The sequence below is a fragment of the Burkholderia sp. PAMC 26561 genome (assembly GCF_001557535.2).
GTDB lineage: Bacteria > Pseudomonadota > Gammaproteobacteria > Burkholderiales > Burkholderiaceae > Caballeronia.
Map to the genome: position 1 here is coordinate 1,140,795 of NZ_CP014306.1, position 230,686 is coordinate 1,371,480.

General features: G+C 60.2%; 193 protein-coding genes, 3 tRNA genes, 4 pseudogenes, 2 CRISPR repeat arrays and 2 riboswitches (2 of these 204 only partly in view). Of the genes and pseudogenes, 89 read left to right on the forward strand and 111 right to left on the reverse strand.

The window, feature by feature from the left end; all coding sequences use genetic code 11:
* On the reverse strand, window positions 1-129 hold the start of the coding sequence (locus AXG89_RS05455) for a cysteine hydrolase family protein (RefSeq protein WP_062168385.1). The gene continues 540 nt to the left of window position 1, outside the view; only the first 129 of its 669 coding nucleotides appear in the window; its start codon is at window positions 127-129; its stop codon lies off the left edge, out of view.
* 534 nt (window positions 130-663) lie between these two features.
* Here AXG89_RS05455 and flhF point away from each other — a divergent pair.
* From flhF to AXG89_RS05470, 3 genes are read left to right on the forward strand one after another with little or no spacing between them, the layout of a single operon-like run.
* Window positions 664-2,406, forward strand: coding sequence for a flagellar biosynthesis protein FlhF (gene flhF, locus AXG89_RS05460; RefSeq protein ID WP_062168386.1), 1,743 nt, complete (start codon window positions 664-666; stop codon window positions 2,404-2,406).
* Entirely contained in the window at window positions 2,399-3,334 is a 936-nt protein-coding gene (locus tag AXG89_RS05465; protein ID WP_082771339.1) for a MinD/ParA family ATP-binding protein, read from the forward strand. Before flhF ends, AXG89_RS05465 begins: the two co-directional genes overlap by 8 nt.
* Window positions 3,335-3,364: 30 nt before the next feature.
* Window positions 3,365-4,096: an RNA polymerase sigma factor FliA gene (locus tag AXG89_RS05470; RefSeq protein WP_062168388.1), complete on the forward strand. Its 732-nt coding sequence runs from the start codon at window positions 3,365-3,367 to the stop codon at window positions 4,094-4,096.
* Between the two features lie 30 nt (window positions 4,097-4,126).
* Here AXG89_RS05470 and AXG89_RS05475 read toward each other — a convergent pair whose 3' ends face one another.
* Together AXG89_RS05475 and AXG89_RS05480 are read right to left on the reverse strand one after the other, a co-directional pair.
* Window positions 4,127-5,221, reverse strand: coding sequence for a GGDEF domain-containing protein (locus AXG89_RS05475; RefSeq protein WP_062168390.1), 1,095 nt, complete (start codon window positions 5,219-5,221; stop codon window positions 4,127-4,129).
* Between the two features lie 615 nt (window positions 5,222-5,836).
* Window positions 5,837-5,912 (reverse strand) — tRNA-Arg (locus AXG89_RS05480).
* A 324-nt stretch (window positions 5,913-6,236) separates the two neighbouring features.
* On the opposite strand from AXG89_RS05480, the gene AXG89_RS05485 reads away from it, so the two are divergent.
* Entirely contained in the window at window positions 6,237-7,139 is a 903-nt protein-coding gene (locus tag AXG89_RS05485; RefSeq protein WP_062168392.1) for a c-type cytochrome, read from the forward strand.
* A 211-nt stretch (window positions 7,140-7,350) separates the two neighbouring features.
* On the opposite strand, the gene AXG89_RS05490 is transcribed toward AXG89_RS05485, so the two are convergent.
* The gene (locus tag AXG89_RS05490; RefSeq protein WP_062168394.1) at window positions 7,351-7,593 is read right to left on the reverse strand and encodes a hypothetical protein; all 243 of its coding nucleotides are present in this window, start codon (window positions 7,591-7,593) and stop codon (window positions 7,351-7,353) included.
* A gap of 92 nt (window positions 7,594-7,685) precedes the next feature.
* On the opposite strand from AXG89_RS05490, the gene AXG89_RS05495 reads away from it, so the two are divergent.
* Together AXG89_RS05495 and AXG89_RS05500 are read left to right on the forward strand one after the other, a co-directional pair.
* Window positions 7,686-8,135 (forward strand): mobile mystery protein A, encoded by a 450-nt coding sequence (locus AXG89_RS05495; protein WP_236873408.1) that lies wholly within the window; start codon window positions 7,686-7,688, stop codon window positions 8,133-8,135.
* On the forward strand, window positions 8,126-8,722 hold the full coding sequence (locus AXG89_RS05500) for a mobile mystery protein B (RefSeq protein WP_082771340.1): 597 nt from the start codon (window positions 8,126-8,128) through the stop codon (window positions 8,720-8,722). The genes AXG89_RS05495 and AXG89_RS05500 overlap by 10 nt, the downstream gene beginning before the upstream one ends.
* A 72-nt stretch (window positions 8,723-8,794) precedes the next feature.
* Here the strand turns inward: AXG89_RS05500 and AXG89_RS05505 are convergent, their stop codons facing one another.
* Entirely contained in the window at window positions 8,795-10,891 is a 2,097-nt protein-coding gene (locus AXG89_RS05505; protein WP_062168399.1) for a UvrD-helicase domain-containing protein, read from the reverse strand.
* A gap of 265 nt (window positions 10,892-11,156) precedes the next feature.
* On the opposite strand from AXG89_RS05505, the gene AXG89_RS05515 reads away from it, so the two are divergent.
* The 9 genes from AXG89_RS05515 to AXG89_RS05555 all read left to right on the forward strand — a co-directional run bounded on the left by AXG89_RS05515 (window position 11,157) and on the right by AXG89_RS05555 (window position 24,935).
* The gene (locus tag AXG89_RS05515; RefSeq protein WP_062168403.1) at window positions 11,157-12,203 is read left to right on the forward strand and encodes an oxidoreductase; all 1,047 of its coding nucleotides are present in this window, start codon (window positions 11,157-11,159) and stop codon (window positions 12,201-12,203) included.
* A 138-nt stretch (window positions 12,204-12,341) separates the two neighbouring features.
* Window positions 12,342-12,719, forward strand: coding sequence for a hypothetical protein (locus tag AXG89_RS05520; protein WP_062168404.1), 378 nt, complete (start codon window positions 12,342-12,344; stop codon window positions 12,717-12,719).
* Window positions 12,720-12,825: 106 nt separating this feature from the next.
* Window positions 12,826-12,940: riboswitch (glycine riboswitch) on the forward strand.
* A 43-nt stretch (window positions 12,941-12,983) separates the two neighbouring features.
* Window positions 12,984-13,116: riboswitch (glycine riboswitch) on the forward strand.
* 107 nt (window positions 13,117-13,223) lie between these two features.
* On the forward strand, window positions 13,224-14,348 hold the full coding sequence (gene gcvT, locus AXG89_RS05525) for a glycine cleavage system aminomethyltransferase GcvT (RefSeq protein ID WP_062168406.1): 1,125 nt from the start codon (window positions 13,224-13,226) through the stop codon (window positions 14,346-14,348).
* Window positions 14,349-14,414: 66 nt separating this feature from the next.
* Window positions 14,415-14,795 carry a glycine cleavage system protein GcvH gene (gene gcvH, locus AXG89_RS05530; protein WP_062168408.1) on the forward strand — a complete coding sequence of 127 codons (381 nt, stop codon included), beginning with the start codon at window positions 14,415-14,417 and terminating at the stop codon, window positions 14,793-14,795.
* 63 nt (window positions 14,796-14,858) lie between these two features.
* Entirely contained in the window at window positions 14,859-17,786 is a 2,928-nt protein-coding gene (gene gcvP, locus AXG89_RS05535) for an aminomethyl-transferring glycine dehydrogenase (RefSeq protein WP_062168410.1), read from the forward strand.
* Window positions 17,787-17,903: 117 nt separating this feature from the next.
* Entirely contained in the window at window positions 17,904-19,007 is a 1,104-nt protein-coding gene (locus AXG89_RS05540; protein WP_062168413.1) for an alginate lyase family protein, read from the forward strand.
* A 29-nt stretch (window positions 19,008-19,036) separates the two neighbouring features.
* A complete protein-coding gene (locus AXG89_RS05545) occupies window positions 19,037-20,425 on the forward strand; it encodes an L-serine ammonia-lyase (protein ID WP_062168415.1) in 1,389 nt (462 codons plus the stop codon).
* A gap of 1,078 nt (window positions 20,426-21,503) precedes the next feature.
* Window positions 21,504-23,210: a thiamine pyrophosphate-binding protein gene (locus tag AXG89_RS05550; RefSeq protein ID WP_062168417.1), complete on the forward strand. Its 1,707-nt coding sequence runs from the start codon at window positions 21,504-21,506 to the stop codon at window positions 23,208-23,210.
* A 33-nt stretch (window positions 23,211-23,243) separates the two neighbouring features.
* Complete coding sequence (locus AXG89_RS05555) at window positions 23,244-24,935, forward strand: AMP-binding protein (protein WP_062168419.1); 1,692 nt, start codon at window positions 23,244-23,246, stop codon at window positions 24,933-24,935.
* 65 nt (window positions 24,936-25,000) lie between these two features.
* Here AXG89_RS05555 and AXG89_RS05560 read toward each other — a convergent pair whose 3' ends face one another.
* Both AXG89_RS05560 and putA read right to left on the reverse strand, forming a co-directional pair.
* Window positions 25,001-26,149 carry a branched-chain amino acid ABC transporter substrate-binding protein gene (locus AXG89_RS05560; protein WP_062168421.1) on the reverse strand — a complete coding sequence of 383 codons (1,149 nt, stop codon included), beginning with the start codon at window positions 26,147-26,149 and terminating at the stop codon, window positions 25,001-25,003.
* Window positions 26,150-26,243: 94 nt separating this feature from the next.
* Window positions 26,244-30,176, reverse strand: a complete 3,933-nt coding sequence (gene putA, locus AXG89_RS05565; RefSeq protein ID WP_062168423.1) for a trifunctional transcriptional regulator/proline dehydrogenase/L-glutamate gamma-semialdehyde dehydrogenase — start codon at window positions 30,174-30,176, stop codon at window positions 26,244-26,246.
* Window positions 30,177-30,488: 312 nt separating this feature from the next.
* Between putA and AXG89_RS42005 the strand changes: the two genes are divergently transcribed.
* Window positions 30,489-30,659: a hypothetical protein gene (locus tag AXG89_RS42005; protein ID WP_162915983.1), complete on the forward strand. Its 171-nt coding sequence runs from the start codon at window positions 30,489-30,491 to the stop codon at window positions 30,657-30,659.
* 18 nt (window positions 30,660-30,677) lie between these two features.
* Here the strand turns inward: AXG89_RS42005 and AXG89_RS05570 are convergent, their stop codons facing one another.
* From AXG89_RS05570 to hemE, 3 genes and pseudogenes are all read right to left on the reverse strand, one after another.
* Window positions 30,678-32,432, reverse strand: coding sequence for a primosomal protein N' (locus AXG89_RS05570; RefSeq protein ID WP_442861744.1), 1,755 nt, complete (start codon window positions 32,430-32,432; stop codon window positions 30,678-30,680).
* A pseudogene (locus tag AXG89_RS44600) lies at window positions 32,402-32,956 on the reverse strand (primosomal protein N'); the annotation flags it as partial. The gene AXG89_RS05570 and the pseudogene AXG89_RS44600, both read right to left, overlap by 31 nt.
* A 451-nt stretch (window positions 32,957-33,407) precedes the next feature.
* The gene (hemE, locus tag AXG89_RS05575) at window positions 33,408-34,496 is read right to left on the reverse strand and encodes a uroporphyrinogen decarboxylase (protein ID WP_062168425.1); all 1,089 of its coding nucleotides are present in this window, start codon (window positions 34,494-34,496) and stop codon (window positions 33,408-33,410) included.
* Window positions 34,497-34,656: 160 nt separating this feature from the next.
* On the opposite strand from hemE, the gene AXG89_RS05580 reads away from it, so the two are divergent.
* Entirely contained in the window at window positions 34,657-35,502 is an 846-nt protein-coding gene (locus AXG89_RS05580; RefSeq protein WP_062168426.1) for a transporter substrate-binding domain-containing protein, read from the forward strand.
* 68 nt (window positions 35,503-35,570) lie between these two features.
* Here the strand turns inward: AXG89_RS05580 and AXG89_RS05585 are convergent, their stop codons facing one another.
* The 27 genes and pseudogenes from AXG89_RS05585 to AXG89_RS05715 form a co-directional block, all read right to left on the reverse strand.
* Entirely contained in the window at window positions 35,571-36,518 is a 948-nt protein-coding gene (locus tag AXG89_RS05585) for an alpha/beta hydrolase (RefSeq protein ID WP_062168428.1), read from the reverse strand.
* 521 nt (window positions 36,519-37,039) lie between these two features.
* Window positions 37,040-38,769 (reverse strand): annotated as a pseudogene (locus AXG89_RS05590) (AMP-binding protein).
* A gap of 241 nt (window positions 38,770-39,010) precedes the next feature.
* A complete protein-coding gene (locus tag AXG89_RS05595; protein WP_062168430.1) occupies window positions 39,011-39,436 on the reverse strand; it encodes a F0F1 ATP synthase subunit epsilon in 426 nt (141 codons plus the stop codon).
* A 49-nt stretch (window positions 39,437-39,485) separates the two neighbouring features.
* Window positions 39,486-40,880, reverse strand: a complete 1,395-nt coding sequence (atpD, locus tag AXG89_RS05600) for a F0F1 ATP synthase subunit beta (RefSeq protein WP_056356281.1) — start codon at window positions 40,878-40,880, stop codon at window positions 39,486-39,488.
* A gap of 66 nt (window positions 40,881-40,946) precedes the next feature.
* Window positions 40,947-41,849 carry a F0F1 ATP synthase subunit gamma gene (gene atpG / locus AXG89_RS05605; protein ID WP_062168432.1) on the reverse strand — a complete coding sequence of 301 codons (903 nt, stop codon included), beginning with the start codon at window positions 41,847-41,849 and terminating at the stop codon, window positions 40,947-40,949.
* A 100-nt stretch (window positions 41,850-41,949) separates the two neighbouring features.
* Complete coding sequence (gene atpA / locus AXG89_RS05610) at window positions 41,950-43,491, reverse strand: F0F1 ATP synthase subunit alpha (RefSeq protein ID WP_062168434.1); 1,542 nt, start codon at window positions 43,489-43,491, stop codon at window positions 41,950-41,952.
* 47 nt (window positions 43,492-43,538) lie between these two features.
* The gene (locus AXG89_RS05615) at window positions 43,539-44,078 is read right to left on the reverse strand and encodes a F0F1 ATP synthase subunit delta (RefSeq protein WP_062168436.1); all 540 of its coding nucleotides are present in this window, start codon (window positions 44,076-44,078) and stop codon (window positions 43,539-43,541) included.
* Between the two features lie 2 nt (window positions 44,079-44,080).
* Window positions 44,081-44,551, reverse strand: coding sequence for a F0F1 ATP synthase subunit B (locus tag AXG89_RS05620; RefSeq protein WP_056356289.1), 471 nt, complete (start codon window positions 44,549-44,551; stop codon window positions 44,081-44,083).
* A 135-nt stretch (window positions 44,552-44,686) separates the two neighbouring features.
* On the reverse strand, window positions 44,687-44,959 hold the full coding sequence (atpE, locus tag AXG89_RS05625; RefSeq protein WP_047895197.1) for a F0F1 ATP synthase subunit C: 273 nt from the start codon (window positions 44,957-44,959) through the stop codon (window positions 44,687-44,689).
* Between the two features lie 133 nt (window positions 44,960-45,092).
* Window positions 45,093-45,944 (reverse strand): F0F1 ATP synthase subunit A, encoded by an 852-nt coding sequence (gene atpB / locus AXG89_RS05630; RefSeq protein ID WP_062168438.1) that lies wholly within the window; start codon window positions 45,942-45,944, stop codon window positions 45,093-45,095.
* Window positions 45,945-46,127: 183 nt separating this feature from the next.
* Entirely contained in the window at window positions 46,128-46,739 is a 612-nt protein-coding gene (locus AXG89_RS05635) for an ATP synthase subunit I (RefSeq protein ID WP_062168439.1), read from the reverse strand.
* A 271-nt stretch (window positions 46,740-47,010) separates the two neighbouring features.
* The gene (locus AXG89_RS05640) at window positions 47,011-48,150 is read right to left on the reverse strand and encodes an SLC13 family permease (RefSeq protein ID WP_062168441.1); all 1,140 of its coding nucleotides are present in this window, start codon (window positions 48,148-48,150) and stop codon (window positions 47,011-47,013) included.
* Between the two features lie 4 nt (window positions 48,151-48,154).
* Window positions 48,155-49,084, reverse strand: a complete 930-nt coding sequence (locus AXG89_RS05645) for a ParB/RepB/Spo0J family partition protein (protein ID WP_062168443.1) — start codon at window positions 49,082-49,084, stop codon at window positions 48,155-48,157.
* A 37-nt stretch (window positions 49,085-49,121) separates the two neighbouring features.
* A complete protein-coding gene (locus AXG89_RS05650) occupies window positions 49,122-49,892 on the reverse strand; it encodes a ParA family protein (protein ID WP_062170303.1) in 771 nt (256 codons plus the stop codon).
* A 62-nt stretch (window positions 49,893-49,954) separates the two neighbouring features.
* A complete protein-coding gene (gene rsmG, locus AXG89_RS05655; protein WP_062168445.1) occupies window positions 49,955-50,635 on the reverse strand; it encodes a 16S rRNA (guanine(527)-N(7))-methyltransferase RsmG in 681 nt (226 codons plus the stop codon).
* Entirely contained in the window at window positions 50,635-52,599 is a 1,965-nt protein-coding gene (gene mnmG, locus AXG89_RS05660; protein WP_062168447.1) for a tRNA uridine-5-carboxymethylaminomethyl(34) synthesis enzyme MnmG, read from the reverse strand. The genes rsmG and mnmG overlap by 1 nt, the downstream gene beginning before the upstream one ends.
* 151 nt (window positions 52,600-52,750) lie before the next feature.
* On the reverse strand, window positions 52,751-53,497 hold the full coding sequence (locus AXG89_RS05665) for an ABC transporter ATP-binding protein (RefSeq protein WP_062168449.1): 747 nt from the start codon (window positions 53,495-53,497) through the stop codon (window positions 52,751-52,753).
* On the reverse strand, window positions 53,497-55,281 hold the full coding sequence (locus AXG89_RS05670; RefSeq protein WP_062168451.1) for a branched-chain amino acid ABC transporter ATP-binding protein/permease: 1,785 nt from the start codon (window positions 55,279-55,281) through the stop codon (window positions 53,497-53,499). The genes AXG89_RS05665 and AXG89_RS05670 overlap by 1 nt, the downstream gene beginning before the upstream one ends.
* A gap of 4 nt (window positions 55,282-55,285) precedes the next feature.
* The gene (locus tag AXG89_RS05675; RefSeq protein ID WP_062168453.1) at window positions 55,286-56,341 is read right to left on the reverse strand and encodes a branched-chain amino acid ABC transporter permease; all 1,056 of its coding nucleotides are present in this window, start codon (window positions 56,339-56,341) and stop codon (window positions 55,286-55,288) included.
* 110 nt (window positions 56,342-56,451) lie between these two features.
* Window positions 56,452-57,615, reverse strand: a complete 1,164-nt coding sequence (locus tag AXG89_RS05680) for an ABC transporter substrate-binding protein (RefSeq protein WP_062168455.1) — start codon at window positions 57,613-57,615, stop codon at window positions 56,452-56,454.
* Between the two features lie 166 nt (window positions 57,616-57,781).
* Window positions 57,782-58,948, reverse strand: coding sequence for an ABC transporter substrate-binding protein (locus AXG89_RS05685; RefSeq protein ID WP_062168457.1), 1,167 nt, complete (start codon window positions 58,946-58,948; stop codon window positions 57,782-57,784).
* A 524-nt stretch (window positions 58,949-59,472) separates the two neighbouring features.
* A complete protein-coding gene (locus AXG89_RS05690) occupies window positions 59,473-60,444 on the reverse strand; it encodes a branched-chain amino acid ABC transporter permease (protein WP_062168458.1) in 972 nt (323 codons plus the stop codon).
* Window positions 60,444-61,328, reverse strand: coding sequence for a branched-chain amino acid ABC transporter permease (locus AXG89_RS05695; protein WP_062170305.1), 885 nt, complete (start codon window positions 61,326-61,328; stop codon window positions 60,444-60,446). Before AXG89_RS05695 ends, AXG89_RS05690 begins: the two co-directional genes overlap by 1 nt.
* Window positions 61,329-61,442: 114 nt before the next feature.
* Entirely contained in the window at window positions 61,443-62,666 is a 1,224-nt protein-coding gene (locus tag AXG89_RS05700; protein ID WP_062168460.1) for an ABC transporter substrate-binding protein, read from the reverse strand.
* A gap of 52 nt (window positions 62,667-62,718) precedes the next feature.
* On the reverse strand, window positions 62,719-63,480 hold the full coding sequence (locus AXG89_RS05705) for an ABC transporter ATP-binding protein (RefSeq protein ID WP_062168462.1): 762 nt from the start codon (window positions 63,478-63,480) through the stop codon (window positions 62,719-62,721).
* The gene (locus AXG89_RS05710; RefSeq protein ID WP_056356314.1) at window positions 63,477-64,256 is read right to left on the reverse strand and encodes an ABC transporter ATP-binding protein; all 780 of its coding nucleotides are present in this window, start codon (window positions 64,254-64,256) and stop codon (window positions 63,477-63,479) included. Before AXG89_RS05710 ends, AXG89_RS05705 begins: the two co-directional genes overlap by 4 nt.
* Window positions 64,257-64,601: 345 nt before the next feature.
* On the reverse strand, window positions 64,602-66,278 hold the full coding sequence (locus AXG89_RS05715) for a GMC family oxidoreductase (protein ID WP_062168465.1): 1,677 nt from the start codon (window positions 66,276-66,278) through the stop codon (window positions 64,602-64,604).
* A gap of 147 nt (window positions 66,279-66,425) precedes the next feature.
* Between AXG89_RS05715 and AXG89_RS05720 the strand changes: the two genes are divergently transcribed.
* Window positions 66,426-67,346, forward strand: coding sequence for a LysR family transcriptional regulator (locus AXG89_RS05720; RefSeq protein WP_062168467.1), 921 nt, complete (start codon window positions 66,426-66,428; stop codon window positions 67,344-67,346).
* A gap of 85 nt (window positions 67,347-67,431) precedes the next feature.
* Window positions 67,432-67,950 carry a class IV adenylate cyclase gene (locus AXG89_RS05725; RefSeq protein WP_062168469.1) on the forward strand — a complete coding sequence of 173 codons (519 nt, stop codon included), beginning with the start codon at window positions 67,432-67,434 and terminating at the stop codon, window positions 67,948-67,950.
* 6 nt (window positions 67,951-67,956) lie between these two features.
* Here AXG89_RS05725 and AXG89_RS05730 read toward each other — a convergent pair whose 3' ends face one another.
* Complete coding sequence (locus tag AXG89_RS05730; RefSeq protein WP_062168471.1) at window positions 67,957-68,445, reverse strand: Lrp/AsnC family transcriptional regulator; 489 nt, start codon at window positions 68,443-68,445, stop codon at window positions 67,957-67,959.
* Between the two features lie 90 nt (window positions 68,446-68,535).
* On the opposite strand from AXG89_RS05730, the gene AXG89_RS05735 reads away from it, so the two are divergent.
* The 3 genes from AXG89_RS05735 (at window position 68,536) to AXG89_RS05745 (ending at window position 71,638) form a co-directional block, all read left to right on the forward strand.
* The gene (locus AXG89_RS05735) at window positions 68,536-68,841 is read left to right on the forward strand and encodes a 4a-hydroxytetrahydrobiopterin dehydratase (protein ID WP_062168474.1); all 306 of its coding nucleotides are present in this window, start codon (window positions 68,536-68,538) and stop codon (window positions 68,839-68,841) included.
* A 557-nt stretch (window positions 68,842-69,398) separates the two neighbouring features.
* Window positions 69,399-70,085 (forward strand): response regulator transcription factor, encoded by a 687-nt coding sequence (locus AXG89_RS05740; protein ID WP_056356328.1) that lies wholly within the window; start codon window positions 69,399-69,401, stop codon window positions 70,083-70,085.
* Window positions 70,086-70,192: 107 nt separating this feature from the next.
* Window positions 70,193-71,638: a sensor histidine kinase gene (locus AXG89_RS05745; protein WP_062170307.1), complete on the forward strand. Its 1,446-nt coding sequence runs from the start codon at window positions 70,193-70,195 to the stop codon at window positions 71,636-71,638.
* A 55-nt stretch (window positions 71,639-71,693) separates the two neighbouring features.
* Here the strand turns inward: AXG89_RS05745 and AXG89_RS05750 are convergent, their stop codons facing one another.
* The 8 genes from AXG89_RS05750 to mnmC form a co-directional block, all read right to left on the reverse strand.
* A complete protein-coding gene (locus AXG89_RS05750; RefSeq protein ID WP_062168475.1) occupies window positions 71,694-72,143 on the reverse strand; it encodes an SET domain-containing protein in 450 nt (149 codons plus the stop codon).
* A 221-nt stretch (window positions 72,144-72,364) separates the two neighbouring features.
* Window positions 72,365-73,477 carry an NADH:flavin oxidoreductase/NADH oxidase gene (locus tag AXG89_RS05755; protein WP_062168476.1) on the reverse strand — a complete coding sequence of 371 codons (1,113 nt, stop codon included), beginning with the start codon at window positions 73,475-73,477 and terminating at the stop codon, window positions 72,365-72,367.
* A 412-nt stretch (window positions 73,478-73,889) separates the two neighbouring features.
* Window positions 73,890-74,597 (reverse strand): MOSC domain-containing protein, encoded by a 708-nt coding sequence (locus AXG89_RS05760; protein WP_062168477.1) that lies wholly within the window; start codon window positions 74,595-74,597, stop codon window positions 73,890-73,892.
* A 16-nt stretch (window positions 74,598-74,613) separates the two neighbouring features.
* Window positions 74,614-75,333 (reverse strand): glutamine amidotransferase, encoded by a 720-nt coding sequence (locus AXG89_RS05765; RefSeq protein WP_062168478.1) that lies wholly within the window; start codon window positions 75,331-75,333, stop codon window positions 74,614-74,616.
* Window positions 75,334-75,596: 263 nt separating this feature from the next.
* Entirely contained in the window at window positions 75,597-76,241 is a 645-nt protein-coding gene (locus AXG89_RS05770) for a MarR family winged helix-turn-helix transcriptional regulator (RefSeq protein ID WP_062168479.1), read from the reverse strand.
* Between the two features lie 719 nt (window positions 76,242-76,960).
* On the reverse strand, window positions 76,961-78,076 hold the full coding sequence (locus AXG89_RS05775; RefSeq protein WP_062168480.1) for a YbdK family carboxylate-amine ligase: 1,116 nt from the start codon (window positions 78,074-78,076) through the stop codon (window positions 76,961-76,963).
* Window positions 78,077-78,163: 87 nt separating this feature from the next.
* A complete protein-coding gene (locus AXG89_RS05780; protein WP_062168481.1) occupies window positions 78,164-79,366 on the reverse strand; it encodes a cation:proton antiporter in 1,203 nt (400 codons plus the stop codon).
* 698 nt (window positions 79,367-80,064) lie between these two features.
* Window positions 80,065-81,879 (reverse strand): bifunctional tRNA (5-methylaminomethyl-2-thiouridine)(34)-methyltransferase MnmD/FAD-dependent 5-carboxymethylaminomethyl-2-thiouridine(34) oxidoreductase MnmC, encoded by a 1,815-nt coding sequence (gene mnmC / locus AXG89_RS05790; RefSeq protein ID WP_062168483.1) that lies wholly within the window; start codon window positions 81,877-81,879, stop codon window positions 80,065-80,067.
* 459 nt (window positions 81,880-82,338) lie between these two features.
* On the opposite strand from mnmC, the gene AXG89_RS05795 reads away from it, so the two are divergent.
* On the forward strand, window positions 82,339-82,617 hold the full coding sequence (locus AXG89_RS05795; protein WP_031364544.1) for an HU family DNA-binding protein: 279 nt from the start codon (window positions 82,339-82,341) through the stop codon (window positions 82,615-82,617).
* 100 nt (window positions 82,618-82,717) lie between these two features.
* Here AXG89_RS05795 and AXG89_RS05800 read toward each other — a convergent pair whose 3' ends face one another.
* Together AXG89_RS05800 and AXG89_RS05805 are read right to left on the reverse strand one after the other, a co-directional pair.
* A complete protein-coding gene (locus AXG89_RS05800; protein WP_062168484.1) occupies window positions 82,718-83,881 on the reverse strand; it encodes a GTP-binding protein in 1,164 nt (387 codons plus the stop codon).
* A gap of 181 nt (window positions 83,882-84,062) precedes the next feature.
* Complete coding sequence (locus AXG89_RS05805; protein WP_062170309.1) at window positions 84,063-84,509, reverse strand: lytic transglycosylase domain-containing protein; 447 nt, start codon at window positions 84,507-84,509, stop codon at window positions 84,063-84,065.
* Window positions 84,510-85,193: 684 nt separating this feature from the next.
* On the opposite strand from AXG89_RS05805, the gene gspD reads away from it, so the two are divergent.
* The 12 genes from gspD to gspN all read left to right on the forward strand — a co-directional run bounded on the left by gspD (window position 85,194) and on the right by gspN (window position 96,825).
* The gene (gspD, locus tag AXG89_RS05810; protein WP_119024624.1) at window positions 85,194-87,638 is read left to right on the forward strand and encodes a type II secretion system secretin GspD; all 2,445 of its coding nucleotides are present in this window, start codon (window positions 85,194-85,196) and stop codon (window positions 87,636-87,638) included.
* Window positions 87,635-89,122: a type II secretion system ATPase GspE gene (gene gspE / locus AXG89_RS05815; RefSeq protein WP_062168485.1), complete on the forward strand. Its 1,488-nt coding sequence runs from the start codon at window positions 87,635-87,637 to the stop codon at window positions 89,120-89,122. The genes gspD and gspE overlap by 4 nt, the downstream gene beginning before the upstream one ends.
* Before the next feature lie 6 nt (window positions 89,123-89,128).
* Window positions 89,129-90,346 (forward strand): type II secretion system inner membrane protein GspF, encoded by a 1,218-nt coding sequence (gspF, locus tag AXG89_RS05820; RefSeq protein WP_062168486.1) that lies wholly within the window; start codon window positions 89,129-89,131, stop codon window positions 90,344-90,346.
* Between the two features lie 13 nt (window positions 90,347-90,359).
* Window positions 90,360-90,773 carry a type II secretion system protein N gene (locus tag AXG89_RS05825; RefSeq protein ID WP_056358771.1) on the forward strand — a complete coding sequence of 138 codons (414 nt, stop codon included), beginning with the start codon at window positions 90,360-90,362 and terminating at the stop codon, window positions 90,771-90,773.
* Window positions 90,774-90,963: 190 nt separating this feature from the next.
* On the forward strand, window positions 90,964-91,437 hold the full coding sequence (gspG, locus tag AXG89_RS05830) for a type II secretion system major pseudopilin GspG (RefSeq protein ID WP_056358946.1): 474 nt from the start codon (window positions 90,964-90,966) through the stop codon (window positions 91,435-91,437).
* 68 nt (window positions 91,438-91,505) lie between these two features.
* Entirely contained in the window at window positions 91,506-91,988 is a 483-nt protein-coding gene (locus AXG89_RS05835) for a GspH/FimT family pseudopilin (RefSeq protein ID WP_062170311.1), read from the forward strand.
* Window positions 91,988-92,383 carry a type II secretion system minor pseudopilin GspI gene (gspI, locus tag AXG89_RS05840; protein WP_062168487.1) on the forward strand — a complete coding sequence of 132 codons (396 nt, stop codon included), beginning with the start codon at window positions 91,988-91,990 and terminating at the stop codon, window positions 92,381-92,383. The genes AXG89_RS05835 and gspI overlap by 1 nt, the downstream gene beginning before the upstream one ends.
* Complete coding sequence (locus tag AXG89_RS05845; RefSeq protein WP_082771342.1) at window positions 92,361-93,056, forward strand: PulJ/GspJ family protein; 696 nt, start codon at window positions 92,361-92,363, stop codon at window positions 93,054-93,056. The genes gspI and AXG89_RS05845 overlap by 23 nt, the downstream gene beginning before the upstream one ends.
* Before the next feature lie 2 nt (window positions 93,057-93,058).
* Window positions 93,059-94,165, forward strand: a complete 1,107-nt coding sequence (gene gspK / locus AXG89_RS05850) for a type II secretion system minor pseudopilin GspK (protein WP_236873378.1) — start codon at window positions 93,059-93,061, stop codon at window positions 94,163-94,165.
* A 64-nt stretch (window positions 94,166-94,229) separates the two neighbouring features.
* Window positions 94,230-95,537, forward strand: coding sequence for a type II secretion system protein GspL (gspL, locus tag AXG89_RS05855; RefSeq protein WP_062168491.1), 1,308 nt, complete (start codon window positions 94,230-94,232; stop codon window positions 95,535-95,537).
* Window positions 95,534-96,037, forward strand: a complete 504-nt coding sequence (gene gspM, locus AXG89_RS05860; RefSeq protein ID WP_062168492.1) for a type II secretion system protein GspM — start codon at window positions 95,534-95,536, stop codon at window positions 96,035-96,037. Before gspL ends, gspM begins: the two co-directional genes overlap by 4 nt.
* The gene (gene gspN / locus AXG89_RS05865) at window positions 96,034-96,825 is read left to right on the forward strand and encodes a type II secretion system protein N (RefSeq protein ID WP_062168493.1); all 792 of its coding nucleotides are present in this window, start codon (window positions 96,034-96,036) and stop codon (window positions 96,823-96,825) included. Before gspM ends, gspN begins: the two co-directional genes overlap by 4 nt.
* Here the strand turns inward: gspN and AXG89_RS05870 are convergent, their stop codons facing one another.
* From AXG89_RS05870 to ada, 6 genes are all read right to left on the reverse strand, one after another.
* Window positions 96,826-98,358, reverse strand: a complete 1,533-nt coding sequence (locus tag AXG89_RS05870; RefSeq protein ID WP_062168494.1) for an efflux transporter outer membrane subunit — start codon at window positions 98,356-98,358, stop codon at window positions 96,826-96,828.
* Window positions 98,359-98,557: 199 nt separating this feature from the next.
* Complete coding sequence (locus AXG89_RS05875; protein WP_062170313.1) at window positions 98,558-98,818, reverse strand: hypothetical protein; 261 nt, start codon at window positions 98,816-98,818, stop codon at window positions 98,558-98,560.
* Window positions 98,819-99,267: 449 nt separating this feature from the next.
* A complete protein-coding gene (locus tag AXG89_RS05880; protein ID WP_236873379.1) occupies window positions 99,268-99,843 on the reverse strand; it encodes a hypothetical protein in 576 nt (191 codons plus the stop codon).
* Window positions 99,844-100,046: 203 nt separating this feature from the next.
* Window positions 100,047-101,666, reverse strand: a complete 1,620-nt coding sequence (gshA, locus tag AXG89_RS05885) for a glutamate--cysteine ligase (protein ID WP_062168496.1) — start codon at window positions 101,664-101,666, stop codon at window positions 100,047-100,049.
* Between the two features lie 256 nt (window positions 101,667-101,922).
* Window positions 101,923-102,855: a DNA-3-methyladenine glycosylase family protein gene (locus AXG89_RS05890; RefSeq protein WP_119024625.1), complete on the reverse strand. Its 933-nt coding sequence runs from the start codon at window positions 102,853-102,855 to the stop codon at window positions 101,923-101,925.
* Window positions 102,856-103,956, reverse strand: a complete 1,101-nt coding sequence (ada, locus tag AXG89_RS05895; protein ID WP_062168498.1) for a bifunctional DNA-binding transcriptional regulator/O6-methylguanine-DNA methyltransferase Ada — start codon at window positions 103,954-103,956, stop codon at window positions 102,856-102,858.
* Window positions 103,957-104,281: 325 nt separating this feature from the next.
* On the opposite strand from ada, the gene AXG89_RS05900 reads away from it, so the two are divergent.
* Complete coding sequence (locus tag AXG89_RS05900; RefSeq protein WP_062168500.1) at window positions 104,282-104,695, forward strand: VOC family protein; 414 nt, start codon at window positions 104,282-104,284, stop codon at window positions 104,693-104,695.
* Window positions 104,696-104,708: 13 nt separating this feature from the next.
* Here the strand turns inward: AXG89_RS05900 and AXG89_RS05905 are convergent, their stop codons facing one another.
* Together AXG89_RS05905 and sap1 are read right to left on the reverse strand one after the other, a co-directional pair.
* Window positions 104,709-105,260: a YaeQ family protein gene (locus tag AXG89_RS05905; RefSeq protein ID WP_062170320.1), complete on the reverse strand. Its 552-nt coding sequence runs from the start codon at window positions 105,258-105,260 to the stop codon at window positions 104,709-104,711.
* A 225-nt stretch (window positions 105,261-105,485) separates the two neighbouring features.
* Window positions 105,486-105,830 carry a surface attachment protein Sap1 gene (gene sap1, locus AXG89_RS05910; RefSeq protein WP_062168502.1) on the reverse strand — a complete coding sequence of 115 codons (345 nt, stop codon included), beginning with the start codon at window positions 105,828-105,830 and terminating at the stop codon, window positions 105,486-105,488.
* Window positions 105,831-106,347: 517 nt separating this feature from the next.
* Between sap1 and AXG89_RS05915 the strand changes: the two genes are divergently transcribed.
* Window positions 106,348-106,974 carry a LysE family translocator gene (locus AXG89_RS05915; RefSeq protein WP_062168504.1) on the forward strand — a complete coding sequence of 209 codons (627 nt, stop codon included), beginning with the start codon at window positions 106,348-106,350 and terminating at the stop codon, window positions 106,972-106,974.
* A 54-nt stretch (window positions 106,975-107,028) separates the two neighbouring features.
* Here the strand turns inward: AXG89_RS05915 and AXG89_RS05920 are convergent, their stop codons facing one another.
* The 3 genes from AXG89_RS05920 to mnmE form a co-directional block, all read right to left on the reverse strand.
* Window positions 107,029-107,433: a hypothetical protein gene (locus AXG89_RS05920; RefSeq protein ID WP_062168505.1), complete on the reverse strand. Its 405-nt coding sequence runs from the start codon at window positions 107,431-107,433 to the stop codon at window positions 107,029-107,031.
* Window positions 107,430-108,116: a hypothetical protein gene (locus tag AXG89_RS05925; RefSeq protein WP_062170322.1), complete on the reverse strand. Its 687-nt coding sequence runs from the start codon at window positions 108,114-108,116 to the stop codon at window positions 107,430-107,432. Before AXG89_RS05925 ends, AXG89_RS05920 begins: the two co-directional genes overlap by 4 nt.
* A 143-nt stretch (window positions 108,117-108,259) precedes the next feature.
* Window positions 108,260-109,648, reverse strand: a complete 1,389-nt coding sequence (mnmE, locus tag AXG89_RS05930) for a tRNA uridine-5-carboxymethylaminomethyl(34) synthesis GTPase MnmE (protein WP_062168506.1) — start codon at window positions 109,646-109,648, stop codon at window positions 108,260-108,262.
* 327 nt (window positions 109,649-109,975) lie between these two features.
* Between mnmE and AXG89_RS05935 the strand changes: the two genes are divergently transcribed.
* Complete coding sequence (locus AXG89_RS05935) at window positions 109,976-110,395, forward strand: hypothetical protein (RefSeq protein ID WP_062168507.1); 420 nt, start codon at window positions 109,976-109,978, stop codon at window positions 110,393-110,395.
* Between the two features lie 74 nt (window positions 110,396-110,469).
* On the opposite strand, the gene yidC is transcribed toward AXG89_RS05935, so the two are convergent.
* From yidC to rpmH, 4 genes and pseudogenes are all read right to left on the reverse strand, one after another.
* Complete coding sequence (yidC, locus tag AXG89_RS05940; protein ID WP_062168509.1) at window positions 110,470-112,161, reverse strand: membrane protein insertase YidC; 1,692 nt, start codon at window positions 112,159-112,161, stop codon at window positions 110,470-110,472.
* A 173-nt stretch (window positions 112,162-112,334) separates the two neighbouring features.
* Window positions 112,335-112,580: pseudogene (yidD, locus tag AXG89_RS44605) on the reverse strand (membrane protein insertion efficiency factor YidD); the annotation flags it as partial.
* A gap of 52 nt (window positions 112,581-112,632) precedes the next feature.
* A complete protein-coding gene (gene rnpA, locus AXG89_RS05950) occupies window positions 112,633-113,106 on the reverse strand; it encodes a ribonuclease P protein component (protein WP_062168511.1) in 474 nt (157 codons plus the stop codon).
* Between the two features lie 100 nt (window positions 113,107-113,206).
* A complete protein-coding gene (gene rpmH, locus AXG89_RS05955) occupies window positions 113,207-113,341 on the reverse strand; it encodes a 50S ribosomal protein L34 (RefSeq protein ID WP_006998755.1) in 135 nt (44 codons plus the stop codon).
* 418 nt (window positions 113,342-113,759) lie between these two features.
* Here rpmH and dnaA point away from each other — a divergent pair, with 418 nt between their 5' ends.
* From dnaA to gyrB, 3 genes are all read left to right on the forward strand, one after another.
* Entirely contained in the window at window positions 113,760-115,346 is a 1,587-nt protein-coding gene (gene dnaA / locus AXG89_RS05960; RefSeq protein WP_062168515.1) for a chromosomal replication initiator protein DnaA, read from the forward strand.
* Window positions 115,347-115,617: 271 nt separating this feature from the next.
* Complete coding sequence (gene dnaN / locus AXG89_RS05965) at window positions 115,618-116,724, forward strand: DNA polymerase III subunit beta (RefSeq protein ID WP_062168517.1); 1,107 nt, start codon at window positions 115,618-115,620, stop codon at window positions 116,722-116,724.
* 170 nt (window positions 116,725-116,894) lie between these two features.
* Window positions 116,895-119,366, forward strand: coding sequence for a DNA topoisomerase (ATP-hydrolyzing) subunit B (gene gyrB / locus AXG89_RS05970; protein ID WP_062168519.1), 2,472 nt, complete (start codon window positions 116,895-116,897; stop codon window positions 119,364-119,366).
* A gap of 66 nt (window positions 119,367-119,432) precedes the next feature.
* On the opposite strand, the gene AXG89_RS05975 is transcribed toward gyrB, so the two are convergent.
* Complete coding sequence (locus AXG89_RS05975) at window positions 119,433-120,962, reverse strand: cryptochrome/photolyase family protein (protein WP_062168521.1); 1,530 nt, start codon at window positions 120,960-120,962, stop codon at window positions 119,433-119,435.
* Between the two features lie 214 nt (window positions 120,963-121,176).
* Between AXG89_RS05975 and AXG89_RS05980 the strand changes: the two genes are divergently transcribed.
* Entirely contained in the window at window positions 121,177-122,427 is a 1,251-nt protein-coding gene (locus tag AXG89_RS05980) for a hypothetical protein (RefSeq protein WP_082771344.1), read from the forward strand.
* Here AXG89_RS05980 and AXG89_RS05985 read toward each other — a convergent pair.
* Both AXG89_RS05985 and sbcD read right to left on the reverse strand, forming a co-directional pair.
* Complete coding sequence (locus AXG89_RS05985) at window positions 122,424-125,861, reverse strand: AAA family ATPase (RefSeq protein WP_062168525.1); 3,438 nt, start codon at window positions 125,859-125,861, stop codon at window positions 122,424-122,426. The two genes, AXG89_RS05980 and AXG89_RS05985, sit on opposite strands and share 4 nt — an antisense overlap.
* Entirely contained in the window at window positions 125,858-127,078 is a 1,221-nt protein-coding gene (sbcD, locus tag AXG89_RS05990) for an exonuclease subunit SbcD (protein ID WP_062168527.1), read from the reverse strand. The genes AXG89_RS05985 and sbcD overlap by 4 nt, the downstream gene beginning before the upstream one ends.
* A gap of 212 nt (window positions 127,079-127,290) precedes the next feature.
* Here sbcD and AXG89_RS05995 point away from each other — a divergent pair, with 212 nt between their 5' ends.
* The 5 genes from AXG89_RS05995 to AXG89_RS06015 all read left to right on the forward strand — a co-directional run bounded on the left by AXG89_RS05995 (window position 127,291) and on the right by AXG89_RS06015 (window position 131,471).
* Window positions 127,291-127,488: a hypothetical protein gene (locus AXG89_RS05995; protein ID WP_047895277.1), complete on the forward strand. Its 198-nt coding sequence runs from the start codon at window positions 127,291-127,293 to the stop codon at window positions 127,486-127,488.
* Window positions 127,489-127,500: 12 nt separating this feature from the next.
* The gene (gene dbpA, locus AXG89_RS06000) at window positions 127,501-128,883 is read left to right on the forward strand and encodes an ATP-dependent RNA helicase DbpA (protein WP_062168529.1); all 1,383 of its coding nucleotides are present in this window, start codon (window positions 127,501-127,503) and stop codon (window positions 128,881-128,883) included.
* Between the two features lie 110 nt (window positions 128,884-128,993).
* Window positions 128,994-129,596 (forward strand): lipocalin family protein, encoded by a 603-nt coding sequence (locus AXG89_RS06005; RefSeq protein ID WP_062168531.1) that lies wholly within the window; start codon window positions 128,994-128,996, stop codon window positions 129,594-129,596.
* 124 nt (window positions 129,597-129,720) lie between these two features.
* A complete protein-coding gene (locus AXG89_RS06010) occupies window positions 129,721-130,737 on the forward strand; it encodes a tetratricopeptide repeat protein (RefSeq protein ID WP_062168533.1) in 1,017 nt (338 codons plus the stop codon).
* Window positions 130,686-131,471 carry a glycosyltransferase family 9 protein gene (locus AXG89_RS06015; protein ID WP_162916009.1) on the forward strand — a complete coding sequence of 262 codons (786 nt, stop codon included), beginning with the start codon at window positions 130,686-130,688 and terminating at the stop codon, window positions 131,469-131,471. Before AXG89_RS06010 ends, AXG89_RS06015 begins: the two co-directional genes overlap by 52 nt.
* Before the next feature lie 3 nt (window positions 131,472-131,474).
* On the opposite strand, the gene AXG89_RS06020 is transcribed toward AXG89_RS06015, so the two are convergent.
* Window positions 131,475-132,839 carry an MFS transporter gene (locus AXG89_RS06020; RefSeq protein WP_062168537.1) on the reverse strand — a complete coding sequence of 455 codons (1,365 nt, stop codon included), beginning with the start codon at window positions 132,837-132,839 and terminating at the stop codon, window positions 131,475-131,477.
* A 120-nt stretch (window positions 132,840-132,959) separates the two neighbouring features.
* Entirely contained in the window at window positions 132,960-133,892 is a 933-nt protein-coding gene (locus tag AXG89_RS06025; protein WP_062168539.1) for a 2-hydroxyacid dehydrogenase, read from the reverse strand.
* 285 nt (window positions 133,893-134,177) lie between these two features.
* On the opposite strand from AXG89_RS06025, the gene AXG89_RS06030 reads away from it, so the two are divergent.
* Together AXG89_RS06030 and AXG89_RS42010 are read left to right on the forward strand one after the other, a co-directional pair.
* Window positions 134,178-134,495 (forward strand): DUF4148 domain-containing protein, encoded by a 318-nt coding sequence (locus AXG89_RS06030; protein ID WP_062170323.1) that lies wholly within the window; start codon window positions 134,178-134,180, stop codon window positions 134,493-134,495.
* Between the two features lie 205 nt (window positions 134,496-134,700).
* Window positions 134,701-134,871 carry a hypothetical protein gene (locus AXG89_RS42010; protein ID WP_162916010.1) on the forward strand — a complete coding sequence of 57 codons (171 nt, stop codon included), beginning with the start codon at window positions 134,701-134,703 and terminating at the stop codon, window positions 134,869-134,871.
* A 61-nt stretch (window positions 134,872-134,932) separates the two neighbouring features.
* On the opposite strand, the gene AXG89_RS06035 is transcribed toward AXG89_RS42010, so the two are convergent.
* On the reverse strand, window positions 134,933-135,172 hold the full coding sequence (locus tag AXG89_RS06035) for a hypothetical protein (protein WP_062168541.1): 240 nt from the start codon (window positions 135,170-135,172) through the stop codon (window positions 134,933-134,935).
* A gap of 181 nt (window positions 135,173-135,353) precedes the next feature.
* Window positions 135,354-135,429, reverse strand: a tRNA-Lys gene (locus tag AXG89_RS06040).
* A 205-nt stretch (window positions 135,430-135,634) separates the two neighbouring features.
* On the opposite strand from AXG89_RS06040, the gene AXG89_RS06045 reads away from it, so the two are divergent.
* The 3 genes from AXG89_RS06045 to AXG89_RS06055 are packed head-to-tail and all read left to right on the forward strand — an operon-like array spanning window position 135,635 to window position 137,415.
* Window positions 135,635-136,039: a PaaI family thioesterase gene (locus AXG89_RS06045; protein WP_062168543.1), complete on the forward strand. Its 405-nt coding sequence runs from the start codon at window positions 135,635-135,637 to the stop codon at window positions 136,037-136,039.
* Between the two features lie 7 nt (window positions 136,040-136,046).
* On the forward strand, window positions 136,047-136,922 hold the full coding sequence (locus AXG89_RS06050; RefSeq protein WP_062168545.1) for a patatin-like phospholipase family protein: 876 nt from the start codon (window positions 136,047-136,049) through the stop codon (window positions 136,920-136,922).
* Between the two features lie 16 nt (window positions 136,923-136,938).
* On the forward strand, window positions 136,939-137,415 hold the full coding sequence (locus AXG89_RS06055) for an OsmC family protein (RefSeq protein ID WP_062168546.1): 477 nt from the start codon (window positions 136,939-136,941) through the stop codon (window positions 137,413-137,415).
* A gap of 1 nt (window position 137,416) precedes the next feature.
* Here the strand turns inward: AXG89_RS06055 and AXG89_RS06060 are convergent, their stop codons facing one another.
* Complete coding sequence (locus AXG89_RS06060; protein WP_062170325.1) at window positions 137,417-138,430, reverse strand: D-2-hydroxyacid dehydrogenase family protein; 1,014 nt, start codon at window positions 138,428-138,430, stop codon at window positions 137,417-137,419.
* Between the two features lie 503 nt (window positions 138,431-138,933).
* On the opposite strand from AXG89_RS06060, the gene AXG89_RS06065 reads away from it, so the two are divergent.
* Both AXG89_RS06065 and AXG89_RS06070 read left to right on the forward strand, forming a co-directional pair.
* On the forward strand, window positions 138,934-140,784 hold the full coding sequence (locus AXG89_RS06065) for a phosphoenolpyruvate carboxykinase (GTP) (RefSeq protein ID WP_062168548.1): 1,851 nt from the start codon (window positions 138,934-138,936) through the stop codon (window positions 140,782-140,784).
* Between the two features lie 325 nt (window positions 140,785-141,109).
* Complete coding sequence (locus AXG89_RS06070) at window positions 141,110-142,231, forward strand: LysR family transcriptional regulator (RefSeq protein WP_062168550.1); 1,122 nt, start codon at window positions 141,110-141,112, stop codon at window positions 142,229-142,231.
* Between the two features lie 92 nt (window positions 142,232-142,323).
* Here the strand turns inward: AXG89_RS06070 and AXG89_RS06075 are convergent, their stop codons facing one another.
* From AXG89_RS06075 to dprA, 3 genes are all read right to left on the reverse strand, one after another.
* On the reverse strand, window positions 142,324-144,966 hold the full coding sequence (locus AXG89_RS06075; RefSeq protein ID WP_062168552.1) for a DNA topoisomerase III: 2,643 nt from the start codon (window positions 144,964-144,966) through the stop codon (window positions 142,324-142,326).
* A gap of 214 nt (window positions 144,967-145,180) precedes the next feature.
* Window positions 145,181-145,558 carry a thioredoxin family protein gene (locus tag AXG89_RS06080; protein WP_062168554.1) on the reverse strand — a complete coding sequence of 126 codons (378 nt, stop codon included), beginning with the start codon at window positions 145,556-145,558 and terminating at the stop codon, window positions 145,181-145,183.
* A 93-nt stretch (window positions 145,559-145,651) separates the two neighbouring features.
* A complete protein-coding gene (gene dprA / locus AXG89_RS06085) occupies window positions 145,652-146,938 on the reverse strand; it encodes a DNA-processing protein DprA (RefSeq protein WP_062168556.1) in 1,287 nt (428 codons plus the stop codon).
* A 212-nt stretch (window positions 146,939-147,150) separates the two neighbouring features.
* On the opposite strand from dprA, the gene def reads away from it, so the two are divergent.
* The 13 genes from def (at window position 147,151) to AXG89_RS06150 (ending at window position 159,040) form a co-directional block, all read left to right on the forward strand.
* Window positions 147,151-147,654 (forward strand): peptide deformylase, encoded by a 504-nt coding sequence (gene def / locus AXG89_RS06090; protein WP_062168559.1) that lies wholly within the window; start codon window positions 147,151-147,153, stop codon window positions 147,652-147,654.
* A gap of 49 nt (window positions 147,655-147,703) precedes the next feature.
* On the forward strand, window positions 147,704-148,696 hold the full coding sequence (gene fmt, locus AXG89_RS06095) for a methionyl-tRNA formyltransferase (RefSeq protein WP_062168561.1): 993 nt from the start codon (window positions 147,704-147,706) through the stop codon (window positions 148,694-148,696).
* A 209-nt stretch (window positions 148,697-148,905) separates the two neighbouring features.
* Window positions 148,906-149,763, forward strand: coding sequence for a zinc metalloprotease HtpX (gene htpX, locus AXG89_RS06100; protein ID WP_062168562.1), 858 nt, complete (start codon window positions 148,906-148,908; stop codon window positions 149,761-149,763).
* Window positions 149,764-149,966: 203 nt separating this feature from the next.
* The gene (gene rsmB, locus AXG89_RS06105) at window positions 149,967-151,451 is read left to right on the forward strand and encodes a 16S rRNA (cytosine(967)-C(5))-methyltransferase RsmB (RefSeq protein ID WP_062170327.1); all 1,485 of its coding nucleotides are present in this window, start codon (window positions 149,967-149,969) and stop codon (window positions 151,449-151,451) included.
* Window positions 151,448-152,080, forward strand: a complete 633-nt coding sequence (locus AXG89_RS06110; protein ID WP_062168565.1) for a DUF4390 domain-containing protein — start codon at window positions 151,448-151,450, stop codon at window positions 152,078-152,080. Before rsmB ends, AXG89_RS06110 begins: the two co-directional genes overlap by 4 nt.
* Complete coding sequence (locus tag AXG89_RS06115; protein WP_178391888.1) at window positions 152,070-154,499, forward strand: sensor histidine kinase; 2,430 nt, start codon at window positions 152,070-152,072, stop codon at window positions 154,497-154,499. The genes AXG89_RS06110 and AXG89_RS06115 overlap by 11 nt, the downstream gene beginning before the upstream one ends.
* Window positions 154,500-155,225 (forward strand): response regulator transcription factor EsaR, encoded by a 726-nt coding sequence (gene esaR / locus AXG89_RS06120; protein ID WP_062168568.1) that lies wholly within the window; start codon window positions 154,500-154,502, stop codon window positions 155,223-155,225.
* A 98-nt stretch (window positions 155,226-155,323) separates the two neighbouring features.
* Window positions 155,324-155,399, forward strand: a tRNA-Phe gene (locus tag AXG89_RS06125).
* A 175-nt stretch (window positions 155,400-155,574) separates the two neighbouring features.
* The gene (gene queC / locus AXG89_RS06130) at window positions 155,575-156,309 is read left to right on the forward strand and encodes a 7-cyano-7-deazaguanine synthase QueC (protein ID WP_062170329.1); all 735 of its coding nucleotides are present in this window, start codon (window positions 155,575-155,577) and stop codon (window positions 156,307-156,309) included.
* Window positions 156,310-156,311: 2 nt separating this feature from the next.
* A complete protein-coding gene (queE, locus tag AXG89_RS06135; protein WP_062168570.1) occupies window positions 156,312-156,944 on the forward strand; it encodes a 7-carboxy-7-deazaguanine synthase in 633 nt (210 codons plus the stop codon).
* 25 nt (window positions 156,945-156,969) lie between these two features.
* Complete coding sequence (gene queD, locus AXG89_RS06140; protein WP_060817535.1) at window positions 156,970-157,416, forward strand: 6-carboxytetrahydropterin synthase QueD; 447 nt, start codon at window positions 156,970-156,972, stop codon at window positions 157,414-157,416.
* Window positions 157,417-157,586: 170 nt separating this feature from the next.
* Window positions 157,587-158,369, forward strand: coding sequence for an HpcH/HpaI aldolase family protein (locus tag AXG89_RS06145; protein WP_062168572.1), 783 nt, complete (start codon window positions 157,587-157,589; stop codon window positions 158,367-158,369).
* The gene (locus AXG89_RS06150; protein ID WP_062168574.1) at window positions 158,366-159,040 is read left to right on the forward strand and encodes a tetratricopeptide repeat protein; all 675 of its coding nucleotides are present in this window, start codon (window positions 158,366-158,368) and stop codon (window positions 159,038-159,040) included. Before AXG89_RS06145 ends, AXG89_RS06150 begins: the two co-directional genes overlap by 4 nt.
* 57 nt (window positions 159,041-159,097) lie before the next feature.
* Here AXG89_RS06150 and rodA read toward each other — a convergent pair whose 3' ends face one another.
* The 5 genes from rodA to AXG89_RS06175 all read right to left on the reverse strand — a co-directional run bounded on the left by rodA (window position 159,098) and on the right by AXG89_RS06175 (window position 165,677).
* Complete coding sequence (rodA, locus tag AXG89_RS06155; protein WP_062170331.1) at window positions 159,098-160,246, reverse strand: rod shape-determining protein RodA; 1,149 nt, start codon at window positions 160,244-160,246, stop codon at window positions 159,098-159,100.
* Window positions 160,247-160,270: 24 nt separating this feature from the next.
* Entirely contained in the window at window positions 160,271-162,721 is a 2,451-nt protein-coding gene (gene mrdA / locus AXG89_RS06160) for a penicillin-binding protein 2 (protein WP_062168576.1), read from the reverse strand.
* An 85-nt stretch (window positions 162,722-162,806) separates the two neighbouring features.
* Complete coding sequence (gene mreD, locus AXG89_RS06165) at window positions 162,807-163,319, reverse strand: rod shape-determining protein MreD (RefSeq protein ID WP_062168578.1); 513 nt, start codon at window positions 163,317-163,319, stop codon at window positions 162,807-162,809.
* Window positions 163,316-164,428 carry a rod shape-determining protein MreC gene (gene mreC, locus AXG89_RS06170; RefSeq protein ID WP_062168580.1) on the reverse strand — a complete coding sequence of 371 codons (1,113 nt, stop codon included), beginning with the start codon at window positions 164,426-164,428 and terminating at the stop codon, window positions 163,316-163,318. The genes mreD and mreC overlap by 4 nt, the downstream gene beginning before the upstream one ends.
* A 205-nt stretch (window positions 164,429-164,633) precedes the next feature.
* Window positions 164,634-165,677: a rod shape-determining protein gene (locus tag AXG89_RS06175; protein ID WP_017772379.1), complete on the reverse strand. Its 1,044-nt coding sequence runs from the start codon at window positions 165,675-165,677 to the stop codon at window positions 164,634-164,636.
* A 369-nt stretch (window positions 165,678-166,046) separates the two neighbouring features.
* Between AXG89_RS06175 and gatC the strand changes: the two genes are divergently transcribed.
* From gatC to AXG89_RS06200, 5 genes are all read left to right on the forward strand, one after another.
* A complete protein-coding gene (gene gatC / locus AXG89_RS06180) occupies window positions 166,047-166,346 on the forward strand; it encodes an Asp-tRNA(Asn)/Glu-tRNA(Gln) amidotransferase subunit GatC (RefSeq protein WP_062168581.1) in 300 nt (99 codons plus the stop codon).
* A 106-nt stretch (window positions 166,347-166,452) separates the two neighbouring features.
* On the forward strand, window positions 166,453-167,946 hold the full coding sequence (gatA, locus tag AXG89_RS06185; RefSeq protein WP_062168583.1) for an Asp-tRNA(Asn)/Glu-tRNA(Gln) amidotransferase subunit GatA: 1,494 nt from the start codon (window positions 166,453-166,455) through the stop codon (window positions 167,944-167,946).
* 3 nt (window positions 167,947-167,949) lie between these two features.
* Window positions 167,950-169,422 (forward strand): Asp-tRNA(Asn)/Glu-tRNA(Gln) amidotransferase subunit GatB, encoded by a 1,473-nt coding sequence (gene gatB, locus AXG89_RS06190; protein ID WP_062168585.1) that lies wholly within the window; start codon window positions 167,950-167,952, stop codon window positions 169,420-169,422.
* A gap of 103 nt (window positions 169,423-169,525) precedes the next feature.
* Window positions 169,526-170,362: a polyphosphate kinase 2 family protein gene (locus tag AXG89_RS06195; protein ID WP_062170333.1), complete on the forward strand. Its 837-nt coding sequence runs from the start codon at window positions 169,526-169,528 to the stop codon at window positions 170,360-170,362.
* A 23-nt stretch (window positions 170,363-170,385) separates the two neighbouring features.
* Complete coding sequence (locus AXG89_RS06200; protein ID WP_062168587.1) at window positions 170,386-171,159, forward strand: exodeoxyribonuclease III; 774 nt, start codon at window positions 170,386-170,388, stop codon at window positions 171,157-171,159.
* Window positions 171,160-171,172: 13 nt separating this feature from the next.
* On the opposite strand, the gene AXG89_RS06205 is transcribed toward AXG89_RS06200, so the two are convergent.
* Genes AXG89_RS06205 through metX form a run of 4 tightly spaced genes read right to left on the reverse strand, consistent with a single transcriptional unit; the run spans window position 171,173 to window position 175,167 of the window.
* Window positions 171,173-172,078, reverse strand: a complete 906-nt coding sequence (locus AXG89_RS06205) for a M48 family metallopeptidase (protein WP_062168589.1) — start codon at window positions 172,076-172,078, stop codon at window positions 171,173-171,175.
* Window positions 172,075-173,361: an AmpG family muropeptide MFS transporter gene (locus tag AXG89_RS06210; RefSeq protein ID WP_062168591.1), complete on the reverse strand. Its 1,287-nt coding sequence runs from the start codon at window positions 173,359-173,361 to the stop codon at window positions 172,075-172,077. Before AXG89_RS06210 ends, AXG89_RS06205 begins: the two co-directional genes overlap by 4 nt.
* Window positions 173,362-173,416: 55 nt before the next feature.
* A complete protein-coding gene (metW, locus tag AXG89_RS06215) occupies window positions 173,417-174,025 on the reverse strand; it encodes a methionine biosynthesis protein MetW (RefSeq protein ID WP_062168593.1) in 609 nt (202 codons plus the stop codon).
* Complete coding sequence (metX, locus tag AXG89_RS06220) at window positions 174,022-175,167, reverse strand: homoserine O-succinyltransferase MetX (protein WP_062168594.1); 1,146 nt, start codon at window positions 175,165-175,167, stop codon at window positions 174,022-174,024. Before metX ends, metW begins: the two co-directional genes overlap by 4 nt.
* A 393-nt stretch (window positions 175,168-175,560) precedes the next feature.
* Between metX and AXG89_RS06225 the strand changes: the two genes are divergently transcribed.
* Window positions 175,561-176,568, forward strand: a complete 1,008-nt coding sequence (locus AXG89_RS06225; protein WP_162916011.1) for a hypothetical protein — start codon at window positions 175,561-175,563, stop codon at window positions 176,566-176,568.
* Between the two features lie 96 nt (window positions 176,569-176,664).
* Window positions 176,665-177,687, forward strand: coding sequence for a hypothetical protein (locus tag AXG89_RS06230; protein ID WP_062168598.1), 1,023 nt, complete (start codon window positions 176,665-176,667; stop codon window positions 177,685-177,687).
* 33 nt (window positions 177,688-177,720) lie between these two features.
* On the opposite strand, the gene AXG89_RS06235 is transcribed toward AXG89_RS06230, so the two are convergent.
* Window positions 177,721-178,485 carry a pyrimidine 5'-nucleotidase gene (locus tag AXG89_RS06235; protein WP_062168600.1) on the reverse strand — a complete coding sequence of 255 codons (765 nt, stop codon included), beginning with the start codon at window positions 178,483-178,485 and terminating at the stop codon, window positions 177,721-177,723.
* A complete protein-coding gene (gene argB / locus AXG89_RS06240) occupies window positions 178,482-179,381 on the reverse strand; it encodes an acetylglutamate kinase (protein WP_060817518.1) in 900 nt (299 codons plus the stop codon). The genes AXG89_RS06235 and argB overlap by 4 nt, the downstream gene beginning before the upstream one ends.
* A 205-nt stretch (window positions 179,382-179,586) precedes the next feature.
* Here argB and AXG89_RS06245 point away from each other — a divergent pair, with 205 nt between their 5' ends.
* Window positions 179,587-179,790 carry a cysteine-rich CWC family protein gene (locus AXG89_RS06245; RefSeq protein WP_082771453.1) on the forward strand — a complete coding sequence of 68 codons (204 nt, stop codon included), beginning with the start codon at window positions 179,587-179,589 and terminating at the stop codon, window positions 179,788-179,790.
* A gap of 58 nt (window positions 179,791-179,848) precedes the next feature.
* Here AXG89_RS06245 and AXG89_RS06250 read toward each other — a convergent pair whose 3' ends face one another.
* Entirely contained in the window at window positions 179,849-181,561 is a 1,713-nt protein-coding gene (locus AXG89_RS06250; RefSeq protein ID WP_082771345.1) for a tetratricopeptide repeat protein, read from the reverse strand.
* A gap of 109 nt (window positions 181,562-181,670) precedes the next feature.
* Here AXG89_RS06250 and AXG89_RS06255 point away from each other — a divergent pair, with 109 nt between their 5' ends.
* Both AXG89_RS06255 and AXG89_RS06260 read left to right on the forward strand, forming a co-directional pair.
* Complete coding sequence (locus tag AXG89_RS06255) at window positions 181,671-183,005, forward strand: ATP-binding protein (RefSeq protein WP_062168602.1); 1,335 nt, start codon at window positions 181,671-181,673, stop codon at window positions 183,003-183,005.
* Window positions 183,002-183,544 (forward strand): response regulator transcription factor, encoded by a 543-nt coding sequence (locus AXG89_RS06260; RefSeq protein WP_062168604.1) that lies wholly within the window; start codon window positions 183,002-183,004, stop codon window positions 183,542-183,544. The genes AXG89_RS06255 and AXG89_RS06260 overlap by 4 nt, the downstream gene beginning before the upstream one ends.
* 59 nt (window positions 183,545-183,603) lie before the next feature.
* Here AXG89_RS06260 and hslU read toward each other — a convergent pair whose 3' ends face one another.
* The 9 genes from hslU to AXG89_RS06305 all read right to left on the reverse strand — a co-directional run bounded on the left by hslU (window position 183,604) and on the right by AXG89_RS06305 (window position 193,130).
* The gene (gene hslU / locus AXG89_RS06265) at window positions 183,604-184,941 is read right to left on the reverse strand and encodes an ATP-dependent protease ATPase subunit HslU (RefSeq protein WP_062168606.1); all 1,338 of its coding nucleotides are present in this window, start codon (window positions 184,939-184,941) and stop codon (window positions 183,604-183,606) included.
* Between the two features lie 17 nt (window positions 184,942-184,958).
* Window positions 184,959-185,495 carry an ATP-dependent protease subunit HslV gene (gene hslV, locus AXG89_RS06270; RefSeq protein ID WP_062168607.1) on the reverse strand — a complete coding sequence of 179 codons (537 nt, stop codon included), beginning with the start codon at window positions 185,493-185,495 and terminating at the stop codon, window positions 184,959-184,961.
* A 373-nt stretch (window positions 185,496-185,868) separates the two neighbouring features.
* Window positions 185,869-186,288 carry an RNA polymerase-binding protein DksA gene (gene dksA / locus AXG89_RS06275; RefSeq protein ID WP_062168608.1) on the reverse strand — a complete coding sequence of 140 codons (420 nt, stop codon included), beginning with the start codon at window positions 186,286-186,288 and terminating at the stop codon, window positions 185,869-185,871.
* Window positions 186,289-187,014: 726 nt separating this feature from the next.
* A complete protein-coding gene (locus AXG89_RS06280) occupies window positions 187,015-188,106 on the reverse strand; it encodes a CobW family GTP-binding protein (RefSeq protein ID WP_062168609.1) in 1,092 nt (363 codons plus the stop codon).
* Between the two features lie 184 nt (window positions 188,107-188,290).
* On the reverse strand, window positions 188,291-189,496 hold the full coding sequence (locus AXG89_RS06285; RefSeq protein WP_062170337.1) for a class I SAM-dependent rRNA methyltransferase: 1,206 nt from the start codon (window positions 189,494-189,496) through the stop codon (window positions 188,291-188,293).
* Window positions 189,497-189,585: 89 nt separating this feature from the next.
* Window positions 189,586-190,506, reverse strand: coding sequence for a tyrosine recombinase XerC (xerC, locus tag AXG89_RS06290; RefSeq protein ID WP_062168610.1), 921 nt, complete (start codon window positions 190,504-190,506; stop codon window positions 189,586-189,588).
* 1 nt (window position 190,507) lies between these two features.
* Window positions 190,508-191,227 (reverse strand): DUF484 family protein, encoded by a 720-nt coding sequence (locus AXG89_RS06295; protein ID WP_062170339.1) that lies wholly within the window; start codon window positions 191,225-191,227, stop codon window positions 190,508-190,510.
* 29 nt (window positions 191,228-191,256) lie between these two features.
* A complete protein-coding gene (dapF, locus tag AXG89_RS06300; RefSeq protein WP_062170341.1) occupies window positions 191,257-192,141 on the reverse strand; it encodes a diaminopimelate epimerase in 885 nt (294 codons plus the stop codon).
* Between the two features lie 104 nt (window positions 192,142-192,245).
* Complete coding sequence (locus AXG89_RS06305) at window positions 192,246-193,130, reverse strand: lipid A biosynthesis lauroyl acyltransferase (RefSeq protein ID WP_062168611.1); 885 nt, start codon at window positions 193,128-193,130, stop codon at window positions 192,246-192,248.
* Window positions 193,131-193,424: 294 nt separating this feature from the next.
* On the opposite strand from AXG89_RS06305, the gene metK reads away from it, so the two are divergent.
* Both metK and AXG89_RS06320 read left to right on the forward strand, forming a co-directional pair.
* On the forward strand, window positions 193,425-194,612 hold the full coding sequence (gene metK / locus AXG89_RS06310) for a methionine adenosyltransferase (RefSeq protein ID WP_062168612.1): 1,188 nt from the start codon (window positions 193,425-193,427) through the stop codon (window positions 194,610-194,612).
* Between the two features lie 827 nt (window positions 194,613-195,439).
* The gene (locus AXG89_RS06320; protein ID WP_062168619.1) at window positions 195,440-196,204 is read left to right on the forward strand and encodes a phytanoyl-CoA dioxygenase family protein; all 765 of its coding nucleotides are present in this window, start codon (window positions 195,440-195,442) and stop codon (window positions 196,202-196,204) included.
* A gap of 9 nt (window positions 196,205-196,213) precedes the next feature.
* On the opposite strand, the gene AXG89_RS06325 is transcribed toward AXG89_RS06320, so the two are convergent.
* Window positions 196,214-196,420: a DUF3185 family protein gene (locus AXG89_RS06325; RefSeq protein ID WP_062168621.1), complete on the reverse strand. Its 207-nt coding sequence runs from the start codon at window positions 196,418-196,420 to the stop codon at window positions 196,214-196,216.
* Between the two features lie 73 nt (window positions 196,421-196,493).
* Window positions 196,494-197,315: a mechanosensitive ion channel family protein gene (locus AXG89_RS06330; RefSeq protein WP_062168622.1), complete on the reverse strand. Its 822-nt coding sequence runs from the start codon at window positions 197,313-197,315 to the stop codon at window positions 196,494-196,496.
* Between the two features lie 258 nt (window positions 197,316-197,573).
* Here AXG89_RS06330 and mgrA point away from each other — a divergent pair, with 258 nt between their 5' ends.
* The 4 genes from mgrA (at window position 197,574) to AXG89_RS06350 (ending at window position 202,902) form a co-directional block, all read left to right on the forward strand.
* Entirely contained in the window at window positions 197,574-198,617 is a 1,044-nt protein-coding gene (mgrA, locus tag AXG89_RS06335; protein ID WP_062168624.1) for an L-glyceraldehyde 3-phosphate reductase, read from the forward strand.
* A 437-nt stretch (window positions 198,618-199,054) separates the two neighbouring features.
* Window positions 199,055-199,825, forward strand: a complete 771-nt coding sequence (locus tag AXG89_RS06340; RefSeq protein WP_062168626.1) for a ferredoxin--NADP reductase — start codon at window positions 199,055-199,057, stop codon at window positions 199,823-199,825.
* Between the two features lie 353 nt (window positions 199,826-200,178).
* Complete coding sequence (locus tag AXG89_RS06345) at window positions 200,179-201,576, forward strand: amino acid permease (RefSeq protein ID WP_062168628.1); 1,398 nt, start codon at window positions 200,179-200,181, stop codon at window positions 201,574-201,576.
* A gap of 279 nt (window positions 201,577-201,855) precedes the next feature.
* Window positions 201,856-202,902, forward strand: a complete 1,047-nt coding sequence (locus AXG89_RS06350; protein ID WP_062168630.1) for an XdhC family protein — start codon at window positions 201,856-201,858, stop codon at window positions 202,900-202,902.
* A 32-nt stretch (window positions 202,903-202,934) separates the two neighbouring features.
* On the opposite strand, the gene AXG89_RS06355 is transcribed toward AXG89_RS06350, so the two are convergent.
* The 8 genes from AXG89_RS06355 to AXG89_RS06390 all read right to left on the reverse strand — a co-directional run bounded on the left by AXG89_RS06355 (window position 202,935) and on the right by AXG89_RS06390 (window position 214,521).
* Window positions 202,935-203,687: a glycosyltransferase family 2 protein gene (locus AXG89_RS06355; protein ID WP_062168632.1), complete on the reverse strand. Its 753-nt coding sequence runs from the start codon at window positions 203,685-203,687 to the stop codon at window positions 202,935-202,937.
* A gap of 370 nt (window positions 203,688-204,057) precedes the next feature.
* Window positions 204,058-206,631: a CRISPR direct-repeat array (repeat unit 32 nt; unit sequence GTTTCAACCCACGCGCCCGTGAAGAGCGCGAC).
* A 222-nt stretch (window positions 206,632-206,853) separates the two neighbouring features.
* Complete coding sequence (gene cas2, locus AXG89_RS06360; RefSeq protein WP_439823439.1) at window positions 206,854-207,141, reverse strand: CRISPR-associated endonuclease Cas2; 288 nt, start codon at window positions 207,139-207,141, stop codon at window positions 206,854-206,856.
* A 13-nt stretch (window positions 207,142-207,154) separates the two neighbouring features.
* A complete protein-coding gene (gene cas1c, locus AXG89_RS06365; RefSeq protein ID WP_062168636.1) occupies window positions 207,155-208,195 on the reverse strand; it encodes a type I-C CRISPR-associated endonuclease Cas1c in 1,041 nt (346 codons plus the stop codon).
* 2 nt (window positions 208,196-208,197) lie between these two features.
* Window positions 208,198-208,842 (reverse strand): CRISPR-associated protein Cas4, encoded by a 645-nt coding sequence (gene cas4 / locus AXG89_RS06370; protein ID WP_062168638.1) that lies wholly within the window; start codon window positions 208,840-208,842, stop codon window positions 208,198-208,200.
* A gap of 4 nt (window positions 208,843-208,846) precedes the next feature.
* On the reverse strand, window positions 208,847-209,719 hold the full coding sequence (gene cas7c / locus AXG89_RS06375) for a type I-C CRISPR-associated protein Cas7/Csd2 (protein WP_062168640.1): 873 nt from the start codon (window positions 209,717-209,719) through the stop codon (window positions 208,847-208,849).
* Window positions 209,719-211,530 (reverse strand): type I-C CRISPR-associated protein Cas8c/Csd1, encoded by a 1,812-nt coding sequence (gene cas8c / locus AXG89_RS06380; RefSeq protein WP_062168642.1) that lies wholly within the window; start codon window positions 211,528-211,530, stop codon window positions 209,719-209,721. Before cas8c ends, cas7c begins: the two co-directional genes overlap by 1 nt.
* Window positions 211,527-212,201, reverse strand: a complete 675-nt coding sequence (gene cas5c / locus AXG89_RS06385) for a type I-C CRISPR-associated protein Cas5c (RefSeq protein WP_062168645.1) — start codon at window positions 212,199-212,201, stop codon at window positions 211,527-211,529. Before cas5c ends, cas8c begins: the two co-directional genes overlap by 4 nt.
* 85 nt (window positions 212,202-212,286) lie before the next feature.
* A complete protein-coding gene (locus AXG89_RS06390) occupies window positions 212,287-214,521 on the reverse strand; it encodes a CRISPR-associated helicase/endonuclease Cas3 (RefSeq protein WP_062168647.1) in 2,235 nt (744 codons plus the stop codon).
* A 310-nt stretch (window positions 214,522-214,831) separates the two neighbouring features.
* A CRISPR array of direct repeats spans window positions 214,832-217,842; the repeat unit is 31 nt; unit sequence GTTTCAACCCACGCGCCCGTGAGGACGCGAC.
* A 505-nt stretch (window positions 217,843-218,347) separates the two neighbouring features.
* On the opposite strand from AXG89_RS06390, the pseudogene AXG89_RS06395 reads away from it, so the two are divergent.
* A pseudogene (locus tag AXG89_RS06395) lies at window positions 218,348-219,396 on the forward strand (PepSY-associated TM helix domain-containing protein).
* Between the two features lie 52 nt (window positions 219,397-219,448).
* Here AXG89_RS06395 and AXG89_RS06400 read toward each other — a convergent pair.
* From AXG89_RS06400 to AXG89_RS06410, 3 genes are all read right to left on the reverse strand, one after another.
* Window positions 219,449-220,174 (reverse strand): PepSY-associated TM helix domain-containing protein, encoded by a 726-nt coding sequence (locus AXG89_RS06400; RefSeq protein WP_062168648.1) that lies wholly within the window; start codon window positions 220,172-220,174, stop codon window positions 219,449-219,451.
* 173 nt (window positions 220,175-220,347) lie between these two features.
* Window positions 220,348-221,412, reverse strand: coding sequence for a serine/threonine protein kinase (locus AXG89_RS06405; RefSeq protein ID WP_062168650.1), 1,065 nt, complete (start codon window positions 221,410-221,412; stop codon window positions 220,348-220,350).
* 76 nt (window positions 221,413-221,488) lie between these two features.
* The gene (locus AXG89_RS06410; protein ID WP_047895387.1) at window positions 221,489-221,701 is read right to left on the reverse strand and encodes a hypothetical protein; all 213 of its coding nucleotides are present in this window, start codon (window positions 221,699-221,701) and stop codon (window positions 221,489-221,491) included.
* 341 nt (window positions 221,702-222,042) lie between these two features.
* Between AXG89_RS06410 and AXG89_RS06415 the strand changes: the two genes are divergently transcribed.
* From AXG89_RS06415 to AXG89_RS06430, 4 genes are all read left to right on the forward strand, one after another.
* Window positions 222,043-223,287, forward strand: coding sequence for an MFS transporter (locus AXG89_RS06415; protein ID WP_062170343.1), 1,245 nt, complete (start codon window positions 222,043-222,045; stop codon window positions 223,285-223,287).
* Between the two features lie 236 nt (window positions 223,288-223,523).
* Window positions 223,524-223,709 carry a hypothetical protein gene (locus AXG89_RS06420; protein ID WP_047895389.1) on the forward strand — a complete coding sequence of 62 codons (186 nt, stop codon included), beginning with the start codon at window positions 223,524-223,526 and terminating at the stop codon, window positions 223,707-223,709.
* A 284-nt stretch (window positions 223,710-223,993) separates the two neighbouring features.
* Window positions 223,994-224,776 carry a DUF1295 domain-containing protein gene (locus AXG89_RS06425; protein ID WP_062168652.1) on the forward strand — a complete coding sequence of 261 codons (783 nt, stop codon included), beginning with the start codon at window positions 223,994-223,996 and terminating at the stop codon, window positions 224,774-224,776.
* Between the two features lie 24 nt (window positions 224,777-224,800).
* The gene (locus AXG89_RS06430) at window positions 224,801-225,913 is read left to right on the forward strand and encodes an SAM-dependent methyltransferase (RefSeq protein ID WP_062168654.1); all 1,113 of its coding nucleotides are present in this window, start codon (window positions 224,801-224,803) and stop codon (window positions 225,911-225,913) included.
* On the opposite strand, the gene AXG89_RS06435 is transcribed toward AXG89_RS06430, so the two are convergent.
* Together AXG89_RS06435 and AXG89_RS06440 are read right to left on the reverse strand one after the other, a co-directional pair.
* Window positions 225,914-227,371, reverse strand: coding sequence for an amidase (locus AXG89_RS06435; protein ID WP_062168656.1), 1,458 nt, complete (start codon window positions 227,369-227,371; stop codon window positions 225,914-225,916).
* 62 nt (window positions 227,372-227,433) lie between these two features.
* On the reverse strand, window positions 227,434-228,129 hold the full coding sequence (locus tag AXG89_RS06440; protein WP_062168658.1) for a dienelactone hydrolase family protein: 696 nt from the start codon (window positions 228,127-228,129) through the stop codon (window positions 227,434-227,436).
* Between the two features lie 597 nt (window positions 228,130-228,726).
* On the opposite strand from AXG89_RS06440, the gene AXG89_RS06445 reads away from it, so the two are divergent.
* Window positions 228,727-229,872 carry a branched-chain amino acid ABC transporter substrate-binding protein gene (locus AXG89_RS06445; protein ID WP_062168660.1) on the forward strand — a complete coding sequence of 382 codons (1,146 nt, stop codon included), beginning with the start codon at window positions 228,727-228,729 and terminating at the stop codon, window positions 229,870-229,872.
* A gap of 95 nt (window positions 229,873-229,967) precedes the next feature.
* Here the strand turns inward: AXG89_RS06445 and AXG89_RS06450 are convergent, their stop codons facing one another.
* A protein-coding gene (locus tag AXG89_RS06450; RefSeq protein ID WP_075359056.1) for an MFS transporter crosses the window boundary here: on the reverse strand, window positions 229,968-230,686 show its 3' portion. It continues 505 nt past the right edge of the window; the window shows 719 of its 1,224 coding nt (coding positions 506-1,224); its start codon lies off the right edge, out of view — the gene reads right to left on this strand; its stop codon occupies window positions 229,968-229,970.

Sequence of the window (230,686 nt, forward strand, 5' to 3'; positions counted from 1 at the left end):
ATTGCCCAGCGCTTCGCCGAATCCGCCCGGCTCAACAAAATCACGTTGCATGTCGATGATGACCAACGCCGTCGTTGCCGGATTGAATGGCAATGCGAATGGCTCTGCCTGAAACGATTTTTGTGGCATTTCAATCTTCCTTGATTAATGTCAGGACGCGAAATATTCAGTTGGTTCTTGCCGGCATCGTGAATAACCTGTCGATTTATTATATGGAGGTTCTTTCCATCGCACGAAAGAAATTTCGATGCATTTATAGATTATTCATTATCCAAGAAGGTTAACTCATACGTTTCTGATTTTTAATAAAACCATTATCACGAATGGACTCCGTGCCTATTGCGTTCGGATAAATCGGTGAGCGACATAATGGCGCGGCGCGTGAATCAGAACACACCATCGCACGCCGAAATTTTCCTGGCAGCCCGGCAAGACACGTTCATTCCTCTGATGTTTGAGCTTTGCATCCCGCACATCGCCGGGGTCCCCGCCGAACCCTCGAATTACCCCGCTTTCCCGGCTCTTATCAGCCGATGGCATTGCGGCGACCCACGCAATAATTCACTCACTGGATAACGGCACGTCGCCTGGGCGCAAGACTCAAGCAACCTAGACCGTTCAACCGCAATAAAACAGCGTGGGCGCAAGCTCAACGGGGGTCAAATGAACATCCGCAAATTCATCGGTGCTACGAGTCGCGACGCGTTTCGTCTCGTGCGCGAGGCACTGGGTCCGGATGCGGTGGTCCTGTCGAACCGGGTGACGGAAGATGGCAGCGTCGAAATCGTGGCCGTGGCCGACGGCGATCTCGCGAAGATTTCCCCGAAAGCGGCTGCGCAGCAACGTGAACTGAAGCTGAGAGAAGCGCCGGTGAGCACGAGCGCTCCCACAGCGCATCACGCTTCTAACCCCTACGCCAGCGGCGATGTCTTCTCGTCCGTGTTCGGTGCAAATCCGGAACCGCTCGACGCACTCGACGATAACGAACCCGCGCCCGAAGCCGAGCCGTTGCCGCGCCGCATGCGCGCAGCGCAAGAAGATTCATCGCGCACCATGGCCGAATCAAACCCTTGGCTGATCGAACATGCGCGACGTGTTGCGCAGACAGTTACCGAAGGCCTGCCGCAGCGTTCGATGAGTGCATCGGCGGCGATTGCCAAGGGACTCGGAAGTCCCGTTACCGTCGTGCCGCAGGAAGCGCATCAACCCGCCGACGCGCCCGAATGGACGCGCGAAGCCGCCCAGCTCGCAGCCCGCCGCGCCGAAAACAAGCTCGCGCAGCGCCAAGCCGCTGCAATGCCGATGCCAATGCCGGCGCAAACCCCGGAGCCCGCCGTCAGCACGATTCAGGAAGGTGCGTTTGCGGGATTGCCGGCGTCGGCGGCCGCGGCCGTGACCGAAGCCATCCGCGCCCGCATGGAACAGGTCGTCAACGACACCGTCATGCACGAACTCTCGTCCATGCGCGGCATGATGGAAGAGCATTTCGCCGGCTTGCTGTGGGGCGACCGCCAGCGCCGCAGCCCGAACCACGCCGCGCTCACCAAGCGCCTGTTCGCCGCCGGTTTCTCGGCGCAGCTCGTGCGCATGCTGATCGACAACATGCCGGAGATCGAACACGCGGAAGCGTCGATGCAATGGGTCCAGCAAGTCCTGGAAAACAACCTGCCCGTGATGGACAGCGAAGAATCGATGATGAACCGCGGCGGCGTTTTTGCGCTGATGGGCCCGACGGGCGTCGGCAAGACGACCACCACCGCCAAGCTCGCCGCGCGCTGCGTGATGCGCTTCGGCGCAAGCAAGGTCGCGCTGCTGACCACCGACAGCTACCGGATCGGCGCGCATGAACAACTGCGTATCTTCGGCAAGATTCTGGGGGTATCGGTGCATGCGGTGAAGGACGCGGCCGACCTGCAACTCGCACTGTCCGAACTGCGCAACAAGCACATCGTCCTGATCGATACGATCGGCATGAGCCAGCGCGACCGCACGGTGTCCGATCACATTGCAATGCTGTGCGGCGCCGGCCTCCCGGTGCAACGTCTGCTGTTGCTCAACGCAACCAGCCACGGCGACACGCTGAACGAAGTCGTGCAGGCCTACCAGAGCACGCCCGATCAACCGCCGCTCGCGGGCTGCATTTTGACCAAGCTCGATGAAGCCACGAACCTGGGCGGCGTGATCGATACCGTGATCCGCTACAAGCTGCCGGTGCATTACGTATCGACCGGACAGAAGGTCCCGGAGAACCTGTATGTCGCGACCAAGCGCTTCCTGATCAAAAGCGCGTTCTGCATTCCGCGCGACGGCTCGCCATTCGTGCCGCAAGACGACGACGTGCCGCCGCTCCTCTCCGCGCTCTCCGCGCGCGCTTCCACCGAACTGCATGAGGTTCACTTTGGATAAGTTCGTGTCCGATCAGGCTGAAGGCTTGCGCCGTCTGCTGACGCGCAACAGCTCGCGAGTGGTGGCCGTGTGTGGCGCGCCGGCGGGCGGAATAGGCGGTACGGGAAATACATCGACGGTCGTCAACCTCGCTGCCGCGCTTGCTGCGCAAGGCAAGGACGTGCTGGTGATCGATGAACGGCAGAACGCTTTGTCGGCGAGCCGGTTGGCCAACGTACCGTCCACGGGCGCACTTGGCGCCGTGCTGGGCGGCAAGCGCTTCTTGCAGGACGCGGTCACGCGCACCCCGTTCGGCTTTTCGATGATCGCCGCGCCCCGCGACGAACGCATCAGCCACGACGCCGCGCATTACCGGGTTTTGCTGGATGGACCCGCTGATATCGTTCTCATCGACACACAACCGGATCGTAGCGGCGCGTTGTCCACGCTCGCCGCGCAAGCGCACGACTTCGTGATCGTCACACGCGTGGCTCCCGCCGCGATCACCGAGGCGTATGCATGCATCAAGCGCCTGCATTACGCGCACGCCATCTCGCGCTTCCGGATCGTGGTCAACCACGTGAAGAACGCCGCCGATGCGCAAATCGCCTTCGATAACCTCGCCGGTGTCGCCAGCCGCTACCTTGCCGTGCAGCTCATGCCGGCCGGTTGCGTGGCGGAAGATCCGCGCGTGGCGAGGGCGCATGAACTGTCGCGCTGCGCAGTCGAAGCATTTCCGACGACCGCCGCCGCCCGCGATTACCGCCACATCGCGGCCGACCTGCAGTATTGGCCGATGCCAGAAAGTTCGCACTTCGAATGGCCGGCGCAAGCCGTCCATAGGGAAACGCCACGCAATATCGAGCGTTCGATCAACCCGGGAGCGACCTCGCGCCGCACCGAAACAACGTCGCCGGAGTTCGCAATGCGCAGCCCGGCGTCGGTGTGACGAAGCAAAGAAGGAACAAAGGTGAATGCGATGTATAACGCCCAGGGAAAACTGTCACAAGCCGAGGTCCTGACCCGCTACGCGCCGCTCGTGCGCCGGCTGGGTCTGCAACTGGTCGCGAAAATGCCGGCCAGTGTGGATCTCGACGATCTGATCCAGGCAGGCATGATCGGTCTGCTCGACGCCGCCAGCCGCTACAAGGAAGACCAGGGCGCGCAGTTCGAGACATACGCGAGCCAGCGGATTCGTGGCGCAATGCTCGACGAACTGCGCGCCAACGACTGGCTGCCGCGCAGCATGCGCAAGACGTCGCGCGAGGTCGAATCGGCGGTACACAAGGTCGAGCAGCACCTTGGCCGGTCGGCGAGCGAACAGGAAGTCGCCGAGCACCTCAACATGCCGCTCGACGAATACCAGACCATGCTGCAGGATCTGCACGGCAGCCAGTTGATCTATTACGAAGACTTCGACCGGTCATCGGATGACGAACCATTCCTCGATCGTTATTGCGTCGATAAAGCCGATCCGTTGTCCGCATTGCTCGACGGCAGTTTGCGTTCCGCGCTGGTCGAAGCCATCGACAAACTGCCCGAGCGCGAAAAGCTGCTGATGAGCCTCTATTACGAGAAGGGCTTGAATCTGCGTGAAATCGGCGCAGTGATGGAAGTCAGCGAATCGCGCGTGTGCCAGTTGCATAGCCAGGCGGTTGCGCGGTTGCGCGCGAAGTTGCGCGAACAGGCCTGGTCGGGCGTGGAGGCTTGACGGTTCGGGAGCGGCTTTTTCTGAGCCGCTTCAAGAAGGTTCGAAGTCCGCGCCTTCGGCAAACACCGTTCGGCCTTTACCAAGCGCTTTCGCCCGGTACATTGCACGATCCGCCGCGCGCATCAGCACGGCGATATCGGTGTAGATGGGTTTCAGGTCTGGCGAGATCAGGCATGCGCCAATACTCGCCGATACATTCACCACCCGGTCCTGCACCGACGTCATTTCCGCCAGCACCGCGTGAATTCCGTTCGCGACCGTATGCACCGCGTGGCTGCCCGTCACGTGACGCGCGAGGACCACGAATTCGTCGCCGCCGAGACGCGCGACCGTATCGGTGGTCCGCACACGGCGTAACAGCGAATCAGCAAAGGTTCGCAGCACGACGTCGCCGACTTCGTGGCCGTAGGTATCGTTGACTTCCTTGAAGCCATCGAGATCGATCAGCAACAACGCCGTCGCGCCTTCCTGTCCCGTCGATATCGCCGTCACCGCCCGTCCGATGGTTTGTTCCAGTGCGTACCGGTTGCTCAATCCGGTGAGCGGATCGGTGCCTGCCCGGAGCGCGAGATCGCGGTTCGCGCTGCCGAGCCGGCCGATCAGAACACTCAGATACACCGATGCCGCCAGCACACTCAAGCCAATGCCAAGCGCCGCCGGCCGGTTGAGACGCCACCATGGCTGAAGCATGGATAGCGCGACGATTCCGGCCAGTGCCGTAACGCACGACAACGCCAGCGTCCGCTTCCCATAACGCCCTCCTGCGCCGATCAGGAACAGGAAAATGGCCCAGAGCATAGGCAGCGCGAGCGGGCCGCCGGCGGCAAGAATCAGGGCGAGGAGCGCCTGATCCGCGATCGTGGTGATGGCAAGACGCACGTCCGAATGACGCGGCATCCCGCCGATGATCACCCGGCTGGCCACGCCATAAACCAGATACAGCGCCAGCACGCGAAAGCATGCGGTCGCCGCAGGAGAAGGATCGAACCACGCGAACGCGCCATATGCCACGGCCGCGAGTCCGCCGAGTGCGACTCGGAGCGTTGCCTGCTCCCTTTCCGGATCGCGATGCGGAGACCAGACATAGCCGCGCGGCCGCTGCACGGGGTCATGCAAATGCCCCATCCTGTGTCCCTTTTTTTATGGTTTAGTGGTTTAAACCGACGTTTTCTACAGTGGCTGCGTAGTGCGCAACCGCAATCCTACTGCGTTGATGCGCGCTATATGCAAAGGGAAATTGGGGTGCGGATGGAGGGTGGATGGGATTTTGGGCGGGAGTATATGGGTCAATGGCGGGGGGCTCTGGTTTCGGCCTGGTTGGATGGTCGAGGGTTGTTAAACGGGTCGCGTTTCTGCGAAGCGTGGAGGCGAGTTTTGCCTTGCCCGGCGGACGCGCCTACTTAACTACGCACGTTTTCCTCAATCCGATGCAGGAAATGGTTTATTCCTCTGGCACCTTCAACTGCCGATGCGATATCGGACGTCGATTCACTGACGGAATCTATGGTCCGCTCTCCCGTGTCCTTACGACCAATTGGATTTTGATCAGAAAGCGTGGGCGACAGGAAAGCCAATCCAGCAGAGCGAAATCAAGGGAGGCCCATCTAAGCGAAGCGCGGCATTTGCGAATGACCCGCGACGACAGTCGACACCAACGCTTCTGCGCTGGCGGCACTAAAAATGCGTTTGGAGCTGAATGTGATCCTGGAATGACCAGGAAACTCGATTTGCGCTAAATCTTGGTGCGCCCGGCTGGGATCGAACCAGCAACCCCTGCCTTCGGAGGGCAGTACTCTATCCATTGAGCTACGGGCGCATATGAGCAAGGGGCACCGCGTTCCATATACAAAATCATGGAGGCAGGACCGCTGCGAGTCCGAAACAATACCTGTTTTCGTCCGATTCGTCCATCGTAAGGGTTCGAAGGCTCAACGCCCGTCCATCGCAACACCCATGCAAAAACCCCGAAAATCCGGGTTAACACGCGCTGCGACAAGCCTTTGCGGGTACGCCGCCACGTAAACGTTCCGTCTATAATCGACCGTGCTGGCGAAAACGTTTAAAAGTATTCGAGAGATCTACCCCTGCTGTCACGCTGTCGCTGGACCGACTCACAAATAAAAAGGGAGACGAGACGAGCATGAGTGAAGCACCCCACGGAGTCCCGATCAAAACGCCAGGCCAACTCATCGCGGCAATCGTCGCCGGGTTCGCCATTCCGATCGTCGTGATCGTCCTGCTGGCCGTCTACGTCAACAACACGACCCGTACCGGCGCGGGCACCGATTCCCTGTCGGACGCCGCTGTCGCCGAGCGTATCGCCCCGGTCGCGCAAGTCGATATCCGCGACGCCAACGCCCCGCGCGTCTACAAATCCGGCGAGCAGGTATTCAAGGCGGTCTGCACGACCTGTCACACGGCCGGTGTTGCCGGCGCGCCGAAGTTCGGCAACGCGGGCGACTGGGCGCCGCGCATTGCGGAAGGCTACGACACGTTGCTTCACAACGCGCTCAACGGCAAGGGCGGCATGCCCGCTCGCGGTGGCACGAGTCCCGACGACTATAGCGACTTCGAAATCGCCCGCGCAGTCGTCTACATGGCCAACGATGGCGGCGCAAAATTCGCCGAACCCGCGCAACCTGCGCCTGGCGCGGCGGCGGGGGCATCGGCGGCGGCAGCTCCGGCGAGCGGTGCGGCGGCTGGCGCAACCGATAACGCTCAAGCCGCGGCAGCAGTCGCCGCCCTGGCAAACGTCCCGCAAGCGAGCTCGGCCCCGGCTGCAGGTTCGCAAAGCGCGGATGCATCGCAGGCCGGGAAGGCGCTGTACACGCAAGTCTGCCAGGCGTGTCACGCGGCGGGCGTGCTTGGCGCACCGAAATTCGGCGATAAAGACGCCTGGGCCGCGCGCCTGAAAGAGCCGATGGACACCGTCTACGGCTATGCGCTGCACGGCAAGGGTGCAATGCCGGCCAAAGGTGGATCGAATGCGCCCGATGCCGACGTTAAGGCCGCCGTCGATTACATGGTGGCGGCGTCGAAGTAGTCGTTTCAGCTTCTGCCAATAAAAGCCGTGCGCAAACACTGCTCCGTACTACAAAGGTTTTGATTTGAGCTAGTTACCGCTGAGACCCGCATCCCGATGGACTGTGGGCCTTTTTCTTGCCGTAAATAAGTGCGGGAAATGCGGGCGCTATTTCTCGACGTTGCGCTCGACATAGCGGGTAGAAGCTCGAAACAAAGCTTCTAAACTAACTTCAGACACCTACGTCCCATACATAAGGCCAACCGGGCAACAGGCGTTCAAAACAAAACTGCGTGGCTTCTGCTGCCTTCCAATGCAGCAAATCAAAGATATCTGCTGCTATATATTGAAGCAATAAGGCGTTCTTGATACGGCATAGCGAGATAGCTGCTCTTACCACCTGATTCATTATAACGAAGCAGTCGGCTAAATCATGCTTCACTAGAATGACGCCTAACACATGTATTTGCTTCATTTCAGGGAACCATAAAGTTGATGATCACGTCACTATAGGCTATCATTTTCCTAATTTTTGATAGCCTATAGGCCAGCAAGATGGATCCTAAAATGAGACAGCTTCGGCTTGAGCAAGTCCAAGCCTCGGCCGCAACGTACTCGGGCTTGACCAACCGTCGCCCCCCGCCGCGTGGATGGTTAAAGGCTATCCGAGAGTCGTTAGGGCTCACCGAGCGACAGCAAGCCGGCAGGTTAGGCATTACCGGTTCGAGCCTGCACAAATCGGAGTCGGCGGAAGCCGAAGAGCGAATCACGCTTGGACAACTGCGCAAGTTGGCTGAGGGACTGGACTGCGAGCTTGTTTATGCCCTGGTGCCCCGAAAGCCACTGACTCAAGTGGTCGAAGACCGGGCGCGCTCAATCGCCCTCCAGGAAGTGAGCGGAGTTGCGCACACCATGAGTCTGGAAGACCAGCGTCCGGCAACCGACCGACTTCGCAAACAGGTTGAGCAGAGAACGGCGGAACTGCTTAGGGGCCGCTGGTCCGACCTATGGCGATAGATTTAGACGAACAGGACGGCCAGACACCGCTCGACCCCGAAGAGCTTGCAGGACTGATACCGACGCACCTGACTACCAAGGGCGACCTGAATGACTGGGAGCAGGAGAACATCATGCAGGCCGTGCAATGGGCTCGCCGTCAACGCAAGGTCGATGTCCTCAGTGAAGAGTTCTGTCGCAACGTTCACAAGAAAATGTTTGACCAGACCTGGTCGTGGGCAGGCACGTTCCGCAAATCCGACAAAAACATCGGATGTGACTGGACGCAGGTCAGCGTCAAACTCAGAAACCTTTTCGATAACACGCAGTGGTGGGTCGATAACGGCACATTCTTGCCCGATGAAATTGCCGCACGATTTCACCGCGAACTGGTATGGATTCATCCCTTTCCAAACGGCAATGGTCGACACTCACGAATGATGGCTGATGCGCTCTTGCGCAGCATGAAACAAGAGCCATTTTCGTGGGGCGGCGACGGGACCTTGGTTAAAGCGGATAACGCCCGGTCGGATTACTTAACCGCCTTGCGTGCAGCCGATAAAGGTGACTACAGTTTGCTCCTGGTCTTCGTGCGAAGCACTTCTTAGCCGTCGTGTGGGCAAGAAAGACAGACGCAAGAGCTTTGCGCTGTTGCGCATGCTGCCTTATGCCACCACAAATCAAGCCGGCTTCTGCAGCAACTCCTTGAGCCGCGCCATCCGGTCCTTCGGCGACATCGGCGCTTCCTCTTCGGTCGGCGGCGGGGCATCGTCCAGAAGCATTTCCGGGATGAACCGCGACGCCTCGCAGATCACCGTTTCGCGCGCCCGCTTGCGTTTCTTGCACCAGTTCAGATGCAGACTGCGCTGCGCGCGCGTGATCGCGACATACATCAGCCGCCGCTCTTCCTCGATACGGCCCGTATCCACGGGTGCATCGGCATCGGCGTCCGGATTGCCCCGGTGCGGCATGATCCCCTCCTCTACCCCGACCAGGAACACGTGCGGATATTCCAGGCCCTTTGACGCATGCACCGTCGATAACCGCACGGCATCCGGATTTTCGTCCTTGCCTTCGAGCATCGACATGAGCGCGACCGTCTGGATCAGACCGAGCAGGTTCTTGCCTTCGTCGCCGAAACCATCGGCGTTGTCATACCCCGTCGCTTCCGCGCCCGCCACTTCCGGCTTCGTGCCCTTTTTCTTCAGCCACTCGCAGAATTCAAGCACATTCTGCCATTTGGACTGGGCTTGCCGTTCGTCGTGGGCATCGTAGAGATACGCCTCGTAATGGATGGCTTCCATCATGTCGTCGAGCACTTCGGTCGCTGGATCGCGCCCCGCCCGGTCGGACAGCCGCTGCATCCAGTCGCAGAACGCGCGCAACGGCTCGACCTGCCGCGCCGAAAGACGCGCCTCGATCCCGCCCATGAACACGGCCTCAAACAGCGAAACCTTTGCCTGGCCCGCGAACGCGCCGAGCGCCTCTAGCGTCGTATTGCCAACTCCGCGCCGAGGGGTGGTGATCGCTCGAATGAACGCGGGATCGTCGTCGGGATTCGCGATCAGCCGCAAATACGCGACGATGTCCTTGATCTCGGCTTTATCGAAAAAGGACTGCCCGCCGGACAGTACGTAGGGAATCCGCTCGCGTCGCAAGACTTGCTCGAAGATCCGCGCCTGGAAATTCCCGCGATACAAAATCGCGTAATCGCGGAACGCCGAGCGCCGCTCGAACTTATGCGCCGATAACCGGAACACGACCGACTCGGCCTCGTGCTCTTCGTCATTGCAGGCGGTCACCGTGATGGAATCGCCCATGCCATGTTCGGACCAGAGCTTCTTCTCGAACAACTTGGGGTTGTTCGCAATCACGTTGTTCGCCGCGGTCAGGATGCGAACCGTCGAGCGGTAGTTCTGCTCGAGCTTCACCAGATGCAGCTTCGGGAAATCCTTGCCCAATTGCGCCAGGTTTTCGAGCGTGGCGCCGCGCCAGCCGTAGATGGCCTGATCGTCGTCGCCCACAGCCGTGAACGCGGCGCGCGGACCGGCCAGCAGCTTTAGCAACTCGTACTGGCAGGCGTTGGTGTCCTGATATTCATCGATCAGCAGGTAACGCAACCGGTTCTGCCACTTTTCACGAACCTGCTCGTTCTCCGCAAAAAGCTGCGCAGGCTTGAGAATCAGGTCATCGAAATCCAGCGCCTGATACGCGTGCAAGGTCGCCACGTAGCTCCGGAACACAATGGCTGCCTGCATCTCGTCTTCATTCGATGCCATCGCCGACGCCTGGTCCGGCGACACCATGCCGTTTTTCCACAGCGAGATGATCGACTGGACCTTCCTGATCAAGCCCTTGTCCGTGGTTCCGAGCTGTTCCTGGACCATGCCGAAACAGTCGCTGGAATCCATGATCGAGAACTGAGGTTTCAGGCCGACGTGCTCGGCCTCCTGCCGCATGATCTGCACGCCGAGCGAGTGGAACGTCGAAATGGTCAACTGGTTCACCGGCACGCGGCGGCCTTCCTTGCCGGGCGTGGTGAGCGTTTTCCCTTCGAGCAGCTTGGCCGTGCGTTCGCGCATTTCGAGCGCGGCCTTGTTGGTAAAGGTCAGCGCGGCGATGTGCTTCGGCTCGAAGCCCTTCCCCTCGATCAAATGCGCGATCTTCTGGGTGATCACACGCGTCTTGCCGCTGCCGGCGCCAGCGAGCACAAGACACGGACCATCGAGATAGCGCACCGCTTCGGATTGCGCGGCGTTCATGCCTGCTGCGGACATCGTTCGGACACTTTGAGATGCGTAAATCGGGCGGACGTTTCAGCCGCCGGCGCTACGCTTGGGTGAGCAAGAATGTGGGCGAAATCGCGGAACCACGAAGCACGCGCAATTTCGAGAGCGCGATGTTAACACGGAAGAAACTGTCGATCGAAGGCATTGGTTCTGACCCTTTCGCTGCAAAAAACAAGCGTGTCCGATGTCGCTCCGGGCTGAAAACTGGCCCGTGCCACAATACCGGCGTCACCAACACCAACAGGATGCCTGCATGACAGCACTTCTAAAAGTAGGCCTAATGGGCTATGGCTTTGCCGGCGAGACCTTCCACGCGCCCGTGATCGAGCACTGCGGCCGCGCAACGGTCGCCGCCATTGCCACGGGCAAGCCCGAGCGCGCGCAGGCCGATTACCCGAACGCAAAGATTGTCGAAGATTTCGACGCGCTGCTCGCGCTCGATGACCTTGATTGCATCGTGATCGCTACGCCAAACGACACGCATTTCGATATGGCCAAAAAGGCGCTCGAAGCAGGCAAGAACGTAGTCGTCGACAAACCTGTCACGCTCTCCGGCGCAGACGCCAGGACGCTCGCCGATCTCGCCGAATCCCGCGGCTTGCTGTTCGCGCCGTTCCACAATCGCCGATGGGACGGCGATTTCATGACCGCACGCGCATTGATAGAAAGCGGCCGGCTCGGGCGCGTGACGCACTACGAATCGCATTTCGACCGGTTCCGGCCGAAAGTGCCGCAGCGCTGGCGCGAGGAAGCGTCGCGCGGAGGCGGTTTACTGTTCGATCTGGGACCGCATCTCATCGATCAGGCGCTGGCCCTTTTCGGCGCGCCGCAGAGCGTGTTCGCCACCGTCAAGATGCATCGCGATCACGCCAGCGCGCCGGATTACGTCCATTTGCTGCTCGGCTATCCGGACAAGGAAGTCGTTCTGCACGCAACCGCGCTCGCCGCGCTCGAACCGCCGCGCTTCGCCATTCAAGGCACGCGCGGCAGTTATGTGAAGACCGGGCTCGATGTCCAGGAAGACCAGCTCAAGGCCGGTTTGCGCCCGGGCAACGCCGAATTCGGCAAGAATCCGCCGGGCCTCTTGCGCGAAGTCGATGGCGACCACGATCTGCGCCAGGAATTCGCCACGCGCGACGGGGCGTATGCGGAGTTCTACCGGTCGCTGGCGGCATCCGTGCTCGACGGCAAGCCGTTCCCGGTTACGGCGCAAGATGCCGTGGATGTCATGACCATCATCGATACCGCCATCCGCAGCAACGCCGAAGGCCGCCGCCTGGATTTCGCGCGGCTGCAATAACAAACGCCTCACATCCGACTTTCAAACACACAGCGTTACATTTGCACACGTCGCCGGCGTCAGCCGGGGCCGTGCGCAGACCGTTCTTCTGCAGTCGCACGAGACTTATCTCAAAAACCAAAAGGGGAGAACAGATACATGCTGACATTCAAGCAAAGTTGCGCGCGTGCGCTCATTGGGGTGGCGCTTGCGGGGTCATTGGCAGCCTGCGTGGTCGAGCCGGCGCGGCAAGTCGATGTAGTCCGCGAAGCGCCCGCCAGGCCCGATCCGCATGCTGAAGCGGTGCATCGGATGGATCAGGTCAATGGCCGCATCAACGCGCTCTGGCATCACGTCGATCAGCGCGTGAACCAGGGCTTCTACCCGCCGCCACAGGGCGATGCGTTTCATCATCGGCTGGATGTGATCCGGCAGGAATCACGCGATATGGCTTCGCAGCACGGCGGCGGTCTGTCGGGCGAAGAACAGCGCACGCTGAACGGCGAACTCGACGGCGTGCAGCACGCAATCCAGTAAGTCTGGCCTGCCTGGCGGACGTTTCCAGCGTCCGCCGGCCAACAGCCTTTCTCGTAGGCTGTCAACAAACCCAGTTTGACATTCGTATATCGGTCGCGTAAATTCGCCGCACGCGTCGGGAGAGAGCGCTGAATTTATTTGTCGCAACCTGGACAAACAAAACGAGCGTCGCCGAAGGGGCACACCCACAAACTCTCAGGCAAAAGGACCGGCTGCGTCGAAGTTCCGTTCATGTAGTGCGCCTTTAATCGGGCATCGAATGGAAAATCGCACTCTGGAGAGCGGCATCGGCTGATAAGAAGTAACGGCCAGTTGCCCACCGAAGGGGCGCGCGTTGAAGTCGGTATATCGGCTCGAAACGTGCAATCTCTCAGGTACCGAGGACAGAGGGGTCATGTACCGGATCGCTACGCGGTTTGAGCTTTGCGTTCGCAAAAGCCCAAACTCCGAGCGGATTGGTCGCATGGCCTTTTTTTGTTTTCGCGCACGCCCGAGGCCCGCTCCATGTCTGATCTTCAACACACGCCCTTGCACGCCACGCACCTCGCGCTCAACGCGCGCATGGTCGATTTCGGCGGCTGGGACATGCCCGTCAACTACGGTTCGCAGATCGACGAACACCACGCGGTGCGCACCGATGCCGGCATGTTCGACGTGTCGCACATGCGCGTCGTCGATTTCACCGGCGACAAGGCGCGCGAGTTCTTCAAGTATGCAATCGCCAACAACGTCGACAAGCTGACCGTTCCCGGCAAGGCGCTTTATTCTTGCTTGCTGAACCCGGAAGGCGGCGTGATCGATGACCTGATCGTCTATTTTTTCGCCGATGACAATTTTCGCGTCGTCGTGAATGCCGGCACGGCCGAGAAAGACATCGCGTGGTTCGGTCATTTGAATGCGGAAGGCGGTTTTGGCCTCACGATCACGCCGCGCCGCGATTTCGCGATCGTCGCCGTGCAAGGTCCGAACGCGCGCGAAAAGGTCTGGCAAGTGCTGCCGGAAACGCGCGAATCGACCGCCGAACTCAAACCCTTCAACGCCGTGCAATTCCCCGAATCGTCATACGGCGACGTGATGCTCGCGCGCACCGGCTACACGGGCGAAGACGGCTTTGAGATCGTGATCCCGGCTACGCAAGTCAAAAGATTCTGGAACACGCTGGTCGCTCAAGGCGTGAAACCGGCGGGCCTCGGCGCACGCGACACGCTGCGTCTGGAAGCCGGCATGAACCTTTACGGCCAGGACATGGACGACACTGTCTCGCCGCTCGACGCAGGCCTTTCGTGGACCGTCGACATGAGCGATGCCAACCGGGCGTTCGTGGGACGGGCGGCGCTCGAGGCAAATGGATCGAAGACGCGCTTTGTCGGCCTGATTCTGCAGAAGGAAAACGGCCGCGCCGGTGGCGTACTTCGTGCTCACCAAAAGGTCGTCACGGCCGACGGCGAAGGCGAGATCACGAGCGGCACTTTCTCGCCGTCGATGCAGGAATCCATCGCGTTCGCACGCGTGCCACCAAGCGTGAAACCGGGCGATAAAGTGCACGTCGTCATTCGCGACAAACAACTGCCGGCAAGCGTGGTAAAACTGCCGTTCGTGCGCAACGGCAAGGTTCTGGCGGCGCTTTAGGCCGCTTTCGAATGCTCGGCAAAAGCCACGCACGTCCCACCCTCAAAGACAAACTGGAGCATCCGCATGAGCATCCCGGCCGACCTCAAATACACCGAATCGCACGAATGGGTGCGCACTGAATCCGACGGCACGCTGACAATCGGCATCACGGATCACGCGCAGGAAGCGCTGGGCGACGTGGTGTTCGTCGAACTGCCGCCGATCGGCAAGACCGTCGCTGCGGGCGACGCCATTGCGGTGATCGAATCGGTGAAAGCCGCGTCGGATATCTACGCGCCTGTCTCGGGCGAGATCGTCGGTGCGAACGATGCGTTGACGGGCACGCCGGACCAGATCAACGGCACGCCGTACGAAAGCTGGCTCTTCAAGATCAAGCCCGCAGCCGACGCCACCACGGATCGACTGATCGACGCCGGTGCGTACGGCACCTCGATTGGCGAGTAAAACTTCTCCACGACCGTGCGGCGTGTTTGCCCATAAAAACCCGCCGCACCTGCAGGAATTCTCATGAAGCTCGAACACCCGGATCGTCTGATGAACCGCTCATCCTTGTCCCTCGCCGCGCTCGAATGCCACGACGCCTTCGCCCAGCGGCACATTGGCCCGGATGCGGCCGACCAGCACGCCATGCTCGACGCACTCGGCTTTGCGTCGCGTGCGGCGTTCATCGACGCGGTGATCCCAGAGGCTATCCGGCGCCATGAAACGCTGCCGCTCGGCGCGTTCACGCAGCCAAAGAGCGAGGCCGAAGCGCTTGCGTCGTTGAGAAAGCTCGCGGATCAGAACCTGGTGTTCAGAAACTATATTGGCCAGGGTTACTACGGCACGCACACGCCGGCTGTGATCCTGCGCAACGTGCTCGAAAATCCGGCGTGGTACACGGCGTACACGCCGTATCAGCCGGAGATTTCGCAGGGCCGGCTGGAGGCGTTGCTGAACTTCCAGCAAATGGTGATCGACCTGACGGGTCTCGCCATGTCGAACGCATCCTTGCTCGACGAAGCCACCGCCGCCGCCGAAGCCATGACGCTTTTGCAACGCGTCGGCAAGCCGAAATCGAACCTGTTTTATATCGCCGACGATGTGTTGCCGCAGACCATCGAAGTCGTGCAGACACGGGCGAAACCTGCCGGCATCGAAGTGAAAGTAGGTCCCGCCGCCGACGCCGCCACGGCCAACGCATTCGGCGTGCTGCTGCAATATCCCGGCGCGAATGGCGATGTGCATGACTATCGCGCGCTGACGGAAGCGGTGCATGCGGCAGGCGGTTTTGTGATCGCGGCCGCTGACCTGCTCGCACTGACGCTGCTCACGCCCCCGGGCGAATGGGGCGCGGACGTGGCGATCGGCAATACGCAGCGCTTCGGCGTGCCGGTTGGTTTCGGCGGTCCGCACGCAGCGTACATGGCCGTGCGCGATGACTTCAAGCGCCAGATGCCGGGCCGTCTCGTAGGCGTCACTGTCGACGCCCAAGGCAAGCACGCGCTGCGTCTCGCGCTGCAAACGCGCGAACAGCATATCCGTCGCGAGAAGGCGACTTCGAATGTATGTACGGCGCAAGCGTTGCTCGCGATCATGGCCAGCATGTACGCCGTGTATCACGGACCGCAAGGCTTGAAGACCATTGCGTTGCGCGTGAATCGCGTCGCGTCCATCTTCGCGGCCGGCGTGCAGAAGCTCGGTTACACGCTCGCGAACGAAACCTTCTTCGATACCGTCACCATCGAGAGCGGCGCGAACACCACGGCGTTGCATCAGGCGGCGTCGGCGGTGCATGTGAACTTGCGGCATATCGATGCAACGCGCGTAGGCGTTTCCGTCGATGAAACCACCTCCCGCGACGACCTCCTCAAGCTCTTCGCGTTGTTCGCGGAAGTGGCCGGCAAGACGGAAACGTTCGATATCGACGCGCTGGATTCAGATGCAAAATCGTCGTTGCCGAAAACGTTGGAGCGCACGAGCGAATACCTCACGCACCCGGTGTTCAACCGCCATCATTCCGAGCATGAAATGCTGCGCTATCTGCGCAGTCTCGCGGACAAGGACCTCGCACTCGATCGCACGATGATCCCGCTGGGTTCCTGCACGATGAAGCTGAACGCAACGTCGGAAATGCTGCCTGTGACGTGGCCGGAATTCGCGCAGATTCATCCATTCGCGCCAGCCGAGCAGACCGTCGGTTACCGGACCATGATCGATCAGCTCGAGCAGATGCTCGTGGCATGTACGGGTTACGCGGCGGTATCGCTGCAACCCAATGCCGGCTCGCAAGGCGAATACGCTGGCTTGCTGATCATCCATGCGTATCACGCGTCGCGTGGCGAAGGGCATCGGAATATCTGTTTGATTCCGTCGTCGGCGCACGGGACGAACCCGGCATCGGCGCAAATGGCGGGCATGCAGGTCGTGGTCGTTGCGTGCGATGAGCAAGGCAATGTCCATATCGCCGACCTGAAGGCCAAGGCCGAAAAGCACGCGGCCAATCTGGCGGCGATCATGATCACGTATCCGTCCACGCACGGCGTGTTCGAAGCGAACGTGCGCGAAATCTGCGAGATCGTGCATGCGCACGGCGGACAGGTGTATGTGGATGGCGCGAACATGAACGCAATGGTCGGCCTCACAGCGCCGGGCCAGTTCGGCGGCGACGTCTCGCACTTGAATCTGCACAAGACGTTCTGCATTCCGCACGGCGGCGGCGGACCGGGCGTGGGTCCTGTTGCTGTCGGTGCGCATCTGGCGAAGTTCTTGCCGAACCAGCAATCGACCGGTTATCAGCGCGATGCGTCGGGCATTGGCGCGGTATCGTCGGCGCCTTATGGCTCGGCCGCCATCTTGCCGATTTCGTGGATGTACATCGCGATGATGGGCGCGCAAGGCCTCACGGCCGCGACCGAAAGCGCGATCCTCGCCGCGAACTATGTGGCCAAGCGCCTCGCCGCACATTACCCCGTGCTGTACAGCGGCGCCGGCGGTCTGGTCGCGCACGAATGCATTCTCGATCTGCGCCCGTTGAAAGAGACGAGCGGCATTTCGGTCGAGGACGTGGCAAAGCGTCTTATCGATTACGGTTTCCACGCGCCGACCATGAGCTTTCCGGTTCCCGGCACGCTGATGGTCGAGCCGACGGAATCGGAATCGAAGGAGGAGCTGGATCGGTTTATCGATGCAATGATCGCCATTCGCGACGAAATCCGTGCAGTCGAAGAAGGCACCTCGGATCGCGAAGACAATCCGCTGAAGCACGCGCCGCACACGGCGGCGGTTGTTGTTGCGGACGACTGGACGCACAAGTATTCGCGCGAAACGGCGGCGTATCCGCTGGCATCGCTGGTCACGCGCAAGTACTGGCCGCCGGTTGGCCGCGCGGACAATGCGTACGGCGACCGGAACCTGTTCTGCTCGTGCATTCCGCTGTCGGAGTATGGTGAATGAGCGTTGAATAAGCGATAGATTCAACCGCGCGGCTTTCCCCGAAGCCGCACGGTTTTGCCGGATTCACGCAACACCAGATACCATCTCACCCGAACGAAGCCAATCAGGGAGTTTTGCATGGCGCGACAGGTGCGAATGGTGAACAAGACGTGGCGTGTTCCGGCGATTATCGCGGCTCTTGCAGCAACGGCGTTGAGCGCGCAGACCGCGACCGCCGCAATGAATTTTTGCGCCGCGCCGGCGATGCAGAACAGCGAGCGCACGAACGCCGATCCGGGCGTGAAAGCGCTGGTCAAGATGGTGCAAGCGCATTTGAACGAGCAGCCGAAGGCGCGTGCGACCTTGCATACGGAAGGCACGTTGCCGCACCAGGGCATTCGTGACGAAAGCGAGGAAGCGGAGAAAGATCTCGGGCTGATGCGCGACGCCGCGCTCGCCTGGCGCGCGACGGGAAACGAGGCATATTTGCGTCTCGTCGACCGGTTTTTATTTGCGTGGGCGACGACCTATCAGCCGAGTTTCAATCCTATCGACGAAACGAATTTCGAATCGCTGATCCTTGCCTACGACCTGACCGCGAGCGCGCTGCCCGTGAAGACGCGCAATGCCGCGAACGCGTTCATCACGAAAATGGTGACCGGCTACATAGCGGATATCGACAAACAGAAACGGCCGCTCACGGGCACGTATCGGAACAATTGGCAGAGTCACCGGATCAAGTTGATATCGATGGGCGCGTTCACCATCGATGACCGCAAGCTCATCAACACAGCGCAGCGTCTGTACGTGGAACATATTGGAGACAACATTGCGCCGGACGGTTCCACCGTCGATTTCGCCGAGCGCGACGCTTTGCATTACGTGACCTACGACCTTCAGCCTCTGGTCACGGCGGCTCTCGCTGCGCGCCGTCACAACCGCAACTGGCTCGCCGAACGCGCGCAATCCGGCGCGACGCTGGCTGGTGCATTGAACTGGCTGACGCCGTATGCGCTTGGCACGCGCACGCACGAGGAATTCGTGAATTCGAAAGTTCCCTTCGATGCCAGCCGCCGCGAAGCCGGCCTGCCCGGTTTCTCGGGGCAATGGGATCCGAAGAACAGCGCCGAATTGTTTCATCTTTCAGCACGGCTCGACGGGCGATACACGCCCATCGCGCTGCGTCTTGCACCTACTCCACCCGCCTGGCTTGCGGTTTGTCTGCCGCTGCCGGCGCGATGATTTTCTAGCGGCACTTAGCAGGAGCAGTCATGGCAGTCAGCGTTTTCGACCTTTTCAAAATCGGCATCGGTCCGTCGAGTTCGCATACGGTTGGGCCCATGCGAGCGGCCTTGATGTTCGTGCAAGGGCTTGAACGCGATGGTCTGCTTGACGCGACGGCTTCCGTGAAATGCGAGTTGTACGGCTCGCTGGGCGCGACGGGCAAAGGTCACGGCACGGATCGCGGCGTGATGCTCGGTCTGATGGGCGACGCGCCCGATACCGTCGATGCCAGCACGATCACCCCTCGCCTCGAAACCGTGCGCGCGACCAGGAAGTTGTCGTTGCTCGGGCGGCATGAGATTCCGTTCGTGCAGAAGGATCACATTGCGTTCTTGCGCCAGGCGTTGTCGGAGCATCCGAACGGCATGAAACTGCACGCCTTCGATGCCAACGGCGTGTCACTACGCGACGCCACCTACCTTTCCGTGGGCGGCGGGTTTGTGGTGACGGCGGGGGCATCGAACGTGAAGGTGCTCACGGCCATAGAACAATTGCCGTATGCGTTTCAATCCGGCGACGAACTGCTCGCGCTCTGCCGTGATACCGGCAAATCCGTTGCGCAACTGATGTGGGACAACGAGCGCGTCTGGCGCAGCGACGAGGAGATCCGCTCGGGTTTGCTGCGCATCTGGGACGTGATGCAGTCATGCGTGAAGCGCGGGTGCGGTATCGACAACCCCGATGCCGATGGTTGCCTTCCTGGTCCTTTCCAGGTCAAGCGTCGTGCGCCGGTTTTGTATCGGGCGCTGGTTGGCAAGCCTGAGCAGGCGTTGCGCGACCCGCTTTCCATGATCGACTGGATCAACCTGTACGCGATCGCCGTGAACGAGGAAAACGCCGTGGGCGGGCGTGTGGTGACGGCCCCGACCAACGGCGCAGCGGGCATCATCCCGGCCGTGCTGCATTACTACGACCGGTTCATGCCGGGATCGAACCAGCAGGGCGTGATCGACTTTTTGCTGACGGCGGCGGCCATCGGGATCTTGTACAAGATGAACGCATCGATATCCGGCGCTGAAGTCGGATGTCAGGGCGAGGTTGGCGTTGCATGTTCGATGGCCGCGGCCGGATTGGCGGCGGTGATGGGTGGCACGCCGACGCAGGTTGAAAACGCGGCTGAGATCGGGATGGAGCACAACCTTGGGCTGACTTGCGATCCTGTTGGCGGGATGGTGCAGATTCCGTGTATTGAACGAAATGCAATGGGATCGATGAAAGCGGTGAACGCGGCGCGCATGGCGATGCGCGGGGACGGCAGTCATTATGTTTCGCTGGATTCCGTGATCAAGACGATGATGCAAACCGGCGCGGATATGAAGACGAAGTACAAGGAGACTTCGCGGGGCGGGTTGGCGGTGAATATTGTTGAGTGTTAGGTGCTGGCGCTTAGGCGGGGGGAGGCGGTCGGGGTCAATGCCGGGTTGCTGCTTTTTAGGCTACCGCGCGTTGGTTGCTGACTGATCTTTTTAGCACTATTAGCCACTGTCCGTGGCGGGACTTCATTTCACGGGTTTTGCGCTAGCGCTCGGGATAGTGTTCGTTGCGGTCGGAGTTAATGCCGGGTTGTTGCTGTTTGAGCTTGCTCGCGTTCTGTTCTAGCTGTTCTCTTTAGCACTATTAGCCACTATCCGTGGCGGGACTTCATTTCTTTTTCCAACGGCGAAAAGAAACGAAGCAAAGAAAACGCCTCTCAACCGCTAGTTCTTAAGTGTCCCGAGCGTGCATGTACAACTGTTTGGTCCTTCAGAAGAACGCTCGACGCCATAACCACCAACACTTGAACCCCTCCCCCTCCGTCAACAGATACCCACACGCTTCGCCACCAGTAATTGTGGCAGTCAATACGGAAACCTGGCCCAAGTGAACAACGGGTTGAGCACGTGACGGCGCTACAGCATCCTGAACTTGCCGAGACTTTACCGGCGGTGGTCCCAGGCTCGCGCGGGCAAAGCGGAACCAGTACAGCCAAGCCCGTCGTTTGGGCGTCAGCGCGCGCAGCGCGGAAGCCTCATTAACGGATTCCCACACTGGTGGCGAAGCGTGTGGGTTGCCGTTGACGGAGGGGGAGGGTTTCAAGTGTTCTTGATTGCGGCGTCGAGCGTTCTTGTGAAGTACCAAACAGTTGTCACTGCACGCTCGGGACACTTAAGAATTAGCGGTTGGAAGGCGTTTTCTTTGCTTCGTTTCTTTTTCGCCGTTGGAAAAAGAAATGAAGTCCCGCCACGGACAGTGGCTAACAGTGCTAAAGAAATCAGCTAGAACGGAACGCGCGAAAGCCTAAAAAGCAGCAACCCGACATCAACCCGACCGTAAACCGCCCCCGACCAAGCGCCAGCGCGAAAACCCCGCCTAGCGTCACCGCCCCGCCCCAGCGTAAGCTACGAATTCCAGCTCCGCTTGCGAGCCAAACCGCCAAACCGCCGAACCACCGAACCTTCCGAGAGGTTTCATCGAATGGCATCTGCAGTCCCAGCATCCCACCCCAACCCGACGACCGGCGCGAAGCTCATCGTCGATGCCCTCCTGACCCACGGCGTCGAACGGGTCTTCTGCGTCCCGGGCGAAAGCTTTCTCGCGATCCTCGATTCCCTCCACGACGAAACCAGCCGCATCCAGACCATCGTCTGCCGTCACGAAGCCGCCGCGGCAAACATGGCCGAGGCAGTCGGCAAACTCACCGGCCGCCCCGGCGTCGCACTCGTCACACGCGGTCCGGGCGCGACGCATGCATCCATCGGCGTGCATACGGCCTTCCAGGACTCCACGCCGATGATCCTGCTCATCGGCCAGTGCGCGCGCGAACACATGGATCGCGAGGCGTTCCAGGAGATCGACTACCGCCGGATGTTCGGGCAAATGGCGAAATGGGTCGCGCAAATCGATGACCCCAGGCGCATCCCCGAATACCTCAGCCACGCGTTTCATACGGCAACGTCGGGACGCCCCGGTCCGGTCGTGCTCGCGTTGCCTGAAGACGTCCTCAGCGATGCCTGCGAAGCCGTTCCCGGCGCGCCGCGTTATCAGCGTGTTGCCGCAGCGCCCGCGCCGGCGCAGATCGAGCGCGTGCGCGAACTGCTGGCGGCATCGAAGAAACCGTTTGTGATTGCCGGCGGCAGCGGCTGGACCGAAGAAGCAACGGCCGATTTCGCGCGTTTTGCGCAGGCGTGGCAACTGCCCGTAGGCTGCGCGTTCCGCTTCCAGGACACGCTCGATAACAACCATCCGAACTATGCCGGCGATGTCGGCCTCGGAATCAATCCCGCACTCGCCGCGCGCATCCGCGACGCCGATCTGCTGCTCGTACTCGGCCCGCGCATGGGCGAATCGACGACCGGCGGTTACACGCTGCTCGACATCCCGAAGACCACGCAGACGCTGATTCACGTTCACCAGGGCGCGGAGGAACTCGGCCGCGTGTATTCCGCCGACTTGCCGATCGTCTCCGGCATGCCGGAAATGGCGGCGGCCCTGGCGTCGCTGAATCCGCCGCAAGCTATTCCGTGGAATGGCGCTATCGAAGAAGCGCATGCGGCGTATCTCGCGTGGCGCAAACCGCGCCCCATGCTCGGCGATGTCCAGCTCGGCGAGATCATGGAGCAACTGAGCGTTCGTCTTCCCGCCAATTCGATCGTGACGAACGGCGCGGGCAATTACGCAACATGGTTGCACCGGCATTACGCATATCGCCATTTCAGGTCGCAGGTTGCACCGACCAGCGGCGCGATGGGCTACGGCGTTCCGGCGGCGATCGCAGCGAAGTCGTTGTATCCGGACCGCGTGGTCGTGGCCTTCGCTGGCGACGGCTGTTTCATGATGTCGAGCCAGGAACTGGCGACGGCGATGCAATACCGGCTCGCGGTGATTTTCGTGGTCGTGAATAACCAGCAATACGGCACGATCCGCATGCATCAGGAACGCCATTATCCGAATCGTGTGCATGGAACCGCGCTCACGAATCCCGACTTCGTAGCCTACGCCCGTGCGTTCGGCGCACATGGCGAACTTGTCGAGACCACGGCGCAATTCATGCCGGCGTTCGAGCGTGCTTTGAAAACCGGTTTGCCATCGGTGGTAGAAATCAGGATTCCGCAAGATGCGAGCACGCCGGCCGCAACGCTCGATCAAATCCGCGAGCAGGGCGAGAAATTGCGGCAGAAGTAAAAAACCAGACAAAACCGAAGGAGACGCAAGACCATGGCATCGCAAGGATTTTTGCAGGCACGAGACTTTCTGCTGCGTCATCGCGACGACTACGCAACCGCGTACAGGGATTTCGCGTGGCCGGAGCTGACCGAGTTCAACTGGGCGCTCGACTGGTTCGATGAATACGCGCGCAGCAACATGAACCCGGCGCTTTGGGTCGTGGAGGACAACGGCGACGAGATCAAGCTGTCGTACGCGGAGTTATCGGCGAGATCGAATCAGCTTGCGAACTGGCTGAGGCAGCAAGGCGTGCAGCGCGGCGACCGCATCTTGCTGATGCTGCCGAACCAGCCGGCGCTCTGGGAAACCATGCTCGCCGCAATGAAGCTCGGCGCCGTTACCATTCCCGCCACCATGTTGCTGACGCCGGCCGACATAGCCGATCGCATGACGCGCGGCGAAGTGAAGCATGTGATCGTGGCGTCGAACGAGACTGCAAAATTCGATGCCATCGATAAAACCAAAACCCGCATCGCGGTGGCCATTCCATCGAGCGCGGCGTTGCCCGAAGGCTGGCTGAATTTCGCCGATGCCTTCAACGAAAGTCCATCGTTCGAACCCGAAGGCCGCACGCTCGCTACCGATCCGTTACTGCTTTATTTCACGAGCGGCACGACGAGCCGGCCGAAACTCGTTCTGCATAGTCATCAAAGTTATCCGGTCGGGCATTTATCGACCATGTACTGGATCGGCCTGAAACCCGGCGATGTCCATCTCAACATCAGCTCGCCAGGCTGGGCGAAACACGCGTGGAGTTGCGTGTTTGCGCCGTGGAACGCGGGCGCGACGGTGTTCATCCACAACACGCCGCGCTTTAGCGCCAAGTCCACGCTCGAAGCACTGGTCAAGAATCAGGTCACGACACTCTGCGCTCCGCCAACCGTCTGGCGCATGATGATCCAGGAGGATTTATCGGCGTACAAGGTGCATCTGCGCGAGGTCGTGGGCGCGGGCGAACCGCTGAATCCGGAGATCATCGAGCGCGTCAGGAAGGCCTGGAACCTCACGTTACGAGATGGCTTCGGCCAGACCGAAACCACGGCGCAAATTGCGAACTCGCCGGGCCAGCCTATGAAAGCCGGGTCGATGGGACGTCCCTTGCCGGGTTACAGGATCACGTTGCTCGATCACGACGACAACCCCGCGCAGGAAGGCGAACTCGCGCTGATCCTCGACCCGAAACCGCTGGGCCTGATGGACGGTTATGTGGACGATGCATCGAAGACGCAAGACGCTATGCGCGGCGGCCATTACCGGACGGGCGATGTCGCATCGATCGATGCCGATGGTTACTTCACCTACGTTGGCCGCGCCGACGATGTCTTCAAAGCCGCCGACTACCGCATCAGTCCGTTCGAACTGGAGAGCGTGCTGATCGAACATCCGGCGGTCGGCGAAGCGGCCGTCGTGCCGAGTCCTGATCCGCTGCGGTTATCGGTGCCGAAGGCGTTCGTCGCGTTGCGCAACGGTTATGAACCGACGAAGGAAACCGCCGGTGAGATCCTGAAGTTCGCCGCGCAAAAACTCGCGGCGTACAAGCGGATCCGACGCATCGAATTTTATGAATTGCCGAAGACCATCTCGGGGAAGATTCGTCGCGTGGAGCTCAGGAAGACTGAAGAGGCGCGTGGCAGCGACGCACGTCGCGACAATGAGTATTGGGAAGAGGACTTCAACGCCTAGGCATTAAAAAACCCCGCAGCGCAGAACGCATGCGGGGGTTTTCTCAAAGCAAAAGCAATTAAACCTTACTTCCCGCCCACGCTTTGCAGCGTCGTCCACTTGCCGCCGACGACCTTGTACAGCGTGATGCCGCCGTTCTTCAAATCGCCCTTCGCGTCATACGCGAGTTGCTTCGACGTCACGCCAGGCATGTCGGTCTTGGCGAGCATCGGCAGGTACTTTGCCGGATCGGTCGAGTTCGCCGTCTTCATTGCCGTGAACATGGCCATTGCACCGTCGTACGCGTACGGCGAGTAAGTTTGCACGTCCTCGTTGAAGCGCTTCTTGTACTTCGCAACGTACGCTGCGCCACCCGGCATTTCGTCGAGCGGCAAGCCGGCCAGCGACGCCACCGTGCCGTCTGCTGCATCGCCGGCGATCTTCAGGAACGTGTCCGTCTTGACCATTTCGCCTGCCATCAACGGCGCGCGCAGGCCGAGCGTCTTCATCTGCTTGACCATCGGGCCAGCTTGCGAATCGGCGCCGCCGTAATACACGAGGTCCGGGTTCATCGACTTGATCTTGGTCAGGATGGCCTTGAAGTCGACGGCTTTGTCGTTGCCGTATTCACGATCCACGATGGTCGCGCCCGCAGCTTTCGCAGCCTTTTCGAATTGATCGGCGAGACCCTGGCCGTAGGCCGTGCGGTCATCGACAATCGCGATCTTCTTCATCTTCAGCGTCTTCACCGCGAACTCGCCGGCGACCGAACCTTGCTGCGTGTCGGACGTCATCATGCGGAACGTGGTCTTGTAGCCTTGCGTGGTGTATTCCGGCGCCGTTGCCATCGCGATTTCAGGAATGCCGGCGTTCGCGTAGATGCGCGAAGCGGGGATGGTCGTGCCCGAGTTGAAGTGGCCGAGCATGCCCTTGATGTTGTCGTCCACCAGCTTTTGCGCGACGGTCGTGCCGGTGCGCGGGTCGGCCTGGTCATCGGCGGAATCGAGCACGATGAGGACCGGCTTGCCGCCAATCACAGGCTTCGTTGCGTTGAAATCTTCAACCGCGAGCACGATGCCGTTCTGGAAATCCTTGCCATAGTGCGCCTGCGCGCCGGTCATCGGACCAGCGAAACCCACCTTTACTTCTTCAGCCGTTTGCGCCTGAGCCGTTGCAGCAACCGACAAACCCGTGACCAACATTGCTGCTGCCAGCTTCTTCATCGTGTAATCCATAAACTCTCCTGATTCCCATGTGAGTGGCAGCGCGTGCAGGGTTCGCCGTGCCCGCTGCCGTTTGTTTGAGCCGATCCGCCGCTCTGAATTGTGTTCAGCCGATCGTCATCAAATTCGCATTGCCGCCTGCGGCCGCCGTGTTCACGCTCACCGAGCGTTCCGTCAGCAACCGTTCGAGCGCGTATTCCTGCTCGCCGTCGTGGGCTTCATCGGCAAACGCTCCCGCCGATACCCCTTGCACCGAGACAATCGGTCCCGGGCGTTTCGCAACGTCCTTCACCAGCGCCATCAATTCGTCGCTGTCGCCTTCGAAGAGGACGGCATCGAATGGAAGGTCCTGGTTCTTGCGCACCGATGCATGCGCTTTGAGCGATGCCGGCAGCGCCGCCACGAGCTGTTCGCCGGCCGCGCCCGAAAACAGCGCCTTGTTGCCCGTCGCGAGCACCGCAGCAAACTGCGCGCGCGCGCCGCTTGCCGTCGATGCCACGCACAAGACCGTGCCGCGTGCGCCGAGCGTGTAGGTGTTGCGCTCGCCGGTCGGACCGGGCAGCACCGCGGTCGCGCCGGCCATCACGTGTTGCAGATGACCTTCGCACCGTGCGGCGGTTTGCGGATCGCGCTCGGCGATGGCCCAGTCGCGCAATGCGGTGAGCGCGGAAGGCGTATCGTTCGCGGCCGTCTGATCGACGACCAACGCGCTTTCCAGCGACTTCGGCAAACCGGTCGGACGCTTGGCAAGAAGACGCTGCAAGTAAAGCGCGCCCCCTGCTTTCGGTCCCGTGCCCGACAAACCTTCGCCGCCGAACGGCTGCACGCCGACCACGGCGCCAATCACGTTGCGGTTCACGTAGATGTTGCCAACATGAGCGCGGCTGACAACGTGCGCGATGGTTTCATCGATACGCGTATGGATTCCCAGCGTCAGCCCGTAACCGGTCGCCTTGATCTGGTCGAGCAGTTTATCAAGTTGCGCGCGCCGATACCGAACCACGTGCAGCACAGGGCCGAAGACTTCGCGCTTGAGTTCATCGATTGAATCCAGTTCGATCATCGTCGGCGGGACAAACGTGCCCTGCGCGCAACCATCGGGCGTCGGCAATTGCACGACGTTGCGGCCTTTCTCGCGCATCGATGCAACGTGCCCGTCGATGCTTTGCTTGGCTTCTGCGTCGATGACCGGGCCCACGTCCGTGGACAAACGGTCCGGGTTGCCCATCGCGAGCTGCTGCATGGCGCCCGTGAGCATTTCGAGCGTACGGTCGGCGACGTCGTCCTGAAGGCACAGAACGCGCAGCGCGGAACAGCGTTGGCCGGCGGAATCGAAGGACGATTGCAACACGTCCGCAACCACTTGCTCGGCGAGCGCCGACGAATCGACGATCATCGCGTTCTGTCCGCCCGTTTCCGCGATCAGCGGGATCGGACGGCCGTCGGGATCGAGGCGTTCGGACAGAGTCTTGTTGATGAGCCGTGCAACGTCCGTTGAACCCGTGAACATCACAGCGCGCGTGCGTGGATCGGCGACAAGCGCCGCGCCCACGGTCTCGCCATTGCCCGGCAGCAGTTGCACCGCGCCCGCCGGCACGCCGGCTTCGCGCAAGATACGTACGGCCTGCGCCGCGATCAGCGGCGTTTGTTCAGCGGGCTTCGCGAGCACCGGATTGCCGGCGGCAAGCGCTGCGGCAACTTGCCCCATGAAGATCGCGAGCGGGAAGTTCCACGGGCTGATGCAGACGACCGGACCGAGCGGACGATGGGTATCGTTGGAAAACTCGCCGCGGATTTGCGCGGAGTAATAGCGCAGGAAATCGATCGCCTCACGAATCTCCGACACCGCATTCGCAAGCGACTTCCCGGCTTCGCGCACCACCAGGCCCATCAGCGTATGCATCTGCGCTTCGAGCAGATCGGCAGCGCGGGCGAGGCAATCGGCGCGTTCATCGACGGGGGTCGATTGCCAGATCGGCGCGGCGGCCACGGCGTTGTTCATCGCCAGGGCGACTTGTTCCGGCGATGCATCGATCACCGTGCCGACCAGGTCACGCAAGTCGGCGGGGTTGCGGACATCGCGCGCAACGCCTTCGACTACGTCGGTGGTTTCGAGCATGGGAGCCGCGCGCCACGGATGATTCGCGCTGGCAAGCAACGCCGAGGACAACGACGCCAGCCGGTGCTCGTTCGACAAATCGAAGCCCATCGAATTGAGGCGTTCTGCGCCGTACAACTGTCGCGGCAACGGGATTTTTGCGTGCGGTAAACCGAGTGGCGTGAGCTTCGACGCTTCATCGATCGGGTCCTGCACGAGTTCGCTGACCGGAATGTTCTTATCTGCGATGCGATTCACGAACGACGTGTTCGCGCCGTTCTCCAGCAAGCGCCGCACGAGGTACGCGAGCAGCGTTTCGTGCGTGCCGACGGGCGCATACACCCGACACGGCCGGTTCAGTTTGTCGCGGCCGGTGACCTCTTCATACAGCGGTTCGCCCATGCCGTGCAGGCACTGGAACTCGTACTGCCCCGGATAATAATTGCCCCCGGCCAAGTGATAAATCGCCGACAACGTGAACGCGTTGTGCGTGGCGAATTGCGGATAGACGGCGTCAGGCGCGCCAAGCAGTTTCTTCGCGCACGCCACGTACGAGATGTCCGTATAAATCTTGCGCGTATAGACGGGATAACCTTCGAGGCCATCGACCTGAGCGCGCTTGATTTCCGAATCCCAGTACGCGCCCTTGACCAGCCGGACCATGATCCGATGCCGGCTGCGGCGCGCGAGATCGATCAGATAATCGATGACGAACGGGCAGCGCTTTTGATAAGCCTGCACCACGAAACCAATACCGTTCCAGCCGGCCAGTTCGGGATCGAAGCAAAGCGCTTCGAGCAGATCGAGAGAAATTTCGAGCCGGTCCGCTTCCTCAGCATCGATGTTCAAGCCGATGTCGTAGCGACGCGCGAGCAGCGCCAGCGCCTTCACGCGCGGCAGCAACTCGGTCATCGTGCGCTCTTGTTGCGAGCGCGAATAGCGCGGATGCAAGGCCGACAACTTGATCGAAATGCCCGGGCCTTCGTAAATGCCGCGCGATCCCGCCGCCTTGCCGATTGCGTGAATCGCCTGTTCGTACGATGCGTAATAACGCAGCGCGTCTTCTTCGGTTGTCGCGGCTTCGCCGAGCATGTCGTAGGAGTAACGGAACCCGCGCGCTTCGAACTTGCGGCTGTTCGCCAGCGCTTCCGAGATCGTCTCGCCCGTGACGAACTGTTCGCCCATCAGGCGCATGGCCATGTCGACGCCCTTCCTGATCAGCGGCTCGCCGCCCCGTCCAATCAGGCGCGTCAACGCCGACGACAATCCCGCTTCGCTGTTCGTGGTGACGAGCTTGCCGGTGATCATCAAGCCCCACGTCGCCGCGTTCACGAACAAGGACGGCGCCTGGCCCATGTGCGAGCGCCAGTCGCCCTTGCTGATCTTGTCGCGGATCAACGCATCGCGCGTAGCGCGATCGGGAATGCGCAGCAGGGCTTCGGCGAGACACATCAGCGCGACGCCTTCCTGGCTCGACAAGGAGAACTCGTGAATCAGGCCTTCAACACCGCCGCCCGTCTGCTTTTTGCGCAGTGCTTCGACGAGCTTGGTCGCCATCGCGTTCGTCTCGTTGGCGACACTCGCCGACAACCGCGCCTGCCCGATCAGGAACGGCACGCATTCCGGCTCAGGTCGCCGATACGCCGCCGTGATCGCCGCGCGCAACACGGATTGCGGTTGCACGTTCTGGGCGAAATCGAGAAACGGATGTGGCGCGCCGTCCTCGTCGGAATCGGTATGCGTGGAAGATTCGATTGAATCGGCCGCGCCGAGTACACCGGACAGTTCCGCTGGCAACTGTCCATGTTCGATGCGTTCCAGGTACGCGAAGATCGCCTGCTTGATGAGCCAGTGCGGCGTGCGTTCAAGGCGCGTCGCTGCGTCTCTCAGACGCGTACGCAGGAGATCATCGACTTTGACGCCCAGGGTGGTGCTCGCCATAACTCGTTCCTTGCCGACGTTGAACGACGGCGATAGCTTGAAAGTGGCCGAATCGTAACTCGCACATAAAAAAGGTGCAACCGCCAAATAAGGGATGGGTTGCACCTGTGGAAACCCTTATACACAAAGGGATTAGGGGTAATTGAGGATGGCGGCGTTGGCGGCAGATGCCTAGGATTCTCGCGACTGGTGATTTTTTCAGCACCACCCTAATTAATTCCTCCTTGCTGCCGATAACTCGGGTACGGCCAAAGTAGCGACGAATCCATAGCGGCCGAATTCTAAACAGCCGCGGTTTCGGGAGCAGAGGATATGAGCAACTGGATGGTCTTCATGATCGTATGGGCGATGGTCGCAATGTGCGTAGTCTTGTTCATCCGCGGAGCGCACCCGCACGTGGAGCGCCCGGACGGCGAAAACCGTGGCGGGAATCGCGATCGCAAAGCTGGCGCGTTTGCGCCCAGCGCGGACGTTGCGCGGTAAAACGAAGTCGGTGCGGGCCTAGATATCGAGTGGATCGACTTCAACGTTCCATCGAATCAGGCCTTTGACCTTGATTCCTCGCAACACGGGTTGCCAGGCCCTGAGCGCGTTCTGCAAGACCGCTCGTGACGCGCATTCAAGCAGCAATTGTGCGCGATGCACATTGAACACCTTCACAATCGTCAGCGGCACCGCGTCATAGACCGTCACCCTCTCGGCCCCAGGCAGCGCAGCAAACTCCGCGGCCGCCGCGCCCAGAAAGTCCAGCGCGACTTCCAGCGTCCGCCCTTCCGCCCGCAACATCGCCTGATAAACAAACGGTGGCAAATGCGCATCGCGCCGTTCGGCCAGCGTCGAATTGGCGAAGCCGACGTAATCGTGCCGGGCCAGCGCGTGGTAAAGCGCGTGCCGTGCGTAGCGCGTCTGGATCATCACTTCGCCAGGCAAGCCCGCGCGCCCCGCCCGTCCGCTCACCTGCATCAACTGCGCAAACAGCCGTTCGCTTGCGCGGAAGTCGTGCGAGAACAGCGCTGTGTCGGCGTTGAGAACACCGACTAAGGTCACGCGCTGAAAGTCGTGCCCCTTCGCGATCATCTGCGTGCCGACGAGAATATCGACTTCGCCCGCGTGGACATCGGAGAAAAGCGCCTGCGCGCTGCCTTTGCGCCGCGTGCTGTCGGCATCGATGCGCAGGACCCGCGCGCCCGGCACCGCCGTCGCCAGGGTTTCCTCGACGCGTTGCGTGCCACGCCCCATCGGGGCGATGTCCACGTTGCCGCAATCCGGGCAGGACTTCGGAATGCGCGATTCCCAGCCGCAATGGTGGCAGCGCAGCGCGCGTTCGGGCTTGTGGAGCACGACGTAGGCGCTGCATCGCGGACAGCCGGCGACCCAGCCGCAGGCATCGCAGGAAAGAATGGGTGCGTAGCCGCGACGGTTGAGGAACACGAGACTTTGTTCGCCGCGTGCGAGTCGCGTCTTCATCGCGGCAACCAAAGGTCCGGACAAGCCTTCCACCGACGCCCGGCCGCGTTGCTTTTCCTCTTCCAGATCGATCAGCCGCACGCTCGGCAGGACGGCGGTCGCCACTGCACGGCGCGTCAGCGTGAGTTTGACGTAGCGGCCCTGCTCGGCCTGCCACCAGCTTTCCAGCGATGGCGTCGCCGACCCGAGCACGACCGGAATCCCGATTTCCTTCGCCCGATACACCGCCAGATCCCGCGCCGAATAACGCAAGCCCTCCTGCTGCTTGTACGCGGGATCGTGTTCTTCATCGACGACGATCAGCGCCAGCTTCGGCATCGATGCCAGGATAGCAAGCCGCGTCCCGAGCACGAGCCGCACGCGGCCGGTATGTGCCGCGAGCCAGTTGCGCGCGCGTTCTCCCTCGGCCAGGCCGCTGTGCATCGTGACGATGGCGCCTTCCGGCAACGCAGCGAACCGGGTGCGGAAAGCGGCTTCGAATTGCGGCGTGAGGTTGATTTCAGGGACGAGCACGAGCGCCTGAGCATCAGGGCGGGCAGCGAGCAGATCGGCCAGTGCGTGAAGATAAACCTCGGTCTTGCCGCTGCCCGTCACGCCATGCAGCAGGAACGTGGCGAAGCCTTGCGCGTGGCGAATGGCATCGACGGCTTCGGCTTGTTCGGCTGTGAGCTGCGGCAAAAGCGCATCGCTGGCGTGGAGCAACGCGGCTTTTCTAGCGATGGTTCTAGCGCAATGTCCTCCGCCGGAACATCGCCCGTTTCCAGCGATACCCAACCGTGGGACTGCCATTCATCGAGCGTCGCGCGGGCTTTTGGATGCAGCGCGCGGGCATCCGCAGCGGGTAGCGTGGGGTTGGCAGCGAGGGCATCGGCCAGGCGCCGCAACGCGGTCGCGCGCACGGGCAGGCCATCCGGCAGATTGGCGCGCCCTTCGGCAGTCAACCTGTAGCGCTCATCGGGCGCGAGCAACTTCGCCCAGCGCGATGCATCGCGCAAAACCTGCGGCAGCGCGGGCAAGGCGACCTCGCCCAATCCGCGCTGATAATAATCAGCGGCGAACAGCGTCAACGCCCGCCATTCCTGTGCAAGCGGCGCAAGCGCGCTGCAAATGGCGACCACATCGCGCAACTTGTCAGCCGGAACATCGCTATGGTCCGTGACTTCGCAAATCATGCCGACCGCATCGCGACGCCCGAACGGAATCTGCACCAGCATGCCGGGAAGTGGCGTGGGCGCGAGGTTGTATCGATAGTCGAAAAGTGTCGCCAGCGGGTGGTCCAGCGCGACGCGAACGAAGACGCTCAATTGCCGCACCGCCCGCGAACCACAGCGCCGCAGTGCTTCCACCTGAACATCGGGCTGAGCGTTACGAAGTTAAAGTGAAACATCACAATCGCCGCTAAGCCGTGGATTATTTTTGAGATTTCGTCGCTTTCCACAGGGCTGTGGATAACTTTGTTGAGAACTTTGGTTGACACGGGCAAAAAACCGCGATCTCGCTGCTTGTGTTCGGTACCCCACATAGCGGGAGTAGTCTGAATTTCTCTTATTAATCATGCATTTGAGATGACAATTCACAACCTCGCGAAGCCCTTTTGGTATGCATTGAGGATTGCGCGCCGCAGCGTACAAAATGTGCATAAGTCAACTCTTGACATTAGGCGAACGGCCAAACCACGGGCATTTCGAGCCACTCTTGCTGCCCCGCGAATCGTCTTGCGTAAGCTTTTCGTGACGCAGCGCAGCAATCTTTTTTGATCAAATGTCAGTTCTTTGAGCGAATCGCGCGACTGTGCCGATGCACTTCGTCAACCAGTTCCGCAACGTTTTCCGGCAGTGTGAATTGCGAGATTCCGTGGCCCAGGTTGAACACATGCCCCGGATGGTTGCCGAAACTGTCGAGCACCGCACGCGCTTCCGTGCGGATCACCGCCGGCGATGCAAACAGCACCGTCGGGTCGATATTTCCTTGCAGCGCGACCTTGTCACCCACCTTCTCGCGCGCCTGGCCGAGGTTCACCGTCCAGTCGAGACCCACTGCGTCCACGCCGATCGATGCAATCTGTTCCAGCCACAAGCCGCCGCCCTTCGTGAACGTGATGACCGGCACCTTGACGCCATCGTGTTCGCGCTTGAGTCCCGCAACGACCTTCGCGATGTAATCGAGCGAAAAGCGCTGATACGCGCCATCGGCGAGCGCACCGCCCCACGTGTCGAAGATCATCACGGCTTGCGCGCCCGCTTCGATCTGCGCGTTCAGGTATGCCGTCACGGACTGCGCGTTGATATCGAGAATGCGATGCATCAGGTCCGGCCGCGAATAGGCCATCGCCTTGACCCTGTGATGATCGGGCGAGCCGCCGCCTTCCACCATGTAGCAGGCGAGCGTCCACGGGCTGCCCGAAAAGCCGATCAGCGGCACTTTCTGGCGCCCTTGTGCGTCGGTGAGTGCGCGGCGAATCTGCGATACCGCGTCGGTCACGTAACGCAACGTGGCATCGATATCCGGCACCGCCAGCTTCGCCACGTCCTCCTCGGTGCGCACCGTGCGCTCGAACCGGGGACCTTCGCCCTGCACGAAATTCAGGCCAAGGCCCATTGCGTCGGGGATGGTCAGGATGTCGGAGAACAGGATGGCGGCGTCGAGCGGAAAACGTTCGAGCGGCTGCAGCGTGACTTCCGTGGCGTAATCCGGGTTGGTCGCGAGGCCGAGGAAACTGCCGGCGCGCGAACGCGTGGCGTTGTACTCAGGCAAGTAGCGGCCCGCCTGACGCATCAGCCAGATCGGCGTGTAGTCGGCCGGCTGGCGCTGCAGCGCGCGCAGGAAGGTATCGTTGAGAAGTGTGGAAGGCACGTGGCTCAGGCTTTAGCGTTAGGCAAAAGGGCATTCTACCGGACGCGGCGGCGGGATTTCCGCCACCTTCCATGTGGTCCGAGGCCGGGGCATCGCCAATATCCAGCGCGCGGTTGCACCGATATCATCGGCCGCTCGCAACGTACAACAAGGAGCATTGATGAGATTCTTCGCCTTCTGCGCCGCCGTATCCGTTTTATCGATGGCCTTCGCGTCCGGCGCATCCGCGCAGACCGTGCAGGCCGGCAGCATCACCGGCAAGTCCGCGCCGGTGGCGAGTGCGCCGTCGGCAACCGCGGCGCCCGCTTCCCGGCTCGATGAAATCCTCGCACGCGGCACGCTGCGCATCTGCACCACGGGCGACTACAAGCCGCATTCGTTCCTGCGGCCGGACGGACAGTTCGAAGGCATCGATATCGACATGGTGCAGAACCTGGCGCGTTCCCTGAACGTCAAGCCGGAGTTCGTGAAGACATCGTGGTCAAACCTGATGAGCGATTTCACGGCGAAGTGCGACATTGCGGTCGGCGGGATTTCCGTCACGCTGGAGCGCCAGAAGCACGCGTTTTTCACGCAGCCCTACATGGTCGATGGCAAGACGCCAATCGTCCGCTGCGCCGATGCCGACAAATACCAGACCGTTGAACAGATCGATCAGCCGGGTGTGCGCACGATCGTGAATCCCGGGGGCACGAACGAGAAATACGCGAAGCAATTCCTGACACATTCGCAATTGATCGAGTACCCGGACAACGTGACGATCTTCAAGGAGATCCTCGATGGCCGCGCCGACGTCATGGTCACCGATGCCTCCGAAACGCTGCTCCAGCAAAAGCTCAATCCCGGATTATGTTCAGTCCATCCGGACAAGCCCTTCCAGTTCGCGGAGAAAGCGTATCTGCTGCCACGCGGAGATGTGGTGTTCCAGCAATACGTGGATCAATGGCTGCATTTGTCGCGATCGACGGGTGAGTACCAGTCCATCTTCGATAAATGGCTTAAGTGAAGCTAAATCGACGCTTACGAATCTGTGCGTAAGCGCCGCGTAATCCAATGGCGCTGACCGGCAAAAAGTCAACGCGGTGCGTGTAACAATTCACCGAGGCGCATGGCCGTTTTTCTCATCCACGCTTCAGCGGATTTCGAGTGCGCCTGGATCCGGCCAAAGCCGTGGGTCATGTCTTTCGCATCGATCACCTCGACGCGGCCGCCATTGGCCTCCAGAAAACGCGCGAATTCGTGCGCGTCGTCGTACAGCGGATCGTATGCAGCGCCCACAATCAACGCCCGTGCCGGTGTCCGGTCATATGACTCGGCGAGGGGGAACGCGCGGACATCGTCATCGGCGGGCGGTTGGCTGGTCAGGAACTGCGCCCAGTACCACCTCATCTCTTCCGTGCTGAGGCCCGGCCCTTCGGCATTTGCCGTAAAGCTGCCGCCTTCGAAGCGGCATCGCGCGACCGGATAGATCAGCAGTTGCGCAGTCACCAGACCCGCCACACGGTCGTTCGCCGCACGCGCCGCGACGGCCGCGAGGTGACCTCCGGCGCTATCTCCGGCCACGCCCAGACGGTTCGTCGCGAAGCCCAGCCGCGACCGATGCTCGGCCAGCCACAGCAGTGCATCGAGCGCGTCGTTCACAGGCGTTGGGAACGCAAATTCGGGCGCAAGCCGATAGTCCACGCTCACCACCGCGCAATTCGAATCCAGCGCGAGGCGCGCGACCATCAGGTCGTGCGTGTCGAGATCGCCGAGTACCCAGCCGCCGCCGTGGAAATAAACGACGAGCGGCAACGGCCCGCTGGCTTCCTCCGGCCGATAAACCCGCGCCCCCAGATCACGTCCGTCGAGCGGCAACACGATGTTTTCCACTTTGACGCCGGCCGGACGCGATGCTGCGAACTTGCGCGCCACGTCCTGGAATCGTTGCCGCATGGCCTGTGCGTCGGCATCGGCGGGGAGTGGGGGGAAGGCTTCAGCGACCTTTGCGTAGTACGCGAGCAGGTCTGCGTCGATGGTCATGCGTCTTGTCTCCATGCATTGCGTCGCCCGATCTGGCCGACGGGATTCTGATTGTGCTTAAAAATATGGGACTGTGCTAGAACATGAACTGCACAAGCAAAGTCGATCTCCACAGACAAAAAGCCGACGAGAAATCCCGCTCAGCCTTGCGGTTCAAGGGTTACAACCTGAAACACTTTGTTACGGTGACGCCCGGATTATTCGCCCACAATCACTTCAACGGTCTCAACACATATGTGATCGAGTGCAGTGTGGGAAAAGAGCAACACCACTCACTTGCGCTCATCGGTCGGCATAGCGCCGAAGCCCGGTTTTCAGGGGCATGTTTGTTGGGTTCGTTGGTCGACAAAACAGGAATCGGCCCCTTTCCCACCTTTGGTCTCCTCGCGCTAACCCCGTAGCGTGTGGTTTTTAGCGGGCTCCAGGCCCGCTTTTTTTCGTCTGGACAAACGTTTGCGCAAGAATGAAATGGTCGCCGTGATTATTCCGGCGACCGTTTTTTTCGTGTCGAATCATGCTCTTCAAGCAGTTTTCACTTCAGACAGCTTCAGCTCGTCGATCATCTGGGCGCGCATGATGAATTTCTGGATCTTGCCGGTAACGGTCATCGGCAGTTCGTCTACGAATCGAATGTGCCGCGGGATCTTGTAGTGCGCAATTTGTCCCTGGCAGAACTCGCGGATATCTTCGGGCGTTGCGTACTCCCCTTGTCTGAGAACAATCCACGCGCAGACCTCTTCGCCGTATTTACTATCGGGAACGCCGAAGACTTGCGCGGACTGAATCTTCGGATGGCGAAACAAGAACTCTTCGATCTCGCGCGGATAGATGTTTCGCCGCCGCGAATCAGCATGTCCTTCAACCGTCCAACAATGTTGCAATACCCCTGCGCGTCGAGCGTGGCGAGATCGCCGGTATGCATCCAGCCGTCGATAATCGCTTCCCGCGTCTTCGCTTCATCGCCCCAATAGCCTTTCATCACCGAATAGCCGCGCGTGCAGAGTTCGCCCGTCTCGCCGACCGGGACGATCTCGCCGAGCGGATTGACGAGCTTCACTTCCAGATGGGGCTGGATCTGGCCGACGGTGGTCGTGCGTTTATCGAGGGGATCGGTGGTCGAGCTTTGGAAGGACACGGGACTCGTTTCGGTCATCCCATACGCGATGGTGATCTCGCGCAGGTTCATCTTCGCGACCACGCGCTTCATGGTCTCGATAGGGCACGGCGAACCCGCCATGATCCCCGTGCGCAAACGGCTCAGGTCGAACTTGTCGAAGTCGGGAAGATCCAGCTCCGCGATAAACATTGTCGGTACGCCGTGAAGCGCCGTGCAGCGTTCTTGATCGACGGCGGCGAGGGTTGCTGCCGGATCGAAGGCTTCGCCCGGAAAAACCATCGTCGCTCCCGACGATACACACGCCAGCACCGCCAGCACCATGCCGAAGCAGTGGTAGAGCGGTACGGGAATACAGAGCGAATCCTGCTCGGTCAGCAGCATCGAATGCGCTATGTAACGGCCGTTGTTCAGCACGTTGTGATGCGTAAGCGTGGCGCCCTTGGGATTGCCAGTGGTGCCGCTCGTGAACTGGATGTTGATGGGATCGAATGCGCTGAGCTTCGATTCCAGGGTATCGAGTTGCTTCGTGTCCAGCCGATCACGGCCGCGGGACATGACATCGGAAAAGCGCAGCATTCCGGGCGTCGCGCCATCGCCCATGCGGATCACGGCTTTCAGATCGGGGAAGCGTGTAGCGTTTAATGAACCGGGCTCGGCGGTCTCGAGTTCCGGCGCGAGCGCCTGCAACATCTCAAGATACTTCGACGACTTGAACTGTTCCGCCGCGATCAGCGCCTTGCAGCCGACCTTGTTCAGCGCGTACTCCAGTTCGGCGAGCCGGTACGCCGGATTGATGTTCACCAGGATCGCGCCGATCCGCGCAGTGGCGAATTGCGTCAACAACCATTCGACGCGGTTCGGCGACCAGATGCCCACGCGGTCACCTGCTTCAACGCCGAGTTGCAATAGTCCGGACGCGAGGACATCGACTTCATTGGCGAAATCACGCCAGGTCCAGCGGATGTTTTGCTCCCGGAAAACCACCGCCGGACGATCCGGAAATCGCGCGACGGTATCGAGAAGAAAGCGTGAAACCGTGGCGTCGCTCAGCGCAATCTCTGTCGAGCCGCGAACATAGGACAGGCCATCGAGTGGTTCGATCTGCGGCCCGGCTTGCGTCGATGGGGTAGCCATATCCAGGGTCTCTTCCATGTGAAGTGGAAGGCTGCACGGCATGGCGCCGTGAAAGCCATTCGGAAGACTGATTGTGCATCGGGCGGATCGCGGAAGGCATTGAGTGTTACCCGCAACGCACCGTGAATATGTGCGTGTCGGATATGCAGAAATGCGCGGGAGCAGAGGGACAGCGCGGCCGGCAATAAAAAAAGCAGCCCGAAGGCTGCTTTTCCCTGAAACCTCAAGACCAGCGAAACGCTTAATGCTGACCGCGAATCTTCCGCAAGCGCTGGATCGCCGCGATCTGAGCCGTCGCGTACGCGAGTTCCGCTTGCGCGGTTGCATATTCGAGGTTCGATCCCGTGTTCTGCAGCGCTTCTTCCGCGTGCTTTTTCGCTTCGATTGCCTTGGCTTCGTCGAGATCCTGGCCACGGATCGCGGTGTCGGCGAGAACCGTCACCACGCCTGGCTGAATCTCGAGAATCCCGCCCGCGACGAACACGAACTCTTCCTCGCCGTTCTCCGCTTCGATGCGCACCGCACCCGGACGAATCCGCGTGATCAGCGGCGTATGGCCCGGCAAGATGCCGAGTTCACCCGCTTCGCCAGGCAGCGCGACGAACTTCGCCCGGCCCGAGAAGATCTGCTCTTCCGCGCTGACGACGTCTACTTGAATAGTTGCCATATCGACTCCAATAGGACGCGGTGTCTACGATCCCCGCGCCCAGCCATCCTTATTGAATCTTCTTGGCCTTTTCAAAGGCTTCGTCGATGGTGCCGACCATGTAGAACGCCTGCTCCGGCAGATGATCGCACTCACCTTCAACGATCATCTTGAAGCCGCGGATGGTTTCCTTCAGCGGCACGTACTTGCCCGGCGAGCCCGTGAAGACTTCCGCGACGTGGAACGGCTGCGACAGGAAACGCTGGATCTTACGAGCGCGCGCAACGGCGAGCTTGTCTTCCGGCGCGAGTTCGTCCATGCCCAGAATCGCGATAATGTCGCGCAATTCCTTGTAGCGCTGTAGCGTTTGCTGCACACCGCGCGTAATGGCGTAGTGCTCTTCGCCAATCACGTTCGGGTCGATCTGACGCGAGGTCGAATCGAGCGGGTCCACTGCCGGATAAATACCCAGCGAAGCGATGTCACGCGACAACACGACGGTTGCATCCAGGTGACCGAAGGTGGTCGCCGGCGACGGGTCGGTCAAGTCATCCGCAGGAACGTACACGGCTTGCACCGAGGTGATCGAGCCGGTTTTCGTCGACGTGATCCGTTCTTGCAGACGGCCCATTTCTTCAGCCAGCGTAGGCTGATAACCCACTGCCGACGGCATACGTCCCAAGAGAGCCGACACTTCCGTACCAGCCAGCGTGAAACGGTAGATGTTGTCCACGAAGAACAGCACGTCCAGACCTTCGTCGCGGAAATGCTCGGCCATCGTCAGGCCGGTCAGCGCCACGCGCAGACGGTTGCCCGGCGGCTCGTTCATCTGGCCGTACACCAGCGCGACCTTGTCCAGAACGTTCGAATCCTTCATTTCATGATAGAAGTCGTTCCCTTCGCGGGTACGCTCGCCAACACCGGCAAACACGGAATAACCGCCGTGCTCTTTGGCGATGTTGTTGATCAGTTCCATCATGTTCACGGTCTTGCCCACGCCGGCGCCGCCGAACAGGCCAACCTTGCCGCCCTTTGCAAACGGGCAGATCAGGTCAATAACCTTGATGCCGGTTTCAAGCAGTTCGGTCGAAGGCGACAGTTCGTCGAACTTCGGCGCCTTCTGGTGAATCCCGCGCGTGACGTCCGTGTTGATCGGACCGGCTTCGTCGATAGGACGACCCAGCACGTCCATGATGCGGCCAAGCGTCGGCTTGCCGACCGGCACGCTGATGGGCTTGCCCGTGTTCTTCACGATCGTGCCGCGGCGCAATCCATCCGATGCACCCAGACAAATAGTCCGGACCACGCCGTCGCCCAGTTGTTGCTGGACTTCAAGCGTCAGCTCCGAGCCTTCCAAAACGAGCGCGTCGTAAATCCTCGGCATGTCGGAACGCGGGAATTCCACGTCGATAACTGCGCCGATGCACTGTACGATCTTGCCTTCTACCAAAGCAGTAGTACTCATCGCATTTCCTTTAGATACTTGATTCTTCACTCGCGCGACAGGCGCAGTTCGATTCGACGCTGGCGATCAACCGACCGCTGCAGCGCCACCGACGATCTCTGACAATTCCTTGGTAATCGCTGCTTGCCGACTCTTGTTGTATACGAGCTGCAATTCGCCGATCACCGTCTTTGCGTTATCCGACGCGGCCTTCATGGCGACCATGCGAGCCGATTGCTCCGATGCCATGTTTTCCGCCACTGCCTGATACACCAATGCTTCGACATAACGCACGAGCAGTTCGTCGACAACCGTCTGCGCATCCGGCTCGTAGATGTAGTCCCACGAGGTCGTCGGCGTGACTGCTTCGCTGTTCTTGTCCAGGCCGTCCTTGCGCGCGAAATCGCTTGCCGACAAAGGCAGCAATTGTTCGATCACGGCTTCCTGCTTCATCGTGTTGACGAAGCGGGTGAACGCCAGATAAACCGCGCTGATCTTGCCTTCCGAATACAGGTCGAGCTGAACCTTGATCGCGCCGATCAGTTTTTCCAGATGCGGCGTGTCGCCCAGATGCGTGACTTGCGACACGGTCTTGGCCTTCAGCCGGTTCAGGAAGCCCAGACCCTTGCTGCCGATCGCGGATGCTTCGATAGTCTGGCCTTGCTGCTCCAGCTCCTTGAACTTCAGGAGCGCAGCGCGAAGGATGTTCGTGTTCATGCCGCCGCACAGACCTTTGTCGGTCGTGACGAGAATGATGCCGGCCGCTTTCGCGCCCTTGTTCTCGACCATGAACGGATGGCGATACTCAGGCGTCGCAGCGCTCATGTGCGCGGCGACTTCGCGGATCTTGTCGGCATACGGGCGAGCTGCGCGCATACGCTCCTGCGCGCGGCGCATTTTCGACGCAGCCACCATCTCCATAGCCTTGGTGATCTTGCGCGTGTTTTGCACGCTCTTGATCTTGCCGCGGATTTCCTTCATTCCAGCCATTGCTTACTCCTCGATCGAAACGGCGCGGGATGCTTCATTTGTTCCAGAAGCGGCCCGCGCCGCTTCAAATTTCGACTTAATCCGAAGATCAGTACCGAAATCAATAAGCGCCCGACTTCTTGAAGTCCTTGAGCGCGGTATGCAATGCGCCTTCGTCGTCCTTCGACAAGTCCTTGTTATCTTCGATGCGCTTGATCATGTCCGCATGCTTCGTCTTCAAGTAGTCGCGAAGACCCTTTTCGAACGGCAGGACCTGAGCAACTTCGAGATCGTCGAGGTAACCATTGTTCGCGGCAAACAGCGCGATCGCCAGTTCCCACACTTGCAGCGGCTGATACTGCGGCTGCTTGAGCAGTTCCGTCACGCGGCGGCCACGTTCCAGTTGCTTGCGGGTGGCTTCGTCGAGGTCCGATGCGAACTGCGAGAACGCCGCCAGCTCACGATACTGCGCCAAGTCGGTACGAATACCGCCCGACAGCTTCTTGATGACCTTGGTCTGCGCGGCGCCACCCACTCGCGACACCGACACGCCCGCGTTAATAGCAGGACGAATACCGGCGTTGAACAAGTCGGTTTCCAGGAAGATCTGGCCGTCGGTAATCGAGATCACGTTCGTCGGAACGAATGCGGTCACGTCGCCGGCTTGCGTTTCAATGACCGGCAATGCCGTCAGCGAACCGCTCTTGCCCTTCACTTCACCATTCGTGAACTTCTCGACGTAGTCTTCCGACACGCGAGCAGCACGTTCCAACAGACGCGAGTGCAGGTAGAACACGTCACCCGGATACGCTTCACGGCCCGGAGGACGGCGCAGCAACAGCGAAATCTGGCGATACGCCCAGGCTTGCTTGGTCAAATCGTCATACACGATCAGCGCGTCCTGGCCGCGATCGCGGAAGTATTCGCCCATCGTGCAGCCTGCGTACGGCGCCAGGTATTGCATGGCGGCCGATTCCGAAGCCGAAGCCGCAACCACGATCGTGTATTCCAGCGCGCCGGTTTCTTCCAGCTTGCGAACCACGTTCATGATCGACGACGCCTTCTGGCCGATCGCGACATAGATACAGAAGAGGTTCTTGCCCTTCTGGTTGATGATCGCGTCAATGGCCACAGCCGTCTTGCCGCACTGGCGGTCGCCAATGATCAGCTCGCGCTGGCCACGGCCAACCGGCACCATTGCGTCGATGGATTTCAGACCCGTTTGAACCGGCTCCGAAACCGACTTGCGCCAGATCACGCCCGGCGCGATCTTTTCTACAGCGTCGGTCATCTTTGCGTTGACCGGACCCTTGCCGTCGATAGGCACGCCCAGAGCGTCGACCACGCGGCCGAGCAGCTCCGGACCCACCGGCACTTCAAGAATGCGGCCCGTCGTCTTGACGATGTCGCCTTCCGAAATGTGTTCGTATTCGCCCAAAATCACGGCGCCAACCGAATCGCGCTCGAGGTTCAGCGCGAGGCCGAAGGTGTTGCCCGGGAATTCGAGCATTTCGCCCTGCATCACGTCCGACAAACCGTGAATACGCACGATACCGTCGGTCACGGAAATCACAGTGCCTTGGTTGCGAACATCGGAGCTCGCTTCCAGGCCCTGGATCCGGCTCTTGATCAGCTCGCTGATCTCAGAGGGATTGAGTTGCATTAGTCACTCCAGATAGTCAATTCTTAACCGCGCCGGCGCAAAAGGCGTCAGGCGGACAGCGCCGTCTGCATGCTCGCGAGGCGCGCGCGGACCGAGGTATCGAGTACTTCGTCGCCTACCGTCACGCGCACGCCGCCAATCAGCGACTTGTCGACTTCAACAGTAGGTTTCAGCTTGCAGTGGAACTTGCGTTCGAGATTCGCGAGCAGGTCGGTCAACTGTGCGCCTTCCAGCGGGAATGCGCTTACGATCAACGCATCGGCCGCACCTTCGCGGGAATTCTTCAGCTCGTCGAACTGCACGGCAATTTCCGGCATCAGCGTCAGCCGGTGGTTGTCCACCAGCATCTGCACAAAGTTCTTCGCCTCCGGCTGCTTGGCGAGCGGCGATTTCACCGCCGTCAACAGCAGCTCGCTGACCTGGTCGCGGCTCACTTTCGGGCTCGTCGCGATGGACAGCACTTCAGGCAGACGCGCAACCTGAGCCAGCTCCTCGACGAAGTCAGACCAGGCGGCGAGCTCACCCGCTTCGGCCACGCGGAACAATGCTTCTGCGTACGGTCGGGCGATGGTTGCAAGTTCGGCCATGATCAGAGCTCGGTTTTGAGTTGATTCAGCATCTCGGCGTGAGCCGATTGATCGACTTCGCGCTTCAGGATCTGCTCGGCGCCCTTCACGGCCAATGCCGCGACTTCGCCGCGCAATGCTTCGCGCGCTTTCACGATTTGCTGTTCTGCGTCGGCTTTCGCTTGTGCAATGATGCGCGCAGCTTCGGCCTGAGCGTTAGCCTTGATTTCGTCGGCGACAGCCACTGCACGCTTTTCGGCGTCTGCAATGCGCTGCTGGCCGTCGTTACGGGCTTGCGCGAGTTCCTGGTCGACGCGCTTATGTGCGGCTTCGAGTTCGGCCTTGCCCTTTTCGGCGGCTGACAAGCCGTCGGCGATCTTCTTCGAGCGCTCGTCCAGGGCGTTGATCAACGGCGGCCACACGAACTTCATCGTGAACCACGCGAGGATCAGAAACACGACCATTTGCGCAAACAGGGTTGCGTTGAGATTCACGGTGTTTCCTTAAACGTTGCTAATCCGGAGAGTGAAACGGCAAGGCGCTTGATCGAGGGTTGCATCGATTAAGCGCCGTCACCCGTTCCGTCCTGCGCCTGACGCCGAAGCTCAAGCGCACACTTCCGAGGAAACTCAGCCTGCGGCGAGCTTCGACAGCAGCGGGTTTGCGAACGCAAACAGCATTGCCACACCAACGCCGATCAGGAACGCCGCGTCAATCAGACCAGCCAAGAGAAACATCTTGGTTTGCAGCGGGTTCATCAGTTCCGGCTGGCGAGCACATGCTTCGATGTACTTGCCGCCCATCAGGCCGATACCGATACAGGCGCCGATTGCACCCAGGCCGATGATGATGCCGATACCGATGGCGGTCAGACCCTGGATGTTGGCGATGAAAGCGTTCATGACTACTCCTATGTGAAAAGACTTTGGAACTTAGATTTATAAAAAATTGAAACTCGAAACGATTCTGCTGATTCTTGGTTCTCCGCTGCGTTGTCCTGCCGCGATTTACCGACCTGCTGTGAGTCTTCCCTGCTTAGTGCGTGTCATGCGCCTGGCCGAGGTACACCAGCGTCAGCATCATGAAAATGAACGCCTGTAGCAGCACGATCAGGATGTGGAAGATCGCCCAGACCGTTCCTGCAACCACGTGGCCCAGGAAGCCGAGGACAGAAGCGTCCGCGCCGAAGTGCCACATGCTGCCGAGCAGGGCGATCAGCAGGAACAACAGTTCACCTGCGTACATGTTGCCGAACAGCCGCATGCCGAGGGAAACCGTCTTGGCGACGAACTCGATGATGTTCAGTGCAAGGTTCGGGATCCACAGCAGCGGATGCGCACCGAACGGAGCAGACAGCAGTTCGTGCACGAAGCCGCCAACGCCCTTGATCTTGAAGTTGTAGTAGATCATCAGCACGAACACGCCGATGGCGATACCGAGCGTGCCGTTCAGGTCGGCCGTCGGGACCACGCGCATGTGCGGGAACGTCTCGGTCAGACCGAGCCAGCCGATCACGCGCGTCGGCAGGTCAACCGGGATGAAGTCGAGCGAATTCATGAGCGCAACCCACACGAACACCGTGAGCGCGAGCGGGGCGATGAAACGGCGGCTACCGTGGATCATCGACTTCGACTGGTCTTCGACCATCTCGACCAGCATCTCGATTGCGCACTGAAAACGTCCCGGCACGCCGGACGTCGCTTTGCGCGCTGCCAGACCGAGGATGATGATCGTGACAATGCCGCAAAGAATCGACCAGAACAGCGTGTCGAGATTCCAGACGTGGATATCGAAGATCGACGTCTGCTGAGAAGTGGAGAGATTCTGCAAATGGTGCGCGATGTACTCCGACGGATCCATCGCGTGCGTTCCTTCGCTAGCTGCCATAACTTTAAAGCCACCCAAATTGTCGAAAATCTTCCGCCGCCCGTGTGATCCTCCAGCCGCCATTCAAGGGCGATCGGCAGGGCACGGGCCCGCGTGCAGGAGGTGAAGCATCCGCACGTATTAATCTGCTCTGTTACCGTAACTACGTCACTTACCTGGCACGTCAGGTTCGTCAGCCGCGACCTACTTCCACGCCATTGCTATCCAGTACGTCTTCAGCGCGATCAGATACGTGACCAGCAGCGGTATCCACAGGACGCCCTTGAAACCGTACGCAATGGCGACGAACATCGCAATCGTCGCGCCCATCTTCATGGCTTCGCCGATCACCCAGCTCGCAATGGTTTCAGCGCCGCTCTTCGCCTTCAGCCGTGCTGCGAACAACGCGCTCGGCACCCAGCAAATTGCGCCACCCAGGAACGCTGACAGCGCCACGTCGCCCGGCACAGCAATACCCGGCGGGCTGTAAAACAGCCACCAGACCAACGTCGCAACCAGGGACAAAACCATTTGCGCCGCCACGACCTTAAACGGCGTGACACGCGATGAACGACTCACCTCGGGACCAAACAGCGTCTCCGCCTCTGCCCGCGTCAGCGGAACAGTATTGTTATCTTTCGCTTCAGCGTCCCACGAATCGTCGAACGGACGATTCGACGTGTGGCGCGCCTGACCTGAAGAAACCGGTGTGGGATTTGAACTGGTTGAACCAGGTTCAGTCAAATCTGCGGCAGGGCTTGAAACGCGCCCATCATTTCCGCCTTCCGGCGCTCGATCCTGCTCTCGCACCGCCATCACACATCTCACTAAAGTCAGTCACAACCTGCGCATTTGCCGTTGGTTTGTCGCCTGAAGGAGCAACATACTTACGCTGCGCTTTCGGAGCCGCTAAGCTGTTAAATCCGGGCGATTGTAAGCGATTGTTGTCGCGGATTCAATAGCTTAGGGTCACCAAAAAACAACCGGATACACCTTAAAAACACGTCTCAAATCAGAGATTTCGCTTGTGTGGACAACGACTGGGGACAGGACTGAAAGGTTGATGTTCAACGAGACTTCACGATGCCTACACAAGCCATGCGCCGACTATTCCTGCGACGATCCAGAACGGGATCGAGATAAGATGGAACGGTCCCCACATGCCGCGTTCGCCGGATAAACGCACCGCGATCAGATTCGCGAGGGAACCAATGGCGATGCCAAAGCCGCCGACGCTCACACCGAATGCAAGTGCACGCCAGTCCTTCGAGAACTCGGCGAGCATGATCGCTGCGGGCACGTTGCTGATTCCCTGCGATAACACCGCACCTGCCGCATACGCCTTGAGCGGAGTATCGAGTCCGATGCTTGCGATCGCGTGATGCACCCAGGGCAACGCCGCGACACTGCGCAAGACGATGAACATCAGCACGAAGATCAACAGGAGCAACCAGTCGATCTTCAGCACGACCTGACGCCGCCACAATAGAAAGCCGATCGCGACCGCGGCGAGGCCGAGGCCCGCGTGGTGGGCATCGGCGAGAACGACGAACGCTATGAATGCAATGCCCGCAACCGCGCACAGGGAGACATCGACTGTGTGTGCTTCCTTGTCGCCGGAAAGGTCGAGCGGACGGTTGCGGAACATCACCGCGGCGAGCGCGTAAAGCATCACCATGAGCGCCACGCACAACGGCAACAGCGCCCACACGAACGCGCCGAACGAAACACCGCTGGTCTGCCAGAGGAACAGGTTTTGAGGATTGCCGAGCGGCGTCAGGATCGACCCGGCATTCACGGCCATCGCAATGAAGATGATCAGGCGCTTGATGGGAAGCGGCGCGAGTTTATGCAGCGACAGCGTCAGCGGCACGACGGCGAACAGGGCGACATCGTTGGTGAGCAAGGTGGAGAGCGCGGCAGCGAGTCCGATCAGCAGGAAAGCAAGCCCGCGCTCACCATGTATTCGATGCACCACGCGGTGCGCCATCCACATCAGGAAACCGGAGAGTTCGACTGCTTTCGTGAGCATCAGCAAACCGGCCAGCGTCAGCACGGTCTGCCAGTCGATCAAAGCCGGCAAAGCGCTCCAGGGTTTGGGATGCAGAACCTGGAGCGCGATCAACGCGACAATCAGGATTGCCAATACCGGCTCGCCGGCGATCAGCGCCCATGCTTTCGCCACCAGATTCAACCGAGCAGGTTTCGCGTGCGCTGACGGTTGCATCGAGTCAGGCTTGCGTTGCCGATGCGCTGTCTGTCACTGACGCCTTGTCGTTCGCGACGCCCGTGCGCAAGCGCCCTAATATGCCTTCGAGTGCATCGAGATCGCCGAAATCGATCTGCAGCTTGCCGCGCCCTCGCCCGCCCATCTTGATTTTGACGTTTGCCGACAGCAGGTCCGACAATTCTTCCTCGAGGCGGCGTGTATCGCGGCCGCCATCGTTGGCAAGGCGCGCTTTGGTCGCGGGCGCTTCCTTCGTCGTCGACGAAACCAGCTTCTCGGTTTCGCGCACCGACATGCGCTTGTTCACCACCTGATTGGCAAGCTGGATCTGCGTGGCGGCATCGACGGCGAGAAGCGCGCGGGCGTGGCCCATGTCCAGGTCACCTGCCAGCAGCATGGTCTGGACGGGCGTCGCGAGGTTGAGCAAACGCAGCAGGTTGGACACGGCGCTGCGCGAACGTCCGACTGACTCGGCGGCTTGTTCGTGCGTAAAGTTGAAGTCATCGAGAAGACGCTGGATGCCCTGCGCCTCTTCCAGCGGATTCAAATCCTCGCGCTGGATGTTTTCGATCAAGGCCATTGCTGCAGCAGCCTGATCTGGCACGTTTTTCACGAGCACCGGCACTTCTTCGAGGCCGGCCAGCTTCGCGGCGCGAAAACGGCGTTCGCCCGCGATGATTTCGTAGCGGTCATCGCCGATGGAACGCACGAGGATCGGCTGCATCACGCCCTGCGAGCGGATGCTCGAAGCAAGCTCCTGGAGCGCGCCCTCGTCCATGCGGGTACGCGGCTGGTACTTGCCGGCCTGCATGGAATCGAGGCGCAGCACGCTCGGCAAGCCCTCGCTGCGCACGGCCTCGGTGATATCCGAACTACCGCCCAGCAGAGCTTCGAGCCCGCGTCCCAGACCCTTCTTCTTCATCGTCGCGTTCATCTTGCTTCCTCGTTCTGCCATCTTCCCAATCCGTCCATTAAAGCGCGCGAACGCGCTCGATCATTTCCGTGCCGAACTGGATATACGCCTGCGCCCCACGCGATGCCCGGTCGAACACGACCCCCGGCAATCCATAGCTTGGCGCTTCGGCCAGACGGACATTTCGCGGAATGACAACGTCAAAAAGCTTGTCGCCGAAATGCTGTTTCAGTTGATCCGATACTTGCTGCTGCAACGTGATGCGTGGATCGAACATCACCCGCAACAATCCGATGACCTTCAGATCGCGGTTCAGATTCGCGTGAACCTGCTTGATCGTGTTGACCAGATCCGATAATCCTTCGAGAGCGAAGTATTCGCACTGCATCGGGATGACAACGCCGTGCGCCGCGCACAACCCGTTCAGCGTCAGCAGCGACAAAGCGGGCGGGCAATCGATGAGGATGAAGTCGTAGTCGGCCTGGACATCGGCGAGTGCATGGCGCAGCACGCGTTCGCGGTTTTCCACGCCGACCAACTCAACTTCCGCGCCGGCCAGTTCGCGGTTTGCGGGCAAGACATCATATTTGACCGCATCCGTACGCGTGCTTGCTTCGCGTACCGTGACGCCGTTCACAAGCACGTCGTAGACGGTGTTTTCAACGGCAGCTTTGTCGATACCGCTGCCCATCGTCGCGTTACCCTGTGGATCGAGGTCGATCAGCAAAACCCGCTGGTCGAGCGCCGCCAGGCTCGCAGCAAGATTGACCGCGGTGGTCGTTTTTCCAACGCCGCCCTTCTGGTTTGCGACGCAGAATATCTTCGCCATCGTGATTTGTCCCTTCTTTGCTACCTGGACTTCAGGCTCGCTTGAGATGTCGACAGCAGTGTTCAATGTTGGGCCGCTCCGATTTCAATTTCGATCAGGTGGCGCTCGGCGTCGAGCATGGGCACGCGCAGGCGTTCAATACGGTTGACTTTGGCATAGGCAGGAAGACGCTCGATCTCGCCTTCGGGCCGAATGCCTTTCATCGCCCAGATGCGACCGTTGTCGGCAACCAGATGACGCGCAAGTGTAACGAAGTCGGAGAGCTCTGCGAACGCGCGGGACACGATTACGTCAAAAAGACCCGGGACTTCCAAACCCGGCCGCAGACTTTCTACCCGGCCAGTCACCACGGACAGATTGCTCAGTCCGAGCTGCAGCTTGGCTTGTGACTGGAATGCCGTTTTCTTGTGCACAATGTCGTTTAGCGTGACTTGCCAATTGGGCAGTACGATCGCCATCACGATGCCGGGCAAACCGCCGCCCGAGCCGACATCCAGCGCTGTCCGGGCAATACCAGACTCCGCCATGTGCGGAACAATCGCGAGCGAATCAAGAATGTGCTGGATCAACATCTGGCGCGGATCGCGAATCGCCGTGAGGTTGTACACCGCGTTCCATTTGCCGAGCAGCGTCACATAGTCCAGCAGTTTCTGGCGCTGCACTTCCGTGACATCGATTGCGAGCTGCTCGATCCCTTCGTTCAACAGCGTGCTCAGTCCGGCTTCACCGGCTTCACGCTTCATCACGAGACGGAGCGAGCGTCGCCACGCCCTGCCCGATTGTTTCCCGTGGAATCATTGTGGCGACCAAAAGTGCGCTTCAGATGAACCATGAGCAGGGAAATCGTCGCCGGGGTGATGCCCGAGATGCGCGATGCCTGCCCGATCGTTTCCGGACGATGCTGGATCAGCTTTTGGCGCGCCTCGAACGAGAGTCCGCGTACTTCTGCGTAGTCAAACCCTTCCGGGAGACGCGTGTTTTCATGCGACCCATTGCGTTCGATCTCACCAGCTTGACGATCGATATAGCCTTGATACTTCACGGCAATCTCGATTTGCTCCTCGATTTGACTGAGCAGTACCGGATCTTCCGCCAGCGGCGCGTCGGGCCCGGACGTGTTTCCACGCAACGAGCATACGTCGGCGTACGTCACACCCGGGCGACGCAGCAACTCGGCAAGACTGTATTCGTGATCGATCGCTTTACCGAGCAAAGCTGTGGCTTCATCGACAGGCAACGTTTTCGGGGTGACCCACGTAGTTTTGAGTCGTTGTGTTTCACGTGAAACAGCGTCGCGCTTTGCATTGAACACGTTCCAACGTGAGTCATCGACCACGCCAAGCGTTCGGCCAATCTCCGTCAGACGGATGTCGGCGTTGTCTTCCCGCAGCGACAAGCGATACTCAGCGCGGCTAGTAAACATCCGATACGGCTCAGACACGCCCTGCGTTACCAGATCGTCGACCAAAACCCCCAGATACGCCTCGTCCCGGCGCGGGCACCATGCCTCACGCCCGCTCACTTGCAAGGCCGCATTTATCCCCGCCAACAAGCCCTGCGCGCCCGCTTCTTCGTAGCCCGTCGTTCCGTTGATCTGTCCTGCGAAGAACAATCCGCATATCACCTTGGTCTCCAGCGATGCCTTCAGGCCACGCGGATCGAAGTAATCATATTCAATGGCGTAACCCGGACGCAGGATGTGGGCGTGTTCAAGGCCTTTCATCGAACGGACGAGTGCGAGTTGGATATCGAACGGCAAACTGGTCGAGATGCCATTCGGGTAAAACTCGTTTGTCGTTAAACCTTCGGGCTCGAGGAAGATCTGGTGCGAATCTTTCGACGCAAACCGATGAATCTTGTCTTCGATCGATGGACAATACCGCGGCCCGACGCCTTCGATAACGCCGGTGTACATTGGTGAACGGTCAAGACCAGAACGGATGATGTCGTGGGTATGTTCGTTCGTATGCGTTACCCAGCAAGGCACTTGGCGCGGATGCTGTTCAACGCGGCCGAGAAATGAGAAGACTGGGATCGGATCGAGGTCGCCAGGCTGTTCTTCGAGCTTCGAGTAATCGATCGTGCGGCCATCAATACGCGGCGGCGTACCCGTTTTCAGCCGCCCTTGCGGGAGCTTTAACTCCTTCAAGCGCGCCGACAGCGTTACTGCAGCCGGATCGCCCGCCCGTCCACCCGTGTAATTGTTCAAGCCTACGTGGATCTTTCCATCGAGGAAAGTGCCAGCCGTCAGCACCACGGCCTTGGCCCGGAATTGCACGCCAACCTGCGTCACGGCGCCGACAACACGGTCGCCTTCGACCATCAAATCTTCCACTGCTTGCTGAAACAGCCACAAATTAGGCTGGTTCTCGAGCCGATGCCGGATTGCCTGCTTGTACAGAACACGATCTGCCTGCGCGCGCGTTGCGCGCACTGCCGGGCCTTTCGAAGAGTTCAATATTCGGAACTGAATGCCCGCCTCGTCAGTCGCTGCGGCCATCGCGCCACCTAGCGCGTCGATTTCCTTGACCAGATGTCCTTTCCCAATCCCGCCGATCGACGGATTGCAGCTCATCTGGCCCAGCGTTTCGATGTTATGGGTGAGCAAGAGCGTGCTCGCGCCCATACGGGCCGAGGCTAACGCCGCTTCGGTTCCAGCGTGACCGCCGCCAACGACGATCACATCGAATTCAGTTGGATAAAGCATGGGTTCCCGCGCGAGGTGGCGGACCTTCGAAAGAGATATCGAAGAATTATACCGGTTAGCTTTTACCGCGATTCGGCCCCAAGCCGTGAAAGCAAAAAAATGGCGTGTTTCACGTGAAACACGCCATCTTTATTTGGAGGGGACAGGATCGCTACGCAACCTTTTTGGCAAGACCCAGATAGGTTTCAATAACTTTCGGATCATGAGCTAATGCGGTCGCTGCACCTTCCATGGCGAACTCGCCGGTTTCGAGCACATACCCATAGTCGGAGATTTGAAGCGCAGCGCGCGCATTCTGCTCGATAAGCAATGTCGCGACGCCGGTCTGACGAAGCGCACTGATGATGTGGAAGATCTCCTTCACGATCAATGGCGCCAAGCCGAGACTGGGTTCATCGAGCATGAGCAAGTCGGGCTTGCCCATCAGCGCACGCCCGACCGCAAGCATTTGTCGTTCACCGCCGGACAACGTACCTGCCGCCTGCCTGCGCCGTTCCTTCAACCGTGGAAACAGGTCGAACACATGCTCGAGCTGATCCAGATAATTGCGTTCGCCCGCCCGTTTCTTCCGATACGCCCCCAGCACCAAGTTGTCTTCCACAGTCATGCTCGCAAACAGCTCACGCTTTTCCGGCACCAGACACATTCCACGTGAAACACGCTTTTCGATAGGAAGCGTGGAAACCTCTTCGTTGCGGTATCGGATCGTACCATTCGCATATCCAGTGGATGGCAACGCACCCATGATTGCGTTGAGCAATGTCGACTTGCCTGCTCCGTTGGGTCCGATCACCGAAACAATTTGACCGGCACCCACAGTCAGCTTCCCATCATGCAACGCTTCGACCTTGCCGTAACGGACGGATAAACCGTCAACCTGAAGAATTGCATCAGCCATTAATCCACCCCGCCCAAATAAGCTTCCAATACCGCTGGATCTTTCTGCACGTCCTGCGGCAGACCTTCCGCGATCCTTGTACCGAACTCCATCACTACAAGCCGATCCGTCAGATTCATGACGAAATCCATATCGTGTTCGACAAGAAGTATGCTCATGCCCTCGCCCTTCAGGCGTCGCAACAGTTCAGCGAGTTGCTGCTTCTCCTGATAACGCAAACCTGCAGCCGGCTCGTCGAGCAATAGCAAATTCGGATCGCAGCACAGTGCACGGGCGATTTCGAGGATTCGTTGCTGTCCGAGTGCAAGACTGCCGGCTTCATCGTAGAGATGCTTCTCCAGCCCAACGCGTTTGATTTGCTTCGCCGCTTCGGCCATCAGCCGCGCTTCTTCCGCCGCGTTCAGCCGAACAACGCTGCGCCAGACGCCCGTCTTGCCGCGCAAATGCGCGCCGATAGCGACGTTCTCCAGCACCGTCATGCCCGATAGCAATCTCACATGTTGGAACGTCCGTCCGATTCCCCGTTTGACGATTTCACGTGAGCTCAGCGTATCGATGCGCTCGCCCTGGAACGTGATCGATCCGCTCGTAGCCTGCAATACACCGGTCACAAGGTTGAACGTCGTCGATTTCCCTGCGCCGTTCGGACCGATCAGGCCGATGATTTCGCCCGCCTTCACCTGAAAACTGACATCGTTGACCGCGACGAGACCGCCGAACTGCTTGCGTGCTTTATCGACCACTAGCAGCGGTTCACCCGCAACCGGCCTCGCGCGTTGCGGCAACGCATCGGCATGATCGGGAACGCGCGCACGCGGGCCGCTGGGAAACAGCCGAGCCACAAACGGCCAGACACCCTGGCGCGCGTATTGAAGCAGCAAGACCATCAACACACCGAAAACGATGATCTCGAAGTTTCCATTCGATCCGAGCAGCTTGGGCAACAGCGTCTGCAAATAATCTTGCAGAACGGTGAGGATAGTCGCGCCCAGAACCGCACCCCAGACATGCGATACACCGCCCACCACCGCCATGAAAAGGAATTCGATACCGTGGTTCAAGCCGAACGGCGTCGGGTTCACCGCACGCTGCAAATGCGCGTACAGAAAGCCCGAAATGGCTGCGAGCATGGCTGCGTAGACGAAGATCACCACGCGCATCCACGCGGTGTTCACGCCCATGGCTTCGGCCATCGTGCCACCGCCGCGCAATGCGCGAATCGCGCGTCCAGGACGGCTGTTGAGCAGGTTCTGGACCGATATGACCGCCAGCAGCACCACGACCCAGATCAGGTAGTAGATTGACCGCCCCGATTCGAGATGCCAGCCGAAAAGGTTAAGTATTGGAATACCGTTGATGCCGTCGTACTTGCCGAGGAACTCCAGGTTCCCGAACAGGAAGAACAGCGACAAGCCCCACGCGATGGTTCCAAGCGGCAGGAAGTGCCCGGACAGCCGCATGGTCACCATGCCGAGCAGCAACGCGATCAACGCCGTCAGCACCACGCCGACAATCAACGCAAGCCAAGGCGAAACGCCGAACTGCGTGGTGAGATAAGCCGTCGAGTACGCGCCCACGCCGACAAACGCCGCCTGCCCGAAGCTCGTCATCCCGCCAATCCCGGTCAGCAACACGAGCCCGATGGCGACAATCGAATACAAGCCGATGTAGTTCAACAATGTGATCCAGTACTCGGGCATGCGGATGGGTTGCGGCAGGACGGGCAACGCAAAAACAAGCACAAGGAACACGACGAACACTTTCTTCTGCATCAGGAATTTCATCGTGTCACTCCTCTTCTTCATCCGAATGCGGGCTTGCGAGACTCCGCCACAACAGCACCGGAATGATCAGCGTGAACACGATCACCTCTTTATAAGCACTTGCCCAGAACGACGAATACGATTCCAGCAATCCGACCAGCAGCGACCCGGCCGCGGCGAGCGGATAACTCACCAGTCCGCCCACGATCGCGCCCACGAATCCCTTCAAGCCGATAAGAAACCCCGAGTCGTAATAGATGGTCGTGATCGGCGCCACGAGGATGCCGCAGAGCGCCCCCAGGCCGGCCGCGAGCGTGAAGGCAAGCCTTCCAGCCTGCGTCGTACCGATGCCCACCAGGCGGGCGCCAAGCCGGTTCACGGAGGTTGCGCGCAAGGCTTTGCCGGAGATGGTTTTATCGAAGTAAAAATACAGCGCGGCGATCAACACGACCGCCGTGCCCACCACCCAGATGCTCTGCCCGGAGATGGAAACGCTGCCGAGGTTGAAGGTGGCATCGGAGAAAGCCGTTGTGCGAGAGCCTTCCGCGCCGAACATGACAAGACCCAGGCCGACCATCGCAAAATGCACCGCGACCGCCACGATCAACAGCAACAACGTGCTGGCTTCCGCGATCGGCTCATAGGCCAGCCGATACACAAACGGTCCCATCGGAATCACGATCAGCAACGTCAATGCGATTTGCGCGATCATCGGCAACGGCTGAGCGGCGACGCTTCGCGTGAGCGCATAAACAGCAATGGGAAATAGCAGGTACTTGCCCGCGAGAATCGCCAGCGTGCGCGCGATCTGCCTGTGCCGCGAGGGATGCCGCGCAATGCCTGCAAGCTCCACGACAAAGCACCCCACGCCCATCGCAATAAGCAGCCAGCAGGTGGCCGGCAGCTTCTGCGTTTGCAGCGCCGCGAGCGTCAACGCGCCGTATGCCACGAACTCGCCCTGCGGGATGAAGATGACACGCGTCACCGAAAACACCAGGACCAGCGCGAGCGCGAGCAATGCGTAGATCGCGCCGGTGGTGATGCCGTCTTGCGCGAGGATCGCCGCAATCGATAAGTCCATACTTCCTCTTTGAGAACATTCTTAAATCGGGCCGCCGGCCGGCCCATAGAAGCATAAAAACTCCGGAACGCTAACGCACCAAATTGCCGGTGTGCAAGCTCACGATGACGTCAGTCGTTCTGCACTTTCCACTTGCCATCGACGATCTGCACCATCACGCGTGCACGATTGTCGAGGCCGTTGTGATCGGCGGGCGTGGTGTTCATCACGCCGTGTGCGAGCGGCAAGTCCTTGAGGTTCTCGAGCGCGTTGCGCAAGGCCGCGCGGAACGCCTCTGTGCCAGGCTGGGCGGTCTTGAGCGCTTCGCCAATGGCCCGTTGCAGCATCTGGCCAGCGTCCCATGAATGACCGCCGAACGTCGATACCGAACCCACGCCATAGGCTTTCTCGTAAGCCGCCTTGTACGCCAGCGCGGACTTCTTGACCGGGTTGCTGTCAGGCAATTGATCCGCCACGAGGATGGGGCCGGCGGGCAGCAATTCGCCGTCGCAATCCTTGCCGCACACGCGCAGGAAATCGTTGTTCGCTACGCCATGCGTCTGATAAACCTTGCCCTTGTAGCCGCGCTCCTTCAGCGCCTTCGCAGGCAATGCCGCCGGCGTTCCCGCGCCCGCAATCAGGATCGCATCGGGATTCGCGCTGAGCGTCTTGAGCACCTGGCCGGTGACCGATGTATCAGCACGGGCGAAGCGCTCGTTCGCGACGATTTTCAATTTATGCGCGGCGGCCGCGGTGTTGAACACGCTATACCAGCCTTCGCCATACGCATCCGCGAAGCCGATAAAACCGACCGTCTTCACGCCGTGCTTTTCCATGTAGTCGGCGATGGCATCGGCCATGAGGCTGTCGTTTTGCGGCGTCTTGAATGCCCACGTGCGCTTTGCGTCCATCGGCGAGATGATCGCCGCCGATGCCGCCATGGAGATCATCGGCGTCTTGCTCTGGCTCGCGGGATCGAGCATGGCGAGCGAGTTCGGCGTGACCGTGGAACCGACGATGGCATCGACATGATCTTCATCGATCAGCTTGCGCGTGTTCTGCACGGCGCGGCTGGTGTCCGATCCGTCATCGAGCACGATGTACTCCACCGTCTTGCCGCCGATCTCCTTCGGCCACAACGCAACGGTATTTTTCTCGGGAATCCCAAGCGATGCCGCCGGACCCGTGGCCGATAACGTCACGCCGATCTTCACCTGCGCGACCGCCGCGCTCGCAGCTAACACCAACGCAACACCGAGCGCCGCGCTCGTGAGCTGCCCTTTGATCATTTTCATTGCATCGTCTCCAGACGCTATGCCCTCGCGCACGCCGCGTGCGCTCAGGCGAGTTGTTATAAGTATTCGTTGAGCGATCGTTTACTTATCGCCGCTCAATCCACAAAAAAAGGCGCGTTCGAAGCAACGCGCCTTTGATCGGTTCTTATGGTCGTGTCGGCTGCCGTCAGTCTTTGACGAGCTTCCACTGACCACCGACGATCTCGACCATCACGCGTGCGCGTTGATCGAGTCCCGAGTGATCGGCTGCGCTCATGTTGAAGATACCGTGCGATCCGGCCAGATCCTTCGTGCTCTCGATTGCTGCGCGCAACGCTTCGCGGAAGGCTTGCGACCCGGGCTGCCCCGCTTTCAACGCGATAGGAATTGCCCGCTGCAACAACAAGCCGGCGTCCCATGCATGTCCGCCAAAAGTCGATACCGAACCCGCACCGTAAGCGCCTTCATAAGCCTGCTTGTACGTCAGCGCGGACTTCTTCACGGGGTTCGAATCAGGCAATTGCGCTGCGACCAGCAACGGCCCCGCCGGCAGGAACGTACCTTCGCAATCCTTGCCGCACACGCGCAGGAAGTCATTGTTCGCCACGCCGTGCGTCTGATAAATCTTGCCCTTGTAGCCGCGCTCCTTCAGCGTCTTTTGCGGCAATGCGGCCGGCGTACCCGCGCCCGCGATCAACACCGCATCCGGGTTCTGCGACATCGCCTTCAGGACCTGCCCTGTCACCGATGCATCGTTACGAGCAAAGCGTTCGTTCGCAACCACCTTGATCTTCGCGAGATCGGCGGCCTTCGTGAACTCCTTGAACCAGCTTTCGCCATACGCGTCGCTGAAACCGATGAACGCCACCGACTTCACGCCATGATTAGACATATGCGTGGCAATGGCAGTCGCCATCAGGATATCGTTCTGCGGCGTCTTGAATACCCATGCGCGCTTTGCATCCATGGGTTCCACGATAGTCGCGGCAGCCGCCATGGAAATCATGGGCGTGCTGGTCTCCGACGCAACGTCGATCATGGCCAGCGAATTGGGAACTACGGTAGAACCGATCAATGCATCGACGTGATCTTCGCTTGTCAGCTTGCGTGCGTTCTTGACGGCTTGCGTGGAATCCGTCGCATCGTCCAGGACGATGTACTGCATCTTCTGCCCGGCGATCTCTTTCGGCAGTAATGCGATGGTGTTCTTTTCCGGAATGCCCAGCGATGCAGCCGGACCAGTTGCGGACAGCGTGACCCCGATTTTTACGTCTGCGAAAGCCTGCGTGCTAATAGCTGCGGATGCGCTCGCGGCGAATAATGCCGTTGTGATCCAGCGTAAAACCAACTTCATCGATATACCCCGTAATGTGTTTGTTCACTGCCCGCGATTTTACGGTTTTTATATCCCGACCACGCGGTCGGTGAATGCGAGTGTAGCGGACTGAGGCCGTATGGGGCAAGGGATTTGAAGGTTTCGGGGCCTGCAAACGTATGCTCTCCAACGCAATAGAAAATGCGCGGGAAAACCCGAATGAAATTTATAAATAATAGCGAATGCCGCGAATGGGCCTGAAGTCGGATTCAAGTGGCATAAACGCGAAGCACAAATAAAAAGCGCTGTTGGAAATCATCCAACAGCGCTTTCGGTCGGGCACTTGATGCCTCGTTGTCTCCTCGTTCTCCACCTCAAAATTCGGGTGCAACAGAACTGAAACGGATATTAGATTGCGCAACGAATACCGACAACCTAGCATTTACCCTAGTGGTGCATAAAAGCACCTTAACTGGGCGTATGTCCATCTGCGCCCGGATTAATGGCAGAAACAGCGCGATAGAACTAAGGGTTAGTTCGGATCCCCAAGCAATGTCCACGCTTTAACCGCGCAGCGGACGAACCTTGGCGATTATCTCGCCGACGATTCCGCGCCTGAAAAGCAGCACACACGCTATAAAGATAAGCCCCGTTACGATCGTCACTGACTCGCCAAGTGAATTGAACCAGTCGATGCCGGTAAGCCGCGTCAAACCGGTGCCGATATCGCCAAGACGATTTTCCAGCGCCACGATAATGAACGCGCCAAGCAAAGGTCCGAACATCGTGCTCATGCCGCCGACGAGCGTCATCAGTACAACGAGACCCGACATGGTCCAGTAGGCATCGCCCAGGGTTTCGAACCCAAGTACCAGCGTTTGCAGTGCGCCGGCCAATCCGGCAAGCCCCGCCGACAACACGAACGCCACCAGTTTGAAGCGCGATGTATCGTACCCAAGCGAGATTGCGCGCGGTTCATTCTCCTTGATCGCAATCAGCACCTGGCCAAACGGCGAATGCACGATCCGCACGATAAACCCGAACGCCAGCACCATCACCAGCAGCACCACATAGTAGAGCGTCAGGTCGGAACTGAGACTGATCGCGCCGAAGAGCTTGCCGCGCGGCACGCCTTGCAAGCCGTCCTCGCCGTGCGTAAACGGCGCCTGCAGGAACACGAAGTAAACCATCTGCGCAAGGGCGAGCGTGACCATCGCGAAGTAGATGCCCTGGCGGCGGATCGCAAACAAGCCGACGATCAGCCCAAGCAACGTGGCGACCGCCGTCCCCGCGATCACGCCGAGTTCCGGCGTAAAGCCCAGCGTCTGGATGGCGTAACCCGCCGTATAACCCGCGCTTGCGAGGAACATTGCATGGCCAAACGACAGCAACCCCGTATAACCGATCAACAAATTGAACGCCGCCGCAAATAACGCGAAGCACAACACCTTCATCATGAAGACAGGATAGATCCCCAGGAACGGCGCCGCGATCAGGCCGGCCAGCAATACGCCGTAGAGTACTTTTCTCAACATCATTTTTCCTTGCCGAAAAGTCCCGCCGGGCGCACGAGCAGCACCAGCGCCATGATGACGAAGACGACTGTCGCGGACGCTTCCGGATAAAACACGCGGGTCAGGCCTTCAATCACGCCGAGGCCGAGGCCGGTGAGTATCGAGCCCATGATGGAACCCATGCCGCCGATCACCACCACCGCGAACACGGTGATGATCATCGACTGGCCCATCAGCGGCGAGACCTGGATCACGGGCGCGGCAAGCACGCCGGCAAAGGCCGCGAGCGCGACGCCGAAACCGTAGGTGAGTGTGACCATCAAAGGCACGTTGATGCCGAATGCCTCGACCATCTTCGGATTCTCGGTGCCTGCACGAAGATACGCGCCAAGCCGCGTTTTCTCAATGACGAACCAGGTCGCAAAACACACTACGAGCGATGCAACCACGACCCACGCGCGATAGTTCGGCAAATACATGAAGCCGAGATTCGTCGCGCCGGCGAGCATCGAAGGTACGTCGTAGGGCTGCCCTGATGATCCGTACACCGAACGAAATACGCCTTCAATCACGAGCGTCAGGCCAAACGTAAGCAGCAGGCCATAAAGATGGTCGAGCTTGTAAAGCCAGCGCAGCATCGTGCGTTCAATCACAATGCCGAATACGCCGACAATCAGGGGCGCGAGCACGAGCATCGCCCAGTAGGGCACGTTGAAATAGGAGAAGCCCATCCACGTGAGCATTGCGCCCAGCATGAACAACGCGCCGTGCGCAAAGTTGATCACGTTGAGCAGGCCGAAGATTACCGCGAGGCCAAGGCTCAGGATGGCGTAGAAAGAACCGTTCACCAGTCCGAGCAGCAACTGGCTCATCATCGCTGCGAGCGGAATGCCGAAAATTTCCATTGAATCTGCCGTCAAAGGTGTTTCGACGCATCCGGTCCCGTAAGACAACTTGCGTCGATCGATCATGCGGATTCGCTTTCGATGCAAATCCGCAAAGCGGTCACTGCCGGCCGCTTATTTCCACAAAGCGCAGCGCGATTCAGCTTTGGTCGCGAACGCCTGGTCACCCGGAATGGTCGCGGTGATCTTGTAGTAATCCCACGGTTCCTTCGACTCAGACGGCTTCTTCACTTCCATCAGGTACATGTCGTGAATCATGCTGCCGTCGGCACGGATGTAGCCGTTCTGGGTGTAGAAGTCGTTGATCTTCGCCTTGTGCAACTGGTCCATGACCTTGTCGCTGTCGGTCGTACCGGCCGCCTGCACTGCCTTCAGGTAGGTCGTGACGGCCGAGTAATCCGCAGCATGAAGACTCGTCGGCATCTTCTTCATCTTCGCGAAGTAGCGTTGCGCCCAGGCGCGCGTCGTTGCGTCCTTGTTCCAGTACCAGCTATCCGTCGCCACCAGCCCTTGCGTGGTTTCGAGGCCCAGGCTGTGGATATCGGTCAGGAAGATCAGCAGCGCGGCAATCTTCATCTGCTTGGTGATGCCAAATTCCTTCGCGGCCTTGATCGAGTTGATGGTGTCGCCACCGGCGTTGGCAAGACCGAGCACCTGCGCCTTCGACGCTTGCGCCTGCAACAAGAACGACGAAAAATCCGATGCCGACAGCGGATGACGCACCGCGCCCAGCACTTGGCCGCCGTTCGCTTTCACCACGTCCGAGGTGTTCTTTTCCAGCGCCTTGCCGAACGCGTAATCCGCCGTGAGGAAGTACCACGTCTTGCCACCCTGCTTCGTCACGGCCGAACCCGTGCCCTTCGCGAGAGCCATGGTGTCGTATGCGTAATGAACCGTGTACGGCGTGCATTGTTCGTTGGTGAGGTTATCCGCGCCCGCACCAATGTTGATGTACGGAATCTTCTTCTCGCCGGCGACCTGGTTCGTCGACAAGGCCGTCGCCGAATTCGTTCCGCCGATGATCACGTTCACACCATCGCGATCGATCCATTCACGTGCGCGCGACGCCGCAATGTCAGCCTTGTTCTGGTGATCCGCGTAGACGAGTTCGATGGGCTTGCCATTCACCTTGCCGCCGAAATCGGCGATTGCCATGCGGATCGATTCGAGTCCGCCTTGCCCGTCGATGTCCGCATAAAGACCCGAAAGGTCCGTGATGTAGCCGATCTTCACCGTATCGCCAGGCGCCGCCTGAACGTTGCCCGCCATCAGCGATGCCGTGGCCGCGGCAACGGCCATGCAGATACCCGAGAGGCGCGCGAGGGTCTTCTTCTTCATTACAGTCTCCGTTGAGTTGTTGTTCTTGCTGCTGGCCGCGTGCCGAACCGGGTCATACCCCGAGCAGTTCGTGCAGCACCGGCATTTTCGTTTCGAGTTCCCCGGCATTGAAATGCTCGACAATCTTCCCGTGCTCCATGACGTAGAAGCGATCGGCGAGCGGCGCCGCGAAGCGAAAATTCTGTTCGACCATGACGATGGTGTAACCCCGCGCCTTGAGCATCAGGATCATCCGTGCAAGCGTCTGCACGATCACAGGGGCGAGCCCTTCCGAGATCTCGTCGAGCAGCAGCAGGTTTGCGCCCGTGCGCAAGATGCGCGCAACGGCCAGCATCTGCTGTTCGCCGCCGGAAAGCCGCGTCCCCTGGCTATGGCGACGCTCCTTGAGATTGGGAAACATCGAATAGATTTCATCGATGGACATCGCTTCCTTCGGATTCCCGACTACCGGCGGAAGCATCAGGTTTTCCTCGCACGACAAGCTCGAGAAGATGCCGCGTTCTTCCGGGCAATAACCCACGCCGTAATGCGCGATCTTGTGTGTCGCCATGCCGACCGTCTCGTGTCCGCCGATACGGATCGAGCCCGTGCGCCGTCCGGTCAGGCCCATGATCGCGCGCATCGTGGTCGTGCGGCCCGCGCCGTTGCGCCCGAGCAGCGTGACCACTTCGCCGCGGCTCACCTTCAGATCCACGCCGTGCAGGATATGCGACTCGCCGTACCACGCTTGCGCGCCGACAAGTTCGAGCGCAGGCTCACCCGCCGATGCATCGCGCGATTGTTGTGCGCGGCGTTCTTCCACGATCGTGCTCATGCGTGCGCTCCGGCAAGGGCCGCGTCGGCGCTGCCCATATAGGCTTCCATCACGAGCGCGTTCTTCGATACCTCCGCGTAGCTGCCCTCGGCCAGTACTTCCCCGCGTTGCAGGACGGTGATGGTGTCCGAGATCCCGGCGATCACGTTCATGTTGTGCTCGACCATGAGAATGGTGCGTCCCACCGACACTTTCTTGATCAGCGCCGTCACGCGGTCCACGTCTTCATGTCCCATGCCTTGCGTGGGTTCATCGAGCAGCATGAGTTCGGGTTCCATCGACAATGTGGTGGCGATTTCGAGCGCGCGCTTGCGGCCGTATGAAAGTTCGACCGTGGTGGTATCGGCGAAATCGGTCAGGCCGACTTGCGTGAGCAGATCCATGGCACGGTCGTTGAGTTCGTTGAGCACGCGCTCGCTTTTCCAGAACTTGAACGATGTGCCGAGCGATCGCTGCAAGCCAATACGCACGTTCTGCATGACCGTCAGATGCGGGAATACAGCAGAAATCTGAAATGACCGGATCACGCCGCGACGCGCAATCTGCGCCGGACGTTCGCGCGTGATATCGGCTCCGTTGAAAACAATCTGTCCCGCAGTCGGTTCGAGAAACTTGGTAAGCAGGTTGAAGCAAGTGGTCTTGCCGGCGCCGTTGGGACCGATCAATGCATGAATCGAACCCCGGCGCACACGCAGGTTCACATCGTTCACGGCGGTGAAGCCTTTGAATTCTTTTGTCAGGCCGCGGGTTTCCAGAATCGTGTCGCCGAGAATCATGTCCCCTTCCATGCTTGGTTTGAGCCTTAAAGCCCGGCCTTTGTTTTCAGCCTCAACAGGGCGCGCTTTTGGCGCATGCCATCGGTGCTCGCTTTCGTTCGTACGGTGCTTGTGCCCGGGACTTGTGTTGCGGTGCTGGCGTTGTGCTAACTCGTGCTTGCTGCGTTTTTTGCGTGCCGCACAACGCTCGTGCAGACCTGCGGCACATCAGGGACGTCTGATGTATTGTCGCGCCAATGATGCAGCGCAATCATCGGGATTTGCACTTAGTCAGGCGCTTTGTTTTTCAGCCGGGCCGCTTAATCGTTCAAACAATGCGCGTTACTGAACATATCCGGGTCATATTCAGGCACCCGATACCAGCGTGCGAACCTGCGAGCCCAGGAACCTGCGGTCCGCGCGAATCATCTCGCTGGCCCTTTCAGCGATCATCAGCGTTGGCGAGTTGGTATTGCCCGATGTAATGGTCGGCATGACGGAAGCATCGACTACGCGCAGGCCTTCGACGCCAATGACACGCAGGCGGCTGTCGACGACGGCGGCCGGATCGTTATCGGTTCCCATGCGGCACGTCCCGACCGGATGGAAAATCGTCGTGCCGATCTTTCCCGCGGCCACGGCCAGCTCGGCATCGGTCTGGAACGCCGCGCCGGGGAGGATCTCTTCGGGCGAGTACCTGGCGAGCGCGGGCGCGGCCGCGATGCGCCGCGTCAGCTTCAAGGCGTTGACTGCAACCTCGCGATCACGATCCGTCGATAAATAATTGGGCGCGATCAACGGCGCGACCTTCGCATCCGGCGAAGCAATGTGAACGCTTCCCCGCGACGTAGGGCGCAGCGGACACACCGAAGCCGTGAACGCGTTGAACGCATGCAATGGCTCGCCAAACCGGTCCAGCGACAAAGGCTGCACGTGATACTCCACGTCGGGCCGGGTGATGGTTGCATCGTCGGGATTGGATTTGGCGAACGCACCGAGCTGGGACGGCGCCATGGACATTGGCCCGCTGCGCATGACCGCGTATTGCAACCCGATCCACGCCTTGCCCCACCATTTCGCTGAAAGGGTATTCAGGGTACGTACGCCGCTAACTTTATAAGCCATCCTAAGCTGCAGATGATCCTGCAGATTCTCGCCGACGCCGCGCAGATCCTGGATCACATCGATACCCAGTTTCTGCAGCCGCGCGCCATTGCCAATGCCCGACAGCTCCAGCAATTGCGGCGAGTTCACCGCGCCCGCGCTGACAATCACTTCGCAACGCGCCTTCGCAAGATAGTCCGTGTCGCCGCCGCGATATTCCACGCCGACGCAGCGCTTGCCCTCCATCACGAGGCGCTGGGTATGCGCGCCCGTGATGATGGTGAGATTGGAGCGCTTCATAGCGGGTCGCAAGAATGCCTTCGATGCATTCCAGCGAATCCCGCTGCGCTGGTTGACATCGAAGTAGCCTACGCCCGTGTTGTCGCCGCGGTTGAAGTCATCGGTGGCGGGAAGGCCCGTTTGCTGCGCCGCTTGCGCAAAGGTTTCCAGCACCTTCCACTTGAGCCGCTGCTTTTCAACGCGCCATTCCCCGCCCGTTCCGTGCCACTGGTTGGCGCCACCGTGATGGTCTTCGCTGCGCTTGAAGACGGGCAGCACCGAATCCCAGGACCAGTCGCGGTCGCCGGTAATGGCCGCCCAGTCGTCGTAATCTTCGCGCTGGCCACGCATGTAGATCATGCCGTTAATCGATGAGCATCCGCCCAGCACGCGGCCGCGCGGATAGGAGAGCGAACGGCCATCGAGTCCGGCTTCCGCCTGCGTCTTATAAAGCCAGTCCGTACGCGGATTGCCGATGCAATATAAATAGCCGACCGGCACGTGAATCCAGTGATAGTTGTCCCGGCCGCCGGCTTCGAGCAGAAGGACGCTCACGTCCGCGTCTTCGGTCAGACGGTTGGCGAGCACGCACCCTGCCGTCCCCGCGCCCACAATGATGTAGTCGAATTCGCCTTCGAGCTTGCGTGCGTCCTGTTTCATCTGCGTCTCCTGCGCGGCTCGCCCGTGGGCCGCCGATCTGATTCGAAGTATTTTTAAGCGTTAATTCTCCACACCCTACTGCGCTCGCAGTGCAGCAATCCAATCAGATATCTTCAATAGCTTTATAAGCCGCGCTAATATCAGGATATGGACCTGACTCTTCTTCGCGCCTTTGTGACCGTCGCCCGTGAGGGGAATCTCACGCGAGCAGCCGTACAACTGCATGTATCGCAACCCGCCGTCAGCCTGCAGATCAAGAATCTGCAGGAAGCGCTGGGCGTGACGCTGTTCGTGCGGACGTCGCACGGCTTGATCATCACGCGCGACGGCGAAGCGCTGCTGCCGCACGCCGAACGCGCGCTTTACGCCGCGAGCGAGGTCCAGCGCGTCGCCGCCGGACTGCGGCACGAGATCAGCGGGCGGCTGACCATCGGTACGATCCTCGATCCCGAATTCCTGCGGCTGGGCGGGTTTTTGCGCGCGTTGGTGGAGACCTACCCGCGGGTCGAGACGGCGCTCAGGCACGGCATGTCCGGCTGGGTGCTCGAACGGCTGAAGGCGCGCGATCTGGACGTGGGGTTTTACATCGGCGATCCGGCGGTCGATGAACCCCGCGACGCCACGCGTTTTCATGTCGTTCAGCTCAAGCCCTATTTGTATCGCGTGCTCGCGCCGGCCGGCTGGAAAGACCGCGTGAACCGCACGACGCATCCAAAAACCGGCGCGCCGGATTGGGCCGCGCTCGCTCGTCTGCCATGGATCTGGACGCCGGCGGAATCGGCGCACAACCGTTTGCTGACACGCCTGTTCAATGCCCAAGGCGTCCAGCCCGTGAAAGTCGCCGAGGTGGACCAGGAGCCGTCAATGCTCGATCTCGTCAAGTCGGGCGTGGGACTGACCTTGGTCCGGGATTCGATTGCGCTTGCCGAGGCGCACGCGCATGCGCTGACTATCGTGGAGGGCGTCACGGTGCCGACGCAGTTGTCGTTCATCGTGTTGGCAGAGCGCCGCGAGGAGCCGAGCATTGCCGCGGCGTTACGTCTGATTGAAGACCAGTGGGCGACGTGACTGCGAAGTTCAATAGCGCGGCCGCCAAACTTTGTTAGTCTGAGGCTCGCGCTTCTCGCGCCCACGTGAACAGGAATACGCAAACATGGCACGAAACATTGAAATCAAGGCCCGCGCGCATCAGTTCGACCAGCTTCTGGCGCGCGCGGCTGCGCTCGCGACAGAACCGCCGATGATCTATCGCCAGCAGGATTTTTTCTACGATGTGCCGAACGGCCGCCTCAAATTGCGTCAATTCGATGACAACACGCCCGCCGAACTGATCTTCTATCAGCGCGACGACCGCGATGGCCCGAAGGTCTCGTATTACTCGCGCAGTCCGGTGACCAACCCCGAAGCCATGCACGCGCTGCTCGCGCAGGCGCTTAATACGCGCGGTATCGTGAACAAGGAGCGGCACGTCTATAACGTCGGGCGCACGCGGATTCATCTGGATCGCGTCGACGGGCTCGGCGATTTCATCGAACTGGAAGTGCTGCTCGGTCAGGACGACGACGAAGAAAGCGGCGAGAAGGAAGCTGAAGAACTGTTCGCGAAGCTGGGGGTATCGAGTGCGGATCTGGTGCCGGTTGCGTACGTCGATTTGCTTAGCGAACCGGCTTGATCGGGTTCATTCCGGATCTTTGGCCGCGAGATGGCCGAGCGGCAACGGTCCGTTGCGCTTGAACGTGGTCAGCACGATGTTCGAGCGCACGCTGTCCACGCCCGGCACGCGCATCAGCTTCTTCATCACGAAGGTGGACAGTGCGTTCAGATCGGGCGCGACGATGCGCAGCAGGTAGTCGGCGTCACCCACGGTCGCGTGACATTCGAGCACCTCGGGCAAGGTCTCGATCTGCTGCTGGAACTGGTCGATAACCGTATCCCCGTGATGCTTCAGCTTGAGGCTGGTGAATGCGGTCACGCCGAGCCCGAGCTTTTCCGGACGCAGCACGACGCGGTATCCATCGATCACGCCAGTTGCTTCCAGCCGCTGCAGTCGCCTGCCGATCTGCGACGGCGACAGCGGCACTTCCTCGCCCAGTTGCTGGTGCGTGGCGCGGCCGAAGCGCTGCAGGACGTCGAGCAGCGCGAGATCGAAGTGATCGAGGTCGATCATGGAAAAAACCTGCGTTGGATCCGAAAGGACGCAAGCTTACCGCGCCGGGTGCAAGATAACGCATGACCCGGATTATGGAGAATCATCGAAATGATCGAAAAACTCACAGCCAATGAATTGACCGCGCTTCTGAATGAGCTGCCTGGCTGGAAAACCGACGACTCGGCAACGTCCATTCACCGCAGCTTCAAATTCGCCGACTTCAACGAAGCATTCGGTTTCATGACCCGTGTTGCAATCAAGGCGCAGGAGATGGACCACCATCCGGAATGGTCGAACGTCTATAACAAGGTCGAAATCACGCTATCTACACACGAGGCAAAAGGCCTGACTTCGCGCGATGCGAAGCTGGCAAGGTTCATCGGTTCAATCGCGAAAACTGCGGCCGATGCATAAAGACGGTGCCCGAAGCAATCTTATTGCGATAAAACCGTCACCTGCGTATTACAAACGATGACATTCAAAATCCGCAATATTAGGCTGTAAAAAGCGCGCCGCTCGCCCATTCGAAAGCAAAAACGAAGCGGGTTGCAAGACTTTGCCAACGCAGGCTTTCATTCGGAAAGTTGGAGCATAATCAATACGTAAGCTTTTGGAGTGACGCCATGACTTCGAAAGCTTCACTTCGTCGGCAGCACAGAGCGACCCTGTACAATCATCACGCATACGGTTCTGGCAGCGCATTTCGCTTTTGGAAAAGGTCCGACGGGCGCTTTGGAAAAGCAGATAAGCGCGTCAAGAACCGAAGCGGCTTATTCGACGCAAATGGGAATCTGGCGAGTGTCGAGCCGCAATAAAACCGCTGCAAGGCAATGTGCAATGCAGCATTTGGCGTAAGAAGAAAAGGATTGCTGGACTGCCCGTTGGCACCGCGTCACGCAGCATGCGCGAATTCCGGCCGGCAGCCGCAGCGTGCAATCGAGCCTAACCCATATCGTATAAGAGCGACCTCCATGCGAATCCTTCTGATTGAAGATGACCGCCCTATCGCACGCGGCATTCAAAGCAGCCTCGAACAAGCCGGTTTCACCGTCGATATGGTTCACGACGGCATTTTTGCGGAGCAGGCGCTCACGCAAAACCGTCATGAACTGGTGATACTCGATCTCGGCTTGCCGGGTATCGACGGCATGACGCTGTTGTCGCGTTTTCGCCAGGGCAACCGTCACACGCCAGTGATCATCCTGACGGCGCGCGACGAGTTGCATGACCGTGTCCAGGGCCTGAACAGCGGCGCTGACGACTACATGCTCAAGCCGTTCGAACCCGCCGAACTCGAAGCGCGGATTCGCGCCGTAATGCGCCGTAGCGGCCCGCACGGCGATGTGCCGCGTCCGGAAGTATCGCTGGGTGGTTTGCGTTTGTCGGGCGTGGATCGGCGCATCTTCAACGACGAAAAACCGCTCGAACTGTCGCCGCGCGAATTCGCCGTGCTGGAAATGCTGTTGCTGCGTCACGGCCGCGTGGTCAGCAAGGCCCAGTTGCAGGATCACCTCACGCATTTCGGTGGTGACCTGGGCGACACCGCCATTGAAGTCTACGTGCACCGGGTTCGCAAGAAACTCGAAAACTGCCGCGTGGAAATCGTGACGGTGCGGGGCTTTGGCTACTTGCTGCAGGAAATCCGGCCGGCCGCATAAGCGGTTCGTCCGTGGCCAATCAGCCCGACGAGACCACACCCAGCACCTTGCGATTCCCTCCACGGCGCACCGCCGACGAACGTTTCGACCGCGCCGACTGGCTGCACCTGGCGCAGTCGAAAACAACGTCCTCGAGCCAGCCGCCAAGCCTGCGGCGCTCGCTGCTGCGTCGCCTTGCCGCGCCGCTGTCCCTGCTCGCGCTGATGAGCGGCCTGATGGCTTACTGGCTCGCGTGGCAATACACACAGCACGTGGTCGATCGTTCGCTTGCGGACCTCGCCACGGCAATCTCCAAACAGATCCAGCTTGCCGGCGTCGATGCCCCGTTGACGGTGCCGCCGCTCGCCCGCGCCATGTTCTCAGATCCTGTCGAACAGTTGATCTACCGGATCAGCGACGGTGAAAACGAGATCGCCGGCGAAACCGATCTGCCGCTGACCGGCACGAACGTGCGCCGCATTCACTACGCATACGTCTTCGAGACGACCTACCAGGGCACGAGCGTGCGTGCGGCGCAGGTGCGCGTGGATCAGGCGCACGGCAATCCGATCGTGGTTGAAGTCGCACAACGCGTCGGGTCCCGATACCGGATAGCGGTCGAGTTCATGGTCGCGATCATGATGCCGCTGCTACTGTTACTGCTGGCCGGCTGGGTGATCGTCTGGCGCGTGGTGAACCAGCAGCTCAACCCGCTGACCGATCTCGCCGATACCCTCAACCGGCAGACGCATACATCGCTGGAACCGGTCGATGAATCGTTCGTGCCCATCGAGATTCGTCCGCTGACGAGCGCCATGAACGGCCTGCTCGACCGCCTGAAGACGGCGCTCGACGCACAACGCAAATTTATCGCCGATGCCGCCCATCAGCTCCGCACGCCGTTGACTGCCGTGAAGCTGCACGCCGAGCAGGCCGCGAGCGCAAAGGACCCGGCCAAGGTGCTGGAAGCGGTGAAGGAACTGCGGGCATCGGCGGATCGGGCGGTACGATTATCGAATCAATTGCTTTCATTGGCGCGCGCCGAGCCGGGCGAGCAGGCCGCGCGTTTCACCGATTTCGACTACGCCGCGCTCGCATTCGAAACTGGCGCCGAATGGGTTCCACGTGCATTGAACGCGCATGTCGACCTGGGCTTCCAGCGTCTCGACGATCCCGAAAACGAACATCCGCTGACAGTGCGCGGCAATCTCGTGCTGGTGCGCGAGGTGATTGCCAACCTGATTGATAACGCGTTGAAATACGTGCCCACGCACCGCGCGGAAGGCGCGCGCGTGACCGTCACGGTTACGCAGACTATCGACGAAAATGGCCGGAAGGTCGGCGAAATCGTGGTGGAAGACAACGGTCCCGGCGTGCCGCTCGAACAGCAGCCGGACCTTTTCAAGCGCTTCTTTCGTGGCGATGGACACGGCGTGGAAGGCGGCGCCGGACTCGGCCTCGCGATCGTCCACGACATCATGGTCCTGCACGACGGCAGCGTGCATTACGAAAACGCGCCAGCGCCGGAAGGTGGCGCGCGTTTCATCGTGCGGATGCCTTTGAAGTCTGCATAAAAAAACGCCACGGCAAAAAATCTGACGTGGCGTTTCTCCTGGCAACGCAAAATTCCTACTTCTTGAGCGCCAGCATTGTGCCGCGGCATTTCTTCGCGCCGCAGCGGCACTCGTATTCCTTCTTCAGCTTCTTCGTGATGCGACCGTCGATGACGAGACCGTAGTCGTAGTACAGCTCTTCATCTTCCTTGATCGCACGCAGCGCGTGGATGAACACGCGCCCTTCCTTTTCTTCGGCTTCGCAATTCGGTGCGCACGAGTGGTTGATGTAACGCGCGCTGTTGCCATCGACCTTGCCGTCGATCACCTTGCCGTTTTCGAGCGCGAAATAGAACGTATGGTTCGGCTCGTCCGGGTTGTGCGGATGACGGCGCAACGCCTCTTTCCACGAAATGCGTTCGCCCTTGTACTCGATAATCAGCTCGCCCTTGGCGAGTGGCGCAGCGGCGAATACGCCCTTGCCGTGTATGCCCGAACGGCGGACAACGACCCTCCGTGAACTCATCGACTGGATCCTTTAAAACGAATCGGTTTGGCTTAGCAGACGCTTCAACTTTGCCCCGCCCCGGCTTCACGCGAACGGTGACGAACCGGTTTGTGGATTAAAAAAACGCGGCGGCCTGAATGCAAGGCGCCGCGTTGCTTTACTTGCATGGTTGAACGCATGCAGGTGAACATCGGCATCGTACACGCTAGGCGCGCACGAGTTCAACCGCTCATTATTTCTTATCGTTGGCCGAATGAAATATCGCCGAACAACGCCTTCTGGTCACGTGGTTGCGAGCGCCAGTATTGCGGTGGCGCTTCGACGGTCGCACCCATTTGAGCGGCTGCGTGCCACGGCCAGCGCGGATTGTAGAGCAGCCCGCGGGCGAGCGCGACCAGATCCGCCTGACCCGACTCGATAATCTCTTCAGCGTGTTGCGGATCGGTGATCAGACCGACGCCCATGGTGGTCACGCCCGTCGCTTCCTTGATGGCCTTGGCGAACGGCAATTGATAACCCGGCGACAGCGGGATCTTCTGCAACGGCGAGACGCCGCCCGACGATACATCGATCCAGTCGACGTTGTGCTTCTGCAGTTCCTTCACGAACGCAATGGTCTGCTCCAGATCCCAGCCGCCTTCCACCCAGTCCGATGCCGATACACGCAGGCCCACGGGTTTGTCGGCGGGGAATGCGGCGCGCACGGCGTCGAAGACCTCGAGCGGAAAACGCATGCGGTTTTCGAGCGAACCGCCGTATTCATCCGTTCGATGATTCGAAAGCGGCGACAGGAACTGATGCAGCAGGTAACCGTGCGCGGCGTGCACTTCGAGCCCGTCCAGGCCCAGGCGCGCTGCGCGCTTCGCCGTTGCCACGAATGCGTCACGAATGCGGATGAGGCCGGCGGTATCGAGTGCGAGCGGCGGCGTTTCGCCTTCATTGTGTGGAACCGCCGATGGCGCCGATGGCAGCCATCCACCTTCCGACACCGGGATCAACTGGCCGCCGTCCCACGGCGCCGCGCTCGATGCCTTGCGGCCGGCGTGACCGAGCTGCATCGTGATCGCAATGTGCGAATGCTTGCGGATTGCATCGATGACCGGTTTGAGCGCCGCTTCGGTCACGTCGTCCCAGAGGCCCAGGTCGCCTGGGGTGATGCGTCCGTCAGGCTCGACCGCTGTCGCTTCAAGGCACAGCATGCCCGCGCCCGATAACGCCAGGCTGCCCAAGTGGATCATGTGCCATGCCGTTGCCTCACCACGGTCGGCAGAGTACTGGCACATCGGTGATACAACGATGCGGTTCGGAAGCGTCACGCTCCGCAAAGTGAATGGTGAAAACAAGGCACTCATGGAGGGGTTCCGAAGGTGAGGATTGGAGGCGTTTTAGGATAGCACTTCGGTTTTTTCCATGCACAAAGGGGGTCGCTGGCGCTCGGGGGTTTTTGTTGTGGTCGGGGTTGATGCTGGGTTGCTGCTTTTTTGGCCTTCGCGCGTTCCGTTCTAGCTGACTTCTTTAGCACTATTAGCCACTGTGCGTGGCGGCACTTCATTTCTTTTTCCAACGGCGAAAAAGAAACGAAGCAAAGAAAACGCCTCTCAACCGCTAATTCTTAAGTGTCCCGAGCGTGCACTGACAACTGTTTGGTACTTCAGAAGAACGCTCGACGCCATAACCACCAACAGTTGAAACCCTCCCCCTCCGAACACCGATACCCACACGCTTCGCCACCAGTGCCTGTGGCAGTCAACTCGGAAACCTTCTTTACTTTGCGCCTGCGGGGGTGTTCAGGCGCATCGACCAGGATTCTGTTTTGCCACTCTCCAAACGCTTCGCCGCCGTACTCCGCCACGACGGCGTCAACGCCTCAAGGGTCGACATCTCTTCCAATGCCTCCCTGTCATCACGGTCTACATAGAACACACGCAGTAATCGCTCAATACTCCAGTCGGCGTGCGGTCGGGCCAGTCGCTCCACCACGTCACCTGCCGATACTTCGCCCGGTTCAAGTACCCGGTAGTACCAGCCCGTTCGGCGCGTGTCCTGCACGCGTCTCGACATGTCATCGCGGGAAAAATGCAGGTTCAACTTCCAGCACGGCTGGCGCGGCTGCGATACCTGCACAATCACCGTACCAAACCGATACACATCGCCCACGCATACATCTGCTTCATTCAAACCGCTGGTAGATATGTTTTCGCCGAATGCACCCGGCGTATCAAAGCGCATCAAGCCCGCCGATGTCTCCGGCCATTCTTCACGCCACGCGGCGTAATGATCGCGGCTGTAGTGATGCAGCGCTTTTTCCGGACCCCCATGATGCTTGCGCTCGTACTGGTGATCACCTTCAAGGCCGGTCTCGCCTACGTGGGTTCGCACCGCTAACGCTATCTTGTGGATTGCACTGCGCTTGCCATGCGCACCCAGCGGCGCAACCTTGCCTGCAAGCACGGCATCGATAACTGGATTCATTCGTGAGCTCCCTGCTTTATCTGGCGGACTCGAATCTGTCGAGCCATTCACCAAACATCTTGCGTGCCGCACTTTCAAGCGCGGGACCGTGGCGCACTGTATCGGCGCGAAGGGTGATTACGTCAGTGCCGCTTTCCGCCACCTCGCCCGGGTACGCGACAAGCCAGCTTTCGAACCGGTCCACAAGCACCTCCGGATGACATTGCAAACCAAGGACGTGATCGCCCCAACTGAATGCCTGGTTCACGCAGACATCCGTCGATGCCAGCAACGTCGCACCTTCCGGCAGATCGAACGTGTCGCCGTGCCAGTGAAGAACCGGCGTGGACTCGCTGTTTACCTCGAAATGACGCAACGCGGATGCACGGCCGGCATCGGTCAATGTGAGCGGCTTCCAGCCCAGCTCTTTTTGCGCCGCCGGGTAGACCTTCGCGCCCAGTGCGCGAGCAATCAACTGCGCACCCAGACAAATGCCGATTGTGGGCAACCCCGCCTCAATGCGCTTCTTCAGCATCGCCAGCAATGGGTTCAGATGGGGGAAAAGCCTGTCGTCGTATGCGCCGATGGGACCGCCCAGCACGACCATCAACGATGTATCGAGCGGATCAGGCGCCTCGATACGGGCGCGGCCGACATCGAGATATCGCACGAGCTGCCCGCGATCGCCCAGCACCAGTTCCAGACTGCCGAGATCTTCGAAATAGACGTGGCGTATCGCCAGGACTTCACGTTTCATCGGCAGTCATCCAGGATAAGCCGGCAAGCGGAGATCAGAAGGGCCGTGGCCAGTGCGGCGCACGTACAGAAAAAACAGGGTCGGGCGTTGAGCACTTCGATCAGCGCGTCGAAATAGTCTAACCGAGACTCGATTGCTTCGCGCCCGATGCCGAGGATTAGGCGGGAGACAAACGACAAAAGACGGCTCGCGAACGAGAGCCGTCTTATCGAACTGGTCTGATCAAGCAGGACGCCCGAGAAAGGACGTCCGGTCCGGGATGATTACGCAACCTGCGCGAAAATCTTCCAGTTCTTCTTCTGCTTGGCAAGATCGCCTTCTTCATACACCGAACAATCGAGACGCAGGTCGGTGTCGCCCATGTCGATGTTCAGCAAGTTGCAGTGATGCGGCGTCTTCTTGGGGTTCTTGCTCGCTTCAAGATGCGTGCAGCTCAGACACATGCGGTGCGGCGGAATCTGCTGCACAACTTCGAGTTGTCGAATGGTCTTGAGCAAGCTCCGGTACAACTGCGTCTGTTCATCGGCTTTCAGCGTGCCGACAGCCTTCGTCAGGAACTCCGGCCACACCAGCGCCTTCTTTGCAGCAGTCCGTCCGCGCGCGGTCAGGCGCACGGCAAGCGCACGGCCGTCATCGAGCGCACGGCGCTTTTCGACTAGGCCCTTGCTTTCCAGCGTGCTGACAGCGTCGCTGGTGGTGGCGGCGGTCAGCGCGGTTTCCCGCGCGATCTCGCCAAGCCGCATCGGCCCGCGCCGCTGCATCAGCAGCACCAGGATCTCACCCTGGGTCGGCGTGAGTCCCGCACCCTCGGCCCATTCCCATGCCTGGCTGCGCATTGCCGTGCTCAACCGCAGCAAGCCGTGGGTCACCCGCCCTGTAGCCTGCTCTCCGTATACGCCTTCGCTCATAGTCGTTCGCTTCGTCTTTCTTGATGCTTATCTGATGTTCGGCAGCAGCTTTGAACACCGGCAAAACGTCAGACCCCGCTCGTTTTGCCCAAGCCGCTGCTGGCTCGATCGCCGGCTAGTCCAACCGGCGAATCCTAACTTATCTACAACCGTCTCAAAATTCGGACGAACCACGCGATGCTACTCGTTCGTCGTCCGGATCATGCTTTGTGTTTCTTTGCGCCGCCTAATTTGCCAAGTCGCGCGCTCTCTTTATTTTCACCGGCTTACTACAACCCCCCGGTAAGCCAGCCTCGGCAAACGACATTCTAAGCGAGGCGGAACAAACGTACACCTTACTTATTCACGAAAGCGTGTGGATAAGGCAGTGGATAACCGCATTATCCGATGTGCGCCGATTCTTGATAACCCCGCGTCCGTGAAAAACGTCTCGTGTGTTATCCCGTGTTCCCCGCGCCCGCGCAAGCTTTCGCCTTATGGTTATGCGCACTCCAAACTGTTGAGTAAACGACGTTTTTGACGGTTGTCCACAGAAAAGGGCGTTGCTTGTTAACTACTATTACGTATGTATACGACTTCGTGACGGTAAACCTTAGAGACGGGTTATCGGCTTGAAGATTGTCTGAATGTGATTATTTGCCGCAAATCATATCGACGAAAAAAAACCCGCCGGTCAGCGGGTTCGTACAGGAGTTTTGATGCTTCCTTGCGGATCTCCTTCATTCCCGCCACTGCAGGCATTGCTGACGAACAGCTTCGTGCAGCGAACGTTCGCGGTCGAAAACACCGCGTAGCCAGGTCGCGTCGTTCATGTTGCTGCGCGCGATATCGCCGACCTGGCGCAGCGCTTCGTTTGAACCAAGGGCATCGGCGTGAGGCGCAATGAGATCGAGCGTGGCAAGGATGTCTTCCGCGATCGTGCGCCGTTCGCCCGACTGCGGATCGATGCAACTGCCTTCCAGGCCAAAGCGGCACGCCTCGAACCGGTTGAACGTGTAGACGAGGTAATCGTCTTCTTTCAACGTCAACGGCTTGTCGAGCAGCAGATATCGCGCGAGCGTCTGGATATAGCACGCAATCGCCGCCGCGCGATCCACCGACAAAGGCGTATCCATCACACGCACTTCGATGGTTCCGAAACCCGGCTTCGGCCGGATATCCCAGTAGAAATCCTTCATGCTGTTGACCACGCCGGTGCTGACCATCTTCGAGAAATATTCCTCGAAGCTGTCCCAGGTCAGCGTGAACGGCGCGCGGCCCGACAGCGGAAACGCAAACACGGAGTTCAGGCGTGCGGAATGAAAGCCGGTATCGACGCCCTGCACATACGGCGACGAAGCCGACAACGCAATGAAATGCGGAATGTAGCGCGACATGGAGTGCAGCAGGAACAGCGCGCTGTCCGGGTCCGGGCAGCCAATGTGCACGTGCTGGCCGAACACGGTGAACTGCTTCGCCAGATAACCGTAGAGCTCGGAAAGGTACTGAAAGCGCGGGGTATCGAAGATCTGGCGGTCGCTCCACTGCTGGAAGGCGTGCGTGCCACCGCCACACAGCCCGACGTTCAGGTGGTCAGCAGCGGCCACGAGCGTGTCGCGGATCTTGTGGAGGTCGGTTACGGCCTGTTCATGCGTCGTACAGATGCCCGTGGACAACTCGATCATGCTTTCCGTGATCTCCGGCGTGATGCTGCCAGGAATCTTTTCGTCCTTGACGAGACGCATCAGGTCGGACGCGGCCTTGGTCAGGTCGTAATCGTGCGTGTTGACAACCTGGATCTCGAGTTCGACGCCGAACGTGAACGGCTCCGAATTGATGAAAGGTTCGAGTGACATGGTGCCTCTTGATTGACAAAGCCTTGTTAAAGCAACTACGCCAGCGATTTATTGCAGCGACTTGTTACACCAACTTGTTTGATCGACTTACTCGCGCCGCTCGCCGACCGCCGACAAGCTTCGGTACACCAGAAACGGCGTCACGATCTGCAGTATGACGATCGAACACATCACGATCGCGCGCAGGGTCGGGTCGTAATCGGGATACAGAACGTACATATCGTCGACGAGAAGATAGGCGAGCGCCGACATGGGCGTGAGCGCCACGCCGAGCGCCGCGCCCTGCTTCCAGTTCAGCCCGCTGGGTTTCGCGAAGATCAGCACGCCGGCCAGCTTGCCGATGAACCGCGCCACGATAAGCGCCAGCGCCGCCACACCACCAAGCGCGATATCGCGCCATTCGAACGCGGTGAGCGTCAAAGCAAACAGGATCACGGTGAGCAGCCAGCCGGCCGTGCCGAAGTGCGTTGGCCAGAGCTGCGGCCGCTCATTCGAATTCTTCACGATGATGCCGGCCGCCAGCAGCGCAAGAATGGTCGACAGCTTGAAGATGTGCGCGATCGCAATCGCCAGCAGCACGAGGCCGAACAACGCGACGAAAGAATGTTCGTCGTTGGTGTTCAGCCGTCGGTACAACAGGTTGCACGCAAGTGCGAGACCGAGCGCAAGAACGAGTGAACCGAGCAGCAAATAAAGCGGCTGCACGATGGTCGCAAGCGTATTGCCGTAGATCTCCTGGTGCAGCACGCCGGCCGCGAGCTTTTCGACGACCACGGCGTACATGCTGTTGAGCGCAGTCAGCGTCAGGAGGCGCTGCGTGACCTGACCTTCGGCGCGCAACTCGGTGCGAAGCTGGATCACCATTGCCGGTGAAGTCGCCATGGCGATTGCCGCGACCACGATGGACGGCATTATCGGTACTTTGCACAGCGTCAGCGCAATCAGGACGAAGCCAAATGTCAGCGTGCTTTCAGCAATGCTCGACAAGATCAGATAGGGATTACGGCGAATCCAGCGCAAATCGAGCCGGCTGCCGAGTTCGAACAGGAGCAGTCCGAGCGCTACATCGAGCAAAGGTCGCGAAAGACCCGCAGAACTGCCATCGATAACACCAAAACCCGCATTTCCCGCAATCAGACCGATGACGGCATATCCGGTAATCCGCGGCAAACGCCAGGCGCGCCATAACAATTCGCCACAGAGGCCAGCCGCCAGGAGCGCGAGCCCGGCCCAGAAAATGGCATCGGGTGTGAGCGGCCAGACGGGTAGGAATGAAAAGGCCGACTTCATCTTGAGGAATTCTCCTTCGCAGCTAGTGCGGATGGGCGGTAAAGGGACGTTTCGTCGCGGCGTGCGCTACCTGATGCGCAACCAGTTCCCGGACCGCGAGTCGTTGCGTTTGTTGTTACGTATGGCCGGTCCGACACGTGGGTCAAATGGCCCGGCTGCTGAGTTCACAGCGTGGGTGACCGCTGCGCGCGTTGGCGCGATCCCGCCAAGCGACGTGCCGGCGAAGCGGCTAAACGAAAGAACGGCGATTGTGCCATAGCTCTTGGCCTCGACTGCGCATGCCCGGCGAGCGTCGAACTGAAGCGGTAACAATGAATTTCCGCATTTGCACTTAAGGAAATTCCTACCGTGAAATCGCGATGCTGGATTGTCGAAACGGGTGTTTTCCCACTTTCTGCGCTGCCGATGACGTCTGTTTTAAGGTTTACAAGTTTTGTTTATATATACGTAGTAGTAGTTAACAAGGACGGCGCTTTTCTGTGGATAACCCTGTTTTCGTCATTGTTAACAGCTGCTTGCAGAGCGCACAAGCGCGCCGTGAAGGTGTGCGCGCCAAAGGGCCAACTCCGAACAACTTTTGCGCAATTTGGCTGCCGGCCAAGTTGTCCCGTTTACGCCCACAGCGAGTACACAGCCCATTCGCGTGAAATTCGACGACTTATCCACAGGGTGCAGTGGAAAAGGTTTTCATCGCTGAGTTAAGTGAATTCGCCTTGTCGCAATGCGCGTAGAAGGAATCGTGCGGGGTCGACGGAATCGGCGAGTTCACGCTCGACCGGCCAGGGTTCGCCTTCCAGTTGCGCCGCGATCAGTTCGGCGGCGAGCGCGGACCAGATCAGGCCGCGCGACCCGAAGGCAAACGCGCCATACAGGCCCGGCTTGCGCGGCAGGTCGAGCGGCCACGCACCCGAAAGACGGGCGGCGTCCGAGCGGGCGGCGGGTTCATCGGCGAGAGAACCGATCATCGGCATGCGATCGCTGGTGACCGAGCGGAATGCAACGCGGCCATTTAACGAGACAGGGTCCGGTGCGAACCCGTTCAACGCCGGCAGCATCCTGGCCACGCGTTCCAGATTTTCGATATGACCCGAGGGCTCGACAAGTGGGTTGGTATCGTCGATATCGTAGGTCGCACCTGTGAGCGTGGTGTGCTGATCGAGCGGCACGGCGTAGCCATCGCCGACGATAGGCACGCGCAGGCCGTCGAGCGGGCTGCGCTCCAGGAGCGTGAGCTGTCCGCGCACGCCGCGCGTCGGCTGGCCGTGGAGGCCCGCCAGACGTTGTGCGTCACCGGCGTTCGCGAGGATCACAACCGGCGCTTCAGCGATAAACCGGCCGGTTGTATCGAAGGCCGTCCATAAGCCGTTTTTGTGTTCGATCCGTCCGACATCCGTATCGAACCGCGATGTAAGCCGGTCGCCCGCGACAGCGCATTGCGCCGCGCACACGGCCGCCGGCGAAATCCAGCCGCCGCGAGGGAAAAACCATCCTGCGCGCGCTACCGGCTGGCCGGCGAGACGCGAGGCGTCGTGTTCATCGACCGCGCGGACGTAGGCAGGCGGCAATCCGAAGCGCGTGATCGCAGCCGCGATGGCGCCGGCGTCCTCCGCGGAATCGGCGATCTGCAAAAGGCCGGCGTGGCTGCGCTTGAGGTCGTGGCCGTGTTGTTCGAGCACTGACCATCGATGCAATGCATAGAGGAATCCAGCGCGCGTGAGACGGGCGGCAACGCTGTCGTCGCGCCAGACGATCGGGTGGAACACACCGGCTGGGTTGCCGGACGCATCGCGGGCGGGGCTTTCATGCCGGTCGATCAGCGTGATCCGCCATCCACGCGATGCCAGCCGCTCAGTGATCGCGCAGCCGCCCAGCCCGGCGCCGATCACCATCGCGTGGCGCGAGTCCTCATGCTCAGTCGAGGCAAGGGCGACCGGCGGTTCATGCCGCCGCACGCGCCAGCGCGGCGCGAAGCGCGCGGTCACATGCTGGGAGGTTTCATCGATTGTGAAGCCCGCGTCGTTCAACGCGCGTGCCAGTTGCGGATTGGAATCGGCATAAAGCGTGGCCTGATCGCCGGAAATGCGCGCCAACGCCTTGGCAATAAACGGCAGCTTCTCGCCGGACGCGCCGCTATGAAGATAGAACGAATCTGCGCGCATCCATAACTTCGGCAACACGCTTTCTGCATCGCCCGCGGCGAGGGTCAGCACGACGCGCCCATCGTCAAATTCCAGCCGATGAATACCAGCCACCGGCATAGGCCAGTTATCGGTCAGAAGCTGGGACAGGGCCGGGTGGTCGGTGAAAATGCCAAGCGCATTCATCGATTCCATTTCCACAAGCGCCACGAAATGCAACCGCTCGCAGCGCTGCGGATCGTCGCGCCACGTGCTCCACGTATCGATAAACCGCCGGCCGGCATCGAACAGCGTCTCAAATATCGTGAATTTCCGACGTCCGGCCCAGCGCGAACGGTCGTGGAAAAGGGGCGCGTTACGCGCTGTATCGTTCATGCAATTGTTTGAAACCCAGCTAATAAGATGAACCGTGGAACACTCGCAAATCGACCTATTTCACGGGCTCCGGGATGTCTGTTCGCGCCCCGGGAAGCCAATAGGGGCAAGGCTTTGCGTTCAATCCGGATGAACATTTATATAACCGTTGGCAAAAACCAACGACGTCTGGCTGGCGCTGAGCAAAATGATTGCTTGCAGGTGCAAATTCAAAGCAAAGGTTTGCGCCCCTGCCGGATCATGCGTAAATCTTCGAAACCCTTGTCCTGATTGGGTTTGCGCTGCATTATGATAACAACCGCCGAGTACGGAGGTGGCCGGGCTGTCGAAGGTTGAGGGTTTGCCGGAACAGCGGGTCAGGGAGCTGAACCCGCGCCAGTACTCGACTGCAAGGCCCGCGCACGTATAATCGGCGCGTTCGCGCTGTTCGTGTCAACCTAAACTGATAAAGGAACCTTAATGAATAAACAGGAACTGATCGACGCCGTGGCCGCTCAGACCGGCGCCAGCAAGGCTCAAACCGGCGAAACGCTGGACACGTTGCTCGAAGTGGTCAAGAAGGCTGTCTCGAAGGGCGACGCCGTGCAGTTGATTGGCTTCGGCAGCTTCGGCTCGGGCAAGCGCGCAGCGCGCACCGGCCGCAACCCGAAAACCGGCGAATCCATCAAGATTCCGGCAGCCAAGACCGTCAAGTTCACGGCTGGCAAGGCATTCAAGGACGCAGTGAACAAGCGGTAAGTCGTAGCCGATTGTCCGCGCTGAACCGTAGTTCAGCGCACGTAACCCGTACGGGCATCAGTCGCCGGCGGGTTTTTTTTCGTCTCGTGCTTTGTGGTGGTCAGTGGTCATGTCCGTGCGCGCCGCAATCGCAGTCATCGCCGTGATCGTGGTCGTGGTCGTGCTCATGATCGTCATCGTCCATTTCCCACGATGGAAACGGATCGCCGAATGCAGCCCACGCCTCTGCGCCTTGCGACCATTCTGAGTCAGTGAGCAGGCAGGCGTCGAAGACGCTGCGCCAGTGCGTTTCATCCAGCGCCGTGCCGATCATGGCCAGTTCCTGACGCCGGTCGCCAATGCTCATGTCGTCCGCGTCGCCAAACCAGTCGGCCGCGATCTCGGCTTCGAGTTCGGCGTCGCCAGTCGGCCATTCGCTGCGATCCTGAGCAGCCCACCACATGCCCGCGGGACCATGACGCAGCGCGCTGCCGGCTTGCGAAAGCGATCCGCCGATATCGCTGCGCGTTGCGAGCCAGAAGAAGCCTTTCGACCGCAATACGCCGGTCCATTCCCGGTGCAATAGCGACCAGAGCCGTTCAGGATGAAACGGCCGCCGCGCCCGATACACAAAGCCGCTGATACCGGACTCATTTTCGGGAACCAGCGGCGTGGCGTCCGGCTCCGCGTTCAACATTTCGAGCCAGCCGGGCGCGCTCGATGTTGCGTCGAAGTCGAAACGGTCGGTATTCACCACGTCTTTCAACGGCACGACGCCGAACTGCGCATCGATCAACACGGCGCGCGGGTTGAGCGCGTGCAGCGTGTCGCGCAGCTCGGTCAACGCAGGCGCACCGATGAGGTCCGTCTTGTTGATCACGATCACATCGCAGAATTCGATCTGAGCGACGAGCGTTTCCACCACTGTGCGATCGCCTTCGTCATCGTGGCCGAGCATGTCCGTCGATGCGAAATCGCGCTGGAAGTTTTGCGCGTCGACCACGGTCACGACGGTGTCGAGACGGGCGATGTCGTTATCGAAGACGAGGTTTTCGGCGATGTTCTGCGGATCTTCCTGGCCCGATGCTTCGACCACGATTGCATTGAATCCATGTCCGGCTGCGACACGGGCGATCTCATCCGAAAGACCACCGGTTTCGCCCGATACCACCGCGATGCGCGAACCGCCGTGATCGGCGCTAGCGGAGAGCAAATGGCTGACGAGCGTAGTCTTGCCTGCGCCTGGCAAACCGGCAAGCACGGTGACTGGCAATGGTTGGTTCATCGCGATGGCATCGAAAGAAAGGCGCGATTTCGCGCGCGCGGCCGCGGACGACGCGGGGCGCTTTCAAGAAAGATCGCTTGTTCAGACAGCGAGCTGGAACGCGGAATTGTGCATCAAACGCGGCTGGAATGCCGCGCCACGCGATGAAATATGATTGAACTGAAAAGGAAATTCAGAAGACCTAGCGCGATGCGGTCAGCAGTTTCCACTTGCCGAGAATGGCGATGATGTCTTTTGAATACTGATCACGCAACGTTGGCGTTTCCGAGTGGTAAGCGCCAACTGCCTGCCAGGTATTGCCATACTTGTTCATCTTCTGGCGCAAATGCCACGCCGCTACGTACACTGATTTGCACGGTTCCATCAGCGTGGTGGTCGAGATGCCGTATTGCGCGAGCTGGCCCAGGTGAATGGAGTTGATCTGCATCAGACCGTAATCAATCGAACCATTCGCATTCTTGTTCATGGCGTCCGGCTTGTTGTGCGACTCCTGCCATGCAATCGCCCGCAGGATCAACGGGTTCACTTTCTGGTACTTGGCGGCTTCGTCAAAGCAGTCCGCGTGCGCAGGCGCGGCCACAAGCAGGCCGGAAAGTCCAAGCGCAAGAAATTGCAACACAAGTTTCATCATTGTCAGTTCCACTCAATCAACAGCATGCGAAATATCGATACGCATTCGCACGCCGTTTTTGTTTTGCAAGGCTCGCAAGACAACGTCGCGGGCGCCCGGCAAAGCTGGGTAAGGCGGGGTAACACTAGGTAAGGTACTGAAAACACGGGAAAACCCACCCGCACGAAGCGCATCCGTCACGCCGTTCCGCCCGTATCATACCGGCAGACTATTGCGTTTTAAATTCGGCCGTCCGACATACGCCAGCCGAACGACGCCAAGAACGTCAAATTTTTTTGCAAGCAAAGGTTTCATGTGATCTTTGCTTTATAGGCGGCTTAGACTGCAACTCATCGCCTAAATAAGGGAAGCGGCAAAAATATGACGATTCTTAAGCCCTTGTGGCAGTAAGGATGACAAAAAAGCGACAGAAAGATTGAGGAAAATTTACTTTCATCCGATGGAACTGTTTGATCCTTCAGGTGTTTTTGAAAATTACGTGTCGTCAGCCAATCGATAGTGCTTTTGTGACAAAACCGACATCAAAAGCTGCTATGGTTCACGTTTTTGGGATATGGCATTGCCCGGGCACCGGCCCTGGAAACGTTCGCATCGGATCATCGTGGCGGTAAAAGTGTCGAATTGACGCTAAAAGCGGTGGACCGGACGCAACGTTATCAGCAGGTCTAGACATCACACTCCATGAGAAGAAAACGTATTGCATTGCGTCGCGCGGCGACGGCCTTGCTGGTGGCTGGTCTTGTCACTACGCAACTCGCGCACGCACAAGTGACACTCAATTTCGTCAATGCGGATATCGATCAGGTCGCGAGAGCGATCGGCGCCGCGACGGGAAAAACGATCATCGTCGACCCTCGGGTCAAAGGGCAGTTGAACCTGGTCTCGGAGAATCCGGTACCGGAGGACCAGGCCTTGAAGACGCTGCAGTCCGCATTGCGGATGCAGGGCTTCGCGCTCGTGCAGGATCACGGAGTACTGAAGGTCGTGCCGGAAGCCGATGCCAAGCTGCAGGGCGTCCCGACTTACATTGGCAACGCGCCGACCGCGCGGGGCGACCAGGTCATCACGCAGGTCTTCGAACTGCATAACGAATCGGCCAACAACGTGTTGCCGGTGTTGCGGCCGCTGATCTCGCCCAACAACACTATCGCCGCTTATCCGGCGAACAACACGCTGGTCGTGACCGATTACGCCGACAACGTGCGGCGTATCGGCAGCATCATCGCGGGTATCGATACAGCGGCGGGCCGTCAGGTCGACGTCGTCACGCTGAAGAATGCAAACGCGCTCGATGTCGCCGAGCAGATGAGCAAGCTTCTGGATCCCGGTTCGATCGGCAGCACCGACGCCACGCTGAAAGTCACCGTCACCGCCGACTCACGCACGAACTCGCTGTTGCTGCGCGCCTCCAGCAGCGCCCGGCTCGAGGCCGCGAAGACGCTTGCGCGCAAGCTCGATTCCGCGACCACGCAGCCCGGCAACATGCATGTGGTGACGCTGCGCAACGCGGACGCCACGCGGCTTGCGAAAACCTTGCGCGCAATGATGGGCAAGGGCGGCGACAGCTCGTCGTCATCTTCGTCGGGATCGGGGTCGTCGAGCAACTCTGGCGGATCGTTCGGACAGAACAGCGGTTCCAGCTCGTCAACCGGCACGAACGGCTTGCCGCCGTTGCCGGGCGGCCTGGGCGGCAGCAGCTCGGCATCGAGCAGCAACCCGATGGGCGGCGGCGGTCAGAGCAGCGACAAAGGTTTTGGCAACAACAATAACGACAGCAGCAGCAACGATCAGCCCGGAAACGGCATGATCCAGGCCGATACATCCACGAACTCGCTGATCATCACGGCGTCGGACCCGGTGTATCGCAACTTGCGCGCAGTGATCGACCAACTCGATGCACGCCGTCCGCAGGTCTATATTGAAGCGCTGATCGTGGAGCTTTCGGCCACGACGGGCGCAAACCTCGGGATTCAGTGGCAGGGCGCGCTGCTTTCGAACAGCGGAAACAACGGCGTTTACGGTGGTACGAGCTTCGGCACGGGAACGAGCAACATTGTGGACCTGACCGCCGCCGCGTACGCCGCCGGCAGCAATCCATCAGCGCTGGCAGGACAGACCGGGCTGCTTTCGCAGGGCTTGAACATCGGCTTGTTGCACAAGTTCGGCAACTTCTTCGGCCTTGGCGGTTTGCTGCAGGCGCTGTCGACATCGGCGGATGCGAACATTCTTTCCACGCCTAACCTCATCACGCTCGACAACGAGGAAGCGAAGATCGTGGTCGGCCAGAACGTTCCGGTCGTGACCGGTTCGTACGCCACGCCGACGGCGAACACGGGCACGTCGGTGTCCGCGTTCAACACGTTCGATCGACGCGATGTAGGCGTGACGCTGCACGTGAAGCCGCAGATCACGCAGGACGGCATCCTGAAGCTCCAGCTTTATCAGGAAGATTCCAGCGTCGATACCACCACGACCAACAATCCCGGCGGCGTGACCATCAATACACGTTCCATCCAGTCGACCATTCTTGCCGATGACGGCGAGATCGTCGTGCTGGGCGGCTTGATGCAGGATCAGTACAACACGAGCAACAGCAAGATTCCGTTGCTTGGCGACATTCCATGGATTGGGCAGTTGTTCCGCAGCGAGCAGAAGACGCGGACGAAAACCAACCTGATGGTGTTCCTGCGTCCGGTGATCGTGCGCGACCAGGCTACGAGCTCGCAGATTTCGAACGATCGTTACGACAACCTGCGTCAGCAACAGTACAACTCGATCTCCGATAACCGCATTGAGAAGGATCGCGATGTTCCTGTCCTGCCGCCGGCGCCGATTGGTCCGAGTCAGGGCGGCGTGCCATCGAAGAACCTGTTCGACTGGAACAACATGACGCGATCGCCGTCGCAAGGCGGCAGCGCGACCTTGCCGCAAGCGGCGCCGCCAAAAGGCCAGCAGCAGCCGCTCGAGCAGCAATATCAGGGGCAACCGCAATACCAGGGGCAACAACAGCCGTATCAACAGCCGCCGCAGCCGCAACAGCCCGCGAACGTGAACAACTACGCTGTGCCGAACAACAATCCGGCGCCGGGCGTGCCGCTCAATGGCGACGCAGGAGCCAAGCCGTGAGTACGTTGAACCTGTCCGCATCGAATGTCGCCACGAGTGTTCCGTCGCCGCTTGCGGCCCGGCTGATTCCGTACGCGTTCGCGCGCACGGGGCAGATCCTCGTCGCGCACCAGCATGCGGACAGCATCGAGGTATGGATCAGCGATAAAACCAGCGACGCCGCACTCGCCGAAGTCGCGCGAAACTTCGGCGCTGTGTCGATCGTGCGTTTGCCGGTGGACGAGCTTTCGGCGGCGATCAACTCGGCCTACGCGCGCAACGACGGCAGCGCGGCGCAGGTCGTTGGCGAAGTGGAAGGCGAAGTCGATCTGTCGCGGTTGATGCAGGACATTCCCGAGATCGAGGATTTGCTCGAGTCGGAAGACGACGCGCCGATCATCCGCATGATCAACGCGCTGCTGACGCAGGCGGCGCGCGAACAGGCATCGGATATTCATATTGAACCGTTCGAGACGTCGTCCGTCGTGCGTTTTCGCGTCGATGGCACCTTGCGCGACGTCGTGCGCCCGAAGAAAGCACTGCATGGCGCGCTGATCTCGCGGATCAAGATCATGGCGCAACTGGACATTGCCGAAAAACGCTTGCCGCAAGACGGACGGATCACGTTGCGCGTGGGCGGCCGTCCAGTCGACGTGCGCGTATCCACCTTGCCGACCGGTCACGGCGAACGCGCGGTGCTGCGTCTGCTGGAAAAAGACGCGCAACGCCTGAACCTCGAAACGCTCGGCATGGCGCGCGATACGCTGGTGCACTTCGACAAGCTGATCGGCCGTCCGCACGGCATCGTGCTCGTAACGGGACCGACCGGTTCCGGCAAGACAACCACGCTTTACGCCGCCATGTCGCGGCTCGAGACGGCGACCACCAACATCATGACGGTGGAAGATCCTATCGAGTACGACCTGGGCGGGATCGGCCAGACGCAGGTGAACGAGCGCATCGGCATGACCTTCGCGCGTGCGTTGCGGTCCATTTTGCGGCAGGACCCGGACATCATCATGATCGGGGAAATCCGCGATCTGGAGACGGCGCAGATTGCGGTGCAGGCATCGCTCACGGGTCACCTCGTGCTCGCGACGCTGCACACGAACGACGCGGCATCGGCGGTGACACGTCTCACCGATATGGGCGTCGAACCGTATTTGCTGGCGTCGTCGCTGCTGGGCGTTCTGGCGCAGCGGCTCGTGCGCCAGTTGTGTCCGGTGTGCAAGGAACAGCGTACCGAAAACGGCCATATGCACTGGCATGCGGTCGGCTGCGATAAATGCGGCAACTCGGGATATGCAGGACGTCGCGGCGTGTACGAACTGCTGCTGCTGGACGACGCGATCCGTGCGCTGATTCACCGCAATGCATCGGATGCCGAAATTTTGACGGCCGGTCGCGAAAATGGCATGCGCACGCTGCGTGAAGACGGGAACCGATGGTTGGCGACTGGCGCGACTTCGCTGGAAGAAGTGCTGCGCGTGACGGGCGGAGATTAGACATCCATGCCGGCGTTTCGTTTTGAAGCTATCGATCAGGCGGGCAAGTCGCAAACAGGCGTACTCGATGCCGACAGCGCCCGCTCCGCGCGCAGCCAGTTGCGCACGCAAGGGTTGACGCCGCTTGTCGTGGAAGCGGCGGGGTCGCGTACGCGCGGTGAGCGAAAGCAGCGTCTTTCGCTGGGAAAACGTTTGTCGCAGCGCGAGCAGGCCATTCTCACGCGGCAACTCGCCAGCTTGCTGATCGCGGGATTGCCGCTCGGCGAGACGCTATCGGTCCTGACTGAGCAATCGGAGCGCGATTACATCCGCGAACTGATGGCCGCGATCCGCGCCGAAGTGCTCGGCGGCCATTCGTTTGCCAATGCGCTCGCCGAACATCCGCGCGACTTCCCGGAGATTTATCGGGCGCTCGTGGCCGCCGGCGAACATACCGGCAAGCTCGGCCTCGTGTTGTCGCGGCTCGCGGATTACATCGAACAGCGCAATGCGCTCAAGCAGAAGATCGTGCTCGCGTTCACGTATCCGGCGATCGTCACGTTGATCGCATTTGGGATCGTGACGTTCTTGCTGAGCTACGTCGTGCCGCAAGTGGTGAACGTGTTCGCAAGCACGAAGCAGTCGCTCCCGTTCTTGACCATCGCGATGATGGCGCTTTCCGGTTTCGTCCGGAATTACTGGTGGGCCATGTTGATCGGCGTGATCGCAATTAGCTGGTTCATCAAGCAGTTGCTTGCCCGGCCCGGACCACGCATGGCGTTCGATCGATGGCTCCTGACTGCGCCGCTGCTCGGCAAGCTGGTGCGCGGTTATAACACCGTGCGTTTTGCCAGCACGCTCGCCATCCTGACGGCGGCCGGCGTGCCGATCCTGCGTGCACTGCAGGCCGCCGGCGAAACGCTGAGCAATCGCGCGATGAGCGAAAACGTGGAAGACGCGATCATCCGGGTACGTGAAGGCACGTCGTTGTCGCGCGCGCTCGGCAACACGAAGACGTTTCCGCCGGTGCTGGTCCATCTGATCCGTTCCGGCGAAGCAACCGGCGATGTCACGACCATGCTCGACCGCGCGTCCGAAGGTGAAGCACGCGAACTCGAACGCCGCACGATGTTCCTGACAAGCCTGCTGGAACCGCTCCTGATCCTCGCGATGGGCGGCGTCGTACTCGTGATCGTGCTGGCGGTGATGTTGCCGATCATCGAATTGAATAATCTGGTGCAGTGAAGAAGTCGACCCTATGAACGCCCTCCAAACCCGCCTTCTTACGCTCGTCGCGCTCGCTGTTTTTTGCGCGACGCTGACTTGGTGGATCGTCACGCTGACATCGCATCAAAGTGCGCCATTGCCGGCGGCGGCGGCAGGGCGCGCGCCATCCACTGAACTTGCGGCCACCTTGTTCGGCGGCCAGTTGAAGCGTCAGGAAAACCAGGACGTGCATCTGTTCGGGATTCTTTCGCTGCAGCACGGCGCGGCGGCTATCGTCAGTTATGGCGGCGAGCCGGCAAAGGCCATTTCGCTCGGCGGTCCGCTTACCCAGGGCGTGACGATCAAGGAAGTGCGGGCGCGCTCGATCATCATCGACAGAAAAGGCGCGCTCTCCGAAGTCTTCCTGCCGCCGAATGCGCCGGGACCGACCATTTATGTGCGCTGATACCGCGCGAGATCAAAGGGAGCGAACGAGGGCGGGCGTTGAAGCGGAATCACCTTACGCCAGATCTATAGAATGCTTTCCTGCCCGCAACAACCGCGCGTTGGCGGCGGACAGACAGTGAACTCAACGGTGCGGCTACCTGACACGCGAGCGCCGTGAACGACATCAAATTGGAAAGGAAGATCAAGTCATGCAAATGTTGATGAAGCGCCGCGACGCACTCCAGACGGCGCAAGGCACGCAGAAGAAACGGCAGCGCGGCTTTACGCTGATCGAAATCATGGTGGTGATCGCCATTCTCGGGATTCTCGCGGCGCTGATCGTGCCGAAGATCATGAGCCGTCCGGACGAGGCGCGGCGGGTGGCGGCGAAGCAGGATATCGGCACGATCATGCAGGCCATGAAGCTGTACAGGCTGGATAACGGCCGTTATCCCACGCAAGAGCAGGGCTTGCGCGCGCTGATCGAGAAACCGACCAACGATCCGATCCCGAACAACTGGAAGGACGGTGGTTATCTGGAACGCCTCCCGAACGACCCGTGGGGCGCGCAGTATCAATATCTGAACCCGGGCGTGCACGGCGAAGTGGATGTGTTCAGCTACGGCGCGGACAACAAGCCGGGCGGCGAAGGCAACGACGCCGATGTCGGCTCGTGGCAATGAGTCACTTTTAAGCAACTTTCATAGAAGTAACCGACGTGAACCAGCAGCACGAGCCGTATCGTTCAGCCTTGTTTAAGCCGCAGCGCGCGGCGAAGGCGCGGCCGCAAGCTGGCTTCACGTTGCTGGAAATGCTGGTGGTGCTGGTTATCGCAGGGTTGCTGGTGTCGCTTGCTTCGCTGCAGCTCACGCGCAATCCACGCACCGATCTGAACGAGGAAGCGCAGCGGCTCGCGCTGCTGTTCGAATCGGCGGGCGACGAGGCGCAAGTGCGCGCGCGGCCGATTGCATGGCAGCCGCTCGACGGCGGTTTTCGTTTCGATGTCCGGACCGAAGACGGCTGGCGTCCGTTGCGCGACGACTTGCTGCGGCCGCGCCGCTGGGAAGGCGGCGTGACCGGCGTGACGATCCAGTATCTGGGCTCGGATCAGGTAACAAACAGGCTGGTGTTCGGCACGGAAGCCATCGATACCCCCATGGAAGTGACCATCGTCTCTGCAGTCGGACGGGCGACGATCGTGGGTACGGGCAACGGCCGGTATCGGGTGCGCTGATGGCGAAGCTTTTACGACCCGGGCGCGCACGCGGCTTCACAATGATCGAAGTGCTCGTTGCGCTGGCGATCATCGCGGTGGCGCTGGCGGCGTCGCTCAGGGCAGTAGGTTCTCTTGCAACCGGCGAGGCCGATCTGCACAACCGCTTGCTCGCCGGATGGAGCGCCGACAACGAACTTGCGCAGTTGCGGCTGACGCATTCGTGGCCGGATATCGGCACGAAGACGTTCGATTGTTCGCAGGGAAATCTCAGATTGACGTGCACCGATCGCGTGACGTCCACGCCGAATCCGATTTTCAGGAAAGTGGAAGTGTTCGTCACATCGCCCGGCCGGCCCGGCAATCTCGCGCAAATGGTCATGGTGGTGGCGAATGAAACCAATCGTTCGCTCTAAGCGCCAGGATCGTGGGGCACGTGGCCCACGTGGCGCGCGTGGCTTTACGCTGATCGAGATGCTGGTCGCAATCGCGATCCTTGCGGTAATCGCGGTGCTGTCGTGGCGCGGTCTCGACCAGATCATGCGCGGTCGCACGACCATCACGAACGCGATGGAAGACGAGCGTGTGGTGCAGCAACTGTTCGACCAGATGCGCATCGATGCGCGCCAGGCCGCAACCGACGACGAAGCCGGACAAGCGGCAGTCGCGATTGGCGGCAATTCCCTGCAGATCGTGCGCGGTGTGTATGGAGCAGGCACGGCGCCGCGTTTGCAAGTGATCCGTTACCGGCTGAGCAATGGTTTGGTCGTGCGGTTTGCATCGCCGCCGCTTGGAAATATTGGCGAAGTGCGGCGGGCTTTATCGGCGGGAGATGGTGCGGATGGCTGGTCATCGATTCCGTTGATGGCCGGCGTCACGACCTTCGCCACGCGCGCATACGTGCCCAAAACAGGCTGGACGATGAGGATGGCGGACGTGACCTCGCAGATCGTGCAAAACGACAACAACCTGAAAGTGCCGCAACTCGGCAACGCACCCCTGCCGCGTGCCGTGACGGGCATTCAGATTGCGGTCGGCGCGCACAATCTTGCCGCGCCGATCACGCGCGTTTTCCTGATCGGGGAATGACCATGAAACGCGCTTCACGCATCCGGACAACCCGCAAGGAGAAAGGCGTCGCGATCATCAGCGCGCTGCTGGTGGTGGCGTTGTCGGCGATCATCGTGTCCGGGTTGTTGTGGCGGCAGGAAGTGCAGATTCGTCGTATCGAAAACCAGCGGCTGCTTTCCCAGGCGCAATGGATCTCGCGCAGCGCGCTCGACTGGACGCGCCTGATCCTGCGTTCGGAAGCCGATACCGCGCCGACCGTCACGTATCTCGGCGGCGTGTGGGGCGTGCCGATCGCGAAAACGCGCTTGTCCGACTTTCTCGGGCAGATTGGCGAAGTGCGGGCGCAGCAGGGGGCATCGACGTATCTGTCGGGATCGATTGAAGATGCGCAGGCCAAATTCAACCTGCGCAATCTCGTGTCGACGCCAACGCCGGGTTTGCTGACCATCAACGTGGAAGAGATCCAGTCGTTTCAGCGTTTGTTGACGCTGCTTGGGCTCAACGGGTCGCTTGCGAAAACCGTGGCGCTGCAGTTGCGCGCCGGGCTGGCGCAGTCGGCGACGCGGTTTCAGACACAAGGCACGACCGCGGCCGCGTCGCAGCAGGCGGCGGTCCAGGGACTCGCGGCGGGTGGTGGCACGGGTGGCGGCAATTTCACCGATGATCCCGGCCTGGCTGACGCCGACAGCAACGCACCGGTCGCGCCGCTGCAGATGATCAACGTGGAATCGCTGATGGACGTCCCGGGTTTTTCACCGGAAATCGTCGATAAATTGCGGCCGTTCGTGACGGTGCTGCCGACCACGACGTCGGTGAACATGAATACCGCAACCGCCGAAGTGGTCGCGGCGACGGTGCCAGGCATGTCGCTCTCGCAGGCGCAGGCGTTCGTGGCGCGGCGCGAGACCGTGTTTTTCCACGATGTCGGCAACGTGCAGCTCGCGCTGACCGGCGCGGGCGTGAAGACGGACGGCATCGATATGAACCAGATGGACGTGACGACGAAGTATTTCCTGATCCACGGCCGCGTGGAGCACGAGCGCGCGGAAGTGGACCGGACCACCCTGCTGTATCGGGATCCGGCGACGCATACGACGCGTATCGTTTATGTGCGCGACCAGCTTTGATGCGAAGTACAGTGAATCACTTTGAAACGCTAAACACCAATACCCGAAGAGAAGAGAGCGGCCTTTGAGCACATTGATCGTCCTACTGCCGCCGCGCGATCCGGCGGTGCGCTCCGAAGAATGGAATTTGCCGGAGCTGCCGTTTTTGCTGCTGGACAAGCGCAACGTCACGCAACGCGCCGGCCGTGCAGCGCTCGGGCTCTTGCCGCGTGCGAGCGCGACGGTGCTGATCGTCGCCGCGCGCGACTTGTTGCTGACCGCCGCGCTGCTGCCGCCGCTGAAAGGGCCGCGTTTGCGCCAGGCATTGCCGAACGTGGTCGAGGATCAACTGATCCAGGATCCGCAGACGTGCCACATCGCCGTCGATCCTGTTGCGCTTGCAAGCGGACGGCGCGTGATGGCGGTCATCGACCGCGGCTGGTTCCGCTTCCTGATGGAAGCGTTCGCGAACGGCGGGCATCGGAATGTGAAAGCCGTGCCCGCGATGCGCTGCCTGCCGCTGCACGAAAGCGATCCCGACGTGCCGAATCCGTTCGTCGCGGGCGTGCTGGGCGAGGTGATCCCGACCGCGCCCGCGTTGCTTGGCGGCGATGCGCTGACGCTGCCGCCGAACGCGGCGCCACGCGTGGAGATCGCGATAGCGCGCGGCGAACACGCGGCGCTGGGCGAAGGCCTCGCAATTCCCGCCGATGCCGTCACGACCACGCTCGGCGCACTCGCCGGCGCGCAGCCCATGACGCTCTATACCTTGCGCGATGTACCCGGCGCGGAGCCGCGGCTTGCATCGGTTTCTTCCCGCGCGGCCATTCCCGGCGCAGAACCGCTGCCGTTCGAAATCCTCGCGCGCAACGCGCTCACCAACCGCTTCGACCTGTGCCAGTTCGAGTTTGCCGCGCAGCCGTGGCGGCTCGACCGCGCGACCATGCGGCGCCTGAAGGTACCGGTGGCGCTGCTGGCCGGGGCGCTGATCGTGTCGATGATCGGGATCAACATCCAGTGGATCCAGCTCGCGCGCCAACGCGACGCGATCAATGCGCAGATGACCGAGCTGCTGCTGAACACGTTCCCGAAAACCACCGTCGTGCTCGATGCACCCGACCAGATGGCGCGTCAGCTCGACCGGCTGCGGCTGGCGTCGGGACAATTGTCGCCGTCGGATTTCCTGTCCATCGCCGATTCATTCGCACGCGCGCTCGGGCCCATTCCGGTGAACGGCATCGCGGCGCTGGATTACCACGACAGGAAGCTCGACGTGACCTTCAAGCCTGAAACCAAGGTCGATCCTGGTTTGCAACGGCGTCTGGTTGCGAACGGACTAACGGGCGCGATCGACACCAACACGGGCAAGTGGTCCGTCAGGAGCGGCCAATGAAACAGGCAATCACCGATACCGCAAACGAGTTCTGGTCCGCCCGGACCCAGCGCGAAAAGACCATCCTGATGTGGGGCGGCGCTGCGCTGGCTATCGTCATTGTGTATCTCGTGTTGTGGGCGCCCGCGTATGAAGGCCGCGCGCGCTTGCGTGAATCGCTGCCGCGCATGCAGGCCCAGCTCGCGCAGATGACAGCGCAGGCCAATGAAGCGCGTTCGCTGACCGGCAGCGCGCAAGGCGTCACGCCGACGGGCGGCGCGCTGCGCGATGCGCTGACCAAGTCCCTCGCCGACAACAACATGCCCGCGACGCAAGTTCAGGTCGTCGGTTCGGCCGTGCAGTTCCAGTTGAAGAACGTGTCGTTCCCCGAGTGGACCGTCTGGCTCGACGATGTCCGCAAGCAATACAAGGTGCAGGTCAACGAGGCGCACATTACGGCGCAAAAACCCGATGGCCAGGTGGATCTGACGGCATCGCTGCAACCGGCCCAGGGACAATGAACCACGGAACACGACGGCTTCTCGCTGCCTGGCCGTGGTTGGCGGTGGCGGTTGCATCGGTGATCGTCACGTTGTTGGTCATGCTGCCGGCCGCGTGGATCGTGCCGCAGTTCGGCAAGAACACGGGCGGTCACGTCAATCTGGTCGACCCGGCCGGTTCGCTCTGGAAAGGCTCAGCCACGTTGATGCTCGCAACCGGCGGCGGCGGCGAAGGCGCGACCTTGCTGCCGGGACGCATTGAATGGCGTACCGCTTTCTGGCCGTTGTTCACCGGGCACGTGCGCATGCAAATGGGCCAGACGGATGCGATGCCGGACCCGGTTCTCGTCGATGCAAGCCCGAAACAGTCGACGCTTTCTTCCGGCTCCATCGCGGTGCCGGCGAGTTTGCTCAGCGGTCTTGGGGCACCGTTCAATACACTCGATCCGGACGGCAACGTGCGTCTGACGTGGACCGACTGGCGCGTGCTGGGACGCAACACCTATGGGCAGGTGATCGTGACGCTGGACGACATGTCGTCACGTGTCTCGCGCGTGAAGCCGCTCGGGTCGTATCGCGTGGTGTTTCAAGCGGAAGGACAGGCGGGCACGATCAACCTGACAACGACGCGCGGGCCGTTGATGCTGACCGGGCAGGGGGCGGTAGCGCAGGGCTCTAGCACGTTCAGCGGCGTGGCGACATCGGCGCCGGAAGCGCGCGAGAACCTGGCAGGACTTCTGAACCTGCTTGGCCGCCATACCGGCCCGGATACCGTCGAGCTGACGTTGAACCGGTCAGGCGCGCCTTGATTACTGCTTGGCCAGAACCGAACCGGTATTAAGCCCTGCGCTTGAATCCTGCGTGGAACTGGCGGCCGCGGCGGGCGCCGCAGAAGTCCCCGTTTCCTCGTTCATCTGCGCGGTTTCCCATCCGCCGCCCAGCGCCTTGATCAACCCGACCGACGACACCATCCGCTGACCCGCGATACTCGCGAGCTTCTGCTGGGCGGTGAACGCCGTGGTCTGCGCAGTGAGCACGTTGATGAATCCGACCGTGCCTGACTTGTACTGGTTCGTCACGATATCCAGCGCCTGCTGCGCCGACGCCACCGCCTGCTGCTGAACCACGATCTCGTTGGCGAGAATGCGAATGGACGCGAGGTTGTCCTCGACGTCCTGGAACGCTGTCAGCACCGCCAGGCGATAAGACGCGACAGACGCGTCATAAGCCGCACGCGCAGCTTCCGTGCGAGCGGCCCGCAGGCCGCCATCGAAGAGCGTGGCTGCGATGCTCGGCCCGAGCGTCCAGAACTGCGACGGCGCGCGCAGCAACTGCGAGAGCACGGAACTCTGGAATCCGCCCGATGCCGACAGCGTCAACGTCGGGAAAAACGCCGCGATCTCCACGCCAATCTGCTCGTTCGCTGCCGCAGCCTTGCGCTCGGCCGAGGCGATGTCCGGCCGCCGCTCCAGAATGGACGATGGCAGATCGGACGGAATCACGGGCGGGGTTGCATCGAGCGGAGATGCGGCAATGCTGAACGTCGATGCCGGTTCGCCGACCAGCACCGCGATTGCATGTTCGAACTGGGCGCGCGAAACGCCGTTATCGATGGCCGCCGCCTGCGCCGATTGCAATTGCGTCTGCGCCTGGATCACGTCCGAGCGCGCGATCGTGCCTTGCGCGTACTGGTTCTGCGTGAGCTGCAAGGTGCGTTGATAGGCGGCGACGGTATCGTCGAGGAGCTTTTGCTGCGCGTCGAGCGAACGCAACTGGAAATATGTTTGTGCCAGCGTGGCCTGCGCCGAGAGCCGTGCGTTCGCAAGGTCGGCGGCGGCACTTTGCTCGCCGGCACGCTGAGCGTTCACCGTGCGGCTGACCGTGCCCCAAAGATCCGGTTCCCAAGATGCATCCAGCCCGAGGTTGAAGGCATTGCTCACGCCGCTGCTGGAGAACTGCGAGTTCGTGGACCGATTGCCGGAACCAGAGCGTGTCCCCGACGCCGATAACCCCACAGTCGGGAAGTACGCGGACCGCGCCTCCGAAACCAGCGCGCGCGCCTGCCGATACGTCGCCGCGAACTGCTCGATCGTCTGGTTCGACGTGTTCAGCCGGCCTTCGAGGTCGTTGAGTTGCGCGTCGTTGAAAATGGTCCACCAGTTCCCACGGTCGATACGGTCAGCCGGTTGCGCAACCTTCCAGCCTTCGGGCGCCTCCTTGTAGGCGGCGGGAATGGCAGCGTCGGGGCGTGTGTAATTCGGCCCGACGGCACAGCCGGCAAGCGCCAACACCACGACAAGCGCGGATCGTCGATAAAACACGGGGATTCGGGTGTACGGCATCTGCTCTGGATTCCTGTCGGAGGCTGCGCGTTCCGGCAAGGCAATGGCGCCAGGCGAAACGGGTCCGAAATGGTAACTGAATGCGCGCGCAAGGCGCGCATTTGGGCAGACGTAAGGGTAACGGCTTGAAAGGAAACTGGGTTTACGCGTGTCGCGGATTCAGTTACGAGCCGTTACGCCGCGCAGTGATGCGCTTGCTTCAAGCGTCGCAGCGCTTCGGACTGCACAGCAGGGGCTTGGCGACGGTTGCCGCCGGCTTCGCAGACTTGCGCATCTGTCGATTTTCGAACCACGCCGCACCCAATACGACAAACGATCCGCCCGGCAGCAAAAACACGATCACGTAGAGCGCGAGTTTCCACGAACTCAGGTTCGGCGGAAGGATGTGCAGCAGTGCAGAGCTGACTGACTGGCCGAAGCGTCGGCCGAGGAGGCGGGTAGTTTGGGCAGCGCGGTTCATCGGTAAATCCATATGCGCATCGAAATTTTTCGATGCTTTCAATCGGTCAGAACATAGTCTCGGGTGGCGCCTTGGCGCGTAACTCGGTGCTTATAATAATATTGACTATGCAATCGATTTTCAAGACGGATAGCTTGCGATATTTTTCGATGTTGTTTTTCCGTCTTGGCGCCCGGGCAGCGGGCGAGACTGTGGACCATAAGGGAGATAACCCTTGTTGCCGCGCGGTTGGCCGAGTTTGTGGAACTTCGTGCTCATGTTGAGTCACTTTGTTTCGCATTGGTCGGCCAGCGAATCGGAAAAAACCGCCTTCGGACGAAAGTATGCCTATGCAAGTGTTTTGGCTATCGAGCCTATAGGGTTGTTCTGGGGGCGTTTGGGCAAGTCAGATGTGAAAAAGCCGCGTTCCTTTTCCGAACGCGGCCCTGTTTCTCTGGAGTTGCTTCAGGTTATTCAGGCGTCTGGCTCTGGCCTGACTGACCCGGTTGATTGTCGAGCGTCGGGGGCATTGCCTGCACGGGCATCGCGGGCGGTATCGGCTTGGTAGGTGGCGCCGGTGAGACCGGGGGCAATGCATTGCCGGATGCCGTGGCGCCGGACCGCGTACCCATTTGCGATGGACCGCCACGCACAAACTGCTTGAAGTCCGCGCCGGCCTTCCAGGGGTTCGGTTCGCAGCCGAGCATGTTGTCGCAATGCGCTGCAAAGCCGATGGTCGCTGTGCCCTCGTTGCTGGGCGTCTTGGTGATCTGGTAGGCGAGAGCGCGTTTTCCGCCCGACGGACCTGTTGTCTGGATGATCGAATCGGTGACCGTCTGCAGCTTGTATTCCGAATGGTTGGTCACCCAGACTTGCGCGCGGCCCCACCACGCGTCGCATTCGGCCTTGTTCGTGCAAGTGAGCGGCGCCGTGGCCTGTTCCATGGTTTCGCCGGCAATCTGGCCGTTCGTCGAACACCCTCCGAGCAGCGCGAATGCCACCGCGGCACCAGCCATACCCGTCGTTTTCATCAAGTTTGTTTTCATGTTCCCCGCTCCTTTATTAGCGTTCAGCCGGTCGGTCACGCTCGTAGAAGCAGGAGCGCGGAACGGCCAAATCTGATTCGTCGCTAATTTCAGACCCGATGCAAGCACGAGCGTTTCCGTGCGTTGCGTCCTGTTGCAAAACCAGTAAGGGTTGCCGCTGGTGAAGACTCGCGGCGCGGGAAAAGCTGCTTGAACGGTCTGGACTAGACGCTGATGCGGTTTAGCGTATAAGCCCGATACGCGCCGACGAATGCATCGAACGAACCAATTTCATCGCGTTCGATTCTTGCCTGATCCTCCAGCGACTTGGCCGCGAGCGCTTCTAGCTCGCGCGCGACTTCCGGCTCGAGCGGCCGGCTGCGGAAATGATCGGCGTGCTTTTCGCTCAGTTCGAGCGCGAAAGCGTCGAAGCTTTGGCCGCGCTCGCGCATGATCGACAGCACCTGCGCGGACGGTGTCAGCGATACATCCGCCAGCCGTGCCCGCTGGGCATCGAGCGCGAGGATGTGCTCATTGATACCGTGCAGTTTGTCCAGCGCCCGCGCGACCGGCTCGATTGCGTCCAGCAACTCGCCGGCCCAGCCTTGCATGGGCACTTCCCGGCCATCGCGAGCCAGCGTCAGGCCCGGCTTACGGCCTTCCTTCGTGATGCGCGCGAAGTTTTCATTGGCTTCTTCATTGGCGGGGCGCGGCAACAGCGGACTGTCTTCAAGCGCGCAATACAACAAATACGCGTCCATGAAACGCGATGTCTGCAGCGAGATCCCGGTCGGCTCGAACGGATCGATATCGAGGCAACGCACTTCGATGTACTGCACGCCGCGCGACGACAACGCATGCAACGGCCGTTCTCCCGGCTGCGTGACGCGCTTCGGCCGGATGGTCGAGTAGAACTCGTTCTCGATCTGCAGTACGTTCGTGTTGATCTGAATCCATTCGCCGTCGCGCTGCGTGCCGATGGCTTCATACGGCGGATGAGGCTCGCTGACCGCCTTGGCGAGCACATCGAGATAACCGTCGAGCGTATCGTAGCTAGGCAGCAGCGCGGCTTGCGCCGGGTTGTTCGTGTAACCGAGATCGCTCATGCGCAGGCTGGTTGCGTAGGGCAGATAAAGCGTGGTTGCATCCAACGTGTCGAGCGTATTCGGGCGGTCACGCAGGAACTGGCGGTTCAGCGCCGGCGACGCGCCGAACAGGTACATGAGCAGCCAGCTCGTGCGCCGGAAGTTGCGGATCAGCGCGAAATAGCGCTCGGACTGGAAATCGACCATGTGCGTGGTGCTGCGGCCGTCGAGTGCGGCCCACGCGCGCCACACGTCTTCGTGCAGCGAATAGTTGTAGTGGATCCCGGCAATACATTGCATCGTGCGGCCGTATCGAAGCGACAACCCGCGCCGATAAACATGCTTCAGCATGCCGATATTCGACGTTCCGTAGTTGCCGATCGGAATCTCCTGGTCGGCCGGAAGCTGGCCGGGCATGGAGTCGTTCCAGAGGAGTTCGTCGCCGAGATGCGCGTAAGCGAAACGATGCAGCTCGTCCAGTTTGTCCAGCGTGATCGCCACGTCGTTATCGGCCGGCGTGATCAGCTCGATCAACGCCTCGGAATAATCGGTCGTGATGAGCGGATGCGTGAGCGCGGAGCCGAACGCCCGCGGATGCGGCGTGGTGGCAAGCGCGCCGTTGCGCGTGACTCGCAGACTCTCCTTCTCGATGCCGCGCAGTCCCCGGCGCAAGGCGGCGCCGGGCTCACCGGCGGTCAGCGCTGCAAGGCGCTCCAGGAAGGCACTGCGGGAGGAGGATGAGGAATTCGTATTTGCCATTGCTGCGACGTTTGCGCTCGGCGCGAAACAGCATGCGCCAAATCGGATTTTTGGGTAGCGGGCACTTTAACATCTCAGTGTAAGCCGTGCTTGAAGCCTTGCCGGGTAAGGGTTTGCGCGAATTTGGAGTGGTTTCGGGCGTTACCCTCGCAGCATCACTTTTCCCGGACCGACGCGGCGTTTGCAGTTTGGCTGCGCCAGCGTGGAATTAATGTCTGATCTTGGGCGGGGTTATCGGCTGATCGAGGACGTTAGGTCAGCCACCCTTGGCCGATCCCGCCCGGTCGGCGATCTCGTTCCACACGTGCAGTGCGGCGTACGCACGATACGGCCGCCAGTTCTCAGCCCGGGCGCGAAGAGCGGCGGCTTTAGCCATCGATGGATCACGCGCCGCGAGCGCCTGCATCAGGATCAGGTCGGTGCCGGGCCACGCGTCCGGATCGCGCAGGGCACGCATCGCGACGTACTCCACCGTCCACGGGCCGATACCCGGCATGGCCAGCAACGCCGCCCGGAGTTCACCCCGATCCGAGCGAGGGTCGTCGAGCGGCAGGGCGCCCGTCGCGACCTCGCGCGCGAAACCCTGCAGCGCGGCCACGCGTTTGCCGGGCATGCCGATCTTGTCGAGATCGACCTGGGCGAGTGCGGCGGGCGTGGGAAAACGCCAGGCGGTATCGGCATGAGCGTGATCGGGAACGGGCGTACCGGCGCGCTGGACGAGCCGGCCAATGATCGTCGATGCCGCCTTGACGCTGACCTGCTGTCCGACGATCGCGCGCACGACCAGCTCGAAACCGGACCACGCGCCTGGCACGCGCAGGCCGGGAACGGCTTGCGTGAGCGGCGCAAACCACGGATCGCGGGCAAGATGCGCGGCGATGGCGGTTGCATCGGCGCGAAGGTCGAACATCCGCGTCAAATGCTCGCCGATCGGTTTCGCGTGGCGGCTCGCCGCGCCATCAACTGTGGCAACAAGACACGGCTTCGTTGCATGCCGCGTGACGCTGAGCGTGCCCGGCTCGCCCAGCCATTCGATTGCGCGTTTGTACGCGCCGTCTTCAACCGTTTCGACGCCCAGCGTCGCGCGTCCCGCAAAAAAACGCAGGACGCGCGGCCAGTCATAGGGCTCGACGAAGGGAAGCTGCAGACGAACAGGTTTGATTGCTGACGTATCGGACGCGGTTTTCAATCAGGACGTCTCCGCCGTTTCGCGCGCGGCTTCGTCCCGGCGCTCCTTTTCCGCCGATAACAACGCCACCTTGCGCGCCGTTCCCCATCGATACCCCGCAAGCGCCCCGTCCTTATGCACCACGCGATGACACGGGATCGCAAGCGCCACCGGATTCGACGCGCATGCGCTCGCCACCGCCCTCACTGCACGCGGCGAGCCGACAGCCTCGGCGATATCGCTATAACTGCGCGTCTGACCGTATGGAATCCGCTGCAGCGCATCCCATACACGTTGCTGGAACGCTGTCGCGCTGATATCGAGCGGCAGGTCGAAGTGCTCCCGCGTGCCGCGTAAATAGGCATCGATTTGCGCGATGAACGGCGCGAGCCTCGCCTGATCCTCAATCCGTTCTGCCTCGGATAATTCCAGCGCCAGATCCGCTTCGAGTGCTGCGGGGTCATCGCCGAAAGCGATTTTGCAGATGCCTTTTTCAGTCGCCGCCACCAGCACCGTGCCGAGCGCCGATTGCGCGGTCGCGAAATTCACGACAAGCCCCGCGCCTTTTCGCCGATAAACCGATGGCGTCATCCCCAGCTCGGCGGGCGCTGCGTCGTACATGCGCGATGTCGATCCGAAACCTGCGTCCTGCGTGGCGCGGGTCACGTCGTCGCCGCGTTGCAGGGCGCCGCGCAACGCGTCCGCGCGCCGAGCCGCCTGATATTGCCGGGGCGACACGCCGACCACACGCGAAAACAACCGTTGCAGGTGAAAAGGGCTGACATGCACGGCATCGCTCAATTGCGCGAGCGTGAGGCGTTCCTGCGGATCGGCATCGAGCACTTTGCACGCGCGCTCCACGATCGCCAGTTCCCGCGACAAACCGCCCGGCCGACACCGTTTGCACGCCCGGTAACCGGCTGCCTCAGCTTGGTGGACGTTCTCGAAAAACTCGACGTTCTCACGGCGCGGCGGCCGCGACGCGCACGACGGCCGGCAGAACACGCCGGTCGTGCGCACGGCGTAGAAAAATGCACCGTCGGCGCTGGCATCCCGGCTGGACATGGCATTCCAGCGGGATTCGGCATCGGCGAACGCGGCGGTTTCCTGATTGGTTTTCATCACATTCCTCACTAGACGAAGGGTACGTGATTACTGTAACGACGGGCGTTTTACGGGTCGCGCCGGTTCTTGCGCTGTCATTCGCGGCGGACGTCGACGTGATCGCGACGGAATGGCGAATGACGCACAGATGCGACACTTTGGCACCATAGGGGTTTTTACTACGATAAGTGTTGCAACGTACGAACCCACTGTGTAATATCGGAACTGTCTCCTCCATGTCTCCTCCTGATATGGATTCAGCCCGCTCCGCAACGAGTGGGCTTTTTTTCGTCTGCACGTTTCGCGGCAGGCTAGAATTTTCGGATAAAACCGGAGACATTCAATGCAGATCCCTATCCGCGAGATCGATCACGTCGTGATTCGATGCGCAGACCTCGACGCCATGGTCCAGTTCTACGCCACCGTGCTCGGCTGCCCGGTCGAGAAGGAACAGCGCGAACTCGGCTTGATTCAGATGCGCGCCGGGCGTTCGCTGATCGATTTGCTGGCTGTGGGCGCCAGGATCGACCGGCCGGAAAGCGGCACGCCGGGCACGGGGAACAACGTGGATCACGTGTGCTTGCGCGTCGAACCGTTCGATGCCGCCGCGCTTCGGGCGCATCTTACGGAGAACGGCGTGCGCCTGGGCGAAGAAGCCCGCCGATACGGCGCTGAAGGTTTTGGCCCGTCGCTGTATTTTTTCGATCCGGAGGGCAACCTGATCGAATTGAAGGGACCGCCCGAGCCGGAGGCTTGAGCGGTTCGCCGCGTCAGCGCGGCGCGCCCTTGAACACCGTCCAGTCGATGGCAACCGGATCCACGCTCGCGCTCCCAAGCGACACCTCGCCGTCCTGAATCGTGCATTGCAGCCGCATCGTCCGTTCGGCCAGTGCGCCGAGGGACGCCGCGACGCCGTCGGTGAGCGACCAGACGGTCACGTTCTGCATCCGCTCGACCTTCGACTTCACGCCCTGCCACCAGATTTCCGATGTCCGGCCGCCATACGCAATCACGATGACCCGATCCGCGCGCCCGCTCGCCTTCGCGATGCGCCGCTCTTCCGGCTGACCCACCTCGATCCACGTTTCGATTTGCCCCGTGAGATCCTTTTGCCAGAGGTCGGGTTCGTCGGTGTCCGACAGGCCTTTGGTGAATTCGAGCCGCTCGCTCGCGAGTAATGCGAAGGCGGCGACGCGCACCATCATCCGATCGTCGGTTTCAGACGGATGCCGTGCAATGGTCAGCGCGTGGTCGCCGTAGTAGTGCCGATCCATGTCGGCGATCTGCAATTCAGCTTTATAGATTGTGGATTTGAGGGCCATGCAACACCGGAAAGCCTCGGGTGAGAGGCCGAAAAAGGGATTCGAAACGGGATTCAGCGAAAAACGCAGCCAATGCTCGCGTGCGCCGACGCGTGATGATACCGAACGCGTTCGCTCGTTGCGGAAATTAGCGTGAAAGACGTGCGGGAGCACGACGCCGGACTGGCGATGCGGGGGAAATGCAAATCGGCGACAGGCGTCGCCGATTGATTTATGGCTTTGAGTTTATTGCTTGATAAATCGATCTGCGGTCCACATGCCTTGAGTATCGCTATTCGAGGCATTTACGAATTCGACGTCATGACCAATTACGCGCACTACGCGGAAATTTCCTTCTTCCGGTGTCGCCAGACATTGAAACCCGGAGAAGAATTCCTGCATTTTCTGTTGCTCGCCGGCTTGGGCATGCTGATCGGCGGAATCGAATTTATCCTTCGATAAACATCCGTACGAATTAGGCAAGAAACTGAATGTTTGTTGCGGTTGGACTACCTTGTCCTGAGCCTGGACCGAACCCATCAGGGCGGACAGACAGATCAGCGCGGCGCCGGCGACAGCACTCTTTCTCATTTATAGCCTCCATGCAACTATCTCTCGGGACGTAGCTATGTATTCAGCGGCTAGTTATTAATATGCAGCATTCATCCTAGACAAGAAATTCGAAAGAGCAAGCATGACTTGTGTGCATTTGCAACACGACCATATGCCGCATCTTCACTGGCCCCACGTATTTAAATGAGCGGTATTAAATGGTGCAACGCAATCCGCGTAACCATAAAAAATGCCCGGTTGATGAAACCGGGCATTAAACCTCACGAATGAGGGAGGAGACACTTCGCATTACCGGACTTGATCGCTGGTCAGAGTCCATCTCTGAATAAGCATTTTGTGTGCCGGTGCCGTTGCGGGTGGACAGCAAGGGTTTTGTCAGATGAAATGATTTTGTTTTCATGTACTTGGCGTCCATGTCAGTCAGTTCCGACGTGCGCGAGGATGCCGGACGAAGCCTCCGCGCATGTTTTTTATACAAAGGGTTGTCAGGACGGTTCTGCCGTGGATTAATCGATGCTTCTTTTCAGGAGCTGACATGACACTTGCCCAATGGCTGCCGTTTGCAATTGCATCGGCGATCCTCGTCGCGATACCCGGACCGACCGTGCTGCTTGTGGTGTCTTATGCGCTGGGACACGGCCGGAAATATGCCTTTGCAACAACCGCCGGGGTCGCGATGGGCGACCTTACATCGATGACCGCATCCATGCTCGGGCTCGGCGTGCTGCTGGCGGCATCGGCGGAAATGTTCATGGTGGTCAAATGGATCGGCGCCGCTTATCTCGTCTATCTGGGCATCAAGCTCTGGCGCGCGCCCGTGATCGATACCGACGCGGTCCGCTCGCCGACCGAGTTGCGCACGGGAAGGATCATTGCCCACGCCTATGCAGTGACGGTGCTGAACCCGAAAAGCATCATTTTCTTCGTGGCGTTCCTGCCACAATTCATCGATCCACACGTGGCCAGTGTTTCGCAGATTGCAATCATGGAGGCGACGTTCGTCGGGCTGGCGGCGGCGAATGCGTTTGGTTACGCAATGCTGGCATCGGTGGCGCGGCGGGCGATCAGGCGGCCGAGCGTGCAGCGCGGGGTGAACCGGACGGGCGGCGCGTTGCTCATGGGCGCGGGGGCGTTTGCGGCGGCGTGGAAGAAGGCGGGGTGAGCTGTATCCGATTTTTGGCATTGTGCTCCGAGGGCGAACGCCTTCGGAGCATGCCTACATGGTGATCTGCTCGAATTTCCCTTTGCCCGAGAAATTGAAAGGCACCCTGAACGCCGCACCGCCTTTTATGCCCTCGGACTGCTCAATGATCCGCGGCCACCACCGCACGAGGTTGTGGGCTTTGTCCCAGAATGTATGGCTTGACCATCCCTTATCGAGGAAAAAGACGATCAGGCCGGCTCGCCGTAGCGCTTCACGCTCCAGGCCTTTATTCAACTTGTCGTGAGTAATCACCGACCAGCCCCCTTCTTTTGACAAGGTGTCGATCCAGTCCGAGTCGGGAGTGTCCTGGGCAAATTTTTGTTTTAGATGACAGGCTTCATGCCCTTCAGGTTCGCTCAACGCGTGCAATGCCTTGGCTAGCGCGGGAGGCAGATTGTTATCGACGAAAAACTTCACGCGGCAAGACTTTCTTCAAAAGCGATTGCGGCGTCCACTGCGGCGACGGGCACCTCGTAAAGCCTTGCGACCAGATTCTTGTTCCCCTCGGCGAGAACCGCGTCGTACAGGATTTCTGTACGGACCGCGCCGTCTGCAACGACCGGTTTTCCAAAGGAAACTTCCGGATCAAGCATCACGGCTTTGCTTCGGTGCGACGGATACCACCGCGTCGCCAGCTGGTTCTGATCGAACTCGATGCCATGGTAGAGAGACGGCTCGATGACCTTTCTGAAAGCGTATTGTCGTCGAACCAGATCGAGCAGCTCCGTTTCGCCTGTTTCCTCCATGGCGGACGCAAAAATGGTGCGGCCGTCAGTCTGGAACCGACGAGAGGTGAATGGATAGGGCATCGCAAAGAGCTCACGGGCCATGCGACTCGCAAGCCGGATGGTCTGGAGGCTCACGCCGTACTTGCGAAAAGCCTGGACAAATCGGATCTCGAGCAAGTCGTGGAAAGTAATCCCGTCCATTTCGTCTTGAGCGAGTTCAGTTTTCCAGAGAGGCGGCACTGAAACAGATGTTTCTTGAGCTTTGTCCCGGTACGAATACCCGTCCAGCCATCGACGAAGATCCCTTATGGGGATCTTCGTGAGCCTCGACGCTTCATGGAAGGTGTATAGGCCGACGCCTGTAAGCTTCATATCCTCTTCCTCCAAAAAGTTGACGGGCCGGGCGATCCGGGCGTTCCGGGCCAAAAAGAACTCAAATTCTATCGAATTTCGTAAGCGAATATGTGTGGCAGTTTGTTTCGGTCTTGGGTCGCAACGAAGTGCAGCCTCCTGCGCTACTTCCCAATACAAAACCGGCTGAAGATCACGCCAAGCAGATCGTCCGAGCTGAACTCGCCAGTAATCGAATTCAACTGATCCTGCGCGAGCCTCAGCTCCTCGGCGAACAAATCCAGCGCCTGCGAGTTCTGGTCAGCGTGATCCGCCGCAGTCGCCAGATGCTCGCGAGCAGCGCGCAGCGCGATCAAATGCCGCTCGCGCGCCAAATAGATGCTTTCAGCGCCCGCCTGCCATCCGGCGATCTTCAGCAGTTCGTCGCGAAGCAGAGCGATCCCATCGCCCGTCTTCGCCGATAAACGCACCTCGCGCACTTCATCGCCGGCAATTGACGCCGATGCCGCCACGGCCGCCAGATCCGCCTTGTTCAACACACGCACGACCGGCACGCCCGCAGGAAAGCGCGCTGATATGGCGGTATCGTCAGCACTCAGCTTTTCGCGTGCATCGAGCAGATGCAGGACCACATCCGCGCGGCCAATTTCGCCCCACGTCCTTTCAATACCAATGCGCTCAACTTCGTCCTGCGTCTCGCGCAGGCCGGCGGTATCGATGACATGAATCGGAATGCCTTCTATCTGAATGGTCTGCGTGACCTTGTCGCGTGTAGTGCCGGCAATCGGCGTAACGATAGCCAGCTCCGCACCCGCCAGCGCATTCAAAAGCGACGACTTGCCCACGTTCGGCTGCCCCGCAAGCACCACCGACAACCCCTCGCGCAAGAGCGCGCCCTGGCGTGCATCGGTGAGCACCTTTTCGAGCAGCGCGCGGATGCGTGCAAGCTTGCCGCGAGCATCCGCAGCTTCGAGGAAGTCGATCTCCTCTTCGGGGAAATCGAGCGTCGCCTCGACCAGCATCCGCAAGGTGATGACGTCTTCCACGAGCGCATGGATCTGGCGGGAAAACGCGCCATCGAGTGAACGGCCCGCCGATCGCGCCGCAGCCTCCGTGCTTGCTTCGATCAGGTCAGCGACGGCTTCAGCTTGCGCAAGATCAAGCTTGTCGTTGAGGAACGCGCGCCGCGTGAACTCGCCCGGTTCGGCGAGCCGCAGACCGAAATCGCGGCCGGTATCGATAGCCCGCTGCAGCAGCAGTTGCAGCACGATCGGACCACCATGTCCCTGCAGCTCGAGCACATGTTCGCCGGTATAGGAATGGGGCGCGGGAAAGTACATCGCAATGCCGCGATCGATTGCTTCGCCGTGTGCATCGGTGAACGGCGCATAGGTCGCGTGACGCGCGTCGAGGAGCTGGCCGCACAGCGCAAGCATGGCGTGTTTCGCGGCCGCTTCGCCCGAGCGCCCGAACGACAGCCGCACCACGCCGATACCGCCACGACCCGGCGCGGTGGCGATCGCAACGATCGGATCGGAGTCATTGTTGGACATGATTTTCTCGAACTAAACGGCAGTCAATGAGGCAAGTAATGAGTCGCGGCATTGTAGCGCGGCGACTTGGTTTCGCTTTGCTAAGCAACCCCGCTAAGACAATTCTTAATCTATCTTATGTGGGCTATGATGGATTGGAGGGTGAGTCGGGGATGTGCATCGTTTCGGTGTACGCAAATGTCACGGCTAAGGGGTTTGCACCGTTTGGGTAATCAGCGCTGAAATTGTGATTGTTTTTCCCGAACTCGATAAAAATGCGGAACTTGCGCCATATCTAGCGCAGGTGGTTGACTTTGCAAGTGCGTTTGCCTCGCACAATCGCGACCTATGCCAACACCCCAAGAGAAAGCCGATTTTTCGGATCGGCTCAAATTTTCGATGACACGCGCGCCCGAGAAGATGCGCGGCGCAACTGATCTCGCCTTGCATTTCAATTTGCGATACCACGGCGAACCTGTTTCAGCTCAGACAACACACAAATGGCTGACAGCGCGTTCAATTCCCACCGCCGACAAACTGGCCACGCTTGCAGCGTGGTTCAAGGTCGAGCAACACTGGTTGCATTACGGTCCGCCGCCAAGTGGTACTCCACAAAGCGCGCCAAAGCCCATTGCCCACGATGAAAAATATCCGGCGTCCGAGGAAACGCTGGAGCTTGCATCGAAGATCGAAGCGCTGTCTCCGCATCACCGGTATTTGCTCGAAGAGCTCATTGACCAGTTTTATGGAGCGGGGAGCAAGCGGTAAAACGCCTTTAGCAATTTCCCAAAGGAAAACGCCCGGCAAGCCGGGCGTTTTCTTTCAAACCATTCAGCAAGACCTTAAGCCTTCGCCACTTTCTTCTGCCCCATCATCCGCGTGATGTAGTACTGCTGGGCGATGGAAAGCACGTTGTTCACTACATAGTACAAAACCAGCCCTGACGGGAAGAAGAAGAACATGACCGAAAAAGCCAGCGGCATGAACATCATCATCTTGGCTTGAATCGGGTCCGGCGGCGTGGGATTCAACCGCGTTTGCAGGAACATCGATACAGCCATCAGCACCGGCAAGATGAAGAACGGATCGGCTTGCGACAAATCGTGAATCCAGCCAATCCACGGCGCGCCGCGCATTTCCACCGACGACAGCAGCACCCAATACAGAGAGATGAACACCGGAATCTGCACCACGACCGGCAAACATCCGCCGAAAGGATTGACCTTCTCGGTCTTGTAAAGCGCCATTAGTTCCGCGTTCATCTTCTGCGGATCGCCCTTGTAACGCTCGCGGATCTGCGTCATGCGCGGCGTGATGGTTTTCATGCGCGCCATCGACTTGTAGCTCGCTGCCGACAACGGGAAGAACACCGCCTTGATCAACAGCGTAAGCAGGATGATCGCCCAGCCCCAGTTGCCCACATAGCTATGGATCTTCTCGAGCAGCCAGAACAGCGGCTTGGCGATGATCGTCACCATGCCGTAGTCTTTCACCAGCTCAAGACCCGGTGCAACGCCTTCCAGCATCCGCTCTTCTTCAGGGCCGGCGAAGAGGCGCGCTTTCACGTCGACGGTCTGTCCCGGCGCGATGGTCTGCAGCGGCTGCTGCACGCCCACGCGATACAACGCCGGATCGATCTTCTGCACATAGATGTCGCGCTTCACGCCCTGCTGCGGAATCCATGCCGACGCGAAATAATGCTGCACCATCGCGATCCAGCCGTTATCGGCGGAGGGCGTAAACGTTGCCTTGCCCTTGTCGATATCGCTGAAATCGATCTTCTGGAAATGATGCTGGTCCGAATAAACGGCCGGCCCGATAAACGTATGCGAGAAGCGCGGCGTTTCCACCGGCGAGCTGTCACGCACGAGTTCCATATAGAGGCGCGGCGTGACCGGCGCGGTGCCGACGTTCTGCACCTTTGTGTCGACGTTGATCACATAGCTGCCGCGGGTGAACGTGTAGGTCTTGATGACCTTCACGCCACCCTTGACCGGCGACTCGAACGCAAGCGACAACGTGTTGCCGTCGCCCATGGACGTCTGTCCGCCGGGAACCAGCGTGAAGACGTCGTTATGGTTCGGGAAATCGCCGCCGAGCAGGCCCGTGCGCGCGAGGTACGTGTGCGTGGCGGTGTGATCGAACAGGGTGATGTACAGGTCGGGCTGCTTGCCGTCGCCTTCCTTCACGAGCGAAAGCTTCGAGAGCGTGCCGCCACGTGTGTCGATGTCGCCGGAATACACGTCCGTCGTGAACTTCACCAGTTGTGCAGCGCTGGCGGCTGGTGCGTTTGCGCCAGGAACCGCTGCGGCGCCGGGAGCTGCGGGCGAACCCGGAGCGCCAGTCGTGGCGGGCAGATCGGAGGCTTGCGTGCCCGGAGTCGTGGTTCCCGGTGCTGCCGTGCCGGCCGTCTTGGTCGGGACGGCGCTCGGGAAGAACATCGACTGACGCCCATGGTCACGTTGCCAGTTGTCGAACAGCATGACAGCCGACATGAAAAAGATGACCCAAAGGACGGTACGTTTGATATCCATGCGTTGTCTCAGTGTCGATCGAAGAGCGCGTTATTGGCGCCGTTTGGGTTTGAACTCACCGGATTGGCCTTGTCTGTCAGTGAAGACGGATCAGGCGGATTCGATGGGCTCGGGGCAGAGTCGTCGACCGGGCCGGCCGCTGACACGCCATCCTGCTGAAAGCAGCTGGCGGCGGACGGGGGCACGGGGACCAGATCGATGCCGCCAGCCGAAAACGGATGGCAGCGGCACAGACGTTTTGCTGCGAGGAATGATCCACGCGCGGCGCCATGATACTGGATTGCTTCGCGCGCGTAGTCAGAACACGATGGGTAAAAGCGGCACCGGTTGCCGAGCATGGGGCTCACAGCAACCTTGTAAAAGCGCAATAAGGCGATCAAAGCCGTTTTTGCCGATTTTTCAAACAGTGCCGTTTGCATGGATTTAGCACCAGCGACTTCGTCCGGGGACCGGTTTTCAGTCTGGCGCTGCTCAAGAGCCCGCAGGCGTGGGTGGATCAGTGACGATAGCCGATGCACTTTGCTCCGCCATGCGTCGCGCGGCTTCGCGCACGGCACGGTCGAGCAGACCGTCGATCTCCTCGCGACACAACGCGCGCAGCGGCGGCGATTTCGCGCTCGGCATGGCCTTGCGGTCAATCTTGGCGTGCATGCGCAGCAGTATGTCCCAGCCGCCAAGCTCCGCGCGCCTGAGCCTGAAGGCTTCACGGGCGAGCCGCTTGATCAGGTTGCGCGTGACCGCGCGCGGCGCACACTTCTTGCCGATAACCAGTCCAAGCCGCGCTTCGTTGCCTGTCGGCTTGCCGTACAGGACGAAATGCGGGGACCGGCGCCAAGGGCGCAAACGAAAAACGGATGAATATTCATCCGTTTTCAGCAGCCTTGCGGCTTTGGGGAACGCGGCTCGTGCTTGCAACTGACCGATTTCCTGTCCGGAGCGCGTCATGCAGTGCACCTCCGGGTCATCGCTCGCGTCGGGGCGAATGCTGGCGGGCGCTGTTGATGCCGTAAGCGGCCCTGACAATGGCGACCTGAACCCGGCGACCTTAAACTGCCAGGCGCTTGCGGCCCTTCGCACGGCGAGCGTTGATGACCTTGCGGCCACCCGCGGTCTTCATGCGAACGCGAAAGCCATGGGTGCGCTTGCGGCGGGTAACGGAAGGTTGGTAAGTGCGTTTCATGTTGGTCTCACTTGGGTAAAAACGGACCGCGCGGCATAACGAAGCGACATAAAAATTGACGCACCGGCCGGTGGTACAGGAATTCGGGTTTTGCGGAACCCGCTATTTAAACCGTTTTCCTATTGACCGTCAATAGGTTACGGTGCATGCCCCCGGTTTTCGAGGGGAAGTCCACAGGTCAGTTGATTCAGTACGCGAGATGGTCCGTCCCTGTGGATAACTCGCGCCGCGGTTGCATTTGGCGTTAGAATCTCCCCTCAATCCGACGCAACCGCACGTAGTCCCGGTCCTCTGTACCGCCTGCAAAGCCAGGCTGGGCAAGACTTCGGGGTATGCTCGCCCGCGCGCTCCAGGCTTTGCAGCCGGGCAGCGGCGAGGGCGGCGGCAGGACTCGCGGCAACCCTAACGACTGCACTCGATGACCGATTTTTGGCAACACTGTTCCGCATTGCTGGAGCGCGAACTCACGCCGCAGCAGTACGTCACGTGGATCAAACCGCTGGCCCTCGTCGATTTCGACGCCGATGCGAGCACGCTGCGCATCGCCGCGCCCAACCGGTTCAAGCTCGACTGGGTGAAAAGCCAGTTTTCGGGCCGTATTGCCGACCTGGCCCGGGATTTCTGGAAGGCGCCCGTCGACATCCAGTTCGTCCTCGATCCCAAAGCCACCGCGCGCAAGGCGATGGGCGGTGCGCCCGCGCCCGTGCCGGCGGCATCGTCGCCTGCACAACAGCCGCCGCGCCCGCAGGTCGAAGCGTCTTCTTCGGACAGGCCGAACGGCGGCCACGCGAACGCCAGCGCCCACATCAATGCGCTCGCCGCAGAGGCCGCGCAAGACGCGCAATCGCGGCAACACAACGACCAGTCGGATCACGCCGATCTCGACCTCCCGAGCCTCGACGCGAACGAAGCCGCCGCCGCGCGCCGTACATGGCGGCCGGGCGGCACGGCGTCATCGAATGGGGAAAACGATTCGGCTTACGAGCGCTCGAAGCTCAACCCCGTGCTCACCTTCGATAACTTCGTGACGGGTAAAGCGAACCAGCTCGCCCGCGCAGCCGCGATCCAGGTCGCCGACAACCCCGGCATCTCGTACAACCCGCTGTTCCTGTATGGCGGCGTGGGGCTGGGCAAGACGCACTTGATCCACGCCATCGGCAATCAGTTGCTGCAGGACAAGGCCGGCGCGCGCATCCGCTACATTCACGCGGAGCAATACGTGTCGGACGTGGTGAAGGCCTACCAGCGCAAGGCCTTCGACGACTTCAAGCGTTATTACCATTCGCTCGACCTGCTGCTGATCGACGATATCCAATTCTTCTCCGGCAAATCGCGCACGCAGGAAGAGTTTTTCTACGCGTTCGAAGCGCTGGTTGCGAACAAGGCGCAGGTGATCATCACCAGCGATACCTATCCGAAGGAGATTTCGGGCATCGATGACCGGTTGATCTCACGCTTCGACTCCGGCCTGACGGTTGCAATCGAGCCGCCGGAACTCGAAATGCGCGTGGCCATCCTGATGCGCAAGGCGCAATCGGAAGGCGTGAGCTTGTCCGAGGACGTGGCGTTTTTTGTCGCAAAACATTTGCGTTCGAACGTGCGCGAGCTCGAAGGCGCACTGCGCAAGATCCTGGCGTTTTCGCGCTTCCACGGGCGCGAGATTTCCATCGAATTGACGAAAGAAGCGCTGAAAGACCTTCTGACGGTGCAAAACCGCCAGATTTCGGTGGAAAACATCCAGAAGACGGCGGCGGACTTCTACAACATCAAAGTCGCCGACATGTACTCGAAGAAGCGCCCGGCGAACATCGCGCGGCCGCGGCAGATCGCAATGTACCTGGCCAAGGAACTCACGCAGAAAAGCCTGCCGGAAATCGGCGAATTGTTCGGCGGCCGCGATCACACCACTGTGCTTCATGCGGTGCGGAAAATCTCCGCCGAACGTGGCACGGATGCCCAGTTGAACCACGAATTGCACGTGCTCGAACAGACGCTCAAAGGTTAGCCGGGCGTTCCTGAATTCGTGCCGGAAACGGGACCTGTTTATTGACGAAATTGCCCCCATTTTCGGGGTAAGGGCAGGTTTTGAGGCACAATATGGGTTTGACCGTCCAGCGGCGCTGGGCGGCGTTTCGGCGTAAGCCTGGCACGTGCGGGCGGCAGTGACCGCAGGCACGTGACACGAGACCGTTCCAAAGCAATCCATGCGGTGGCAAAGCGCCCATGAAAGCGGTGGCGAAAGCGGCGGACGGCCGACATTTCAACGAAGGAACTCTATGCAACTGGTCAAGACCGAACGAGATAATCTCCTAAGGCCGCTGCAAACCGTGAGCGGAATCGTCGAGCGCCGCCATACGTTGCCGATCCTCGCCAATTTGCTGATCACCAAGACTGGCGCCGACGTGTCGTTCCTCTCGACCGATCTCGAACTTCAGATCACCACGCGTGCCGACTTCGGCACCGGCAGCGATCAGGTTGCGACCACCGTCGCCGCGCGCAAGCTGCTTGACATCCTGCGCGCCATGCCGCCAGGGGAAGTGTCGCTGGATCTCACCGACAAGAAGCTGACCGTGCGCTCCGGCAAAAGCCGCTTCGCGCTCCAGACGCTTGCTGCCGACGAGTTCCCGACCGTCAACCAGGCGACCGAATTCGGCGCGAGCCTGTCAGTTCCGCAAAAGACGTTCCGGCAGTTGCTTGGCATGGTCCACTTCGCCATGGCGCAGCAGGACATCCGCTACTACCTGAACGGCATGCTGCTGGTGGTCGACGGCGACCAGTTGATGGCCGTTGCAACGGACGGCCACCGGCTTGCGTTTTCATCGATGAAGATTGAAGGCGGCACGTATGCGCGCCAGGAAGTCATCATCCCGCGCAAGACCATTCTGGAACTGCAGCGCTTGCTGGAAGACATCGACGACTCGCTCGTGATCGACATTGCCGCGAGCCAGGTCAAGTTCACGTTCGGCCAGGTCGAACTCGTGTCGAAACTCGTGGAAGGCAAGTTCCCCGACTTCCAGCGCGTGATCCCGAAGTCGCACAAGAACACGTTCCTGATCGGCCGCGAAGAACTGCAGCGTTCGCTGCAGCGCGCGGCGATTCTGACATCGGACAAGTTCAAGGGCGTGCGCTGCCTGATCGAGCCGGGCCAGTTGAAGATCATGTCGACCAACGCCGACCAGGAAGAAGCGCAGGAAGAACTGGAAATCGCGTATCAGGGCGACAGCGTGGACATTGGCTTCAACGTCACGTATCTGCTCGACGTGCTCGCGAACCTGAAGATCGACATGTTGCAAGTGAGCCTGGGCGACGCAAGTTCGAGCGCCCTGATCACGATTCCCGAGAACGACGAGTTCAAATATGTGGTGATGCCAATGCGCATCTGACGCGGCCAAAACTAAAAACTTTCCAAGGGGCGCACTGCCCCTTTGGCATTTTTAAGGTGTTTCGAAAAGTCTCGTGCAGCGACCGCGCAGCAACCCCCGCAGTGACCGCCCAGCGACCTAGTACTGACCCAGTAGCGACCCTGTAGTGACGCAGAACCGGAAAAAAACCCATGACTGAAAACCCTATTTCGCAACCCGACAACGCTTACGGCGCATCCTCCATTCAGATCCTCGAAGGTCTGGAGGCGGTCCGCAAGAGGCCGGGTATGTATATCGGCGATACGTCTGATGGCACGGGTTTGCATCACCTCGTTTTCGAAGTGCTGGACAACTCGATCGACGAAGCGCTCGCCGGACATTGCAACGACATTCACGTCACCATTCACGCCGACAACTCCATCTCCGTGACCGACAACGGCCGCGGCGTGCCGACCGGCCTCAAGCTCGACGACAAGCACGATCCCAAGCGCAGCGCCGCCGAGATCGTGATGACCGAGCTGCACGCCGGCGGCAAGTTCGACCAGAACAGCTACAAGGTGTCGGGCGGCTTGCATGGCGTGGGTGTGTCCTGCGTGAACGGCCTGTCCGAATGGTTGCGCCTCACCGTGCGTCGCGACGGCAAGAAGCACTTCATGGAATTCCATCAAGGCGTGGTGCGGAACCGCGAACTCGTGACCGAAAACGGCATCACGTATTCCCCGATGCACGTAGTTGGCGACACGGAAAACCGCGGCACCGAAGTGCATTTCATGCCGGATATCACCATCTTCGGCAACGTCGAATTCCACTACGACATCCTCGCCAAGCGCATGCGCGAACTGTCGTTCCTGAATAACGGCGTGCGGATTCGCCTGACCGATCAGCGCAGCGGCAAGGAGGACGATTTTGCGTTTGTCGGCGGCGTGAAGGGCTTCGTTGATTACATCAACAAGACCAAGCAGGTGCTGCATCCGACCGTGTTCCATGCGGTGGGCGAGAAGGACAACGTCACGGTCGAAGTGGCCATGCAGTGGAACGACAGCTACAACGAAAGCGTGCTGTGCTTCACGAACAACATTCCGCAGCGCGACGGCGGCACCCACTTGACCGGCCTGCGCGCGGCCATGACGCGTGTGCTCAACAAGTACATCACGGATCACGATATCGCGAAGAAAGCGAAGATCGAGACGAGCGGCGACGACATGCGTGAAGGTTTGTCGTGCGTGTTGTCGGTGAAGGTGCCGGAGCCGAAGTTCAGCTCGCAGACGAAGGACAAGCTCGTGTCGTCGGAAGTGCGCGCGCCGGTTGAAGACGTGGTCGCGAAGGCGCTCGAGGACTTCCTGCAAGAAACGCCGAACGACGCGAAGATCATTACGAACAAGATTATCGATGCAGCGCGTGCCCGCGACGCCGCTCGCAAGGCGCGTGAAATGACGCGTCGTAAAGGCGTGCTCGACGGCGTCGGCTTGCCGGGCAAGCTGGCCGATTGCCAGGAGAAGGATCCGGCGAAGTCGGAGATCTACATTGTCGAGGGCGACTCGGCAGGGGGATCGGCAAAGCAAGGGCGTGACCGGAAGTTCCAGGCCATCCTGCCGCTGCGCGGGAAGGTGCTCAACGTGGAGCGTGCGCGTTTCGACAAGCTGATTTCGTCGGAGCAGATCGTCACGCTCGTGACCGCGCTCGGAACAGGGCTCGGCAAGGACGACTACAACCTCGACAAGCTGCGCTATCACCGCATCATCATCATGACCGACGCGGACGTGGACGGTGCGCACATCCGGACGCTGCTGCTGACGTTCTTCTACCGGCAGATGCCGGAGATCGTCGAGCGCGGGTTCATTTATATCGCGCAGCCGCCGCTCTACAAGATCAAGGCGGGCAAGGACGAGCGGTATCTGAAGGACACGCACGAGCTGAACCAGCATATGTTGAAGCTGGCGCTGCAGGGCTCCGAGCTGATTCCGAGCGAAGGCGCGACGCCGATTACCGGCGACGCACTAGGTGAACTTGCGCGTGCCTACCTCTTGGCGCAGGCGGTGGTGGATCGCGTCAGCCGGTTCTATGACGTGAACGCGCTTGAGGCGGTGATGGACGGCATTGTGCTGGATCTGTCGACACAGGAATCGACGGTGGCTTCTGCTGCGGCCTTGCAGGCTGCGTTGCGTGCGGATCCGTTGAAGCCTGAAGTGACGGTCGAGCCGTCGTATGACGCGGTGCGCGAGATCCGGTCGTTGCATATCAATCGCCGGCATCACGGGAACGTGAAGGTATCGGTTATCGACGAAGACTTCCAGTTGACCGCCGACTACAAGCAATTGCAGACGACGGCGAACACGTTCAAGGGGTTGATCGGGGCGGGCGCATTGATCAAGCGCGGCGAACGGTCGATGGCCGTCAGCGACTTCAAGAGCGCCATGAAGTGGCTGATCGCGGATGCAGAACGCAACGTGACCAAGCAGCGGTATAAGGGGCTGGGCGAGATGAACCCGTCGCAGCTTTGGGAAACGACAATGGACCCGACGGTGCGGCGTCTGTTGCGCGTTCAGATCGAGGATGCGATCGCGGCCGACGGCATTTTCACTACGCTGATGGGTGACGATGTTGAACCGCGTCGTGCGTTTATTGAGTCGAATGCGTTGCGGGCGGGGAATATTGACGTTTGAGGTTTGACGTAAGCGTTGCTGGAGAAGCCAGTCACTTTTTATGTGGCTGGCTTTTTTGTTTAAGCTTCACAACTCGTCCAGCTTCCCTCGAAGCTCACCCGCCCTTTCCTCAAGCCCGGCCTTCGCTTCCCCATCCATCCTGTCCAACTGCTTATAAACCATCGCCAGCCTCGGATTCCCCTTCAACCGCCCGCTATTGCGCTCAAAAAAATCCCAATACAGCGCGTTAAATGGACAAGCCGTTTTGCCCAGCCGCGCTTTCCTATCGTAGTGACATCCTTTGCAGTAATCGCTCATCTTGTCGATATACGCCGCGCTCGACGCATAAGGTTTCGTCGCCAGTCCGCCGCCATCGGCAAACTGGCTCATGCCGAGCACGTTCGGCATCTCGACCCACTCGTACGCATCCACGTATACACCGAGATACCACTCGTGCACTTCAACGGGATCAATTCCCGCGATCAGCGCAAAATTGCCGATAACCATCAACCGTTGTATATGGTGCGCGTGTCCATTTTCAAGCGATTGCCCAATTGAATGTTTCAAGCATCGCATGTTCGTCTCGCCGTTCCAGAACCAGACTGGTAGCTTGAGCGTATTGCCGAACACATTCGATTTTCGGTACTCCGGCATCCGCGTCCAATACACACCGCGCATGAATTCGCGCCAGCCGATGATTTGCCGAATGAACCCTTCGACCGCTGGCAACGATGCATGTCCATCCCGATACGCCCGTTCCGCCCGGGCTACCACTTCGCGCGGATTCAGCATCTTCGCGTTGAGCGAAAACGACAGCAGCGAATGGAACAATCGCGGCGCGTGCGTGCTCATTGCGTCCTGGTAATCGCCGAAATCAGGAAGCGCATCTTCTATAAACGAATCGAGTTGCGCCAACGCTTCATCGCGATTCAACGGCCACGGCAAACGGTCTTCATTCGGCGACCCGAAGCTCTTTACGCCCGCGTCGACAATCGTTTTCCAGAGCGCTGAATGATCGTGCGCAACGCGGGGATCAGCGGGTTGTGATGGCTTTCCAGGCCACGATTTTCGATTGTCGTGATCGAAGTTCCACTGGCCGCCGGAAGGGGAATCATCGGCGCTCATCAAGACCCGATGCTTCACCCGCATCCGCCGATAAAAATTTTCCATCAGCCACTGCTTCTTGTCGGCGAAATATTCGGCCGCTTCATTGCGGCGCGTGTAGAAGTGCTCCGTATCTTTCATCCAGCACGGAATGTCCAGCTGAGCCGCATACTCGGCCAATTGCCGGTCGAGTCGCCATTCATCCGGCGCCTGACATTCGAACGCAGTCGCTTTGTAACGCGCGATCATCCAGTCGAGATTCCCGGGCATGCTTTGCCGGTTATCCGGGTCATCGATTGCAAGATAGTGAACACGATGCCCGGCGGATTTCAACCGGCGCGCGAAGTCACGCATAGCCGCGAACAACGCGAGGATTTTCTGTGCGTGATGCAGGACGTAGTCCGTTTCCTGACGCACTTCCATGAGCGCATAGACGACATCGTCGTCCACCTCCGAAAACCAGCTATGCAGCGGGTTCAGTTGATCGCCAAGAATCAATCGCAGCGTGGTCATGCCTCAAATCTCCAGCGCCTGGTTACGCAACGTGAAATTGTGAAAATCGGTGCCGATCGTCGGCAAGGTGCGTCGGCGCGTTTAAAGTGGCTGGTTACCCGGAAACGCATCGGCACTGCTTATCAATGAGCGTGCACGAACAATGCCCGATCGCCCGACAGCTTAGAAACTCATGAACCGATCCAACGTACGTCACGTAAGACAAAGAGGCGGAATGCGTCAGCCAAGCGCCGCCAATCAAGAGCGTCTTGGCAGAATTGCGGAGGCATTTCGCGCGGCATATGCCGCGGGCGATTATCGAAGCGGTGCAAATCTCGCGGCCGAAGCGCTCACCCTCACACCGGGAAACATGACGATCCTGCCGGATTACGCGTTGTGCCTGATGCGCATCAACGCGTTCGACCAGGCGTACAAGGTCTACATGAGCATCCACGACGCGCCGGCGAGCCAGCGCAAACTGCTTGCCGCGTCGACCTGGCTCGATGGCCTGGTGGAAGTGTGCGGCTGGCTCGGGAAGACCGACGAGATGCGCGAATACGGTTTGCGCTCGCTGCGTGCCTCCGACACGCAATGCGGCGCGAATCCAAGCGAATCAATTCCAGACCAGGCGCCGCCTGCGTTCAATCCCCAAAATCCTGCTGAGAATGTCATCGCGTATTCACTGTTCGGCGCGAATCCGCGATATTGCGAGCCGGCGGTCCTGAATGCCGAATTGACGCGCGACCTGTTCAAAGGCTGGACGTGCCGGATCTATCTCGATGCGACCGTCCCCGCGCACGTCCAGCAACGGCTGAAGGATGCGGGCGCGGACGTCGTGTTCATGGGTCCGGAGTCGGGAGTCCATCCGTTGATGTGGCGCTTTCTGGTTATCGACGATCCCAAGGTCAAACGCTTCCTGCTTCGCGATGCCGACGCGTTGCTCTCTGAGCGGGAAGCCGCCGCGGTGCAGGAATGGATTAAAAGCCCGTATTACTTCCACGTCCTTCGCGATTACTTCACGCATACCGAACTGATTCTCGCGGGGCTCTGGGGAGGCTGCGGGGGCGTATTGAAGAACGCGGTTCAATCGATGCAGCAATTTGCCGCCACCAACGCCGATAGCGGCCGGTTCATCGATCAGCATTATTTGCGCACCAATGTCTGGCCGACGCTGCGTAAAAGCGTGCTGACTCACGACGACCTGTTCGGTTTCCACGACGCAAAACCATTCCCGCCGCACGCGCCGAACCGATGGAACACCGAGAAGTTTCACGTCGGCAGCAATACGAGTTACCAGGCAATCGGCGGTGTCAGCTCGCTTGCCGATGGCGCCGCGCAAAAGCTTGTTTTCAGCGCCGCCGACGGTAAGCCTTTATTCGACTACGACGCGGTTGTGCGAAACGGTGAATGGCGTCTCGACGTGCCGTTCTTCATTGTGCAAAAGCTTGCGGCGAAAGAGATCGTGGTCAATAAAGCCGCGTCTTAAGCGCCCACGACTTCCACCGTCGAAAATCCTATTCCCACGCTTTTCGCCACTTTGATCTGCAACGGAATGCGCTCCTTGAGCGCTTCCACATGGCTGATCACGCCGATCATCTTGCCGCTCGCGTTCAATGAATCGAGCGCATTGAGCGCAATCTCCAGCGTTTCGCCATCGAGCGTGCCGAACCCTTCATCGAGGAACAATGAATCGATGGACGTCTTGAAGCTCACCAGATCCGATAAAGCCAGCGCAAGCGCCAGACTCACAAGGAAACTTTCGCCGCCTGATAACGTGCGTGTATCGCGTGCAATATCGCCTTGCCACAGGTCGAGCACTTCCATTTCCAGCTCGCCGGCAAGCTTCCGATTGAGTTGATAGCGCCCATGCAATTGCATGAGTTGGCGGTTCGCGAGGTAGATCAGATGATCGAGCGTGAGGCCCTGCGCGAACTTCCGATACTTCGCGCCATCGGCGGAACCGATCAGGCTGCTCAGGCGCTGCCACAAGTCGTATTGGGCGCGTTGTGTATCGATCTGTCGGTACAACGCCTGTTGTTCGACGCGGCGTTTGTCGTCGCCTTGAAGCGTCGCGCGAAGGCCGCCTTGTTGTTGGCTTAGCATTTTTATAGACGCGGCCAGATCTTCCAGCATGCGATTCAGCGCTTCGGCGTCCTGATCCGTCTTCGGGTCTTTCAGCAATTCCGCGCGACGGTTTTCCGCGTTCGCGCGCAGTGTGCGAACCGTTGTCGATAGTTCGTCGAGTTCGCGCTTCTGCGTTTGCAACCGGTCGCGCTCTTCGTGGGACAGGAGCGCCGACAGGAACGATTGTTCATCGGCGAAAACGCTGCGGGTCAAAGCATTCAACCACGCAGCCGACGTTTTCTCCGCGTGCGCTTGCTCTTCGCTCAAACGCGTTGCCATCGTGCGCTCGGTGCCTTCGAGCGAACTGGTTTTGTCGCGTGCAGTTTCGTAGCGGTGTATTGCGGATATGAAGGCCGCGTCCGGATCGTCGGTCGCGGCAATTGGATCGGCTTGCAACTCGGGGAAATCCTTCTCGCAAGCCGTCCAGCGCACGCACCATTTTGCCGCGTCAGTCGATGCAGTTTCGAGCGATTGTTTCAAGCGATCCGCCTGCTGATTCAATGCACGAACACGCTCCGATGCCTTCTGCCAAGCCTTCCATTCGTTATCGCGTTCAGCAAGCCACGCTTGGCATTGCGTCCACGAATCGGGTCGCGCGTGACCGGCGGAAATAACCGATTCATCGAGCGTGCGTTCTTTCTTGAGCAACGTGGTTTGCAAGGCTTCGGCTTGGTCGGCCATCTCCTTCAGCGACTTTTCGTCGGCGTTCTGGCGCTCTTCGCTCATCTTCAACGCATGTTGCTGTTCGAGCGCGAACCGCTCCGCCGCATTCGCGGCGGTCGCGTGCTGATGAATCACGATCTTCTGTTGATCCACTGCCGCGAGTGTTTCCTGAGCCGACTTCAACTTCGCCGTATGTTGCTGCACGAGCGCGCTGAGCGCGTCACGGTCAACTGTTTCGAGTCCAAGTTCTGCGCACAACATCTGCCAGCTCTCGGCATGACCCTTGTCGTCTTGCAGCCATGTATCGATACGCTTTTTGAGCGCGCTCACACTGGCATTCGATTCGGCGATTGCCACATTTGCGGCGAGAAGCTCCTTGCCTTTGCCACGCAACGCTGTGTCTTTTTCCTTCAATGCATGTTCGGTCGATGAAACATCGAGCGTTTGATAAACATCGATGGACGGATGCTCCGTCGATCCGCACAACGGACACGCTTCGTCAGGCTGCAATGCTGCGCGATGTCCGGCAAGGTCCAGAATGCGCCGCTCCTGATCAAGCAGTTTGCGTTTGTCCTGGACTTGTTCGGTGAGCATTTCGATGTCTTTGACAAGGCGTTCATGCTGGTCGGCGAGCAACACGCTCGCAGCGTTTCTTTTCGCCAGTTCTTCACGGTCCGTAGCAAGTTGACGGGTCCCGCGCGTAACTGCCTCACCAACTTCCACCAGTTTCCCGAACAGATAATGCTGGTCTTGAAGACGCTGGCAACGTGTCTTCAAGTCCGCCTCGCTTTCCCCACTGTGCATGCTCGAAAGTTTCTCAAGCTGTTCCCGTTCAGTTTTTCGCGCCAGTTCTGCCGCGCCCATTGCGTTGGACATCGCTTTGAGCTTGGCGCTGATGTCCCCCGCCTGTTTCTCTATCGACGCACGCAATCCGACATGCTTTGTGCGAATCAATTCGATGTCATTCAACGTCTGTTGACGTGCATCGAATTGATGTTGCCAAAGCACGATTTGCTCACCAAGTTTGCTTCGATGCGGATGTTGATCAAGTGTGGACTGAATTGATTTGATTTCCGCCGACACGGTAGTCAACCCAAGTTCACGAAGCTGCGCCACCCGCGTTCCCATCACAGAAGCCAGGCGCAAACCCCGCGCGGCATCGAGCGCAGCGGCTTGTTTTTCGTTCCGCGCAGCCGCCGCTTGACGCAAGGTTTCCGCGTGCCTCTCGCGCGCCGAAAGCATTGCCGTGTGATCAGCGCGCAGCTTTTCCGCAGGCGCGCTTGCGGCGAGGCGATCGAGCAAAGGCTTGGCATCGGCGATTTTTGCATCGGCCTGCTGCTGGTTGAGCGACGCCTGTTCGAGCTGCTTTTCAGCGTCCGATAACGCCACCCGCCACGCGTGCATCGCGCGTGTTGATTCGGCTTGTTTGCCCAGCGTGATTTCCTGAGCGGCGAGAGCGATGACTTCCTGCTGCTTCGCGTTACGCTCTTCTTCGGTCAGCAACTGAACGCCGTCGGCGCGGACCAAAAGCGTATCGAGCGCGAGCTTTTCATCCCGCGTGCGCTCGAACACGTGCTGTGAGATCGTGCCATAGATATCGGTGCCGGTAAGCTCTTCAAGCAACTCGGCGCGCTCATTCGCCTTCGCTTCCAGGAACGCGGCGAAACCGCCTTGGGCGAGCATCATCGATTTGGTGAAGCGGCCGAAATCCAGCCCCGTGATCTCTTCGACCTTGCGCAGTTTATCGACAATGCGCTCCGTCAGGATCGTCCCGTCCAGCCGCGCGAGTTCGACCTTTGGCGCCTGCAGATTGCCGTCGGTTTTATCGCGTGCGCGTCGCTGACTCCAGAATGCACGATACCCTTCGCCCTTCACTTCGAACTCGACTTCCGCGAGGCATTCGAACGTGTGGCGCGTCATCAGCTCGTTCGTGCCTTGCGAGACCGTATCCATGCGCGGCGTGCGGTGATAGAGCGCGAGACAGATGGCATCGAGCAAGGTTGTCTTGCCGGCTCCGGTCGGACCGGTGATGGCGAACAGGCCGTTATCGCGAAACGGCGGCTGGCTGAAATCGATCTTCCACTCGCCCTTGAGCGAATTCAGATTACGCAAACGCAACGACAAGATCTTCATGCATTGGCCTCGCCAATCTGCGCGACGACTTCGCGATACATCTGCAAAAGCTGCGAGCGCGTGTCGTCGTCGATGGTTTCCGATTGCAGGCGGCGTGCGAAAACATCGTCGGGCGTGAGTTCGTTCAAGGTTTCCCTGGCCTGGGATTGCAACGTGCTCGAAGCGGACGAGCGCTCGCGACGAACGCGCAACACTTCGACGGGCAGGTTCCCGGTCATCTTCTGGATGCGCGTTTGCAGATCGCTGAGATAGTCGTCGGCGGAGACGACGATTTCGAGCCATATCGTCTCGCCTTCGCGCGCCTGGGCTGAAACAGCCTCAACCGCAGCTTCCAGTTCCTTCAGCGATCCTTTGACCGACAACAAGGTCTGGAAGCACGGAACGTCGAGCACGGTCACGCTTTGAAGCCCATCGGCCGAAACGTCCACGAGCAGCATCTCTTTCTGCTGCCGCGCTTCGTCGAAGCTCAATGCAATCGGCGATCCGCTGTAGCGAATATGGTCGAACCCGCCAACCTTCTGCGGCCGATGAATATGCCCCAGCGCGATGTAGTCGGCCGCCGGAAACGCGGCGGTCGGGAACGCCTCCAGCGCGCCGACATAAATCTCGCGCACGGATTCGCTTGCGCTCGCACCGACTGTCGTCAAATGCCCGGTCGCGATGATCGGCAAATGCGCACCGAGTTCAACGCGCTTCGCCTCGGCCAACGCAAACAACACCTGGTAATGCGCGTGGATTGCGTCTTGCAGCGACTGCTGTTTGTCACGCGCGCTTTGCCCCGCGATGCTCTGCAGGACATCACGCGGACGAATGAACGGAATTGCGCAGACAATCGCGCCGGGGTGGCCATCGCGTGTATTGAGGACGCGGACCTGTTCGTTCGGGTCGTCCTGCACGGACGGAATCACGACTGTATTCAACGCCGTCAGCAAGTTGCGCGATTCCTCGAGCACGGCAACGGAGTCATGATTCCCCGCGAGCAGCGTCAGACCGACGCCGGCGTCGCGCAGCGCCAGGATCAGCGAGTAATACAGCTCGCGGGCGTAGCTGGGCGGCGCACCGGTATCGAAGATATCCCCGGCTATCAGCACCGAATCGACCCCATGCACCCGGGTCTGCTCGACCAGCCACTCGATCAGCTTCTGGTGCTCGATTTGTCGTGAATGCCCGAGAAAATACTGGCCGAGGTGCCAGTCCGAGGTGTGCAGGATTCGCATCGATAGGGCGGGTCAGGGCATCGTTTTAGTAAATGTCAGTTTAACGGATCGATCCGATGCGAAAGACGGCGAGGCCCGTAAAAACGCCGTAAAACGAGGTAATCCCACCGTCTACGCGTACACTTCGGCTTCAATTGCGCAAAAACAGCGTGCGCCGGACGGATCGGCGCCCTTTTCAGGCCGCAACCCCATCCATTACGCTCAATCCAATCATGTTTATCTGCCGAAACCAGCCGTGCGGCGCCGAATGGCAACTTGCCGACGTGCTCATCAAGAACGAAGGCCAGGGCCTGATGTTCCGCTGCCCCATGTGCGGCGCGCGCAATAAAGTGCTGCGCCACGACGCGCCCGACGGCACCATCACCTACGAGCAGGACAATTCGGTCCCGCCGAAACCTGCCGCGAAGTAGAGAAACACGCTCATGACCACGCCCACTTCATTCAGCGCCTTGCCGCTGTCGCCGGCAATGCTGGCGAACCTCGAACAACTCGGTTATCTCACGATGACCTCGATCCAGGCCGCAAGCCTGCCGCTCGCGCTCGCGGGCCACGATCTCATCGCGCAGGCGAAGACGGGCAGCGGCAAGACCGCCGCGTTCGCATTGCCGTTGCTCGCTAAGATCGACCCGAAGCTTTTCTCCGTGCAGGCGCTCGTGCTGTGCCCGACGCGCGAACTCGCCGACCAGGTGACGCAGGAGATTCGCCGGATCGCGCGCGCGGAAGACAACATCAAGATCCTGACGCTGTGCGGCGGCTCGCCAATGCGCCCGCAGATCGCAAGTCTCGAACATGGCTGCCACATTGCCGTGGGCACGCCGGGACGTCTCATGGACCACCTGGAACGCGGCACGCTGGAACTGAGCGCGCTCAAGACCCTCGTACTCGATGAAGCCGACCGCATGCTCGACATGGGCTTTTTCGATGACATCGTCGCGGTTGCCAAACAATGTCCGAAGGATCGCCAGACCTTGCTGTTTTCGGCGACGTATCCGGAGGGCATCGCGAAGCTGAGCCAGCAGTTCCTGCGCAAACCGCAGGAAATCAAGCTCACCGAGCAGCACACGAATGCGAAGATCAAGCAGCGTTTCTACGAAGTCGATGACAACGAGCGCCTGCACGCCGTTGGCCTTCTGCTCGATCACTACCAGCCGGTGAGCACGCTCGCGTTCTGCAACACGAAGCAGCAATGCCGCGATCTACTCGATGTACTCGTCGCGCAAGGTTTTCATGCGCTGGCGCTGCACGGTGAACTCGAACAACGCGAGCGCGACCAGGTGCTCGTGCAGTTCGCCAATCGAAGCTGCTCGGTGCTGGTCGCCACCGATGTCGCCGCGCGCGGCCTCGATATCGCGCAACTGGAAGCGGTGATCAACGTCGATGTCACGCAAGATCCTGAGATCCACGTTCACCGCATCGGCCGAACGGGCCGCGCGGATCAGGAAGGCTGGGCGCTGAGCCTCGCGAGCATGAATGAAATGGCGCGCGTGAGTTCGATCGAACAGGCGCAGAAAAAGGAAGTGGAATGGCACAAGCTGAGCGAACTGACGCCGGCGACGCCGGGTCACCTCCAGCCGCCCATGGCCACATTGCAGATCCTTGGCGGCCGCAAGGAAAAGATCCGTCCGGGTGACGTGCTCGGCGCGCTCACCGGCGACGCCGGTTTCGAAGGCTCGCAGATCGGCAAGATCAATGTGACGGATATGGTCACCTACGTGGCGGTATCGCGGGATATTGCCGATAAGGCGGTGAACCGGTTGTCGTCCGGAAAGGTGAAGGGCAAGAAGGTGAAGGTACGGCGTATTTGACGCCAATCGAAGCGCTGGGCCTGTAACTTGCGCCATTGTTGATCCCGTGAAACCGGTCAGGGCGGACGTGCGTATCAATGCATACACGCCCTAACAACTTTGGTGCGCTCATGTCCCGTGCTCTTCGCGTTGTCGTTGTTTTGTCGGCAGTGGCGCTTGTTCTGAGCGCATGCATGTCTTCGCCACGCAATCCCAATCCGCGCGCAGCGAATGAACTGAAGCTTGCGCCATCGGTTGATCTCCCGCGTTACATGGGCCGCTGGTACATCATCGCGAACATTCCGTATTTCGCCGAGAAGGATTTCGTTGGCAGTTATGCCGAATGGAAGTTGCGCGATGACGGCAAGATCGACGACTCGTATTACGCGCACAAGAATTCGTTCGATGCCCCGCTGAAGCACTATCAATTCACGGATTCCGTGGTTCCGGGTTCGAACAACGCGGATTGGAGCGTGCGGATCTTCTGGCCAATCTACGCAAGCCAGAAGACGCTTTACGTGGATGACGACTACCAGTACACGATCATCGGATACTCGGATCGCAAGCTCGGCTGGATTTTCGCGCGCTCGCCAAACATCAGCGATGCGAAGTACCGCGAACTGCTCGGCCGCCTGGACGAGATGGGTTACGACACATCGCGATTCCGCCGCGTGCCGCAAACGCCCGACCAGATTGGCAAGCCGGGTTTCCATTCGCCTGGCGAAAAAGACTGATCCGCGCCGATGCGAAATGCATAACTTTAAATCGGGAAACAAGGGATAAGACTGATCCGATAGCTGGCCGATAACACGCGAATTAGGATGATCAGGTCATCCACTTCGCTGAAAAACGCCTGCCATGAACCAACTCGCCGAACCGTATGCCCGAGCTTTCAGTCACCATCAGGCCGGTCAGATGGCCGAGGCTGAAAGCGGTTACCGGCAGGTCTTGCAGCAACGTCCCGATCACGTCGATGCGCTGCATTACCTCGGCGTCCTTCTGCATCAGCGGGGCGAGGACCTGGAAGCTGCGAAGTTGCTGGACCGCGCGCTTGGCCTCGCGCTGGACGCACCGGCGTGCTGGAGCAATCGCGGGCTGGTGGCTACGGCGCTGGGTGACCTGCCGCATGCCGTGGAGTGCCACGAGCGCGCGCTTGCGCTCGATCCGGATTTCGCCAACGCACGCAACAACCTCGGCGTGACGTTGCGAAAGCAAGGCCTTTTCAGCGAAGCCATCGAGCAGTTTCACACGCTGCTCGCCCAGCACCCCGATTTCTTCGATAGCCGCCTGAACCTCGGTTCCACATTCGCGGCCGCAAAGCGTTATGACGAAGCGCTGGCGACATACCGCGAGGCGCTGCGTCGCAATCCCAACAGCTTCGAAGCACATTTCGGCGAAGGCAACGCGCTGCGAGAGCTCAAGCGCTTCGATGAAGCGGTGGCGAGTCTGCATCGCGCGCTCGCGCTGAGGCCGGATCACTTCGAGGCACGCGTGAACCTCGGCACGACGCTTGGGCTTCACGGCCGGTTTGCGGAGGCAGAGGCGGCATACCGGCATGCATTGACGTTACGCGATGACCCTCAGATTCACGTATGCGTCGGCGCAGCGGTCGGCTCGCAAGGGCTGTTCGAGGAGGAGGAGCCGTACTATCGACGCGCTCTCGACATGGATCCTGATCACGCCGATGCCCAGCACAATCTCGCGCTGCTCCAGCTTCGCCGTGGCAACTTCAGGAAGGCTGGGCGCTGCATGAGGTGCGCTGGCGTTCGAGCAAATATCAGCCAATGGACGTTCCGGGCGTCCGCGAATGGCGCGGAGAGCCGTTGCAGGGCAAGACGTTGCTGGTGGTCGGCGAACAAGGTCACGGCGACATGATCCAGTTCGCACGTTACGTGACGGTGCTCGGGCAGATGGGCGCAATCGTAGACATGCGGGTGCCGGAGAATATCGTGGAACTGGTGCAAAGCGTGCGGGGAATTCGCCGTGCATTCACGCGGGGGCCGACGCATGAATACGACTACTGGACGCCATCCATGAGCGTGCCGCATCGCGTCGCGCATCTCGTTCCCAACGCGCTAGCCGACATTCCGTACATGAGCCTGAGCGCCGAGCGCATCGGCATGGGGCCGACGCGAGTAGACATGCTGGCCGCAGGCCGCAAAAAAGTCGGCATCGTGTGGGCGGGCAGTCCGACGTTTGGCAACGACCAGTTCCGTTCAATGCCGTTTTCGGCGCTCTCACCGTTGGCGGACGTGAAGGACGTTACCTGGTTTTCGCTGCAGAAAGGCGCGGCGCGCGATCAGCTTTTGAACGCGGAGTGCGCGCTGAAACCTTACGACCTGACGGACACGCTGAGTGATTTCGCCGATACCGCCGCGCTCATCGACCAGCTCGATCTGGTGATGACAGTCGATACCTCCGTCGCGCATGTGGCGGGCGCGCTCGGCAAGCCAGTATGGGTGTTCCTGCCGGCGAACAACGACTGGCGCTGGATGGCAAACCGCGAGGACAGCGTGTGGTATCCAAGCGCGCGTCTGTTCAAGCAGACCACGCTCGGCGACTGGACCGGGCCGGTTGCCAAGGCAAAAGCCGCGCTGATGGCCGGGTGAAAGCTACTTGCTGGCTGTTTGCATCGGTTCACTGGGTTTGTCGCGGGTGATCAGGCGCAAGCCGCTCGCAACACTCGCCACGCCCGCGAACCCCGCGCCAAGCGCGAGCGCCAGCGCCGGTCCGTGTTTGCCCGCGATCCCGAAGCTCAACGCAACCAGCGCGGCACCCGTCGCCTGGCCGACCAGCCGCGCCGTTGCGACCACACCGCTTGCGCCGCCGCTGCGCTCGCGCGGCGCGCTTCCCATCAACGCCTTGAGGTTGGGCGACTGGAAGAAGCCGAAACCCGCTCCACAAATACCCATGCGGATGCAGATATCGAGCGCATGGGGATGCGCCGGCAACATCGCCAGCGACGCCATCCCCGCGCACATGACTGCCAGGCCAACGCCGCCCAGCAAGCCGGGTGGATGCCGGTCGGACAAGCGTCCCGCCACGGGCGCGAGCAGTGCGACCATCACGGACCACGGCGTCATCAGGAAGCCGGTTTCGACCTGGGTGCGCCCGAGCACGCTTTCGAAATAAAAGGGCAACGACACGAACGCGAGCCCTTGCGCCGCGAACGAGCAGACAGCCGTCGCGGTCGATAACGCGAACATCGGCCGCTTGAAGAGATCGACGGGAAGCATCGGTGCCGGATGACCGCGTTCGCGGCGCAGCATCAGGCCGCCCGCGACCACGGTCACGCCGAGCGCCAACAGCACGATATACGCCGGCGCGCGCTGCGCCGCTTCGCCGAGCGCAAACACCAGCGCGGCGAAGGTCACCACATTAAGACCCGCCGCCACGCGATCGAAGCCGTGCGTGGAGCGCGCCGTTTCCGGCAGTGCAGACCAGCCGATAAACAGCGCCGTCAGGCCAATCGGCACGTTTACCGCAAACAACCACGGCCAGGTGCCGAGGGAAAGGACAATCGATGCCACCGTCGGCCCGACCGCGAACGATATCCCCACGATCAGCGCATTGAGCCCGAGCCCGCGCCCAAGCCGGTGATGCGGATAGATCGCGCTGATCAGCGCCGTGTTCACGCTCATGACCGCGCTCGCGCCGACACCTTGCAGCAGCCGGGCGGCGGTGAGCGTCGGCAACGACCAGGACAGCGCGCACGTCAGCGACGCCACCAGGAACAAAATCAACCCGCCAAGATAAATCTTCCTGTGCCCGACAATCCCGCCCAGCGCGGCGAAGGGCAGGAGCGTGGCGACCATCGCGAGCTGATACGCGTTGATGATCCAGACGGAGGCAGCCGGCGCGGCATGAAGATCGTGCGCGATGGCCGGAAGCGCCGTGTTGGCGATGGCGGTATCGAGCGTGGCCAGGGACACAGCCAGGAGCATGGCCGCCATGCCGCGTTTTTGCAGCGGGGTCATGGGGGCATCGGGGAGAAGCGCAGTTGGGTCTGGCACGGTTTGGAGTAGGAGCGAGATCGGGCGTAGACCGACACGATACGGGATCGCGGCAAACCTCGCCGAGCGGCCCCGAATAAGCTTTCAAACAGGTGTCAGTACGGGCGTGCCGGCGAAGTGGCGAGTGGCGTTATCGACGAACAACTGCACCGATGCGGCCACCGCTTCCGGCGACCGGCCACCTACGTGCGGCGTAAGTACGACCCGCTTTGATTCGATGAGCAAGGCCGGCGGCGCGGGTTCGCCTTCGTACACGTCCAGCCCCGCGCCCGCGATGACGCCGCGTTCGAGGGCGTCGGCGAGGGCTGCAGTATCGACCACACTGCCACGCGCCACATTCACCACGTAGCCGTGCGAACCGAGCGCGGCGAGTGTTTCTGCATTGATCAGATGCTTCGTTCCTGCGCCGCCGGGCGTGGCGAGCACGAGGTAATCAGCCCATTCGGCCAGCGCGAGCACGGAATCAAAGTACGTATAGGCCACGTCCGGATTCGGCCGACGGTTGTGATAACCGATTTCGATATCGAACCCGAGCGCGCGTCTCGCAACCTTCTTGCCGATGTTGCCCAGCCCGATCACGCCCAGTTTCTTGCCCGAAAAGTTTGGCTGGAACGGCAGGTCGTCGCGCCATACGCCGTCGCGGCATGCGCGATCGAGCGCGGGAATCTGCCGGACCGCACCGAGCAGCAGCGCGAAGGCGTGATCGGCGACGCAATCGTCGTTCGTCCCCGCGCCGTTCACCACCACGATGCCGCGCGCCTTCGCGGCGTCCCGGTCGACATTCTCGTAACCCGCGCCCAGCGCGCCGATCAGTTCGAGCTTCGGCAATCGCGCGATAGACGATGCATCGATGCCGACAGTGCCGTTCGTCAACACGAGGCGGATTTCATCGGCGTGACGGGTCAGGGCGGTTTCAAGTGTGGATTGATCGGGGGCCGTGATGACGTTGAAAGCCTTCGAGACCATTGCGTGACTCTCAGGCTGGAGATGGATCAACACGAGAACGGTGGGGAGCATGTTTTTGGGGCTGGGGAAGTGAACGCCCAGTTTCCCATTTTCTGTTTTTTTTCGGGAGACGACGAATTTCTCCGTTTTCGACTGTAAGCTGAAAAGAGGTCAATAGAAAGTATTTGATTGATCGTATTAATGCGCCTTGAATTGGTTGATTTAGGGTTAACACCTAATTCAACAATAATGTCTTGCCGGCTTGGTGGTTAATTTTCAGACGGGGCTTACCTAAACTGCTGTTACGGAACGCGATCAAGGTTGATCGCGACAAAAACAAAGTTGGAGGTAAGCATCATGAAATCACTTATTCAAGCAACCGTTGTGGCCGCAGTCCTCGCTGTTCCTGCCTTGTCGTTTGCTCAATCGAATCAACCGCTTACACGCGCTCAGGTGAAGGCTGAACTGGTGCAGATCGAAGCGGCCGGATACAACCCGGCGACGGCAAACGACTACGATTATCCCGCAAATATCCAGGCTGCCGAGGCACGCGTAGCGGCCCAAAATGCTGCGAAAACAGGATACGGCGGCGTATCGAATGGAACGTCCGATTCGGGCTCCAATGTTCACACTGCGACCGGCGACAGCGTTGGTTCGGTGTACATGGGTCATTAAACCGGTCGCAGATTGCATAAAAGCTTTCAATAGGATTCTTTTTCATATCGATTCTTAGATTCGACGGTTCAATCCAGAACCTCCTCCGACGGGAATCCCGTTGGATTTGCCCAGCTTCATTGTCTGGGCTTTTTTACGCCAGGCTGGTGTTTCAGTCCGCGTGACCTAGACTGTATTGATGGCGTGGAAATACAGGGAGGCGGCCATGACTCAGTCGATGATCGGCTTCGTTGCAGGCCTTGCGATCTTGATCGTTATGGCAGCGGTGTCGGGGCGGCGATACAGGCGGGATCATCCCGAGAATCCGATTCACACGGCGCGGATGCATGAATGGCTCGATTCGCATCACATGAGCTGGCTGCATCACCGGCACTGACGCGCAGTCCAATAAAAAGCCCGCTGATTGCGGGCTTTTTATTGCGCTTCGTATTTGACGATCACGAGCGGCTGAGCGGTTTTGGATTGCGCGGCGGCTTTCGCCCGTCCGCCTCGGCCTTTCCGCATTCGATGGCAAAGCGGCAAGCATCATCCGGTTCGTTGAAGTAGCCGAGCACGCCGGACGCCCAGCGCGCGCCGTCGGGCTTGGTCACGATGATCATCGATGCAAAGCTCCCGCGCTCGCCCGCAGCAAGCGGCATCAGGACGTGGTCGTTGTAACTTATTGGAATGGCATGCATTCGGCCTCCCACTGAACTGAACCATGAATTGCAAGCGTGTAATTCTGGGGCGCGTGGCGGGCCGCCATTGTGAGAAATTGCAAAAAAGAGAAACAGGGCGTGCGCGCCGATTATTCTTCTGATGGAAACGCAATCCAAAACAAAAAGCCGGTTAGCTTGCGCTAACCGGCTTTTGAATTCTTGGTGGGGCGTGACAGATTCGAACTGTCGACCTACGGATTAAGAGTCCGCTGCTCTACCAGCTGAGCTAACGCCCCGGAAAAACTGAATCCGAATTATAGCGACGTTTTCTCGGGTTATGCAACTGTCGGTGCGCCAAAATCCGAATATCTCTCCCAATGACGCTGTAAAGCAGCGTCGAACATGGCGCATCGGTCGATCGAACGTCTTAAAAAACGTTAGCGGGAACCGTTATCATGGCGTTCCCGCGGCGAACGGCCGTGCTTAAAAAGCCACGGCATCATGGACCATTCCGCTATCCGCGCCTTGCTCGATTCCACCTTCGCGCCGTGGGTCCGCGATCTGGGTTTATCGCCGGAAAGCGTTTCGGACGCGAGCGTCACGCTGCGCTTGCCGCACGATGACAAACTGCGCCATACGGGCGGCGTGATCTGCGGCCAGGTCTTCATGGCTGCGGCGGACACCGCCATGATTGTCGCCATCTCCCACGCGCTTGGCGGTTTCCATCCTATGACCACTGTCTCCCTGACCACGAGTTTCCTGCGCCCGGTGAAATCCGGCGATGTCCTGGTCACCGCAACCATCTTGCGTCGCGGGCGCAATCTGGTTTTCGGCGAAATCGAACTCCACGATGAATCCGGCGCCCTCGCCGCGCACGCCACCACCACTGTCATGCTCATCGCCTAAAAAACCCATGTTCGATCAAGTCGTATTCGCCGGCGGCGGCAACCGCTGCTGGTGGCAAGCCGGTTTCTGGGACGTCGTCCAGCCGGAACTCAAGCTGCGTCCGCGCGTCATCACCAGCATTTCGGCTGGCGCGGCGACCGCGTGCATGCTGTACACGAATCACTCGGAATGGGTGATGGACTACTACTCGCACGTGCTGCGCGACAATTCGAAGAACGCGTATTGGGGCAATTTGCTGCGCGGGGAATCGGTGTTCCCGCACTATCGGATATACCGGCAGGCGTTGCTGGATATCTATGGCGCCGAGTTTGCATCGCTGAAGGATGCGCCGGAGATTCGTATCGGCGTGTCGCATTTGCCGCGCTGGCTCGGCGCACGGAGTGCCGTGGCGGCGGGGCTGATTGCCTATAACATCGAAAAATACGTGCGCAAGAAGCTGCATCCGACGCTCGGGCAAGCGCTGGGTTTCCATCCGGAATTCGTGCGCGCGCAAGAGTGCGCGACGGTCGAGGATCTCGCCGATCTGATCCTGCAGTCGTCGAGCACGCCGCCTTTCACGCCGGTCTTGCGGCGCAACGGCCGGCCTGTTCTGGATGGCGGCATGGTCGATAACGTGCCGGTAGGTGCGCTGGATGCATCGCCGGGATTGGTGCTGGTGATGGTGACGCGCGTGTATCCGCGCCCGCGCATGTTCGTGGTGGAGCACGGCGAGAACCGCGACCAGCGCCGCGTCTATGTGCAACCGTCGCGGAAGGTGCCGATTTCATCGTGGGACTATACGAGTCCGGCGCTGATGCGGCCCGCGTACGACCTGGGCCGCGCCGATGGCGAGCAATTTCTCATGCGTTTGCCCGAGGTGCTGAGCGCGGCGGCGCAACTCTGAACGGGAGCTTCATCGTATGGCCAAACAACATAAGTACACGCTGCAAGTTGCCTGGACCGGCGATCAGGGTTCAGGCACGTCGAGCTACGACGCCTATTCGCGCGATCATCTGATCCGTGCCGCAAACAAGCCGGCCATTGAAGGATCGAGCGATCCGGCGTTTCGCGGCGACGCCACGCGCCACAATCCGGAAGAGCTGTTCGTGGCATCACTTTCGTCGTGCCACATGCTTTGGTACCTGCACCTTTGCTCGGTGAACGGCATCGTGGTGACGGGTTATCTGGATGATCCCATCGGCACAATGGAAGAAACGAAGCAGGGAAGCGGCCGTTTCACAGATGTCGTACTGCGCCCGAAAGTGTCGATTGGCGCAGGCGGCGACGTGAAGCTGGCCGAGCGTTTGCACGAAGAAGCGCATGCGTTCTGCTTCCTCGCGAACTCGGTCAACTTCCCCGTCCGATGCGAGCCGTCCATCGGAATATCGACGATCTGAGTTATCGCCGGCGGCCGCCCACCAGCGCTTCGGGATTGGCGACGCTCGAGGTGTCGCCGGCATCGAAGGCAAGGATGTTTTTGAACGCCGCCGAGAAATACAGCTCGTAGCTTTCGCGCTCCACATAGCCAATGTGCGGCGTGCAAATCACGTTTTCCATGCGCAGCAGGCTGTAACCCTGCAGGATCGGCTCGCTTTCATAGACATCGATAGCGACCATCCCCGGCCGATTGTGATGCAGCGCGTTGAGCAACGCGTTTTCCTCGAGCAACTCGGCGCGGCTCGTGTTCACGAACAGCGCGGTCGGCTTCATGCGCATCAAATCGGCGGCGGTGACGATGCCGCGGGTTTCGTCGTTGAGACGCAGATGCAGCGACAGCACGTCGCTTTGCTCGAACAGCGCCTCGCGGCTTTCCGCGACGTCGACGCCGTCTGCGCGCGCCGTCGCCTGGGAGTTCTCCCGGCCCCACATCATCACCTTCATGCCGAACGCCTTGCCGTAACCGGCAAGCAACTGGCCGATCTTCCCGTATCCCCAGATGCCGAGTGTCTGGCCGCGCAGGACTTGTCCGAGACCGAAGTTCGGCGGCAACGCGGACGTTTTCAGCCCGGACTGCTGCCACGCGCCTTGTTTCAGGTTCGCGACGTACTGCGGTATGCGCCGCTGCGCCGCCATGATCAGCGCCCACGTGAGCTCCGCCGGCGCGATGGGCGAGCCCGAGCCCTCCAGCACGGCGATACCGCGCTCGGTACAGGCGTCAAGTTCGATATGACCCCCCACCTTGCCGGTCTGGCTGATCATGCGCAGGCGCGGCAGTTTATCGAGCAATTGTGAACTGATCCGGGTGCGCTCCCGGATCAAAACCAGGGCTTCGACTTCCGAGAGTCTGCTAGCCAACTGTCCGAGCCCGCGCACCGTGTTATTGAATACTTTGACTTCATGATCTGCGAGCAGATTGAAGCAATCAAGCTTACGAACGGCGTCTTGGTAGTCGTCGAGGATGGCAATTTTAATTGGCATGGATTGGCTTTTGATGGGCATCAAACGTGCTGCAGAAATTCGAAGATGGACAGGAAACGACGAGCTAAGTTCGGGTAATTACGTACAAATTCGCCGAAATGTGGGCATCGTGTCTTGCTAAGCTGCTGGTGTTACTGCTTTTTTCACTACCCGCCAGCAGGCGATTGAATAAATATTGAAAGCATCTTTGAAAGCGAAACGTGCAGTTTGGCCACTTGGCCAGCCGCTCTTTGCGCTCTCAGCATCGCACAAGCCGGTCCACCGGCAATCGATGGAGACATTCCTATCTCTTTTTAACAGTTTGTTCCGTGCCGACGCAAGCCGCGATTCAGACGGCAGTCGTCGCCAGACCAGTCAACTCCCGACGCATGCCTTGGTTTGTGTCGCCGTCCGTGCGTGAGTTCCGCCGCACGTGTTTCCGGCGACGCGAAATGCGCCTCTCGCGAGCAGCGCCGGCGAGTTGCAACCGTTTTCTCTATCAGAACGGAGTGTGCTCGATGAACCAGCCCGCAGTTGTGGACCAAAACCTGACCGGTGATGCCGCGCCGGCCTATGTCAAGAACCGGAAACTCATCGACTGGGTGGAGCAGGTCGCGGCGCTGACCAGGCCGGACCGGATCGAATGGTGCGACGGGTCGGAGGCGGAATACGATCGGCTATCGCAACAAATGGTCGATGCCGGCACGCTCAAACGCCTCAACCCGGCCAGGCGGCCGAACTCTTATCTGGCGTGCTCCGATCCGTCCGATGTCGCCCGTGTCGAGGACCGCACTTACATCTGTTCGGCGCGCCCTGAGGAAGCGGGTCCCACGAACAACTGGATCGACCCGAAGGAGATGCGCGGCACGCTGAACGGCCTGTTCGATGGCTGCATGCGTGGCCGCACCCTGTACGTCGTCCCGTTTTCGATGGGACCGCTCGGCTCACCGATCGCGCATATTGGCGTGGAGCTGACCGACAGCCCCTATGTGGTCACGAACATGCGCATCATGACGCGCATGGGCAGCGCGGTGTACGGCGTACTGGGCTCGGACGGCGAGTTCGTGCCGTGCGTGCATTCGGTCGGCGCGCCGTTGCAGGCTGGACAGAAGGACGTTCCGTGGCCTTGCAACGACACGAAATACATCGTCCATTTTCCGGAAAGCCGCGAGATCTGGAGCTTCGGTTCGGGGTACGGCGGCAACGCGCTGCTGGGGAAGAAATGCTTCGCGCTGCGAATTGCATCGACGATGGGCCGCGACGAAGGCTGGCTTGCCGAGCACATGTTGATCCTCGGGGTGACGTCGCCGGAAGGACGTAAATATCACGTTGCGGCGGCGTTTCCGTCGGCCTGCGGCAAGACCAACTTCGCCATGCTGATCCCGCCGCAGGATATGTCGGGCTGGAAGGTATCGACCATTGGCGACGACATTGCGTGGATCAAACCCGGCCGCGACGGCCGTCTGTACGCGATCAACCCCGAAGCCGGTTATTTCGGCGTGGCCCCGGGCACGAGCGAAAAGACCAACTTCAACGCCATGGCGATGCTCAAGGAAAACGTCATCTTCACGAACGTGGCGCTCACGGACGACGGCGATGTCTGGTGGGAAGGCATGACCGACACGCCGCCCGCGCATCTGATCGACTGGCAGGGCAAGGACTGGACGCCCGGATCCGGCACGAAGGCGGCGCATCCGAACGCGCGCTTCACGGCGCCGGCGTCGCAGTGTCCATCGATTGATGCCGATTGGGAAAATCCAGCGGGCGTGGCTATCGATGCGTTCATCTTCGGCGGCCGCCGTTCAGACACCGTGCCGCTCGTCACCGAGGCGCGCGACTGGAACGAGGGCGTCTACATGGCCGCGACCATGGGCTCGGAAACCACGGCCGCCGCAGCCGGTCAGCAAGGTGTGGTGCGGCGCGATCCCTTCGCCATGCTGCCGTTTTGCGGCTACAACATGAGCGAGTACTTCGGGCACTGGCTGAAGATGGGCGAACGGCTGGAGCAGCTCGACGCGAAGTTGCCGAAGTTTTTCTGCGTCAACTGGTTCCGCAAAGCCGCGGATGGCAAATTCGTGTGGCCGGGTTTCGGCGACAACATGCGCGTGCTGACGTGGATCGTCGGGCGTCTGGAAGGCACGGCGAACGGCGAAGAACACGCGGTCGGACTTTCGCCGCGATACGAAGACATCGACTGGGGCGAGCTCGACTTTTCGCGTGAACAATTCGAGCGCGTGATCTCCGTGGAGGGCGCTGCGTGGCGTGAAGAGTTGCAACTACACGACGAATTGTTCAAAAAACTTGCGCAGGGGCTTCCTTCAAAACTCGCTGAAACCAAGCGTGGGATTGAAGAGCGGCTCTCGGCGTAATATTCGTCAGACGGGATTAGTGACGGAACTAAACATAATCAATGACGGCGCGCCGTGAGGTCGGCGCGCCGTCATTCACCCGCTCTACTGCGTCAAAATTGCCTGAGCCAGCTTTTCAGAATTCGCGTGCACCTGTTTGGACCGCCCTCACGTTCTATTTTTAGCAACAATCCATCCTCTTTCACCTTACTGCTTGGTAAAGTCGAAATCTTTTGTCGGAAAAAGTTGAATTTCCGGCAACTTCTGCACGAAAACGCGAGTCCTAGGATAATTCCGAATTGCTTCAGGAATTTAAAAGAGGCCGTCTAGCAGCAGGAGTAGTCTCATGGATCATTTGCAGTCGATGAAAGTATTCGTCCGAGTGGCGGATCTTGGCAGTTTTGCTCGCGCAGCCGGCGCAATGGATATCTCCAACGCCGTGGCGACGCGCCATATCGCGGATCTGGAAGGGCGGCTTGGCACCCGTCTGCTCAACCGCACGACGCGCAGCCTGTCGCTGACCGAGTCGGGGCAGGTGTACCTGGAACGTGCGCGGCAGATTCTCGATGAGCTCGAAGACGTCGAGCAAATGGTTGTGGCACGCAACCACGAGCCGGTCGGATCGCTACGAATCGTCGCACCGGTCGTATTCGGGCTGCACAACCTCGCGCCCGTGCTGCAGACGTACGCGCAACGCTATCCGAAAGTCGTGCCCGACGTAACGCTGGTCGACCGGCAGGTCGATCTTGTGGAAGAAGGTTTCGACGTGGGCATTGTGATCGCGCGCCAGATGCGCAGCGCGAGCATCGTCACGCGGCGTCTGACGACCGGCTGCCTGACCGTCTGCGCAACGCCCGCGTATCTCGAAAAGCATGGCGTGCCTGCGCGGCCTGAAGACCTGGCTGAACATCCGTCGCTGAGCTTGCCATCGGAATATTTCGGCGATGAACGCGTGTTCACCGGTCCGGAAGGCGAAGTTCGCGTGCGGCCGACGAACGTCATCGTTGCGAACAATACTGAGATGCTGCGCCAGTTCGCGCTGCTCGGCATGGGCATCGCGATCCTGCCGAGCTACCTGATCGGCAACGACACCACGCGCGGCAAGCTGGTCAGGCTTCTCGGCGACTACAGGCTGCCGCAGGTCGAGATCAACGTCGCGTATCCGAGCCGTCGTCACTTGCCGGCGAAGGTGCGGACGTTCATCGATCACTTGGTCGAGCATTTCAGCAAGACGCCGAATCATCAGCTTGGCGAGCAATGGGCGAAGGACGGCGCGTTGCAGCCGGGTTCTCCCGCCATCAACGACGCCGACAGCGAGCCTCTGGTCGCGCACGCGGCTTACGCTGAAGCGGAAGGCGGCGAGCGTTACGACTCGCGTCTCACAGCCCCCGCCGATGACAGCAAGCCCAGCAACAAGCCGGTCAAGCCGCGCACGCGCTCGCCACTTTCAATGCCATCGCCGTTCTGACATGGCAAGCGTCATACGTTCGACAATGCCGGAAAGCAAAAAGCCCGCGAGCGAATCGCGGGCTTTTTTCATTACACAGGCCTTATGACAACCTAACTCGCGGTCTTCCGGGCCGGCGCCTTCTTGGCCGCAGCCTTCTTTGCGGGCGCTTTCTTCGCCGCAACCTTCACGGTCGTTTTCTTTGCCGCGACTGCCACGTCGCCATCACCTTCGTCTTCTGCTTCCGGCGCTGCAGCCGCCGCACCGCGTTTGACAGCGGTCTTCGCACCCGGCTTCGGTTCCTTCTTCTCGAACTCGAAGCCGATCTTGCCGTCCGGCTGCTTCACGAGGAACGCTTTGAAGTTCCGACCCGTACGCGACGACTTGAAGCCCGTCAGCAAGTCCGTGCGTCCTTCCTCGAGCAACTTCGTCATCTGCTCGCGCGACATTTCCTGCTGCAGGATCACCTTGCCTGAGCGGAAATCGCAGGTCTTCGGATTTGCGACCGAGTTCTCGCAGATATAGCTCATGCCGTGCTCGTAGACCTTCGACTGACACTTCGGACATGCGCCAACCGGCGTCTGCTCCGAGAAGTCCACCGGCTCGCCGTCTTCGCCGCCTGAATCCTGACCGAAGTCGAATTCGAGCTTCCAGTTCTTGATTTCGTCGTCGAACCCCAGCTTCAGGATTGCCGAGAACGGCCGTCCCATCTTGCTGCGAAAACCCGACAACGGCCCGATGGTCTTGTCCTTGATCAACTGCTCGACTTCAGGGATCTCGAACTGGCGTCCGCCGGGGATCTTCGACATGGAGAATTCGCACTTCGTACAAGCGAATCGCCGATAGTTCTCCTTGATCTGACTGCCGCAATTCGGGCACGGCGTCTCCAGCGTCGCATAGTCGCCGGGAATCGTGTCCGAATCGTATTCCTTCGCGCGCTTCACGATGGTCTGTGTCATGCGCGCGATTTCCTGCATGAACTCGTCGCGCGGGAGCTTGCCGCGTTCCATCTGCGATAGCTTGTGCTCCCACTCGCCAGTCAGCTCCGGCGCGGTCAGTTCCTCGACGCCCAGGCCACGCAGCAAGGTCATCAACTGGAACGCCTTGGCCGTCGGAATCAGCTCGCGGCCCTCGCGCACCATGTACTTCTCGCCCAACAGCCCTTCGATGACCGCCGCCCGCGTAGCCGGCGTTCCCAGCCCCTTCGCGGCCATTGCCTCGCGCAATTCCTCGTCTTCAATGAGCTTGCCCGCGCCTTCCATGGCCGAAAGCAACGACGCTTCGTTGTATCGGGCGGGCGGTTTCGTCACGAGGCCGTGTGCCGCGACCTTTTCGACGTCGACCGTCTCGTCCTTCTGCACCTGCACGAGATTGGCTTCTTCGCCGCCCACTTCCTTGCCATAAACCTGCAACCAGCCCGGTTCGACAAGAACCTTGCCTTCGGTCTTGAAGTGATGCCCCGCAACTTCGGTGATCCGCGTGGTGACCAGGTATTCCGCTGCCGGGAAAAACACCGCCAGGAAGCGCTTCACGACGAGGTCGTACAGCTTCTGCTCCGGTTCCGACAACGCCTTCGGCGCCTGCAGCGTCGGGATGATGGCGAAGTGATCGCTGATCTTGGAGTTATCGAAGATGCGCTTGTTCGGCTTCACCCAGCCCTTGTCCAGCACCTGCTTCGCGTGCGGCAAGTAGTTGTTGCTTTCCTTCAGCATGGCGAGCGTGTCTTTCACCGTCGGAATGTAATCCTCCGGCAGCGCGCGCGCGTCGGTACGCGGGTAGGTCAGCACCTTGTGTTTTTCGTACAGCGCCTGCGCCAGGCCGAGGGTGTTCTTCGCCGAAAAACCGAAACGGCCGTTGGCCTCGCGCTGCAGGCTGGTCAAGTCGAACAGCAAGGGCGACATCTGCGTGGACGGCTTCGCTTCTTCCGTCACTGTGCCGGTCTTGCCGCGACAAGCTGCAACGATCGATTCCGCCGCGGGCAGCGCCCACAAACGTGAATCGCGCTGCTCGGGGTCGCCCTCGACGCGCTTGAACTTCGGGTCGAACCAGCGCCCTTCGTAGATTCCCTTCGCCGCAACGAACTCGGCGCGCACTTCCCAATAGTCGCGCGGCACGAAGCGGCGAATCTTTTCTTCGCGTTCCACGACAATAGACAACGTTGGCGTCTGGACGCGGCCAACGGTCGTCAGGAAGAAACCGCCGCCCTTGCTGTTGAACGCGGTCATTGCGCGCGTGCCGTTGATGCCGACCAGCCAGTCTGCCTCGGAGCGGCAACGGGCGGCATCGGCGAGAGGCTGCATGTCAGCGTCGCTGCGCAGATTTGCGAAACCATCGCGGATGGAACCGGCCGTCATGGATTGCAGCCACAGGCGCTGCACCGGCTGCTTGGCCTTCGCGTGCTGCGCGATCAGGCGAAAAATCAGCTCGCCTTCGCGCCCGGCGTCGCAGGCGTTGATCAGGCGGTCGATGTCCTTGCGCTTGAGCAGCTTGGTCAGCACCTTCAGGCGCGATTCGCTTTTTGCGATTGGATTCAGGTCGAAATGCGGCGGAATCACCGGCAGATTGGCGAAACTCCACTTGCCGCGCTTGACCTCGTATTCCTCGGGCGCGGCAATTTCAAGCAGATGGCCCACCGCCGACGACAGCACATAGTCGTCGCTCTCGTAATATTCGTCATGCTTCGCGAAACCGCCCAAAGCGCGCGCGATGTCGTTCGCGACAGAAGGCTTTTCAGCAATGATCAGGGCTTTGGACATGACTCGATTCTAGTTAGGGACTGGCATGAGGCCGGGTAACAGCGGCTTGCGCCACCGTGGTTCGGGCTCGTTAACGTCCGCTTTATAGCATATGGCGTGCGGCGCGCGGTTTGGCATTTAGCGAAACGCGGGCTGCCGGACGGTGAATGTGGGCGCTTCGTGATGCAACCGCCTGAGGCGTTTCAGCTTGTGAGTGCGCTTGCCTGAACCTGGTCTAGGCGGCGACCAGCGCAGGACGTATTTTTGGCGCGCCGGCCATGCCCGGCAATGCGCTCAAGTCCGTCAACATCCTTGCAACGATGGACGTTTGCGGCAAAACCGTGCCAAAAAACCGCGTGGTAACAGCGTCCTCGATCAATATGGTCGGGAAGTTCTCCACATCGAGATCGTCGAACCGGTCCGCCTGGTTTTCAATATCGATCCATGCGAAGCAGATGTCCGGATGAGCATCGGCAAGCTTGTCGAACCCCTCCCGATAATCCCGGCAGGTCCCGCACCACTCGGCGCACAGGCACGCAACGAGCAGTGTGCCGGCGCTTGCCATGCGCTCGGCAATCCGGTCGGCGTCGGTGTCGAGGTTCAGCGCGGGCATGTTTCCTTACGGTCCTTTCCTGAGCGGCGTGAAGATTTGATGCGACGTAGCAAACGTCTGATTTTGTGGCGAATGTAGCATGACGTCAGAAGATCAGCGTTCGAGGCGGGTAAATCGGCCGCCGGGCAATGCACCTATTCGCCCTGACATTTCAAGTTGCAGCAACAGGCTTTGCAGCGTGGCGCCATTCATTTCGGTCCGTTCAGCAAGAATTTCAAGCGTGGCCGGGGAATGGCCCAGGGCATCGAGCAGACGGGCGGCGTCGGGATCTTCGACTTTCGCCGATGCCCACGACGCCGTCGCCGGCCGGCTGACCCGCGCGCTTTGCAGCGCCAGCGCAAACTCGCTTTCGGTTGTTTCGCGCTCGGCAAGGTCCTTGGCAACACGCGCCTTGCCGCGTTTGCGTCCCTTCGGCGCGACGTCCGGTTCCGTTTCTATCTTGAAACCAAACTCTTCGAGAATGTCCTCCGGCGTTTCGACCAGTTTTGCTCCCTGCTTGATCATCCGATGACACCCGCGCGCAAGCGGCGCGTGGACCGATCCGGGCATGGCGAAGACGTCACGCCCCATTTCGTTCGCGAGTCGAGCTGTGATCAGCGATCCCGAGCGCATCGCGGCTTCGACAATGAATACGCCGCTCGAAAGCCCGGCGATGAGCCGGTTGCGCTGCGGGAAATTCGCCGACCGGGCCGGCGTGCCGAGCGGCCACTCGGAGACAATCGTGCCGTTTGCCGCGATTTCGTGCGCCAGCGCGTGGTGCGATGACGGATAAACCAGATCCGCGCCCGTCCCGATGACCGCGATCGTCCCGCCCGTGCCGCTCATGCCGCCCCGATGCGCGGCAGCATCGATACCGAGCGCAAGTCCCGATACGACCGCGAGGCCAGCATTGGAAAGCGCGTGCGCGAACCGGTTCGCGTCTTCAATACCTTGGGGCGTTGCGCTCCGGCTGCCGACAATGGCAACAGCACGCGATTGCAACAAATCGAGCCGTCCCTTTACATATAGCAAGGGCGGCGGATCGGGCATGGTCAGGAGCGCCGGCGGGTAAGCGGTATCGGCGAGCGTGACGATCGAATTCCCTTCGATGGACGCCCATTCCAGCGTCCGACCAAGGCATTCGTCGAAGGTGCCGAGTTCTGAAGATGGCGGCGGCGCGACGACCGCTCGCGCCGCTTTCTCCCCTGCGATGGCTGCCAGCGCCCCGAACGACTGGTCCAGCACCGCATGCGGACTGCCGAATTCCGCGAGCAACGCGCGCAACGCGATGGGCTGCAAGCCGCCTGCATTCGCAAGGCGCAGCCAGGCCGAAACATCGTTCGGATCAGTTACGCCCAAGCGGGGCGCAGCGGCGGTCGTCGGCAACAGGAAAGGCGTCATGTTAAAATTTTCACATACCGAAATAGAAAAGCTTGACCGAGCGGGCACATTGGAGGGCGCAGGGGCAAGGCGTTGCCGCAAGATCCGCGGCGCTGAACCGGCATTGAATCAACAGGATTCAGCCCAATCATCTTCTCGATACCGGCAATCTTTTACAACCTGGCCGAATGGCCGACTATCGCGCGCTGCGGCGTGCATCGATAATCTGAATCATGGCTCTGCTACACATACTCACCTACCCGGACAAGCGGCTCCACAAGGTCGCAAAACCCGTAGAAGTCGTCGATGACCGGATTCGCAAGCTCGTCGCGGACATGGCCGAAACCATGTACGCGGCGCCGGGCGTCGGCCTTGCCGCGACCCAGGTCGACGCGCATGAACGCGTGATCGTGATCGACGTCTCGGACACGCACGACCAGCTTCAGGCATTTATCAACCCTGAAATCATCTGGTCGAGCGACGAGAAGAAGGATCACGAGGAAGGCTGTCTGTCCGTGCCGGGCATCTACGACTTTGTTGAGCGGCCTGAGCAAGTGCGCGTGCGAGCGCTGAACGAGAAGGGCGAGACGTTCGAGATCGACTGCGAGGGTCTGCTCGCGGTGTGCATCCAGCACGAAATGGATCACCTGACGGGACGTGTGTTTGTTGAGTACCTGTCGTCGCTCAAGCAGACGCGGATTCGCGGCAAGATGAAAAAGCTCGAAAAGGCGCTGTGACGCGCCGGTTCACGAAGTTCGATGTGGAATTTTGCAGGTTGGTGAATCGATGACTCAATCGCTGCGTGTCGTGTTTGCAGGAACGCCTGAATTTGCGGCCGCCGCGCTGGCCGCCATTCACGCTGCCGGTTTCCAGGTGCCACTCGTGCTGACTCAACCTGACCGGCCCGCCGGGCGCGGCATGAAGCTCGCCACGAGTCCCGTGAAGCGCTTTGCACTCGAGCATGCTCTTGAAGTCGCCCAGCCTACGTCCTTGCGGCGCAACGGCAAGTACCCGGAAGAAGCGGCCGCCGCTATTGAACGGCTGAAAAACACGCCGCACGATGTCATGGTGGTTGCGGCCTACGGGCTGATCCTGCCGCAGGAAGTGCTCGATATCCCGCCGCTTGGCGCAATCAACATTCACGGATCGTTGTTGCCGCGCTGGCGTGGCGCGGCGCCCATTCATCGGGCGATTGAAGCGGGTGACGCTGAAACAGGCATCACCCTCATGCAAATGGATGCCGGTCTCGACACGGGCGCGATGATCCGCGAAGGGCGGATCGCCATCTCGCCGCACGACACGACAGCGACGCTGCATGACCGCATGGCGCAACTGGGCGCGGATCTCGTAGTCGATGCCCTGCGCGATCTCGAACGCAACGGCTCGCTGCCCTCCACACCCCAGCCGCAAGACGGCGCGACCTACGCTGAAAAGATCGCGAAGCATGAAGCCGCGCTCGACTGGCGTCGTCCGGCGAGCATGCTGGCGCGGCAGATTCGCGCGTTCGATCCGTTTCCCGGTGCGTTTGGAACCATCGACGGCGTCGCGGTGAAGATCTGGGCGGCCGAACCCATTGAGTTCGAAGCGAACGAAGACGCAGGCGTGATCGTGGATAGTGGCGCAGAAGGGGTAATCGTGGCTTGCGGTCAGGGCGCGTTGCGCGTCACGCAACTGCAAAAACCGGGCGGCAAACGCCTGCCGGTGCGCGAGTTCCTCGCTGGATCGCCTATTGTTAAAGGACAGCGCTTCGAGCTTCGCGAAGTCGCGCCGGGCGCCTGAAGTCGCTGCGGCCGGTAACTCACGCAGCGGCCCCGTGTCTTCTTCGTGACCGGAGGCGCATTCGTTGCCACCAATAATTGAATTATTCCGCAATGCCCTTATCTAACATTTTGCTTACAGTACATGATCGATCGATTCGGTCAGGCAAATGGGCCGACATGGCCGATCGCGCTATATGCGTATTGATATCTGGGTAAGGAGTTCAAGACATGTTCAATTGGGTCAAAACCGCGATGCTGATGGCAGCGATCACGGCCCTTTTTGTCGTGATTGGTGGAATGATCGGCGGCAGCAAAGGTATGGCGCTCGCGCTGGTCGTCGCTCTCGCGATGAATTTTTTCTCGTACTGGTTCTCCGACAAGCTCGTGCTGAAGATGTACAACGCACAGGAAGTCGACGAAGCCACCGCGCCGCAGTTCTACCGGATGGTGCGCGAACTGGCGACCCGGGCACAGTTGCCCATGCCGAAGGTGTATCTCATCGACGAAGCCGCGCCTAACGCGTTCGCCACCGGCCGCAACCCGGAGCACGCGGCCGTTGCCGCGACCACGGGCATCCTGCGCGTGCTGTCCGAGCGCGAACTGCGCGGCGTGATGGCGCACGAACTTGCGCACGTGAAGCATCGGGACATCCTGATTTCGACGGTATCGGCGACCATGGCCGGCGCGATTTCCGCACTTGCCAACTTCGCGATGTTCTTTGGCGGCCGCGATTCGGAAGGACGTCCGTCGAATCCGATCGCGAGTATTGCGGTCGCGATTCTTGCGCCGATCGCCGGCGCGCTGATCCAGATGGCCATATCGCGGGCACGTGAATTCGAAGCCGATCGCGGCGGCGCGCAGATTTCCGGCGATCCTCAGGCGCTGGCGAGCGCGCTCGAGAAGATTCATGCGTATGCGTCGGGCACACCGTTTCCCACGGCCGAGCAACATCCCGCCACTGCGCAGATGATGATCATGAATCCGCTGGCCGGCGGCGGAATCTCCAAACTGTTTTCCACGCACCCGGCCACGGAAGAACGTGTCGCGCGTTTGATGGAAATGGCGCGGACCGGCCGCATGGAGTGACGCGCAGGGGACTTCAGTAGAAACCGATCGGGCTCATTGCGAAAAACTCGGCAATGAGCTCGTTTTTTTCGAGCCGAGAGAACCTCGAGCCTTGTCCGATCGGCCAGCGCTACCGCTCCGATCCCGGGCCGCTTCGCCTCCCGGGCTACAATGCTTCGTTTGCGCGGACCGGCATCGGCCGGCTCGAACGCCTTTGCCTCGACATGACCGAAAAGCCTTCCCGACGCCGCGCCGTATCATCGGCGGATAGCAGCCGGGCGTCCTCCGACGCACGCCTCGCCACGCCTCACCTTGCTCCCGATTCGCTCGCGTTCGCGCTCGATGCCGCCGCGCAAGCCGTCGGCGCCGTGCGCGGCGGTTCGGCGCTGCCCGCCGCGTTGCAAACCGTGATCGCTGCCACGCACGTGGCTGTGTCGCGCGGCGCGACGCAAGATATCGCGTATCGCACGTTGCGGCGGCTTGCGGTCGCCGACGCGTTGTCGGCCAAACTGGTACGCAAGGCGCCGCCGCCGCATGTATCGAATGTGATGGCGTGTGCGTTTGCACTGCTCGTCGATGACGAAGCCCACGCCGCTTACACGCCATTCACCGTGGTCGATCAGGCCGTCAACGCCATCGCGGCGCGGCGCGAGTTTGCGTTTGCAAAGGGCCTGGTCAACGCCGTCCTGCGTACGTTCCTGCGCGAGCGCGAGGCGTTGCTGGCTGAAGTCCGGCGCGATCCGGTCGCGCGCTTCAATTACCCGGCATGGTGGATCGATGCAGTGAAGCGCGCCCAGCCGGACGAGTGGGAGAACATTCTCGACGCCGGCAACCGGCAAGGCCCGCTCACGCTTCGTGTGAACGCGCGGCGCATGAGCGTGGAGCAATATCTCGATCTCCTGAAGGCCGAGCAGATCGAAGCCGAAGCCGCCGGCCTTCACGCAGTGCGCCTGAAAACGCCGATGTCCGTCGACAAGATCCCCGGTTTCGCCGACGGCGTCGTCTCCGTCCAGGACGCCGGCGCGCAACTCGCCGCGCAATTGCTGGACGTGCGCGACGGCATGCGTGTGCTCGATGCGTGCGCGGCGCCCGGCGGCAAGACGGGTCACGTGCTGGAACTGGCGAACGTCGAATTGATCGCGGTGGAAAGCGACGCGGGTCGCGCCAGACGCATTGGCGAAAACCTGCAGCGCCTGAAAGTGCAGGCCGAGATTCGCGTCGGCGATGCAGGCAACACTGCCGACTGGTCCGACGGCGATCCGTTCGACCGCATTCTTGCCGACGTGCCGTGCTCGGCATCGGGCATCGTGCGGCGTCATCCGGATATTCGCTGGTTGCGGCGTCCGTCGGACATTGCCGCGCTCGTCGGGGAACAGCGCCGCATCCTCGCCGCGCTCTGGCCACTGGTCGCCACCGGTGGCGAGTTGCTCTACGTTACGTGCTCGATCTTCCCGGAAGAGGGCGAGTTGCAGGCGCAGTGGTTTGGAGAGGTGCACGAAGATGCGGTACGATTGGACGCGCCGGGGCAATTATTGCCGACAGCGAGCCATGCTGGCACGGCTCGCTTGCAAGATTCACCGGACCCGGTCACGAACTCGCTGACGGACAATTCAGGCGAGGCGCAACGTACCCATTCAACATCGAAGCGGGACACGGGAGCCTTTGCGGACCACGACGGATTCTTCTACGCGCGCTTTCAGAAACGGTGACGATCAAACGCTTTTTTCCGCTTCGACGCGCGCTCGCCGGCCAGACTGTGCCGGCTTGGCTGTTGAGCCTCGCGTTGAGCCTCGTGTTGAGTCTCGCGCTGTCGTTTCTGCCGGTCGAGGCCGCGCAGGCTGATCCTATTGCCGTGCAGCGCGCGTCGCTGCAGGCCGACGGTACGGGGTGGAGTCTCGACGCCCGTTTCGATTTCGACCTCAACAGCAGCCTGGAAGACGCCGTGAACAAGGGCGTGCCGCTCTATTTCACGACCGATTTCGATCTGTCGCGGCCGCGCTGGTACTGGTTCGATGAAGAGCCGGTCAGCGTCTCGCAAAGCATCCGGCTGTCGTTTCAGCCGTTGACGCGCGAGTATCGGGTGTCGACGGGTGGTTTGCAGCTTGGTTTCGCCACGCTTGCCGAAGCGCTCGCGGTGATCAAGCACGTCACATCGTGGCATGTGATCGATCGTAATCAAGTGCAACCCGGCGAGACATATAGTGCGTCGGTACGCATGCAACTGGACATCGCGCTGATGCCCAAGCCATTCCAGATCGACGCGGTCAACAATCGCGACTGGAATCTTTCTTCCGACTGGAAGCGGTTCACTTTCACGGCGGCGCCCAATGCTAAATAAGCTCCGCCGCCGGCCATTGCGCCGCACGAACATGACGAGCATCGTGGTCCGCGCGCTGGTGGTCACGGTCGCGCTCACCGCCATCTTGCTGCTTGTCATGCTGGCGCTTGCCAGCGCGAACACCGAGTTCTTCGACCGCTATTATCAGTGGCTCTACGCCGCGAATCTCGCGGTCGCGGTGGTGCTGATCCTGATCGTGATCGGACTCGTGCTGATCATTGTCACGCGCGTTCGGCAGGGAAAATTCGGCACGCGGCTGCTGGCGAAACTCGCATTTATCTTCGCGCTCGTGGGCGTCGTGCCGGGCGGGATCATCTACGTGGTGTCGTATCAGTTCGTGTCGCGAAGCATCGAATCATGGTTCGATGTGAACGTGGAAACCGCGCTCACGTCCGGCCTGAATCTCGGGCGCGGCATGCTCGATGCATCGCTGTCGGACCTGCAGAACAAAGGCCGCCTGATGAGCGACCAGCTTGCCAGCGCGGACCCCACCAGCCTTACGCTCACGTTGCTGCGGCTGCGCGATCAGTTCAACGTGCAGGACGCGACCATCGTCGAACCCGCGCGCGGCGGCTCGGGTACGGCGCCCGATGTCCGCGTGATCGCGCAGGCATCGAGCAATTTCGCGGCGCTCGTGCCCGACAACTTGCCAAGCCCGTTGCAACTCAACCAGGCGCGCGGCCATCCATACGGCGCCATTGAAGGCGAAGTCGATGGCGATTCGAGCCTGACCGGACCCAAGGGCGCGCTGAGGCTGCGCGTGATCGTGAAGATTCCCGATAGCTCGACCACCGAACTGCAGCCGGCCGAGCGCTTCCTGCAAATCGAACAGCCGGTGAGCACCGCGCTCGCACGCAACGCCGACGCCGTGCAGCGCGCGTATCGCGAATATCAGGAGAAGGCGCTCGGGCGCACCGGTTTGCGCAAGATGTATATCGGCACGCTGACGCTGGCGCTGTTTCTCGCCACGTTCATTGCGATGATGCTCGCGCTCGCGCTCGGCAATCAGCTCGCGCGGCCGTTGTTCTTGCTGGCGCAAGGCACGAAGGAAGTGGCGGAGGGTGACTACACGCCCAAGCGCGAAGTGAAATCGCGCGATGAACTTGGCTTTCTCACGCAGTCGTTCAACGCCATGACGCGGCAATTGTCCGAGGCGCGCGCGGCGGTCGAGAACAACCGGATTGCACTCGAGCATTCGAAGGCGTATCTCGAAAGCATTCTCGCGAACCTGACGGCCGGCGTATTCGTGTTCGACCGGCAGTTCCGCCTCACCACAGCCAATCGTGGCGCGGAACGCATTTTCCGGCAGCCGTTCAGCGGATCGCTGAATCTGCCGCTGGAGCAGATCGGCGTGCTTGCCGAGTTCGGCGCGATGGTGCGCAAGGCGTTCGCTGATCGCGACGCAGCCGCGAGCGGCAGCGGCCGGCCCATTGGCGACCGTGGCCACTGGCAGCAGCAACTAGCGGTGCCCGTGCCGGGCGAAACCGATCCGCTGACCCTGCTGGTGCGCGGCACGCAGTTGCTGACGTTGACCGAAAGCGATACCGACGACGCCGAAACCACCGGCTACGTTGTCGTGTTCGATGACATCTCCGACGTCATCTCGGCGCAGCGTTCGGTGGCATGGGGTGAAGTCGCGCGGCGTCTCGCGCACGAGATCAAGAATCCGCTCACGCCGATCCAGCTTTCGGCGGAACGCTTGCAAATGAAACTCGCCGATAAACTCGCGCCCGCCGACGCCGATGTGCTGAGACGCGGCGCCACGACCATCGTGAATCAGGTTCAGGCCATGAAGCAGATGGTCGACGATTTCCGCGAATACGCGCGCACGCCGCCGGCGGTGCTCGGCAACCTGCAGCTCAACGACCTCGTGGCTGAAGTGCTGACGTTGTATGGCATTGAAGAGGGCAAGAGCCCGATCAATGTCGAGCTGACAAAGCTGCCTGTGATTCGCGGCGACGCCACGCAACTGCGGCAGGTGATCCACAACCTTCTGCAAAACGCGCAGGACGCGGTCGCCGATGTTCCCGTGCCGCGCGTGCAGCTCGAAACGAAGACAGTAGAATATGGCGACCCCGATGCGTCCGGACATGCCCGCGTGGCGGTGCGGCTGACGGTATCGGATAACGGTCCTGGTTTTCCAGCGCGAATTCTCTCGCGCGCATTCGAGCCTTATGTCACTACGAAGGCAAAGGGCACGGGTCTGGGTCTTGCAACGGTGAAGAAGATCGTCGATGAGCATGGCGCTCGCATTGACATCCGCAATCGTTCGAAGACTGCCGACGTGATCGAAGGCGCGCAGATCTCGATTTTGTTCCTGCAACTCGCGGACGATACCGCCGAACCGGGCGCATCGGCGCCCTCGGCGGCGGCGGGTCACGGAACGACAAAAGCATTAGTGCAGACAAGGGCAGCGTAAATGGCAACCATCCTGGTGGTAGACGACGAAATGGGAATCCGGGAATTGCTCTCGGAAATCCTGAGCGACGAAGGTCACGTGGTGGAGACGGCGGAGAATGCGCAGCATGCGCGGGAGTACCGGTTGCGACAGGCGCCGGATCTTGTGCTGCTCGACATCTGGATGCCCGATACCGACGGCGTGACGCTCCTCAAAGAATGGGCGGCGCAGGGCAAGCTCACCATGCCGGTGATCATGATGTCGGGCCACGCGACCATCGATACGGCTGTTGAAGCCACGAAGATCGGCGCGCTCAACTTCCTGGAGAAACCGATCGCCTTGCAGAAGCTGCTAAAGGCGGTCGAGCAGGGACTCTCCCGCGGCAATGCGCCGGCGCCGGTGGCTGCGGCCGCGTCGCGGCCACCCTTGCCGGCCAGCGGCTCGGCGGTACCGGCTTCGGCGGTTTTGCCGGTGGCGTCGTCGCTAAATCTTTCGGGTGGCGACACCAACGGCGTGGGCGCAAGCCCGGCGGCGAATCCTGCGGGCGCGACCGCATCCATCTCTTTCGACATCCCGTTACGCGATGCACGCGATGCCTTCGAACGCGCGTATTTCGAGTATCACCTTGCGCGTGAAAATGGCAGCATGACGCGTGTGGCAGAGAAAACGGGACTGGAGCGCACGCACCTTTACCGCAAGCTCAAACAGCTCGGCGTGGACCTTGGCAAGAACAAGAGCGAAGCCTGAAGGGTATGCTGAGCAAGGCGTTGGCGATCGTTTCATCAAAAAAATCGCCAAAAGGTCTTGAGCGACATAATCCCCTTTGATATACTTTCGTTCTTCGTGGCCCGGTAGCTCAGTTGGTAGAGCAGCGGATTGAAAATCCGCGTGTCGATGGTTCGATTCCGTCCCAGGCCACCACAGTTGCAAGAAAGGCCCGGAAGCCGAAAGGTTTCCGGGCCTTTCCCATTGCGCCGCGACAGTGCGTAAAAACGGCGCCATGCTAAAATCCTTGGTTCTTCAAAGACTTGGCTGACATTGCAACAATGAATTTGATTGTTGGCCAGATCGTGCAAAACCAACCAGGAGTTTCATGGTGACTCGGACAGACGCTAAAGACAGCGCACTGGTGCTGTTTTCCGGCGGCCAGGATTCGGCCACGTGCCTCGCCTGGGCGCTCGACCGCTTCACAACCGTCGAGACGCTCGGGTTCGACTATGGGCAGCGGCATCGTGTGGAACTCGAATGCCGGGAAGGCTTCCGGGCATCGCTGAAAAAGCAGTTCCCGAAGTGGGCCGACCGGCTCGGCGAAGACCACATGATCGACCTGTCCGTGCTCGGCGCCATCAGCGACACCGCCATGACACGCGAGATCGAAATCGAAGCGACCGCGAACGGTTTGCCCAACACCTTCGTGCCTGGCCGCAACCTGATGTTCATGACGATCGCGGCAGCCATTGCGTACAGGCGCGGACTGAAAGTGCTGGTCGGCGGCATGTGCGAGACGGATTTCTCCGGCTACCCCGATTGCCGCGACGACACCATGAAGGCGCTGCAAGTCGCACTCAATCTCGGCATGGACAGCCGCTTCCTGCTCGAAACGCCGCTGATGTGGCTCGATAAGGCCGACACCTGGCGCCTGGCCGAAGTGCTCGGTGGCGAGTCGCTCGTGGAGCTGGTACGCGTCGAGACGCATACATGCTATGTAGGCGAGCGTGCCGAGTTGCACGCGTGGGGCTTCGGCTGCGGCCAGTGCCCGGCGTGCAAGCTGCGCAAGCGCGGCTTCGAAGCCTATCAATCGGGTGAGCAAGTCACCACGGAACCAGTCTGATCATGACGTATGCAGTAAAGGAAATCTTCTACACGTTGCAGGGCGAAGGCGCGAATGCCGGGCGCCCGGCCGTGTTTTGCCGCTTCGCCGGATGCAACCTGTGGTCGGGCCGCGAGGAAGATCGCGCGGAGGCGGTGTGCCAGTTCTGCGATACGGATTTCGTCGGCACGGATGGCGAGAACGGCGGCAAATACAAGACGCCGGCTGATCTCGTCGCAATGATCGCGTCGCAATGGCCGGAAGGCGAAGCGCACAAGTTCGTGGTCTGCACGGGTGGCGAGCCCATGTTGCAAATCGACCAGCCTTTCGTGGACGCACTGCATGCTGCGGGCTTTGAGATGGCTATCGAAACGAATGGATCGATGCCGGTGCTGGATACCATCGACTGGATTTGCGTGAGCCCGAAAGCTGGTGCGCCGCTGGTCGTGACGAAGGGCAACGAGCTCAAAGTCGTCGTGCCGCAGGACAACCAGCCGCTTGCCGATTACGCGAAGCTCGACTTCGAGTATTTCCTCGTGCAGCCCATGGACGGTCCGTCGCGCGATATCAACACGAAGCTCGCTATCGACTGGTGCAAGCGGCACCCGCAATGGCGCCTGTCCATGCAGACGCACAAGTACCTGAACATCCCCTAACGCGAATCACCCAAGCTGAGCCGACGTGCAGACGATTACCCGAAAACTCGAATTCGATGCGGGCCACCGCATCCCCGATCACCGCAGCCAGTGCCGGAATCTGCACGGCCATCGGTATGTGCTGGAAATCACGCTGCAGGGTGAGCTAGTCGAAACGGAAGGCGCGCCGGATCGCGGCATGGTAATGGATTTCGCCGATGTCAAAGCGCTCGCCATGGAGCATCTCGTCAACAAGTGGGACCACGCGTTTATCGTGTACGCACGCGATGAAATCGTGCGCGGTTTTCTCGAGCAAATGGCCGATCACAAGACCGTCGTGCTCGACCGCATTCCAACGGTCGAAAATCTCGCCGCCGAGGCGTTCCGGATTCTCTCCGGCGTCTACGACGCGCACTACGGCGTCAACCTGAAGCTCAAGCGCATCCGGCTGTACGAAACACCGAATTGCTGGGCGGACGTCGAAGGCGTCTGACGCCGGCTTTTCGCGCTCCGCGGCTTCGCTTTTGTCACGGTATGATCGTCAAAGATTGTTGAGTGGGCCGCACGTTTTGCTGCGGCGCATCCCGGCGACATGCTAACGGAGCGAGACATGCGAGCGAACCCTTCCGCCACGTTCAAGGCCGATCCAGCGGGGATCACGCCATGAGCACCTACACGAATCTCCTCAAGCAGCGTTTCAGCGAGCACGGCACGTTGTATGGCATGTGGCTGTCGATGGGCAGCGCCGACATTGCCGAAGCGCTCGCGCATGCGGGCTTCGACTGGCTTTGCATCGACATGGAGCATTCTCCGAACGACAGCCAGGACGTCGTCGCGCAACTCCGTGCGATTGCCGCGGCGCATCTTCCGACCGAACCGATTGTCCGTGTCCCGGCGCACGACGGCTGGCTGGTCAAGCGCGTACTCGATGCCGGCGCGCGCACGCTGATGTTCCCGAACGTCGAGACGGCGGAAGAAGCGCAACATGCCGTGCGTCTCACGCAATATCCGGACGGCGAAGCACGCGATGGTCTGCGCGGCGCTGCCGGTATGGTGCGCGCGGCCGCTTACGGCGTTCGTCGCGATTATGTGACGACGGCGAACGCGCAGATATCGACGATCGTGCAGATCGAGTCGGAACTGGCGCTTGCCAACGTCGAAGCGATTGCCGCGACGCCGGGCGTAGATTGCCTGTTTATCGGGCCGGCGGATCTGGCTGCGAGCCTCGGGCATCTCGGCGATTCGAAACATCCTGACGTGCAGGCGGCGATCACGAAGATCATCGATACAGCGAAGAACGCGGGTATCGCAAGCGGCATTTTCGCGCTCGATTCCGCGAGCGCGCGGCAGTACGCGGAGGCGGGCGTGAAGGTGATTGCGTTGTCATCGGATGTGAGCTGGTTATTGAAGGCGACGCGCCAGGCGTTGCAGGAGGCGAGGGCATGAAACCCGGATTATTGGGCGCAGTTTCCGTCGCGTTATTGCTGACGTACGGCGCAGCAAACGCACAAACGGTGAAGGGCAGCGACATGGCCACGCAAAACGCCGTCGCCGATTACAACGCGGGCAATTTCGGCGCGGCGCGCTCGGAGTTTCTTCGCGCGGCGAAGAAGGGCAGCCGTCTCGCGGAATTCAATTACGCGATGATGCTGGTCAACGGCGAGGGCGGTCCCGCCGATGTCCCCGAAGGCAAGAAATGGCTGCGCAAGGCCGCCGACGCCGACATGACCCAGGCGCAGTTCGTGTACGGCAAGATGTTCGACGATGGCCAGTTTGTGGATCGTGATCCGGCTGAGGCGCATCGCTGGTTTTTGCGGGCGGCGAGCCAGGGACACGTGCAGGCGGAACTGGCGCTGGCGAATCAATTTCTCGATGGCCGCGGCACCCCGCGCGATAACGCCCAGGCCTTCGCCTGGTACAAGAAAGCAGCCGAAGGCGGCGACATGACCGCGCAATACGTGGCGGGATCGTTCTATGAACGCGGCGGCGACGGCGTGCAGAAGAACATCAATGTCGCGCGTGCGTATTACGCGGCGGCAGCGGCTCAAGGCGATCCCGCGGCGAAGCTGAAATACCAGCAACTGAGCGCGGAGCTTTCCCAGGAACGGCCGCAATAAACAAAAAGCCCGCGATGATCATCAATCGAATCGCGGGCCTTCTTGAGTCCAGACGCTTTATCCCTTCATCAGCCGCTTCTGTCGCGACACGCTCATAATCAGTCCGACCGCGACGCCGAGCGTGGTCAGCGCCGTTCCGCCATAACTCATGAACGGCAGCGGCACGCCGACTACCGGCAAGATCCCGCTCACCATTCCGATGTTCACGAACGCGTACGTGAAGAACGCCATGGTCAGCGATCCCGCCAATAACCGGCCAAACAACGTCGCGCCGTTCGCCGCAATGAACAACCCGCGCGCAATCAGCGCCATATAAAGAAAGAGCAGCACGAGTCCGCCGGCAAGCCCGAACTCCTCCGAAAAGACCGCGAAAATAAAGTCGGTATGTTTCTCCGGGATGAACTCCAGATGCGCCTGCGTGCCCTTGAGCCAGCCTTTGCCGAACGTCCCGCCTGAACCGATCGCGATCACGGCCTGAATGGTGTGAAAGCCCTTGCCGAGCGGATCGGAAGTCGGATCGAGCAGCGTACAGATCCGATGCTTCTGGTAGTCGTGCATCAAAGGCCAGTTCACTTCCGGCTGGCAGATGCGTTCCTGGAACACGCCGATACTCGCCACCACCAGCACCGCTGCAACCAGCACCGGCACGATCAGCTTGAAGCTCAGGCCCGCAAAATAGATGACAAAAAGCCCTGCCGCGAACACGAGCACGGCGGTCCCCAGATCGGGCTGCTTCGCGATGATCGCTACCGGCAGCACCAGGATCAGGAACCCGACGACGTAATCCCACCAGCGGATCTGGCCTTCACGCCGCTGGAAATACCACGCGAGCATGAGCGGCATCGCGATCTTCATGATTTCGGACGGCTGGATCACCACGCCCACGTTCAGCCAGCGTTTCGCGCCTTTTCGCGTGAGGCCGAACGTGGCGACCGCGATCAGCAACGCCATGCCGAACGTATAAAGCGGCACGGCAAAACGCATCAGCGTGGGCGGCGGGACATTGGCGAGAATCCACATCAGGCCGAACGTCAGCATGATGTTGCGCAACTGGTCCTCGACGCGCCCGGGCACATCGAGACTCGCGCTATACAGCGTCACGATTCCAACACACAGCAGCAGGAACACAATCAGCGCGAGGGGTTTGTCGAAACCCGCAAACATGCGCTTCGTGCGGTCCATCCAGGCGCGCTTGTCGAACTGCATCGCTTGCATGGCGGTTCTCCTTCTTTACTCGTCGATGCCGCCGGACGGCGTCAACGTTTGAATGGGGTTCTTGCCGTTGTTACGGGGAATCGCAGCCGTGGGCGCGGGTTCCTTCGGCGGCGCGGGTGTCCTGGGCGGCACGGGCGCAGGCGCTTTGCGGGCTTCCTTTGCGTTCAATGCCGGCACCTTCTCTTTTCCGTTGCCTTCCTTGCCAGTGGCTCGCGGCATTTCCGCTGCAACGGGGACAATGGGCGCGCGAGGCGTGGCCAGCGCGCGCAACATCATTTGCGCCGGCGATGCGGGCACGGCCGGCGCTGCGGCCGAGGCTTCGCTGCCTGCATCGGCAGATGAAGCAGGAGAAGCGGTTGAAGCCGAAGAGGCTGGCTGAGCCGCCGATGCCTCCGCCGCACCCGATGCTCCTGCCACCGGCGCGGAGGCCGCCGCGGGATTGAACGCAGGCGATGCAGCCACCACCGATGCCGGCAATGCCGCATCGACCGCCGATTGCGAGCCGCCGATCACGGGCGCTGTCGCGCCTTCCGTGGCCGACGCCGCCGCCGCCACCGCCGCCGCTTCCGCACCCGGCTTCAACCGGTCGACGAGGTAATAGTCGAGCACTTTGCGTGCAATCGGACCAGCGGCTTCCGCACCCCAGCCGCCGTTTTCGACGATCAGCGCAATCGCAATGGTCGGATGCTCTGCCGGCGCAAACGCGATATACAACGCGTGGTCTCGCAAGTGCTCGGCCGTCGCGTGGCCCGAGTAGTTCGCGCCTTGCAACGAATAAACCTGCGCCGTGCCGGTCTTGCCAGCCGACACATATTGAGCGCCGCGGAAGATCTTGACCGCGGTGCCGTTCGTGACCACGCCTTCCATTGCGCGCTTGATGAAGTCGACGTCCGCCTGCCTCACCGCAATCTTGTCGCTCGGCGCGCGGACCGTCAGACGAACGGCCTTCGTGATCGGATTCTCGACTTCCTTCACCAGATGCGGCTTCATGACTACGCCGTCATTCGCAAGCGTCGCCGTGGCGTGGGCGAGCTGCAGGATGGTGAACGAGTTGTACCCCTGTCCAATACCCAGGCTGATCGTCTCGCCTTCATACCAGCGCTGCTGTTCGGGCTTGCGATACGCCTTCTTCTTCCAATCCGTCGATGGAAGGATGCCGCGCGCTTCGCCGTAGATATCGATGCCCGTGATCTGCCCGAAGCCCCACGGCTTCATGAAACCGGCCATCGCGTTCACGCCCAGATCGTGCGCGAGCATGTAGAAATACGTGTCGTTGGAGACCACGATCGCGCGGTTCATGTCGACCCAGCCCTGACCCGCGCGCACGTCGTTGCGGAAGGTGTGGCCGCCGAACGTGTACGAGCCCGGGTCCTGGAAACCCCAGCCCGGCGTGCGCTTGTGCAGCGTCAGCGCGGCGAGCGCCATGAACGGCTTGTAGGTCGAACCCGGCGGATACGTGCCGTGCAGCGGACGGTTCAACAACGGATGATCGGGCGAATTGTTGAGCGAATCCCAGGTCTGCTGATCGATGCCGTCCACAAACGAATTCGGATCGAAACTCGGCGCCGACACAAACGCGAGCACATCGCCAGTCGATGGCTCGATGGCGACCAGCGCGCCGCGTTTGCCCGCGAACGCCTGCTCGGCGACCTGCTGCAAGCCGATATCCAGCGACAACACCAGGTTGTTCCCCGGCGTGGCTTGCGTGCGCGACATGGTGCGCACCGGCCGTCCGCCCGCCGTCACTTCCACTTCCTCGAAACCCGTCAGCCCGTGCAACTCGGTCTCGTAGCTTTGCTCGACACCGATCTTGCCCATGTAATCGGAGCCCTTGTAGTTGTTCGCGTCCAGACGCGGATCGTAGTGATCGGTGTCGGCGTCGTTCTGGTCGCTTGCGGCGTCGATACGCTCCTGATCGCGCTGCGAAATCCGCCCGATATACCCGATCACGTGCGCCGCCGTCGGTCCCAGCGGATATTGGCGGAACAGCCGCGCGCGCACTTCCACGCCTGGGAAGCGGAAACGCTGCGCGGTGAACTGGGCGACTTCTTCGTCGGTGAGACGGGTCCGGATGGGCAGGCTCTCGAAGTTCTTCGAGTCTTCCAGCAGCTTCTTGAAGCGCCGGCGGTCGCGTGCGTCGACGGGAATCACGGTCGCGATGCGGTCGATTTCATCGTCTAGCGTGGTGTTGATCTTCGATGGCGTGATTTCCAGCGTGTAAGCCGAATAGTTCTTTGCCAGCACGACGCCGTTGCGGTCGGTAATGATTCCGCGATTCGGCACGATAGGCGCAACCGAGATACGGTTTTCATCGGCCTGCAGTGAGTACTTGCTGAAATGCCAGACTTGCAGATACAGGAACCGCACGCCGATCAGCCCGAAGCAGACGAACACGAACAAGCCGGCGGCTGCCACGCGCAGGCGAAACTTCGATAACTGTTGTTCGGCGTTCTGAAATTCGGTCATGCAATCTTCGCGGGGACCGCGTATGTGGCGACTGTGGCGTGCGGCTTAACCGGCACACCGGCAGGCGCTTGAATCAACTGGCAACTCAAATGGGACGTGTGTCGTCAGGATCGGTGGCGCGGCGCTGCGGAATCAGCAGCAGGAAACTCGCGAGCGGCCACAAAATGGCTTCCACGAATCCATCGACCAGATAGCTCCAGCCGGGAAACGCCGCGCCGGTCAGCAGGCGAATCACGAACGGAACGATCTGCGCGCCGATCAGGAGCGGTGCGACCACGAACGTCTGCACGGGCAACGACATCCACAATACGCGCCTGTGAATGGTGATGGCGCCGTACGACAACAACGTATACGCAAGCGCGTGCTCGCCGAGCAGACTCGCATTGTGAACGTCCATCAACATGCCAAGCAAAAACGCGATGCCCATTCCGACACGCCGCGGCTGGTGAACGTTCCAGAAAAGCAGGACAACGGCCACAAAATCAGGCACGCCGGCCATCCGGCCCCACGGCATCAGGTTCAGCAGGAACGCGGCGGCCAGGCTGAACGTGATGAAGTAAGGATTGACCGGCTGCAGGATGTATTGCGGGCGGCTCATGGCGTGGCTCCGGGCGCGGGCCTGGCGGCGGGTTCTCGCCGGGCGTGCCCGGATCTGTTCGATGCCGCGTGCTCAGGCTTTTTCGCGGTGACGGCAGACGCCGGCTTCGCTGCTTCAGCGGCGGATGCCGGCGCGGCGGGCGTTGCCGCCGCTGCAGCCGGGGTCGCTGCGGGGGCGCTCGCGCTTTTCGCGGGCGCCGCCTTCTTCCTGCCCTTGTTTTCCTTTGCTTCCTTTGCGGCGGCCGCGGCTTCGATCTCTTCAGGATTCGGCGGCTGGTTGATCTCGTAATGCAGCACCAGCAACTGGCGCGCGCCGCGCACCGGCGCAATGGGCAGGCAGACGACGCGGGCGAACGCGGTATCGGCTTGTTTATCGACGCGCACGACTTTCGCCACCGGCAAGCCCGGCGGATAGATTCCGTCCAGGCCGCTGGTCACGAGTTCGTCGCCGGTCTGGACGTCGGCGCTGATGGGTACGAAACGCAGGTCCAGCGTGTCGCCCTTCGGCGTGCCATAGATCACGCTGCGCAAACCGGTACGCACGATCTGCACAGGAACGGCCTGGTCCTTGTCGGAGAGCAGCGTCACTTCGGATTGCAGCGGGAACACGCGGGTAATCTGGCCGATCACGCCATCTTCGTTGACTACCGGCGCGCCGTCCTGGATGCCCTGCTGCGAGCCTTTGCCAATCACGACTTTCTGTGTGAACGGATCGCGTGTGTCGTATTGCACTTCTACGGGAGTAGTTTGCGTGACGGCGCGCGCCTGAAGCTGAAGGAGCGAGCGCAAATGGGCGTTCTCGGCGTTGAGCTGGGATGCGTCGCCCGCTTTTACAGACAACTCCAGGTTCTTTTCTTTCAACTTCGAGTTTTCGGTGCGCAGGGTTGCGCTGGTCACGGCCAGATCGGCGGCGCCCATGAAGATATCGCGCGGTACTAGCGCTGCGCGCTGCAACGGGTATAACCCCGCGCCCAGCACGCCACGCACGATCTCGAGCGTGTTGAAACGCGCGTCGGAGATCAAAAGGGCGATTGCAAGCACCACGAAGAAGATCAATCTCGCGAGAGCGGATGGACCTTGCTTAAAGAGTGGCGGCGGACTGTATTCCATGGTCGGCGCCGAGGGCGTGAGCAGTTAAATCGATGCTGCGGGTCCGCGTGAAGTAGCGGCCCTGCCCAGCGCAGAGCGTTGCGGCCCGGAGCCACATTGGGCCGGGCCACGTGAACGCTTGCGCAAGTCGCAACCCTCGCGCACGTCGCAGTTGTTTCATTGAGCGAGTGCGTGTTGTTGACGCCTTCGTAAAAGGCGTCAAGACTTACTCGTAGGAGAAGATGCTGCCGAGCTTGTCCATGCGTTCGAGCGCCATGCCCGAACCGCGTACGACACACGTCAGCGGATCTTCAGCAACGAGCACCGGCAGGCCGGTCTCTTCTGCAAGCAGCCGGTCCAGATCGCGCAGCAACGCGCCACCGCCGGTGAGCATCATGCCGCGTTCGGCAATGTCAGCGCCCAGTTCAGGCGGCGTCTGTTCCAGCGCAATCTTCACCGACGAAACGATCTGGTTCAGCGGATCGGTCAGCGCTTCGAGAATTTCATTGCTCGAAATGGTGAAGCTGCGCGGAATGCCTTCGGAAAGATTACGGCCCTTGACTTCCATCTCCTTGACTTCGGAGCCCGGGAAAGCCGAACCGATTTCCTTCTTGATGGCTTCAGCCGTTTGCTCGCCAATCAGCATGCCGTAGTTACGGCGAATGTAATTGACGATGGCTTCGTCGAACTTGTCGCCGCCCACGCGCACCGAACCCTTGTACACGATACCGCCAAGCGAGATCACGCCCACTTCGGTCGTGCCGCCGCCGATATCAACAACCATGGAGCCGGTTGCTTCCGAAACCGGCAGGCCGGCGCCAATAGCGGCAGCCATGGGTTCTTCGATCAGGTAGACCTGCGATGCGCCTGCGCCATGAGCCGCTTCCTTGATCGCGCGGCGCTCGACCTGGGTCGAACCGCACGGTACGCAAATGATGATGCGCGGCGAAGGCGAGAACATGCGCGACTCGTGAGCCGTCTTGATGAACTGCTTGATCATCTGCTCGGTGACCGTGAAGTCGGCGATAACGCCGTCTTTCATGGGCCGGATAGCTTCAATATTGCCCGGCACCTTGCCGAGCATCTGCTTGGCCTCGCGGCCGACAGCCTGAATGGTCTTCTTGCCATTCGGACCGCCTTCCTGGCGGATGGAAACCACCGATGGCTCGTCAAGAACGATACCCTTGCCGCGCATGTAAATCAGCGTGTTGGCGGTGCCGAGATCAATCGCCAGATCGTTTGAAAAGTAGCTGCGCAAAAAACCGAACATTCAAAAATCCTGTCTCGCTGGGAGCCGTGCCTCGCTTCGAGCGCCAAAGGACGGCAGCGGAAAAAATTGACAGCCTGCAGCCGGACCCAATTGGTCGCGAACATTGCAAAGCTGCGAAGAAAATCTACCGGAGGATGCAAGCAAACCAGGCGCACACTTTTCTGAAAAATCTGTAACTAAGAAAAGGCCGCTGGCAAGTCGATCCGGATTTGGGTCGAACGCGTAATGATACCTTATAATTTTGGGGTATTCGAAGGAAAAGGACGGTACATTTTGCCACCGTCAGGCCTGCTTTCTAAGGCTCCTTATCTCGAATTGAAGTCGCGCTGTTTGTTGCGCGAAAGTCGCATAAATAGACCGGTGAAACGAATGTCTCTGACCCTGACCGATGTAAAACGCATTGCGCACCTCGCGCGGCTGGAATTGCCCGAACACGAGGCCGAACCCACCCTCGCGCGCCTGAACGATTTCTTCGGTCTCGTGGAGCAGATGCAAGCTGTAGACACCACGGGAATCGAACCGCTTGCTCACCCGATCGAACAAATCCAGCAAGTCGAACTGCGTTTGCGAAACGATGCTGTTACAGAGCATGTAAACCGCGAAGAGTTCCAGCGGCCTGCGCCTGCCGTGCGCGACGGCTTGTATCTCGTGCCGAAAGTGATCGAATAGTGATGCAATAGTGATTGAACAAGCGGGCCGCCAGCACAGCAACGGCACCGCAGCACCGCACGAAAACTAAAAGACGCGGCACATGGCGTCTATCAGGAAAAACGCAATGCATCAGAAAAGCTTGACCGAACTGCGCGCGGCACTTGACGCAAAAACCCTTTCCGCCGTCGAACTCGCGCAGGTGTTCCTGCAGCGCATCGGCGCAGCGAAGGATCTCAACGCCTTTATCAGCGTCGATCACGCACTCACCCTCGAGCAGGCGAAAGCAGCGGATGCGCTCATTGCCCAAGGCAAAGCGGGTCCGCTGACGGGTTTGCCCATCGCGCACAAGGACGTGTTCGTCACGCGCGGATGGAGCTCGACGGCGGGCTCGAAGATGCTCGAGAACTACAAGAGCCCCTTCGATGCCACCGTCGTCGACCGCTTGAAGAACGCGGGCATGGTGACGCTCGGCAAAACGAATATGGACGAATTTGCGATGGGTTCGTCGAACGAGAATTCGTACTTCGGCCCGGTCAAGAATCCGTGGGACCTGAAAGCGGTTCCGGGCGGATCGTCGGGTGGCTCGGCTGCAGCGGTCGCCGCGCGGCTCGCGCCCGCCGCTACCGGCACGGACACGGGCGGCTCGATTCGCCAGCCTGCATCGTTCACGGGCGTTACGGGAATCAAACCCACGTACGGGCGCGTTTCGCGTTACGGCATGATCGCGTTCGCTTCGTCGCTGGATCAGGGCGGCCCCATGGCTCGCAGCGCCGCGGATTGCGGCGTGTTGCTCAACGCGATTGCATCGTTTGATCCACGCGATTCGACCAGCCTCGAGCGCGAGGACGAAGACTACACGCGTTACATCGGCCAGCCCTGGTCCGGTCATGATGCGGCCAGGCCGCTGGCGGGATTGCGCATCGGTTTGCCGAAGGAATTTTTTGGCGAAGGCTTGAGCGCCGAAGTTCGCCGCGCGGTGGACGCGGCGTTGAAGCAATATGAAGCGCTCGGCGCGACGCTCGTCGAGGTATCGCTGCCGAAGACCGAGTTGTCGATTCCCGTGTACTACATCATCGCGCCGGCGGAGGCATCGTCGAATCTGTCGCGGTTCGACGGCGTGCGTTACGGCCATCGCGCGGCCGAATACACCGATCTTCTCGATATGTACAAGAAGTCGCGCGCCGAGGGTTTCGGACCGGAAGTGAAGCGCCGAATTCTGGTCGGCGCGTACGTGTTGTCGCACGGCTATTACGACGCGTATTACGTCCAGGCGCAAAAGATCCGCCGCATCATCGCGCAGGATTTCCAGGAAGCATTCAACCACTGCGATGTGATCATGGGACCGGTCGCACCCTCCGTTGCATGGAATCTCGGCGAGAAAGCCGATGATCCCGTCCAGATGTATCTCGCCGATATCTACACGTTGTCGATCAGTCTCGCCGGCTTGCCTGGCATGAGCGTGCCTTGCGGCTTCGGCGCTGCGGGCAGTGCGCATGCCACGCGGCCGGTCGGCTTGCAGATCATCGGCAACTATTTCAACGAAGCCCGGTTGCTGCAGGTCGCCGACGCGTTTCAGCGCGCGACCGACTGGCATGTGCAATCACCCGCAGGAGTCTGAGTTATGCAGTGGGAAGTCGTTATCGGTCTTGAGACGCACGCGCAGTTGTCAACGGTCTCGAAGATTTTCTCGGGCGCGGCCACGCAGTTCGGCGCGGAGCCGAACACGCAAGCCTGTCCTGTCGACCTGGCGTTGCCCGGTTCGTTGCCTGTGATGAATCGCGGCGCTGTTGAACGTGCAATTCGCCTGGGTCTTGCGATTGGCGCGACTATCGCGCCGCGCAGCATTTTCGCTCGCAAAAACTATTTCTATCCCGATCTGCCGAAGGGCTATCAGATCAGCCAGTTCGAGATTCCGGTCGTGCAAGGCGGCAGCGTCACGATCCACGTTCCGGCAAACGAAAAAACCGGCAAGGCCGCGTACGATAAAACCGTCAACCTGACGCGCGCGCATCTGGAGGAAGACGCCGGCAAGTCGCTGCACGAAGACTTTGCGGGCATGACGGGTATCGACTTGAATCGTGCCGGCACGCCGCTGCTCGAGATCGTGACGGAGCCGGAAATGCGCAGCGCGGCGGAAGCCGTGGCGTACGCGAAGAGCCTGCACACGCTCGTGCAATGGCTCGGCATTTGCGACGGCAACATGCAGGAAGGCTCGTTCCGTTGCGACGCGAACGTCTCGGTGCGGCCGGTCGGCCAGGTTGAGTTTGGCACGCGCGCCGAGATCAAGAACCTGAACTCGTTCCGGTTTCTCGAAGAAGCGATCCAGTACGAAGTGCGCCGCCAGATCGAGTTGATTGAAGACGGCGGTACGGTCGTGCAGGAAACGCGTTTATACGATCCGGATAAACGTGAGACGCGTTCAATGCGCAGCAAGGAAGACGCGCACGATTACCGGTATTTCCCTGATCCGGATCTGATGCCGCTCGCTATCGACGAAGCGTGGATCGCGCGTGTTCGCAGCGAACTTCCGGAGTTACCGGAAGCGATGCAAACGCGTTTTGTCGAGCAATATGGTTTGACGCAGTACGACGCGGTCGGGCTGACGTCGTCGCAGGGCATGTCGGCTTATTTCGAGAACGTGGTCTCGAAAGTCGGGGCCGCGAACGCCAAGCTCGCGGCCAACTGGCTGATGGGTGAAGTGTCGTCGCAACTGAATCGTGAGTCGCTGGACATTGCGAGCTTGCCTGTTTCGCCCGCGCAGCTCGCGCTCGTGATTCAGCGCATCGCGGACGGCACCATCTCGAACAAGATCGCCAAGGATATCTTCCAGGCGATCTGGGAAGAGAAGGCCACTGACGACGCGGCGGCTGACCGGATCATCGAAGCGAAGGGGCTGAAGCAGATCTCGGATACGGGCGCGCTGGAAGCGATCATCGACGAGGTGATGGCCGCGAACCAGAAGTCGGTGGATGAATACCGCTCCGGCAAGGAAAAGGCGTTCAACGCGCTGATCGGTCAGGCAATGAAAGCGACCAAGGGCAAGGCGAATCCGCAGCAGGTCAACGAGCTTTTGAAGAAGAAATTATCCTCTTGATGTGCAGGCCGGTGTCTGACGGCTGAGGTACTCGCGGGTTGCTGCTGGTCTGGTCTGGCAGCAACCCTTTATTTTATGAATGTCGACGAGCGGGAGCACGCGCGTGGCCAAGAAACCTGATCTGGACGATTACCGCGTGCCGTATTTCGACGGCAAGAAGATCAAAACGTTTGATCTCGCTTCCATCGACACAGCGTCGAAGCCGTTCTCCTCCGGCTCGAAAGACGACGACCGTGCGCGTTTGAGCGAGTTGAACGCAGCACTCGACGGATTGCAGGACAAACTCCACACACAGCGCAAGCAACGCGTCCTGCTGATCCTGCAAGGCATGGATACAAGCGGCAAGGACGGCACCATTCGCGGCATTTTCCAGGACGTCGATCCGCTCGGTTTGCGGATCGTGCCGTTCAAGGCGCCTTCCGAAGTCGAGGCCGCGCACGACTTTCTCTGGCGGGTTCATTCCCAGGCGCCGGCCGCGGGCGAGCTGACCGTTTTCAATCGCAGCCAGTACGAAGACGTGCTCGTGCCGCGCGTGCTCGAGCAAATCGATAAAGACGAATGCGAGCGCCGTTACGCGCATATCCGCAACTTCGAAGCGCTCCTCGCCGACAGCGGCACGACGATCGTGAAATGCTTCCTGCATATATCGAAGGACGAGCAGAAGGAGCGTTTGCAGGCGCGTATCGATAATCCGGAAAAGCACTGGAAATTCGATCCGTCCGATCTGGAAGCCCGCAAGCAGTGGGACGACTATCAGCAAGCCTACGCGGACGCCTTGGGCGCGACATCGACCGAGTTTGCGCCGTGGTATGTCATTCCCGCTGATTCGAAACCGCACCGTAACGTCATGGTCGCCGAATTGATCACGCGCACCATGCAGAGTTTGAAACTCGAATATCCGCCGGCGGAGGAATCGCTGAAAGGGATCAAGGTCGAGTAATCAACAACTTATAAGGAAGTTTCATGTTTCGTGTCATCACCGCCAATTTGAACGGTATTCGATCGGCCGCGAGGAAAGGGTTCTTCGACTGGTTCGGTCAACAGGACGCAGACGTTGTATGCGTGCAGGAAATCAAATGCTCGCAGGACGATCTGACGCCGGAGTTTCTGGCGCCGCACGGTTTCCAGGGTTATTTCCAGCATGCCGTGAAGAAGGGTTATTCGGGTGCCGGGCTTTATACAAAGCACAAGCCGGATGAAGTGATCATCGGTTTCGGCAGCGAGGAATTCGATCCTGAAGGGCGTTATGTCGAGGCGCGCTTTGGAGATCTATCGGTTATTTCCGTGTATGTGCCGTCCGGTTCCAGCGGCGAGGAACGGCAGCAGGCGAAGTATCGGTTCATGGCTGAATTCATGCCGCACCTTGAGCAACTCGCGGCGACGCGCGAAGTGATTCTGTGCGGCGACGTGAACATCGTGCACAAGGAAATCGATATCAAGAACTGGAAGAGCAACCAGAAGAATTCCGGTTGCCTGCCGGAAGAGCGCGCATGGCTCACCCAACTGTTCGATGAAAAATCCTACGTCGATGTATTCAGGACGCTCGACCAGCGTCCTGAGCAATATACGTGGTGGAGCAATCGCGGACAGGCCTATGCCAAGAACGTCGGGTGGCGGATCGATTACCAGATCGCTACGAAAGGCGTGGCCGATACAGCGGCGGCGACTTCGGTCTTCCGCGAGATCAAGTTCAGCGATCATGCGCCGCTCATCATCGATTACGACTGGAAGGTTTGAGGAGGGGCCGCCTTTACGATCTGGGTTTCTTGAAGCGCCCCATCCCGGCATAGTTCGGCAATTGGTCGACTGTCAGGCCAAGCGCCTTGGCGTAGAGCGGCATCATGTCGGGCAGGCGCTTCATCAGGTCGTGCACGCGATCGGCGCCAAACGGATGCATCCAGATAAATCCGTTCGGCGTGCGCCTCGTCGCCGAATCAATCTTTTTCCACAAGGTCACGGCGGCGCGCGGATCGTATCCCGCCCGGGATGCAATCTCGCTGCCGATCACATCGGCCTCGGTCTCATCCGCCGGCGTGTATCGCATGGCCAGCAATTGCTCGCCGATGCCTAAGGGCGCCGAAATGATATCGGCGAAACCGAACAGCGGCGGAATCGTGCCCGTGGTCAATTGCGCGGCCTGCTGACGCCCGAGCCGGTCCCGTGCGTGTTCACGCAACGCGTGGGCAATTTCATGGCCGATCATCATGCCGAGCTCGTTGTCGTTGAGCCGCAACCGCTCGATCAAACCGCTATAGATCACAATCTTGCCGCCCGGCAGGCAATACATGCGAATCTCGTTCGATCGCACCACGTTGATCTGCCATTTCCAGTTCTTCGAGCGGTCATTCCATTTCAGCGCAAACGGGATCTCGCGATTCGCGATGTCGCGGGCGCGTTTGACGAGCGGGTTGTCATCGCCGAGAAGATGTTTCGTGCGCTGGGCTTCATGGAGAATTTGTTGATATTCATCGGCGGATTGCTGTTCGAGTGTCGCCGATGGAATCAGGTTGCGGAACAACGCCGCATTGCCAAAGCGAATCTGGCCGCTCGCCGCCGAGTATGGCTGCTGCGAGACTGCATCGGACGCTGCGAAAGACGCGCCGGCCTGAAGCGTCATGGCGCAGGCCGTGACGCGGATTAACGCGTGCACCTTCATCGGACAAGTCTCCAGGGCGCGATTTTCGGCAACAGTAACATGCCGGGAATCGACAACGCCACGCAGACCATGAAGTACTCGAACCAGCCCGTCTGCGCCACGATAAAGCCGCTCGATGCCGACGCCAGCGTGCGCGGCACCGAAGCCAGGCTCGTGAAGAGCGCAAACTGCGTGGCCGTATAGCGCGGATCGGTCGTGCTCGCGATATACGCAACGAACGCCGCCGTGGTCAGGCCGGTCGCGAAAGTCTCGAAGCCGTAAAGCGTGGCCAGCGCGACAGGCGAGGGCCCGATCTTGGCCAGCCACGCAAAGCCGAGCGTGGACACGATCTGCAGCACGCCGAAGATCCACAACCCGCGCCCGATACCGATCTTCACCAGCCACATCCCGCCCACGATTCCACCCGCGATGCTCGCCCAGAAAGCCACGGTCTTGGCGATCACACCAATTTGCGTCTTGTTGAAGCCGATATCGAGGAAGAACGACGTGGACAGGGTGGTCGCCATCGAGTCGCCGAGCTTGTACAGGAAGATGAAGCCGAGGATCAGCAGCGCCGTGCGCCAGCCGTCACGCCCGATGAATTCCTTGAACGGATCGACGATCGCATCGCGCAGATTCTTGGGCGGCGTGCCGTGTATTTCCGGTTCTTTCACCACGAGCGTCAGCACGACGCCCGGCAACATGAACGCCGCCGTGACCATGAACACCGTGGACCACGGCAGATGGTCCGCCAGGATCAGTCCGAGCGAGCCCGGGATCAGCGCGGCGATCTTGTAGGCGTTCACGAAGACCGCGTTGCCGAGGCCCTGTTCGGTATCGGCGAGAAGTTCCCGGCGATACGCATCAATGGCAATGTCCTGGCTCGCCCCGAAAAACGCGACAAGCGCGGTCAGCGCGGCGACGGTCCAGATTTCCTGTTTCGGCGAGATGAACCCGAGCGCTCCGATCGCCACGCCGACCAGCAGTTGCGTGACGATCATCCAGCCGCGCCGCCGGCCCGGATGCCATCCGGGCAGCCGCGGCACGTAGCGGTCCATCAGCGGCGCCCAGATGAACTTCCACGTGTACGGGAACTGGATCAGCGCAAAGAGGCCGATCTCCTTCAGATTCACGCCTTCGGTCCGCAACCACGCCTGGACCAGGTAGATGAGCGTGAAAAGCGGCAACCCCGACGTGAAGCCAAGAAACACGCAAATCAGCATGCGTTTGTTGAGAAACGCACGCCAGCCGGGGCGATCTTCGTGAGCGGTTAGTGCGGGCGCCTCGTTTGGCGAGTTGGACATATGAAATCAGTGTGATGCAGTGGGCGATGCGCCAAGCGGTGAACGGGCGATCAGTTCAGCTACGCTTCACGCGATAGACCGCAAGGCTACCACGCCAGTTCGCGCCCCAGCGGATCGACTGGCCGCCATGCAGCACGGCGCGATCGAGGATCTCGATACCCACTTCCGGCGCCAGCGCCTCGAAGTCCTGGATGGTCAGCACACGCACGTTCGGCGTGTTGTGCCATTGATAAGGCAGGGTCTTCGATACCGGCATGCGCCCCTGCAGCACGGTCAGCCTGTGCCGCCAGTAGCCGAAGTTCGGGAACGACACAATGCATTCACGCCCGACGCGCACGGTTTCGCGCAGGATGGCGGCGGTCTGGTGGATGGTTTGAAGGGTCTGCGAAAGGATCGCGAAGTCGAAGCTCCCGTCCTCGAAAAGGCGCAGCCCGTCTTCCAGATTCTGCTGGATGACGTTGACGCCTTTTTGCGCGCAGGCAAGGACGCCGGCGTCATTGATTTCGATGCCGTAGCCGGTGACATCGAGTTCTTCGCCCAGGAGCGAGAGCAGCGACCCGTCGCCGCATCCCAGATCCAGCACCGACGAGTTCGGCTCGACCCAACGCGCAATGGCCCGAAAGTCCGAGCGCAGGGAAAGTGAATCCAGCGTGATTTGGTTCATGCACCCACCTCGGCGGCAATGCGTTCGTAATAGGCGCGCATCAGGTTGTGATAGCGGGCGTCGTCGAGCAGGAAGGCGTCGTGGCCATGCGGTGCATCGATTTCGGCGTAGCTCACCGTGCGTTTATGGTCGAGCAGCGCTTTCACGAGTTCCCGCGAACGCGCCGGCGCGAACCGCCAGTCGGTCGAGAAACTCGCAATCAGGTATTTGGCCGTCGTGTGCGCGAGCGATTTGGTCAGGTCGCCATCGAAGGCCTTGGCGGGATCGAAATAGTCGAGCGCCCGTGTGATGAGCAGGTAGGTGTTGGCATCGAAGTATTCGGCGAATTTGTCGCCTTGATACCGGAGGTAGGACTCGACTTCGAATTCGACATCGAAATTGAAGTTGTACGCGTCCAGCGCGCCTTCCGCCCGGCGCAACGCGCGGCCGAATTTCGCGGCCATGTCGTCGTCCGACAGATACGTGATGTGCCCGATCATGCGCGCTACGCGCAAGCCCCGGCGCGGCTTCACGTTGTGCGCGTAATAATCGCCGCCGTGGAAGTCGGGATCGGAAAGGATCGCCGAGCGCGCGACTTCATTGAACGCGATGTTCTGCGCGGACAGCTTCGGTGTCGATGCCACCACGATGCAATGCGCCACGCGCGCCGGATACATCATGCTCCACGCGAGCGCCTGCATGCCGCCGAGACTTCCGCCCATGACGGCCGCGAATGTTTCGATGCCGTACAGGTCCGCTACGCGTGCCTGAGCGTGGACCCAGTCTTCGACGGTGACCACGGGAAAGCTCGCGCCATAGGGTTTGCCGGTGGTGGCGTTGATGCTCATCGGCCCGGTCGAGCCGAAGCACGAACCCAGGTTATTCACGCCAATGACAAAGAACTTGTTCGTGTCGAGTGGCTTGCCGGGACCGACCATGTTGTCCCACCAGCCGACGTTCTTGGGGTCATCGGCATAAACACCGGCCACGTGATGCGATGCGTTGAGCGCGTGACAGACCAGCACGGCGTTGGAGCGTGCGGCGTTGAGCGTGCCGTAGGTTTCGACAACGAGATCGTAATCGCCGAGCAGACTGCCGTTCTGCATGCGCAGCGGCTCGGTGAAATGCAGTGTCCGGGGAGTGACGATACCGATTGATTCCATTCATCCGCCTAGAGAAAACAAGGGCGGCTAAACGGCGTCGGCGATGCGCGGATCAAGACAAGCAGCGCGGCTGACAACCTCTTTAGCCGCATTTATAGTGAACCGGGTCAGGGTTCGCGCGCCCGCAATCGAGTCAGCAAATCGGCGCGATGAAACATGTTGCATGGGGAGGATTATATCGGAAAAAGCCGAAAGAGCCGCTCGGCGCCCCTGATCGCGAGGTTGTCGGGTTGCAATACTAAGAAACGTCCGATTCGGAAAAGGAGTTTCCGGGGATAGGGTTACTGCTCTGCATCCTGGCACGGTCTGCGATGAACGCGCCGTTATCCGCAAGGTTTCGCGCATCTTGCCTTTATTGGGCAATGCAGATCATCCAGGGCCAAAGGATCGACTTTGACAGTACCCTTCGCCGCACGTTTCTGCCGCAAGAACGCAACGCTGCGGTGGCTAATGACCGGAACGCTGGCCGCCATGCTGCTCACCGCCTGTGGCAAGACGGACGAGCCCGTCGCGATCGTGCCCATTCAGGACAGTCAGACGCCCATATTCATGTCGGTTGAAGCGGGTGCACGGACGTATCGGATGGTTTTCGACACGGGTGCGTCGTACACCGTCATCGATTCGCGCACCGCAACACGCGATCTGCGTCCCATGAGCGACGCAGCGTTGTCAGCCTGGACTCGATTCGGGGAACCACTCGGCAAGTCCGTTTCCTTGCTTGAGGGGTCTGCCACAATTCGCTATTACGAGTCGCCTGCGCTCCGTTACGGGCAGTGGGCCGTGGCTTCCCGCGGCATCGCGCCGGCTATCGACTTGCCGTTGCTCACACAATGGTCGATGGATCTGGGTGCGCGTGTAGACGGCGCAGTGGGCGCCGCGACCCTCTCCACGCTCAACTGGGTACTGAATCGCCGCGACCGCAGGCTGGAAGGCTATCGCTTCAGTTCGAAAATGTTCCGCGCTGAGAGCACAGGCATGACATGCGTGCCAATGCTCACGCTTCCCGAAGGGACGCCCGCCATATCGATAGAGATTGATGGCCATCCGGCCGTCATGACAATCGACACAGGATATATAGGCAATACCAGCGGAGGACTCTCGGTCGGCGATATCGCGACACTGCGTTACTTGAGCGCGTTGGCCGGCGAAATGACAATCGACAAACCCGGCGCTGATCGCGACGCAAAGGGGAAGCCGGTCGTTGTGGTCAAGACGAAGCCCGTGTCACTGGCGAGCCTCAGCATGGACGGGCTTGTGTTCCAGCAGACCGGGGTGGCTTCGGCTCGACTCGGCCTCGGCTTTCTTTACAAGTTCGAGAAGATTGCTCTCAACTTCGATCGGCATCGATTCTGCTTTTCCGCGCTGGCGCAAACGGCGCCTGACGCCTTGCCCACGCCTTGATCTGCATTGCACGACGTGAGCTCCCATTCAGCCTGGTCACGTCGTTTTGCTTTGATCGCCGTTGCTGCATCTACCGGCCCAACCGTGACGAGTGCCATGATCGAATCACATTCGCATACGAAATCCATCACCCTCCGGTTTCGTCTGGCCGTGGTCATTGCGGCAGGCGTTTTACTGAGCGCCTGTTCGCCGCAGGACGATGCCGTCGTCATCTTTCCGATTCAAAAAGAGCCAAAGCTGCCGATGCTCGTCAAGGTCGTGGCGGGCGCGTCGACATACCAGTTGGTCTTCGCGACGGGAAACAACGCGACCACCGTCGATGCCGGCATCGCCGCACGCGACCTGACTCCGCTGACAAGCAGGGACCGGGCTGCGTTTGAAAAGAACGGCGAATGGTTTCTTGACCGGACAGGTTTCACCGGTCAGATTGGTTACTACGACGGCGTGTCCATGAGCCGCGAGGACTGGAAAATTCCATCCGACAAGATCATTGCCGCGCTGGATTACGGACCTACTGCCAAGCTACTCGGCGTTCAGGTTGACGGAATGCTGGGCGCGCCGGCTATCGCAACGCTGAACTGGATCTGGGATCGCCAGGCGGGCGATGTCCGTGGGTATCTCTTCGATTCAGTATTCTTCGCCAAAAAGCGCGATAAGTTGACGTGCGTGCCCATGGAGACGCAGCTTAGCGGCGCGCCCGGCATACAGATCGTGCTCGGTGGTCAGCCGGTCTGGTTCGACCTGGACACGCTTGTGCTCGGGCGCCTGAGCGGTGTCCTGTCGCAGGCAGACGCCATACGTCTGCGGCAAGGCGGAGCCGTTGCGGCTGAGGTGAACTACTCTCCCCCGGGCAATGGCGGATCGCAGGCCAGTCATTCGCTGCTGAAGCTGAAGCCGGGATCGCTGGCGAACATCGCGGCCGAGGGGCTGGCATTCGACGAGGCCATGCCTGGCGACTCGTCCAAGCTGGGCATGGTGTTTCTAAGCAAGTTCGAGAAAGCGGCTTTCGATTTCAGCGATCACCGCTTTTGTTTTCCCGCGACAACGCGCCTTGCGCCGGATAAATTTCCCACGCAGGCCGAAGTCAGGCAGATCGAAAGAGCGCAGTCGGCTCGCTGATTGTTGAAAATAAACCTGTCCCGCGCGGCCAGTTCAACGGCGGCGTGGACCAAAGAGCGTTTGCGACGCGGTGCTGAGCTTTTGAATTGACCGGATCTTCAGGTCCACATAGTGCGGCCGGCCGCGCGCGGCGGAACGCAGGAAGCCGCTGTCGCTCGCATTGCGAACCGCCGGCAAATGCCCGGTGATCCAGACCGTGCGAATTCCCATGCGTTTATAGCGCTTCAGATGACCCCGTGTATCTTCGACAAGAATGGCGTCCGAGAGCCTGACATCCGCACGATGCATGGCGCGCCTCAACATTCCCGCATCGGGCTTCGCACGCCACATGCCTCGCACCTGCATGTCTTCGATTGCAATCACACGCTCGAACAAGCGCGCGATACCGAGTTCCGCCAGCACGGCGTGAGCATAAACGGAAGGCCCGTTGGTCAACACGATCTTGCGACCCGGCAGGCGGTTCAACAGCCGCGCCAACCCGCGTTCGGCGCGCACCATTGAAGACAGGTCGGTGAACGTATGCACGAGGTGCAGAAACTCGGAGGCATCGATCTGATGATGTCGTATCAGGCCCAGCAGCGTGGCGCCGTATCGCTGGGTATAGCCGGTGCGAAGCCGATTGGCTTCGTCGATATCAACGCCCAGCCGGTCAATGATGTACTGCGTCATCCCGCGATTGATCGCCGGAAAAATCTCGTGCGACGCGTGATGCAGCGTGTTGTCCAGATCGAACAACCAGACGGGGGCGCCGCGTTTGCTCACGCGGCGCTTGATGGAGCGTGGCGATTGCGCGCTCAATGCGAGCGGATCATGGTCCCGAACGGCTGTTCGGTCAGGATCTCGAGCAACACGGAATGCTCGATGCGCCCATCGATGATGTGGACCGAACGCACGCCGCTCTTAGCGGCATCCAGCGCCGATGAAATCTTCGGCAGCATGCCGCCGGAGATGGTGCCATCGGCGAAAAGCGCGTCGATCTCGCGTGCGGACAGATCGGTCAGCAGGTTGCCTTCCTTGTCCATCACGCCGGGAATGTTGGTCATCATGACGAGCTTCTCGGCGTTCAGCACGACGGCGAGTTTGCCCGCAACGAGGTCCGCGTTGATGTTGTACGACAGACCGTCTTCGCCGAAGCCGATCGGCGAGATCACCGGAATGAACGCGTCGTCCTGCAGCGCCTTCACGACGGCCGGATTGATGGCTTCGACTTCGCCCACCTGCCCGATATCGATGAATTCGCCCGGATTGTCGCGATCCGGCATTTGCAGCTTGCGTGCGTGGATCAGGCCGCCGTCCTTGCCTGTCAGTCCGACCGCCTGACCGCCGAAGTGATTGATCAGCGTGACGATGTCCTGCTGCACTTCGCCGCCCAGCACCCATTCGACCACTTCCATGGTCTCTTCGTCGGTGACGCGCATGCCCTGGATGAACGTGCCTTGCTTGCCGATTTTCTTGAGCGCCTGATCGATCTGCGGACCGCCACCGTGCACGATCACCGGATTGATGCCGACCAGTTTCAGCAGGATCACGTCGCGCGCGAAGCCCTGTTTCAGGCGCTCCTCGGTCATCGCGTTGCCGCCGTATTTGATCACGATCGTCTTGCCGTGATACTGCTTGATGTAGGGCAACGCCTCAGCCAGGATTTCGGCTTTCAGGGTCGGCGCGATCTGCGTAAGGTCGGGAAGCTCGGACATGGCGGCGATGGGGCGAAGAGCAGTTTAAACAGGCGGAATTGTACAGGACTGACGCGCTGCATCAGGCGTTTGGCGTTGTATTCACCATTGCAATTGCGCAACGGAGGCAGACGGGCGCCTGGCCGCTCCAGTGTGGGGCGGGAGCATGAAACCAGGTTGTTCGCGCGAGCTGCGAAACCGCTTTCACTCGATTCTCCTCGATACCATGACCGATACGCGTTCAGGATCCTCTGCATTGCAACATTGTGCACGCTGCGGGGCGGATTTTCGTTGCGGCAGCCAGTCGGGCGATGCCACATGCTGGTGCGCATCGATGCCGGTCTTGCCGGCCGACCGCCTGGAGCCTCGGCTGACGTGTCTTTGTCCCGCGTGCCTGAGCGAGAAAATCGGTCGCATCGTGCAAAAATAAAACGGCGACCCGGTTGCCCGAATCGCCGTTTGCGCGTGGCTGAAACCCGCCAGACGCCTTACGCGGAGGTTTTCTTCGCCATGCGCTTGCGTGGCGCCGCGCCGGTGTGCGTCGCCGCGAGCAATGCCAGATCGCGGGCGACGTCGCTCATGACCGGCTCCCACTGCCCGAAGTTTTGCTGCCGATACAGCTTGGCTGTCGGATACCACGGGCTGTCCGTGCGTTCGAGTTGCCAGACCCAGTGGGGATTGACGTCGAGCAAAATCCACGTCGGCTTGCCGAGCGCGGCTGCCAGATGCGCCACGCTCGTGCACACGGTGATCACGAGATCCAGTGAATCGATGAACGCAGCGGTGTCGTCGAAGGTTTCGAACTTTCCGGTGCGATCGGCGATTTCGAAACCGCCGTCCCGAGCCGTCGATACCGCGCCCGACGCATCTTTTTGCAGCGAGAAAAACGCGACGTTTTCGATACCCTTGAACGCCTGCGCATACCGGTCGATACCCACGCTGCGGAACATATTGCGCTGATGGTTCTCGCTGCCACTCCATACGAGGCCGACGCGCAGGCGTTTGTCAGCGGCGAACTCAGTGCGCCAATCGGCGGCGAGGTCGGCGTCGGCTGCGAGATAGGCCTTTTTCGACGGAATCGTGTCCTCTTCAATGCCGAAATGCAGAGGCAGGCTCAGCAGCGGGAAATGAAAATCAAACTCGGGCAGCGGGCTGTCGTGTGGCACGCATTCAACGTTCTTTGGCGCCAAGCGCGCCATCAGCGGATATACGGCTTTGAACGCGGCCCAAACAAGATTGCCGCCTTGAGCGTTCACTTTCTTCGTCAGCATGGGGACAAAGCGTGAAAACTGCAGCGCGTCGCCGAAACCCTGTTCGCCCCACAGCAGCAATGTTTTGCCCTTCAACGATTCTCCGTTCCAGCGCGGCACATTGAATTCGGGATATGAATTGCGCAACTCGCTGGACCCGTCCCAACGCGCTTCGAAATTGGCCCAACCGCGCGCATAGTTGCCCTGCACGAGATCGAGAATGGACAAGTTGAACGGAAGTCGCGCCACTTGCGGCGCGATGTCAGCCGCGGCCTTGGCGGCCTCAGTCGCCTCTTCCCAGCGCTGCGCCTCTTTCAACGCAAGGCTGTAGTTGGACAATGCCAGTGCGTTCGCCGGATCGATCTGGACCGCGCGCTTGCCCGCCGCGAGTGCATGCTCAAGCTCCCGGCGGCGCGGATACATCCGCGTCAAATTCGTCCACGCCTCGATATCCGAAGAATTTGCGGCTACGGCTTCTTCAAGAAGCTTCAGCGCATCGGATTCACGGCCGGTGACTTCGTAGGCGACGGCCAGGTTATTGCGCAGGGTCGGGACGGATGCATCGATGGCATGTGCGCGTTCGTAGAACGAGATGGCTTCCGCGTGACGGTTGGCGAGCTGAAGGGCATAACCCAGATGCCAAAGCGCGAGCGCATGTTGCGGATGGGTATTGACGAGTTGCGCGCCAAGCTGGATGGCCTCGGCAAGGCGCTTCTGCTTCAACAACGAGTCGATGAGATCCAGCACGGTTTCCGCGCGCGCGGGTTCGAGCAGCGTTGCAGCATGCAGCCACGTGGAACGCTCCGCCTGGTTGCCATGGGCACCGGCGATTTTGGCGTTCTCAAGATAAGCGGGCAGGACGCGCGAGATAATGGATTCCTGGCCGGCGTCTTGAATGAGTGGCGTTTCGCTCAAAAGCGCGTCGGGACGGGACGATTGGCTGCGATTCATAGATGATTGTGCGGCCGGGCCGCCCTGTACGAGACAACATCCGATGGTGCGGCAATTCATCGATCGCGGCCATTAGACTATTCTGAAATTAAGCGCGACGATTACTGAAATGCATCGAATCACGACCACGGGCCGCGTCAATCTCGGTCACCTTTTCTGGCTTCGCAGCCTTGCGATCATCGGTCAACTGGTGACGATTGCGGTCGTTCAGACTTTCTACGGCGCGCATCTCCCGATGGCAGCAATGCTGACCATCATTTCGCTCGAAGTCATGTTCAACGCAATCACGTGGACCCGTGTCATGCGCGCGCGGCCCGAGACCAATCTCGAATTGTTCGGACAACTTTGGGTCGATCTCGGCGCGTTGTCCGCGCTGCTGTTCCTGAGCGGAGGCGCGACGAATCCTTTCGTCACGTTGTATCTGCCGTCGCTGGCAATCGCGGCCGCGGTGCTACCGTGGAATCTGTCGGTCTGGCTGGCGTTGTTCGCCGTGGCTTGCTATGCGCTGCTCACCGTCAGCTACGTGCCGCTCAATATGGAAGATCCGCTGAACCTGTTCGAGTATTTCCGGATCGGGTTGTGGGTGAACTTCATGGTGAGCGTGGGTTTGATCGGGTGGTTCGTCGCGCGGATGTCGCGGGCGTTGCGAGCGCGCGATTTCGCTCTGGCCGATGCCCAGGAGCGCCTGCTGCGCGACGAACGCGCCGTTGCGCTCGGCGTTCAGGCCGCGACCGTCGCACACGAAATCGGCACGCCGTTATCGACCATTGCAATGCTCAGCGAGGAACTCCGCGATTCGGCGCGTCACGATCCGCATCTCGCGCCGTATGCGGCGGACATCGAATTGCTCGAGCAGCAAATGGGCTTGTGCACGTCGGCGCTCGCGCGCCTGCGCAGCCGCGCAAGTGAACCGCCGCCGCGGCAATCGCTGGATGACTGGCTGCACGGGTTTGTCGAACAATGGCGGCTGCGCCACCCGCACGTGCGCTTCGAGCTGATCGAAGCCGAGGAGCACAAGCGCGCAAGCCTATTCCTGAGTGATCCGGTCGCGGTCGGCCAGATCCTGACCATTCTGCTGGATAATGCGGCCCGGGCCAGCAGCAATTCAGTGACGCTCGCGACATCGGCGGCGCGGCATCTTGGCGAGCCCGTGATTCAATTCGATGTACGCGACCAGGGCCCCGGCATTCCCGCCGGGCTGCGCGGCTCGCTCGGCGCGACGCCGGTCGACAGCACGCAAGGCGGTCACGGCGTCGGCTTGTATCTGGCATTCTCGGCGGCAGCGCGGCTCGGCGGGTCGATCGAGCTGACGGCGGCAAGCCCTCGCGGCACGCACGCAATCCTGCGTCTCGCCGATACAAGCGCCCCCGAATCGCGTGACAAAGCAGCAAGGACGGGCCGCGGCGGTATCGCGGCATCCGTCTCCACGGAGAAAAGAGCATGAGCGACAAGAATTTTTTGGTTATCGACGACGATGAAGTCTTCGCGGGCATCCTCGCGCGCGGCCTGACTCGGCGCGGCTATACGCCGCATCAGGCGCACGACGCCGCTGCGGCATTGCGTCTCGCCAACACGCAGAAGTTCGGGCAGATCACCGTCGATCTGCACCTCGGCAATGATTCCGGGCTGACGCTCGTCGCGCCATTGCGCGATCTGCAGCCCGACGCGCGGATTCTCGTGCTCACGGGTTATGCGAGCATCGCGACGGCGGTCCAGGCGGTGAAAGATGGCGCGGATAATTACCTGGCCAAGCCGGCGAACGTCGAGACGATCTTGTCGGCGCTGCAGGAAGAGGCAAGCGAGCAGACGGCCGAGGAAGCCATCGAGCATCCGGCGCTCTTGTCCGTGGCGCGGCTGGAGTGGGAGCACATCCAGCGCGTGCTGGCCGAGAACAGCGGCAACATCTCGGCCACGGCGCGAGCGCTGAACATGCATCGGCGCACGCTGCAGAGAAAGCTGGCGAAAAAGCCCGTGCGCCAATAAAAAAGCGCCGGGCCATTTCGATAATCGAAAGGGCGCGGCGCCGTCTTTTCTTGTTGCAGTTACAGCACGTAGCGCGACAAATCCTCGTCTTCGGCTACGTCGTTCAGCGCTTTATCGACGTAAGCCGCGTCGATATGCACCGGGTGTCCCGCATGGTTGCCCGCCGCGAACGACACTTCTTCCAGCAGCTTTTCAATCACGGTATAAAGCCGCCGCGCGCCGATATTCTCGGTCTTCTCGTTCACTGAAAACGCAATTTCTGCCATCCGGCGAATGCCTTCCGCGCTGAAGTCGAGATGCACGTCTTCCGTAGCCAACAGCGCCGTGTACTGCTTGACCAGGCTGGCATCGGTCGTATTCAGGATGGCTTCGAAATCTTCCACCGACAGCGAATCCAGTTCGACACGGATCGGAAAACGTCCCTGTAGCTCGGGAATCAGATCGCTCGGCTTCGAAAGATGGAACGCGCCGCTTGCGATAAACAGAATGTGATCCGTCTTGATCATCCCGTATTTCGTATTGATCGTGGTGCCTTCCACCAGCGGCAACAAATCGCGCTGTACGCCCGCACGCGATACTTCCGCGCCGCCCGCTTCGCTGCGCGACGCGATCTTGTCGATCTCATCCAGGAACACGATGCCGTTCTGCTCCACGTTCTGTACGGCCTTCGTCTTGACCTCTTCGTCGTTCAGCAGCTTGCCGGCTTCTTCGTCGGTGAGCAGCTTCAGCGCTTCCTTGACCTTCACCTTGCGCTGCGTCTTTTTGCCGCCGCCCATGTTCGCGAACATGGAACGGATCTGGTCCGTCATCTCTTCCATGCCCGGCGGCCCCATGATGTCCATGCTGGCTTGCGGCGCTTCGACATCGATCTCGACTTCCTTGTCGTCGAGCAAGCCTTCGCGCAGACGCTTGCGGAACGTCTGGCGCGTGCTGTTCGCGCTGTCGTCCTGCGTTTCGCCGGCACCGAAACCGACGGGACGCGCGCTCGGCAGAAGAATGTCCAGGATCCGGTCCTCGGCACGGTCGACCGCCCGCGAACGCACTTTGCGCATCTCGGTTTCACGCGTCTGCTTGACTGAAATCTCGATCAGGTCGCGCACGATGCTGTCCACATCGCGGCCGACGTAACCGACTTCGGTGAACTTCGTGGCTTCGATCTTGATGAACGGCGCGTCGGCAAGTTTTGCGAGGCGCCGCGCGATTTCCGTCTTGCCGACGCCGGTCGGTCCGATCATCAAAATGTTCTTCGGCGTGATTTCCTGGCGCAACGGCTCGGCGACCTGCTGGCGGCGCCACCGGTTGCGCAACGCAACAGCAACAGCCTTTTTCGCGCGGCCCTGGCCGATGATGTGTTTGTCGAGTTCCGAGACGATCTCGGCGGGAGTCATGGTTGTCATCGTTGGTCCTTGTCCTGTTACTCGATCGTCTCGATGACGCGATTGTGGTTCGTGTAGATGCACATGTCGCCGGCGATGGTCAGCGCTTTTTCGACGATTTCGCGCGGAGAGAGTTCGGTGTTTTCCGTCAATGCCTGGGCCGCAGCCTGTGCATAGGCGCCGCCTGAACCGATCGCGCAGATGCCGTTTTCCGGGTCGAGCACGTCGCCGTTGCCCGTAATGACCAGCGTGGTTTCTGCGTCGGCGGTAATCAGCATGGCTTCCAGCCGGCGCAACATGCGGTCGGTGCGCCAGTCCTTTGCGAGTTCGACGGCGGCACGCGTCAGGTTCCCTTGGTGTTTCTCGAGCTTTGCTTCGAAGCGGTCCAGGAGCGAAAAGGCATCGGCCGTGCCGCCCGCGAAACCGACGAGTACTTTGCCGCCATAGATGCGGCGCACTTTCTTGGCGCCGCCTTTCATCACGATATTGCCCAACGTCACCTGGCCGTCACCGCCCAAGGCGACCTTGCCGTCGCGTCGCACGGAGACGATCGTCGTGCCGTGAAATTGTTCCATGTGCATTCCTTTGAAAGCTGAGGGGCGCGCTGCGCCGCCGGGGAATCCTTGGGGAGCGTGGAAGAGGCCGGGCGCGTGCGGCGTTGCGCTCGACGGACTCTCGTCACGCCCGCGCAAAAAGAGCGCGTCCAGTCCATTTTAGGGCGCGGGGGGAATTATCAAGACGCATCGGCCGGCATCTTGCATTCGATGGCCATTGCCGGCCGATCGTCATATGGAATAAGCGTTGCGATGGTTGAAAGACGCGCGCAAAAACAAAAAGGCACACGAATTATCGTGTGCCTTTTTAGTGCTTCCCGGATGCCTGAAGCAATTTCGCAGTCGGCGCGTTTCCCGCCGCGGCTTCAGCCGCAGCGCGTGCCGGCAATGTGCATCAGTCGCCGAACAGCTTCTGGCGCAATTCGCGTCGTTCCTGCGCTTCGAGCGAGAGCGTTGCCGTCGGCCGTGCGATCAGGCGCGGAATGCCGATCGGTTCGCCGGTTTCCTCGCACCAGCCGTAATCGCCGGACTCGATGCGCGCGAGCGACTGCTGCACTTTCTTCAGCAGCTTGCGCTCACGGTCGCGGGTACGCAGTTCGAGGGCATGTTCTTCCTCGATCGTCGCGCGGTCCGCCGGGTCCGGAACGATGACGGTTTCCCGCAGGTTTTCCGTCGTCTGGCCCGCATTCTTGAGAATATCGGCCTGCAACTGCTCCAGTCGGACCCTGAAGAACGCGAGTTGATCGCCGTTCATGTAATCCTTGTCGCCCATCTTCAGGATTTCGTCTTCGGTCAACAATCGATTCGTCGTCATCTGGCTTGCTTCTTCAATGTGGGGCGATGTCGTTCGCCATCTTCGCGGTCGCTCGCCGCGCTCGCCGCCGCCGTTGTCCGGATCTCCCGGCTTCCGGCGATACTCGCCAACAACTACTCCATCCACCGGTCAGGCCAAAGCCTGCTTCTTGCACGGCGCAATACGCGCCTTGCAGACAATTCCCTTGGGATTGATTTTCAAGCGAACCGCCCGCCATCCGATGTTCGGAACAACACTTACCTAGCACTTCCACCTTCTTGCCCTGCTACCTTTTAGCGTCGTTTTCGCGTGCACGGCACGCTCGGGACTTCCGGCGCAGCTATGGGCAAACCCTTGACACTTCGGGCAAAACCGTATCCAGGGCTGGTCCGGTGGGGGCTGTATTGTAACTGAATCGCCATGGCATACGAGGCTCACGCAAAACGCTCCCCCGATTCGTTCGATATCTCAAAAATATAACGCGGTGACGTTTAAAAAGCGATGGTTCTTGGTGGGTGCGAGCACATATTGCAACGGTGGTCGTCGCCAAAAATCGCCGGCGGCAATCCGGGTGGTCCAGGCGCCAAGGATTTTAGCTGTCCCGATGCGTCACATTGGGTGCGCGACGGGCGAGAAATAGCGAGAGAAGTGCCGGAAACAGGCGCTTTTGGCGTGGATGGGCGAAAATAATGCGCAAAACCGATAAACGGCTTCGCGCATGGCTGATTCAGGCCGGTTCGACGAGGCTCAGACCAGGCAGGCGGTAAGCCCGTCGATGATCAGATCCTGCGGCAACTCGATACCGATAAACACCATCTTGCTGTTCTTCTTCTCGATCGGCTGCCATTTTGCCGCGAGGTCGCTGCCCATCATCTGGTGCACGCCCTGGAATACGACCTTGCGATCCACGCCTTTCATATACAGCACGCCCTTGTAGCGCAGCAGGCGTTCGCCGTAGATCTGCAGAATCCCGCCGAGGAAATCCTCGAGGCGGTTCGGATCGAACGCGCGGTCGCTGCGAAACACGAAGGACTTGATCTTGTCGTCGTGATGCGCGTGATGATGGTTCGCGTGGCCGTGCTCGTGGTCATGGCTGTGATCGTGGCCGCAGGTTGCGTGGTCGTGATCGTCGTCGTGGGCATGGTCATGGCCGTGCTCGTGCCCGTGCTCGTCATGAGCGTGATCGTCTTCCGCGAGGAAATCCGGGTCGATTTCGAGCTTTGAATTTAGATTGAATCCGCGCAGGTCGAAGATTTCCTTGATGTCGGCATCGCCGAAATTCACCACCTTGATGGCCGCGCGCGGGTTCATGTGCACGAGACGGTGCTTCAGGGCTTCGAGCGCGGCGGCATCGACGAGATCCGACTTCGTGATGAACAGGCGGTCGGCGAAACCCACCTGACGCTGCACGACTTCGTGTTCGTCGAGCTGGTGGTTCGCGTGCTTGGCGTCGACCAGCGTGATGATGGCGTCGAGCAGGAATGCGTCGGCAATGGCGTTGTCCATGAAGAACGTCTGCGCAACCGGGCCCGGATTCGCGAGGCCGGTGGTTTCGATCACCACGCGGTCGAAGTTCAGCGTGCCGGCCTTCTTGCGATCCGCGAGGTCTTCGAGCGCGCGCGCCAGATCGCCGCGAATGGTGCAGCAGATGCAGCCGTTGCTCATCTGGATGATCTGCTCGTTCGTTTCCTGAACGAGGATCTCGTTGTCGATGTTTTCTTCTCCGAACTCGTTCTCGATCACGGCGATCTTCATGCCGTGCTGGTCGTTCAGGATGCGCTTGAGCAGGGTGGTTTTGCCGCTGCCCAGAAAGCCGGTCAGGATGGTAACGGGAATCATGATGGTCGCCTGTTCTCTGGAGTCAAAGGTTATTCGTGCAGCGTGGTTCCGGGCGGCGCGGTTGTCGCGCGATGCGTCATTGCCCTCGAAATCACGCAGTCAGCCAATTATTTGAACATACTTGTCAAGAGGGTGCTTTGAAGCGCCTTCCCGAACTGTCAACCGAGCTATCAACTATGGCCGCTCATTCGATTTGCAACAATAGGCCTTTCAGGTATTCCCCTTCAGGAAACGCGGTCAAAAGCGGGTGATCGATGCCCGCGCCCAGGCGTTTCAGGATGCGCGCGTCGACTTTCGCGTCGGCTGCGGCGCCCGCGATGATCTTCTGGAACAAATCGGCGTCGATCGCGCCCGAGCACGAATACGTGAACAGCAGGCCGCCCGGGCGCAGCAGCTTGAACCCGGTGAGATTGATGTCTTTGTAGGCGCGCGCGGCCCGGTCCACATGTTCCCGCGATGGCGCGAATTTTGGCGGGTCGAGCACGATCAGATCGAAGCGCTGTCCTTCTTCGTGCAATCGACGCAAGGTCTTGAAGGCATCGGCGTCGAGCCATTCGGCGCGCTCCGGGTCGAACCCGTTCGCCGTGACATTGCGCTGCGCGAGGGCTAGCGCGTCGCCGGAGGAATCGATCGATACGACTCGTTTCGCCCCGCCTTTCAACGCCGCAAGCGAAAACCCGCCTGTGTAGCAAAAGCAGTTGAGTACGTCGCGCTCTGCTGCGTATTCGCGAACAAGCGCGCGGTTGTCGCGTTGATCGATATAAAAGCCCGTCTTATGGCCGTGTTTCACGTCCACGTAGTAACGCACGCCGCCCTCGTTTGCGATCGTCAGTGCTTCGGGCGGCGGGTCGCCAGCCAATACGCCGGTGATGGGTTCGAGGCCTTCTTTCTGCCGGATCGATACATCCGATCGCTCGTAGACGTTCGGGCAACCGGTCGCACCGATCAGTGCTTGAACGATGGCGTCCTTCCACATTTCCACGCCGGTCGCCATGAACTGGCAGACGAGCTGGCCACGACGGGTTTCATCGTCGGCAATGTAGTAATCGACGATCAACCCCGGCAATCCGTCCGCCTCGCCGAAGATCAGCCGCGTGGCGCCGGTATCGCGCACCATGGTTCGCCGGTGAGCGATTGCCCGTTGTACGCGCCGCTTGAAAAACGCGTGATCGATGGGCTCGGTTTCATCGAAACTCCATACGCGCGCGCGAATCTGCGACACAGGGCTGTACGACCCGCGGGCCAGGAAGCGGCCTTCGTGCGAGCGGATCAGCACGGTCGCGCCGGGCGCGGGCTTGCCCTCCACATGTTCTATGGCGGTCGCATAAATCCACGGATGGCGGCGCGCGAGCGACTTGTCTTTCGCCGGTTTCAGCGTGATGGTGTTCATTCGACCTTCTTGTGAACGCGCTGACGGATACGGCGCAGCCACGCTTTGTTGTTCCTGGCGATCTGTAACAGCCGGGGTGAAGCGTTGCTCTAGTCTCGCTTCTTGGCGCGAGGATGGGCCTGGTCGTAGACGCGCGCCAGATGCTGAAAGTCGAGAGACGTATAAACCTGGGTCGCGGTAATGCTCGCGTGCCCGAGGAGTTCCTGCACGGCGCGAAGGTCGCCGCTGGATTGAAGCACGTGCGTGGCAAACGAATGCCGCAGCACGTGGGGATGCACATTGGACGGAACGCCCGCCTGCAGTGCCATGCGTTTCACCCGGTCGCGCACTACATTCGGCGTCATCCGGTTGCCGCGTACCGATAAAAACAGCGCATGGGGATCGAGCTTCACGAATTGTCCGCGCACTTCAATCCATGCACGCAAAGCCGTGATCGCCTTGCTCCCGACGGGCACCGACCGCCGCCGGTTGCCCTTGCCGAGCACGTTCACTTCGGCGCTAGCCAGATCGAGCCAGCCTGCTGACGAATAACCATCGGATTGCACGAAATGGACGTCGATCCCGACCAGTTCAGCCAGGCGCAAGCCGGACGAATAGAAGAGTTCAAGTATGGCGTGGTCGCGCAAGGCTTCGGGTGTGTCGGCGTGGGGCGCTTCCATGAGAGCGTTGGCGTCATCCACGGAAAGCGCTTTGGGCAGGCTTTTCGCGCGTTTCGGCGCGCGCACGGTGGCGACGGGATTCGCAGCCATTTCGACGCGCTCGGCGATCCATCGGTAAAACGCCCGCCAGACCGATAAGCGATGCGCAATCGAACGCGCCGACAGGCCGCCCCCATGAGCGCGGGCCACGGCGCCGCGCATGTCCGTTGCAATGAGGGATTCCAGCGCGCGGCCATTGGCGAGCTTTTTCAGCTCGTCGAGTTCATGCGTGTAGCCGCGCAGCGTATGTTCCGATAAACGCCGCTCATGCTCGAGCATCGATAAATAGGCGGCGACCGGATCGGCGTTCATGTCAGTGGGGCAGCAAGCGGCTGAGCGCTGCGCTGCCGAGCGTGCCGATCTGCGAAAGGAAGTCGGTTGCCATGCCTTCATGGAAACGGCGCGGATCGGGCGAACCCATCACCAGCAGGCCGAACGCGGGCGCTTCGGGTCCGGCCGACGGATCGCGCAGCGCAATCAGCGCGATGGACTCGGTGGTGTTCGCGGTATCGACGACACCATCCGTAGTTGCCGAAGCCACCGATACCGAACTCGCCGACGTCAGCCATTGCGCCGCCTCGAATCCCGTGTTCGCGCCGCAATACGGCGCGGCGAGGCCACTGGTGAAGGTGCGTACTTCCGCGCTCGTGGTCCTGGCAAACTCCGCCTGTGCGTAAGGCTCGGCCACGTCCCACACGCGCAGCGCCGCCTGCGGCACGTCGAAAATTTCGCACAGGCCTGCGGGAATCGTCTTCGGCAATGCGTGCGGATCGCGCTCGGACATGACCCGGATGGTCCACCGATGAAACTTGGCAGCAATGCTGTCGTTCTCGTGTCCGTAGCGCAGCAATTCGGCTAGCCGCCGCTCCATCTGCTTGTTTTTGTCGCGCAGCATTTCCATCTGCCGTTCCTGCAGCGACACGGCCGACTTGCCATGCGGATTGGACAAGCGGATGGTGCCCAGCAGCTCGGCGTGCGCAGCGAAGAAATCCGGATTGGCGAGCAGGTAATCGGCGACTTCTCGTTCGGTCATAGTATCGGGCAACATCGGGTTCCTGGCGGTCAGTCGGCTGTGGCGAGGTCGGCGGGAAGCTCGATCTCGCCTTCGAATACGGTGGTGGCCGGGCCGGCCATGAAAAGCGCGGCGTCCGGATCGCGCGTGCCGTCCCAGGTGATGGTGAGCAGGCCGCCATGCGTCTGAACCCGAACCGGCGAGTCAAGCAGCCCACGGCGAATGCCCGCAGCAACGGCTGCACACGCACCCGTACCGCAGGCGAGCGTTTCACCCGCGCCACGCTCGAAGACTCGCAGCTTGACGGCGGTCCGGCTTTCGATTTGCATGAACCCCGCGTTCACCCGCTTCGGAAAACGCACATGATGTTCGATCAACGGCCCTTCGGTCAGCACTGGCGCGGTCTCGACGTCGGCGACGACCTGGACGGCGTGAGGATTGCCCATTGAAACCGTGGAAATCCAGCGGGTTTCGCTTTGCACGTCGAGCGGCCAAAGGGTATCCGCGCCTTCGGTGCGCCCTTGCAATCCTTCGGCATTGAACGGCACGCGCTGGGGTTCGAACTCGGGGCGCCCCATGTCGACCATGACGTCGCCGTTTTCCTGCATGGTCAAAACGATTACGCCTTGCTGCACTTGCACCCGGACACTCATCTTGTTGGTCAGGCCGCGGTCGCGAACAAACTTCACGAAACAGCGCGCGCCGTTGCCGCAATGTTCGACCTCGCCGCCATCGCAGTTAAAGATTCGATACTTGAAATCCACGCCGTCGATATCAGGCTTTTCGACCAGCAGCAACTGATCAGCGCCCACACCAAAGTGGCGGTCCGCGAGCGCGCGCACCTGCGCCGCGTTCAGCGAAAGCGGTTTAGAGTAGCCGTCGAGCACGACAAAGTCGTTGCCCGCGCCGTGCATTTTGGTGAATTCGAGTTTCATGTCGCTATTGTAAGTGACGCGAAGGTTGCGCATGCACTAGGCCGAATGGGGGGTGAGCCCGGATTCATGCAGCAATCGCGAGCCGTTTCCCTGATACTGGATTCTCAGTAAAAGCCCGGCTCGCCGGGTGGCCGAGTTTTGAAGCGCTTGTGTACCCAGTAGTACTGCTCGGGCATGAGGCGCACCTGCTCCTCCAGGAACGCGTTCATGCGGCGCGCGTCGGCATCGTCGTCGCCAGTGGGGTAGTTGTCCCAGGGCTTGAAGACCTTGAGCTTGTAGCCCTTGTAGTTCGGCAGGACTTCGCCCACGAACGGCATGATCTGCGCATGGCCGGTCTTGGCCAGCCGGCCGACTGCGGTAAGCGTGCACGCCTGGACGCCGAAGAACGGCACGAAGGTCGAATTGCGCATGCCGTAGTCCATATCGGCGCCGAGCATGACGGGCTTGCGGTCGCGCAGCCACCGCAGCACGATCCGGGCGCTGTCGGCGCGGCTTGCCATTTCGGCGTCGAAACGGCCGCGCTGCTTCTTCGCGACGTCGTCAAGCGTCTTGTTCGACATGGGCTGGTACAGCGATCCGCACGTCCGGTGCAGTTCGTGGTTGATCCAGACCGAGGCCGCTTCAATGGCGACGAAGTGAAAGCCGAGCAGCAAGGTCGGCGGCATGTCGGGGTCCAGCAGATCGACCTGGCTTTCCACCTGGATCAGCTTGGCGAGCTTTTCAGCCGGGGCGAACCATTGCACGCTGCGCTCGACGTAGCTGCGGATTGCGTGCCGGAAATGCTTTTGCGCGACTTCTTCGCGGCGTTCGGGCGTCCACTCCGGAAAGCAGAGGCTCAGGTTGATGTGCACGATCCGTTTCCGGTGGCTCGGAATCTGATAAAGCAGCCAGCCGAGGGCATCGCCGAAACGAGCCGTGATGCCGTATGGAATCAGGGCCAGCAGTTTCAGCAAGCCGACTGCGAGCGCAACCCCGATGCGGCCTAACATGTGACGCTCCCGAGGATCGTTACGGCTGGACTGGTGCGATACCGGGAAGCGTCCCGGGCTTTGAAAAAGTGAGGGTTGGTGTTGGTTGGCGACAAACGGTCTGCTCTGTGACAAATTAGAGAAGTCGCTATAATAAAACCTTCGCCGAGTTAATGGACAACTTGCGGGGCGAAGCCGGAACGTGCTTAACGGTGCGTTTCGGACCATGTTTTCCGCTAAAGCGTCGCCGCTTCAGACTCCAAACGAAGTCGGCTACGTGAGTAACTTACCCGTATCTAAATTGGAGTCTGAAGCGTGTCAAACAACTACTTCTTTACCTCTGAATCCGTCTCTGAAGGCCACCCGGACAAGGTTGCCGACCAGATCTCCGACGCCATCCTCGACGCCATCCTGGCTCAGGACAAGTACTCCCGCGTCGCGGCCGAAACGCTTTGCAACACTGGCTTGGTCGTCCTGGCGGGCGAAATCACAACCCAGGCGAACGTCGACTACATCCAGGTCGCGCGCGACACCATCAAGCGCATCGGTTACGACAACACGGATTACGGCATCGACTATCGCGGCTGCGCCGTGCTCGTGGCGTATGACAAACAGTCGCGGGATATCGCGCAAGGTGTTGACGCCGCGCACGACGACAACCTCGACCAGGGCGCCGGCGACCAGGGCCTGATGTTCGGCTACGCCTGCGACGAAACGCCTGAGTTGATGCCGCTGCCCATTCACCTGTCGCACCGTCTGGTCGAGCGTCAGGCGAACATGCGCCGCGACGGCCGCCTGAACTGGCTGCGTCCGGACGCGAAGTCACAAGTCACCGTGCGTTATGTCGATGGCAAGGCGCACAGCATCGATACCGTCGTGCTGTCTACGCAGCACGCGCCGGACATCGAATTGAAGGCGCTGCGCGAAGCGGTGATCGAGGAGATCATCAAGCCGGTGCTCCCGCCAGAGCTGATCAAGGGCGACATCAAGTTTCTGGTGAACCCGACCGGGCGTTTCGTTATCGGCGGTCCGCAAGGCGATTGCGGCTTGACAGGCCGCAAGATCATTGTCGATACCTACGGCGGCGCGGCGCCTCACGGCGGCGGTGCGTTCTCGGGCAAGGATCCGTCGAAGGTCGACCGCTCGGCGGCTTATGCGGGACGTTATGTCGCGAAGAACATCGTGGCCGCGGGCCTGGCTTCACGTTGCCTGATCCAGGTGTCGTACGCCATTGGCGTGGCGCGCCCGACTTCGGTCATGGTGAACACGTTTGGTACGGGCCGCGTGTCGGATGCGAAGATCCAGGAGCTCGTGCTCGAGCATTTCGACCTGCGTCCGAAGGGCATCATCCAGATGCTCGACCTGCTGCGCCCGATCTACGAAAAGTCGGCTGCATATGGTCACTTTGGCCGTGAAGAGCCGGAATTTACGTGGGAAGCCACGGACAAGGCATTGCTGTTGGCTGAAGCCGCTGGTACGGAACCCGTGACCGAAACGGCTTGACGTCCACGTATGGAAAAGCCCGCCAAGCGTTGTTCACGCCTGGCGGGCTTTTTTTTACCGGGGCTGGAGTGCTGCGCGCAAAGGCTAGTGCTACTTTGAAATAATCAGCGGGTGGAAAACCCAAACCATCCGGCGCTGGCAGAAAGCCTGCGCGGGCGTCGGCTAGACGTATTAATTACACCCGGTAATGGTTTTGATTTTGAGACAGGCGCACGTAATTGCGCCGGTTTTCGCAATAAGGCTTTGAGCGTCGCTTGCCGCGATACCGCCCTTAACCGAAGACTGGAAAAGAAACCGTGAAACCAGGAACGAATACCATCCACAGGATGCGAGTTTCTGAAACTTCCTGCAAGTAATTGAGTGCGCGCCGAATGATGGCGCAGGGCACGGACGACGCGTCGTCCAGCGGGGCGTGCGGCGCGGACGGCGGCACGTGTAAGACGATTGGCGAAACGGATATTCATGGATCTCACAAGCCTGAGTTGCCAAAGCAATGACCCGACAGTAGCCGTGTCAAAAAAAGCGTTCAACAGTTCGAGTAATTGAAGACAAGAAAAGTTGCTGAACGAAACGCGCAATAATTTAATAGATATTCATCGAAAGCGATTTTCGATGTGCTCTCTCAATGCCCGGCAGATTATCGAAGAATTGTTACTGCCGGAAGTCAGCACTTTCCCGCAGGAAAGTTCGACCATGGGCGCTCGCGCTCCGGCACGCTGGACATGCTGTGGCGATTTACAATCAGCGTATTCGCCCTGAATTTGCGGGCCGCTTACGGTTTCCTTGACCGCAGGCAGCCGGCAAGACGCATTTCCCTGTGAGCCGATATGCCGAATCAAACGAAGTTGGAACAAGTCCGCGTGTTGCGGGAAAACGGTTACGTCGTGGTGCCCGGTCTTGTCTCGCCCGAGCGCTGCGAAGCCATGCGCAACGTCGCACGGGAACAGTTGGCGCAAGCGGCTGCGCCGGTGGAATTCGAAGCCGACCTGCAATACCCCGGCGCTCCGAACTCGAAGGACGCGCCCGGCGGACACACCGTGCGCCGGCTGCTCGACGCCTACAGCCGCGATACGCTGTTCGCGGACTGGGCAACGTCGCCCGATGTGCGCGGCTGGATGGAAACCTACTTTGGCGAAACGCCCGTGCTTTCACGCGCGCATCACAACTGCGTGATGACGAAGCATCCGGCATATGGCAGCCTGACCGGATGGCATCGCGATGTGCGGTACTGGAATTTCGAGCGCGACGACCTGGTTTCAGCGTGGGTCGCGCTCGGTAACGAGACGGTGGAAAACGGCGGGTTGTGGTTCGTGCCGATGTCGCAGAAGTTGCCTTTCACGTCGGAGCGTTTTGATGACGCCAAGTTCTTCCGCTCCGACCTGCCCGAGAATGCGGCGCTGATACACAGCGCGGTATCGCCGAAACTGAATGCCGGCGACGTGGTGTTTTTCCACTGCAACACGTTGCATTCCGCCGGCAAGAACCTCACCGATGCCGTGAAGTTCTCGCTCGTCTACACGTACCGGGGCGCGAGCAATTTCCCGTTGCCGGGAACGCGCTCGGCGGCGAAGGAAGACGTTCCCTTGGTGTGACGCTCCGGCTTAACGGCCCTTGCTCGGAATGGCCAGGCCGATAAGCCCGGCGAGCATGGCGACCATGCCGCCGGCGATCAGCCAGATTGTCTTGTTCGTCGGCGAACCGGTGAAAAAGCGCGACACATCGTTGCTCAGCGAATGGAACGACTGGCCGCCGAAGTAAAGCAGCACAACGCCGCCCACGATCAGCGCAATGGAAATCGCCTTGGTCATATAAGTCTCGTCTGTGTGTGGACCGAAAGCTTATTCAACCCGGCCGGATGCGTCCAGCATCGAAACAATGGCTTCACGCGGGAGCGCTTCCGGGCGGCGGCACGGGCGTTTCGGCTGGCTTGATGCCCGGCTTGATCTGGCGGAGCAAGTCAGCTTGCACGTTCGCGTAGTCGGTACGGTTCGTCCAGACGCCGATGTTCAGCTTCGGGCCGGTATCGGTGTACTCGGAGACGGCAATCCACGGTTTGGTTTTTTCATCGTTGATGATGCGCGGATCGGTTTCCACAATCCGATGCAGCGAAGCCAGCGTTTTCTCGATGTTCTGGTCTTCCGGAATGATCACGTTCAGCACCACGCGCCGGCGATCGTTCGCGGTGAAGTTCGTGACCGGGTTTGCCCAGATCGTGCTGTTCGGCACAAACATGATGACACCGTCACTTTTTGTCAGGCGCGTGGTGAACAGGCCGATCTCGTTGACCGTTCCTGCCGTCGCACCCACGCCTTCTATGTAGTCGCCCACTTTGAAAGGCCGAAGCAGGAGCAGCATCAAGCCGGCGGCAATGTTCTGCAGCGTGCCTTGCAACGCCAGGCCGATCGCCAGACCGGCAGCGCCGAGCACCGTCAGGATGCTGGCGGCGGCGACGCCAAACTTGCCCAGCGCCGCGACGATCGCGATCACACGGATGGCCCATTGCACGAGACTCGCCATTACGGGCGTGAACGTGGCGTCGGCGTTCGTGCGCCCGAGCGCGCGCTTGACGGCAGCGGCAACGCGGTTCGAAATCCACCAGCCGACGATCAGTATGAGTATGGCCACCAGCACGTCAATGCCGTAAGAAACGCCGGCCGTCATCAGAAAATTGTAGACGGGGCGTAGTTTGTCGAGCGGGTCCATAAAGTTCTCCTTGTTCTAGTGAGCAGGTTTGGGCTCATGCCGAAGGTAAATCGTTCCCCCATTAGCCATCCGGCCGAGGGTTTTAATATCGGGATAGCCCTGAGGTCTTTCGGGTCAACGCCGACACGAGTTCTCACGATTCGATAACATGTCAGACCCGGCGCATGTCAGACGACATTAAATCGATGGCACGCCGCGCGATTGTTTCTCGTTTGTGCTTGCAAAACCCTTTCCCACATCTGATACAAGGATTTCGTCATGGCTTACGAAGCAGCTTCCGAGCGCTATTCGCAGATGGCTTACCGCACCTGCGGCAAAAGCGGGCTGAAGTTGCCGGCGTTGTCGCTGGGTCTTTGGCACAACTTCGGCGACACCACGCCGATCTCCACACAGCGCGACATCCTGCGCACGGCGTTTGATCTCGGCATCACGCACTTCGACCTGGCCAATAACTACGGGCCCCCGTACGGCAGCGCCGAGACGAATTTCGGGCGGTTGTTCAAGGACGATTTCAAGCCGTATCGTGATGAATTGCTGATTTCGTCGAAAGCGGGCTGGGACATGTGGCCAGGCCCGTATGGTCAAGGCGGCGGCTCGCGCAAGTACGTGCTGGCCTCGCTCGATCAAAGCCTGCAGCGCATGGGGCTCGACTACGTGGATATCTTCTATTCGCATCGTTTCGATGCCGATACGCCGCTCGAGGAAACCGCCGGCGCGCTCGCGACTGCCGTGCATTCGGGCAAGGCGCTATATGTGGGGATTTCGTCGTATTCGCCGGCCAAGACGCGCGAAATGGCGAAGTTGCTGGCCGAGCACAAGGTGCCGTTGCTGATCCATCAGCCGTCCTACAACATGCTGAACCGATGGGTCGAAGAAGAACTCCTCGATACGCTCGATGAAATCGGCGCGGGCAGCATTGCGTTCACGCCGCTGGCGCAAGGGCTTCTGACGGGCAAGTACCTGAACGGCGTGCCCGCCGATGCACGCGTGAACAAGCCAGGTGGCGGATCACTGAAGCAGGAGCACTTGAGCGCGCAGAATATCGAGCACGTGAGGAAGCTCAACGACCTGGCGCAGCGCCGTGGTCAAAGCCTCGCGCAAATGGCGCTGGCGTGGGCGTTGCGCGGCGCACGCGTGACGTCGGTGCTGATCGGCGCGAGCCGCCCGGAACAGGTGACGGAGAACGTCGGCGCGTTGAAAAACCTCGAGTTCACGAAGGAAGAACTGGCGGAAATCGATCAACACGCCACTGAAGGCGGCATCAACCTGTGGGAAAAGCCTTCGACGGACCAGCGCGTCTAAAGCCCGCGGTCAGCCGCTGAAATCGTCGTGCCTGGCAGCCTGTGACGGCAGCAGGGCCTTTGCCTTGCTGCCGTCGGCGGTTGTTATGATGCGGACTCCGGAAGGTTTGTATCGGGTAGTCCGCGTGTTGTCCGCGTGTTGTCCGATCTCTCGCTGAAAAACCCTCCTCGAACCCTGAAATCGCGTGTGCGGTAAAATAGTGGTTTACGCGTGCGGTTGTGGGGGAAGCGGAATACCCGCACCGGGCGCGGAGGCCTTCGCAGTCACACGCCCGGTTTCAGCATGCCGCCGGAATTTCGCGTGAGCGCGCATGACCAACCTGCAGCATTGCTTTCGTTGCGCCTTTCCGGTGTTGTCGTCGCAATCGTGCCCGGTTGTCGAAACGGCTGCTGGCACGTACCACTGCGCCGCCCTGATTCCGCACTATCCATGAAGCCATGAGCAACCTTAATCCTCAAACCGTTCTGAGCGTCCATCACTGGACCGACACGCTGTTCAGCTTTACCTGCACGCGCGATTCCGCGTTTCGTTTCGAAAACGGCCAGTTCACCATGGTCGGTCTCGAAGTCGACGGCAAGCCGCTGCTGCGCGCCTACAGCCTGGCAAGCGCGAACTACGAAGAGCATCTCGAGTTCCTCAGCATCAAGGTTCAGGACGGTCCGCTGACATCGCGCCTTCAGCATTTGAAGGTCGGCGATCCTGTGCTGATCGGCAAGAAGCCAGTGGGTACGCTGGTCGCCGACAACCTCCTGCCCGGCAAAACGCTGTGGCTGCTGTCGACCGGCACGGGCCTGGCTCCGTTCATGTCGATCATCAAGGACCCCGACGTCTATGATCGTTTCGACAAGATCGTTCTTACGCACACCTGCCGTTTCGTCGATGAGCTCGCGTACAAGGATTTCATCACCGAGCATCTTCCGGCGCACGAGCACCTGGGTGAGTTGATCCAGGAAAAACTGGTGTATTACCCGACCGTGACGCGTGAAGAATTCGCGAATCGTGGCCGGATCACTGATCTTATCGAAACAAAGAAGCTTTTCTCCGATCTGGACGTCGCGCCGTTCTCGGTGGAAAACGATCGCGTCATGCTCTGCGGCAGCCCGCACATGCTGCGCGACACGCGTCAGATCCTCGATGAAATGGGCTTCCAGGAAGGAAGCAACAATCATCCGGGACATTACGTGGTGGAAAAGGCTTTTGTTGGCTGATTGATCGGCTGGCTGGCGGCAGGACAAGAGAACCGAAGCCTTGCGCTTCGGTTTTTTCGTTTGGCGGTACATAAACCGCGCGAGATACGAAATGCGCCGTCGCGACAAAAAGCTCCAGAAGGGGCTTTTTCTTCTTATTCTGCTTACAAAAGTTAAACCCATCTGTTTTTCTCATCAAGACGCAACTTTTGATTATTTCTGCTTCGAAAGCACTGTCTGGCGGAAGTCAAAATTAAGTTATCTGCAACGTTTTGCGACGCATAAGTTCCTCTCTCCGATAAAATCTCAGGTTTTCCAATCGATTTTGGCCGCCGGTTCGGCGTGCCATGCCCGAGGTTAGGAGTTCCCTGTTCATGTCTCTGTTCCGTAAGAAAAGCATCGAGCACATGCTCGCCGGCGCGCAGCGCGCCGGACTCAAGAAGACGCTCGGCGCACTCGATCTGACGTTGCTGGGCGTCGGGGCGATTATCGGCACGGGGATTTTCGTGCTCACCGGAACCGGCGCCGTCCAGGCCGGCCCGGCGCTGATGGTGTCGTTCATTTTCGCGGCAATTGCGTGCGGGCTCGCGGCGCTCGCGTATGCGGAGTTTTCATCGACGATTCCGGTTGCCGGATCCATCTACACGTATTCGTACGCCACGCTTGGCGAGTTGGCGGCGTGGGTGATCGGCTGGGATCTGATGCTGGAGTACGGCCTGGCGACATCGGCAGTGTCTGTTGGCTGGTCAGGGTATCTGCAGTCGCTGCTCTCGGGCGTCGGCGTCGCACTCCCGACCGTGCTGACTGCGGCGCCCGGCGCCGTGCCTGGACAGTTCACCTTGTTCAATTTGCCCGCGTTTCTCGTGATGATGGCGATCACGGCGCTGCTTTCCATTGGCATCAAGGAATCGGCGCGTGTGAACAACATCATGGTCGCAATCAAGGTCGCGGTCGTGCTGATGGTGATCGGCGTTGGCGTGTTCCATGTAACGCCGACGAACTGGCATCCGTTCATGCCGAACGGCTGGGGCGGCGTGTTTGGCGCTGCTGCCGTGATGTTTTTTGCGTTTATCGGCTTCGATTCGGTGTCGTCGGCGGCCGAGGAAGTGAAGAATCCGAAGCGCGATCTGCCCATCGGCATCATTTCTTCGCTTGCGGTGTGCACGGTGCTTTATGTCGCGGTGGCTGCGGTCGTGACGGGCATTGTGCCGGCGGCGCAGTTTGCGAACACTTCGCATCCGGTGTCGTACGCGCTGCAGGTCGCGGGACAGCCGTGGGTGGCGGGTTTTATCGATCTGGGCGCCGTGCTCGGCATGCTGACCGTGATCCTGGTCATGAGCTACGGGCAGACGCGCATCATCTACGCAATGTCCCGCGACGGCTTGTTGCCCGCGCGACTTTCGAGCGTGCATCCGAAGTTCGGCACGCCGTTTTTCACGACGTGGTTCGTCGGCATCTTCTTTGGACTGATCGGCGCGCTCGTGCCGCTGAACGTGCTCGCGGAACTGATCAATATTGGCACGCTAGCTGCGTTTTCGATGGTGTCCATCGCCGTGCTGGTTCTGCGCCGTACGCATCCGGATCTGCCGCGCGCGTTCCGCTGCCCGGGCGTGCCGGTCGTGCCCATCCTCGCGGTGGCGGCTTGCCTGTTTTTGATGCTGAACCTGCAAGCGGTGACTTGGGTCGCGTTTGTTGCATGGCTCGCGATCGGACTGGCCATTTACTTCGGGTATTCGCGTCAGCATTCGAAACTGGGGCGTGGGGTGGAGTGACCCGCCCCGCGTGGGAGAGATTGCCGGACGTTCGCGCCGCCCACCGAGGCGGCGTTTTTACGCTGACAGTGAGGCACCTGTAACATGAGCGGGCGTTCCTTAGCTGTGTTTTACTTTGGTTTCGAAGCATTTACGGCGTTCGCCGAGATCCGCGAAAGCGAAATTCATAAGGCGCGTAAATTCGATGGACATCGACGTGCCGTGCACGTACACCATCGTATTCAGCGCAACGCGGCAATCTCCGGATGCCGGCAGCGAAGGTGAAGAGAAGGGGAAAACATGGACAGCGTGGATCTCGAAGTCCTGAGAAACAGTGCGCGTTGGCTCGAACGCGGGCATCGCGTATTGCTTGTGACGGTGGTCAAGACATGGGGCTCGTCGCCCCGGCCGGAAGGCGCGATGCTCGCTGTACGCGATGACGGTGCGGTGATGGGATCGGTGTCGGGTGGTTGTATAGAAGACGATCTGATCGAGCGCGTCAGGCAACGCGGAATTGAGCAGACGAAACCCGAGAGTGTGAAGTACGGGATATCGGCGGAAGAAGCGCATCGGTTCGGGCTGCCTTGCGGCGGCACGATTCAGCTCGTGCTGGAGCCGCTGTCCGTGGCGAGTGGTATCGCCGAGTTGTGCGAGACGGTGCTCGCGGGAAAACTCGTGACGCGCACGCTGGATATGCAAAGCGGCGCGGTGAAACTCGAACCGGCGCAGGAAACTGATGGCGTCATGTTCGATGACAACACGCTCTCCACCATTCACGGACCGCGGTATCGAATGCTGGTGATCGGCGCGGGGCAGTTGTCGCGATATTTGTGCAGCATCGCGGTAGGGCTGGATTACCACGTGACCGTGTGCGATCCGCGCGAGGAGTATACGGACGAGTGGGATGTGCCCGGGACGAAGATCGTGCGCACCATGCCCGACGATACCGTCATGGAAATGAAGCTCGATGAACGTTGCGCCGTGATCGCGTTGACGCACGATCCGAAGCTCGATGACCTCGCGCTGATGGAAGCGTTGAAGACGCCGGCGTTTTATGTCGGCGCGTTGGGATCGCGGAAAAATAACGCCGCGCGCCGCGAACGGCTAAAGGAGTTCGATCTCTCCGATGCCGAGTTATCGCGTCTGCATGGCCCTGTGGGAATCTACATTGGCAGCAGGACGCCGCCTGAAATAGCGGTATCGATTCTTGCCGAAGTGACGGCAGCTAAAAACGGTGTGTCGTTGCCGACGATCCTGCAAGTCGAAGGCGCCAAGGCGGCGCGCGAACTGGAAGGAAGTGGCGAGGTGTGCGGGATGCAAGAGGGCGCTGATATCGCCGCGCATTGAAGGTTTAAGCTGGTCAAGCGCGGCGCGTTTTCTCAGGCTAATTTGCCGTGGAGTTGCATAGCGCGCAGATAGTTGCCCGATACCTCGGATGCGCCGTAGTGCGCGACTGTCTGGTCGATCAACGCCCAAATCGAGATTCCCGCCTGGCGCGCGCGCAGGCAAAAAGACAAGTCTTCGCCCAGGTAGACGCCGTCCTCTTCAATGGTGTCGAAAAATCCATAGAACTTTCCGTTGGGTATCATCGATTCATATTGTTTCGGCGGCAGGTAGCATTCTGTGAACGGTTGCGTAACCTCGAACGCCTCGCGTTGGGCGAGGAACACGCCGGCGCCGATGTGCCGCGCTTCGGCAAAACCATCCGAAAAGTTGAAATTGCCGTCTGCATTGGTCAGCGGCGCGAAGGTGTAGTCGGCGTATTTTTCGAGCCAGTCGCGCATCGACAGGCCGGTGTCCCCGGTGGTTATCGCGCGATCCAGATCGAAACGTCGGAACGGATAAGCAACGCCGGACACGGTCTTGTTGGCCTCCAGAAGTTTGATGACGGCTTCGGCAGGAAACTTCATGTCGGTATCGAGAAACAGCAGATGCGTAAATTTAGGATTATTAAGGAAATAATTGGCGAAGAAGTTACGCGCCCGAATAATCTGCGACGATGCAACGTGCAACAGTTCGTAGGTTGATCCGGAATTGTTTAATTCACGCGCCAGGCCGAGCAGCGAAAACGCGAAATTGACGTGGACTTCTTCGCCGTAGGTGGGGAGGCAGATTAGAACGTGGTGGGCCATGGATATATCAATTTTTCAAGATGATCGAGTTTGCGCTGTTGACGAATGAGGGATTTCGTTAGGATTGTTGAAATTATTTTTCAATGCGCAAGGTGGTTTGGTGATGGAGATATAGTACATGGCGATCGGTCGAGTTGAGAATGGGCGGCCAGCGTTGAAGATGAAGTGCCGCTGCTGTCGGTCCGCGTGACGGGAAGAGTGCAATGTGCGCTTATGCGATTTTGGTTTGGTCGTCGGTGGTCGTTTCAACCCACGCGCGAAGAACTTGACAGTACGCGGTTTTAACCGCGGCCAAGGGGCTTTTGTTTCATTCCACGTGACCCCAAAGGGTGCGACATCACAGGTTGCGCTGCACGACTCCCCAACCCCCGTTTCAACCCATGCGCTCGCGAAGAGCGCGACTTGAGATCGCAATGATGCAATCGGGCGGCGTCGTTTCGTTTCAACCCACGCGCCCGTGAAGAGCGCGACGCGTGGCGCCGGCGGCAACGTGTACGGCACGTGGTTTCAACCCACGCGCCCGTGAAGAGCGCGACGTCGACTACCCCCAAGACGGGTTGGCGTTGAAAGTTTCAACCCACGCGCCCGTGAAGAGCGCGACAACAGCACACATTTCCAGACACGCTTCGGTTCATGGTTTCAACCCACGCGCCCGTGAAGAGCGCGACGCAATGTGCTGGCGTATGTTGACATACCTAGACAGGTTTCAACCCACGCGCCTGTGAAGAGCGCGACGCTGCTCGTTACACCTACGCGGCCGGTGGCCAAATCGTTTCAACCCACGCGCCCGTGAAGAGCGCGACCGCGCGACTTGGTGGATGCAACAGGAGGCACACCCGTTTCAACCCACGCGCCCGTGAAGAGCGCGACCAACGGGCAATCCGTTCCTCGACCTCTGCATGTTGTTTCAACCCACGCGCCCGTGAAGAGCGCGACAACGCGTTGACCAGCAGCAGCCCGTGGGTTACTCCGTTTCAACCCACGCGCCCGTGAAGAGCGCGACCCAACGACAGCGCCATCGCGCTCAGCGTGTTGCCACGTTTCAACCCACGCGCCCGTGAAGAGCGCGACATCGATGTCCACCGCATCGCAGTTGTTGAGCTCGTTTCAACCCACGCGCCCGTGAAGAGCGCGACCATAGATAGCGTCGATCTTTTCGAGTGCACGCAGTTTCAACCCACGCGCCCGTGAAGAGCGCGACGAAGCTTGAAAAGCGGATCGACCAACTTGCCGACAAGTTTCAACCCACGCGCCCGTGAAGAGCGCGACCTTCGGTTTCGAACCGTTTAAAGAAGAGTGGTCGTTTCAACCCACGCGCCCGTGAAGAGCGCGACGCGCCCGATGCAACGCTGCTCTGCAACTGGTTTGAAGTTTCAACCCACGCGCCCGTGAAGAGCGCGACAGGCAGGTGCCATGTCTCGACGCGCTGAGTACCGCGTTTCAACCCACGCGCCCGTGAAGAGCGCGACTCGCGGTGGCCCAATCTCCGCGCTTCGCCGCCGCGAGGTTTCAACCCACGCGCCCGTGAAGAGCGGGACCAAACCAATGCATCACGGCAAGCGCGCTCTCCTTGCGTTTCAACCCACGCGCCCGTGAAGAGCGCGACTCAAACCCTTTTTGGAGGGACTTACCCGCACCGGAGTTTCAACCCACGCGCCCGTGAAGAGCGCGACGCCAATCGAGGTAAAGATACTTGCGAGCCCCTGCCGTTTCAACCCACGCGCCCGTGAAGAGCGCGACCGCCGACGGTCTTTTTCTTGCGATCCTCACGCGGCAGGTTTCAACCCACGCGCCCGTGAAGAGCGCGACGAGACGATGATCGCCGAGCATATCTCGTACACGCAGTTTCAACCCACGCGCCCGTGAAGAGCGCGACTTGATCGTTAGCGCGTATTGCGCCTCGAGATCGACGTTTCAACCCACGCGCCCGTGAAGAGCGCGACCGGCGGAACACCAATCAGGGTCGCGACGCTGCAGGTTTCAACCCACGCGCCCGTGAAGAGCGCGACGCCGGCTACTTTCATCGAGCCTGCTTCGCCGGTGCCTGTTTCAACCCACGCGCCCGTGAAGAGCGCGACGTGATCGTGCGCCGGGCATATTTTGCAATCAACGTTTCAACCCACGCGCCCGTGAAGAGCGCGACCATCGCATGGGTCAAAGGCTTCAAAGAGTGGCACGTTTCAACCCACGCGCCCGTGAAGAGCGCGACAATATTTTCACTTAACTCCGGAGGTGACCATGCCCGTTTCAACCCACGCGCCCGTGAAGAGCGCGACGGATATTCCGACTGCCGCGGCTTCGTCTTCGGACGTTTCAACCCACGCGCCCGTGAAGAGCGCGACCGGTAGGCACAAGGTGCCATCTAGACCCACCGAGTTTCAACCCACGCGCCCGTGAAGAGCGCGAGTCAGCGACAAACACTTCGCCGTGGCCTTCGCCGTTTCAACCCACGCGCCCGTGAAGAGCGCGACAACCCGTCGGACGCCTCGATCGCGCCGGCTACTGTTTCAACCCACGCGCCCGTGAAGAGCGCGACGATCGCCGGAGAAAACCCTTTCGCACAAGCCTACGTTTCAACCCACGCGCCCGTGAAGAGCGCGAGATAGTAAAGACTTTGATGCAATCTGAGCAATAGCCTACGTTTCAACCCACGCGCCCGTGAAGAGCGCGACGTGCGAATGCAGCGCACGGGGCGCCGCCGAAACCCTACGTTTCAACCCACGCGCCCGTGAAGAGCGCGACAACGCCGCGACCGAGGCGGCTGGAGTGGGGGAGGCGTTTCAACCCACGCGCCCGTGAAGAGCGCGACTCGGTACGAACACGTTTATCCGGTCGCGGGTGACGGCGTTTCAACCCACGCGCCCGTGAAGAGCGCGAACGAACATTCGAACGCCATACTCTTTGCAGATCCAGTTTCAACCCACGCGCCCGTGAAGAGCGCGACCCACCTAACCTAACCCACTGTACTGCCAGACAAAAACCGCCCAATTCCGCGAACCTCTGCTCTTCTGTGGCCCAAACACGCCTCCGTCCTCAAATTCCCACCGTGCTTAAAAAAATCCCTAACAAATTCAACGCCGTGCAAATCCGCGAACCTCCCCGTAAAATCCCGGTCGCTACACGTTCGCACTCGCCCAAACAATCAAACCAAAACGGCAATCCCCTCTCAAACAATCAACGGCGCATTAAAATCCACCGCTTCTTTCGCGCCGATGTGTTCAATCCGCCGCTCCCAGTTATTCCCAAGGAAGTAGAACCGCAAACTATCCACATCGGGATCGATCACACTGACAAGCCGGCGTTTTAACAGCGTCCATTGGGCGGCATCGACTTCAATCTCGAACACCGAGTACTGCACCCGCTGGCCAAAATCCTTGCAGGCGCGAGCGACGCGTCGCAAACGGCGCGCGCCGCCCTCCGTCGATGTCGCCACGTCGTAGCTCACAAGCACCATCATCGTGATGACCTCATTTCCATAAAAACGCCGGATAGGCGTCGATGTCCCCGCGCAAATGCCGTGCGAGCAACTGCGCCTGCACAAACGGCACCATGCCAAGAGGGATTTTTTCATCGAGAAACGGATGCGCGATCTCGTCACGTTTCCGCTCCTGGTAAGCAATGAGCAATGCCTTTCGCGATGTCTCCGTAAGCAGGCACGCACCGTTATCGAGGAAACGGAAATCTTTCTTGTTCAACTGCTTCCGATTGATCATCGATAAAGCCAGCCGGTCTGCAAGCACCGGCCGCATTTCTTCGATGAGATCGAGCGCGAGACTCGGTCGCCCCGGCCGGTCGCGGTGCAGGAAACCCACAGCGGGGTCCAGGCCGACGGTCTCGAGCGCCGAACGGCAATCGTGCGTGATCAGCGTGTATAAAAACGAAAGGACGGCGTTGATTGCGTCGAGCGGTGGGCGTCGACTTCGGTCATTGAACTTGAAGGCAGGATCATCGATACGAACGAGATGCTGAAAAACGCCAAAGTAACTTTGCGCGGCTTCGCCTTCCAGTCCCCGCAACACATCGATCTCGTTTTCACTTTGCAGCCGGCGCGAAATGATCAGCAACCGCTTCTGCGCGCGCTCGAGTTCGAGACGGATCTCGTCGGCAAAACCATCGCCGTAATCACGCAGCGCGCGGTTCAGAACGGCGCGCTGGTTATGTATTTTTCCGGATACCACATTTCGCACGATGGGCGCGGCGCGGACAAGGTCGTCGCTCACGCGATACTGCTCCCGTCGCAGCAGCACGTTTCCCGAGACCGGCCCTTCCACGCGCGCGAGAAAACGACCGTGCATCGATAGATACGCGACGCTCACGCCGGACTCAGCGCAAAAGCCGAGCAATGGCGGCGAAATCATCACGCGCCCGAAGCACACGACGCTTGCCAGCATGTGGATGGGCAACCGGGCACGTTCGTCGCCTTCCACTTCCATCACGACATTTGCGCCGTCTTTTTTGAGCCACGCGCCTTCGGTGGTGACGTACAACGTATTGAGTTGTCGTCGCAAAGTTAGTCCTCGAGTTGCGCCGCGAACCACGCTTTCGCCGAAGCATGTCGACCCAACATTTGTGGCCGGCAGTCATCGATCAGCGAACACGAGTCGCAGCGGCTTGCTTCATAACGCGCGGTAGGTGTGTGGCCATCGCGAACGAGCGCGCGCACGGCATCGATCGTGCCGATGGTCAGCGCGCGCAATTCTTTATCGATGGACACAACACGACGGCGGCGCGTCTTCCCGTAAAAGAGCGCGCCTTCCTGGATGGACTGCTTCAACATGTATTTCAGACACAGCGTCTGGGCGCAAAGCTGAACTTCGTCCGCCCGATGCGCTTTCGGTTTGCCGCGCTTGTATTCGACAGGGTAAGCGCGCTCGACATGTTCGCTATCCTGACCATGAAATTCCACGACATCGGCAACGCCGGCAATACCCAGATCAGCGTTCGATAAAGGCATTGCCGTAACGGTGCGCACGCCTTGCCGGTTCTCCGCGTGGGGTGTGTCGGCGCGCTCGTGCAAAACACGACCCTCGGCGGTGAAGAGGTTCTCGCTCCATATTTGTTCAACGTGGATCAGCGCGCATTGCCGTGGACAAAACAGATAATGCTGGAGTGCGGACAGGGCGATGGTTTCGTCGACCGCGGGTGTGCTTGTCATCGCATCAGATTTGATGGATAACTTCGACGCCGCTCGGAATTTTCGACTTATCGACGGACACGTTGTAGTCGGAGAAACGTCGTGCCGGAAGTTCGGCGCCCTCTGTCACGCGATCGACTCTGACTGCATCGAAAAGCGTATGCGCCGGCGCATTGCCCAATGCGCTCTCGTGCTTGAACACGATAAGCCTGCGCGCCGCCATTTCGCCGCGGGCAGCCGAGCGGTCATGCTCAAACATGTTGGTCAGCGAACGCCACACGAGTTCGAGATCGTCGTTGGTGAACCCGGTGCGCTCTGCAAGTTTCGCCGATATGAACCCATGCGCACGATACAGACCATAGGGGAGGATGTGCTTGCGGCCCATGGTGCGATCCGAGTTCTCCGCGTCCTTTTCGTTTGTCACGCACATGCGCGTGATGGACACTTCCATTGGCACGACGGGTTCTATCGACTGAGCAAAAGCTAACTGGATCGGGCCGCGCACTTGTCCGCAATTGACGCCCGTGCTCATGACTGCGCCAAAAGCACGGATGTCGAAGAAGTTCGTACACATCCACTTTGTGAGCGCTTCGGCATCTTTGGGATCTTTAGGCAATTTCTTGTCCGCCGGCACAAGGTTGAGCGCTTCATATCCCAACTTATTCTGGAGATTGAGGACCGCTTTTTCCTGCATGTAAATAGCGTGGCCGGCCTTATTATCTTTTTCCAGCGTGACGTAGTTCCGGATCTTCCGTTTCAGACAGACATCGGTAACCAAACCCAAATTGGTTTCGGGATCGACGCGCGGCAGATTGCCAGCATCGGGATCACCATTCGGATTGCCGTTGGTGACGTCAAACAAATAAACGAACTCGTAGCGATTGGCGATAGTGGTCATTAAATGGTCTCCAGAGTTTCATCGGGAACGTTCACGGTCCCATCCTTGCTGACTTTCGGTCGAAATCGCTCGTTGCGCTGGTGGTAATAGCCGATAGCGAAGCGGCCTTGATCTTCAAGGCGGAGTGTCTTCGGAAATTCGCAGCCAAGCTCTTCAATGATTTGCTGCGCTTCTTTTTCGAGCGATATTGCGAGGCCTTTGCCCTTAGGATCTTTCATCGCCTTGGACAGATGATTCTGGGCGCCTCGCATCAGAACGGGAAAGACGCCCGCGGGCATAGCCGAAGCCGATCCGTAATATCGATCCTTGATGCTTGCGCTAACTGAGTGCAATGCGGCTTCCTGAATGCTTTCCAGCACAGAAAAAAGTCGTCCGAGTAAATAACCCGGCGTAGTGACGCTTCTATCCAGACTCACAGGTACCTCCTGTTGGTGATCTTTGTTGTTGAGGCGCTGATCTCGCCTCAAAACTGCTTTGCACAATGCGGCGCGCAATCCGGAGATATCACCGTCGGCACGCATGCGCATGATTGCCGCGCTCAATAAATTTCGCGGGTAACGGTCTCCGCTAAGTATTGAGCGCATCACGGAACCCGCTAAGAGCGGTGGAACGTTTTCAGTCTTCTCCTGAGCGGCGATGGACGCAAGCAAACGCCACACGGCGGGGGGCGTTTTCCAGGGACGCGGCTCAATGGCAAGGTCGTCGTAGTGCCGCGCAAGCCGCTTCGCGAATTCGCCCAGACCTTCAGTGAACCAATAGCGCACCGAGAGCCGCGATGCGTTCGGCGATAAACCGAGCACGAATATCCGGGTCTCGGCATCCAGATTCACGTCGAGGTAACGCATGGCGCGTCCTTCCGAGACTGCATCAAGCGCCTGTTTGAGCTTCTCGGCTTCGGCGGAGTCGCTAGGCGGCGGTTCCAGCGCACTAAAGAAAAAGTCTTCCGCGGCCTCTTGCTCTTTCTGACTTTTAGCTTCCGCCCAAAACACGACACTTGCATCGCCGATTTGCACGCACTGACGATGATGCGGATCGCGCAGCAGCAGGTAATTCAGAACCGTCGTATACGCGAACGCCGCGTGTACCGATACAGGCGCATTCCCGCCGCGGTCCTTGCCATAAGAATCAAAAGCGTCGAGATTGAATGAAACGATGGACGCGCCCGACGATTGCGCGCCCCACACGCCCTTGATCGCTGGATGAAGCCGCGCTATGGGACGTGTCTCGCCGCTCACCAGACACAAGCCAAGCGGGGAGTCGTCGGCCGCGCTGTATCGCTTGATCAACTCCTGCGCTGCGGCGCGTTCGTGGATGTATTCCTGCTCACCATCCAGCCGAAACACAATGTTTGCACCGAAGATCGCCGGTCCATGTTTGACGATGGCTTCACACTGCTGCCATTGATCGGGAATCCATTCTTCGATGAACTTACGCAAGGCGACAAGGCCGTCGTCGGTGGCATCGGCGAGACGCTCCAGGTGAAGCGCCTTGAACACGCCATGCGATCGAACATTTAACGTCGGGACATCGGAGTCTTTCCTGTGCTCCACGCCGAGCACGAACGCGGTCTTGTCCCATAGGAAAAACGGCGGCGGCGCGGTGCCCGATCGCTTGAACGATGCCGGGACAGTCAGCATGACCCATTTCGATTTTTTGTCGCTGGGATCGCTCAGGCTGATGATGTCCTGAACCTTTCCGTGGCGGTCCAGCAGAATGCAGTAGCCGATCTTTTCCTGTGTCAATCCGAACGCCGGGACTTTTCCCTGCGCCGCGAGGCGTTCGTAATATTCCACGAGCGATTTGAAGATCATGCTGCACGCTCAGCGAAGCGCAGCGCAGGAACATCGATCCATCCATCCTTGATCGATGCCCTGAAAAAATGCGGCGTCATGCCGTTATCGAAATCGATGTCGTGAAGTATCCAGCCGAGATCTTTTTCGGCAATCAGCGATTGGTGCGGCGTCGGTGCTGCGGCATCGCCTTCAAGCAAACTAAAATCAGCGGGGAATTCACGCACGCCGAGACATGGCGTCTGGAAGCACTGACCTTTGCGCGCACGCCGATTAAAAATGTCGAGATGCTTGCCGATGGAATCACCTTCTTCGACTTTGTCTGTCAGCGTGAAATGTGCTTCGATCACATAGGCTACGTCTCTGAGAATAGATGCAGCGCGCTGTTGACGGTCTTCATCGACGTAGTTGGCGAGGCCTTCCAGCGTGCCTTTTTTCATGGCCGAGCGCGCGCTCGATGCCGGAATCTTGCTGGCAACTTCATTGCGGCGAATGGTGTCGAAGCGGATCTCGTTCAGCACCTGAATGCGATCGATGACCCAGCGAATCGCGGGTTTCCAATGGATGGCTTCCACAATGCCGCGCGCGGCCGAAGGTGTGATGACGTCGTAGGACACGCGCTCAACTTTCATTTCCGGGCGCGTGAACAACGCCCTCTCGCCCCTTACTAGCAAACGAATTCCGTATGCCACCGTTTTCTCCTCTATTTGACGCAGGACATCGCCGCCCGATGCCGGCTCGCGGCTTCAGGCGGACGCAACCGATTGGAAATCCGGGTTATTGAATGAGGCTGTCTGGATCGAGCAGCATCGTGCCGTCAAGCTGCAAGCCAAAACGGTCGTTGTATAAGTTCATGGTGATCAGTTGCATGAACTGCGTGCCGTATTTGTCGGGCGCGACCGGTTGAATGGCGCCACTGGCGGCAAGTGCGTCGTGCGCGTTGCGCGGAATCTGTATGAGATACGGTTGCAGCTTTCGTGCAATGCCACCGCAGCTTTCCGTGTGTTCGAGGTCTCGCAGCAGCGCCTTGCATTCGCCGTCAGCGGGAATGATCACCGGCATTTGCACGCTTTCGATCATCTGGAACTGTTGATCGACAAGCTCGAATTTAAACGCTGCGATCTCATCGGCCTCGATTGTTCCTAACAGATTGCATCCGTCAAGTTTGTCCGCGCCGATCTGCCAATAGAGCGCGCCGAAGTATTCATTGATCGCGGCGATTGATAGCGGGTCAGCCTTGGCGGCACGCATGATTTCTCGCGCTTTGTCGGCGAGCGGCATTAATGCTTTTGGTGGCGCCCAATCGGGGTTTGCCGTTGAAAAGACTTCGACGATGCTCTCTGCGCGCGATCTCTTTCCGCTTCGATTGCAGCGACCGGCCGCCTGAGCGATTGAATCCAGCCCGGCTTCGGCGCGCAACACGTACGGAAAATCGATATCGACGCCAGCTTCAATCAATGACGTCGATATAAGGCGGCACGGCTTTTCCTTTTTCAGCGTCTCGCGCACTTCGCTCAATACGCGCGTTCGATGTTTGGGGTACATCAGCGTGCTCAAGTGGCGCGCGCCTTTCTCATCTGCGATCGACGCGTAAAGCGCCTGCGCATGCCGCCTGTTATTGACGATGGCGAGCGCCTGCTCGTGGTCGCGCATGCGCTGGGTCAGGGCGTCGTCGTCAAGCGTGCCGGCGGATACTATGGTGACGCGCGCCAAGGTTTCAAACAGTGCCTCTGGATCGGGCGCAAGTTCTATCACTTCCTTGAAGCCGCCCACAAACTTCGGCGCGTTGAGGGCGGGTTGTGTTGCAGTGCATAGCACGACGCTCGTTCGATAATTGAGCGCAAGTTCGTCGAGCCCGGCTACGCACGGGCGCAGCAGTTTCAGTGGGAGCGCCTGAGCTTCATCGAGAATGACAACGCTGCCCGTAATGTTATGCAACTTGCGGCATTGAGACGGTTTCGATGAATACAAGCTCTCGAAGAATTGCACCGATGTCGTCACGATAATCGGCGCGTCCCAGTTGTCCATCACGACGCGTAACTTTGCCGCAGCTTCCGGATCCTTGCCGGGCGTTGGAACGAACGCGCTGTGATGCTCAAGCACGGCGGCATCGCCCAGATCGCCGAATGCTTTCTTGAACACAGCCGCATTTTGCTCAACGATGCTCGTGAACGGAATCACGAAAATCACGCGGTCGAGGCCATGCGCGATGGCGTGATCGAGCGCAAATGCCAAAGAGGTCAGCGTCTTGCCGCCGCCAGTTGGTACGGTCAGCGAGAACATGCCGACGCGATCATTTGTGTGCGATCGGGCGTGCGTGAGAATTTGGGCGCGGGTTATATCGAGGGGCTTTTCGACTTTGAACGTGCCTAGATGTGCGTCTAGTTTTGCGCGCAATTCAATGAGCGTCGGTTTGGGTGTGTCGCGATCGAGCGGACGATTTTCTATTTTGGAATAGAAGCGGTCGGTATCGAGGTAATCGCCATCTACGACGCACGAGAAAATCATCCGCGTCAGAAGGGACATTTGAAACTGCGGGCGGTCCGCGTTTTTATGCCATGTGGTTGGCGCCATTTCCCTCGGCGTTGCCGGCAACGTCAGGTCTTTCAGGTAGTCGTTGAACAGGGGAGGAAGATCTGCGGCTAGTCGGCCGTCGAGCGGAGTGCGTGTTCCAGGGTCGCGGCCGTTTGCCAATCCCGCGTGGTGACCTGCAATACCGTAGGCCATCATGCGGCCTAATGCGCCGTATTTTTCGGATGCAACTTTAGCGCCCCATGTGGCATGGTCCACGCGTTGACCGCCTCGGATTCGCTGTTGGTATGCGTCAGTGTATTTGCCGAGATCGTGCAGCTTTCCAGCCGTTTCCGCGAGGACGGTTGCGTTGAAATGTTTGGCCGCTTGGCCCGCGAGTTTTCCCACTGCGTTCAGATGATCTGGGAGTGTTTGCCAGTCAGTTTCGTCAGCGTTAGACGTGGAGTGTGCGTGGAAAATTCTTGTCACGGGCGTCGCCATTTGGAATGGTTGGCAGGCGTTTTTACTCGTTGGGATCGGGCGGTTTGGATCGCCGCTTTATCGATGTTCAACCTGCAATTCGCAGAGCTTACTATCGGCGGTATCTTATAAAATGAATTTATTGTAATTTTTGAGTGAGTTGGTAGGGCCGCGGAATGACCTAGCTTGATGTCATTCAAATTTCCGACTGTGTGCAGGGGGGGGGCGCGGCGTTTTGTCGCTGTGGAGCGTCGCGGTCTTGACTGTTTTTTCCAACCCGCCTCGTGAATGCTCGACGATTCGAGCGCGGTGGCCGTGTGTACTTGCGCCACTTTTAAGTCACGCGCCCGTGGGGACGCGACCTTCGTACGTCCAGACCTCCTGGATGGTTGAGTGTTTTCAACCCACGCGCCTGTGAGGACGCGACTCACCGCGCCATTACTCTTTGCCAGTTGCACCAGTTTCAACCCACGCGCCCGTGAGGACGCGACCGTTTTGCTTTTCGACGTTGCCGTCCCTACCGGCGTTTCAACCCACGCGCCCGTGAGGACGCGACACCCGCGCCTGGTGATGCCACGGGGTGTTGAGCCAGGTTTCAACCCACGCGCCCGTGAGGACGCGACTGTGACGTGCATCTCCAGGCGACGGGCTGGATCGTTTCAACCCACGCGCCCGTGAGGACGCGACTGGATCAATCGGCGCGCGAGTTGAATGCGGCGCTGTTTCAACCCACGCGCCCGTGAGGACGCGACTCGAGGGTTATGGCGGCGTCGATGTGACGGTCACCGTTTCAACCCACGCGCCCGTGAGGACGCGACCGCGCGCAATCGGGCGACGAAACTGCACTTAACGGAGTTTCAACCCACGCGCCCGTGAGGACGCGACCAGGTGTCATTGAATAGATCGCACTTGCGATATTGTTTCAACCCACGCGCCCGTGAGGACGCGACTATCAATGGCTTATGGAGCAAGTAAAGTGAGTACGTTTCAACCCACGCGCCCGTGAGGACGCGACTCATCGGCGACAAAAACAACGACGTTCTCGAAGTCGCGTTTCAACCCACGCGCCCGTGAGGACGCGACATCCGGCTCGGGCAAAGTACCTACAGCACCAAGCAGTTTCAACCCACGCGCCCGTGAGGACGCGACATCTCAACGAGAATCTCGTCGCCGTCCGTCAAGTTGTTTCAACCCACGCGCCCGTGAGGACGCGACAGGGCAAGAGTGGCGATGACGAGTGTTTTCATGGCGTTTCAACCCACGCGCCCGTGAGGACGCGACGAGCAGGCGGCTCGAGTAATCGAGCACTTCCGGCATGTGTTTCAACCCACGCGCCCGTGAGGACGCGACGATAGTTGCAGCTCCGCCAAACGTCGATGCTGGCGTTTCAACCCACGCGCCCGTGAGGACGCGACGGTACGACCCAGCCGCAGGGCTGGAACGGCCTCAAAGTTTCAACCCACGCGCCCGTGAGGACGCGACCCGAACGCGTCGTTGGCGACATTGCAGGCGCCGTGGCGTTTCAACCCACGCGCCCGTGAGGACGCGACATCGACGTCCATACAAAGCAGCACCTGTTTGCCGGTGTTTCAACCCACGCGCCCGTGAGGACGCGACGGGATGCGATGTGTGACTGATGCTTGTCAACAATCGTTTCAACCCACGCGCCCGTGAGGACGCGACGCGTGGCGCGTGCGGCTTGCCAAGCCTCCCAAGCGTTTCAACCCACGCGCCCGTGAGGACGCGACGCTGTGCTCCCTTTCAAGTTGGGATAAGCATGAATGGTTTCAACCCACGCGCCCGTGAGGACGCGACGCTGACCCAAACATCACATCCAGACCAATTGTCTTGTTTCAACCCACGCGCCCGTGAGGACGCGACGCGCACCACATCGGCCGTTACGCCGCTGTCGATGTTTCAACCCACGCGCCCGTGAGGACGCGACGCGGCGTAGCAGGGATGGATCTCGTTCACGAGCTGCCCGTTTCAACCCACGCGCCCGTGAGGACGCGACGGCACGACGAAACGCGGTCGCATCTCGCTGGGATCGTTTCAACCCACGCGCCCGTGAGGACGCGACTGCAACCCATCGCGCGAGAAAGAATCCGCCGATCAGGGTTTCAACCCACGCGCCCGTGAGGACGCGACGCTTGATGCGCGTGGCATGTTCCCTGTCCCTGAAAAGTTTCAACCCACGCGCCCGTGAGGACGCGACGAAACCTGTTGGATCACTGCTTCGATATCGACAACGGTTTCAACCCACGCGCCCGTGAGGACGCGACCGCCCGCGCGCGGTGCTGTGGTCAGCCGCAGACCGTTTCAACCCACGCGCCCGTGAGGACGCGACTCGCCTTGACGCATTGCCGTCTCGATTGCGATCAGGTTTCAACCCACGCGCCCGTGAGGACGCGACGCGTCGCGACCCTGATTGGTGTTCCGCCGGGCGGCCTGTTTCAACCCACGCGCCCGTGAGGACGCGACCCTGAGGTGTGGATCGCGGCGGCCAGCATCGAATCGTTTCAACCCACGCGCCCGTGAGGACGCGACGAGTTTTATCTCGCGCATCGAAGTACTAACCCATGTTTCAACCCACGCGCCCGTGAGGACGCGACTTTGCGTAAGGCGGACGATACGTGTCCACTGCCGTCGTTTCAACCCACGCGCCCGTGAGGACGCGACGTCCCGCCACGTTTCTGCAAGCGCGTTATTTACGTCGTTTCAACCCACGCGCCCGTGAGGACGCGACCCTGGCGGTATCCGTCCCTCGTCCACCGCGAGCAGGTTTCAACCCACGCGCCCGTGAGGACGCGACACAATGCCCCGCGATGACCGCAGGGCATTCTTCGGTGTTTCAACCCACGCGCCCGTGAGGACGCGACGCGTGATTAGGATTTATCGTATGGAGGCGCTAATATTGTTTCAACCCACGCGCCCGTGAGGACGCGACTAAGTTAGTCAAAATATACCGACGGAGGGGGCTGGTTTCAACCCACGCGCCCGTGAGGACGCGACGGCGGGCGCACGACGTTGCTGGTTGACGCGTTCCGGCTGGTTTCAACCCACGCGCCCGTGAGGACGCGACTCTAGAAAATAAAGAACGGGCGAGCTGATGAGCCCGTTTCAACCCACGCGCCCGTGAGGACGCGACACCGGCTGCGCGCAATGATCTACGTTGATGGCCCGTTTCAACCCACGCGCCCGTGAGGACGCGACGACGGTGCCGATCCAATACACCGTGGGCGGCGGCGGTTTCAACCCACGCGCCCGTGAGGACGCGACGAAGCGGGAGATATCCTCGCGCTCAACGATGCGTTTCAACCCACGCGCCCGTGAGGACGCGACCTCATCCCATGTAACCTACTGTTTTCAAAGCCACCAACACCTTCGTTCCGCGAACCTGCTGCAAAACGCTGCTTAGCATCGCCAAGAAACTGCACAGCCAGCGCCTCATCCATATAAAACCGTTACGAATCTGGCTTCTATCATTCCGCGAACCTCCCCGTAAAACACCGGTCGCTACCGGTTCGCGCTTGCCAGTCTCATCGACCCAACTCAAAGCCCCCGCCACACATTAACGCCACAAAACCGCCTCATAAATCACCCAACAAACCCGGCTGAATATTACCCCAAGCAATTTCGTTCTCCGGACCATTAAGCAAACCGAAAGGCTGGGCCGCCGACGTATATAATAATCATTCTCATTTAGACGCCAACTGGACGCGTCCAACGCCCCACTCGCCCAGCAACCCAACCAGAACGAACTGCAATTCGCCTCATGCTCACCCCCCAATCCCTCCGCACCTGGTCCTTCGTCCATCGATGGACGAGCATCGTGTGCACGGCCTTCATGCTCTTGCTGTGCCTCACCGGCTTGCCGTTGGTCTTCGGGCACGAGCTCGATGTGCTTCTGGGCGATGCCATCGAAGCTCCCGAACTCCCGGCGAACCAAGCCAACGCACGCGCAACCTACGACGCCATCCTGAAATCCGCGCTGACGAAAAATCCCGGCCACGTGCCCCAATACATGATCTGGGAGCCGGATGAACCCATGCTGCCGATCATCGTTACCGCGCCGCGCGCCGATACGCCGCCCGACGACACCCAAAGCACCACCATCGATGGCCGCACGGCCAAAGCGTTAGGCGCGCCCCCGGGCAAGGGATCGCTGAAATTCATCCTGCTGAAACTGCACGTCGATATGTTCGCCGGCCTGCCTGGCAAGCTGTTCCTCGGCGCGATGGGCGTGACGTTTGTCGCCGCGATCGTCTCGGGCGTGGTGGTCTATCTGCCGTTCTGGAAGAAGGTCGGTTTGGGTCGCGTGCGGATCAAAAGTCGCGGCGCATCGCGTGGCTCGATGGCCACAACGCGCTCGGCATGCTGACGCTGGTCTGGGCGCTGCTCGTCGGCGCCACGGGTTCCATCAACACGCTCGCCGACCTTCTGCTCGATGCCTGGCGCAACGACCAGCTCGCGCAAATGCTCGCGCCGTATCAAGGCAAACCGCCGGTCGTCGCAACCGCGTCCATCGACGAAGCGATAAAGACCGCGCGCAACACGGCGCCATCGATGATTCCCTCGTTCGTCGCATTTCCCGGCACGCGTTTCAGCAGTCCGCATCACTACACGGTGTTCATGCGTGGCGACGGCATCTTGACGACGCGGATGCTGCGCCCGGTTCTTATCGATGCCGAAACCGGCGCGCTCACCGATTCGCGCGAATTGCCGTGGTATTTGAAGTTGCTGCTCGGTTCGCAGCCGCTGCACTTTGGTGATTTCGGCGGCATGCCGCTGAAGATCTTCTGGGCAGCATTCGACGTACTGACGATCGTCGTGCTGGGCAGCGGCTTGTATTTGTGGTTATCGCGTGGGAACAAGAACAAAGCCAAGCCCGCGTGAACGAAAAAACCCCGCACGTGCGGGGGTTGTTTATTGAATCAACTAGCAGCGCTTACATCAACCCCATCCAGACCATCGCAACAATCGAAGCCGCCACGATCACCGCGCCGACGGTCTTGCGTTTGTTCAACTCGGTCCACAACAACACGCCGGTCAGCGACAACAAGATGATGCTGCCCGCGAGCGTATCGATCAGCAGCACCCAACCCACGCTCAGGCCCACGCCCTTGTGCAGATTGCTCATGGTCGAAAGAAAGCTGTTCTCGCTTTTCTTGACCGATACAAACCCGTTCCCCACCCAATATTCCGCCGATACCGACCCGCTGGGCGACGCCACCGTCACCGTCCACTGTTCCGGCTGCATGGTTTTCTGATCGCCCCAGCCCACCGCATGCGCCGGTTCACGTTTCGCCCGGCCGAGATTGCCTTCGAGCTTGAGTTCTTTCTTGAGCCATTTGCCGAGGTCCATCGGCGACTTGAGGCCTTGGGCGGGCAGCGCCAGTTGCATCTGCGAGACCTGCGGTTCGCCGCTCGAAATCCTCAACGGGCCCGCACGATGATTCAGCAGGAAGCCGGTCGAACCAAAGAGCAACCCGAGCACCGCGCCCCACAATCCCACCCATCCATGCACTTTGCGTAGCCATTTGATGAACGTGGCGCGGCGCGAACGCTGTTTGCGGGAAATCTGGTCGGCGTCGTCGATGTGCCTGCCGCCGTGCGGCGCGTACTGCATCGTGGTCGCGTTGGACGCGGGATCAAGGGTTTCGGGCGCGTTCACGCGTCTCTCCAGTCTTACGATTCGGGGGAATATCGGATGGTTCATCTGACCGATGCACACAGATGCGCATCGGCCAAGGCAATTCTCGAATGAGAATCGTTATCATTACACGTTGAATAGTTTCTTTCAACGAGTTTGTAAGGGGACCGGCGCCTTCCCTTGGATTGCGGCGATTACAAGGGCCAGAGCGGCCCTTCCTCCATTGCACCGACCTGCTCGCGCAATTCAAGAATCCGGTCTTCCCAATAACGTTGCGTGTTGAACCATGGAAACGCTGCCGGGAACGCGGGGTCGTTCCATCGACGTGCCAGCCACGCCGCGTAATGAATCAGCCGCAATGTGCGGAGCGCCTCGACCAGATGAAGTTCGCGCGGCTCGAAGTCGCAGAAAGCCTCGTAACCTGCCAGCAAATCGCCCAGCGCCCGCGAAGCCTCCGCGCGATCCCCCGGCAGCAGCAGCCACAAGTCCTGAATGGCCGGCGCCATGCGGCTGTCGTCGAAATCGACGAAATGCGGACCCGCGTCGGTCCACAACACGTTGCTCGGATGGCAATCGCCATGAAGCCGGATGCTTTTGATATCACCGGCGCGGTCGTAGCAGCGCTCGACGCCTTCCAGCGCCATGTTCACGACGGTCTCGTACGCTTCGCGGACGTCGTCCGGCACAAAACCGTGCGAAAGCAGGAAGTCACGCGGTTCGTAGCCGAAAGTTTGAATATCGAGCGATGGCCGTTCAACGTAAGGCTTGATCTGCCCAACCGCATGAATCCGCCCGATAAACCTCCCCAGCCATTCCAGCGTCTGCGGCCGGTCGATATCCGGCGCACGTCCGCCGCGCCGCTCGAAAATGGAGAACCGATACCCCTCGAAGCTATGCAGCGTCGCGCCGCTTATGGTGCGGGCGGGGACGGCCGGGATTTCGCGCTCGTAGAGCGTCGCCACGAACGCATGCTCTTCGAGGATGGCGTTATCGGACCAGCGCTCCGGCCGATAAAACTTCGCGACCATCGGCGGCCCGTCTTCCATGCCGACCTGATACACGCGGTTTTCGTAACTGTTGAGGGCGAGCATGCCGCCGTCGGTGCGTTCACCAATCGGCATCAGGACGCTGTCGAGCGCGTCGAGCATGCGCTCGGGCGTGAGATCGGCGAAGGGCGGAGCGGGCGGGTTTGCGGTGTCGCCAGAGGAGGTTGGGTTCTCGTTTGGCGCGCGCGATGCATCGGAATGGTTCGGGTTCATTCCAGCATTGTGACGCGCATCGCCGGGGGAAGCATCAGCGACGCGCGCTTATATCGCGCTTAATTCTCCAGCGCGCTCAATGCATGAGCGCGTTGGTCGGCCGGACGAGTTCGCCGGTATCGATCAGGTCTTCGAGGAAGAACGGTTCTGTGTTGAGCAATTCGGACGTGCCGGGTTCGTCGGCGTACCAGGCAACCATGGCCATGTCGCCAAGAATCCGCATGACGATGCCGCGTGCGCCTTGTGGCACGGCGATATGGACGGAGCGAACGATTGAACCGATTTGCATGATGACTCCCCGAAATGTGCCGGCAGATACCTGGGTGATGTGATGCGTGCCGGTCGGTTCTGGATGAAGCACAGGATTCTAAGGTCTGTGCACGAGACTGCCATGCCGCGTGTGTACTCTGCAGAAGAGCGATGAACCGTGGCGTGTACCAATGATTTCGGCTCAATGGTTGCTCTACTTTAGCGCATCGGTTCTCGTTGAGCGGCATCTCCCGTCGTTTCTAAACGACGCAAACGTAATACATGATTTGGCGAAAGTTTTCTGAAAGCATTTGGGCCGTGCGTCGGCGAGACAGTTGGGTTCCCGGTATCGTTACGCGTTTCGCCACCGGAAATTTCTTCGTGACTTCATCGCCGGCGTCCAAGTTGTCTATCGATCCAACGCCTTATCTCGAACGCGGATCACGCGCTTACTGGCACGCTTCGATTGCGTTGCTGTTTGCAGGCTATGCCACCTTCTCGCTGCTTTACTGTGTGCAGCCGCTCCTTCCTGAGTTCACCAAAACGTTTGGCGTGAGTCCGGCGCAAAGCGCGTTGTCGGTATCGGTGGCGACGGCTGCGCTTGCCATTGCGATCTTTGTCGCGGGCTTCGTTTCCGAAGGATGGAGCCGCCATAAGCTGATGACGCTGTCGCTGACGATCTCTTCGCTCCTGACGATCATCGCCGCGTTCTTGCCGAGCTGGCACGGCCTGTTGATCGTGCGTGCGCTCGAAGGCCTCGCGCTCGGCGGCGTGCCGGCCGTCGCAATGGCATATCTCGCGGAAGAGGTGCATCCCGATGGCCTCGGCCTCGCGATGGGGCTTTACGTCGGCGGCACGGCAATCGGCGGAATGTCGGGGCGTGTGATCAGCGGGATTCTCGCGGACTTCTTTTCCTGGCGTGTGGCGATAGGCGGGATCGGCGTGCTTGGATTGCTCGCCACGCTTGCGTTTCGTGCGTTGCTGCCGCCGTCCAGGCGCTTCGTGCCGCGCGTGGGCATGGGTTTTACGCATCATCGGACGGCGTTGACAGGGCATCTGAAAAACCGCGGTTTGCCGTTCCTGTTCCTGATGGGTTTCGTGCTGATGGGCAGCTTCGTCACGATCTATAACTATGTGGGGTATCGGCTGATCGCGGCACCGTTCAATTTGAACCAGACGGAAATCGGCGCGATCTTCGTGGTGTATCTCACGGGCGTGGTGGCGTCGCCGTGGTCCGGAAAGATGGCCGATGTCTTCGGGCGCGGCCGCGTGCTGATCGCGGCGCTCGTGTTGATGATCGCCGGCGTGGCGATGACGCTCTCGACCTCGCTGCCTGTGGTGATCGTGGGCATTGCGTGCATGACGTTCGGTTTCTTTGCGGGTCATTCGGTTGCAAGCGGATGGGTCGGCCTGCTGGCAAAAGGCGCGAAAGGGCAGGCCGCCGCGCTGTACTTGCTCGCGTATTACATCGGATCGAGCGTGCTGGGGTCGTGGGGTGGCCATTTCTGGACCATCGATGGCTGGCGCGGCGTGACCGGTCTTGTCTTTGTTTTGCTGGTCATTGGCGTGGGCGGGGCGGACTACCTGCGCAGGCGCGAAAAACGAGAACAGCGAACGGTCGTTTAGATTCGCGCGTGAATGTAACGAAAGTCCGTTGTAAATTTCTTCATACAAGGGTTATTCCGTATCCGCTTAAAAGATCGTGACGCCAAGCCCCGTCAGCTAAGGAACCGGGGTTGGAGGGCGGCAACGTTTGCGCACTGCAGCATGTTTAAAGCGAAAAGCGCGTCCTATACTCAAATCGAACGTGCGACGTCTCACGCATTCAGGTGGACGCTGAGCACGGACGATGGGAGACGAGTATGACCACCTACTTCACGATCGGCGACTTCATTCTGATCATCCCGATGGCGCTCGCGGGGATTCTCTTTTTAGGCGCGGTTCCGTGCGCCACGCAGTTCCGCAAGAACACGCTACGCGTATTCGGTGCACTGTTGGGCGTGCTTGTTGCATTCCTGCTGGTTGAAGGACTACCGGCGCTAGTTTAGAAGGCTTGAAATCCGAATGGCGCGTGAATCGAACGTGATTGGTTCTCGCGCACGCTGGACAGGAACTCGACGCTTCAATGAGCGTCGTTCCTGCGTTCCCGCTGAGCCCTGCGGGAATGTCCCATGCTCACGTTCCTGACGCCTGTCACGAACGTCGACCGTCGATACGCTCCTTCTTGAATGACTTAGTCGCATCCGCCGAGCGGTGGCGTGCGTAAATAACGTCATTCGCTGTCCCAGTCGATGCCGTCCAATTTCAACGATAAAAAGACATCGAGGATTTCATGCCCTTGCTCACCGTTGCCGTTATTGCATTTGTTGCGCTCATCGTTATCTTTTCGGCGGTCTGGGCGTGGCAGGTCAAATCGAAGAATGCCGGAATGATCGATCCCATCTGGGCGATGTCACTCGGCCTGCTTGCCGTGTTTATCGCCGTGTTTGCGGAAGGCGAGTTGCATACGCGGGTTATCGTGGGGATTGGCGGGCTTGTGTGGGGCATGCGGCTCGGCATTCACTTGTGGAAACGCAATGCCGGTCATGACGAAGACCCGCGTTATCACAAGTTTCGCGAGCAATGGGGCGCCGACGCCAACAAGAAAATGTTCTGGTTCTTCCAGCTTCAAGTCGTCATCTCGATGCTGCTGTCCATCGCGTTTTTTGTCCCGGCTTATCGCCTGACGCCGCCGGGTGCCCTGTGGGTGGCGCTGGCGGTGCTGGTCTGGGTGGTATCGATTGCAGGCGAAGCGCTTGCCGATCATCAACTGCACGCGTTCAAAGCCGATCCGTCCAATCACGGCAAGGTCTGCCGCGCGGGTTTGTGGAAATACTCGCGGCATCCGAATTACTTCTTCGAATGCGTGCATTGGGTTGCGTACATTCCGCTGGCCGTGGGTAGTGGATCATGGATCATCGCGATGCTTTTGCCTCCGGTTCTGATGGCGTGGCTCTTAATGAAAGTATCTGGCGTGCCTATGGTGGAAGCTGAGTCCGCTAAAAAGCGGGCGGGATATGCCGATTACATGCGTACGACCAGCGCATTGATTCCGTGGCCACCGCGTCAGTCTTAAACAATAATAGCGAGGAGTATTTCCATGAGCGATCTGTCATCCCAGGCGGCTATGCCAAAGCCACAAAAACAGGAAGCGCCGGTGGACAGCCGACTGATCGACTGGTGTGAACGTGGCCGGATTCCGGACTTGCTCGTGCGTCTGGGAATGCGCCGGCTGATGAAACAACGCCTGCGCGACGAGGGTTTGAACGACGGCGAAGCGCGTTCCAAGCGTTTCAATCGTTTGGTCGATGAACTGCGCGCAAGTCCCATTGCTATCGAAACGCAGGCTGCCAATTCGCAGCATTACGAAGTCCCGGCCGAGTTTTTTCACGGGCATCTGGGCGAGCATCTGAAATATTCGTGCTGCTTGTATAGAACGGGCAAGGAAACGCTTGACCAGGCTGAAACCGCGATGCTCGAAGAGTACGCCGTGCGCGCGCAACTTTATGACGGCCAGCGCATTCTCGACTTGGGTTGCGGTTGGGGATCGTTATCGTTGTGGCTGGCTGAAAAGTATCCGCGCTCGCAGATCGTGGGGTTATCGAATTCGCTGGGGCAGCGCGAGTTTATTGAAGTGATGGCGGCCGAGCGTGGCTTGACGAACTTGCGCGTGGTGACAGGGAATATCGTCGATTATCAGTTTGACGAAGCGGTGCTTGGCGACGGGTTTGATCGCGTGCTGTCGATAGAAATGTTCGAGCACATGAAGAACTATCGTCTATTGCTTAACAAGGTTTGCGGATGGATGCGCGAAGACGCGAAGCTTTTTGTGCACGTGTTCGCGCATCGGACACTGGCTTATCACTTTGAAGTGAAGGACGGCAGCGACTGGATGTCGAAGTACTTCTTCACTGGCGGGACGATGCCGTCGGAATCCTTGTTGCTGCATTTCCAGGACGACCTGACAATCGACCGGCAATGGTGGGTGAGCGGCGCGCATTACGAAAAGACTGCGAATCACTGGCTCGAAAATCTCGATGCTGCGCGCAACGAATTGATGCCGTTGCTGGTTCAGACATACGGCGCGGCTGATGCGCCCGTCTGGTTTCAGCGCTGGCGCATGTTTTATATGGCGGTTGCCGAGTTGTTCGGTTATGCAAAGGGCAATGAATGGGGCGTCGCGCATTATCGGTTTGCGAAGCGGCGCGGGTGATCATCGTGCGACCATCAGCGCCGGACGCTTGCTGAACCAGGGCCGTGCAGCTTCGAGTTGCGCGGCCAGTCTGAACAACGTCGCGTCTTCGTTGCGGCGCCCGGCAAACTGCACACCTATAGGCAAGCCACGCGCGTTCCAGTAAAGCGGCACGGACATGGCCGGCTGGCCGGTGAAATTGAAAAGCTCGGTGCATCCGGCCCAGTCGAAAGCCTTCTTCGCCGATACCGCCAGCATTCGCCGCAACAGGGATTCCACCGGGACGGCGGTCAACACACCCATTTGAAAACGCTCGAACTGCGTGGGCTGCCTGGCTCCGATCTTGAACGGCGCGGCGGCGAGCGTGGGCGTGAGCAACACGTCGTAGCGGGTCATCAGCGCGTCCATCCTTGCAATGACCTGGCGCTGCAATTCGAGCGCCGCGGGCAAGTCCTTCTCGCCGATCGACCGGCCGATATGCGCCATCGCCCAAGATGCAATCTCGAAGTCAGCGCGCTTCGGCTTCTGGCCGCTGACCTTGTCGGCCTGCAGCACGATCTCTTCGGCTAGTACCGCCCACATCACGAGGAATGCGTGCGCGATGGCATCGAAATCCAGTCCGAACGATGCCGGCTCGATGTGGTGGCCGAGCGACTCGGCGAGCTTGGCGGCATCGTCGAGCGCGGTCTTTACATCCGCCGATAACCCCGCCGCCAGTTGCGGTTCGGCCATATAGCCAATGCGCAAGGGCGCGCACGGCTCGCTGACCGCGCGGTAAAACGCGCCGGCCTGTCCCGCCGATGTCAGATCGAGCAGCAACGCGCTGTCGCGCACACTTCGCGACACAGCATGATCCACCGATAAAACCCCGGGCGCCGGCAACGGTTGCGGCTGGACATCGTTGGATGGCTTGTAGCCGAACAACCCACAACACGACGCCGGAATGCGGATAGAGCCGCCGCCATCGGCTGCATGCGCGAGCGGCACGACGCCGCCCGCAACGGCCGCCGCCGCGCCGCCACTCGAACCGCCCGGCGTGTAGTCGAGTCCCCACGGGTTGCGCGTCGGACCGAACAGCTCGGGTTCGGTGTACGGCATCTGGCCTATTTCCGGCGTGTTTGTCTTGCCGAAGATATTGAGCCCGGCCGCTTTCGAGCGCGCGACGATTGGTGAATCCTCGCGTGGAATGAAGTGCTGGAAATGGCGGCTGCCCATGGACATCCGCAAGCCCGCGACCGGCGCGCCGAGATCCTTGATGAGATAAGGCACGCCAGCCAGCGGACCATCGGCCGGAAAACCCGAACGGCTCGCGCGATTGCGGGCCGCCTGGTAATCCTTCAGCACGATGGCGTTGATCGCCGGATTGACGGCTTCTGCGCGTGCGATGGCTGTATCGATGAGCTCGCGTGCGCTCACCTGGCCCGTACGCACAAGCTCCGCTAGGCCGATGGCGTCGTGATCGAGATACTCGGACTGCACGGTTTCCCCTTGGTTTTATTGTTCCGTCTTGTCATTCGGGCGGCCGTGCAGTCCACGTTCGGTTACGAATGCTCGCCGAGGAATGTCAGCGTGCGGCCGTGCGCGAGCGCCGATGCCTTCTGGTTGTACGACGCACGATCCGTGCAATTGAAGCCGTGGTCCGCGTCCGGATACGTGAAGACCTGCGCATCCTTGGCCGCAAAACGCTGCTTGACGGCAGCAACGCCGTCAGCCGGAATGTGGGCGTCGAGCTCGCCGTAGTGGAACTGGATCGGCGCCTTCACGCTGTCCGCCTGATCCAATAGTGTGTGGATGCCGCCGCCGTAGTAGGCCACGGCGATATCGAACGAACCCTTCGCCGCCGATAAATACGCCAGCGTCCCGCCCAGGCAATAGCCCACGCCCGCGACCTTGCCAGTGACTTCGGGCAACGCGCGCAAGGCATCCGCGGCGGCGCCTACGTCGGCAACGCCGAGGTTGAGGTCGAACTTGCCGTACAGCTCCATCGCCTTGTTGCGATCCGCGCCGTCATAGCCCAGTTCCACGCGCGGCTGGATGCGCCAGAAGATGTCTGGGGCAAGCGCCACGTAACCATCGGCTGCGTATTGATCGGCGACCGCCCGGATGTGCGAATTCACGCCGAAGATTTCCTGGATGATCACCACGCCCGGGCCCTTGCCAGCCTTCGGCAACGCGAGATAACCCTGGAAGCTGTCGCCGCTGGCGGGAATGTCGATCCATCGGGATGAAACGGTCATAGTGAAGCTCCTGACTGATTGCTGAATAATAAGGGGCGAAAAAACACGCCGAAAAACGAGGGTGGAAAAACCGCAAGGCAGTGTGCCACCATTCCCTGCCGCTTGCTGGCGGACGTCCGGGCTGTAAAGCGCCTGTAGGAAATCGCCCGGACACCACGTTGGCGGGTGCCTCAACGCGATTAGAAAACGCCTTGGAGTTAATGCTCTATTAAGTGTTTGAATCCAACTGGTTAGCGGCCGGGATAATACCGGCGCGATCCGATAAAACCCGCGACAACCTTACCCACGCAGCAACGCGTGCCCTGAAGAACCGCATGAACAGGGCCTTTGCGCGCTGCACCAGCACATTTCCAGTGGCTTCTCAACTAGTCTCTTATTAGTAGCAACACCAGTATCCTAAAAAACTTCCCCAAATTAATTTGACAACCCTACACTTGCGCGCAGTACGGATGACGGCCGTCAAAAATGGCCGGCTGAAGGACTTGCCAAGTGCATGACGATGCATCCGGCGTGGTCGTCCACGGGGCTGAACCACCGTGATGAAAGGCGGGGCACAGGGCGACAACGTTGTTTTTGGGACCGAAACTGGAGACTTACATGAACACCAAGCTTCACAAATTGTTGCCTATTAGCGCTGCAGCGCTGCTGTTCGCCTCGATGGCAACAACGGCAATGGCCGACGAGATTGTCAAGATCGGTCACGTTGCACCGTTGACCGGCGGTATTGCTCACTTGGGCAAGGACAACGAAAACGGCGCGCGCCTCGCAGTTGAAGAAATCAATGCCAAGGGTCTGACGATCGGCGGCCAGAAGATCACGCTTCAACTCGATCCGCAAGATGACGCGGGCGACCCGCGCACGGCGACGCAAGTTGCCCAGAAGCTGGTCGACGACAAGGTCGTCGGCGTGGTTGGTCACTTGAACTCCGGCACGAGTATCCCGGCATCGAAGATCTATAGCGATGCAGGCATCGTCCAGATCTCCCCGTCGGCTACCAACCCGACCTACACGCAGCAAGGCTTCAAGACGACGTATCGCGTGGTCGCGACCGACGCACAGCAAGGCCCGGCGCTCGCCAACTTCGCCGCCAAGACGATGAAGATGAAGAGCGTGGCAATTGTCGATGACTCGACGGCTTACGGCCAGGGTCTCGCGAACGAATTCGAAAAGACCGCCAAGTCGCTTGGCCTGAACGTGATGTCGCACGACGCGACCAACGACAAGGCTGTCGACTTCCGCGCCATCTTGACGAAGATCAAGGGTGAGAATCCTGACGCGGTGATGTACGGCGGCATGGACGCAACCGGCGGCCCGTTCGCCAAGCAAGCCAAGCAACTTGGCCTGCGCGCCAAGGTGCTGGCGGGTGACGGCGTGTGTACGGAAAAGCTGGCCGACCTGGCAGGCGATGCAGCCGACAACGTAGTCTGCTCGGAAGCCGGCATGGCGCTCGAGAAGATGGAAGGCGGCCCGGCATTCGCGGCCAAGTTCCAGAAGCGTTTCGGTGCGCCGATCCAGATCTACGCGCCGTTCACGTATGACGCGGTGTACATCATTGTCGATGCAATGAAGCGCGCCAACTCGACCGATCCGGCAAAGATCGTCGCAGCAATGCCGAATACGGATTACAAGGGCGTGATTGGCGAGACGACCTTCGATTCGAAGGGCGACCTGAAGCACGGCGTGATCTCGTTGTACGACTACAAGGGCGGCAAGAAGACGCTGCTGGACGTGGTCAAGATGTAATCTCGCGGGCGGCGCGGTCCGGTCTGTTGATCGCGTTGCCTTCGTTGTTTTTCAAGATATAAGGAACGCGCTGATTGCAAAGTCAGCGCGTTTTTTTATAGCTTGAGTTGTTTCATCATTCGCGGGCCCACGAGCGCAATCAGCGCCGAGCACGCTGCGACCACCGAAAGCCCAATGGGCAGCGAACTGATCTGCGCCACGCCGCCGATCAACACGGGCCCGAACAGCAAGCCGAAGTAAGCCAGGCCGGCGACCTGCGCGAGCCCTTCTGCGGGGCTCACGCCTTCCACGCGCGCCGCCGCGGCAAACAGCACCGGCATCATGTTGGCGAGGCCGAGGCCCATCAGCGTGAAACCGGCCAGCGTGACCACCGCGTTGGGGAAGACGAGCGCGGCCACCATCCCGATAAACGCCAGCGCCGCGCTCGCGAAGATCAGTTGCGGCGCGCCGAAGCGGGCCCGCACGGTGTCTCCGCCGAAACGCCCCGCCGCCATGCCGCCGGTGAACGCCGCGTACGCCGCGCTCGACAAAGCCGGCGTCGCCAGCACCACGTCGCGCATATAAACGGTCGCCCAGTCGTACATGGCGCCTTCCGCGATCAGCGCAATCAAAGCCAGCGCGCCGAGCGCCCACAGCGCCCGGGAACGCCATCTGTTCGACGATGATCCGCCGTGCGCGTCGTCGGCGTGAGGAACGTGCGGCAACACATTGGGCATCGATACCAGCAGCACGACCAGACTCACCGCGCACGCGAGCGCAAGATGCGCGACCGGCGGCAGGCCGTGGGCGAGCATGGCGCCGCCCGCTGCGGCGC

Bases quoted from the DNA above. Each gene is read 5' to 3' on its own strand.
- flhF (WP_062168386.1), top strand. From the start codon at position 664: ATGAACATCCGCAAATTCATCGGTGCTACGAGTCGCGACGCGTTTCGT.
- AXG89_RS05470 (WP_062168388.1), top strand. From the start codon at position 3,365: ATGTATAACGCCCAGGGAAAACTGTCACAAGCCGAGGTCCTGACCCGC.
- AXG89_RS05475 (WP_062168390.1), bottom strand. From the start codon at position 5,221: ATGGGGCATTTGCATGACCCCGTGCAGCGGCCGCGCGGCTATGTCTGG.
- AXG89_RS05485 (WP_062168392.1), top strand. From the start codon at position 6,237: ATGAGTGAAGCACCCCACGGAGTCCCGATCAAAACGCCAGGCCAACTC.
- AXG89_RS05490 (WP_062168394.1), bottom strand. From the start codon at position 7,593: ATGAAGCAAATACATGTGTTAGGCGTCATTCTAGTGAAGCATGATTTA.
- AXG89_RS05495 (WP_236873408.1), top strand. From the start codon at position 7,686: ATGAGACAGCTTCGGCTTGAGCAAGTCCAAGCCTCGGCCGCAACGTAC.
- AXG89_RS05500 (WP_082771340.1), top strand. From the start codon at position 8,126: ATGGCGATAGATTTAGACGAACAGGACGGCCAGACACCGCTCGACCCC.
- AXG89_RS05505 (WP_062168399.1), bottom strand. From the start codon at position 10,891: ATGTCCGCAGCAGGCATGAACGCCGCGCAATCCGAAGCGGTGCGCTAT.
- AXG89_RS05515 (WP_062168403.1), top strand. From the start codon at position 11,157: ATGACAGCACTTCTAAAAGTAGGCCTAATGGGCTATGGCTTTGCCGGC.
- AXG89_RS05520 (WP_062168404.1), top strand. From the start codon at position 12,342: ATGCTGACATTCAAGCAAAGTTGCGCGCGTGCGCTCATTGGGGTGGCG.
- gcvT (WP_062168406.1), top strand. From the start codon at position 13,224: ATGTCTGATCTTCAACACACGCCCTTGCACGCCACGCACCTCGCGCTC.
- gcvH (WP_062168408.1), top strand. From the start codon at position 14,415: ATGAGCATCCCGGCCGACCTCAAATACACCGAATCGCACGAATGGGTG.
- gcvP (WP_062168410.1), top strand. From the start codon at position 14,859: ATGAAGCTCGAACACCCGGATCGTCTGATGAACCGCTCATCCTTGTCC.
- AXG89_RS05540 (WP_062168413.1), top strand. From the start codon at position 17,904: ATGGCGCGACAGGTGCGAATGGTGAACAAGACGTGGCGTGTTCCGGCG.
- AXG89_RS05545 (WP_062168415.1), top strand. From the start codon at position 19,037: ATGGCAGTCAGCGTTTTCGACCTTTTCAAAATCGGCATCGGTCCGTCG.
- AXG89_RS05550 (WP_062168417.1), top strand. From the start codon at position 21,504: ATGGCATCTGCAGTCCCAGCATCCCACCCCAACCCGACGACCGGCGCG.
- AXG89_RS05555 (WP_062168419.1), top strand. From the start codon at position 23,244: ATGGCATCGCAAGGATTTTTGCAGGCACGAGACTTTCTGCTGCGTCAT.
- AXG89_RS05560 (WP_062168421.1), bottom strand. From the start codon at position 26,149: ATGGATTACACGATGAAGAAGCTGGCAGCAGCAATGTTGGTCACGGGT.
- putA (WP_062168423.1), bottom strand. From the start codon at position 30,176: ATGGCGAGCACCACCCTGGGCGTCAAAGTCGATGATCTCCTGCGTACG.
- AXG89_RS42005 (WP_162915983.1), top strand. From the start codon at position 30,489: ATGAGCAACTGGATGGTCTTCATGATCGTATGGGCGATGGTCGCAATG.
- AXG89_RS05570 (WP_442861744.1), bottom strand. From the start codon at position 32,432: ATGGCAGTCCCACGGTTGGGTATCGCTGGAAACGGGCGATGTTCCGGC.
- AXG89_RS05580 (WP_062168426.1), top strand. From the start codon at position 34,657: ATGAGATTCTTCGCCTTCTGCGCCGCCGTATCCGTTTTATCGATGGCC.
- AXG89_RS05585 (WP_062168428.1), bottom strand. From the start codon at position 36,518: ATGACCATCGACGCAGACCTGCTCGCGTACTACGCAAAGGTCGCTGAA.
- AXG89_RS05595 (WP_062168430.1), bottom strand. From the start codon at position 39,436: ATGGCAACTATTCAAGTAGACGTCGTCAGCGCGGAAGAGCAGATCTTC.
- atpD (WP_056356281.1), bottom strand. From the start codon at position 40,880: ATGAGTACTACTGCTTTGGTAGAAGGCAAGATCGTACAGTGCATCGGC.
- atpG (WP_062168432.1), bottom strand. From the start codon at position 41,849: ATGGCTGGAATGAAGGAAATCCGCGGCAAGATCAAGAGCGTGCAAAAC.
- atpA (WP_062168434.1), bottom strand. From the start codon at position 43,491: ATGCAACTCAATCCCTCTGAGATCAGCGAGCTGATCAAGAGCCGGATC.
- AXG89_RS05615 (WP_062168436.1), bottom strand. From the start codon at position 44,078: ATGGCCGAACTTGCAACCATCGCCCGACCGTACGCAGAAGCATTGTTC.
- atpE (WP_047895197.1), bottom strand. From the start codon at position 44,959: ATGAACGCTTTCATCGCCAACATCCAGGGTCTGACCGCCATCGGTATC.
- atpB (WP_062168438.1), bottom strand. From the start codon at position 45,944: ATGGCAGCTAGCGAAGGAACGCACGCGATGGATCCGTCGGAGTACATC.
- AXG89_RS05635 (WP_062168439.1), bottom strand. From the start codon at position 46,739: ATGGCGGTGCGAGAGCAGGATCGAGCGCCGGAAGGCGGAAATGATGGG.
- AXG89_RS05640 (WP_062168441.1), bottom strand. From the start codon at position 48,150: ATGCAACCGTCAGCGCACGCGAAACCTGCTCGGTTGAATCTGGTGGCG.
- AXG89_RS05645 (WP_062168443.1), bottom strand. From the start codon at position 49,084: ATGAACGCGACGATGAAGAAGAAGGGTCTGGGACGCGGGCTCGAAGCT.
- AXG89_RS05650 (WP_062170303.1), bottom strand. From the start codon at position 49,892: ATGGCGAAGATATTCTGCGTCGCAAACCAGAAGGGCGGCGTTGGAAAA.
- rsmG (WP_062168445.1), bottom strand. From the start codon at position 50,635: ATGAAGCGTGAAGCCGGTGAAGCCGGACTGAGCACGCTGTTGAACGAA.
- mnmG (WP_062168447.1), bottom strand. From the start codon at position 52,599: ATGCTTTATCCAACTGAATTCGATGTGATCGTCGTTGGCGGCGGTCAC.
- AXG89_RS05665 (WP_062168449.1), bottom strand. From the start codon at position 53,497: ATGGCTGATGCAATTCTTCAGGTTGACGGTTTATCCGTCCGTTACGGC.
- AXG89_RS05670 (WP_062168451.1), bottom strand. From the start codon at position 55,281: ATGAAATTCCTGATGCAGAAGAAAGTGTTCGTCGTGTTCCTTGTGCTT.
- AXG89_RS05675 (WP_062168453.1), bottom strand. From the start codon at position 56,341: ATGGACTTATCGATTGCGGCGATCCTCGCGCAAGACGGCATCACCACC.
- AXG89_RS05680 (WP_062168455.1), bottom strand. From the start codon at position 57,615: ATGAAAATGATCAAAGGGCAGCTCACGAGCGCGGCGCTCGGTGTTGCG.
- AXG89_RS05685 (WP_062168457.1), bottom strand. From the start codon at position 58,948: ATGAAGTTGGTTTTACGCTGGATCACAACGGCATTATTCGCCGCGAGC.
- AXG89_RS05690 (WP_062168458.1), bottom strand. From the start codon at position 60,444: ATGTTGAGAAAAGTACTCTACGGCGTATTGCTGGCCGGCCTGATCGCG.
- AXG89_RS05695 (WP_062170305.1), bottom strand. From the start codon at position 61,328: ATGGAAATTTTCGGCATTCCGCTCGCAGCGATGATGAGCCAGTTGCTG.
- AXG89_RS05700 (WP_062168460.1), bottom strand. From the start codon at position 62,666: ATGAAGAAGAAGACCCTCGCGCGCCTCTCGGGTATCTGCATGGCCGTT.
- AXG89_RS05705 (WP_062168462.1), bottom strand. From the start codon at position 63,480: ATGAGCACGATCGTGGAAGAACGCCGCGCACAACAATCGCGCGATGCA.
- AXG89_RS05710 (WP_056356314.1), bottom strand. From the start codon at position 64,256: ATGATTCTCGGCGACACGATTCTGGAAACCCGCGGCCTGACAAAAGAA.
- AXG89_RS05715 (WP_062168465.1), bottom strand. From the start codon at position 66,278: ATGAAACAGGACGCACGCAAGCTCGAAGGCGAATTCGACTACATCATT.
- AXG89_RS05720 (WP_062168467.1), top strand. From the start codon at position 66,426: ATGGACCTGACTCTTCTTCGCGCCTTTGTGACCGTCGCCCGTGAGGGG.
- AXG89_RS05725 (WP_062168469.1), top strand. From the start codon at position 67,432: ATGGCACGAAACATTGAAATCAAGGCCCGCGCGCATCAGTTCGACCAG.
- AXG89_RS05730 (WP_062168471.1), bottom strand. From the start codon at position 68,445: ATGATCGACCTCGATCACTTCGATCTCGCGCTGCTCGACGTCCTGCAG.
- AXG89_RS05735 (WP_062168474.1), top strand. From the start codon at position 68,536: ATGATCGAAAAACTCACAGCCAATGAATTGACCGCGCTTCTGAATGAG.
- AXG89_RS05740 (WP_056356328.1), top strand. From the start codon at position 69,399: ATGCGAATCCTTCTGATTGAAGATGACCGCCCTATCGCACGCGGCATT.
- AXG89_RS05750 (WP_062168475.1), bottom strand. From the start codon at position 72,143: ATGAGTTCACGGAGGGTCGTTGTCCGCCGTTCGGGCATACACGGCAAG.
- AXG89_RS05755 (WP_062168476.1), bottom strand. From the start codon at position 73,477: ATGAGTGCCTTGTTTTCACCATTCACTTTGCGGAGCGTGACGCTTCCG.
- AXG89_RS05760 (WP_062168477.1), bottom strand. From the start codon at position 74,597: ATGAATCCAGTTATCGATGCCGTGCTTGCAGGCAAGGTTGCGCCGCTG.
- AXG89_RS05765 (WP_062168478.1), bottom strand. From the start codon at position 75,333: ATGAAACGTGAAGTCCTGGCGATACGCCACGTCTATTTCGAAGATCTC.
- AXG89_RS05770 (WP_062168479.1), bottom strand. From the start codon at position 76,241: ATGAGCGAAGGCGTATACGGAGAGCAGGCTACAGGGCGGGTGACCCAC.
- AXG89_RS05775 (WP_062168480.1), bottom strand. From the start codon at position 78,076: ATGTCACTCGAACCTTTCATCAATTCGGAGCCGTTCACGTTCGGCGTC.
- AXG89_RS05780 (WP_062168481.1), bottom strand. From the start codon at position 79,366: ATGAAGTCGGCCTTTTCATTCCTACCCGTCTGGCCGCTCACACCCGAT.
- mnmC (WP_062168483.1), bottom strand. From the start codon at position 81,879: ATGAACGATACAGCGCGTAACGCGCCCCTTTTCCACGACCGTTCGCGC.
- AXG89_RS05795 (WP_031364544.1), top strand. From the start codon at position 82,339: ATGAATAAACAGGAACTGATCGACGCCGTGGCCGCTCAGACCGGCGCC.
- AXG89_RS05800 (WP_062168484.1), bottom strand. From the start codon at position 83,881: ATGAACCAACCATTGCCAGTCACCGTGCTTGCCGGTTTGCCAGGCGCA.
- AXG89_RS05805 (WP_062170309.1), bottom strand. From the start codon at position 84,509: ATGAAACTTGTGTTGCAATTTCTTGCGCTTGGACTTTCCGGCCTGCTT.
- gspD (WP_119024624.1), top strand. From the start codon at position 85,194: ATGAGAAGAAAACGTATTGCATTGCGTCGCGCGGCGACGGCCTTGCTG.
- gspF (WP_062168486.1), top strand. From the start codon at position 89,129: ATGCCGGCGTTTCGTTTTGAAGCTATCGATCAGGCGGGCAAGTCGCAA.
- AXG89_RS05825 (WP_056358771.1), top strand. From the start codon at position 90,360: ATGAACGCCCTCCAAACCCGCCTTCTTACGCTCGTCGCGCTCGCTGTT.
- gspG (WP_056358946.1), top strand. From the start codon at position 90,964: ATGCAAATGTTGATGAAGCGCCGCGACGCACTCCAGACGGCGCAAGGC.
- gspI (WP_062168487.1), top strand. From the start codon at position 91,988: ATGGCGAAGCTTTTACGACCCGGGCGCGCACGCGGCTTCACAATGATC.
- AXG89_RS05845 (WP_082771342.1), top strand. From the start codon at position 92,361: ATGAAACCAATCGTTCGCTCTAAGCGCCAGGATCGTGGGGCACGTGGC.
- gspK (WP_236873378.1), top strand. From the start codon at position 93,059: ATGAAACGCGCTTCACGCATCCGGACAACCCGCAAGGAGAAAGGCGTC.
- gspM (WP_062168492.1), top strand. From the start codon at position 95,534: ATGAAACAGGCAATCACCGATACCGCAAACGAGTTCTGGTCCGCCCGG.
- gspN (WP_062168493.1), top strand. From the start codon at position 96,034: ATGAACCACGGAACACGACGGCTTCTCGCTGCCTGGCCGTGGTTGGCG.
- AXG89_RS05870 (WP_062168494.1), bottom strand. From the start codon at position 98,358: ATGCCGTACACCCGAATCCCCGTGTTTTATCGACGATCCGCGCTTGTC.
- AXG89_RS05875 (WP_062170313.1), bottom strand. From the start codon at position 98,818: ATGAACCGCGCTGCCCAAACTACCCGCCTCCTCGGCCGACGCTTCGGC.
- AXG89_RS05880 (WP_236873379.1), bottom strand. From the start codon at position 99,843: ATGAAAACAAACTTGATGAAAACGACGGGTATGGCTGGTGCCGCGGTG.
- gshA (WP_062168496.1), bottom strand. From the start codon at position 101,666: ATGGCAAATACGAATTCCTCATCCTCCTCCCGCAGTGCCTTCCTGGAG.
- ada (WP_062168498.1), bottom strand. From the start codon at position 103,956: ATGAAAACCAATCAGGAAACCGCCGCGTTCGCCGATGCCGAATCCCGC.
- AXG89_RS05900 (WP_062168500.1), top strand. From the start codon at position 104,282: ATGCAGATCCCTATCCGCGAGATCGATCACGTCGTGATTCGATGCGCA.
- AXG89_RS05905 (WP_062170320.1), bottom strand. From the start codon at position 105,260: ATGGCCCTCAAATCCACAATCTATAAAGCTGAATTGCAGATCGCCGAC.
- sap1 (WP_062168502.1), bottom strand. From the start codon at position 105,830: ATGAGAAAGAGTGCTGTCGCCGGCGCCGCGCTGATCTGTCTGTCCGCC.
- AXG89_RS05915 (WP_062168504.1), top strand. From the start codon at position 106,348: ATGACACTTGCCCAATGGCTGCCGTTTGCAATTGCATCGGCGATCCTC.
- AXG89_RS05925 (WP_062170322.1), bottom strand. From the start codon at position 108,116: ATGAAGCTTACAGGCGTCGGCCTATACACCTTCCATGAAGCGTCGAGG.
- mnmE (WP_062168506.1), bottom strand. From the start codon at position 109,648: ATGTCCAACAATGACTCCGATCCGATCGTTGCGATCGCCACCGCGCCG.
- AXG89_RS05935 (WP_062168507.1), top strand. From the start codon at position 109,976: ATGCCAACACCCCAAGAGAAAGCCGATTTTTCGGATCGGCTCAAATTT.
- yidC (WP_062168509.1), bottom strand. From the start codon at position 112,161: ATGGATATCAAACGTACCGTCCTTTGGGTCATCTTTTTCATGTCGGCT.
- rnpA (WP_062168511.1), bottom strand. From the start codon at position 113,106: ATGACGCGCTCCGGACAGGAAATCGGTCAGTTGCAAGCACGAGCCGCG.
- rpmH (WP_006998755.1), bottom strand. From the start codon at position 113,341: ATGAAACGCACTTACCAACCTTCCGTTACCCGCCGCAAGCGCACCCAT.
- dnaA (WP_062168515.1), top strand. From the start codon at position 113,760: ATGACCGATTTTTGGCAACACTGTTCCGCATTGCTGGAGCGCGAACTC.
- dnaN (WP_062168517.1), top strand. From the start codon at position 115,618: ATGCAACTGGTCAAGACCGAACGAGATAATCTCCTAAGGCCGCTGCAA.
- gyrB (WP_062168519.1), top strand. From the start codon at position 116,895: ATGACTGAAAACCCTATTTCGCAACCCGACAACGCTTACGGCGCATCC.
- AXG89_RS05975 (WP_062168521.1), bottom strand. From the start codon at position 120,962: ATGACCACGCTGCGATTGATTCTTGGCGATCAACTGAACCCGCTGCAT.
- AXG89_RS05980 (WP_082771344.1), top strand. From the start codon at position 121,177: ATGCGTCAGCCAAGCGCCGCCAATCAAGAGCGTCTTGGCAGAATTGCG.
- AXG89_RS05985 (WP_062168525.1), bottom strand. From the start codon at position 125,861: ATGAAGATCTTGTCGTTGCGTTTGCGTAATCTGAATTCGCTCAAGGGC.
- sbcD (WP_062168527.1), bottom strand. From the start codon at position 127,078: ATGCGAATCCTGCACACCTCGGACTGGCACCTCGGCCAGTATTTTCTC.
- AXG89_RS05995 (WP_047895277.1), top strand. From the start codon at position 127,291: ATGTTTATCTGCCGAAACCAGCCGTGCGGCGCCGAATGGCAACTTGCC.
- dbpA (WP_062168529.1), top strand. From the start codon at position 127,501: ATGACCACGCCCACTTCATTCAGCGCCTTGCCGCTGTCGCCGGCAATG.
- AXG89_RS06005 (WP_062168531.1), top strand. From the start codon at position 128,994: ATGTCCCGTGCTCTTCGCGTTGTCGTTGTTTTGTCGGCAGTGGCGCTT.
- AXG89_RS06010 (WP_062168533.1), top strand. From the start codon at position 129,721: ATGAACCAACTCGCCGAACCGTATGCCCGAGCTTTCAGTCACCATCAG.
- AXG89_RS06020 (WP_062168537.1), bottom strand. From the start codon at position 132,839: ATGACCCCGCTGCAAAAACGCGGCATGGCGGCCATGCTCCTGGCTGTG.
- AXG89_RS06025 (WP_062168539.1), bottom strand. From the start codon at position 133,892: ATGCTCCCCACCGTTCTCGTGTTGATCCATCTCCAGCCTGAGAGTCAC.
- AXG89_RS06030 (WP_062170323.1), top strand. From the start codon at position 134,178: ATGAAATCACTTATTCAAGCAACCGTTGTGGCCGCAGTCCTCGCTGTT.
- AXG89_RS42010 (WP_162916010.1), top strand. From the start codon at position 134,701: ATGACTCAGTCGATGATCGGCTTCGTTGCAGGCCTTGCGATCTTGATC.
- AXG89_RS06035 (WP_062168541.1), bottom strand. From the start codon at position 135,172: ATGCATGCCATTCCAATAAGTTACAACGACCACGTCCTGATGCCGCTT.
- AXG89_RS06045 (WP_062168543.1), top strand. From the start codon at position 135,635: ATGGACCATTCCGCTATCCGCGCCTTGCTCGATTCCACCTTCGCGCCG.
- AXG89_RS06050 (WP_062168545.1), top strand. From the start codon at position 136,047: ATGTTCGATCAAGTCGTATTCGCCGGCGGCGGCAACCGCTGCTGGTGG.
- AXG89_RS06055 (WP_062168546.1), top strand. From the start codon at position 136,939: ATGGCCAAACAACATAAGTACACGCTGCAAGTTGCCTGGACCGGCGAT.
- AXG89_RS06065 (WP_062168548.1), top strand. From the start codon at position 138,934: ATGAACCAGCCCGCAGTTGTGGACCAAAACCTGACCGGTGATGCCGCG.
- AXG89_RS06070 (WP_062168550.1), top strand. From the start codon at position 141,110: ATGGATCATTTGCAGTCGATGAAAGTATTCGTCCGAGTGGCGGATCTT.
- AXG89_RS06075 (WP_062168552.1), bottom strand. From the start codon at position 144,966: ATGTCCAAAGCCCTGATCATTGCTGAAAAGCCTTCTGTCGCGAACGAC.
- AXG89_RS06080 (WP_062168554.1), bottom strand. From the start codon at position 145,558: ATGCCCGCGCTGAACCTCGACACCGACGCCGACCGGATTGCCGAGCGC.
- dprA (WP_062168556.1), bottom strand. From the start codon at position 146,938: ATGACGCCTTTCCTGTTGCCGACGACCGCCGCTGCGCCCCGCTTGGGC.
- def (WP_062168559.1), top strand. From the start codon at position 147,151: ATGGCTCTGCTACACATACTCACCTACCCGGACAAGCGGCTCCACAAG.
- fmt (WP_062168561.1), top strand. From the start codon at position 147,704: ATGACTCAATCGCTGCGTGTCGTGTTTGCAGGAACGCCTGAATTTGCG.
- htpX (WP_062168562.1), top strand. From the start codon at position 148,906: ATGTTCAATTGGGTCAAAACCGCGATGCTGATGGCAGCGATCACGGCC.
- rsmB (WP_062170327.1), top strand. From the start codon at position 149,967: ATGACCGAAAAGCCTTCCCGACGCCGCGCCGTATCATCGGCGGATAGC.
- AXG89_RS06115 (WP_178391888.1), top strand. From the start codon at position 152,070: ATGCTAAATAAGCTCCGCCGCCGGCCATTGCGCCGCACGAACATGACG.
- esaR (WP_062168568.1), top strand. From the start codon at position 154,500: ATGGCAACCATCCTGGTGGTAGACGACGAAATGGGAATCCGGGAATTG.
- queE (WP_062168570.1), top strand. From the start codon at position 156,312: ATGACGTATGCAGTAAAGGAAATCTTCTACACGTTGCAGGGCGAAGGC.
- AXG89_RS06145 (WP_062168572.1), top strand. From the start codon at position 157,587: ATGAGCACCTACACGAATCTCCTCAAGCAGCGTTTCAGCGAGCACGGC.
- AXG89_RS06150 (WP_062168574.1), top strand. From the start codon at position 158,366: ATGAAACCCGGATTATTGGGCGCAGTTTCCGTCGCGTTATTGCTGACG.
- rodA (WP_062170331.1), bottom strand. From the start codon at position 160,246: ATGCAGTTCGACAAGCGCGCCTGGATGGACCGCACGAAGCGCATGTTT.
- mrdA (WP_062168576.1), bottom strand. From the start codon at position 162,721: ATGACCGAATTTCAGAACGCCGAACAACAGTTATCGAAGTTTCGCCTG.
- mreD (WP_062168578.1), bottom strand. From the start codon at position 163,319: ATGAGCCGCCCGCAATACATCCTGCAGCCGGTCAATCCTTACTTCATC.
- mreC (WP_062168580.1), bottom strand. From the start codon at position 164,428: ATGGAATACAGTCCGCCGCCACTCTTTAAGCAAGGTCCATCCGCTCTC.
- AXG89_RS06175 (WP_017772379.1), bottom strand. From the start codon at position 165,677: ATGTTCGGTTTTTTGCGCAGCTACTTTTCAAACGATCTGGCGATTGAT.
- gatC (WP_062168581.1), top strand. From the start codon at position 166,047: ATGTCTCTGACCCTGACCGATGTAAAACGCATTGCGCACCTCGCGCGG.
- gatA (WP_062168583.1), top strand. From the start codon at position 166,453: ATGCATCAGAAAAGCTTGACCGAACTGCGCGCGGCACTTGACGCAAAA.
- gatB (WP_062168585.1), top strand. From the start codon at position 167,950: ATGCAGTGGGAAGTCGTTATCGGTCTTGAGACGCACGCGCAGTTGTCA.
- AXG89_RS06200 (WP_062168587.1), top strand. From the start codon at position 170,386: ATGTTTCGTGTCATCACCGCCAATTTGAACGGTATTCGATCGGCCGCG.
- AXG89_RS06205 (WP_062168589.1), bottom strand. From the start codon at position 172,078: ATGAAGGTGCACGCGTTAATCCGCGTCACGGCCTGCGCCATGACGCTT.
- AXG89_RS06210 (WP_062168591.1), bottom strand. From the start codon at position 173,361: ATGTCCAACTCGCCAAACGAGGCGCCCGCACTAACCGCTCACGAAGAT.
- metW (WP_062168593.1), bottom strand. From the start codon at position 174,025: ATGAACCAAATCACGCTGGATTCACTTTCCCTGCGCTCGGACTTTCGG.
- metX (WP_062168594.1), bottom strand. From the start codon at position 175,167: ATGGAATCAATCGGTATCGTCACTCCCCGGACACTGCATTTCACCGAG.
- AXG89_RS06230 (WP_062168598.1), top strand. From the start codon at position 176,665: ATGATCGAATCACATTCGCATACGAAATCCATCACCCTCCGGTTTCGT.
- argB (WP_060817518.1), bottom strand. From the start codon at position 179,381: ATGTCCGAGCTTCCCGACCTTACGCAGATCGCGCCGACCCTGAAAGCC.
- AXG89_RS06245 (WP_082771453.1), top strand. From the start codon at position 179,587: ATGACCGATACGCGTTCAGGATCCTCTGCATTGCAACATTGTGCACGC.
- AXG89_RS06250 (WP_082771345.1), bottom strand. From the start codon at position 181,561: ATGAATCGCAGCCAATCGTCCCGTCCCGACGCGCTTTTGAGCGAAACG.
- AXG89_RS06255 (WP_062168602.1), top strand. From the start codon at position 181,671: ATGCATCGAATCACGACCACGGGCCGCGTCAATCTCGGTCACCTTTTC.
- AXG89_RS06260 (WP_062168604.1), top strand. From the start codon at position 183,002: ATGAGCGACAAGAATTTTTTGGTTATCGACGACGATGAAGTCTTCGCG.
- hslU (WP_062168606.1), bottom strand. From the start codon at position 184,941: ATGACAACCATGACTCCCGCCGAGATCGTCTCGGAACTCGACAAACAC.
- hslV (WP_062168607.1), bottom strand. From the start codon at position 185,495: ATGGAACAATTTCACGGCACGACGATCGTCTCCGTGCGACGCGACGGC.
- dksA (WP_062168608.1), bottom strand. From the start codon at position 186,288: ATGACGACGAATCGATTGTTGACCGAAGACGAAATCCTGAAGATGGGC.
- AXG89_RS06280 (WP_062168609.1), bottom strand. From the start codon at position 188,106: ATGATTCCCGTTACCATCCTGACCGGCTTTCTGGGCAGCGGCAAAACC.
- AXG89_RS06285 (WP_062170337.1), bottom strand. From the start codon at position 189,496: ATGAACACCATCACGCTGAAACCGGCGAAAGACAAGTCGCTCGCGCGC.
- xerC (WP_062168610.1), bottom strand. From the start codon at position 190,506: ATGAACGCCGATCCGGTCGCCGCCTATTTATCGATGCTCGAGCATGAG.
- AXG89_RS06295 (WP_062170339.1), bottom strand. From the start codon at position 191,227: ATGACCGAACGAGAAGTCGCCGATTACCTGCTCGCCAATCCGGATTTC.
- dapF (WP_062170341.1), bottom strand. From the start codon at position 192,141: ATGAAACTCGAATTCACCAAAATGCACGGCGCGGGCAACGACTTTGTC.
- AXG89_RS06305 (WP_062168611.1), bottom strand. From the start codon at position 193,130: ATGTTAGGCCGCATCGGGGTTGCGCTCGCAGTCGGCTTGCTGAAACTG.
- AXG89_RS06320 (WP_062168619.1), top strand. From the start codon at position 195,440: ATGCCGAATCAAACGAAGTTGGAACAAGTCCGCGTGTTGCGGGAAAAC.
- AXG89_RS06325 (WP_062168621.1), bottom strand. From the start codon at position 196,420: ATGACCAAGGCGATTTCCATTGCGCTGATCGTGGGCGGCGTTGTGCTG.
- AXG89_RS06330 (WP_062168622.1), bottom strand. From the start codon at position 197,315: ATGGACCCGCTCGACAAACTACGCCCCGTCTACAATTTTCTGATGACG.
- mgrA (WP_062168624.1), top strand. From the start codon at position 197,574: ATGGCTTACGAAGCAGCTTCCGAGCGCTATTCGCAGATGGCTTACCGC.
- AXG89_RS06340 (WP_062168626.1), top strand. From the start codon at position 199,055: ATGAGCAACCTTAATCCTCAAACCGTTCTGAGCGTCCATCACTGGACC.
- AXG89_RS06345 (WP_062168628.1), top strand. From the start codon at position 200,179: ATGTCTCTGTTCCGTAAGAAAAGCATCGAGCACATGCTCGCCGGCGCG.
- AXG89_RS06350 (WP_062168630.1), top strand. From the start codon at position 201,856: ATGGACAGCGTGGATCTCGAAGTCCTGAGAAACAGTGCGCGTTGGCTC.
- AXG89_RS06355 (WP_062168632.1), bottom strand. From the start codon at position 203,687: ATGGCCCACCACGTTCTAATCTGCCTCCCCACCTACGGCGAAGAAGTC.
- cas2 (WP_439823439.1), bottom strand. From the start codon at position 207,141: ATGGTGCTTGTGAGCTACGACGTGGCGACATCGACGGAGGGCGGCGCG.
- cas4 (WP_062168638.1), bottom strand. From the start codon at position 208,842: ATGACAAGCACACCCGCGGTCGACGAAACCATCGCCCTGTCCGCACTC.
- cas7c (WP_062168640.1), bottom strand. From the start codon at position 209,719: ATGACCACTATCGCCAATCGCTACGAGTTCGTTTATTTGTTTGACGTC.
- cas8c (WP_062168642.1), bottom strand. From the start codon at position 211,530: ATGATCTTCAAATCGCTCGTGGAATATTACGAACGCCTCGCGGCGCAG.
- AXG89_RS06390 (WP_062168647.1), bottom strand. From the start codon at position 214,521: ATGGCGACGCCCGTGACAAGAATTTTCCACGCACACTCCACGTCTAAC.
- AXG89_RS06405 (WP_062168650.1), bottom strand. From the start codon at position 221,412: ATGAACCCGAACCATTCCGATGCATCGCGCGCGCCAAACGAGAACCCA.
- AXG89_RS06410 (WP_047895387.1), bottom strand. From the start codon at position 221,701: ATGCAAATCGGTTCAATCGTTCGCTCCGTCCATATCGCCGTGCCACAA.
- AXG89_RS06420 (WP_047895389.1), top strand. From the start codon at position 223,524: ATGACCACCTACTTCACGATCGGCGACTTCATTCTGATCATCCCGATG.
- AXG89_RS06425 (WP_062168652.1), top strand. From the start codon at position 223,994: ATGCCCTTGCTCACCGTTGCCGTTATTGCATTTGTTGCGCTCATCGTT.
- AXG89_RS06430 (WP_062168654.1), top strand. From the start codon at position 224,801: ATGAGCGATCTGTCATCCCAGGCGGCTATGCCAAAGCCACAAAAACAG.
- AXG89_RS06440 (WP_062168658.1), bottom strand. From the start codon at position 228,129: ATGACCGTTTCATCCCGATGGATCGACATTCCCGCCAGCGGCGACAGC.
- AXG89_RS06445 (WP_062168660.1), top strand. From the start codon at position 228,727: ATGAACACCAAGCTTCACAAATTGTTGCCTATTAGCGCTGCAGCGCTG.